Annotated in this window: 214 protein-coding genes, 3 tRNA genes and 3 pseudogenes (1 of these 220 cut by a window edge); 127 read left to right on the forward strand and 93 right to left on the reverse strand. The window is 60.1% G+C overall.

Annotated features, from left to right (window positions below; all coding sequences use genetic code 11):
- Positions 1-111 precede the first annotated feature (111 nt).
- A complete protein-coding gene (locus tag D6851_RS03495) occupies positions 112-459 on the forward strand; it encodes an ATP-binding protein (protein ID WP_274379039.1) in 348 nt (115 codons plus the stop codon).
- A 75-nt stretch (positions 460-534) separates the two neighbouring features.
- On the opposite strand, the pseudogene D6851_RS03500 reads toward D6851_RS03495, so the two are convergent.
- Positions 535-714 (reverse strand): annotated as a pseudogene (locus D6851_RS03500) (transposase); the annotation flags it as partial.
- A 774-nt stretch (positions 715-1,488) separates the two neighbouring features.
- On the opposite strand from D6851_RS03500, the gene D6851_RS03510 reads away from it, so the two are divergent.
- The 3 genes from D6851_RS03510 to D6851_RS03520 all read left to right on the forward strand — a co-directional run bounded on the left by D6851_RS03510 (position 1,489) and on the right by D6851_RS03520 (position 6,901).
- Positions 1,489-2,243, forward strand: a protein-coding gene (locus D6851_RS03510) for an IS5 family transposase (RefSeq protein WP_420797086.1) whose coding sequence is annotated in 2 segments (ribosomal slippage) — positions 1,489-1,821 and positions 1,824-2,243 — 753 coding nt in all. Because the reading frame shifts where the segments join, the coding sequence is not laid out codon by codon here.
- A 373-nt stretch (positions 2,244-2,616) separates the two neighbouring features.
- The gene (locus D6851_RS03515) at positions 2,617-5,679 is read left to right on the forward strand and encodes a TonB-dependent receptor (protein ID WP_120323522.1); all 3,063 of its coding nucleotides are present in this window, start codon (positions 2,617-2,619) and stop codon (positions 5,677-5,679) included.
- Between the two features lie 145 nt (positions 5,680-5,824).
- The gene (locus tag D6851_RS03520; RefSeq protein ID WP_120323523.1) at positions 5,825-6,901 is read left to right on the forward strand and encodes an esterase-like activity of phytase family protein; all 1,077 of its coding nucleotides are present in this window, start codon (positions 5,825-5,827) and stop codon (positions 6,899-6,901) included.
- 45 nt (positions 6,902-6,946) lie between these two features.
- Here the strand turns inward: D6851_RS03520 and rpmB are convergent, their stop codons facing one another.
- Positions 6,947-7,234: a 50S ribosomal protein L28 gene (gene rpmB, locus D6851_RS03525; protein ID WP_120323524.1), complete on the reverse strand. Its 288-nt coding sequence runs from the start codon at positions 7,232-7,234 to the stop codon at positions 6,947-6,949.
- A 126-nt stretch (positions 7,235-7,360) separates the two neighbouring features.
- On the opposite strand from rpmB, the gene D6851_RS03530 reads away from it, so the two are divergent.
- Entirely contained in the window at positions 7,361-7,816 is a 456-nt protein-coding gene (locus D6851_RS03530) for a nucleoside deaminase (RefSeq protein WP_120323525.1), read from the forward strand.
- Positions 7,817-7,835: 19 nt separating this feature from the next.
- Here D6851_RS03530 and D6851_RS03535 read toward each other — a convergent pair whose 3' ends face one another.
- The 12 genes from D6851_RS03535 to D6851_RS03590 form a co-directional block, all read right to left on the reverse strand.
- Positions 7,836-8,549, reverse strand: a complete 714-nt coding sequence (locus D6851_RS03535) for a ribonuclease T2 family protein (protein ID WP_120323526.1) — start codon at positions 8,547-8,549, stop codon at positions 7,836-7,838.
- Positions 8,550-8,601: 52 nt separating this feature from the next.
- Positions 8,602-9,465 (reverse strand): carboxylating nicotinate-nucleotide diphosphorylase, encoded by an 864-nt coding sequence (gene nadC, locus D6851_RS03540; RefSeq protein WP_120323527.1) that lies wholly within the window; start codon positions 9,463-9,465, stop codon positions 8,602-8,604.
- A 70-nt stretch (positions 9,466-9,535) separates the two neighbouring features.
- Complete coding sequence (locus D6851_RS03545; protein ID WP_120323528.1) at positions 9,536-10,336, reverse strand: LytR/AlgR family response regulator transcription factor; 801 nt, start codon at positions 10,334-10,336, stop codon at positions 9,536-9,538.
- A 3-nt stretch (positions 10,337-10,339) separates the two neighbouring features.
- The gene (locus D6851_RS03550; protein ID WP_120323934.1) at positions 10,340-11,536 is read right to left on the reverse strand and encodes a sensor histidine kinase; all 1,197 of its coding nucleotides are present in this window, start codon (positions 11,534-11,536) and stop codon (positions 10,340-10,342) included.
- 77 nt (positions 11,537-11,613) lie between these two features.
- A complete protein-coding gene (locus D6851_RS03555; protein ID WP_120323529.1) occupies positions 11,614-12,345 on the reverse strand; it encodes a DsbA family protein in 732 nt (243 codons plus the stop codon).
- Between the two features lie 9 nt (positions 12,346-12,354).
- Positions 12,355-13,710 carry a M48 family metalloprotease gene (locus tag D6851_RS03560; protein WP_120323530.1) on the reverse strand — a complete coding sequence of 452 codons (1,356 nt, stop codon included), beginning with the start codon at positions 13,708-13,710 and terminating at the stop codon, positions 12,355-12,357.
- A 69-nt stretch (positions 13,711-13,779) separates the two neighbouring features.
- On the reverse strand, positions 13,780-14,913 hold the full coding sequence (locus D6851_RS03565; RefSeq protein ID WP_238473927.1) for a phosphatase domain-containing protein: 1,134 nt from the start codon (positions 14,911-14,913) through the stop codon (positions 13,780-13,782).
- A gap of 10 nt (positions 14,914-14,923) precedes the next feature.
- Complete coding sequence (locus D6851_RS03570; protein WP_147395423.1) at positions 14,924-15,790, reverse strand: PAS domain-containing protein; 867 nt, start codon at positions 15,788-15,790, stop codon at positions 14,924-14,926.
- Between the two features lie 74 nt (positions 15,791-15,864).
- Positions 15,865-16,215: a DUF2141 domain-containing protein gene (locus D6851_RS03575; protein ID WP_338014728.1), complete on the reverse strand. Its 351-nt coding sequence runs from the start codon at positions 16,213-16,215 to the stop codon at positions 15,865-15,867.
- A gap of 83 nt (positions 16,216-16,298) precedes the next feature.
- Complete coding sequence (locus tag D6851_RS03580) at positions 16,299-17,012, reverse strand: sterol desaturase family protein (RefSeq protein WP_120323533.1); 714 nt, start codon at positions 17,010-17,012, stop codon at positions 16,299-16,301.
- A gap of 75 nt (positions 17,013-17,087) precedes the next feature.
- On the reverse strand, positions 17,088-17,594 hold the full coding sequence (locus tag D6851_RS03585; protein ID WP_420797087.1) for an MmcB family DNA repair protein: 507 nt from the start codon (positions 17,592-17,594) through the stop codon (positions 17,088-17,090).
- A 51-nt stretch (positions 17,595-17,645) separates the two neighbouring features.
- Positions 17,646-18,038, reverse strand: a complete 393-nt coding sequence (locus tag D6851_RS03590) for a hypothetical protein (RefSeq protein WP_120323534.1) — start codon at positions 18,036-18,038, stop codon at positions 17,646-17,648.
- Positions 18,039-18,188: 150 nt separating this feature from the next.
- On the opposite strand from D6851_RS03590, the gene D6851_RS17690 reads away from it, so the two are divergent.
- Together D6851_RS17690 and D6851_RS03595 are read left to right on the forward strand one after the other, a co-directional pair.
- Positions 18,189-18,340, forward strand: a tRNA-Arg gene (locus D6851_RS17690).
- 55 nt (positions 18,341-18,395) lie between these two features.
- Positions 18,396-18,472: transfer RNA gene (locus tag D6851_RS03595), tRNA-Arg, on the forward strand.
- A gap of 424 nt (positions 18,473-18,896) precedes the next feature.
- Here D6851_RS03595 and D6851_RS03605 read toward each other — a convergent pair.
- The 5 genes from D6851_RS03605 to D6851_RS03625 all read right to left on the reverse strand — a co-directional run bounded on the left by D6851_RS03605 (position 18,897) and on the right by D6851_RS03625 (position 25,811).
- Positions 18,897-19,742 carry a hypothetical protein gene (locus D6851_RS03605; RefSeq protein ID WP_120323536.1) on the reverse strand — a complete coding sequence of 282 codons (846 nt, stop codon included), beginning with the start codon at positions 19,740-19,742 and terminating at the stop codon, positions 18,897-18,899.
- Between the two features lie 50 nt (positions 19,743-19,792).
- A complete protein-coding gene (locus D6851_RS03610) occupies positions 19,793-20,509 on the reverse strand; it encodes a hypothetical protein (RefSeq protein WP_120323537.1) in 717 nt (238 codons plus the stop codon).
- Position 20,510: 1 nt separating this feature from the next.
- Entirely contained in the window at positions 20,511-23,420 is a 2,910-nt protein-coding gene (locus D6851_RS03615; RefSeq protein ID WP_210210317.1) for an N-6 DNA methylase, read from the reverse strand.
- A gap of 31 nt (positions 23,421-23,451) precedes the next feature.
- Positions 23,452-23,643, reverse strand: coding sequence for a hypothetical protein (locus D6851_RS03620; protein ID WP_120323938.1), 192 nt, complete (start codon positions 23,641-23,643; stop codon positions 23,452-23,454).
- Between the two features lie 332 nt (positions 23,644-23,975).
- Complete coding sequence (locus tag D6851_RS03625) at positions 23,976-25,811, reverse strand: competence protein CoiA family protein (RefSeq protein ID WP_120323538.1); 1,836 nt, start codon at positions 25,809-25,811, stop codon at positions 23,976-23,978.
- 342 nt (positions 25,812-26,153) lie between these two features.
- Between D6851_RS03625 and D6851_RS03630 the strand changes: the two genes are divergently transcribed.
- Genes D6851_RS03630 through D6851_RS03640 form a run of 3 tightly spaced genes read left to right on the forward strand, consistent with a single transcriptional unit; the run spans position 26,154 to position 27,823 of the window.
- Complete coding sequence (locus D6851_RS03630) at positions 26,154-27,107, forward strand: ArdC family protein (RefSeq protein WP_120323539.1); 954 nt, start codon at positions 26,154-26,156, stop codon at positions 27,105-27,107.
- Positions 27,104-27,469 carry a DUF2958 domain-containing protein gene (locus D6851_RS03635; protein ID WP_120323540.1) on the forward strand — a complete coding sequence of 122 codons (366 nt, stop codon included), beginning with the start codon at positions 27,104-27,106 and terminating at the stop codon, positions 27,467-27,469. The genes D6851_RS03630 and D6851_RS03635 overlap by 4 nt, the downstream gene beginning before the upstream one ends.
- 54 nt (positions 27,470-27,523) lie before the next feature.
- Positions 27,524-27,823 (forward strand): hypothetical protein, encoded by a 300-nt coding sequence (locus D6851_RS03640; RefSeq protein ID WP_120323541.1) that lies wholly within the window; start codon positions 27,524-27,526, stop codon positions 27,821-27,823.
- A 25-nt stretch (positions 27,824-27,848) separates the two neighbouring features.
- Here D6851_RS03640 and D6851_RS03645 read toward each other — a convergent pair whose 3' ends face one another.
- Positions 27,849-28,478: an SOS response-associated peptidase family protein gene (locus tag D6851_RS03645; RefSeq protein ID WP_147395424.1), complete on the reverse strand. Its 630-nt coding sequence runs from the start codon at positions 28,476-28,478 to the stop codon at positions 27,849-27,851.
- A gap of 155 nt (positions 28,479-28,633) precedes the next feature.
- Between D6851_RS03645 and D6851_RS03650 the strand changes: the two genes are divergently transcribed.
- The 11 genes from D6851_RS03650 to D6851_RS03700 all read left to right on the forward strand — a co-directional run bounded on the left by D6851_RS03650 (position 28,634) and on the right by D6851_RS03700 (position 41,968).
- Positions 28,634-30,802, forward strand: a complete 2,169-nt coding sequence (locus D6851_RS03650; RefSeq protein WP_120323543.1) for a ParB/RepB/Spo0J family partition protein — start codon at positions 28,634-28,636, stop codon at positions 30,800-30,802.
- A 96-nt stretch (positions 30,803-30,898) separates the two neighbouring features.
- Complete coding sequence (locus D6851_RS03655; protein ID WP_120323544.1) at positions 30,899-31,366, forward strand: DUF6878 family protein; 468 nt, start codon at positions 30,899-30,901, stop codon at positions 31,364-31,366.
- An 11-nt stretch (positions 31,367-31,377) separates the two neighbouring features.
- Positions 31,378-31,755 carry a DUF6915 family protein gene (locus tag D6851_RS03660; RefSeq protein WP_120323939.1) on the forward strand — a complete coding sequence of 126 codons (378 nt, stop codon included), beginning with the start codon at positions 31,378-31,380 and terminating at the stop codon, positions 31,753-31,755.
- 71 nt (positions 31,756-31,826) lie between these two features.
- Positions 31,827-32,582 carry a hypothetical protein gene (locus D6851_RS17695; protein ID WP_183029973.1) on the forward strand — a complete coding sequence of 252 codons (756 nt, stop codon included), beginning with the start codon at positions 31,827-31,829 and terminating at the stop codon, positions 32,580-32,582.
- Positions 32,583-32,679: 97 nt separating this feature from the next.
- Positions 32,680-32,874, forward strand: a complete 195-nt coding sequence (locus tag D6851_RS03670; protein ID WP_120323545.1) for a hypothetical protein — start codon at positions 32,680-32,682, stop codon at positions 32,872-32,874.
- 130 nt (positions 32,875-33,004) lie between these two features.
- The gene (locus D6851_RS03675; RefSeq protein WP_120323546.1) at positions 33,005-33,523 is read left to right on the forward strand and encodes a hypothetical protein; all 519 of its coding nucleotides are present in this window, start codon (positions 33,005-33,007) and stop codon (positions 33,521-33,523) included.
- Entirely contained in the window at positions 33,520-34,323 is an 804-nt protein-coding gene (locus D6851_RS03680; RefSeq protein WP_120323547.1) for a DUF7007 domain-containing protein, read from the forward strand. The genes D6851_RS03675 and D6851_RS03680 overlap by 4 nt, the downstream gene beginning before the upstream one ends.
- A gap of 181 nt (positions 34,324-34,504) precedes the next feature.
- Complete coding sequence (locus D6851_RS03685; RefSeq protein WP_120323548.1) at positions 34,505-38,854, forward strand: strawberry notch family protein; 4,350 nt, start codon at positions 34,505-34,507, stop codon at positions 38,852-38,854.
- Positions 38,855-38,878: 24 nt separating this feature from the next.
- Entirely contained in the window at positions 38,879-39,928 is a 1,050-nt protein-coding gene (locus D6851_RS03690) for a DUF7146 domain-containing protein (protein WP_120323549.1), read from the forward strand.
- A gap of 354 nt (positions 39,929-40,282) precedes the next feature.
- A complete protein-coding gene (locus D6851_RS03695) occupies positions 40,283-41,221 on the forward strand; it encodes a DUF2493 domain-containing protein (protein WP_183029974.1) in 939 nt (312 codons plus the stop codon).
- 48 nt (positions 41,222-41,269) lie between these two features.
- Complete coding sequence (locus D6851_RS03700) at positions 41,270-41,968, forward strand: thermonuclease family protein (protein ID WP_210210318.1); 699 nt, start codon at positions 41,270-41,272, stop codon at positions 41,966-41,968.
- 73 nt (positions 41,969-42,041) lie between these two features.
- Here the strand turns inward: D6851_RS03700 and D6851_RS17700 are convergent, their stop codons facing one another.
- Entirely contained in the window at positions 42,042-42,206 is a 165-nt protein-coding gene (locus D6851_RS17700) for a hypothetical protein (RefSeq protein ID WP_183029975.1), read from the reverse strand.
- Between the two features lie 433 nt (positions 42,207-42,639).
- On the opposite strand from D6851_RS17700, the gene D6851_RS03710 reads away from it, so the two are divergent.
- Positions 42,640-43,071, forward strand: a complete 432-nt coding sequence (locus tag D6851_RS03710; protein WP_120323552.1) for a single-stranded DNA-binding protein — start codon at positions 42,640-42,642, stop codon at positions 43,069-43,071.
- Between the two features lie 146 nt (positions 43,072-43,217).
- The gene (locus tag D6851_RS03715) at positions 43,218-43,658 is read left to right on the forward strand and encodes a hypothetical protein (RefSeq protein ID WP_147395425.1); all 441 of its coding nucleotides are present in this window, start codon (positions 43,218-43,220) and stop codon (positions 43,656-43,658) included.
- On the opposite strand, the gene D6851_RS03720 is transcribed toward D6851_RS03715, so the two are convergent.
- Positions 43,655-43,912, reverse strand: a complete 258-nt coding sequence (locus D6851_RS03720; RefSeq protein WP_238473928.1) for a helix-turn-helix domain-containing protein — start codon at positions 43,910-43,912, stop codon at positions 43,655-43,657. The two genes, D6851_RS03715 and D6851_RS03720, sit on opposite strands and share 4 nt — an antisense overlap.
- A 215-nt stretch (positions 43,913-44,127) precedes the next feature.
- Here D6851_RS03720 and D6851_RS03725 point away from each other — a divergent pair, with 215 nt between their 5' ends.
- The 30 genes from D6851_RS03725 to D6851_RS03870 all read left to right on the forward strand — a co-directional run bounded on the left by D6851_RS03725 (position 44,128) and on the right by D6851_RS03870 (position 66,948).
- Positions 44,128-44,391 (forward strand): DNA -binding domain-containing protein, encoded by a 264-nt coding sequence (locus D6851_RS03725; protein ID WP_120323555.1) that lies wholly within the window; start codon positions 44,128-44,130, stop codon positions 44,389-44,391.
- A gap of 129 nt (positions 44,392-44,520) precedes the next feature.
- On the forward strand, positions 44,521-44,820 hold the full coding sequence (locus tag D6851_RS17705; RefSeq protein ID WP_183029976.1) for a transcriptional regulator domain-containing protein: 300 nt from the start codon (positions 44,521-44,523) through the stop codon (positions 44,818-44,820).
- Complete coding sequence (locus D6851_RS17710) at positions 44,816-45,307, forward strand: DNA -binding domain-containing protein (RefSeq protein WP_420797092.1); 492 nt, start codon at positions 44,816-44,818, stop codon at positions 45,305-45,307. Before D6851_RS17705 ends, D6851_RS17710 begins: the two co-directional genes overlap by 5 nt.
- A 126-nt stretch (positions 45,308-45,433) precedes the next feature.
- A complete protein-coding gene (locus D6851_RS03735; protein WP_120323557.1) occupies positions 45,434-45,718 on the forward strand; it encodes a helix-turn-helix transcriptional regulator in 285 nt (94 codons plus the stop codon).
- A gap of 3 nt (positions 45,719-45,721) precedes the next feature.
- A complete protein-coding gene (locus D6851_RS03740) occupies positions 45,722-46,609 on the forward strand; it encodes a replication initiator protein A (RefSeq protein WP_120323558.1) in 888 nt (295 codons plus the stop codon).
- 190 nt (positions 46,610-46,799) lie between these two features.
- The gene (parA, locus tag D6851_RS03745) at positions 46,800-47,438 is read left to right on the forward strand and encodes a ParA family partition ATPase (protein ID WP_120323559.1); all 639 of its coding nucleotides are present in this window, start codon (positions 46,800-46,802) and stop codon (positions 47,436-47,438) included.
- Positions 47,435-47,683, forward strand: coding sequence for a ribbon-helix-helix protein (locus D6851_RS03750; protein ID WP_120323560.1), 249 nt, complete (start codon positions 47,435-47,437; stop codon positions 47,681-47,683). The genes parA and D6851_RS03750 overlap by 4 nt, the downstream gene beginning before the upstream one ends.
- Positions 47,680-48,201 (forward strand): DUF2840 domain-containing protein, encoded by a 522-nt coding sequence (locus D6851_RS03755; protein WP_120323561.1) that lies wholly within the window; start codon positions 47,680-47,682, stop codon positions 48,199-48,201. The genes D6851_RS03750 and D6851_RS03755 overlap by 4 nt, the downstream gene beginning before the upstream one ends.
- The gene (locus D6851_RS03760; RefSeq protein ID WP_120323562.1) at positions 48,198-48,755 is read left to right on the forward strand and encodes a S26 family signal peptidase; all 558 of its coding nucleotides are present in this window, start codon (positions 48,198-48,200) and stop codon (positions 48,753-48,755) included. Before D6851_RS03755 ends, D6851_RS03760 begins: the two co-directional genes overlap by 4 nt.
- A 1-nt stretch (position 48,756) precedes the next feature.
- Positions 48,757-49,095 (forward strand): DUF736 domain-containing protein, encoded by a 339-nt coding sequence (locus D6851_RS03765; protein ID WP_120323563.1) that lies wholly within the window; start codon positions 48,757-48,759, stop codon positions 49,093-49,095.
- Between the two features lie 4 nt (positions 49,096-49,099).
- A complete protein-coding gene (locus D6851_RS03770; protein ID WP_120323564.1) occupies positions 49,100-49,825 on the forward strand; it encodes a lytic transglycosylase domain-containing protein in 726 nt (241 codons plus the stop codon).
- A gap of 351 nt (positions 49,826-50,176) precedes the next feature.
- Entirely contained in the window at positions 50,177-50,323 is a 147-nt protein-coding gene (locus D6851_RS17715; RefSeq protein ID WP_183030004.1) for a hypothetical protein, read from the forward strand.
- Between the two features lie 331 nt (positions 50,324-50,654).
- The gene (locus D6851_RS03780; protein ID WP_120323566.1) at positions 50,655-52,424 is read left to right on the forward strand and encodes a relaxase/mobilization nuclease domain-containing protein; all 1,770 of its coding nucleotides are present in this window, start codon (positions 50,655-50,657) and stop codon (positions 52,422-52,424) included.
- Positions 52,425-52,463: 39 nt separating this feature from the next.
- Positions 52,464-54,476, forward strand: a complete 2,013-nt coding sequence (locus D6851_RS03785) for a conjugal transfer protein TraG (protein WP_120323567.1) — start codon at positions 52,464-52,466, stop codon at positions 54,474-54,476.
- Positions 54,473-54,895, forward strand: coding sequence for a CopG family transcriptional regulator (locus tag D6851_RS03790; RefSeq protein WP_120323568.1), 423 nt, complete (start codon positions 54,473-54,475; stop codon positions 54,893-54,895). The genes D6851_RS03785 and D6851_RS03790 overlap by 4 nt, the downstream gene beginning before the upstream one ends.
- A 40-nt stretch (positions 54,896-54,935) precedes the next feature.
- Positions 54,936-55,283: a type II toxin-antitoxin system RelE/ParE family toxin gene (locus D6851_RS03795; RefSeq protein WP_120323569.1), complete on the forward strand. Its 348-nt coding sequence runs from the start codon at positions 54,936-54,938 to the stop codon at positions 55,281-55,283.
- 5 nt (positions 55,284-55,288) lie between these two features.
- Positions 55,289-55,612, forward strand: coding sequence for a helix-turn-helix domain-containing transcriptional regulator (locus tag D6851_RS03800; protein WP_120323570.1), 324 nt, complete (start codon positions 55,289-55,291; stop codon positions 55,610-55,612).
- Between the two features lie 33 nt (positions 55,613-55,645).
- Positions 55,646-56,302: a hypothetical protein gene (locus D6851_RS03810; protein WP_147395426.1), complete on the forward strand. Its 657-nt coding sequence runs from the start codon at positions 55,646-55,648 to the stop codon at positions 56,300-56,302.
- A gap of 4 nt (positions 56,303-56,306) precedes the next feature.
- Positions 56,307-56,990 (forward strand): PIN domain-containing protein, encoded by a 684-nt coding sequence (locus tag D6851_RS03815; RefSeq protein ID WP_120323573.1) that lies wholly within the window; start codon positions 56,307-56,309, stop codon positions 56,988-56,990.
- Between the two features lie 255 nt (positions 56,991-57,245).
- Positions 57,246-58,181, forward strand: coding sequence for a P-type conjugative transfer ATPase TrbB (gene trbB / locus D6851_RS03820; protein ID WP_120323941.1), 936 nt, complete (start codon positions 57,246-57,248; stop codon positions 58,179-58,181).
- Positions 58,178-58,519, forward strand: a complete 342-nt coding sequence (locus D6851_RS03825) for a TrbC/VirB2 family type IV secretion system protein (RefSeq protein WP_120323574.1) — start codon at positions 58,178-58,180, stop codon at positions 58,517-58,519. The genes trbB and D6851_RS03825 overlap by 4 nt, the downstream gene beginning before the upstream one ends.
- A gap of 1 nt (position 58,520) precedes the next feature.
- On the forward strand, positions 58,521-58,802 hold the full coding sequence (locus D6851_RS03830; RefSeq protein WP_120323575.1) for a VirB3 family type IV secretion system protein: 282 nt from the start codon (positions 58,521-58,523) through the stop codon (positions 58,800-58,802).
- A gap of 10 nt (positions 58,803-58,812) precedes the next feature.
- Positions 58,813-61,275 carry a conjugal transfer protein TrbE gene (trbE, locus tag D6851_RS03835; protein ID WP_120323576.1) on the forward strand — a complete coding sequence of 821 codons (2,463 nt, stop codon included), beginning with the start codon at positions 58,813-58,815 and terminating at the stop codon, positions 61,273-61,275.
- Positions 61,272-62,027, forward strand: a complete 756-nt coding sequence (trbJ, locus tag D6851_RS03840; protein ID WP_120323577.1) for a P-type conjugative transfer protein TrbJ — start codon at positions 61,272-61,274, stop codon at positions 62,025-62,027. Before trbE ends, trbJ begins: the two co-directional genes overlap by 4 nt.
- A gap of 8 nt (positions 62,028-62,035) precedes the next feature.
- Positions 62,036-62,428, forward strand: a complete 393-nt coding sequence (gene trbK-alt / locus D6851_RS03845) for a putative entry exclusion protein TrbK-alt (RefSeq protein ID WP_120323578.1) — start codon at positions 62,036-62,038, stop codon at positions 62,426-62,428.
- Between the two features lies 1 nt (position 62,429).
- On the forward strand, positions 62,430-63,746 hold the full coding sequence (trbL, locus tag D6851_RS03850) for a P-type conjugative transfer protein TrbL (protein ID WP_120323579.1): 1,317 nt from the start codon (positions 62,430-62,432) through the stop codon (positions 63,744-63,746).
- Between the two features lie 19 nt (positions 63,747-63,765).
- Complete coding sequence (gene trbF, locus D6851_RS03855; RefSeq protein WP_120323580.1) at positions 63,766-64,449, forward strand: conjugal transfer protein TrbF; 684 nt, start codon at positions 63,766-63,768, stop codon at positions 64,447-64,449.
- A complete protein-coding gene (gene trbG / locus D6851_RS03860; protein ID WP_120323581.1) occupies positions 64,446-65,459 on the forward strand; it encodes a P-type conjugative transfer protein TrbG in 1,014 nt (337 codons plus the stop codon). Before trbF ends, trbG begins: the two co-directional genes overlap by 4 nt.
- On the forward strand, positions 65,456-66,712 hold the full coding sequence (locus D6851_RS03865) for a TraB/TrbI/VirB10 family type IV secretion system protein (protein ID WP_120323582.1): 1,257 nt from the start codon (positions 65,456-65,458) through the stop codon (positions 66,710-66,712). The genes trbG and D6851_RS03865 overlap by 4 nt, the downstream gene beginning before the upstream one ends.
- A complete protein-coding gene (locus tag D6851_RS03870; protein ID WP_120323583.1) occupies positions 66,712-66,948 on the forward strand; it encodes a DUF2274 domain-containing protein in 237 nt (78 codons plus the stop codon). Before D6851_RS03865 ends, D6851_RS03870 begins: the two co-directional genes overlap by 1 nt.
- A gap of 118 nt (positions 66,949-67,066) precedes the next feature.
- Here D6851_RS03870 and D6851_RS17720 read toward each other — a convergent pair whose 3' ends face one another.
- Together D6851_RS17720 and D6851_RS03875 are read right to left on the reverse strand one after the other, a co-directional pair.
- Positions 67,067-67,240 (reverse strand): hypothetical protein, encoded by a 174-nt coding sequence (locus D6851_RS17720; protein ID WP_183029978.1) that lies wholly within the window; start codon positions 67,238-67,240, stop codon positions 67,067-67,069.
- A gap of 168 nt (positions 67,241-67,408) precedes the next feature.
- The gene (locus D6851_RS03875) at positions 67,409-68,386 is read right to left on the reverse strand and encodes a LysR family transcriptional regulator (RefSeq protein WP_120323584.1); all 978 of its coding nucleotides are present in this window, start codon (positions 68,384-68,386) and stop codon (positions 67,409-67,411) included.
- Positions 68,387-68,566: 180 nt separating this feature from the next.
- Here D6851_RS03875 and D6851_RS18165 point away from each other — a divergent pair, with 180 nt between their 5' ends.
- From D6851_RS18165 to D6851_RS03895, 5 genes are all read left to right on the forward strand, one after another.
- Complete coding sequence (locus D6851_RS18165) at positions 68,567-68,689, forward strand: hypothetical protein (protein ID WP_274379040.1); 123 nt, start codon at positions 68,567-68,569, stop codon at positions 68,687-68,689.
- Between the two features lie 86 nt (positions 68,690-68,775).
- A complete protein-coding gene (locus tag D6851_RS03880) occupies positions 68,776-69,240 on the forward strand; it encodes an Rrf2 family transcriptional regulator (RefSeq protein ID WP_120323585.1) in 465 nt (154 codons plus the stop codon).
- Positions 69,230-70,123, forward strand: a complete 894-nt coding sequence (locus D6851_RS03885; protein WP_120323586.1) for an NAD(P)/FAD-dependent oxidoreductase — start codon at positions 69,230-69,232, stop codon at positions 70,121-70,123. Before D6851_RS03880 ends, D6851_RS03885 begins: the two co-directional genes overlap by 11 nt.
- A gap of 4 nt (positions 70,124-70,127) precedes the next feature.
- Positions 70,128-70,805, forward strand: coding sequence for a class I SAM-dependent methyltransferase (locus D6851_RS03890; protein WP_120323587.1), 678 nt, complete (start codon positions 70,128-70,130; stop codon positions 70,803-70,805).
- 390 nt (positions 70,806-71,195) lie between these two features.
- Positions 71,196-73,409 (forward strand): TonB-dependent receptor domain-containing protein, encoded by a 2,214-nt coding sequence (locus D6851_RS03895; RefSeq protein WP_120323942.1) that lies wholly within the window; start codon positions 71,196-71,198, stop codon positions 73,407-73,409.
- A gap of 227 nt (positions 73,410-73,636) precedes the next feature.
- On the opposite strand, the gene D6851_RS03900 is transcribed toward D6851_RS03895, so the two are convergent.
- A complete protein-coding gene (locus D6851_RS03900) occupies positions 73,637-74,089 on the reverse strand; it encodes an RrF2 family transcriptional regulator (protein ID WP_120323588.1) in 453 nt (150 codons plus the stop codon).
- Positions 74,090-74,177: 88 nt separating this feature from the next.
- Here D6851_RS03900 and D6851_RS03905 point away from each other — a divergent pair, with 88 nt between their 5' ends.
- From D6851_RS03905 to D6851_RS03920, 4 genes are read left to right on the forward strand one after another with little or no spacing between them, the layout of a single operon-like run.
- Positions 74,178-74,588: a group III truncated hemoglobin gene (locus D6851_RS03905; protein WP_120323589.1), complete on the forward strand. Its 411-nt coding sequence runs from the start codon at positions 74,178-74,180 to the stop codon at positions 74,586-74,588.
- A 2-nt stretch (positions 74,589-74,590) separates the two neighbouring features.
- Positions 74,591-74,869, forward strand: a complete 279-nt coding sequence (locus D6851_RS03910) for a TehB family protein (protein WP_120323943.1) — start codon at positions 74,591-74,593, stop codon at positions 74,867-74,869.
- Positions 74,870-74,913: 44 nt separating this feature from the next.
- Positions 74,914-76,125 carry an NO-inducible flavohemoprotein gene (gene hmpA, locus D6851_RS03915; RefSeq protein WP_120323590.1) on the forward strand — a complete coding sequence of 404 codons (1,212 nt, stop codon included), beginning with the start codon at positions 74,914-74,916 and terminating at the stop codon, positions 76,123-76,125.
- Positions 76,126-76,136: 11 nt separating this feature from the next.
- A complete protein-coding gene (locus tag D6851_RS03920; protein ID WP_120323591.1) occupies positions 76,137-76,601 on the forward strand; it encodes a hypothetical protein in 465 nt (154 codons plus the stop codon).
- Positions 76,602-76,640: 39 nt separating this feature from the next.
- Here the strand turns inward: D6851_RS03920 and rnk are convergent, their stop codons facing one another.
- Together rnk and D6851_RS03930 are read right to left on the reverse strand one after the other, a co-directional pair.
- Positions 76,641-77,066, reverse strand: coding sequence for a nucleoside diphosphate kinase regulator (rnk, locus tag D6851_RS03925; protein ID WP_120323592.1), 426 nt, complete (start codon positions 77,064-77,066; stop codon positions 76,641-76,643).
- A 353-nt stretch (positions 77,067-77,419) separates the two neighbouring features.
- Positions 77,420-78,457, reverse strand: a complete 1,038-nt coding sequence (locus D6851_RS03930; protein WP_120323593.1) for a rod shape-determining protein — start codon at positions 78,455-78,457, stop codon at positions 77,420-77,422.
- Between the two features lie 466 nt (positions 78,458-78,923).
- Here D6851_RS03930 and D6851_RS03935 point away from each other — a divergent pair, with 466 nt between their 5' ends.
- The 4 genes from D6851_RS03935 to D6851_RS03950 all read left to right on the forward strand — a co-directional run bounded on the left by D6851_RS03935 (position 78,924) and on the right by D6851_RS03950 (position 82,205).
- Positions 78,924-79,244, forward strand: a complete 321-nt coding sequence (locus D6851_RS03935; RefSeq protein WP_120323944.1) for a helix-turn-helix domain-containing protein — start codon at positions 78,924-78,926, stop codon at positions 79,242-79,244.
- Positions 79,241-80,938 (forward strand): SulP family inorganic anion transporter, encoded by a 1,698-nt coding sequence (locus tag D6851_RS03940; protein ID WP_238473929.1) that lies wholly within the window; start codon positions 79,241-79,243, stop codon positions 80,936-80,938. Before D6851_RS03935 ends, D6851_RS03940 begins: the two co-directional genes overlap by 4 nt.
- Positions 80,939-81,264: 326 nt before the next feature.
- Positions 81,265-81,621, forward strand: coding sequence for a ParD-like family protein (locus tag D6851_RS03945; RefSeq protein ID WP_120323594.1), 357 nt, complete (start codon positions 81,265-81,267; stop codon positions 81,619-81,621).
- Positions 81,618-82,205, forward strand: a complete 588-nt coding sequence (locus D6851_RS03950; protein ID WP_120323595.1) for an ATPase — start codon at positions 81,618-81,620, stop codon at positions 82,203-82,205. The genes D6851_RS03945 and D6851_RS03950 overlap by 4 nt, the downstream gene beginning before the upstream one ends.
- Positions 82,206-82,260: 55 nt before the next feature.
- Here the strand turns inward: D6851_RS03950 and D6851_RS03955 are convergent, their stop codons facing one another.
- The 4 genes from D6851_RS03955 to D6851_RS03970 all read right to left on the reverse strand — a co-directional run bounded on the left by D6851_RS03955 (position 82,261) and on the right by D6851_RS03970 (position 84,604).
- Entirely contained in the window at positions 82,261-82,761 is a 501-nt protein-coding gene (locus D6851_RS03955; RefSeq protein WP_120323596.1) for a nucleoside deaminase, read from the reverse strand.
- 69 nt (positions 82,762-82,830) lie between these two features.
- Complete coding sequence (locus tag D6851_RS03960) at positions 82,831-83,388, reverse strand: AAA family ATPase (protein ID WP_238473930.1); 558 nt, start codon at positions 83,386-83,388, stop codon at positions 82,831-82,833.
- Positions 83,385-84,101, reverse strand: a complete 717-nt coding sequence (locus D6851_RS03965; RefSeq protein WP_120323598.1) for a 2OG-Fe dioxygenase family protein — start codon at positions 84,099-84,101, stop codon at positions 83,385-83,387. The genes D6851_RS03960 and D6851_RS03965 overlap by 4 nt, the downstream gene beginning before the upstream one ends.
- Entirely contained in the window at positions 84,098-84,604 is a 507-nt protein-coding gene (locus tag D6851_RS03970) for a cupin domain-containing protein (protein WP_120323599.1), read from the reverse strand. Before D6851_RS03970 ends, D6851_RS03965 begins: the two co-directional genes overlap by 4 nt.
- Before the next feature lie 73 nt (positions 84,605-84,677).
- Between D6851_RS03970 and D6851_RS03975 the strand changes: the two genes are divergently transcribed.
- From D6851_RS03975 to D6851_RS04000, 6 genes and pseudogenes are all read left to right on the forward strand, one after another.
- Complete coding sequence (locus D6851_RS03975) at positions 84,678-85,325, forward strand: 2-hydroxychromene-2-carboxylate isomerase (protein ID WP_120323600.1); 648 nt, start codon at positions 84,678-84,680, stop codon at positions 85,323-85,325.
- The gene (locus D6851_RS03980) at positions 85,322-85,762 is read left to right on the forward strand and encodes a PaaI family thioesterase (RefSeq protein ID WP_210210319.1); all 441 of its coding nucleotides are present in this window, start codon (positions 85,322-85,324) and stop codon (positions 85,760-85,762) included. The genes D6851_RS03975 and D6851_RS03980 overlap by 4 nt, the downstream gene beginning before the upstream one ends.
- Positions 85,759-86,310: an RBBP9/YdeN family alpha/beta hydrolase gene (locus tag D6851_RS03985; protein ID WP_120323601.1), complete on the forward strand. Its 552-nt coding sequence runs from the start codon at positions 85,759-85,761 to the stop codon at positions 86,308-86,310. Before D6851_RS03980 ends, D6851_RS03985 begins: the two co-directional genes overlap by 4 nt.
- Positions 86,307-86,954, forward strand: coding sequence for a LysE family translocator (locus D6851_RS03990; RefSeq protein ID WP_120323602.1), 648 nt, complete (start codon positions 86,307-86,309; stop codon positions 86,952-86,954). The genes D6851_RS03985 and D6851_RS03990 overlap by 4 nt, the downstream gene beginning before the upstream one ends.
- A gap of 24 nt (positions 86,955-86,978) precedes the next feature.
- Positions 86,979-87,068 (forward strand): annotated as a pseudogene (locus D6851_RS17990) (AraC family transcriptional regulator); the annotation flags it as partial.
- A 135-nt stretch (positions 87,069-87,203) separates the two neighbouring features.
- A complete protein-coding gene (locus D6851_RS04000) occupies positions 87,204-87,536 on the forward strand; it encodes a YnfA family protein (RefSeq protein ID WP_120323603.1) in 333 nt (110 codons plus the stop codon).
- Positions 87,537-87,668: 132 nt separating this feature from the next.
- Here D6851_RS04000 and D6851_RS04010 read toward each other — a convergent pair whose 3' ends face one another.
- The 3 genes from D6851_RS04010 to D6851_RS04020 are packed head-to-tail and all read right to left on the reverse strand — an operon-like array spanning position 87,669 to position 89,011.
- Positions 87,669-87,980, reverse strand: a complete 312-nt coding sequence (locus D6851_RS04010) for a cupin domain-containing protein (RefSeq protein WP_120323604.1) — start codon at positions 87,978-87,980, stop codon at positions 87,669-87,671.
- Between the two features lie 42 nt (positions 87,981-88,022).
- Positions 88,023-88,406: a nuclear transport factor 2 family protein gene (locus tag D6851_RS04015; RefSeq protein WP_210210320.1), complete on the reverse strand. Its 384-nt coding sequence runs from the start codon at positions 88,404-88,406 to the stop codon at positions 88,023-88,025.
- 11 nt (positions 88,407-88,417) lie between these two features.
- Positions 88,418-89,011, reverse strand: a complete 594-nt coding sequence (locus D6851_RS04020; RefSeq protein ID WP_120323605.1) for a LysE family translocator — start codon at positions 89,009-89,011, stop codon at positions 88,418-88,420.
- Between the two features lie 87 nt (positions 89,012-89,098).
- Between D6851_RS04020 and D6851_RS04025 the strand changes: the two genes are divergently transcribed.
- From D6851_RS04025 to D6851_RS04035, 3 genes are all read left to right on the forward strand, one after another.
- Positions 89,099-90,487, forward strand: a complete 1,389-nt coding sequence (locus D6851_RS04025) for an aminotransferase-like domain-containing protein (RefSeq protein ID WP_120323606.1) — start codon at positions 89,099-89,101, stop codon at positions 90,485-90,487.
- Positions 90,488-90,501: 14 nt separating this feature from the next.
- The gene (locus D6851_RS04030) at positions 90,502-91,434 is read left to right on the forward strand and encodes a DMT family transporter (RefSeq protein WP_120323607.1); all 933 of its coding nucleotides are present in this window, start codon (positions 90,502-90,504) and stop codon (positions 91,432-91,434) included.
- Positions 91,435-91,766: 332 nt separating this feature from the next.
- Positions 91,767-93,125 (forward strand): hypothetical protein, encoded by a 1,359-nt coding sequence (locus D6851_RS04035; protein WP_120323608.1) that lies wholly within the window; start codon positions 91,767-91,769, stop codon positions 93,123-93,125.
- 153 nt (positions 93,126-93,278) lie between these two features.
- On the opposite strand, the gene D6851_RS04040 is transcribed toward D6851_RS04035, so the two are convergent.
- From D6851_RS04040 to D6851_RS04055, 4 genes are all read right to left on the reverse strand, one after another.
- On the reverse strand, positions 93,279-94,298 hold the full coding sequence (locus D6851_RS04040; protein ID WP_120323609.1) for a FecR family protein: 1,020 nt from the start codon (positions 94,296-94,298) through the stop codon (positions 93,279-93,281).
- Positions 94,299-94,352: 54 nt separating this feature from the next.
- The gene (locus D6851_RS04045) at positions 94,353-94,898 is read right to left on the reverse strand and encodes an RNA polymerase sigma factor (RefSeq protein WP_183029979.1); all 546 of its coding nucleotides are present in this window, start codon (positions 94,896-94,898) and stop codon (positions 94,353-94,355) included.
- 48 nt (positions 94,899-94,946) lie between these two features.
- Entirely contained in the window at positions 94,947-95,528 is a 582-nt protein-coding gene (locus D6851_RS04050) for an STN domain-containing protein (protein WP_147395427.1), read from the reverse strand.
- 155 nt (positions 95,529-95,683) lie between these two features.
- Entirely contained in the window at positions 95,684-96,364 is a 681-nt protein-coding gene (locus D6851_RS04055) for an energy transducer TonB family protein (protein WP_120323612.1), read from the reverse strand.
- A gap of 159 nt (positions 96,365-96,523) precedes the next feature.
- Between D6851_RS04055 and D6851_RS04060 the strand changes: the two genes are divergently transcribed.
- The 18 genes from D6851_RS04060 (at position 96,524) to D6851_RS04140 (ending at position 123,011) form a co-directional block, all read left to right on the forward strand.
- Positions 96,524-97,513 carry a helix-turn-helix domain-containing protein gene (locus D6851_RS04060; protein WP_183029980.1) on the forward strand — a complete coding sequence of 330 codons (990 nt, stop codon included), beginning with the start codon at positions 96,524-96,526 and terminating at the stop codon, positions 97,511-97,513.
- Positions 97,514-97,958: 445 nt separating this feature from the next.
- A complete protein-coding gene (locus D6851_RS04065; protein WP_238473931.1) occupies positions 97,959-99,527 on the forward strand; it encodes a ShlB/FhaC/HecB family hemolysin secretion/activation protein in 1,569 nt (522 codons plus the stop codon).
- Positions 99,528-101,288: a DUF2341 domain-containing protein gene (locus tag D6851_RS04070; RefSeq protein WP_120323614.1), complete on the forward strand. Its 1,761-nt coding sequence runs from the start codon at positions 99,528-99,530 to the stop codon at positions 101,286-101,288.
- An 11-nt stretch (positions 101,289-101,299) separates the two neighbouring features.
- Positions 101,300-101,719 (forward strand): ExbD/TolR family protein, encoded by a 420-nt coding sequence (locus D6851_RS04075; protein WP_210210321.1) that lies wholly within the window; start codon positions 101,300-101,302, stop codon positions 101,717-101,719.
- Between the two features lie 298 nt (positions 101,720-102,017).
- Positions 102,018-102,728 carry a TonB-dependent receptor gene (locus D6851_RS04080; protein ID WP_238473932.1) on the forward strand — a complete coding sequence of 237 codons (711 nt, stop codon included), beginning with the start codon at positions 102,018-102,020 and terminating at the stop codon, positions 102,726-102,728.
- A gap of 4 nt (positions 102,729-102,732) precedes the next feature.
- Entirely contained in the window at positions 102,733-104,535 is a 1,803-nt protein-coding gene (locus D6851_RS04085) for a putative porin (protein WP_238473933.1), read from the forward strand.
- A gap of 138 nt (positions 104,536-104,673) precedes the next feature.
- Entirely contained in the window at positions 104,674-105,258 is a 585-nt protein-coding gene (locus D6851_RS04090) for a hypothetical protein (RefSeq protein ID WP_120323616.1), read from the forward strand.
- Positions 105,255-105,380, forward strand: coding sequence for a hypothetical protein (locus tag D6851_RS18170; protein WP_274379041.1), 126 nt, complete (start codon positions 105,255-105,257; stop codon positions 105,378-105,380). Before D6851_RS04090 ends, D6851_RS18170 begins: the two co-directional genes overlap by 4 nt.
- On the forward strand, positions 105,377-117,727 hold the full coding sequence (locus D6851_RS04095) for a filamentous haemagglutinin family protein (RefSeq protein WP_120323617.1): 12,351 nt from the start codon (positions 105,377-105,379) through the stop codon (positions 117,725-117,727). The genes D6851_RS18170 and D6851_RS04095 overlap by 4 nt, the downstream gene beginning before the upstream one ends.
- Before the next feature lie 53 nt (positions 117,728-117,780).
- Positions 117,781-118,614, forward strand: a complete 834-nt coding sequence (locus tag D6851_RS04100) for a SapC family protein (protein ID WP_120323618.1) — start codon at positions 117,781-117,783, stop codon at positions 118,612-118,614.
- Entirely contained in the window at positions 118,611-119,249 is a 639-nt protein-coding gene (locus D6851_RS04105) for an OmpH family outer membrane protein (protein ID WP_120323619.1), read from the forward strand. Before D6851_RS04100 ends, D6851_RS04105 begins: the two co-directional genes overlap by 4 nt.
- A 19-nt stretch (positions 119,250-119,268) precedes the next feature.
- A complete protein-coding gene (locus D6851_RS04110; protein ID WP_120323620.1) occupies positions 119,269-119,475 on the forward strand; it encodes a hypothetical protein in 207 nt (68 codons plus the stop codon).
- A gap of 109 nt (positions 119,476-119,584) precedes the next feature.
- Complete coding sequence (locus D6851_RS04115; protein WP_120323621.1) at positions 119,585-120,055, forward strand: hypothetical protein; 471 nt, start codon at positions 119,585-119,587, stop codon at positions 120,053-120,055.
- 19 nt (positions 120,056-120,074) lie between these two features.
- Complete coding sequence (locus tag D6851_RS04120) at positions 120,075-120,359, forward strand: HU family DNA-binding protein (RefSeq protein WP_120323622.1); 285 nt, start codon at positions 120,075-120,077, stop codon at positions 120,357-120,359.
- Positions 120,360-120,444: 85 nt separating this feature from the next.
- Positions 120,445-121,557 carry an endonuclease/exonuclease/phosphatase family protein gene (locus D6851_RS04125; RefSeq protein ID WP_120323623.1) on the forward strand — a complete coding sequence of 371 codons (1,113 nt, stop codon included), beginning with the start codon at positions 120,445-120,447 and terminating at the stop codon, positions 121,555-121,557.
- Between the two features lie 122 nt (positions 121,558-121,679).
- Positions 121,680-122,132, forward strand: a complete 453-nt coding sequence (locus D6851_RS04130) for a hypothetical protein (protein ID WP_120323624.1) — start codon at positions 121,680-121,682, stop codon at positions 122,130-122,132.
- A gap of 41 nt (positions 122,133-122,173) precedes the next feature.
- Complete coding sequence (locus D6851_RS04135; protein WP_120323625.1) at positions 122,174-122,620, forward strand: hypothetical protein; 447 nt, start codon at positions 122,174-122,176, stop codon at positions 122,618-122,620.
- Complete coding sequence (locus tag D6851_RS04140) at positions 122,610-123,011, forward strand: hypothetical protein (protein ID WP_120323626.1); 402 nt, start codon at positions 122,610-122,612, stop codon at positions 123,009-123,011. The genes D6851_RS04135 and D6851_RS04140 overlap by 11 nt, the downstream gene beginning before the upstream one ends.
- Positions 123,012-123,387: 376 nt before the next feature.
- On the opposite strand, the gene D6851_RS04145 is transcribed toward D6851_RS04140, so the two are convergent.
- From D6851_RS04145 to D6851_RS04155, 3 genes are read right to left on the reverse strand one after another with little or no spacing between them, the layout of a single operon-like run.
- Positions 123,388-124,281, reverse strand: a complete 894-nt coding sequence (locus D6851_RS04145; RefSeq protein WP_120323627.1) for a hypothetical protein — start codon at positions 124,279-124,281, stop codon at positions 123,388-123,390.
- A 3-nt stretch (positions 124,282-124,284) separates the two neighbouring features.
- Positions 124,285-124,779, reverse strand: a complete 495-nt coding sequence (locus tag D6851_RS04150; RefSeq protein WP_120323628.1) for a VOC family protein — start codon at positions 124,777-124,779, stop codon at positions 124,285-124,287.
- A 2-nt stretch (positions 124,780-124,781) separates the two neighbouring features.
- On the reverse strand, positions 124,782-126,203 hold the full coding sequence (locus D6851_RS04155; RefSeq protein ID WP_120323629.1) for an FAD-dependent oxidoreductase: 1,422 nt from the start codon (positions 126,201-126,203) through the stop codon (positions 124,782-124,784).
- Between the two features lie 73 nt (positions 126,204-126,276).
- On the opposite strand from D6851_RS04155, the gene D6851_RS04160 reads away from it, so the two are divergent.
- Positions 126,277-126,912: a hypothetical protein gene (locus tag D6851_RS04160; protein WP_120323630.1), complete on the forward strand. Its 636-nt coding sequence runs from the start codon at positions 126,277-126,279 to the stop codon at positions 126,910-126,912.
- Here the strand turns inward: D6851_RS04160 and D6851_RS04165 are convergent.
- Both D6851_RS04165 and D6851_RS04170 read right to left on the reverse strand, forming a co-directional pair.
- Positions 126,909-127,931, reverse strand: coding sequence for a hypothetical protein (locus D6851_RS04165; protein ID WP_183029982.1), 1,023 nt, complete (start codon positions 127,929-127,931; stop codon positions 126,909-126,911). The genes D6851_RS04160 and D6851_RS04165 overlap by 4 nt on opposite strands.
- Positions 127,932-127,951: 20 nt before the next feature.
- Positions 127,952-130,372, reverse strand: a complete 2,421-nt coding sequence (locus D6851_RS04170; RefSeq protein ID WP_120323632.1) for a hypothetical protein — start codon at positions 130,370-130,372, stop codon at positions 127,952-127,954.
- A 164-nt stretch (positions 130,373-130,536) separates the two neighbouring features.
- Here D6851_RS04170 and D6851_RS18175 point away from each other — a divergent pair, with 164 nt between their 5' ends.
- Entirely contained in the window at positions 130,537-130,662 is a 126-nt protein-coding gene (locus D6851_RS18175) for a hypothetical protein (protein ID WP_274379042.1), read from the forward strand.
- A 121-nt stretch (positions 130,663-130,783) separates the two neighbouring features.
- Positions 130,784-131,986: a radical SAM protein gene (locus D6851_RS04175; protein ID WP_147395428.1), complete on the forward strand. Its 1,203-nt coding sequence runs from the start codon at positions 130,784-130,786 to the stop codon at positions 131,984-131,986.
- Between the two features lie 3 nt (positions 131,987-131,989).
- On the opposite strand, the gene D6851_RS04180 is transcribed toward D6851_RS04175, so the two are convergent.
- The 6 genes from D6851_RS04180 to D6851_RS04205 all read right to left on the reverse strand — a co-directional run bounded on the left by D6851_RS04180 (position 131,990) and on the right by D6851_RS04205 (position 135,895).
- Complete coding sequence (locus tag D6851_RS04180) at positions 131,990-133,165, reverse strand: sulfotransferase domain-containing protein (RefSeq protein WP_147395429.1); 1,176 nt, start codon at positions 133,163-133,165, stop codon at positions 131,990-131,992.
- Positions 133,162-133,491 carry a helix-turn-helix domain-containing protein gene (locus tag D6851_RS04185; protein WP_120323635.1) on the reverse strand — a complete coding sequence of 110 codons (330 nt, stop codon included), beginning with the start codon at positions 133,489-133,491 and terminating at the stop codon, positions 133,162-133,164. The genes D6851_RS04180 and D6851_RS04185 overlap by 4 nt, the downstream gene beginning before the upstream one ends.
- Positions 133,478-133,876: a type II toxin-antitoxin system RelE/ParE family toxin gene (locus D6851_RS04190; RefSeq protein WP_225082250.1), complete on the reverse strand. Its 399-nt coding sequence runs from the start codon at positions 133,874-133,876 to the stop codon at positions 133,478-133,480. The genes D6851_RS04185 and D6851_RS04190 overlap by 14 nt, the downstream gene beginning before the upstream one ends.
- Positions 133,869-134,390, reverse strand: coding sequence for a tyrosine-type recombinase/integrase (locus D6851_RS04195; protein WP_120323637.1), 522 nt, complete (start codon positions 134,388-134,390; stop codon positions 133,869-133,871). Before D6851_RS04195 ends, D6851_RS04190 begins: the two co-directional genes overlap by 8 nt.
- Positions 134,387-135,055, reverse strand: a complete 669-nt coding sequence (locus tag D6851_RS04200; protein WP_238473934.1) for an integrase arm-type DNA-binding domain-containing protein — start codon at positions 135,053-135,055, stop codon at positions 134,387-134,389. Before D6851_RS04200 ends, D6851_RS04195 begins: the two co-directional genes overlap by 4 nt.
- A gap of 87 nt (positions 135,056-135,142) precedes the next feature.
- Positions 135,143-135,895, reverse strand: a complete 753-nt coding sequence (locus D6851_RS04205) for a hypothetical protein (RefSeq protein WP_120323638.1) — start codon at positions 135,893-135,895, stop codon at positions 135,143-135,145.
- A 124-nt stretch (positions 135,896-136,019) separates the two neighbouring features.
- Here D6851_RS04205 and D6851_RS04210 point away from each other — a divergent pair, with 124 nt between their 5' ends.
- Positions 136,020-136,376, forward strand: a complete 357-nt coding sequence (locus D6851_RS04210) for a hypothetical protein (protein ID WP_120323639.1) — start codon at positions 136,020-136,022, stop codon at positions 136,374-136,376.
- A 133-nt stretch (positions 136,377-136,509) separates the two neighbouring features.
- Here D6851_RS04210 and D6851_RS04215 read toward each other — a convergent pair whose 3' ends face one another.
- The 3 genes from D6851_RS04215 to D6851_RS04225 form a co-directional block, all read right to left on the reverse strand.
- Positions 136,510-137,010: a GNAT family N-acetyltransferase gene (locus D6851_RS04215; RefSeq protein WP_274379045.1), complete on the reverse strand. Its 501-nt coding sequence runs from the start codon at positions 137,008-137,010 to the stop codon at positions 136,510-136,512.
- 87 nt (positions 137,011-137,097) lie between these two features.
- Positions 137,098-138,465, reverse strand: coding sequence for a surface lipoprotein assembly modifier (locus tag D6851_RS04220; protein WP_120323641.1), 1,368 nt, complete (start codon positions 138,463-138,465; stop codon positions 137,098-137,100).
- 31 nt (positions 138,466-138,496) lie between these two features.
- The gene (locus D6851_RS04225; RefSeq protein ID WP_120323642.1) at positions 138,497-139,468 is read right to left on the reverse strand and encodes a transferrin-binding protein-like solute binding protein; all 972 of its coding nucleotides are present in this window, start codon (positions 139,466-139,468) and stop codon (positions 138,497-138,499) included.
- Positions 139,469-139,906: 438 nt separating this feature from the next.
- Here D6851_RS04225 and D6851_RS04230 point away from each other — a divergent pair, with 438 nt between their 5' ends.
- Positions 139,907-142,510, forward strand: a complete 2,604-nt coding sequence (locus D6851_RS04230; protein WP_147395430.1) for a protein kinase domain-containing protein — start codon at positions 139,907-139,909, stop codon at positions 142,508-142,510.
- Between the two features lie 66 nt (positions 142,511-142,576).
- Here the strand turns inward: D6851_RS04230 and D6851_RS04235 are convergent, their stop codons facing one another.
- From D6851_RS04235 to D6851_RS04260, 6 genes are all read right to left on the reverse strand, one after another.
- Positions 142,577-143,725, reverse strand: coding sequence for an AlbA family DNA-binding domain-containing protein (locus tag D6851_RS04235; protein WP_120323644.1), 1,149 nt, complete (start codon positions 143,723-143,725; stop codon positions 142,577-142,579).
- Positions 143,726-143,738: 13 nt separating this feature from the next.
- Complete coding sequence (locus tag D6851_RS04240) at positions 143,739-145,091, reverse strand: hypothetical protein (RefSeq protein ID WP_210210322.1); 1,353 nt, start codon at positions 145,089-145,091, stop codon at positions 143,739-143,741.
- Entirely contained in the window at positions 145,088-147,634 is a 2,547-nt protein-coding gene (locus D6851_RS04245) for a S8 family peptidase (RefSeq protein ID WP_120323645.1), read from the reverse strand. Before D6851_RS04245 ends, D6851_RS04240 begins: the two co-directional genes overlap by 4 nt.
- A 49-nt stretch (positions 147,635-147,683) precedes the next feature.
- Positions 147,684-148,691 carry an AAA family ATPase gene (locus tag D6851_RS04250; RefSeq protein WP_120323646.1) on the reverse strand — a complete coding sequence of 336 codons (1,008 nt, stop codon included), beginning with the start codon at positions 148,689-148,691 and terminating at the stop codon, positions 147,684-147,686.
- 210 nt (positions 148,692-148,901) lie between these two features.
- Positions 148,902-150,251: a tyrosine-type recombinase/integrase gene (locus D6851_RS04255; RefSeq protein ID WP_120323647.1), complete on the reverse strand. Its 1,350-nt coding sequence runs from the start codon at positions 150,249-150,251 to the stop codon at positions 148,902-148,904.
- A gap of 242 nt (positions 150,252-150,493) precedes the next feature.
- Complete coding sequence (locus tag D6851_RS04260) at positions 150,494-151,429, reverse strand: LysR substrate-binding domain-containing protein (protein ID WP_120323648.1); 936 nt, start codon at positions 151,427-151,429, stop codon at positions 150,494-150,496.
- Positions 151,430-151,533: 104 nt separating this feature from the next.
- On the opposite strand from D6851_RS04260, the gene gabT reads away from it, so the two are divergent.
- A complete protein-coding gene (gabT, locus tag D6851_RS04265; RefSeq protein WP_120323649.1) occupies positions 151,534-152,817 on the forward strand; it encodes a 4-aminobutyrate--2-oxoglutarate transaminase in 1,284 nt (427 codons plus the stop codon).
- Positions 152,814-154,280, forward strand: a complete 1,467-nt coding sequence (locus D6851_RS04270) for an NAD-dependent succinate-semialdehyde dehydrogenase (RefSeq protein ID WP_183029984.1) — start codon at positions 152,814-152,816, stop codon at positions 154,278-154,280. The genes gabT and D6851_RS04270 overlap by 4 nt, the downstream gene beginning before the upstream one ends.
- A gap of 54 nt (positions 154,281-154,334) precedes the next feature.
- On the opposite strand, the gene D6851_RS04275 is transcribed toward D6851_RS04270, so the two are convergent.
- The 5 genes from D6851_RS04275 to D6851_RS04295 form a co-directional block, all read right to left on the reverse strand.
- A complete protein-coding gene (locus D6851_RS04275) occupies positions 154,335-155,966 on the reverse strand; it encodes a mechanosensitive ion channel family protein (protein WP_120323650.1) in 1,632 nt (543 codons plus the stop codon).
- A 174-nt stretch (positions 155,967-156,140) separates the two neighbouring features.
- Positions 156,141-157,709, reverse strand: coding sequence for an amidohydrolase (locus D6851_RS04280; protein WP_120323651.1), 1,569 nt, complete (start codon positions 157,707-157,709; stop codon positions 156,141-156,143).
- A 61-nt stretch (positions 157,710-157,770) separates the two neighbouring features.
- Positions 157,771-159,360, reverse strand: a complete 1,590-nt coding sequence (locus D6851_RS04285; RefSeq protein ID WP_120323652.1) for an amidohydrolase — start codon at positions 159,358-159,360, stop codon at positions 157,771-157,773.
- Between the two features lie 57 nt (positions 159,361-159,417).
- Positions 159,418-162,423, reverse strand: a complete 3,006-nt coding sequence (locus D6851_RS04290) for a TonB-dependent receptor plug domain-containing protein (protein WP_120323653.1) — start codon at positions 162,421-162,423, stop codon at positions 159,418-159,420.
- Positions 162,424-162,747: 324 nt separating this feature from the next.
- On the reverse strand, positions 162,748-163,299 hold the full coding sequence (locus D6851_RS04295; protein ID WP_238473935.1) for an Lrp/AsnC family transcriptional regulator: 552 nt from the start codon (positions 163,297-163,299) through the stop codon (positions 162,748-162,750).
- 74 nt (positions 163,300-163,373) lie between these two features.
- Between D6851_RS04295 and D6851_RS04300 the strand changes: the two genes are divergently transcribed.
- The 4 genes from D6851_RS04300 (at position 163,374) to D6851_RS04315 (ending at position 169,762) form a co-directional block, all read left to right on the forward strand.
- Positions 163,374-165,785: a zinc-dependent metalloprotease gene (locus D6851_RS04300; protein ID WP_183029985.1), complete on the forward strand. Its 2,412-nt coding sequence runs from the start codon at positions 163,374-163,376 to the stop codon at positions 165,783-165,785.
- A gap of 202 nt (positions 165,786-165,987) precedes the next feature.
- Positions 165,988-167,208, forward strand: a complete 1,221-nt coding sequence (locus D6851_RS04305; RefSeq protein WP_120323655.1) for a D-amino acid dehydrogenase — start codon at positions 165,988-165,990, stop codon at positions 167,206-167,208.
- Positions 167,209-167,228: 20 nt separating this feature from the next.
- The gene (locus D6851_RS04310) at positions 167,229-167,657 is read left to right on the forward strand and encodes a GlcG/HbpS family heme-binding protein (protein WP_120323656.1); all 429 of its coding nucleotides are present in this window, start codon (positions 167,229-167,231) and stop codon (positions 167,655-167,657) included.
- 5 nt (positions 167,658-167,662) lie between these two features.
- Positions 167,663-169,762 (forward strand): malate synthase G, encoded by a 2,100-nt coding sequence (locus D6851_RS04315; protein ID WP_120323657.1) that lies wholly within the window; start codon positions 167,663-167,665, stop codon positions 169,760-169,762.
- A 13-nt stretch (positions 169,763-169,775) separates the two neighbouring features.
- Here D6851_RS04315 and D6851_RS04320 read toward each other — a convergent pair whose 3' ends face one another.
- A complete protein-coding gene (locus tag D6851_RS04320; protein WP_120323658.1) occupies positions 169,776-173,363 on the reverse strand; it encodes a hydantoinase B/oxoprolinase family protein in 3,588 nt (1,195 codons plus the stop codon).
- Between the two features lie 189 nt (positions 173,364-173,552).
- Between D6851_RS04320 and D6851_RS04325 the strand changes: the two genes are divergently transcribed.
- Entirely contained in the window at positions 173,553-174,620 is a 1,068-nt protein-coding gene (locus tag D6851_RS04325) for an FUSC family protein (protein WP_120323659.1), read from the forward strand.
- On the opposite strand, the gene D6851_RS04330 is transcribed toward D6851_RS04325, so the two are convergent.
- From D6851_RS04330 to D6851_RS04350, 5 genes are read right to left on the reverse strand one after another with little or no spacing between them, the layout of a single operon-like run.
- Positions 174,617-175,399 (reverse strand): sulfite exporter TauE/SafE family protein, encoded by a 783-nt coding sequence (locus tag D6851_RS04330; RefSeq protein ID WP_120323954.1) that lies wholly within the window; start codon positions 175,397-175,399, stop codon positions 174,617-174,619. The genes D6851_RS04325 and D6851_RS04330 overlap by 4 nt on opposite strands.
- A gap of 18 nt (positions 175,400-175,417) precedes the next feature.
- A complete protein-coding gene (locus D6851_RS04335) occupies positions 175,418-176,980 on the reverse strand; it encodes a bifunctional protein tyrosine phosphatase family protein/NAD(P)/FAD-dependent oxidoreductase (protein ID WP_120323660.1) in 1,563 nt (520 codons plus the stop codon).
- A 21-nt stretch (positions 176,981-177,001) separates the two neighbouring features.
- A complete protein-coding gene (locus tag D6851_RS04340; RefSeq protein WP_120323661.1) occupies positions 177,002-177,415 on the reverse strand; it encodes a DUF6691 family protein in 414 nt (137 codons plus the stop codon).
- Entirely contained in the window at positions 177,412-177,858 is a 447-nt protein-coding gene (locus D6851_RS04345; RefSeq protein ID WP_120323662.1) for a YeeE/YedE family protein, read from the reverse strand. Before D6851_RS04345 ends, D6851_RS04340 begins: the two co-directional genes overlap by 4 nt.
- Before the next feature lie 11 nt (positions 177,859-177,869).
- A complete protein-coding gene (locus D6851_RS04350) occupies positions 177,870-178,799 on the reverse strand; it encodes an MBL fold metallo-hydrolase (protein ID WP_120323663.1) in 930 nt (309 codons plus the stop codon).
- Positions 178,800-178,874: 75 nt separating this feature from the next.
- On the opposite strand from D6851_RS04350, the gene D6851_RS04355 reads away from it, so the two are divergent.
- Together D6851_RS04355 and D6851_RS04360 are read left to right on the forward strand one after the other, a co-directional pair.
- Positions 178,875-179,522 (forward strand): peroxiredoxin, encoded by a 648-nt coding sequence (locus D6851_RS04355; protein WP_120323664.1) that lies wholly within the window; start codon positions 178,875-178,877, stop codon positions 179,520-179,522.
- A complete protein-coding gene (locus D6851_RS04360) occupies positions 179,519-179,860 on the forward strand; it encodes an ArsR/SmtB family transcription factor (protein ID WP_120323665.1) in 342 nt (113 codons plus the stop codon). Before D6851_RS04355 ends, D6851_RS04360 begins: the two co-directional genes overlap by 4 nt.
- A 27-nt stretch (positions 179,861-179,887) precedes the next feature.
- On the opposite strand, the gene D6851_RS04365 is transcribed toward D6851_RS04360, so the two are convergent.
- Positions 179,888-181,075: an MFS transporter gene (locus D6851_RS04365; RefSeq protein ID WP_120323666.1), complete on the reverse strand. Its 1,188-nt coding sequence runs from the start codon at positions 181,073-181,075 to the stop codon at positions 179,888-179,890.
- 276 nt (positions 181,076-181,351) lie between these two features.
- Between D6851_RS04365 and hglS the strand changes: the two genes are divergently transcribed.
- Positions 181,352-182,731 (forward strand): 2-oxoadipate dioxygenase/decarboxylase HglS, encoded by a 1,380-nt coding sequence (gene hglS / locus D6851_RS04370; RefSeq protein ID WP_120323667.1) that lies wholly within the window; start codon positions 181,352-181,354, stop codon positions 182,729-182,731.
- Here the strand turns inward: hglS and D6851_RS04375 are convergent, their stop codons facing one another.
- Positions 182,732-183,943: a M20 metallopeptidase family protein gene (locus D6851_RS04375; RefSeq protein WP_120323668.1), complete on the reverse strand. Its 1,212-nt coding sequence runs from the start codon at positions 183,941-183,943 to the stop codon at positions 182,732-182,734.
- 104 nt (positions 183,944-184,047) lie between these two features.
- A complete protein-coding gene (locus D6851_RS17725; RefSeq protein ID WP_183029986.1) occupies positions 184,048-184,188 on the reverse strand; it encodes a hypothetical protein in 141 nt (46 codons plus the stop codon).
- 117 nt (positions 184,189-184,305) lie between these two features.
- On the opposite strand from D6851_RS17725, the gene D6851_RS04380 reads away from it, so the two are divergent.
- From D6851_RS04380 to D6851_RS04390, 3 genes are all read left to right on the forward strand, one after another.
- On the forward strand, positions 184,306-185,661 hold the full coding sequence (locus tag D6851_RS04380; protein ID WP_147395431.1) for a lipopolysaccharide biosynthesis protein: 1,356 nt from the start codon (positions 184,306-184,308) through the stop codon (positions 185,659-185,661).
- A gap of 97 nt (positions 185,662-185,758) precedes the next feature.
- Positions 185,759-186,787, forward strand: a complete 1,029-nt coding sequence (locus tag D6851_RS04385; protein WP_120323670.1) for a diacylglycerol/lipid kinase family protein — start codon at positions 185,759-185,761, stop codon at positions 186,785-186,787.
- Positions 186,784-187,743, forward strand: a complete 960-nt coding sequence (locus tag D6851_RS04390) for a hypothetical protein (protein WP_238473936.1) — start codon at positions 186,784-186,786, stop codon at positions 187,741-187,743. The genes D6851_RS04385 and D6851_RS04390 overlap by 4 nt, the downstream gene beginning before the upstream one ends.
- A 121-nt stretch (positions 187,744-187,864) precedes the next feature.
- Here the strand turns inward: D6851_RS04390 and D6851_RS04395 are convergent, their stop codons facing one another.
- Positions 187,865-188,365 carry a DUF2141 domain-containing protein gene (locus D6851_RS04395; protein WP_120323671.1) on the reverse strand — a complete coding sequence of 167 codons (501 nt, stop codon included), beginning with the start codon at positions 188,363-188,365 and terminating at the stop codon, positions 187,865-187,867.
- A 314-nt stretch (positions 188,366-188,679) separates the two neighbouring features.
- On the opposite strand from D6851_RS04395, the gene rpe reads away from it, so the two are divergent.
- From rpe to dxs, 6 genes are all read left to right on the forward strand, one after another.
- On the forward strand, positions 188,680-189,357 hold the full coding sequence (gene rpe / locus D6851_RS04400; protein WP_120323672.1) for a ribulose-phosphate 3-epimerase: 678 nt from the start codon (positions 188,680-188,682) through the stop codon (positions 189,355-189,357).
- On the forward strand, positions 189,354-191,213 hold the full coding sequence (locus D6851_RS04405; protein ID WP_120323673.1) for a heparinase II/III family protein: 1,860 nt from the start codon (positions 189,354-189,356) through the stop codon (positions 191,211-191,213). The genes rpe and D6851_RS04405 overlap by 4 nt, the downstream gene beginning before the upstream one ends.
- A 7-nt stretch (positions 191,214-191,220) precedes the next feature.
- Positions 191,221-192,810, forward strand: coding sequence for a bifunctional phosphoribosylaminoimidazolecarboxamide formyltransferase/IMP cyclohydrolase (purH, locus tag D6851_RS04410; RefSeq protein WP_120323674.1), 1,590 nt, complete (start codon positions 191,221-191,223; stop codon positions 192,808-192,810).
- A 284-nt stretch (positions 192,811-193,094) separates the two neighbouring features.
- On the forward strand, positions 193,095-193,781 hold the full coding sequence (gene msrA / locus D6851_RS04415) for a peptide-methionine (S)-S-oxide reductase MsrA (RefSeq protein WP_120323675.1): 687 nt from the start codon (positions 193,095-193,097) through the stop codon (positions 193,779-193,781).
- Between the two features lie 67 nt (positions 193,782-193,848).
- Entirely contained in the window at positions 193,849-194,310 is a 462-nt protein-coding gene (locus D6851_RS04420; RefSeq protein ID WP_120323676.1) for a Fur family transcriptional regulator, read from the forward strand.
- A 66-nt stretch (positions 194,311-194,376) separates the two neighbouring features.
- Complete coding sequence (gene dxs / locus D6851_RS04425) at positions 194,377-196,311, forward strand: 1-deoxy-D-xylulose-5-phosphate synthase (protein ID WP_120323677.1); 1,935 nt, start codon at positions 194,377-194,379, stop codon at positions 196,309-196,311.
- Between the two features lie 38 nt (positions 196,312-196,349).
- On the opposite strand, the gene D6851_RS18270 is transcribed toward dxs, so the two are convergent.
- The 6 genes and pseudogenes from D6851_RS18270 to D6851_RS04450 all read right to left on the reverse strand — a co-directional run bounded on the left by D6851_RS18270 (position 196,350) and on the right by D6851_RS04450 (position 202,127).
- The gene (locus D6851_RS18270) at positions 196,350-196,673 is read right to left on the reverse strand and encodes a GyrI-like domain-containing protein (RefSeq protein ID WP_338014739.1); all 324 of its coding nucleotides are present in this window, start codon (positions 196,671-196,673) and stop codon (positions 196,350-196,352) included.
- Positions 196,670-197,045: pseudogene (locus tag D6851_RS04430) on the reverse strand (tRNA-binding protein). Before D6851_RS04430 ends, D6851_RS18270 begins: the two are co-directional and overlap by 4 nt.
- Before the next feature lie 19 nt (positions 197,046-197,064).
- Complete coding sequence (locus D6851_RS04435) at positions 197,065-197,760, reverse strand: NnrU family protein (protein ID WP_238473937.1); 696 nt, start codon at positions 197,758-197,760, stop codon at positions 197,065-197,067.
- A gap of 32 nt (positions 197,761-197,792) precedes the next feature.
- Positions 197,793-199,118 (reverse strand): amidohydrolase family protein, encoded by a 1,326-nt coding sequence (locus D6851_RS04440; RefSeq protein ID WP_420797088.1) that lies wholly within the window; start codon positions 199,116-199,118, stop codon positions 197,793-197,795.
- A complete protein-coding gene (locus tag D6851_RS04445) occupies positions 199,115-200,509 on the reverse strand; it encodes an amidohydrolase (RefSeq protein ID WP_183029987.1) in 1,395 nt (464 codons plus the stop codon). The genes D6851_RS04440 and D6851_RS04445 overlap by 4 nt, the downstream gene beginning before the upstream one ends.
- A gap of 46 nt (positions 200,510-200,555) precedes the next feature.
- Positions 200,556-202,127, reverse strand: a complete 1,572-nt coding sequence (locus tag D6851_RS04450; RefSeq protein WP_120323678.1) for a peptide MFS transporter — start codon at positions 202,125-202,127, stop codon at positions 200,556-200,558.
- 191 nt (positions 202,128-202,318) lie between these two features.
- Here D6851_RS04450 and D6851_RS04455 point away from each other — a divergent pair, with 191 nt between their 5' ends.
- Both D6851_RS04455 and D6851_RS04460 read left to right on the forward strand, forming a co-directional pair.
- Complete coding sequence (locus D6851_RS04455; protein WP_120323679.1) at positions 202,319-202,681, forward strand: GntR family transcriptional regulator; 363 nt, start codon at positions 202,319-202,321, stop codon at positions 202,679-202,681.
- A 148-nt stretch (positions 202,682-202,829) separates the two neighbouring features.
- Entirely contained in the window at positions 202,830-203,111 is a 282-nt protein-coding gene (locus tag D6851_RS04460) for an integration host factor subunit beta (protein WP_120323680.1), read from the forward strand.
- 116 nt (positions 203,112-203,227) lie between these two features.
- On the opposite strand, the gene D6851_RS04465 is transcribed toward D6851_RS04460, so the two are convergent.
- Positions 203,228-205,714 carry a TonB-dependent receptor gene (locus tag D6851_RS04465; protein ID WP_120323681.1) on the reverse strand — a complete coding sequence of 829 codons (2,487 nt, stop codon included), beginning with the start codon at positions 205,712-205,714 and terminating at the stop codon, positions 203,228-203,230.
- A 400-nt stretch (positions 205,715-206,114) separates the two neighbouring features.
- Here D6851_RS04465 and D6851_RS04470 point away from each other — a divergent pair.
- Both D6851_RS04470 and D6851_RS04475 read left to right on the forward strand, forming a co-directional pair.
- Positions 206,115-206,199 (forward strand) — tRNA-Leu (locus D6851_RS04470).
- A gap of 242 nt (positions 206,200-206,441) precedes the next feature.
- The gene (locus tag D6851_RS04475) at positions 206,442-207,107 is read left to right on the forward strand and encodes a PilZ domain-containing protein (RefSeq protein ID WP_183029988.1); all 666 of its coding nucleotides are present in this window, start codon (positions 206,442-206,444) and stop codon (positions 207,105-207,107) included.
- A gap of 34 nt (positions 207,108-207,141) precedes the next feature.
- Here D6851_RS04475 and msrB read toward each other — a convergent pair whose 3' ends face one another.
- The 10 genes from msrB to D6851_RS17540 all read right to left on the reverse strand — a co-directional run bounded on the left by msrB (position 207,142) and on the right by D6851_RS17540 (position 218,288).
- Entirely contained in the window at positions 207,142-207,633 is a 492-nt protein-coding gene (gene msrB / locus D6851_RS04480) for a peptide-methionine (R)-S-oxide reductase MsrB (RefSeq protein WP_120323683.1), read from the reverse strand.
- A 72-nt stretch (positions 207,634-207,705) separates the two neighbouring features.
- Positions 207,706-208,932, reverse strand: a complete 1,227-nt coding sequence (locus D6851_RS04485) for an NAD(P)/FAD-dependent oxidoreductase (RefSeq protein ID WP_120323684.1) — start codon at positions 208,930-208,932, stop codon at positions 207,706-207,708.
- A 54-nt stretch (positions 208,933-208,986) separates the two neighbouring features.
- Positions 208,987-213,702, reverse strand: coding sequence for an NAD-glutamate dehydrogenase (locus tag D6851_RS04490; protein ID WP_120323685.1), 4,716 nt, complete (start codon positions 213,700-213,702; stop codon positions 208,987-208,989).
- A gap of 159 nt (positions 213,703-213,861) precedes the next feature.
- Complete coding sequence (locus tag D6851_RS04495) at positions 213,862-214,845, reverse strand: LLM class flavin-dependent oxidoreductase (RefSeq protein WP_120323686.1); 984 nt, start codon at positions 214,843-214,845, stop codon at positions 213,862-213,864.
- Complete coding sequence (locus tag D6851_RS04500; RefSeq protein ID WP_120323687.1) at positions 214,842-215,717, reverse strand: tetratricopeptide repeat protein; 876 nt, start codon at positions 215,715-215,717, stop codon at positions 214,842-214,844. Before D6851_RS04500 ends, D6851_RS04495 begins: the two co-directional genes overlap by 4 nt.
- Before the next feature lie 12 nt (positions 215,718-215,729).
- A complete protein-coding gene (locus D6851_RS04505; protein WP_120323688.1) occupies positions 215,730-216,464 on the reverse strand; it encodes an alpha/beta fold hydrolase in 735 nt (244 codons plus the stop codon).
- Positions 216,465-216,536: 72 nt separating this feature from the next.
- Entirely contained in the window at positions 216,537-217,481 is a 945-nt protein-coding gene (locus D6851_RS04510; protein ID WP_120323689.1) for an alpha/beta fold hydrolase, read from the reverse strand.
- Between the two features lie 32 nt (positions 217,482-217,513).
- A complete protein-coding gene (locus D6851_RS04515; RefSeq protein ID WP_120323690.1) occupies positions 217,514-217,705 on the reverse strand; it encodes a helix-turn-helix transcriptional regulator in 192 nt (63 codons plus the stop codon).
- Positions 217,702-218,109, reverse strand: a complete 408-nt coding sequence (locus D6851_RS04520) for a hypothetical protein (protein WP_120323959.1) — start codon at positions 218,107-218,109, stop codon at positions 217,702-217,704. The genes D6851_RS04515 and D6851_RS04520 overlap by 4 nt, the downstream gene beginning before the upstream one ends.
- A complete protein-coding gene (locus D6851_RS17540) occupies positions 218,106-218,288 on the reverse strand; it encodes a hypothetical protein (protein ID WP_147395432.1) in 183 nt (60 codons plus the stop codon). The genes D6851_RS04520 and D6851_RS17540 overlap by 4 nt, the downstream gene beginning before the upstream one ends.
- 396 nt (positions 218,289-218,684) lie before the next feature.
- On the opposite strand from D6851_RS17540, the gene thrS reads away from it, so the two are divergent.
- Entirely contained in the window at positions 218,685-220,682 is a 1,998-nt protein-coding gene (thrS, locus tag D6851_RS04525) for a threonine--tRNA ligase (RefSeq protein WP_120323691.1), read from the forward strand.
- 207 nt (positions 220,683-220,889) lie between these two features.
- Here thrS and D6851_RS04530 read toward each other — a convergent pair whose 3' ends face one another.
- The gene (locus tag D6851_RS04530; RefSeq protein WP_120323692.1) at positions 220,890-221,876 is read right to left on the reverse strand and encodes an agmatine deiminase family protein; all 987 of its coding nucleotides are present in this window, start codon (positions 221,874-221,876) and stop codon (positions 220,890-220,892) included.
- A 71-nt stretch (positions 221,877-221,947) separates the two neighbouring features.
- Entirely contained in the window at positions 221,948-223,645 is a 1,698-nt protein-coding gene (locus D6851_RS04535; RefSeq protein WP_120323693.1) for a M28 family metallopeptidase, read from the reverse strand.
- A 104-nt stretch (positions 223,646-223,749) separates the two neighbouring features.
- Between D6851_RS04535 and glnE the strand changes: the two genes are divergently transcribed.
- The 4 genes from glnE (at position 223,750) to D6851_RS04555 (ending at position 228,575) form a co-directional block, all read left to right on the forward strand.
- Complete coding sequence (gene glnE / locus D6851_RS04540) at positions 223,750-226,455, forward strand: bifunctional [glutamate--ammonia ligase]-adenylyl-L-tyrosine phosphorylase/[glutamate--ammonia-ligase] adenylyltransferase (RefSeq protein ID WP_120323694.1); 2,706 nt, start codon at positions 223,750-223,752, stop codon at positions 226,453-226,455.
- Positions 226,452-226,934, forward strand: coding sequence for a peroxiredoxin (locus D6851_RS04545; protein ID WP_120323695.1), 483 nt, complete (start codon positions 226,452-226,454; stop codon positions 226,932-226,934). Before glnE ends, D6851_RS04545 begins: the two co-directional genes overlap by 4 nt.
- Positions 226,935-226,943: 9 nt before the next feature.
- A complete protein-coding gene (locus D6851_RS04550; protein ID WP_120323696.1) occupies positions 226,944-227,732 on the forward strand; it encodes a ferritin-like domain-containing protein in 789 nt (262 codons plus the stop codon).
- 162 nt (positions 227,733-227,894) lie between these two features.
- Positions 227,895-228,575 carry a M23 family metallopeptidase gene (locus D6851_RS04555; protein ID WP_120323697.1) on the forward strand — a complete coding sequence of 227 codons (681 nt, stop codon included), beginning with the start codon at positions 227,895-227,897 and terminating at the stop codon, positions 228,573-228,575.
- Between the two features lie 147 nt (positions 228,576-228,722).
- Here D6851_RS04555 and galU read toward each other — a convergent pair whose 3' ends face one another.
- Positions 228,723-229,595 (reverse strand): UTP--glucose-1-phosphate uridylyltransferase GalU, encoded by an 873-nt coding sequence (gene galU, locus D6851_RS04560; protein ID WP_120323698.1) that lies wholly within the window; start codon positions 229,593-229,595, stop codon positions 228,723-228,725.
- Positions 229,596-229,687: 92 nt separating this feature from the next.
- Here galU and murA point away from each other — a divergent pair, with 92 nt between their 5' ends.
- A protein-coding gene (gene murA, locus D6851_RS04565) for a UDP-N-acetylglucosamine 1-carboxyvinyltransferase (protein ID WP_120323699.1) crosses the window boundary here: on the forward strand, positions 229,688-230,686 show its 5' portion. It continues 282 nt past the right edge of the window; 999 of the gene's 1,281 nt are visible here — the first part of the coding sequence; the start codon lies at positions 229,688-229,690; its stop codon lies off the right edge, out of view.

A 230,686-nucleotide genomic window follows, 5' to 3' on the forward strand; every position in this document is an offset into this window, starting at 1 on the left:
GCCAATCTGGTCTACAACTTTGATCGCCTGATCTTCCACGAACGGCGTGCAGCCACTGGATAGCTGCGCCTGAAATCAGCCATCAGCCTGAAAAGCGATGAAGAAGGACCTGTGAAAGCCCGCCGCCGCCTCAGAAATGGCACCGCTCACGCCGCGAACGAAAACCGGCCAATCATACCACCAAACTCATGGTTATTGCGGGTGTCCACCTCGAACCGCGGCTTTGCGGAATGGGGCGACATCTTCGGTAGCCCCGTGGTCGCAACCGCGCTGCTCGACCGGTTGCTGCATCATGCCATCGTCGTCCAAATTGATGGATCGAGCTATCGCCCGCGCCGCCATGCCGACCTGCTGCCCGAACACATCAGGTCCAACGCCCTGATTACGCCACCTGCCCCCGCCGAGCCCCGCCGCCGCGGACGCCCACCCAAAAATGGAGGCGCCGCACAAACCACCTGATTACCCGAACCGCAAACTGGGGAATTTTACTTTGCCACTTCCGGGGAATTTTACAGTGCCGTTGACAGACGCCTTCTCCGAGCCGAACACGCCCGCCGCCCCTTCGAGCAACTGCGTGCGCCACGTCGTGATCTGGTTGGGATGCAGATCATAGTCGTACGCCAGCTCTGCCAGCATCTTTTCACCCTTGATCGCGGCAAGCGCCACCTTCGCCTTAAATGCCGGGCTATGATTGCGCCGGCGTCGTCTGCTCATTCTCTGCTCCTGTCTCGCAGCCCATCTGGCTGCTCTCAGGCAGAAAATTCAATTATCTCAGTGTGCAGATTCTCCAGACCACCGCTATTGATCCGCCGCTGTAGCCCAGACCGCGGATCAATAGCGGTCGGAAATGCTCGAAACCCACCGTGATAGCCAGAACCTTGAGCGGATCGTCGTTTTTGCTCAACCGGTCTAGGTGCTCCGCCAGCGAAAACAGGCCGCGTGGCGGCATTGAAACTCTCTATCCAATGTCTCCCCCAAATCACAATCCGCTACTCCAAGCGAGGGCTTATTGAGGGTGTGCAGCTGCTCATCCTATGTTGTTGCAGACAGTGTTAGCGATGAACGGCTCAGATACGGGATTACCTTCCTTGAAGGCTATGTAGAAATCATCCAGCGGAGGCATGTCTGCATGCGCAACGCCATGACCGCAGTTTCTTCTTCAGAGGCAGCACACAGGTGATGTGTCCCTCATTCGGTCCGATGCATGTTCTTAACTGACTACAGTTTACGCCGCTTTAGGGCCTTCTTTTCGTTGATCCTGTACTCCCGGCGAGTTCCGCGATGGAAGCCTTTGATGGCTTCTATAGCTTTGCTTGATTAATGTGTGTGGTCTTGTTGTTGCCGTTAAGAATGTGGTCCGTAATTCCCTCACTGTGATGATGACCATTTCCGTATCACAACATATTGCGCCTAGGCTCAGGCCCCATTAAATTGTTTGCATGAGGCATGATTGTTTGATTCAACGTTAGCGTCGAGGAGGCGCTTTCGATGGATGTTCCGTTTCTGCTGAGCCGTGCGCAGATGCGCCGGATTGAGCCGTTTTTCCCGCTGTCGCATGGTGTCCCGAGGGTCGATGATCGGCGGATCGTGTCGGGCATCGTCTACGTCATCAAGCACGGGTTGATGTGGCGCGATGCGCCCAAGGGCTACGGCCCGCACAAGACCATCTACAACCGGTTCATTCGCTGGAGCCGCCTTGGCGTGTTCAACCGCATATTCGCCGAACTGGCAGGCCAGGCCGAAGAGCCCGACGCGATCATGATCAACGCCACCCACCTCAAAGCCCATCGCACCGCCGCCAGCCTCTTAAAAGGGGGGCTGTTCCCAGACGTATCGGGCGCACCAAAGGCGGGCTGAACTCCAAGCTCCATGCCGTCTGCGATGGACTGGGCAGGCCGATCATCCTGCTCCTGACCGAAGGCCAGATGAGCGACCATAAGGGCGCAGTTCTCCTGTTTCCGAGCCTTCCCAGGGCCAAGGTGCTACTCGGCGGCAAGGGCTATGACAGCGACTGGTTCCGCGCCGCCCTCGAAAGCCAAGGCATCGATGTCTGCATCCCGCCCAAGGCCAACCGCAAGGTCCAGTACTACTACGACAAGCAGCTCTACCGCCAGCGCCACAAGGTCGAGAACATGTTCGGCAGGATCAAGGACTGGAGGCGCGTCGCCACCCGCTACGATCGATGTGCACACACATTCATGTCCGCCATCTCCATCGCCGCAACCGTCTGCTACTGGTTATGATCAATGAGTCCTGAGCCTAAGCAGTTGGAGCATGGTTTTTTCATCATTAAGAAATAAAAATACTTTACAAAAGCAAAATACGTAAAATAAATTTATAGTGTGATTTAAAAATTGCAATTGTGCTGGCAAGTTTAAATCTTTTGCGCAATATTTTTGTGGCGTTGCTGCAACAGGTGGGGGGCAATGATCACCTCAGCTTCAGATGCGCTTTACCCTTTGGATACATTGAGTTTTAGTCGTCCAATCATGTTGGGGTGGCCGTTTGTTGCAGGGGGCAGCGGGTTTCTCGCTAGGTAATCGTGCAAGGGCTATTCCAGCTTGTTGAGCGAGGCCGTCCATTGCGGGTGGCCTCACTAAAAAGGGACTGGAAAACGTGAAAAAATTTTCAAAAGCGCTGCATGGCAGCGCGGCTCCGCTGGCGCTCGTTCTTGGGGGAATTAGCGTTACAGGAATGGTGGCAGTACCTGCTGTTGCGCAGGATTACACTAATGTTTCAGCCACTGGTCGTGTGATTGGGACTGATGGGCAACCTATAGAGGGGGCAACTGTAACAATTGTTTCAAATGCTCAAGGTTTTAGCCGTACGGTAACAACGAACAATAATGGATCATATCGAATCCAGCAGATACCTCCTGGTAGGTATACAGTAACTGTGTCTGCACCGGGTTATGACAGCTTTACTGATCCAGACGTTTCACTCAATCAGGATGGGGCCGCTAACCAATATGCACTGGCGCCTTCAGGTGCTTTGGGTGGCGAAATCGTCGTGATGGCGGGACGGACTGAAGTTGTCGATTTTGACCGCACCACAACGGGCGCAGTTATCAATGTTGGTGAATTGGCAAGCCGCGTGCCAGTAGCGCGTGATTTAACGTCGATTATTGAGCTTTCGCCAGGTACGAGCCAAGGAGATGCAGCATTTGGTAATCTTGCCAGTGTTGGCGGTGCATCAGTTTCTGAAAATGCGTTTTACATCAATGGCCTTAACGTCACTGACTTCCGCAAAGGTCTAGGATCTTCCACGGTACCTTTTGATTTTTATGAAACTGTTGAAGTTAAAAATGGCGGTTATCAGGCCGAGTTTGGTCGTTCAACAGGCGGGTTTATTAATGCCACGACAAAGTCGGGGTCAAACGAATACCATGCTAGTATTCTTTTTAACTGGCAACCTGATGGGCTGCGTAGCGACAGTCCTAGTAGTCGAAACCCAGATGATGGCAGTTTAAGAATAGATAACAGCCTTGATAGCGAAAGCGAAAAAGATGTTGTCGTTCAACTGTCTGGTCCGATCATTAAAGATCGTTTATTTTTCTACGGACTTTATAATTTCCGTGACCGGGAATATGGTCGTGGTCTCGCATTAAACAGCCAATTTGAAAACAATTACTCGGATAGCCCGTTTTGGGGTGTGAAGGTCGACCCAGTACCCATTGATGGGCATCGCCTGGAATTCACTTATTTTGATACGTCCGGTGAGCGTACACTGGATAATTATTCGTATGATCCCGAAACGGATGACATAGGGGGATATGTAGGCTCAGAGCTCCAGGAATATGGTGGAAGCAACTATGTCGTGCGCTACACAGGGAACTTCACGGACTGGTTCACTCTTTCTGCTGCTTACGGGAAAAATAAGCAATCAGACAACGTTACGGCTGACGATACTTCTTTTCCTTATATCGTGGATTATCGCGAAAGGTCAGCAGGACAAGTCATTGGTAATTCAGTGAATCTGCTGGAAACAGGTGAGGATGAGCGTGAATTCTATCGTTTCGATGCAGATCTCTATGTAGATTTCCTTGGGTCTCACCACTTTCGCGCAGGGTATGATCATGAAGATCTAACTTCAAATAACCTTGTTTCATATACTGGAGATGCCGCATATTCTATTCTCAGCGGAAGTAGCGGCGACGTATATGCACCTGCAGGTGTTGACTATGTTAGTGTTCGTACTTTCCGTAGTGGTGGAATTTTCGATACCACAAATGAAGCCTTTTATATTCAAGATAATTGGTCACTGATGAACGATAGGCTGCAGTTGCAGCTCGGCTTACGCAACGATCGTTTTACCAACCGTGACAGTGAAGGTAATGCTTTTTACGAATCCGGTGATCAATGGGCACCGCGAGTTGGCTTTACATTCGACGTCTTTGATGACGGTCGGGCAAAAATATATGGTTCATTCGGTAGGTATTATCTCCCCATCCAGTCGAATACTAATGTGCGGCTGTCAGGACCTGAATTTGACCAAACCCGTTATAATCGTTTTGCTGGATTCGATTCCAATGGTGTACCGATATTAGGCGATCCTCTTATTGGGTTTACTGGGTCAGACACTTGCCTGGACACTGGTATCGACAACTGTGAAGTCATTTCGACCGGCGAGGCAGCGCCGCTGGACTCGGTTGTTGCTAAGAATCTTAAACCACAATCTAAGGATGAATATATTCTTGGTGGTGAAATGCGCGTGGGTAACCATTGGGTATTTGGATTATATGGCACCTATAGAAGCCTAAATGAATCATTGGAGGATGTTGCCGTAGATACTGCAGTGCGTAACTATTGCGCCGAGAACGGTTATGATACGGACGCCTGTAACGACACATGGTTTGGTTATCATCAATATGTTTTGCTTAATCCAGGCAGTGATGCGACCATCACTTTGTCGGATCCGCTTCCTGGTGAAACTGAAATACGCACTCTTGACTTGACGGCTGAACAGTTAGCCTTCCCGAAGGCTAAACATACGTACAAAGCGATTACAGCCACTTTTGAACGTGAATTTGACGGTGTCTGGGAACTGCAAGGCTCTTACACTTATTCGCAGACTAAAGGTAATATCGAAGGAGGGGTAAAGTCTGATAATGGTCAGGATGATGCAGGTATTACCACAGGCTTCGATGTTCCTGGCTTAGCACTTGGATCCTATGGCTATCTGCCAACTCATCGTGCCCATAATTTCAAGCTTTTTGGTTCTTACCAAGTCACTGACTGGTTTACTCTTGGTGGGAATGTCCAGCTTGAGTCGCCTCGTAAGTTCGGGTGTATTGGCCGCATTCGATCAGATCTCGATGAGATTGCTCCGCTGTATGGAGCAGAATCTTGGTATTGCCACGTTGATGGTAGTGGTAATGTTATTACTGATCCAGAAGCAGATGTGGATCGTGGTAATGGAACCACTCAAACACCTCGAGGTTCTCAGTTTGAAAGTGATTGGTTCAATACAGTAAACCTGACAGCAGTATTTAAATTACCGATAACGAGCTTTGATTCTTCTCTACGAGTAGACGTATTTAATGTCTTTAACTCGTCTGCTAAACTCGATTTTGAAGAACGGGGCACGCAAGATAATGGCCAACCACGTGCCGATTATGGTGTTCCATTAAGTTGGCAGACGCCTCGGTATGTGCGGTTTCAGCTGAAAATGGGTTTTTGATTCTCAAGAACTCAGAATGTTCTATTTTAAAAGGGGCCATGTTTTTGCATGGCCCCTTTTTAATTTATTCTACAGGCTGTAAATCTGACGCAGCAAAGTTTAAACGACGAAAGAGAATGAATCCTACCATAGTAAGGAAATATTGATGTGGGATGTGGGCGGATTACACCTTACTTCCGCCAAGCGTTTGATTGCCGTAGCTTTTTTAACGTTTCTTATTGTCGAAGGAGTTTGGTGCCGCTCTCCCGTTGCACCACGGTGGCAGAGCGCTGATTTTCAGGTCAGCAGAATTGTTTCGAGAGCAGTTTTGCCTGCAACAGAAGGGGATATGCATCTCCTTGGCGTATGGCAGTTAAGCAGTCGCGCGCGTAGCTTCGGGGGCTATTCCAGTCTTCTCGCTTTGCCTGACGGACGCTTCTGGGCATTTAGCGATTTTGGCTGGCGATTGGCATTTTCTCAACCAAGCCGTTCTTCTGGGGCGCCGGATTTGCAGAAGGTGCCAGGCGATCCGAAGCTGATCAAAAAGTGGCAACACGATATTGAATCGTCGACCCGGGATCCACAGACAGGCGACCTATGGCTTGGCTATGAGGGGATGAATATGATCCGGCGCCATTCTGCGACAAGCAACGAATGGGCCGCTGCCTTCCCGCCGGAAATGGAACACTGGCCGAAAAATAGTGGGCCGGAATCGTTGCAAAGGCTGGCCGATGGACGTTTTCTTGTTCTTTCGGAAGGTGGCACGGGAACGAGGCCTGGGCCTAGCGAAGGGTTGTTATTTGACAAGGACCCTGTTGCGGGAGGCGTACCGACCCGCTTTCGTCTTATTCCGCCGAAAGGATACCGTCCAACGGATCTTGCGCTATTACCGGACGGACGGGTTTTGATCCTGTTGCGCAAGCTGGATCTGCCTTTGCCTCCCTTCTTTCGATCGCGTCTTTTGATTGCGGATCCGGCAACAATTCGGGAAGGTGAGAACTGGAGTTGGCAGACATTGCTGGATTTCGCGCCACCGATCCCTGCCGAAAACTATGAAGGCATGGATATTCGGGATCTGGGAGGAGGGGCAGTCGACATCTGGATTATTGCAGATGATAATCAGGCCGCTCTGGAACGAACGTTGCTACTCAAGTTGCGCTGGAATATAGCTTTGCAAAATAACAGTTCGAGAGCGAAAGACCAGGCACACGAAAAGGCGCGAGGAACTTTCCCCACGCCATGATCGCTTTCAGGAACAAGCTAGGCGCGCGATGCACCTCTCAAAGCCTCAGGCGGCCGCGCCGGCCTTCTGCAATTCGCGCTTCACCTTGCGGGCACGCTGGGACAGCTTGGTATCGGATGTTTTCAGCAGCCAGTTGTCGAGGCCACCATTATGTTCAACCGAACGCAGTCCCTGCGTTGAAACGCGGAACTTAAAACTGCGATCGAGCTTTTCGGACAGCAGCGTCACGTTCTGCAGATTCGGCAGGAAAACGCGCTTGGTCTTGTTGTTGGCGTGGCTCACATTGTGGCCGATCTGGCGGCCCTTGCCGGTCAGTTCGCAGATGCGCGACATTGTCTATCTCTCAGTCTTCAATAAGCGGGCTTATTCGGAAAGTTGGCCGCTTAGCGAGCGCCGACCGAATCGTCAAGTTCCACTGTGGCATTGCAGCGGTTCACGCGAGCGATTAGCGCAGACTTCATGAAACGCTGGCCGCTTCCTTACCCAATGTATCGGGCATTGCAACTGGCGCGGAACGCTGCGTTGGCAGGTGAAGTGCCTGTTGGTGCGGTGATTACGCATGGGGATAAGATTATTGCAGAGGCATATAATAGCCCCCGCCAGTCTCATGACCCTACAGCTCATGCTGAAATTCAGACGATTCGCGCTGCGGCTGCATTTCTCGGGCAGGAACGGCTTGGCGATTGCGATCTCTGGGTGACGCTGGAACCGTGCGCAATGTGCGCCGGAGCTATTGTGCACGCCCGGATTGCCCGGGTTTATTATGCGGCAAGTGATCCTAAAGGAGGGGCTGTAGAATGTGGTGCGCGCGTTTTCGATCAGCGGCAATGCCTTCACCGGCCGGAAGTTTATGGCGGAATTGGAGAGCGAGAATCAGTGACGCTATTGCGCCAGTTCTTTGCAGAGCGTCGCTGAGTTATGCTGGTATGTCGTTCTACAATCCCCGCCAGATTTTGACTTTCGTAGAATCGGGTGCTCCATACCGTCTGACAGAGCATTTGCGGGGCATGAAATTCATCCCATAACACAGACGCATTTCTTCCAGCCATCCCTTCCGGTCTATGACGAGCCCGATATGTGATGGCTCCCAATAGGGATTTGCATCGGCAAAGATCTGGCGTATCTCTCCAGCGGTAAGGGAATCTGTTCGCGATAGCCGATCGAAATCGGGCCAGCGCAGACTATTCCAGAGAATCCGAGTTATTTTGAAATAGGTTTCAGGTGAACGGCTCATGCAAGTGCCATGTTTGAGCCATTCATGAGCCAGAAGCCGGGTGGAGGGCGTCATGCAAAGATTCCTGGCGGCTTCCTTTCTGTCCAACTTTGGGCGTGTGGCGCAATATTGAGGAAAGCCCTTATCACTTTCAGGCCATAGGCCATGTACGATGAAACCGAAGCGTCCAGCCTGGCCCGAACATTGCCGCCAGTATCTGTCGTCATCTTCATGCGCCTGACAAAACTCGGGAGACCAGCTTAGAGCCAGCGTATAACCGTTCACTCTTTTTGGGCGCGATGGCCCTTCCTGTTGCACATCGGGTATGGTGACGGGAGCATCTGGGATCCGGCACTGATAGGCTTGTGCTTCGGCCTGCTCTGTACCGGTCAAGGCGAGGAAGACCAACAATGTTGCTGTGGCTGTTCGGATCATGCCCCAGATGTTTCCTCCATTTCGTATCATTATGGACGAGAGGGCGGCATGTTCATAGCGGTGTGAAATCGAGTCCGATATCGGCAGCAGGGGCGCTCTGGGTCAGACGTCCCACTGAAACGTAATCGACACCGCTTGCGGCAATGTCGCCGATCGTGTCGAGCGTGACACCGCCCGAGGCTTCTATCTTTGCGCGGCCATCAATCAGTGTCACCGCTCGGCGCAGCATGGCGGAATCCATGTTATCGAGCAGGATATGATCGGCTCCGGCGGTCAGGGCAGGCTCAATCTGTTCAAGATGATCGACCTCGCAAATGACCTGCCGCACACCGGCATCGCGCGCGCGCTTCACAGCTTTGTCAACCGATCCAGCGACAAGAATATGATTGTCCTTGATCATTGCTGCATCCCATAATCCCATCCGGTGGTTCTGTGCACCGCCCATGCGAGTGGCGTATTTTTCGAGCAGGCGCAGACCGGGTATAGTCTTACGCGTGTCGAGCAGAATGGCGCTGCTGTTCCCCATGGCGTTTACATAGGTGCGGGTCATAGTAGCAATGCCGGAGAGGTGCTGAACGGTGTTTAGTGCACTGCGTTCGGCCGTGAGTAGTGCGCGCGCATTGCCCTGGAGGCGCATGAGTTCAGTTCCGGAACTGACCTCCTGACCTTCCTCGACCAGAACTGCAATTTCCATTGCAGGGTCCAGGTAACGAAAAAAGGCAATAGCGAGTGGTAACCCTGCCACGATGGTGTTGACGCGGCTATCCATAACGCCGGTAAAACGTGCATCAGCAGGAATGACGCTTTCTGCCGTTACGTCGCGGCCTCCACCGGGCCAGTTCGCGCCAAGATCCTCGGCCAGAGTAGATTTGATAAAAGCATCAATATCGAAGTGATCGAGCGTCCAGCCAGTCATTGCATCCTCCAAATAATGAAGGTTGCTTTTGCCGGAGCGAAGCGTCAGGTCAACGCTCCGGCGCATATGGTCAGTGGACGAAGCGGGCCACTACGTCTCGGTACGATCGGCTAACTTTTACTTCAGCACCGGATTCCAGAATTAGAAAGCATTCGCCATTTGTGTGGGGTTTGACCTGCCGCACCTGATCGAGATTGACGATGGTAGAACGGTGGACACGCTGGAAAATACGTGGGTCGAGGCGCCGTTCGAGATCTTTCATTGTTTCTCGCAGGATCAACGAATTATCGCCTGTATAGATGCACATATAATCGCCAGCGGCTTCGATATGTTCGATTGTGTCGACGTCAACGCGAAAAATTTGTCCGCGATCCTTAACATTGATGAGTTTTTCATAACGGCTGGAAGTGCCGCTTTCTTCTTCGTTATCGAGATTTTCGACAGCGTCTGGTGCTACTTCTGCCAGTACATCTTTGAGTTTTTCGGCTTCTTCGGCGGATCGTTTTTCGGTAATGCGTTGACGTACGCGTTCGAGAGTATCGGCCAGCTTATCCTCATCCACGGGTTTCATTAGATAGTTGACCGCATTGGCTTCAAAAGCCCGAATGGCGTGTTCCTGATAGGCGGTGACGAAAACGAAGAGGGGCGGTTCGATTTCCATTACGCCTTTCACCACGGAGAAACCGTCAAATCCCGGCATCTGAATGTCGAGAAATACGAGGTCAGGGCGCTCGGTTTTGATCGTGCGGATAGCTTCGCGGCCATTCGAACAGGTGGCGATCACTTCAACATCCGGGATGTTCTGAAGGCGGAGCTGAAGGCCCTGAATGGCCAGCTTTTCATCGTCGACGATAATAGTGCGAATAGTCATGCATTAAATCCCAAGGCCCGTGGTTTCGGGCATGGTTGTAACGGATGGGGTCGCTTTCGGTTTCGCAGAAACGGGGGAAGGGGTATCCTGCTCGGCTTCCTCGAAAGGAAGCTCGATAATAACCGTGAAGCCACCCTCGGGGGGCGTACGGATTTCGAAAAGATGGTCTTCGCCATAGGCTTGGGCGAGACGATCGCGAATATTGGCCAGGCCGACGCCTGTGGACACGGTGTTATCTCCTCCGGCAATGGCGGCAGGCAGATGGGCCCCTTGTGGCCGATTTTGCAATCCCGGCCCAGTGTCGGAAACGGTCACGCGAAGCCTTTGCCCGATGGGTCGAGCTGCAATGCTGATCCGCGCGCCTTCTTCCTGCGGGGAGACGGCATATTTGATAGCGTTTTCCACCAGCGGCTGTAGCAACATCGAAGGCAGGCAAGCATTGATTGCTGCAGGATCGATTTGGAAATCGGTACGCAGACGTTCCTCAAAACGCATCCGTTCAATTTCCAGATAGAGTTTCAGCGTTTCGACTTCTTGCGCCACTGTAACCTTGCCGCCGGGTTCGGTGACGAGCGTGTGGCGCAGAAAAGCGGAAAGACGGGTAAGCATCGCATTGGCGGCTTCGGTCTGTTTGAGCAGCACCAGCGTTGAAATCGAATTGAGCGTGTTGAACAGGAAATGCGGGTTGAGCTGATAGCGCAGCATGGCGAGCTGTGCACTCGTTGCCTGTGTTTCGAGCCGTTCCAGCCGATCAGCCTGCTCTTCGACCTGCAGGAAGAAATTGATCGCATAATAAAGCGCTGACCAGGCGCCAAGCAGCGTCATGTCGATATAGAATACACCGATGACAAGCTGCGCAAAGCTGGTGCTGCTGTTCGACTGGTAGAGGCTGATCGTCCAGCCGTTAATGAAGGCCGAAACCCAGACGGCCAATCCAAGGACGAATGCCGTTGCGCCCCAGGTAACGAGCGGGCGCTGATGAATCAGCTTATTATAGATGACAGAAAGGATTGTACTGACAGAAAAGCCGGTAACGGTGGCGATCAGCACCAGAACCAGAAAGGAAATTGGTTTTTCATTGGCGATGGAGGTCATCGCGCGCAGCAGCATTGCACCGCCCCAGCCAATCAGCTGCAAACGCCAGAACGCCCGATTTTTGTCTTTGAAAAAGGGGGTTGGGCGAAAAGGCAGCATAGCCATGGAATTACCTTTGGCCGCTCCGCCTCCGATCCGCATCCGGTTATTCTGCGTTCGGGATGTGCGCAAGGAATCGCGCTTCAGGATGTTGCGGTCTCCTTCGCCTTCTCGATGGCTTCAGCGAGCCGGTCTTTTCCTACGGCACCTGTCATCACATCATTCCCTACCACCCAGCTTGGGGTGCCATTAAAACCCAGTTGTTGAGCCAGCGCAGCATTGGCCTGCAATTGCTGGTCAAAAAGACCCTCGGCAATATCCCTACGGGCCTGATCGAGATCGACCCCGGCCTTGCGTGCCGCTGCTGTGATGGTTTCGTCTGACGGAGGTCCCATTTTGAACATATTATCATGGAATTGCGCATAATGTCCCTGTTTTGCGGCAGCGAGTGCCATACGGGCGGCGTCTATGCTTTTTTCCGTGAGGATCGGATATTCCCGCATCACCACTTTAAGATTGGGATTTTCTTTTATGAGAGCCCTCACATCTTCGACGCTATGACGGCAATATCCGCAGGCATAATCGCTGAATTCGACCAATGTGACGGTGCCGTCGGGATTGCCGAGAACGGCACCGGGGAACGGTGTTTCCAGTTCCCTCCGGAGCGGATCGAGCCGGGCCAGCGTATCGCGATGTTGCAGCACTTCAAAGGCTTCGGGCAGTACTTCAGGATGTGCTAGCAGATAGTCACGCGTGTTATTGCTTCCCATTCCGCTCCAGTCATATAGCGCTGCACCAGCGAAACCGCCTGCCAGGGCAAGAAGAAGGGTAACAGCCCAGAGCAAAAGCGGGGCAGGAGAAGATCTGTCTGTCATGATTTGGCGCTACTTGCGATTGCGTTGACGTTCAAGAATACTGCGTGCCTCCATTTCGACATCCTGGGCTCTGATCCAGTCGGCCGACCCGTCAGGAAGCCCTAATTCAGCCGCTTTGGCATTTTGCAGAGCCGCGGTCGGCTGATTAGTCATCACCAGTCGTTCTGCGCTTGCCAGGTGAGCGCGGGGCATGTCGCCCTTGGCGGCGTAAACGGTACCCAGCTGGTACCAGGCAAAGGGATTCTCCCGGTCACGCGCTACAGCTGCTCGCAGGACTTGCTCTGCTTCGTCAAAATGGGAGGAATCCTCGGTAGCGATCAACGCATGGCCGAAGGTGGCGGCGATCAAAGGTGTATTGCCAGTGATCTGAACGGCTTTGCGCAAAGGTGTAAGAGCATCTTCAGGGCGCCCGGATTCCAATAAAACCTGGCCCTTTAGCTCAAGAAAGTAGGGATCGTCAGGGTCCATTTGCAACAAAGCGTCGGTTTCGGCGAGTGCTTTATCGATCCGCGCTTCTTTATGGTAGGCATAGGCCCGCGCATAACGGGCAGGAATGCCGGTCATGTAGTCCGGATAGTCACGCAAAGTCGCAGCGGGTTTTGCCAAATAGCCGTAAAGCTTGGCTTTTACTCTCTCGAAACGCCGCTGCAAGTCGGGATCAGGTTGCTTGTTCCAGGCCGGATCTTTCTCAAAATCGGCTTGTAGCCGCTGAATACGATCACCGGTCAGAGGATGGGTGCGAGCAAATGCAGCGTCGTCATCCTGCCGATAGCCATAGCGAAATTCCTGATTTTGCAGAATTTTGAAAAAGGCAACCGATCCTTTGCCCGAAATGCCTGCCTTTGACAGATAATCCACACTGGCCGCATCGGCACTGGTTTCCTGCACTCGACTGAAAGACAGATAAGACCCCATTGCTGCCTGTTGCCCCATCGCCATGACCCCGGCGCCCGCTTCGCCAGCTCCGGCAGCCATGGCTGCAGCGCCCAGCAACATAGAAAGAATCGAGATATTGGCGGCTTTTCCCATTCCTTCAGAAGAGCGAATGACGTGGCCGCCCATGATATGGCCCAGTTCATGGGCCATCACCCCCTGAACTTCATTGGCTGTATCGGCCGCATTGATAAGTCCGCTATGGATATAGATTCTTTGCCCGCCCGCGACGAAGGCATTGATGGAGGGATCGTTAACCAGCACAATTTCGATGGACCCTTTCTTCAATCCGGCAGCTTCAGCCAGCGGATCGATCATGTCCTGAAACAGGGCTTCGGTTTCGGCATCGCGCAGAATCGACTGTGCAGCGACCGGCTGCACACTTAGTGACAAGGCGGCAATGACGGCAAGAAGGCTGGCAAGGATACGCATAGAGCAGGAGATTAGCGGTTCTGCCCCTGAATGGGCAATGAAGAACGGGTGAGTGCCAATCGATCCAAGCTATTGTGCAAAATGTTGTTCGATGCTTTCCACTTTTTCTACTGTCTTGACGATCTGTTCGGTTTCGCCACCAGGTGTGAAGCCTAGCGCTGAGAGGAATTGCTTTCCCACAGCATAGCTGCTTCCAAGCCAGAGCGGGATGTTGGACGCTTCGAGGCTGGATTGCGCACTGATTTCGGCGGGTGACAGGGCTTCGCCAGACGCTGTTCGGATGAATATGGCTGCGATTCTACCCGGGAATTGCCGGGCTGCATCGGCATATGCCGGGAGATCGTCCTGTGTATCGTCTCCAATCAATACGAAGCGCATATCGGAATAAAGGGCCAGAATGGCTGCGATAGAGGCGGTCTTGTGACGATGGTGCGCTCCCGCACCGAACGTCTTGCGATTGAATCCCCAATCTCGCAGCAAAAGCGGACCGAGCGGTAGTCTCTTCTCATTCATGAAAGCGACCAGATAGGAAAAGAGATTCCATGGAGAGGAAGAGATGTAGAAGAAGGGCCGATGCGTCGCGGGCATCTGCTTGCCTGTACTTTCAGCGTTGCCTGCGGGTAAAACACGGCCACCGCCCAAAGCGCCGTAAAACGCATCGGCTCCGGGAATTGCCAGCCTGTCATCCGGGAGTGTTGCGACCACATTTTGCCAATTGCGCATGATTGCGCGAAAACCACCTGTAATGCCGGTCTGGATCACTGTGTCATCAATATCGGATATAACAGCAAGGCGGGTTTGTGTTCCGGGTGCCAGAATATAGCCTTCGACACATTGGGGTTCGCGTCCGTCGATCCAGCGCAGCGCCACGATTTCCCACATCGGATTGCTCGGGAGTTCGCGTTCAGGCTGCAATGCAATGTCGAAATGGACATAGCCTTCGCGATCCGTCGTTGCGGTGTGACACTCTATGCCGCCATCCTGTCCTGAAAGTTCGAGCGTCACCTTGATATCGGGCACTTCCCTGGAAGCGAACTGCGCCAGCATGGTGCGGATGGCCTGCAGCCGGCCTTTTTTGTTGAAACCGGATTTGCCTGATCGCAGCGCCCGCGCGGAAATGAGCAGCCGATCCGAATTACGATAGCCGAGATAAGGTTGTACCCTGATAGGGACTTTGAAGATAGACCGATGCTCCTTTTGCAAGGACAGGACTTTACTGGGAAGTAACGAGCTTTTTTGCTGCTTGTTCCAGAAGGCTGTTCTCATCCGATAGCGGACCAAGCCATTCCACCTCGCCATTTGTCCCGCGGCGGATGATGACAAGAGCGAATTCAGTATCGTCCTTTAGCCATTCAGCAGGATCTGCCGGAGACAGAGCGCGGAGTTGTTCGCTCAGATGGGCCGGTAAAGACACGGTCGTTGTAAAGCTTTTCTCTGCTGTCGTGCGTGCTGGACCATCTGCCCAGTCTGCCATTGGAAGGGAGGCGTGACGAGCGGCTGTTTCCTCGCTGGTTGCAGCGAATGTCTCTCCGATCGCTTTCTGGATCGAATCGATCATCTGACTATTGGCCACCTCTTTCCAGTTAATGACTCCGAGAACGTGAGTCATTCGCCCGTCATCGTCGGCAAAAGGCAGCAGAATGCCACGATAAAGCAGCGTATATCCTTGAGGGCTGTTATACTCGGCTTCAAAACCGACAGGTGATTGCGTTGCAAGCAACTGAGGATAATGGTCCAGAACACAATTAAGCAGCGAATTTGTGGGAATATCGGCGGGTTTGTCGTACGTACCGGGTGCTATCCGGCATTCTTCCAGCAACTTGTTACCAATATAGAGAATTTGGGGGGATTGGCTTTTGTCCGAAACCTTCAGAATAACGCTGTGTGATTGGAAATCAGATTGAGTCTCGTAACCTAGATTACGGCTATGCGGCATGGTATGCCTGCCAAGCATGCTGACCCAGTGATTATAGGCACGTAGCTGAAGTCGTCTTTCACCGTAGCCTATGGCGGGAGGCAGGTTTTCTGTCCCCGTCTCATCCTCGCTCGGCGGGAAATTGCTGCTGGATGATGTGATCAAATCGCACTCCCGGCATTTTGTCCGCCATCAGCTCTCGCATGTTTTGCTAAAGAATTGGTAAAATCAGATGCTCTTCAGAGCATATAGCGCATGCGAATGGCTTGGTGGATCGGTTCATGTCCAACTTCGAAAGCGGCATCCTTGAAGCGTGGCGGGCCCATGAAGACTCTGGCATCTCGTGAAAAGCCAAATCCTTCCTTGGGCATCATGAAGAGGGCGCGGTCGGCTTTGCCATTCTCATTCTCGTCGTGCAGCAGGGCGATAGCATAGCGTCCGGGGGAAACATCGCGGAAGCTGAAATCTACCGTTTCATGTGCTGCGACGGACACTTCAATGGCCGCTTTGTCACTGCAATCGGGAAAGTGTTTTTCGTCGGGTGTGAGGCAAGCGCGAACCAGCCCCTTGCTGGAGCGAAGATTGGTCACAGTGACATTCACCGTAACCTTGTCACTTGCGTTTGGCAGAGGTGTTGTATTCCCTGTCAGCAGGGACAGGGCTGCCAGCAAGCTCAGGGTTCTGACAGACCGCGATCGGTTCCGCAAAGGTGATCCCAGAAACGGAAATAGAGGCCGTAATTGCATTGATATCGCTCATGATGGCGCTGGTGATGGCTCGCAGTTATCAGCCAGTGACCGAGATGCGAATGAACCAGCCAGCGTGGAAAGATTTCCCATCCCATATGGTTGGTGATTCCCATCACGGTCATGATCGTCAGAACAAGACCTAGCATGGAGACGTGAATGGGAATGAGGAGAACGAGAAAGGGAATAACAATAGCGCCGGTAAGTGCTTCGATAGGATGGAAACTCATAGCGGCCCATGCAGTTGGCGGCCGGCTGGCATGATGGACAGCATGGGCAAGACGAAACCAGCGTGGAATATGCATCCAGCGATGAGTCCAGTAAAACCAGGTGTCATGGGCGAAGAGATAAAGAAGCACAGACAAAGGAAGATACCATAGAGGATAGGCTGCCCAATCTTCATATATCCGTGTCCAGCCATATTGCTGCCACCCCCAAGCGATTATGCCAGCGGGAATCCCGTAAATGGCCGCAGAAAATAGTGACCAGCCAATCTCTCGCTTTATCTGAGATGACAGTCCACGATAAAGGCCGGGGCGTTTATACTTGGTTGCCCAGGCGAACGCGCCGCTTGCCAGCAAATAACGTAGACCGACAATGGTTGTCATGGCTACAGCAGACAAGCCAATAGTAGCCAGCATCGAAAGAGATGGTGAAGGCATAATACTTCTATGCCCTGTCCTGAGAATCAATCATAGAGACAGATGGCGTTAATTTTACACTCGCTCCTGCCCCCAGGGGCTGCATTCAGGGTCCTGTGCCACCAATTGCCGTCGAAGAGCGGCTCGGGCGAGACGTTCCACTTCCACTTTACGGCGAGCGGCAGGCAAGGGGTGGCTGGGGGCTGGCCGGACAATTTCTGCGTCGTAACCATCCGCGACGATTATTCCGCAGCATTCTGGCTGAAAATCATCCAGCTCCAATGGACTGCGATCCAGTTCAGGGGGGACGCCCCAATAGAAGCGGTCACAGAAGTCGAGATAATCCGGCCATTTGCCATCGCCCAGCAAATCGGCTCTGGCTGTCTTGATTTCGACAATCACGATGCGGCCCTTTGTGTCGATGCCCATCAGATCGGCCCGGCGGCCATTACGTAAGATCATTTCAGACATGCACCAGATATCATTCCGAGCAAAAAGCCGGGATATACCGCGTGCTACAGCGAGAGCCTTGCTGCGATCAGGTGTGACGATGTTTTCAGCGAGCATGGATGTTCGAGCCATAAAAATAGCATCGAACATAAGAAGAACATCGTCAAGATATTTGATGTGTTATTACGCTCTGCGTCGATCTGGTGGGGCAGGATCGTGGTCAGCGGTCATGTCATTCAACAGGGCGCATTCCACTTCGAGCTCATCCCATAATGCCCGGGCTGCGGGTCGAATCTCACCTCTTGCCTGATGAATTGCGAGCAAGGCTTGCAAGCCTTTTTCCATCAAAACGGTAAAATCGGCGATGCGATGGGTTGCTGCCTGTTGCCAGCTTGTCTTGTCGTTGCTGACCATGATTTGAAATGCAGTATGAGGAATGACTCGGCTCAATTCCGATGCGTGTCCGTCTTTGAGGCGCGCCGTCCAGCAGTGCAGCCCATCGTTTTTCCGTAGTTGGAGCACCGTCGATTCGGGTAGCGACTCTTTCAGCCGAAAATGGTGAAACCCCTTTTCCATAAGCTTCTAATGGCAGGTTTTGCTTGCCAAAAGGTGGTATATTATTGTGTTTTGGGAAATCGGCAGAGCGCTCAGACAGAAATCTGTATGGAGCCGGACGTTTTAGCTTGGCGTCGAGTGATGCTATTGCTAACCGGCGCGAGACGCACCCGTAGCTCAGCTGGATAGAGCGCTGCCCTCCGAAGGCAGAAGTCAAGCTGTTTTAAGGGTGGTGAATGGCAAGAATTATGTTGTAAAAACAGAGTTTTAGGCCGATTTTGACGGAAGCGGTATTTCGAGACAAAAGCGTCGCGGAAGCACCACGGAAGCAGTCGGCAGATTGACGATTTTCATGCCCCCAACTACGGGGGTCGGTAAGCACTCGTAGCTCAGCTGGATAGAGCGCTGCCCTCCGAAGGCAGAGGCCACAGGTTCGAATCCTGTCGAGTGCGCCAACTTTCTCCAATAAAATTAGCAATTTAGGACAAGTCCCGCCCGCTGCTTATTCTCCAGACTTGCTCACGGAAGCAGCCACGGAAGCAGCAATTTTCGAGAAATTCCTTTAATTTCAATGCGGAATCGGCGCGACAATTCTCGCTCGACGCGGAGCGCAATCGTGGCCCTTGGCCCGGTGGAAGTTTCGCGACTTCAAACGGAGAGTGGGCGTAGCCAATTGGCCAGCAAACGGTGCATTGGCTTCGCTATCCCTGAGGGTCACAATATCCGCTTCAGCGCCTGGTCTCCGCAGATCGGTCGCTATGCTTGCCTGAAATGGAAAATGGACCGTTCGGCGCGGAGTCGCGCTATTTGGATTTTCCGCCGCAATTGCGGGATTGACCGGTCGATCCGCTGCGAGCTGTCGATCTCCGGTATTATTGCCTAATTCTGCTGTGCCGCGATCTCGCCTTCGATATGATTGACGAGCGCGGTGATGTCGCTGGCGAACTGCCGGACGTAGCCGCGCGTGACCTCGTCCCTCGACGCGCCATCCTTGTTGGTCCCGTTCCGGTGAACACAGTCATGCCGCAGGGGCAAGGCCGTGAAGAGGCGATCCTTGATGGCCTCGTCGGGGAAAATATCGATCCGGGCCGCAATCCGGTAAAGCGCCTGCACCTTGGCGAGATTATGATAGAGGATCGCCTTCAGATGGAGCGCGACGCGCTTGAAGACCACATCCTCGTCCGTCAGGACTTCCACCAGCGTCAGCTTCTCGCCCTTCAGGTCTTTGTCCTGCTCCAGAATGCGTATCAGCGCATCGTCATTTGCATTGATGTAGTTGAGAAGAGTGTCGCCCAGATAGGCTTCGAGCGCACCGAAGGCATGGACAAATACCATCCGGTTGACCGTCGAAGGCTGCCAGTCATGTCCATGCTGGTCCAGCAGGCGCAGGGCATCGGCCAGGCTGTCCTTGAAGATCCCGTCCGGTCCGTCCGGTATATCGTTCCAATAGTCGTCCGGGTCGGGCGCGCGGTCGGAACCTTGTGAGCATGTAATGACAACGCCGGGATAGCCGCGAAAGGTCATCTCGACCTGGTTGTCGCGATTGATGACATCGACTTCCAGAAACGCATCGCAATGCGGACAGGCAAGGTCGATTTCTTCCTGCACCATGCGGTCGATCGCCTTGTCTTCACCCCAGTTCGGCGGTGAAACGGGGACAGTGATCTCCACCAGATTCCCGCACTCCGGACAGTTGAAGCCGATATCCGTTGAATAGTCCGCCATTCCCGTCCCTCAAGCCTCCGCCCGGTCAGCGCCGAGCCGCGACGTCGCGCTCACATCTCGATCCAGACGTGATCCAACTCGATGTCACCCAGTCCGGCTTGCCTAGCATGACCGGACCGAAGAGCGGCAACCCTGCCGACAGTATCGTGCGATGTGATCTGAAGCTTGTCTGCCGCCGACCAACCTTCCACGGCGTCGCCCTCCAGTTGCTCAACCCAATCGCAGAGCTGTTCAAGCCAAGATGAAATATCTCCATCCTGCACATATCCGATCATTGCAGCGCGCGCGTGCGAGGCGGCGTGATGACCAGCCTTGAAGCGCTGGATGCCGCCGGTGGTGCTGAAGCGGCTGTAGAGATATTCCCGCTCGTCCCGGTCGCCGGCCATAGGTGTCGGAAGCCGCTTGCACTCGACCGGCAGCAGCGTCTGATACTCAGTATATTCGCGGCCCTCGATCCAGATGATGGACCCGCTCGGCGCAACGGCGATGTCTACGGCACGCCGACCGTCGGATTCATCCGGCTCCTCTCGCCTGAACTGAAGAAAATCCCAGCCTGGGGAATGCCGGCATATACTGGCAAGGCGCGCGCATAACTGCGCCGTCAGCGCCGTCTCGCCAGTCGCCGCGGGCCGTCTCGGATCGTCCCGCCATCCGGGCAGCGCACTTCCTATGAACCCGATCAATGATGACAGCCATTCGCCCGGGAGATGGATCGCGCTGTCCAGCGCTCCGGCCTGGGCCTGACGTTCGCCGTCATCCGCCAGCATCCTAGAACCCTTGCTCGCGAAGATCTGCAAGGACATCATCGGCATCGCGCAACGCGATCGAGCGAGTCCAGAAGCGATGACGATCGGGCTTCAGAAGGAACACGAAGCCCTTGTCATAGAGTCTCGTTATCCGCGTGACCGTCAAACCAGCCCCCCGGCGCTCATGAAGGAGGGCGTCGAGCCGGTCGCGCAACTCATTCGCGTCCGACCAGTCGACGACGCCATCGCCGAACACATAGGCCTTGCAGATGGCGCCCGACCATTGCTGACATTCCAGCGCACGCAGCGGCTTGCGCGCATAAACTGCATTGAGCTGAGTGGTGAACACCTCGTCGAAGGCATCGAGTGCCTCGTCGGGTGCCCGCCGCATCACCGGCGAGGCCGTTCCGAGGCGAACGAAGTCGCGCTGATATTCGACGATGTCCTCGGTCAGAATGCGTTCGTTCCGGCTTAGGTCGAGATCCTCGTCCTCCGGATATGGCAGCGCGAAAATATCGGCGCTCAGGATCGCCGTCGCCCGTTGGGTAAACAAGCGGGCGCTGATACCGGCTACATAGGCACGCAGAACGATATTCTCGCGTCGGAGCCAGGTCTCGATCGCCTCGAGGCGATCCAAGTCGGTCTTGGGCGCGGCTAGCCCAACAATTTCGTGCTTGTAGGTCAGATAATGGCCGTTCCACAGGCCATGATAGAGATTCTCGTGCTCCTTTATGAGCAAAAAGGGTGGCGTGAAACGACGCTCGGTCTTCGTGTCCTTGATCGGACGGTCGGGCACCGTATCGAGAAATGCTGTGTCGAGACCCTGTGCGGAAAGCGCGCTAGTCGGAAGCAGCGGTTTGCCGACAAGATGCTGGGCGGGCCGCGAAATGCCCTTCAGGCCAGCGATGTAACCTTCGCCAAAATCCCAGCCATGCTTGGCCGCGAAATCCTTTAGCGTCGGATAGTCGCGCAAGCGTTCGATCAGATTATGTACTCGGCTGCCGCCAAGCAGGTTCGCGCGCCAGACATCGCGCGACCGCTCTGCATCGGCGTTGGCAAGCCAATGCAGATCGTAATAGTCGATGTCGAAGCCCTGTTCCGCGGTTGCGCGGCCGTTGCGGCGGAATACGGCGTGGAGCAGGCGGCTTCCGGGTTCCGGCTTGCTGGCCTCGGCAATGACGACCACGATCTTCGGGTCTGCCTCGCCCTTTTTGAACAGCCCTCGCACGGAGACAAAATCGAGTATCTCGCGAGCTTTCCAGCGGCCGAAGAAGCCGTGTCGGAAAGTGAGCGCGTTCTGGTTGTAGAGGAAGCCCGCGGGTTCGACCATCGCCAGCACGCCATCCGGCGCGAGCATATCCATCGCTTCATGCAGGAACAGATAGGCGAGCTGCTTGTCGGCAAGTGCGCCATGCGTCTTGCTGTAAGCCGCATAGCTCTGTTTCGCGCCTGCGGTCGGCAGAGCGGATTCGAATGGCGGATTGCCGACGATCGCGACGATCGGCGCTTTGACCAGACCTTTGGCCTTTGCGTCGAAAAAGCAGCTATGATGCAGGGTCACGTCCGCAAGCGGCGGGAACAGCTTCACGCTGGAGCGTATTTCTTCGGGCTGCAGGGCATCGCAGAGGCTGAGGCAAAGGCTGAAAGCGGCCAGCTCGACGGCGCCTTCCTCCAGGTCAATCCCATGCACACGCTGGAGAAGCGGTCGCAACTCGTCGACCCCCGGCCGTGCCCAGCCATTGCGCCAGCGCCAGTGAAGAACCAGCCGCCTGTAAGCCTCGACAAGAAAAACGCCCGATCCACAGGCCGGATCGAGAATGATCCCGTCGCTGGCCATCAGCGCGTCGAGCCTCTCCCATCCGAGCGCTTCTTCCAGCATCAGCCGGACAAGGGCGGGAGGCGTGTAGATGGAACTCGCTGCATCCTTCACGAAGAGCTGATAGATGTTGCTGATGAGCTCGACCGGCAGATCCCGGAAAGAATAGAGCCGCCAGAGGCTGAGCTGTCCGCTGCTGTCTTCGTGACCCTCGACGAGCCGCGCATAGCTCGCAAGTTCGGAACTCTCCGCGAGCGCGGCTCGCTCATCATCCGTCAGCCTGAAGATGTGGCCGTTGAAACGCTCCTCGAGGGTCTCGAGCAGCGCGATCAATGCACGGCCATCGCCCAGGATTTCGAAGAACCGCGTCGCGCCCTCGCGCGCCTTGCCGAAATCCGCCGGCAGGAGAACCGACCTCTCTTCAAGGTAAGCGATGAGCAGAGACAGGATCAGCAGTCTGCGCCGGAGCCGCGCGGACAGCAGCCGGCGTTCCGAAAGCTGTTTCGCCAGCGCCCGGACCTCTTCGACCAGCGTGCGGTGTGCAGCCTTCTGAGCCGAAAGCATCAGCTTGCAGGCATCGGGATCGTCCCAGATCGTCCCGTTCCGGATGCGCGCGGCGTTCCACCACACATCCTGTTCGGCAATCTTCGCGCCGATCAGCAGCGTCCGGATCGGGCGACAGACGGGTATGTCGTCCGGTCCCGCGAAGTCCGGTTCGTGCGCACAGCGGAAAAGCTGGATGGAACCGCGGGCGGCGCGATAGACGAGCGGAACGCCACCCCAGCTCCACAGGCGTTTGTGCAGTTCGGCGAACCGCGCATCTTCGGGCTCATCGCTCGCATCGAAGACGAACGCCTGTGCGACCGGAGCGCGACCGTGACGCGCCGCTTCGAAGAACACCGCGCGCGCGCCGTAGGACAATGCCTTCTCCATGATCGCGACCTCTTCGGGAGGACGGCCCTCATGGTTGTAATTTTCGACGGCGATCAGGCCATCGATCGTGGGCAGCCCGCGACCATCAGCGATCGAGAACAGCCAGTCGGCTGTCCCTTCCGGCTCGAGGGCATCCGCGAAGGTCATGCCGAGGCGAGCAGCAGCAATGACACGCGCGCGCAAGGTACGCGCGCAGCAACGGGCAAGCGAACGATCATCTTCGCCGCTTCTGCTTGGAGAGGGCGAAGCCCTCTTTCAGAAGGTCGGTCATGCTGATGCCTTGGGCCACAGCAAAGCCCTTGAATTCTTTCTTGAAATCCGGGCCGACCTTGAAATTGAGAGACGTCCCCTTCTCGGTTCCCGTCCCGTCCTCGTCGGCGGGTGCCGCCGCAGTGCTGTGGGCCATCGGGCATATCTCCTCTAGACGGCCACCCCCGTCCGTCCGCAGCTGATGGGGCAGAATTCCATAAATCTGGATTTCGTGCAATCCAGAAAGCCAGAAAGTTGGATTTCCTCACGGTGGCCCTTTGCGTCGAACTTCCTACCGCGTCATGAGATGGGCGTGAACATATATAGAACAAATGAAGGGCTTACAATTGAGGTTTCGTTAACGCCCTGCCTGGGCAGGCCACTATCCGCAACATCGCCAGCTTTATCACTTCTTCGATATGGAGATTTAGCCAGCGCCCAGCGAGAGCTTGCCGAATGGCCGCAGAATACGAGGCAGATGAACCGAGATCATATATTCGCCGGCATGATCTCCTTGCAGGTGCGCAAGGCTCGATCGTCAGTGCAATAGTCGATCGGCCGTTTCCCACCCAGTTTGGGATTGGGCGATTGGCACCAAAGTCCAGCCCTTACAGGATCGCGAGCGCGCTTGTTGGCCAGATCCGTCAATTCTGCGCGGTTCTTTTCCAATGCCGCTTGAAGGCGAGCCTGAGATGCTGCCAGCGCGGCAGCTGCGCGCCTTTCATCCCGGATACGCTTCAATTCAGCATAGGCAAGCGCCAACCCCTCATCCGAGTCCATGGCTACGGCCAGCGGCGTATTCTCGCCGAGACGCTCGTTCGCCGCCTGAAGCCAATCTTGCGCCTCGCAATCCAATATATCGGCGGCTTTCGCCTGAAGCGCGGATACCCTGGCCTCGCGGTGGGCCTGCTCCAACCGGGCGATACGCTTGCGCTCATCTTCGGCCCGTCGTTCGGCCTGCGTAATATTCTGGCGCTCGTATTCCGCCAGCAGCGGTAAACCTAACAGATGCTCGGCGAGACCTCTCCTGCCGACCACCATGTCGTAGATGGCTTCGCACAGCTTTCTTGTCTCACGCGCATCATATGAGGCCACGACCCGATCGACCCACTTCGCCTTGTTAAAGTCGGATGTTTCGTGCGCGGGAATGTTCGACAGTATGAAGTCGGCCCATTCGGCCAAATCTTCTTTGCGTTGCCGTTCTTCCTCCCAAAGAGCTTCCTGTTCCTTGCGGTGATGGATCGCGCTGCTCGATGCCAACCATTGCTTGCCCCCCGCGCGCTTGTCGAACATCCAATGGTCTTTCAGCCATTTCAAATACCCATGAACAACATGCCACGGCGCCTCGAACTCGGGGAACTCGTGCTGCATTCGCTCTGTCGTCTCTTTTGAAATCCGGCTCAGCCCCGGCCGTACGAGATCCTGGACGTGAGCAAGGACATCTTTGGTCTCGAACGATCGCGGCGAGCCTGCCGCCTCATCCCACACGAAACGATTTACGATCCGTGATTGCCAATAGGCCGGAGCGACACGAAAACAGGTGGAACCCTTTGTGGTGTGACCGACCTTCCCGGCAAATCCGCGTTTGCGCGCCAGGTTGTGTTGATCCGTCAGCGGCTTGTCAGGGCTATCAAATGACACCAGTGCGTTCTGAAAGGCGGCGGCGACGTTCGAGAACTCAGCGTCCAGCACCTCTTGCTTCCGCGCCGCTTCTGATGCCGCCTGCGCTTCGAGGTCCTGCTGCACTTTCGCTGCCTTGGCGTTATGCAACCACGTCCGCGGTGCCACTTCCAGAATGGCGGCCTCCCAACTGCTTCGATCATCCCAATCGAGGTGCGAAAGATCGATCTCGACGGAAGAGATGCCGCGGCCTTTGAGCTTCGCCAGCTTTGCGGAATCGACCCGGTGCCGCACGAAGATTTCGACATGCAGAGCTTTACCGCCGCTCTCAATAAGGATCAGGTCAGGGCGGACATTTCCGTCTGCCATTTCGACCCTCACTTCCGCAAACGCATACTTCCTTCGTTTGGATATTTGCTTGTTCCGGCCTGCAGCACTCGCTTCGACCGCAGGAATCCAAAGCCAAAGTGTGTCCGCGAGCAGCGACTTGGCGAAAAAGTGCAGTTCGGATTCAGGCGTCGGACGGCAGTTGGTGGGAGCGTGATGTGCGAAATGCCATCGTAACTTTGAACCCTGTCGGGCCACAACAGGCTGTTCACATTCAAAGCAGACGCAATGGCATTGCAGGCCGTTTTCGACGCTCTTGACGTCGGCTCGCTGGCCATCGGGGCCGATTGCTTGTGTTGGATGCCACTCGTTGCGCATAGACCTCCAGCCTGAAGACAAGAACACGGCTAAAGATGGTTGCGACGTCGGGCCCACCTTTTCCAGCAAGGGAACATTTCAAGCACTCGAAGCGCGCGCAGGCAAGGAGCAGCTTCGCAATAAGAGTTCCGTTGGGACTGCATCCCGATCTTTACCGTGCTTTTGGGAGGGGGAAAGGCTTCCTCTGACCGCAAGCCCGCTTGGCGGACTCGCGCTGCCCCTTCGAGCTGGGGCCTCCCGCCCCCGCAACACCCCGCTGAGAGTGAGAGGGAAGCCGAGATTTTCGCGACGGGTTGAGCGTCCCGAGAGAGGCTTGGGGCCAGCCCGTCGCGGAGAAATACGATGGCACGCAAGTTCACCCGCCGGCGCGCAAGCAGCGACCGGCCGACCTTTTATCAGGATATCACCGACACAATCATCGCCGAGTTGGAAGCTGGCCGCGTTCCCTGGGTCCAGCCCTGGGCCTCGGCAAAAGCCACGCTCCAGATGCCGCACAATGCGTCCAGCAATCGTTGCTACTCGGGCATCAATGTTCTGATCCTTTGGCACGCCGTCGTCTCGCGCGCGTTTTCCAGCAACGCCTTTCTCACCTTCCGTCAGGCGCTCGAACTGGGCGGCAATGTCTGCAAGGGCGCGGTCGGCACGACAGTCGTCTATGCCCATCGCTTCACGCCGGGGGACGAACGGCGTAAGGCGGCCGAGGAGGGCCGCGAGCCGGGCAGCATCCCGTTTCTCAAGCGCTTCACGGTGTTCAACATCGACCAGTGCGAAGGTCTGCCGGACGCCTATACTGCCGAGATCCCGCAGTGCGATCCGGCGCAAATACTGCCCGAAGCTGAAGCCCTCATTACAGCGACCGGGGCGGATTTCCGTATCGGCGGAGATCAGGCCTATTATGACGTTGTAAACGACCGGGTCTGTGTCCCGCCACCCTCGCGCTATTTCGAGCCAATAAACTGGAATCGCACGGCATTTCACGAACTCGGTCACTGGACGGGAAGCCGGAGTCGCCTCGATCGCGATCAGACCGGTGCCTTCGGTTCCGACAAATATGGACGGGAGGAGCTGGTCGCCGAGATGGCCGGTGCCTTTGTCTGCGCCGCGCTCGGCATCGAGCCGACCGTGCGTCATTCCGACTATATCGGGGCTTGGCTCGACATCATGCGCGCAGACGACCGGGCAATCGTGCGTGCCGCCAGCGCGGCTTCGAAGGCCGCAGACTATCTGCTCGCCTTCCGCGATACCAACGAGCGCGCGGCCAAGGGCCCGGCGTTCGACGAACGGAGGGCGGCATGATCCTCCTGACCCCTGAAATTCGTGCGCAGCTTGGAGCCAATGATCCCGAACATGGCCTCGAGCATGTGCCAGTGGTCAAGCTGTTCAACCCGCTTGGGCCCGGCGTCTGGCTCGCCACATGCCTCGAGCCAGACGGAGACACGCTGTGGGGCATCGCTGACCTCGACATGGATTGCGCCGAATATGGCCCGTTCAGTCTCATCGAACTGCAACAGCTCGACGTCGGCCTTGGCCTGGGTATCGAGCGCGACATCCTGTTTGAGACACACACCCGGCTGCGGGCATGGTTGGAAGTCATAGACGAGGTTGGCGGCATCCGGGCGGCCGAGTCAGTCATCGCGCGCTTCGAGAGGGAGGGGTGACTTATGCAGGTTCTGCCAGTTGCCCGGCCCATCTCATCCATCAGGAGAAAGAACATGGATATCACCCTTTGCCGGGGCATGGTCATCAATGCCCCGGAATTTTTCGCGGACCCCACGTTTCAGCGCTGGCTCACCAACGGCAAGCCCAAATTCACCTGGCATAATGGCGGCGCGATCGACGAATATTCCGACGTCGTCGTCCTGGTTGATCCCAGCCTCGCTGGCGAAGGCAGCGACTGCGACATGCCGGCGGCGATCTGGGACCGGATTGTTGAGTCCTGCCGCGCCCACCTTGCCCCCAAAGGCCATTGTGCCAGCCACTATGTCGTGCGGCTGACGAATCTCGACGCTTGAGACTGTTCAATGCCTCGCGGACGCATCACCGCGTGTCGCCGCCCCAGGGTTCGCCAAGCTCCTCTCGATACATGCGCCCCTCTCCATAAGGGCGGTTGGCGAGCGGTGCCGCGCGATCGAGGCGTCCTCCCAGCCACAGATCGTAATCGTCTGGGTCAAGGATGACGGGCATGGAAGGCCGGAAGACGACATTGTTCGACGGGGCGAGCATTCCGCAAAAGACTTTGCCATCCTCGACTTGCGCCCAAACCCCGGCCCAGGCAAATATCGGCCGGTCGTCGAGACCAAACCATGTCCGAGTCCGCGCTCCCGGCGAACCTGAAGGACAGGCAAAGGAATCGAGCACAATCAGGCAGCGCCAGGGATTCTCGAACCTCGCCGATTGTGTCGGGTTCCGCCGCTGAAACCACATCGTCGTCGAGACAGGTCTGCCGTTGCGAACGCCATTGAGGATGGTTCGCGGTATTCCCCAGCGCATCGGTTCAGCAATGCGATTTCCGCTTTTTCGGTAAACCACCAGTCCGGACCGCTCCGGCCAGACCTCAGCCGACCAGCTCGCGCGCGCCGGCGTCAGCGCATTGAAGTGCTCACGTAGCTCGCTCAGGGCAGTTCGGCAGCGATAGAGTGACGTCAACCCTCTCTCCAGGCGCGGCATGATTGCGGCAAATCCTGCGATATGGTTTGCAGTAAATCATGATGCCCCGATGACACCCGCGGCCCCGTTGGAGAGAGTGAGAGGGAAGCCGGGATTTTCGTGGCGGGTTGGAGGTCGGGAGAGAGGCTCCCGGCCGCCCGTCACGGAGACGTATCATGGCAAAAGTCCTACCCAAAATCACCCTCAACCAGTCGCGGGACATTCCCTTCGACAAACTGATTCTCTCACAATCCAATGTCCGCCGCGTGAAGAACGGTGTGACCATCGAAGACCTGGCCAGCGACATTGAGCGCCGCGGCCTGCTCACCGGCCTCAATGTGCGGCCGCAAGTTGACGAAGGCGGCAACGAGACCGGAATGTTCGAGATTCCGGCGGGTGGCCGCCGCTATCTCGCGATCGCAAGCCTCGTAAGGCGCAAGCGGGCGGCGAAGACTGTTCCGGTTCCCTGCGTCGTCAAGGCGGCCACCGACACGGTTCTCGCCGAAGAAGACTCGCTCGCCGAGAACACCTTCCGCGAACCGCTGCATCCGCTCGACGAGTTTCGCGCCATGCAGCGCCTTAGCGAGAAAGGCGAAGGCGATGAGGCGATCGCGGCGCATTTCCGCGTCACGCCTGCGGTGGTCAAGCAGCGCCTCAAGCTCGCCTCGGTGTCGGAAAAGTTGCACGAGATCTACGCAGCAGGCGATATGACCCTCGATCAGCTCATGGCGTTCACGGTCAGTGATGATCATACGCGCCAGGAGGAATTGTGGGATCAACTCGCCCACAGCAACAACAAGTCGCCCTGGTTCATCAAGTCCAAGCTGCTCGAGGACAAGGTCGAGGTCTCGGACAAGCGGGTCCGCTTCATCGGCATCGAGGCCTATCTCGCCGCGGGCGGCGCCGGTCCGATCCGCGATCTGTTTGAGCCCGACGATGGTGGCTGGCTGTCCGATCCGGCGCTGGTCGACCGTCTTGTCGACGAAAAACTCCGTTCCGAGGCCGACAAGGTCTTGGCCGAGGGCTGGAAATGGGTCGAGGCGTTGGTCGACCTGCCGTATGGCTATGACGAGGACTGCCGCACGATCCCCGGCACACAGGAGCCGCCGACCGCGAAGCAGGACAAGCAGATCGCCGCCCTGCGAGCCGAAGCCGACGCAATCGAAACGGAATGGGACGGTCGCGACGACATCCCTGCCGAGATCGAAGCCCGCGTCGACGCCATCGATGCGGAACTCGGCGTGTTGTCGCAGGGCCGCTGGGTATACGATCCTGCTGACATGGAAAATGCCGGCGCCTTCATCGGGCTTGAGGATGACGGTACGCTCTACATCGATCGCGGCTATGTGCGCGCCGAGGACGAACTGCCGGATGAGGCCGACAAAGACGGCATGCAGGACGGCGATGATCCGACTGATCCGCCTGTCGAGCCCGGATCTGCGGATACCGGCGCGGCTTCGGGCAATACGGAAGGGCTGGATGAGCCGAACGGCGCTGCGCTTGCTGGGGAGGAGGATGACGAGGAAGTTATCAAGCCGCTCCCCGACCGGCTCGTGGCCGAACTGACAGCCGCCCGCACGCTCGCGTTGCAGGACGCCTTTGCGCAGAACCCCTCGGTGGCATTTGCCGCCGTGCTGCATAGGATGGTGCTCGCGGCCTTCTATACGACCGCCACCGAAAGCTGCCTCGAGCTGTCGCTCAACCGTGTCTATATGCCGTTCCAGTCGTCCGAATTGCGCAGCAGTCCCTCGGCCGCGGTAATCCAGGAACGTCATGCGCGCTGGAAGGAGCGCCTGCCCAAATCCGACAAGGATCTGTGGGATGTTCTCCAACAGCTCGACGGTGGTGACCAGGCGAGCCTGTTCGCCCATTGCGCCGCCTACACGGTGAACGCACAATGGGAGCCGGTCCCCAAGCATGGCGGCGGACGCATCTCCGCGCATGGTGTCGCGCGCCGGATCGATCATGCCAACGTGCTGGCTCGCGCGGTTGGTCTCGACATGATCGGCGTGGGCTGGCGGCCGACCTTCGAGAATTATCTCAACCGCGTCACCAAGCCGCGTATTCTTGAGGCCGTTGCCGAAGCCAAGGGACCGCAGACAGCCGGACTGATCGACCATCTGAAGAAGGGCGACATGGCCCGCGAAGCCGAACGGCTGCTGGCCGATAGCGACTGGCTGCCGGAACCACTGCGCACGCCGCAGATCGAGGAACCGCTGCCGTTGGCAGGCGAAGCCGAGGCGCTGCCCGCCTTCCTCGACGGTGATGAGGCGGAGCCTTCTGCCGCCGAGCCGGAGGCCGACAACGATCGGGACGGCGAGCCCGACCGCGACATTGCGGCCTGATCCCTGACCTGGCGGGGCGGTACAAGCCGGTCCGCCCTTTCCTTCTTCTCAGACCCGGCCCGCGTGCCGGAGGTTCGCGACTTATGGAGATCTCACATGACCGACGCCACACCCCCCACCTTCGATGCTGACGACTTCATGGCCCGTTACCGCGCCTATGAAGAGCGCGCGAGCGCATTGCATCCCGCCAACAAGGCGGCTCTGTTCGCAGCGCTTGCCGCCACCGGCATCACCAGCGTCACTGTCACCTTCGATGGCTATGGCGACAGCGGCCAGATCGAGGGCTTCGCCGCAAAGGCTGGCGATAGCGATGCGGAATTGCCCGATACGCCGGTCGAACTCGCCGGCACTTCGTTCGGATCGGACGAAATCGTCCGCACGACCAATCCGCTGCCCGATGCCATCGAGGCCTTTTGCTATCGCGTGCTCGAAAGCAAGCACGGCGGATGGGAAAACAACGAAGGCGCGTATGGCGAGTTCGTGTTGGATGTCGCCGCGGGCACTGTCGAATTTGACTTCAACTATCGGATCGAGACGTCCGAAAACTACTTTTACGAGCTGTGAAGGAGGTGATGATGGGACATTGTTATCATCACGCACTTTCGAGCGTTCGCAAATGGGGCGGTGAGCCGGAAGACTATCTGCCGCTTCATCAATGGTTCGACGAACCTTCAAAAATGATCACGGCGGACTTTCGGCATCGTGCCCTGAGGCACCATGCGGAGGGGGTATTTATGCTCGAAAAATTCTTTGGGCCGACCATTACCATTGCGACGGGGCGTGACGTTCCGGTCCGGCTGATAGGCGAGCAGCATGTACTGGAGGATCTCGGCTTCATCCCGAGCTTCGCGGACTGGGTGCGTTGCATCCGGCCTGAGCCCTGGATGGGCCGCGCACAGCCGATCCATAAACTGGTCGATCCCTTTGCGGTGCCGGAGACGGTCGCCGCCTGATTCTTCCAACCTCTGATCACTTCTCGAAAGCCCGGCCAAGCGCCGGGCTTTCGCGTTTCAGGAGACCTGCAATGGCTGATTATTTCTCACCGACCGTCGTGCAACCGACGATCCCGCTATCCGCAATGACCCCGCTGGAATTGTTGCTGCTTCAGCATATCTTTTCGTCCGAACCCGACGGCGACGGCATCTATTTCTACGCCTCGGAAGGGATCAACGACCTTCCGAACTATCCGATCGACGCGGTGAAGGCCGCGCTCGCGGACTCGGATGGATTCCCCAGTCTGTCGGCCGACATGGTGCGCGAAGATATCGCCGATCTGGAGGAGGATGCCGCGTTCCTCCAACTCGACCTCAGCGTGCGTGGTTGGGAGGTGATCTTTCAGGATATCCTCCGCCGCAGCACGGTGCTGCGCCACGTTGTCGTCACCTCCGCCTGGACGTGCAGCCGGATGCGGCCGGACGGCTTTGGCGGCATGGCGATCGTCATCACCGTCGACGACGTGCAGGTTCGCTCGACCGACCAGATGATCGACGAGATGACCGGCATCGCGGACTATGGTCCGCTTGGCGTCGAACCAGGCATCGGCTCGCATATCCTGCTTCAGCTCCACGAGGAGCATGTCCGCGTCACGCTCGCGGTGATCTTCGAAGCCAAGGCGCCCGGCGGCCTCGAGATCACAGACGTCACCGATGCCGACATCAGACAGGCATCGCTCGACGTCAAAGCGGCCAACGATCTTGGACACGAGGAAGCAGACGCCGCCTTCAAGGCCGCCACCCAGGCCATGTGCCTCGCTGCCGAGCGCAAGCAAGCTGCCCGCTGAACGGTGCAGGCCGGCGGCCCATCGCCCGCCGGCACATCCCAGGCCCGGGCGCCATGCGCTCGGGCCACCTTCCAACCCCAAAACTGGAGACTGACTCATGAGAATTTCCGACATCGACACGGCGAACCCCGAGGCGCTCGCGCCTGTCCTGCTCGCCGCCATGCAGCGTCTCGGCCAGCTCGGCCGCAACGGAGCGCTCGCCCTTGCGGCCGTCCTCGACGACGGCGACGCCGAATTTGACGAGGCCGCCGAGTGGATCGCCGATCTCGCCGCCGGCAAGCTCAAGGACTGATCCGGCAGCCGTCGGTCCCGTCCCGGGATCGGCGGCCAGAGCGAGAGGGAGGCGGGAAGCGGGTGAGCTGTCCGACTTGAAAGAGAGCGGTCGGCGGCTTGCTTTCTTCCCGCTCTCCTGGAGACCTTCCATGACCAATGCCTCCATCCCCGCGCCCGCCGCAGGCGCAGGAGTTGCCGTGCTCGACGGCCAGGCCGTCCACGACAGCCTCCCGCTTGGCACGCTACTGCGCTATTTCGACGGCACGCCGCAACCGCCGGCGCGCTTCACCCGCAAGATGCGGGCCTGGAAAAACCGCAACAGCACTGGCCGCCTGATCGAGAAATCGCCGCCTTCGGCGATCGGCAGTTCGCGCTATCCGGCCAGCTTCGTGCTTCACGAGGGCACTTATACGTCCGATGGCACGCCGATCATCGTCATGCGCTGCCACTACTTCGTTACGACGGACCTGAACTTCGAAATTCTCGAGCTGCCGCAGCCCGGCATGGTGCGCGTGCTGACCCGCTGGAACGGCAAGGACGAGCTTCAGCATCTCGCTTCCGACATGGCCGCAGCAGAGATCTGGGCGGAGCGGCACCGTTATTCCAATCTCGTGCTGGAACCCGTCGAGGACGGCGAGGCTCCCGCCCAGTTCGGGAGGGCGGCATGACGAAGCAGACGATCGAGGCCGTCTTTTTGCACACGCGCGACGGTCGCCTCGCCGCAATGGTCGACGACTATTGCTATCTCGCCGTTCCCGCCGGGGACCGCTGGCGGATCGCCGGCGCATGGCGCCTTGCCAAGCCCGCCGAAACCTGGGAGCCCGCCGACTTCTACACCTACCAGGGTTTCGTCGACAGCGAAGACGCTTTCCGCGACTATGTGGAAGACTATGCGACCCATCGTCGGCAGCTTCTCACTTTGTCGCGGCAACAGGCTTGCGTCCGCATTGTGACCCCTTGGGGCCAGTCTGACAGCAGTGAAATCTATGGCGAGGGCGTGGTCTTCCATTCGACCCCGAGCCATGGCGGCTTCAAGCTCGACGCGATCCCCAATGCCCAGGTCCCGGAGGCGTTGCGCAACGCCGATGGCTGGTATGAGGAGGACTGCGAATGGGCGAAGGTGACCATCGCCTTTCCGGCGCTGTTCACCGATCGCGAGCGCCGCCAGGCTGACGAGACGATCCGCAATCAATGGCCCGACTATTGGGAAACCGTCTATGGTCAGAGGCTTGCGCCTGGAGAATCCAGGACCAAGGATGAGCGGGCATTTCGGTACACCAATGCGCAGCGATGGGTCGTGGTCTCTGCGATTCGATCCGACTATTATCCCGGCATGGTCGAATGCACGGCAATGCTTGGCGGACAGCGCGGTTTTGGACGCACGCGCAGCTTTCTCGTTCCCAGCGGCGAATATGCGCCTGGCCGCTTCGGCTTCGTAATCGATGAGACCCGGCACCAGGAAATCTGATGGCATTTGGCGACCCCGTTACGGGGTCGCCCCTTTTTTTGCCCGCTGGTCAGAGATTGTCGGAAATGCCGCCCATCCCGTTTCACAAGAGGCAGAGGGGTGCCGGAACGGGTTGAGCCTGGCGGGTCGAGAGAGAGGGTCCGCCGGCTCGTTCCCTACCGCCTCTCCCGGAGCATTCCCGATGACCTTGAACCGTTCCACGGCGCTCGCCGATGTGCCGCCCACCGCTGCGCGCCAGTTCTCCGACACCGCCGAAAAGCTGCTCGCCGCCGCCCAGCTCGTACTTCCCCATATTGAAGCTGGCCGCGCGGTCGACGCCAAGGCGCTGCGCGGCGCGATGGAAACCGCATTTGGCGGCTCAGACGCCGAAGGCGTCTGGGACTGGAAGGCGGCCTATGACGCCTGCGAGGCCGCGCAGATCCTGTTCCTGCGCAAATACGGCAATACGATCTTCCGCAAATCCGGCTCGGCGGAAACCCGGCTCGCGATGATCGAGAAGATCGCAGCGCTGATGCCGACCCATACGCGCCGTTCGGAAACCTCCCAGGCGCTTCAGCAATTCTCGACGCCCGCCGGCCTTGCCCATGTCGCGGGCGTCGCCGCTGCCTTCCGTCCTAGCGACCTCGTGCTCGAACCTTCGGCCGGTACCGGGCTGCTCGCGATCCAGGCCGAGATCGCAGGCGCGCGCCTGGCACTCAACGAGCTCGCCGAGACCCGCGCGGCCCTGCTCGACCTGCTGTTTCCCGGCGCCGGCGTCACGGCGCACGATGCCGCGAACATCCATGACCGCCTCGCGCCGGGAATCGTGCCGGACGTCGTGGTGATGAACCCGCCTTTCACGGCGATCGCCCATGTCGAGGCCCGGGTGAAGGATGCGGCGCTGCGCCATATCCGCTCGGCGCTGGCGCGGCTGCGCCCCGGCGGCCGGCTCGTCGTCATCACGGCTGCGTCCTGGGCGCCCGACAACCCTGCCTGGACCGACTCCTTCGTCGAACTTCAGGAGCGCGCTCGCGTCCTGTTCTCGGCGGCGATCGACGGGCGAGTCTATCGCAAGCACGGCACGACGATCGACACGCGCCTGACCGTCATCGACCGCATACCCGCCGACGATCCGCGCCACTTCCCCGAGACGCCGGGCATCGCGCCCGACACGGCGACCCTGCTCGGCTGGGTGCTGGCCCAGGTGCCGCCGCGCGTCCCGGACCCCGATATGCCGCCGCCCGCCGCGCCGCTTGCGGTGCAGACGATGGCGCCGCGCCCGGTGCGCCGCGCTGCGGTTCCCCGGCCCGTCGTCGTCGCGCGCGCGGCCGAGGGGGTCGAGCTGGTCTATGAGCCGCTGGGTGAACGCCTGCCGGCGACCGGGAGCCTGACCGACGCGATCTACGAGCCCTATGCGCTCCAGTCGATTGCCATTCCCGGCGCCAGGGCGCATCCGACCCCGCTGGTCCAGTCGGTGTCGATGGCCTCGGTGCCCCCGCCGGTCCCGAGCTACCGGCCGACGCTGCCTGGGCATCTCGTCGGCGACGGCATTCTCTCCGACGCCCAGCTCGAATCCATCATCCTCGCCGGCGAGGCACATGGCGATCATCTCGCGGGCGCGTGGCGCGTGGATACGACCTGGGATGTCGTCACCGCCGCCCCCGACGATGCCGAGGGCGCGGTGCGGTTCCGGCGCGGCTGGATGCTCGGCGACGGCACCGGCGCGGGCAAGGGCCGCCAGGTCGCGGGCATCATCCTCGACAACTGGCTGAAAGGCCGCCGCCGCGCGGTCTGGGTGAGCCGCTCGGAGACCTTGCACCAGGACGCGATGCGCGATTGGGAAGCGCTCGGCCAGGAGCGGCTGCTGGTGACGCCGCTGTCGCGCTTCCGTCAGGGCAAGCCGATCACGCTCGACGAGGGCGTATTGTTCGTCACTTATGCGACGCTGCGCTCGCAGGAGCGCGGCGAGAAGGCGAGCCGGGTCCAGCAGATCGTCGACTGGCTGGGGACCGATTTCGACGGGGTGATCGTGTTCGACGAAGCCCACGCGATGGCGAACGCCGCCGGCGGCAAGAGCGAGCGCGGCGATCAGGCGCCCTCGCAGCAGGGCCGCGCCGGCTTGCGGCTCCAGCACGCGCTTCCGCAAGCCCGCGTGGTCTATGTCTCGGCGACCGGTGCGACCACGGTGCAGAACCTCGCCTATGCCCAGCGGCTCGGCCTGTGGGGAGGCGAGGATTTTCCCTTCGCCACGCGGGGCGAGTTCATCTCCGCGGTCGAGAATGGCGGGGTCGCGGCAATGGAGGTGCTGGCGCGCGACCTGAAGGCACTCGGCCTCTATTCGGCGCGCTCGCTGTCCTTCGACGGGGTCGAATATGAGATGATTGAACATGCGCTGACGCCCGCGCAGATTGCGATCTACGACGCCTACGCCGGCGCGTTTCAGATCATTCACAACAATCTCGACGCGGCGATGCGCGCTGCCAACATCACCGGGGCGACCGGCACACTCAACGCCCAGGCCAAGTCGGCGGCGCGCAGCGCGTTCGAGTCGGCCAAGCAGCGCTTCTTTAACCACCTCATTACGGCGATGCAGACCCCGACGATGATCGCGGGAATCGAGCGCGATCTCGAAGCCGGACACGCGGCCGTCATCCAGATCGTCTCGACCGGCGAAGCCTTGCAGGAACGCCGCCTCGCGGAGATCCCGACCGAGGAATGGGACGATGTGCGCGTAGATGTGACGCCGCGTGAGTATGTGCTCTCCTACCTCCAGCACAGCTTCCCGGTGCAGCTCTACGAGCCGTTCACCGACAGCGAAGGCAATCTCTCCTCCCGGCCCGTTAGTGATGCGGACGGCAATCCGATCGAATCGCGCGAGGCAATCGAACGCCGCGATGCGATGATCGAGCAGCTTGCCTCGCTGGCCCCGGTTCCGGCCGCGCTCGACCAGGTGCTCCACCATTTCGGCACGGACATGGTCGCCGAGGTGACGGGTCGCTCGCGGCGCATCGTTAAGCGGCGTGGTTCGGACGGGATCGAGCGCTATGTCGTCGAGAGCCGGCCGGGTTCGGCCAACATCTCCGAGACCGATGCTTTCCAAAGCGACGCGAAACGCGTCCTCGTCTTCTCCGACGCGGGCGGAACCGGCCGCAGCTATCATGCCGACCTCGGCGCGCGGAACCAGCGGCTGCGCATCCACTATCTGCTGGAGGCGGGCTGGAAAGCCGACAACGCTATTCAGGGCTTCGGCCGATCAAACCGCACCAACCAGAAACAGCCGCCGCTGTTCCGGCCGGTGACGACCGACGTGAAGGCGCAGAAGCGGTTCATCTCGACCATCGCGCGGCGTCTCGATACCCTCGGCGCGATCACCCGCGGCCAGCGCCAGACCGGCGGTCAGGGCCTGTTCCGACCCGAGGACAATCTGGAAAGCTGGTATGCGCGCGACGCGCTGCGCCAGCTCTACCGGCTCATCTATGCGGGCAAGGTCGAGGGCTGCTCGCTCAACGCTTTCGAGGATGCGACCGGGCTGAGCCTGGGCGACGGCAATGGCCTCAAGGACGAACTGCCGCCGATCACCACCTTCCTCAACCGGATGCTGGCGCTCACCATCGCGCTCCAGCATATTCTCTTCACCCGCTTCGAGGATCTGCTGACCACCCGCATCGAGGGCGCCATCGCGAGTGGAACCTATGAGCTGGGACTGGAGACGCTCCAGGCCGAGAGCTTCACCGTGGTCGACCGCGCCACCATCTATACCCATCCCGGTACTTCGGCGGAAACCCGGCTGCTGACGATCGAGCGCAAGGATCGCAATCGGCCGCTGACGCTGGACGATGCGCTTGGCTATCTGCGCGACAAGCGCGCTGTCCTGCTCGTCAACGGGCAATCGGGCCGCGCCGCCGTCCAGATCCCGACGCGAGGCGCGCAGCTCGACGACGGCAGCATTGAGGCGCGCGTCCGGCTTGTCCGGCCGATGGAACGGACCCCGATGCCGCTCGCGGCGATGGCCGAGACCCAGTGGCGCGAGGCCGAGCGGGATGAGTTCGAGTGCGCCTGGGAGAAAGAGCTGGCCGAAGTGCCCGCGTTCACGGCCAGCACCATGCACGTCGTCACCGGCCTGCTGCTGCCGATCTGGAAACGGCTGCCGCAGGAATCCACGCGCGTCTATCGGCTCCAGACCGACGAGGGCGAGCGGATCGTCGGCCGCAAAGTGTCGTCGGCCTGGGCGGCGAGTGCGACCGCCAATGACAGCAATCCGGTCCTCGATCCGCAATCGGCGATTGCGGCGCTGATGGACGGACGCACGATCCTCGATCTTGATGACGGACTCCAGCTCCGCCGCGCGCGCGTCATGGGCGCCGAGCGCATCGAGCTGTCCGGCTTCACCGACGCGATGCGCGAGAGGCTGAAGACGATGGGCTTGATCTCGGAGATCATCTCGTGGAAGCTGCGGCTGTTCGTCCCGACGGGGGCCGACGGTCCGAACGTGCTCGCCCGGCTGATGGAGCGCCACAAGCTCCTCAGGGTCGGCGAGCGCCATGCGGCGTGAGCCGCAAGGACAAGGATCGGCGCCATGAACCATCCCGCACCCGAAATCGCCCGGCGGCTCGCCGACAACGCAGAGTCCGTCTGCCGCCGCTTCCTCTCCAAAGGGCATCGCGAGGGCCGCTACTGGCTCGTCGGCGATGTCCACAACACGCCGGGGCGAAGCCTCTATGTCCGGCTCGTCGCCTCCCCCGATGGGCGCGGGGCGGCGGGCAAATGGACCGATGCCGCGACCGGCGATCATGGCGATCTGCTCGACATCATCGCCATCGCGCGGGGCACAGGCTCGATGCGCGAGACGCTCGAGGAGGCCCGCCACTTTCTCAGCCTGCCCATGCCGGACCCCGATCTCGAGCCGAAATGGCGGCGCCCGGCCAAGGCGCCATCCGGCACGCCGAAGGCCGCCGGACGGCTGTTCGGCGGATCGGTTTCGATCATGAACAGCATCGTACAAGCGTATCTCAGCAAGCGCGCCCTTACGGATTTGCGCGATTGCGACGCGCTGCGCTTCAAGCCCGGCTGCTATTATCGCCCGTCCAAGAAGGATGCGCCCGGCACCAGACGAGCATGGCCGGCGATGATCGCAGCCGTCACCGATCTCGATGGCCGGTTGACCGGCTTGCATCGCACCTGGCTCGACCCTGTGGCGATCGACAAGGCGCCTGTCGCCTATCCGCGCCGGGCGATGGGCCTGCTCCTCGGAAACGGCGTGCGCTTCGGCGCTGCCGGCTCGGTGATGGTCGCTGGCGAAGGCATCGAGACCCTGTTGTCGCTGCGCCAGATCACACCTGCCATGCCTGCGATCGCGGGTCTCTCGGGCGCCCACCTCACCGCCATCGTGTTCCCGCCGCAGCTTCGCCGCCTCTATGTCGCGCGCGACGACGATCCGGCCGGCGACGCGGCGGACAAGACGCTGGCCGAGCGAGCCGCCGAGGCCGGCATCGAGACGGTGCCGCTCTCGCCCATGCTCGACGACTTCAATTCGGACCTGCGTATTCTCGGGAGGGATCGGCTGCGGGTGCACTTGCGCGCGCAGCTCGCCGCTGAAGATGCCGTGCGCTTTCTCCTGCCCGCCTGACGCCGGAACGCGCCAGGTCCGGGTTCGTCGGCGGGGCGCATGTTGGTACGGGGCGCTGCTTGCAGCCGGAGAGGCCGCGCCCCGGCCTTCATAGAGGGCGACAGAGCAGCAGGCGTTCGCCCCCGCGCAACGGGCAGCGGAGACTATTTTCCGCCGCGGCCGCATGGCGGCCGCTTTGCATCGCGAAACAAAATAGCCCCCGCTGGCCCGTCCTTCGCTTCGCTGCGGCCGCCATCCCGCGCGTGAACGCGCGGGGACCGCTTGCGCTTGGCGGTGCGCGTGCCGCCCGGCCCGCTGCCTTGTGTCGCCATGAAGGCCGCGAGGGTCGCGGTCCCAGGCCGAAGGGCAACACCAATGACCGACAATCACGACATTCCCGCCGACGAACCTGACCATGCCGATTCCTCGATGGTCCAGCTCATCGAGGAGATGCAGCTCTACGGCTATCGGCCGTTCGAGGACGAGCCCGACCAGCGCCCCTTGCCCGAATCCCGCCTCGTTGACGGCGCAGTGGCCGATATGTTCGACGGGCTGGTCGCGGCGCTGAGCGATACGCGCATCGAACCGGACCTCGAGGATCTGCTCTGGGGCATGGTCAATGTCTTCCAGCGCGCCGTAGAACGGGTCGATCGCGAGCTCGACGACAATGAGATGGCGCAAAAGCGGATGCAGCGCGAACAGGATGGCTCCGAGGTGAAATCCGTCGAGCTGGAACGCACGATTGCGGAAGGCATCACCATGATCGAGCGCCGCGACACGTTCGAATATTTTCGCGATGCCGGCGCCGACCAGTTCCGCCTTCACCTCAAGAAGCCCTGGCTTCCCCGTTCCGGCTCCAGGGTCAATCGCAAGGCGTTGACCGCATCGGTGGTGAACAGCCGCGACTTCGCCAAGGCGCGCAAATGGGCCGACGCCCAGGTGCTGATCCCGTCGGGCACACGGATCGCGGTCTCCTCCGGGCCGGCCTTCGAGGATGTCCGGTTCATCTGGGCCGTCCTAGACAAGGTCCGGGCGAAATTCCCCGACATGGTCCTGCTGCATGGCGCCACCGGCAAGGGCGGCGAGCATATCGCCGTCCGCTGGGCGGACAACCGCAAGGTGCAGACCATTCCTTACGAGCCCGACTGGAGCCTCGGACGTTCGGCTCCGTTCAAGCGCAACGATACCATGCTCGAGGATATGCCCAAGGGCGTCATCGTCTTTCCCGGCACCGGCATTCAGGGCAATATGCATGACAAGGCCAAAGCGCTGGGCATCAAGGTCTGGGACTTTCGCAACCGGGGCAGCGCTTAGGCGCTGCCCATTGCTCTCGTGCCCACCTGTGGCAATAAGGTCTCGGCGGTGTCCGCCTTTGCTCCAATATCCTTGCGCTTTGCCGCTGTCGTGATGGCGGTTTCGATCTCCGGCCCCGTTCACGCCGCCGAGCCGGTCGAGGGCCAGGCCAGCGTCGTCGATGGCGACACTTTCGATATCGGTGACCAGCGCGTGCGGCTCTTGGGGATCGACGCGCCCGAGCTGGATCAGTTCTGCATCGACGCAGCGCGCCGGTCCTGGCCGTGCGGCCGCCGCGCCGAAGCGGCCTTGCGGTCCTGGCTCGGAATCGCCGCGGTGTGCTGCCTTCCTGCCTATTACGACCGGGGCGGCCGCGCGGTCGCACGCTGCAGCGCCCGCGGACGCGATATAGGCGCATGGCTGGCCGAGAATGGCTGGGCGCTCGATTATCCGCGTTACAGCGACGGAGCCTATCGCGCCGCAGAGCAACGCGCTCGCAGTCATCGCTTTGGCATCTGGATCGGCACGATCACACCGCCCTGGCAATGGCGTGCAGCACGCGAGGCCGAGCGGAGCCGAGTTTCCCCAGCCTCTCCTGACCCTCGCTGCCCGTTCAAGGGCAATATCAATGCGGACGGACACCGGATCGTCCATGCACCGGGCCAGCGCGACTATGGCGCGGTCAGAATCGACACTGCGCGTGGCGAACGCTGGTTCTGTTCATTGGGGGAGGCTCGCCGCGCCGGATGGCGGCCGGCGACGCGCTGACTTCCTGATTTCCGCAAAGCTCGCCGAGGGACCTTACCGGAACGATCCCCGATCACAGTGGATAACGCGCGCGTTAACGCCGTGTGGGGAGCCGGTTGTCCTGCCCTTCTCGGGTGGCGCCTTCGCTGGCAGCATCCCGTTCGGCAGAACCGGCGCAGCCGGTGTTCGCACCGCAACGCGCTGCCGGAGCCGCGCTGTCGTGAGCGACCGGGACGAAGTGCCATCCCGTGCTACGCATCCTCCACCGTCTTGCCAGCAATGATCGCGCGCGCGGCCATGCGGTGGCGAGACAGCGGCCTGTAGCCCGCAATCGCCCTTTCCGAAGCAGGATCGCATTGTCGCGGACAGGTGCGCGCGGGCCGCCAGGGTGGATATCCGGTATCCAGCGCGATGCAGCGCGGCGATACCGATCGCGTTACCGGCCTCTCCGACATGTTTCGCGCGAGGGAGGCGATCCCTCCGACTGGCGAATCCCTAAGTCCGTTCGGTTTCCGCCGGCAACCCCGGCGGCGCCGGACCGTGTTGGCGCTAAAGCGCCTGCCCGCACCACTCCTGCGCCTTTGGGGTCGAGCCGCCGCGCTGGGCGCGGCGGTGCAGGCGCCTCCCGACGGCCTTCATCCGGGCTTCGTCGGAGGGACGGTCCCTCGGACTTGAAGCAACGGAGAACCATCATGCAGAACATCGTCATTCTCGCCGGCAATATCGGCCAGGACCCCGAAAGCCGCACCACTCAGGGCGGCACCAACATCACCAACTTCACCCTCGCGACCTCGCGTCCCCGCTATTCGGAAGGCAAGGTTCTTCGCGACGAGAACGGCTACCGTGTCCAGGACACCGAATGGCACCGGATTACCGTTTTCAACGGTCTCGGCAAGACAGTGCAGGAGCATTGCACCAAGGGGATGAAGGTGCTGGTCCGCGGCCGCATCCATTACACCAAGTGGACCGATCAGCAGGGCGTCGAACGCTATGGCTGCGAGATCATCGCCGAGACGGTCGATTTCCTGAGCCGCAAGCAGGCACAGCAGCCCGACAGTGCAAACCGTCAGACCGGCAGTCAGGGCGGTTACGATGACAATCTCGACGACGATATCCCGTTCTAAGCCAGGAACCGGCCCGGCGGAGCGATCCGCCGGGCCTTTTTCGCGTGCTTTCCCCGGGCGAGCCACTGTGTTATGCTGTAGGCACGACCGGCGCTGTGTTGATCCTTGTGAGCGCCTCCAGCGATGAATTCGTGCCGGAGGCCGCTATGATCCTTGCGCTATTGCTTATTATTCCGCTGACACTCTTCCTGTGCGGGCTGCTGTTCACGCTCGCGGTCTATGCGCTCCCGTTTTTCGTGGGCGTCTCGCTCGGTCTGTGGATGCACGAAAGCGGTTCGGGCGCGTTCACCGCTTTGCTCACCGGTCTCGCCGCCGCGATCGCAACGCTTATCTTGGGCCAGATGCTGTTCGCGCTTGCCCGCTCGCCCGTCCTGCGGCTCGGCGTCGCGCTGCTTTTCGCCGTCCCGGCAGCTTTTGCCGGCTATCAGGCTATCCAAGGCATCGCTGCGCTGGCGGCGGTGCCGGACATCTGGCGTCATGTTCTCGGCGCCGCCGGTGCGCTCATTGTCGGCACGGCGGCGTGGAGCCGCCTTGCGGCCTTCGACCTCCCGCGAGCGCAGGGAGCGCCCGCGCCGTTTGGGCGCTAGGTTTGCGTGCCGTCATCCTTAACGACGACATCCTCGACAAGCAGCGCGGCCGGGCGCACGCCGAGCGCCTGCGCGACTTCCCACATCGACAGCAGGGTCACGTTCTGCACGCCGCGCTCGATCGCGCTTACATAAGCGCGATCGACGCCCATCCGCACTCCCAGAGCTTCCTGGCTGATATTCAGATCGACACGATAACGACGCACATTGGTGCCAAACAGTTTGCGGATGTCCATCCACAGTATAGAAAGCAATCGCGTATTATCGTGCTACGCATTATAATACGCGGCCCATTTCCGGGTCGATCTTCCGCGCTTGTCGGTTCCGAGATGCCCGGATGCATCGCCAAGTCATACCCCCATGGGGAGAGGCTTGGCCCGACACGGGAGGAAGCGATGCAGACCCTTTCTGATTCCATGCCGCTCTGGCGCGGTGTGGACCGGGGGCGCAAGCGCTGTCTGCAAACGCCATGACGATTCCGCCATTCGACGATTGTCCGCCGCAAGCCCCCAACGTCACGTCCTATGACGAGCGCCATTTCGTCACGTATCTGCGCCTGCTCGAAGCCGCCAAGGAACGGGCGGATTGGCGTGAGGTTGCACTGATCCTGTTCGGACTCGATCCGACGACGGAGCCCGACCGTGCCAGGACCGTGCATGACAGCCATCTCGCACGTGCGCGCTGGATGACCAGAGCGGGATATCGCGACTTGCTCGGGCAACGACCGCAATAGCCTTCGCAAAGCCTGATGGTCGCGCATTTTCGGGCATAGCCCCAACCAGCTTTGGTGACTTCAAAAGTCCCGCCGGCATCGCACCTTGTCCGTCTTCGGCACTGGAGATGCCGCAAGGGGAGGCTGTCCATGCAATCTGTCACTGACTGGCGCTCGCCGCAAACCGACGACGATTTCGCCGACCTCGATCTTGCGGGATTCGCGCAGGAATTTCTACGCCGCAATCCCGACTACTGCCGCGAATATCACGCTTTGGCGCGCGGTCGGCCGATCACCGCGCTCGGGGCGGATCACGCCATGCTCGCACTCGCGCGGCGATGGGGGTTGTCCTTTCCCATGCGAGCCCGATCTTCCCGCCGACGATGCGCCGGCCCTCTGGTCGCCGGCTCTCAGCGTCTCCACGGTTCGCCTCGACGCCGCTCCCATTGACGCGCCGGACGCGCTTCCGCTCGATCCTTCCGGCATTGGGTCGCTGCTTGCCGACCGAATACTGCCCGATGGCCGCCATCTCGTGATCGCGGACCAGCGCGGCGTCCACCGTCTATGGCTCACCGATCCCGATCCCACGTGCCCGGTCGCGATCGTGACCGCGACGGGCGCAGGGTTGCTCAGCAGGGCGGAGGCGGGCTTGCGTCTCGCGCGCCGCATCGCCGGACGAGCCGCAGGTCCATTGCCGTCAGGCCTCATGCCAACGGCGTTGCAGCGCCGCCGCTATGCTCGCTATCTTCGCCTGCTCGATGCCAACGCCGATGCGGCGACCCGGCGCGAGATGGCCCGTATCCTTTATCCGCATATGCGCAGCTTTACCGCCCGCCAATGGAGCGGTGCGACCGAACGGCGCACGACCCAGCGTGCGTTTGACAAGGCCCGCGCCCTGGTGGCGGGCGGCTATCGCGCCTTGCTGGGCGGCGCGTGACGCGGTGCGGGGACACATGCGGACCCCCTTATCCTGACCGCTCCCCTCATCGATCGTTCTTCGCCACGCTTGGCCCCGACTTGCCGCCTCCTTCTTCCGTCGCCCGCGGCCTGCCGGAGCTACCCAATGACCGATTCCGCCAATTCCCATTCCCCACGCTACCTGAAAACACCGGCCGCCGCGGCGCATCTCGGCCTCGCGCCCACCACATTGGAGAAGCATCGCTGCTACGGCACCGGCCCCGTCTTCAGGAAACTTGGCGGGCGCATCGTCTACGCCCTTGCGGATCTCGATGCCTGGGCAGAAAAAGCCACCCGCCGCTCGACCTCGGACCCGGGCAGTGCGCCGGTCTATCCGGCCAAGAAGCGCTTTGCCCGGCTTGCCGAACAAGCGCGCCGGGAGGGGCGCTGAGCAATGTCCGGCTCGCGTTCCAGCCTGCCGCAAGACCGGAACGAGCGCGCGCAGCTCGACCTGTTCCACGCGATCCCGGGCGAACTGGCGCCGCGCGATGCACAAGACCTCATGGCCTGGCCGTTCTTCAGCCTCGCCAAGAGCAGGCGCACTGCCCCAATCGACTTCCGTATGGGCGAGACCTGGATAGTGGTCGAGGCCACCGCCGAACATGGCATGGCGACGATCTGGGACGCCGATGTCCTCATCTGGGCGGCCAGTCAGATCGTCGAGGCGCGCGACGCGGGACGGCCGACCTCGCGGCTCATGGCCGCGACCCCGCATGAGATCCTGACCTTCACCGGCCGCAGCACCGGGCGCGATCATTACGATCGGCTGAAGGCCGCGCTCGACCGGCTTCAGTCCACCACCATCGCCACTTCGATCCGCCAGCAGCATCAGCGCCGACGCCATCGCTTCTCCTGGATCAATGAATGGCAGGAGCGGCTCGACGGTGATGGCCGCCCGCTCGGGGTCGAACTGATTCTGCCGGACTGGTTCTATGCCGGTGTCATCGACCAGGCGCTCGTGCTGACCATCGACCGTAGCTATTTCCGACTGACCGGAGGGCTCGAACGCTGGCTCTACCGCATCGTGCGCAAACATGGCGGCCGCCAGCGTGGGGGCTGGAGCTTCGATCTCGAGCATCTTCACCTCAAATCCGGCGTGCTTTCGCCGCTAAAGCGTTTCGCCTTCGAGCTGCGCCGGATCGTCCGCCGTCAACCGCTTCCCGGCTACCGGCTGACGCTCGAGTTCGCCCTCGGCCGCGAACGGCTGAGCTTCGCGCCTATCCCGATCGACCCGTTCGAGGCGGCCATGCGCCGCGTCGGCCTGCCTGTGGATAAGTCATGATGGGACTCGGCCTATCAGGGACCGAGGGGGTCGGCCGATCGGGAACCGGATGTTCGGCCTATCGGGAACCGCAAGCCGGCGCGACTCGCCATGCTGTAACGAGTCGCGGCGCGCCTAACTTACCTAACCAGGAATCCTTCGGATTCCTTCTAACGTGCCGCGCTGCGCTCGGGGCTGTGGACAAGCAGCCGTGATCGTCGCGCTCCTCAACCAGAAGGGCGGCACCGGGAAGACCACTCTCGCGCTCCACCTCGCTGGCGAATGGGCGCGCCGTGGTTCGCGCGTGACGCTGATCGATGCCGACCCGCAAGGCAGTGCGCTCGACTGGGCCGAGCGGCGCAACCAGGATGGCGGCCAACGTCTGTTCGCGGTGCTGGGTCTTTCCCGGGAAACGCTCCATCAGGAAGCGCCCGAACTGGCACGGGACGGCGACATTCTGGTGATCGACGGTCCGCCGCGTGTCGCAGGGCTCATGCGTTCAGCGCTACTTGCCGCGGACCTAGCGTTGATTCCGGTTCAGCCGTCCCCGCTCGACGGTTGGGCATCAGCGGAAATGCTCGCGTTGCTTGCAGAGGCGCGCAGCTTCCGGCCTCAACTTGCGGCGGGCTTCATTCTCAATCGCTGCGGCGCGGGCACAATTCTCGCCCGCGAAACGGCCCGCGCGCTTACCGAACACGATCCACCGCTGATTGCCCCGCCGATCGGCCAGCGGATCGTCTTCGCTCAGGCCATGCAGGGCGGCCGCCTCGCCCACGAGCTCGATCCCGACAGCCAGGCCGCGAGAGAGATTGCGGCGCTGGCCGATGCGATCGGGAGGCTGGCACCATGACCGGCAACAGGTCCAGACACTTCGCCGCGCGTCCAGGCGATGAAGATCGCTGGATCAGGGCGGGCGGACCAGCTGTCCCCGGCCAGTCCGTCACCGCGTTCACGGCGCGTCTCACGATAGATGTCACGCCCGACATGCGCCGGCGTCTCAAGCTCGCAGCCATCACCCGCGGCAGCTCGGTCGCCGAGATGCTGCGCGCCCTGCTCGAGCGTGAATTTCCGGACGATGAAGGAGAGATGCGATGAGCCGCGATGGTCCGTCCGCCGTGCCGGCCGGGATGCTGCCGACCGCGCTTGCCGATCCCGGCATGGTGCAGGTTCAGCTGACCTGGCTCGAGCAGCGCGTCGAGCACTGGATACGCTTCGGCCGCGAAGCGGGCGGGCATATCATCGACCGCCGCCGACGCGTGGTGCGCTTCCGTCCCGGCACGATCTTCGCTTTCGTGCGCTGGTCGGCGAACGACTATGGCACGATAGTCTCGCGCATCGATATCGTGCGCGTCGTTGCCCCCGGCCAGGCTTATTCGACGTTGCCCTTCGTCCGCCCCGGCGGCGACATCCTGCTGCGGATCGCGGGCTGGCCGAAGGTCGTCCAGGTTCTCGAAGCGATCGATGCGGTGGAAGTGCTCGACCTCGATCCGGGCGATGCGGCGCCCGACCATTGGCGCCATGTCCATAACCGCATCGCCGCCGGCCAGTGCCCTCGCGCCTATACGCTCGAGCGCCATCGCGCCTGGCTCAAGCGCCGGGAGCTGCTGTCATGACGCGGCTGTTATATGCGCGCGCGACCGGTGCCGCCCTCGGCCTGTTCGCCGGATTGTTCACCCTTGTCGCCGTGCTCGATCCTGCCCCACGCGTCATCTGGAACGCTAGCGCCAGCGCGCCGATCGGTCTCTATCGCGTGCTGAAGCTCGATCGGCTGCGGCGCGGCGAACTCGTTGTGGTCACACCGCCCGAACGGCTCGCCACCTTCCTCGCCGCGCGCGGCTATCTTCCCCAAGGCGTGCCGCTGCTGAAACATATCGTCGCGCTTCCCGGCCAGCTTGTGTGCCGGACTAAAGCGCGCGTCACTGTTGACGGACGGCTCGTTGCGATCGCTCGGGAACGTGACAGTCTCGGACGTCCTTTGCCCTTCTGGCAGGGCTGCCGCCGCCTCACCGATGGCGAGCTGTTTCTCGCCAATCCCGATGTGCCCGACAGCCTGGACGGCCGCTATTTCGGACCGCTTCCGGCCAGCAGCGTGATCGGCCGCGCCGTGCCGCTGTGGACCGATCCACCCGCACACACCGCTTCACCACCCCAGCCACAGGAGAGCTGACATGAACATTGGAACCTTCACCCGCACGAACGACGGCTATACCGGCGAGGTCCGTGCCTTCGGACTACATGAACCCGTCGTCATGCTCGTTCCACTGGATGCCGGCGATGCAGAGAATGCGCCCGATTATCGCATTCGCCTGGGCAGCGAGGATGGGCCGGACACAGGCTTCGCCTGGAAGGAGGTCGGCGAAAAGGCCGGCGACTATGTCTCGCTGAAGATCTTCGGCCCGCTGTTTTCGGGCGGGTTCATCCGCGCCAATCTCTTCCGCGCCGACGATGCGGGACGGAGCTTCGTGCTGTCGCTGAACGCGCCGCAGAAGCGCGACGAGCGGAATTGATCCCATGCATCCGGCCCGTCCATCGCGTGTCCGCCATGCCGTGATGCTGGCATTGCTCGCGGCTGCGGGCGGGCCGGCCGCGGCGCAGTCCGAAGGTGGCTTACCCCAGGTGGCAGCCGCCCCGTACACGGTTGCGCTCGCCGATGATGTCGCCGAAGCGTCGCACCGCTTCGGTGTCCCCGAGCCATGGATCTGGGCCGTTATGCAGGTCGAGAGCAATGGCGACGCGCGCGCGGTCTCCTCCGCCGGGGCGATGGGCCTGATGCAGATCATGCCCGGCACATGGGCGACCCTGCGCGGCCGCTACCGGCTCGGCACCGATCCGTTCGACCGGCGGGACAACATCCTTGCCGGTACGGCCTATCTGCGAGAGATGCACGACCGCTTCGGCGCGCCGGGCTTCCTGGCAGCCTATAATGCCGGTCCTGGCCGCTATGCGGAATATCTTTCACGCGGACGGCCCTTGCCCGCTGAAACACGGCGCTATCTCGCGCGTCTTGCGCCAGTGGTCGGCAGGTCGCTGGGGCGGCATCCCGCAGCCGCGCCGCTGCGGGATCGCAACAGCTGGACGCACGCGGCGCTGTTCCCCGCGCGATCGGACAACCAGAGGGCGGACGATGGGCCGACCGACAAGGCACGCCATCCCGCGCAGCCGGCGCCGCATGGCGACCGCCCGTCCAGGCCGCGCGAAAGCCTCTTCGTTGCCTTGAGCGGGGAGCCGCCGCGATGAACGGCATGCACCACACTCGCAGTCCAGAAGGGTCCGCACCGCATTTTCGCCTGCATTTTCGGCGCACGCATATGGGTGCGCAATTGCACGGCGTCAGCGTGTGGGGAGAGGGTAATCTCTGCTCAGTCTTACCCAGCTTCCGGCATGGATCGGGCCGCGTCAATGACGACAGGGTCCCACCATTTTCTCCGGCGGGCAGGCGTCGGTGCATCAGCCTCCAACGCAGTGCTGCGCCGAAAAAAATCGTTACCCCTATCGCCGCTGGCGCGGTCGCAGGCGTGCCGCCTGCGATCATTGACCCGGCCCGCTCCATACCGGGCACCCCCATCGTCTTTCTCAATTCAGGAGGCGATGATGACGATCGAACAACATATCGAGGAACTGCGGGCGGAGCTGCAGGCCAACGACGATCCGGCGGAGCGCAAGCAGATCGCGGCGGAACTGGCGGCGGCATTGCGGCAGCACGAAGAACGCGACGGCAGGCTGATAGCGGCCTGACAATCGGCAAGGCGAACAGCGGAAGGAGCGTCGATGCGGCGCTGCTTCCGCTGCCGTTCCGGTGTTCGCTGCGGGGTGCCGGAGGAGGTGCCCAGGCCGGCATTGCGGATCGATCATCATTCGCGGCGAAAAGCAGGAAGGGCGCCGAAAAGTATCACAGCGGGCGACGGCGAGATAAAAGGGGCGACGGCGCTTGCCCCTCATGTGGTTGGTTTTATGTGACTTTTTGCGCCGTCACCCCAGGGGGCGTGCCGTCGTTTCCCTCGAATTATCCAGCAATATCAATAGTCGAGGCGCCGTCGCTCGCCGTTTTTCGCCGTGAGACCCGGTGATGAGCGACACCCAGGACGAGTTTCGGATTCGGCCGGGAAGGGGGCGGGACAGAGGCGCGCCGAGCGGCCGCAAGGCGCAAAAGCTGGTCGCCCAAGTCAAGCGCCGGGCGATGAAAGCCGGCCAGCTTCCTCGCCGCCGCGGACCGGGCAGGCGCCACGGCACCGGCACGCACGGACGGGGACGGCGCGCAGCGCTGTTGACCCGGCGTCCGTCCCATGCCCGGCGCGTCGTCATCAAGGCGCGGGTCGTGCGCCACAAGGGCGCGCGCTTCCGCGCCGCACCGCTCGCCCGGCACATCACCTATCTCGAGCGCGAAGGCGTCACCAAGGATGGGCGCGAGCCCGCGATGTTCGATGCCCGCTCGGACGAAGCCGACCGCGATGCTTTCGCCCAGCGCTGCGAGGACGACCGGCATCATTTCCGCTTCATCGTCAGCCCCGAGGACGCGGCCGCAATGGACGATCTGCGCGCCTTCACCCGCGAGTTGATGCAGGACATGGAGCGCGACCTCGACACCACGCTCGACTGGGTGGGCATCGACCATTGGAACACCGACAATCCCCACATCCATGTGCTCGTTCGCGGGGTTGCCGAGAATGGCGAGGATCTCGTCATCGACCGCGACTATATCCGTGCCGGGATGCGCGAGCGCGCAGAGGTTCGCGCGACGCTCGAACTGGGATCACGCAGCGAGCAGGAGATCGACGCCCAGCTCGTCCGCGAGGTCGATGCCGAACGCTGGACCAATCTCGACCGGCGCCTGCAGAAGCTCGCCGAAGTCGAGCTCGGCCTGGTCGATCTGCGTCCCGATCCGTCCGACGCCGATCCCGCGCTGCGCCAGACGCTGGTCGGCCGGGCGATGAAGCTCGAGCGGCTCGGCCTTGCAAGCGAGATCGCGCCCGGCCAGTGGCACATCAAGTCCGAGATGGAAACGACGCTGCGCGACCTCTCGATCCGCGGCGACATCATCAAGACGATGCACCGGGCGATGACGCGCGATGGCCGCGCGCCCGACACCAGCGGGTTTGCCTTGCACGAAGAGAGGTCGGCCGAGCCGGTGCTTGGACGACTCGTCGAACGGGGCCTCCATGACGAACTCGCGGGCACCGCCTATGCGGTGATCGACGGCGCCGACGGGCGCGTCCATCATCTGCGCTTCGACGATATCGACATGACCGGCGATGCCAAGCCCGGCGCGGTGGTTGAGCTGCGGTCCTGGGAGGACGCGAAGGGCCGGACGCGCCTTTCGCTCGCGACGCGCTCGGACCTGTCGATCGCCGATCAGGTGACGGCGCGCGGGGCGACCTGGCTCGACCGCCAGCTCGTCGCGCGCGAACCCGCCGCGACCGCCGGTGGCTTCGGCGATGAGATCCGCGATGCCATGGATGCGCGGGTTGACTATCTCGCCGGCGAAGGGCTGGCGCGGCGGCAGGGGCAGCGCTGGGTCTTTGCGCGCAACCTCCTCAATACTTTGCGCCAGCGCGAGCTGGACGAGGAGACCGCGCACATCGCCGAGCGGACCGGGCTTGCCCATCAGCCTTCTGCACAAGGCGAGCATGTCACCGGCCTCTATCGCGAGCGCGTGACGCTTTCCTCGGGCCGCTTCGCGATGATTGAGGGTCTGGGGCCGGATGGCGAGATGGGCTTTCAGCTCGTGCCCTGGCGCCCGGCAATCGACCGACATCTCGGCCAGCAGATCGCCGGAACAATGACGCCCGGCGGCAGCGTCGATTGGAGCTTCGGCCGCCAGAAGGGGCTCGGCCTTTGATCACCAACCTGCCCACACCAACCCGCAAGGAATGAGACCATGTCCGCCACCAAGATTCTCTGGGGCCAGATCGCCGCCGTACTCTCGGTCGTGCTGCTCGGCATCTGGTTTGCGACCCAATGGACCGCGGCCGCGCTTGGCTATCAGCCCCAGCTCGGTGAGCCCTGGTTCATGCTCGGCGATTATCCCGTCTATCCGCCGCCGGCGCTGTTCTGGTGGTGGTTCTTCTTCGAGGCCTATGCTCCCGATATTTTCGCCACTGGCGGCATGATCGCGGCCTCTGGCGGGTTTGCCGGGATCGCGGTCGCTATCGCCATGTCGGTCTGGCGCGCGCGTGAATTGAAGAATGCCCAAACGTTCGGTTCGGCGCGCTGGGCCGATGAAAGCGAGATCCGCGCCGCAGGCCTGCTCGGTCCAGACGGCGTGGTGCTTGGCGAGTTCGCGAAAAACTATTTGCGGCATGATGGTCCCGAGCATGTGCTGTGCTTTGCGCCGACGCGCTCAGGCAAGGGTGTCGGGCTGGTCGTGCCCTCATTGCTCACCTGGCCGGGAAGCTGCGTCGTCCATGACATCAAGGGTGAGAACTGGACATTGACGGCAGGCTTCCGCGCGGGCTTCGGCCGCGTGCTGCTGTTCGACCCGACCAACGCGGATTCAGCGCCCTATAATCCGCTGCTCGAGGTCCGGCGCGGCGAGTGGGAAGTGCGCGATGTTCAGAATATCGCCGACGTGCTGGTCGATCCGGAAGGCAGTCTCGAACGGCGCAACCATTGGGAAAAGACCAGCCACGCGCTGCTGGTGGGCGCGATCCTGCATGTCCTTTATGCCGAACCTGACAAGACGCTGGCCGGTGTCGCCAATTTCCTGTCCGACCCGCGCCGCTCGATCGAGGCAACACTGGCGGCGATGATGGCGACGCCGCATCTCGGCGACCGCGGGGTCCATCCGGTCGTCGCGAGCGCCGCGCGCGAACTGCTCAACAAGAGCGAGAATGAGCGCTCGGGCGTCCTGTCTACGGCGATGAGCTTTCTCGGCCTCTATCGCGATCCGGTTGTTGCGGCGGTTACCGGCAGAAGCACGTGGCGCATTACCGATCTTGTCGACGCGCCGTGGCCCGTCACTCTGTATCTGGTCATCCCGCCGTCCGACATCAGCCGCACCAAACCGCTCATCCGGCTGATCCTCAACCAGATCGGCCGCCGCCTGACCGAAACGCTGGATCCATCGGCCAATCGGCATCGCGTGCTGCTGATGCTCGACGAGTTTCCGGCGCTCGGGCGGCTCGACTTCTTCGAATCTTCGCTCGCTTTCATGGCCGGCTATGGCGTGCGGAGCTTCCTCATCGCTCAATCGCTCAACCAGATCGAAAAGGCCTATGGGCTTAACAATTCAATCCTCGACAATTGCCATGTGCGGGTGAGTTTCGCCACCAATGACGAACGCACGGCGAAGCGGGTGAGCGATGCACTCGGCACGGCCACTGAAATGCGCGCGATGAAGAATTATGCGGGCCACCGATTGAGCCCATGGCTCGGCCATTTGATGGTCAGCCGCCAGGAAACGGCCCGTCAGCTCTTGACGCCGGGCGAGATCATGCAGCTGCCTAGGGCGGACGAGATCGTCATGGTCGCCGGCGTGCAGCCGATCCGGGCGAAGAAGGCGCGCTACTTCAAGGATCGGCGTTTGCGCGAGCGTGTGCTGGCGCCGCCCGACCCAAAGACATTGGTCGAGCCGGGCGACACGCCGGACGACTGGACAGGCCTTGAACCGGTTGCGGCGGGAAAGCCTGGGCGCGGGCCAGGCGGCGAAGGAAAGAATGTCCCGACCAAGGCTACTGCGACCGACCCGGCCAATAGTGGCATCAGGCGCGAACCGGAATTGCCTGAACATGAGGATATCGAGCCATGCTCGGGCGTGCCGCAAGGCGAATTCGACTTTCCCGACGAGGACGGCGGGGCCGAGGATGCCGAACGCAATCGGCGTCTCGCCGACCGCATGCGCTACGTCGCACGTCAGGCCTCGCTCGATCCCATGGATGGAATAGACCTATGACCGCCAAACGCATCAAGCATACGATCCGCCTGCCGCCCGACCTGTCGGCCCAGCTCGCCGAGTTTTCGATCCGTAAGCGCGTGCCCCAGGCGCATATCGTCGAGGCCGCGCTCGCCTCCTTCTTTTCCCCCGACGGGTCCGACCGAATCGAGGCGGCTGTCAGTCGCCGGCTCGATCGCCTCAGCCGCCAGGCCGACCGGCTTGAATATCATATCGAAGTGTCCAACGAGGCGCTGGCGCTGTTCATTCGCTTCTGGCTGACCAGTACGCCGCCGCTGCCCGATACGGCACAGGCTGCTGCCAGGGCGACGGGCAAGGACCGCTATGAAGGGTTTCTTGACGCGCTGAGCCGCCGCATGGAACTGGGGCCGAAACTGTCCGGCGAATTGTCGAAGGACATTGGCCCGGGCGTCGGGTAGTTTGATCTTGATTGTTGGTAACATATACGTTACTTGAGTGGTGGATGCGGTGATCGTTGAGGAATATGTCCGCGAGGACGGAACGTGCCCGTTCCGCTCCTGGTTCGAGGCGTTGGACGCGCAAGCGGCTGCGAAAGTCGCCACCGCTATGCTGCGGCTCGAGCTGGGAAACACGTCGAACGTCAAATGGATTGGTGGTGGCCTCGGCGAATGTCGCATCGACTGGGGACCGGGCTACCGGCTCTATCTGGCGCGCGATGGGGATGAGCTCATCATCCTGTTCGTGGGCGGAACCAAACGGCGGCAACAGGCCGATATCGACCGGGCCGCCCGGCTGTTGAGCGAATACAAGACCCGTAAGGCCGCGGCGAAGAAGACAAAGAGGTGACAAACATGGTGCTGACGCGCGATTTCAAGGAGACGGTGAAGGAGCGCGCCGTGCGCGATCCGGCGTTCGCCAAGGCCATGCTCGATGAGGCCGCGACCGCGTTCCTCAACGGTGAGCCACACGTTGCGCGCCTGATCCTGCGCGACCTCGTCAATGCTTCGGTCGGATTTGAAACGCTTGCGGAGGAAACCAACCGTCCCAGCAAGAGCCTTCATCGGATGCTGTCCGAGAAGGGCAATCCGAGCATGGACAATCTCGCCGCCATCTTCAGCGCAGTGCGCAAGCGTCTCGGCGTTGCGATCGAGGCGCACGCGGTCGAAGCGGCATGACCCCCGGATGACCGCGCAAGATTGAGGAAGCCAATGGCAGAAGCGATCGAAATGTTCCGAGACCTCAATCTGCGCGGCCCGGTCGCTCGCCGGCCGGCGCTGCGCGAGGCGCTCATTGGCGCTGCCGTCGATCCCTGGCGCTTCGACCAGCAACGGTCGGACGAGGTGGCGCGCAACGCCGTCACCTCCGAGGATGTGCTGCTGTTCCGCCGGGCACCGGGCGACGACTATCCCGGGGCCGGCTTGACCCTGTGGGGCAGGGAGGACGGCTACTATGTCCCCAACATCGTTCCGCTCGAATCCGGCAATCTCACCTATGCGCAATATAACGCTATCCTTTCGGATTTTATCGCGCGGATCGTCGAACCGATTGCTCCCGCACTGGGCTTCGCGATCGACGCGAGTGCATCGCATCAGACGCTCGACGATTGGGTGTCTGCCGATACCGCGATTAGGCTGCGGCGCTTTTCCGGGGCCGCCAATAAGTCGACCGGCGCCAGCCATCCGATGGACCAGCAGCGCTGGTTCGACTTCATCATCGCTGTTCACCGAAACAAGGACCAGCTCGGTACCGACCAGTTGGCGCGCTGGCTCAACGAGGCCGAGCATTGGCACGAAGACACCGCCCATGATCTCGCCGGCAATTTCGAAACCGCCCTCGCACTGCTAGCGCGCTACGACGAGACTTGAGCCGATGGACCCGAAGGCCATCGCCTCGGCCGGCGTCCCGGTCCTGTGCATCGACACTTGCTCCCTGCTCGACATCATGCGTGACCCCACGCGGGAGTCCGCCAGGGTCCATGATCGGCAGGCCGCTGTCGACCTTGTGGCCTCGGCCGAAGCGGGCCAATTCATCTGCCTCATGGCCGAGCAGGTCGCGATCGAGTTTGCCGAGCATGACCAGCGCGTCCAGGAGGAAGCCGACAGCAACCTGCGCAAAGTCCGCGAGCAGATCAAGCGGATCAACCTCCTGTCCGCTGTCTACGGCGCTCCCGGAACTACAGACCTGTCTCATCTCGACGACCATGTCGCGCGGGCACGCACCATCGTCGGGCGCTGGCTTGCCAGACTCGAAACAGTCGTTCCCGGTTCAGGCGCACCGGCCCGAGCTTTCGCTCGCGTCAATGCGGGCAGAGCACCGGCCCAGCGCGGCAAGGACTCGACCAAGGATTGTCTCGTCTACGAGACCTACCTGGAAGCTGTCGGTCACTTGCGGGATGCAGGACTTGCCGAGCCTATCGTGTTCCTTTCCTCGAATACGCGGGAATATGTCACAGAAGGGAGCATCCTCAAGCCCGACATTGTCGCCGACTTTGAGGCGCTCGGCGTCGACTATGCCCCCAATATGAGCGCAGCGAAGCAGCTCCTCGCCCTATAGCTCGTGTAGCGGTCAGGCAATCCGACTCAAAACTCTGGGCTGGGGAATGCGGCCAGGGCGGCCACCGATAACCTGGCCGCAGCCAGTCTTTCCTTCCCGCGCTTTGACCATTTTAATTTCCTGTTGAAACCGGCGATTTTCTGGCTCTCTTAATCGTCCCCACGCGCCCGGACAGTCCGTCCGGGTGCGACCAGGGGACCGCTTGTGGCCGTTGTTCATCCGATCCGTTCCGAAGCCTCGCAGCGCGGCGCGCGGATGCTGCGCACGGCGCTGGGGACCGCGATCGCCGAATGGCTCGAAGACCCGCAGATCATCGAAGTCATGCTCAATCCCGATGGCCGGCTCTGGGTCGATCGCCTCGGCGCGGGATTGTCGGACACCGGCACCTGTATGAGCGAGACCGATGGCGAACGTATCGTCCGCCTCGTCGCGCACCATGTCGGGGTCGAGGTTCACGCGCATGCCCCGCGCGTCTCGGCCGAGCTGCCCGGAACGGGGGAGCGCTTCGAGGGTCTGCTCCCACCAGTCGTCGCGGCCCCGGCCTTCGCGATCCGCAAGCCCGCGGTCGCCGTCTTCACACTCGACAATTATGTCACGTCCGGGATCATGGCCGCGACCGACGCGCAGATATTGCGCGAGGCCATCGCGGCACGATCGAACATCCTCGTCGCGGGCGGCACCGGCACCGGCAAGACCACGCTCACCAATGCCCTGCTGGCCGAGATCGCGACCGGCAACGATCGCATCGTGCTGATCGAGGACACGCGCGAGCTGCAGTGCAATTCTCCCAATCTCGTCGCCATGCGGACCAAGGATGGCGTGGCGACTTTATCGGATCTCGTGCGCTCCTCGCTGCGCTTGCGCCCCGACCGCATTCCGATCGGCGAGGTGCGCGGCGCAGAAGCGCTCGATCTGCTCAAGGCCTGGGGCACCGGGCATCCGGGCGGCGTCGGGACGATCCATGCAGGAACCGCGCTCGGCGCGCTGCGCCGGCTCGAGCAACTGATCCAGGAGGCCGTGGTGACGGTCCCGCGCGCTGCTGTCGCGGAAACGATCGATCTCATCGCCGTCCTGGTCCGTGACGGCCACGGCCGCCGGCTGTCCGAACTCGCCCGCGTCGAAGGCCTCGATGAGCGCGGCGAATACCGGCTTTCCGCCACCATCCACCATCTGCCCGGAGACCAACCATGATCCAGAAATTATGTCTGCACCGCGCCATCCCGCTCGGCCGCCTGTCGCCGCTCGCCCTGGCGGCGGCGCTCATGGCCTATGCGACCCCCGCTTATGCCGGGGGCTCGTCAATGCCCTGGGAGGCCCCGCTGCAGAGCATCCTCGATTCGATCGAAGGCCCGGTTGCCAAGATCATCGCCGTCATCATCATCGTGATCACCGGCCTCACGCTGGCCTTCGGCGATACCGGCGGCGGGTTTCGGCGGCTTATCCAGATCGTCTTCGGGATCTCGATCGCCTTTGCCGCATCGAGCTTCTTTCTGTCGTTCTTCTCGTTCGGCGGCGGGGCGCTGATCTGAAATGGAGACTACGGACACCCCTGATTCGCCCGTTCCCGGCTATTTCGCGCCGGTCCACCGCGCGCTCACCGAGACCATCCTGCTCGGCGGGGCGCCGCGATCGGTGGCGATTGCCAATGGCACGCTCGCCGGGGCGATCGGGCTTGGCCTGCAACTCTGGCTGGTGGGCATCGCCATCTGGGCGATCGGCCATGCGCTTGCCGTCTGGGCGGCGCGCCATGACGCGCAATTCGTGGACGTCGGCCGGCGCCATCTGCGCTACCCGGCCTTCCTGCGGGCGTGAGGGCAGCGCGATGATGTCCCTCAAGGAATATCGCGGGCACCCGGCCAGCCTCTCCGATTTCCTGCCTTGGGCGGCGCTGGTGGAGACCGGCGTGGTGCTCAACAAGGATGGCAGCTTTCAGCGTAGCGCCCGCTTCCGTGGTCCCGATCTCGACAGCGCCACGCCCGCCGAGCTTGTCGCCACCACCGCGCGGCTCAACAACGCGCTGCGGCGGCTTGGATCGGGCTGGGCGATCTTTGTCGAGGCGCAGCGTCTTCCGGCGCAGGATTATCCGCAATGCGATTTTCCCGATCCCGTCTCCGCGCTGGTCGATCTCGAACGGCGTGAGCAGTTCCGCGCCGAAGGCGCGCATTTCGAGAGCCGTTATTATCTGACGCTGCTATGGCTGCCCCCAGCTGAGGAAACGGCGCGCGTTCAAGGCTGGCTGTTCGAAGGCCGGTCGAGCCATGATGTCGATCCCTGGGAATTGCTCAAGGGGTTTGTCGATCGTTCAGAGCGGCTGCTTCAGCTTATCGAGGGATTCGTTCCCGAGGCAGTGTGGCTCGATGACGCCGAAACGCTGACCTATCTCCATTCCACCATCTCGACCAGGCGCCAGCGCGTCCGCGTTCCCGAAACACCGATGCATCTCGATGCGCTGCTGGCCGACGAGCCGCTGACCGGCGGGCTCGAGCCGAAACTGGGCGAGCAGCATTTGCGCACACTCACCGTGACCGGCTTTCCGAGCGTGACCTTTCCCGGCCTGCTCGATGAACTCAACCAGCTGGCCTTTCCCTATCGCTGGTCGACGCGCGCGATCATGCTCGACAAGACCGACGCCACCAAGCTCCTGACCCGCATCCGCCGCCAATGGTTCGCCAAGCGCAAGAGCGTCGCGGCAATCATCAAGGAGGTGATGACCAACGAGGCATCGGTGCTGCTCGACAGCGATGCGTCGAACAAGGCGAGCGATGCCGACATGGCGCTGCAGGAGCTGGGCGCTGACATGATCGGCCAGGCCTATGTGACCGCGACGGTGACGGTCTGGGACGAGGACGCCGGCATCGCCGCGGAGAAGCTGCGCCTCGTCGAAAAGGTGATCCAGGGCCGCGACTTCACCTGCACGCCCGAGGGTATGAACGCGATCGAGGCCTGGCTCGGAAGCCTGCCCGGCCATGTCTATGCCAATGTCCGCCAGCCCCCCATTTCCACCTTCAACCTCGCCCACCTGATCCCCCTGTCAGCGGTCTGGGCGGGGCCGGAACGGGATGAACACTTCGGGTCGCCCCCCTTGCTGTATGGCAAGACCGAAGGTTCGACCCCGTTCCGGTTTTCCCTTCATGCCGACAGCGATGTCGGCCACATGATCGTGGTCGGGCCGACCGGCGCCGGCAAGAGCGTGTTGCTGGCGCTGATGGCGATGCAGTTTCGGCGTTATGCGAAGGCACAGATTTTTGCCTTCGATTTCGGCGGCTCGATCCGCGCTGCCGCGATCGCTTGCGGCGGTGACTGGCAGGACTTGGGCGGTAGCCTGCATGACGGCGATGCCGATGGCGTCTCGCTACAACCACTCGCCGCTATCCATAACGCCGTCGAGCGCAGCTGGGCCGCCGGATGGCTTGCCGCGATCCTCGCGGGCGAAGGCATCGTGGTCGATCCCCAGGCCAAGGAACATCTGTGGACCGCGCTCGTCTCGCTCGCTTCGGCGCCGGTTTCCGAACGGACTATGACCGGCCTTGCCGTGCTGCTCCAGTCTCAGGCACTCAAACAGGCGCTCGGCCCCTATTGCGTTGGCGGTGCGTTCGGGGCGTTGCTTGATGCCGAGACCGAGCGGCTCGGCAGCGCGTCGTTCCAGGCCTTCGAGACCGAGGGGCTGACCGACAGCGGCGCAGCGCCGGCCGTGCTCTCCTATCTTTTCCACCGGATCGAGGGGCGGCTCGACGGCTCGCCGACGCTGATCATCATCGATGAGGGCTGGCTGGTCCTCGACAGCCCGGCCTTCGCCCAGCAACTCCGGGAATGGCTCAAGACGCTACGCAAGAAAAATGCATCCGTCATCTTTGCCACCCAGAGCCTGGCCGATATCGAGACCAGCGCGATCGCGCCTGCCATCATCGAAAGTTGCCCGACCCGCATCTTTCTGCCCAACGACCGTGCGGTCGAACCGCAGATCGCGGCCATCTATCGGCGCTTCGGACTCAACGACCGCCAGATCGACATCCTGAGCCGGGCGACCCCGCGTCGCGACTATTATTGCCAATCGCGCCAGGGCAATCGCCTGTTCGAACTCGGCCTCGGCGAAGTGGCGCTGGCCTTTGCCGCTGCGTCCTCCAAGTCCGACCAGCTGCGCATTGCCGAGCTGGTCGAAGCCCATGGCCTGGCCGGCTTCGCCCCGGCCTGGCTGCGCTACCGCGGCCTCGATTGGGCTGCCGAGCTGCTCCCCGCGTCCCAGTCCAATCCTGAGCCTCAATCCCAGAAGGAGAATGTGCCATGACCCGTTTCCCTGTCCGAGGCCTCGCGGTTGCAGGCGCCCTGGCGATCGCCGTTGCCACCACCGTTGCCGCCCCGCCGGCAACCGCGCAGTTTGGCGGGATCGTCTATGATCCGACCAATTATGCGCAAAATGTGCTGACCGCTGCGCGCTCGCTCGAGCAGATCAATAACCAGATCCAGCAGATTCAAAATCAGGCGACCTCGCTACTCAATGAGGCGCGCAATCTCACCAGCCTGCCCTTCTCGCAGCTCGAGGCTTTGCAGACACAGGTACAACAGACCCAGCGATTGCTGGGAGAGGCCCAGCGCATCGCCTATGACGTGACCCAGATCGATCAGGCCTTCACCGGCCGATACACCGCTGGTTCGATGTCGGTTCCCCAACAGCAGCTCGTCGACAATGCTCGCGAGCGCTGGGAAACGAGTGTCGGCGCCTTCCAGGACTCGCTACGTGTGCAGGCCGGTGTGGTCGGTAATATCGATGGCACTCGCACCAGTATGGATCGGCTGGTCAGCGCGAGCCAATCGGCCGAGGGCGCCCTGCAAGCGGCGCAGGCCGGCAACCAGCTGCTCGCGCTGCAATCGCAACAGCTGGCCGATCTGACGGCCTTGCTCGCGGCGCAGAGCCGTGCGCAGGCGCTCGATTCAGCACGCAGCGCCGCGTCGCAGGCGCAGGCGCGCGAACAGCTACGCCGCTTCCTGACGCCCGGCACCGGCTATCAGCCGCATCCGGCGCGCATGTTCCACGACTGAGACGGCACATGGATACCAAGCTCTTCGCACGGGTGGCGGCTATCGCCCTTACGGCGGTGGCGATCACGTTGGGCCTTCTCCAGATGCGCGAGCCGCCGCCACCTGGCCCGGCGACGATCGCCGAGCATGTCCCACCGGTCGATCCACTACGCGCCGAGATGCGTCGCTGCCAGGCGATCGGCGTGGAAGCTGCGAGTGACAGGGACTGTTTGCGTGCCTGGGCGGAGAATCGCCGCCGTTTCCTCGGGTCAGACATGCAGTCGTCGGAGCTGCCCGATTCCGCGGAGGTGGTGGAGACGGGGACGCCTAGCCGGGCGAGCAAGACGAGCCCGGACGACAGGTCCCGTGACGTCGATCCGCTCGGCGTGGGGCACGAGATTACGGCCAGGAAGCCCGACTGAGATGGGCGGCACTGGCGTCATCGACCGATTTCTGGAGGTCTTCACTTCCTATATCGATTCCGGATTCGGCCTGCTGGGCGGCGAAGTCGCCTTCATCGCCTCGGCGCTAGTGGTCATCGACGTCACGCTCGCTGCCCTGTTCTGGGCTTGGGGCACTGACGACGACATCATCGCCCGGCTCGTCAAGAAGACGCTGTTCGTCGGCATCTTCGCCTATATCATCGGCAATTGGAACATGCTCGCACGGGTCGTGTTCGAGAGCTTTGCTGGGCTCGGGCTGATGGCCTCGGGCACCGGCTTTTCTACTGCGGAGCTGCTTCAGCCGGGCCGTGTCGCACAGGTTGGGCTCGATGCCGGGCAACCAATCCTCGATTCTATCTCCGACCTTCTGGGCTGGGTCTCCTTCTTCGAGAATTTCATCCAGATCGCGGTGCTGCTGATCGCCTGGTTGTTCGTCATCCTCGCCTTCTTCATTCTGAGCATCCAGCTCTTCATCACGCTCATCGAGTTCAAGCTGGTGACGCTGTGCGGCTTCGTGCTCATCCCCTTCGGACTGTTCGGAAAGACTGCCTTCATGGCCGAGCGTGTCCTCGGCCATGTCATTTCCTCAGGCGTCAAGGTGCTGGTTCTCGCCGTCATCGTTGGGATCGGCTCAACTCTGTTCGGCGAGTTCACCTCGGCGATCTCAGGCGAACCGACGATCGAGGATGCAATGGTGATCGTTCTCGCCGCACTCGCTTTGCTCGGCCTCGGGATATTCGGTCCCGGCATCGCCACCGGCATCGTCTCAGGTGGGCCCCAGCTCGGCGCTGGCGCCGCGGCGGGAACCGCGCTTGCTGCTGGCGGCGTGCTTGCGGGCGGCGCTGCCGGCGCCCGCCTTGCCGCCGGGGCGGGTGCAAGTGCCTTGGGCTCTGGTGCGCGCGGCGGCGCTTTTGCCGCAGGTGGTGCGTCGGGCGCCTATGCGCTGGGATCGGCTGGCAAGAGCGGCGGAACGGCTTTGGCGAGCGGGTCGGCAGCGGTTGGTCAGGCGACTGCCAATGCGGCTATCTCGCCGCTGCGCAAGGCCGCCGCATCGCTCAAGGACAGCTTCCGCGCCGGCAATCGCGCCGCTGTATCGGCGACCGGCGGGACGCTCAGCAGCGCAGATGCCGCTGCATCCCTCCCCGTCAGTACCGCGAGCGGTTCTCCTCCTGCCTGGGCAGCCACACTCCGGCGCCGTCAAGCCATGACCCAAGGTGCGACCATGGCCGCGCACACAATGCGCGCAGGCGATGGCGGAGGCGCTGGCGCCTCGGTCGATGTCGGCCAGCGGGATTAACTCGGGAAGGATCAGCCAAATGTTTCGACGCCCCACCATACGCTACGGCAAGACGCCCGAACCCGAGACGCCCTATCAACGCGCGCAGCAGGTCTGGGACGACCGTATCGGATCCGCCAGGGTCCAGGCACGCAGTTGGCGGCTGGCTTGTTTCGGTATGCTGGCGCTTGCCGGTGGACTGGCTGCCGGGTTGGTCTGGCAAGGCGCGCGCGGGACCATCACGCCCTGGGTGGTTGAGGTAGACAAGCTCGGCGAAGCGCGCAGCGTCGAGCCGGCGGATTCTGGCTATAGCCCGTCCGACCCGCAGATCGCTTTCCACCTTGCGCGTTTCATTGAGCAGGTTCGCAGCCTTCCCGCCGATCCCGTTATCGTCCGCCAAAACTGGTTGCGTGCCTATGAATTCGCTACCGATCGCGGCGCACTGGCGCTCAACGAGCATGCGCGTGCGAATGATCCTTTCGCGCAGATTGGTCGGGTTCAGGTCGCGGTTGACGTCTCCAGCGTGATCCGCGCTTCGCCCGACAGCTTCCGCGTCGCATGGACCGAGCGCCGCTATCAGGACACGCAGCTTGCCGCGACGACACGCTGGTCGGCGATCCTTACTGTCGTCGTGCAGCAGCCGCGCACCCCCGACGCCCTGCGCGCCAATCCGCTCGGCATTTTCGTGCATTCCATCAACTGGTCGAAGGAGCTTGGCCAATGACCACGCGCCCATCGCATTTCCGTATCACCGCATGTTCGGTTTTGCTGATATCCGTATCCACGCTCGCGGCCTGCGCTACCCCCTCGCAGCCTGTTCCCCGGATCAGCCTCGATGAGGCACAGCCCGCGCGCCTCGCGCCCCCTGAGCGGCCGCAGAGCGTCGAGGTGGTGGCGATCCCCGAGCCCTTGCCGCTGCCTGGTCAGCTTCGCGCCGTGAATGCCGCGCCCGCCGTCCCCGAGCCGGGCGATCCGCGCGAGCGGGTCGGCACAGCCAATGCGGCCGCGCGCATCGAGCCGGTGCGCGATGGCTTCATCAATGCGATGCAGCTTTATCCTTGGACCGAAGGCGCGCTCTACCAGGTCTATACCGCACCCGGACAAGTGACCGATATCGCGCTCCAGGAAGGCGAGCAGCTTGCCGGCAGCGGGCCGGTTGCGGCCGGCGACACGGCGCGCTGGATCATCGGCGACACGGTGAGCGGCGCGGGCGATACGGCGCGCGTCCATATCCTCATCAAGCCGACGCGCGCGGATCTGACAACCAATCTCGTCATCAACACCGATCGGCGGACTTATCATCTCGAACTGCGCGCAACACCCGCGACCTATATGGCCTCGGTCTCATGGCGCTATCCGCACGATGAACTGCTGGCCTTGCGCGCCCGCAACCAGGCCGCGGCCGCGGCCGCGCCCATCGCCGGGGACGTCGACATCGCCGCGTTGAACTTTCGCTATGCGATTGACGGCGATGATCCGCCCTGGCGTCCGCTGCGCGCCTTCGACGACGGCGCCAAAGTCTATATCGAATTTCCGCGCCAGATCGGGCGCGGCGACATGCCGCCTTTGTTTGTGGTCGGCGCTGGCAGTGACGGCGAACTGGTCAATTATCGGGTCAGCGGGCGTCACATGATCGTTGACCGCTTGTTTGCGGCGGCCGAATTGCGCCTTGGCGACAAACGCACCGAGCAGCGGGTGCGGATCACTCGGAGTGACGGCCGGAGGCGGAGATGAGCGAGAGCGATCCTTCAGAAACCGGCAGTGCGGAGGAGTCCCCTAGCCTTACTGCCAAGTCCGAGCCGGCGGCTGTCAGGCAGGATCAGACCGCACGGCTCCGTTTGCGCGGCGATGCGCCGCGCGTCATGCGTCTTTCGCGCAAGGCACTGCTTGTGCTTGGCGGAGGCGGCGCCTTGGTGATCGGCGGTGCCCTCATCTATGCGCTGCAACCGCCCGGCGACAGCGTGGGCCTCGAACTTTTCAATACCGAAGGACGCGCCACTTCCGAGACAATCAATAGCGGTCCGAAAGATTACGGCCAGGTGCCGCAACTCGGAAACCCGCTTCCGGGCGATCTTGGCGACCCGATCCTCGCTGCGCAAGAGCGCGGCGAAGCCGTTCCGGTCCCGCCGATAGGCACACCGCCCTCACCACCTGACCCGCGCGCCCAGGCACGCGAGCGGGCCGCCCAGGAACAGGACGCTGCGCGCATCAGTGGTCTGTTCCTGGGCACACGAGGCATAGGCGACGGAGCTATGCCGGGCGGCGCAAGACTTGCGTTCCCCGATATGTCGGGCGCGCAACCCTCGCGCGAAGCGCAGCGCAGCGAGGATAGAATCCAGAACGGACAGGTTGAGAAGCGCGCCTTTCTTGGCCGGGAGACCGAGCGGCGGATGGTCAGCGGCGAGCGCTTGGTACCGCCCGCCTCGCCGTTTGTGGTCCAGGCCGGGAGCGTTATTCCCGCCGCGCTTATTACCGGCCTTCGTTCGGATCTGCCGGGTCAGGTCACGGCGCAGGTCACCGCGCATGTCTATGACAGCCTGACCGGGCATCACCTCCTAATTCCCCAAGGCGCGCGGCTGATCGGCGAGTATGATAGCCAAATCTCCTTCGGGCAGAATCGGCTGTTGCTCGCCTGGACAAGGCTCATTCTACCCGATGGGCGCTCGCTTGTGCTCGAACGCGAGCCTGGCGCCGATGCGGCAGGGCAGGCGGGATTACAGGATCGCACCGATTATCATTGGAGCATGATGCTCCGCGCGGCGGCCATCTCGACCCTGCTCGGCGTGGGTACCGAACTGGTGAGTGACGATGACGGTGATCTTGTTCGCGCGCTTCAGCGCGGCACGCAGGACACGCTCAACCAGGCCGGCCAGCAGATTATCCGGCGTCAGCTCAATGTGCAGCCGACGCTCACTATTCGCCCTGGCATGCCGGTGCGCGTGATTGTCACACGCGATTTGATACTGGAACCTAGTGGAGGAGCATGATGACCAAACTGAGATTGGGGCCACTGGTTGACGAGAAGCCGGTCAAGCTGACTGTTGAGTTGCCTTCGCCAGTCCATCGCGACCTTGTCGCATATGCTGCAGCCCTCGCCTCAGAAAGCGGCGGTGACGCTGTCAAACCCGAACGATTGATTGCGCCCATGCTCGTTCAATTCATGAAAACCGATCGCGCGTTTCGCCGTCACCGTGCGCATATGAATGCATCCGATGGGGCATAGCTTTCGACATGGCGACGAGGTTCTGTAGTATAGGAAGCTTGTCCGTGTTGCCGAAGAAAAAATGCCACCGAAGCGGCGTCATCTGATATTCGAACTGTCCGATTGCCTGCCGCAAGCTCTATTCCTTCGCTTGCGTGCTGCCTGGCGCATGCTGCAATTGCCGCAGATCTTCTTCATATTGGATCGCAAGCAATCGATGGGCCGATGCCATTACAGGGTTCTGGGCTGCCTTTGCCAATCTGCTTTCTTCATTGGTCCGGCGTTCAAGATCATCCAGAGTGTCACACAGCATATGCCTCTCCTTTCGCAGTGTGTTTGCGGCTTTAGCTAGCATCCGCGCATGACTGAAATCGGACGCACCGAAGGCCCATGCGGTGAAAGATTGTGAGATTGCGGCGGGCTGTGAGGGCCTCATGGATTGTCGTTAGGAAGAACTGCGCAATTCTCCTTTCCCTTTCGGTCAGGAGGGCACCACCACCGGTTCGTGGCGGTCCTTTACAAGACGCAGGAAACGTTCAAGCGCTGCATTGTCGTTCCGTTTATGCCACCATGCCCAGAAATCCACATGGGCGAGACCTGCGCTATCGCGCACCTCACGCAGTACTACGCCAGGATGCTGCGTACCCGACGCCGTTTCGGATACTATCGTCACGAAGTCCCCGACTGCCACAAGGTTCAGAATGTTCTCACGAGTGATTTCTTGCATCACGATGCTCGGTATAACGCCGCATCCTTGAAGCCTTGCCCGTATCAATTCCGCTGCATCCGGCCCTGGATCAAGGGTGGGCAGCACGAATATTGAATCTCGAAGGTCGGTCCAGAAAAGTACATCCAATTGGGCAGCATGATGCGACTGCGGCAAAGCGACCAGTAGCCTTTCCGGCCAGAGATGCAGTTTTGCAAAAGTTGGTCCGTTCAGTTCGCCTGGGACAATCGCCACATCAATCGTTCGAGCAGCGAGTCCACGGGCCAGGCTGTCCCAACCAGCTTCAACACCACGAATTTCTACGTCGGGGTAGCATTGGCGGAATCTCAACAAAGCGGTCCGTAAATTGCCGGCCGACAGCGAAGTGCTGAAACCGATTACGAGCGTTCCGGCTTCGCCGCGCGAGATCGCTTGCGCATTCGATCGCAAACCCTCTGCTTCCTCGACGATCTGTCGCGCAACTGCAAGGAATGCGCTGCCCTCTCGGGTCGGTGCAGCACCCCGTGTCGAGCGTTCGAAGATGGTCAGGCCGATATCTTGTTCAAGGAGCATGATGCGACGACTGAGCGTGGATTGTTTGACATTGAGCTTACCCGCAGCCTTGGAAAAGCTTCCGCATTCACCTGCAGCGACAGCATAGCGTAGCTGACGAATCTCGAATACCATGGCTTCACCGGCGCTGTGTCCGCGTTCGGTCGCCGCAGCCCATGGATTTCTGTGCTGGCGCACCATGCGTACGCTCAACCCTGCGTCCGCTCTCCCACCCAAATATCTGCATTATCATTGACCTCTCTTACATAGAGAGGCGGATCGCCCGGTTAGCGCAGGGACATGCAATAAAAATGTCGCCTTCAAGGCGACTGGTTTCGACTTTGGCCGATTGACGCGCAGTGCGGGGCTGCAGGAAGTGAGGTGCAACTGGTTGTCGCCAACCTGTTCGATACGCGTCCACCGCGGATTGTCGGCAGCGTTTTGGGATATGAGCCTTACAACACGCCGCCCAATCCCCGCACAATCGCTTTGATGCACACCTAACGCTTCTGAACTCAGAGACTTTCCTGGCGGGCAACGGTTGTCTCGGACCATTGACTCTTGCTGTATCATGCATCATGTGAAGTTACATGAGGCGAGACAGTCGATTATCGGGCGTGCTCCACGTGCTGCTGCACATGGCCGAACGGTCTGAACCGCAGACATCGGAAGCGCTCGCCCGCGCAATGAACACCAATCCCGTGGTGCTCCGTCGCACCATGGCGGGCCTGCGGCAGCGCGGGTTCGTCAACTCCGAAAAGGGGCATGGCGGTGGCTGGCGGATCGCCTGCGATCTGGAGACTGTCACCTTGCGGGACATTTATGATGCGCTGGGCGAACCGGAGATCCTCGCCATGGGCAATCGCACCGACGCGCCGGGCTGCCTTGTGGAGCAGGCCGTCAATGCCGCGCTGGGACAAGCCTTCGACGAAGCTGAAGCGCTGCTCCTCCAACGGTTCGGCGAGGTGACGCTGGCCCAGCTCAGCGCCGATTTTCACGCCCGCCTGTCCCAGCGCGGCGGTTCCTTCACTCTGGAGAATGCGCATGATAGCTGATGCTGTAATTGTTGGCGGCGGCTTCGCCGGATTGGCTGCGGCCACCTATCTCGCACGGGCGCGCCGCACCGTGCGCGTGCTGGATACGGGTAAGCCACGCAACAGGTTCGCATCCGCATCGCATGGCTTTCTGGGGCAGGATGGTAGCGATCCCGGACAGATACTGGCGACCGCGCGCAACCAGCTTCTTGCCTATCCCACGGTCGAATTGATCGAGGCGGAAGCCACTGAGGCTCGTCTGGCCGAGGATGGCTTCGCGGTGTCGCTCGCCAATGGGGATGAGCTTGAAGCGCGCAAGCTTATCCTTGCGTTCGGATTGCGGGACGAACTGCCGGTGCTTCCCGGACTCGAAGAGCGTTGGGGCAAGACGGTGCTGCATTGTCCCTATTGCCATGGAATCGAGTTCAGCGATCAGCCGCTTGGGGTGCTCTACCGCATGCCCATGTCGGTTCATCAGGCCTGTCTCATCGCCGAATGGGGTCCGACCACGCTTTATCTCAATGGCGCGAAACTGGAGGAAGGCGATGCCGACAGGCTTGCTGCGCATGGCGTGTCGATAGAAGCGGCTCCCGTCGCTGCGCTGATCGGCGAAGGCCCGGCTCTTTCCGCCATCGAACTGGAAACCGGCGAACGGCGCGCGCTGGCCGCGCTTTACATCGCACCGCGATCCTGTCTCGGCAGCCCCTTGGCGGAGCAATTGGGCGCAGACATCGACGAGTGTCCAGTGGGGCCGATCATTTGTACCGATGGCGACAAGATGACATCTGTTCCGGGTCTCTATGCCGCCGGCGATATCGCCCGTGCCCCTCACAGCGTAAGCTGGGCGGTCGCAGACGGCGTGACGGCGGGCACCTCAGCACATCGGGCGCTGGTGTTCGGTTGACGCCATGAACAACAGTTTTCCGTTTTCCGATCCGGCCATGGTTGCTCGATATGCGGAGGATACGCCGCGCAAGGTGCCGGGCTATGGCGACCTTCACCGGATGGCGATGCTGCTGCTCTTCGAACGCCTGGGAAGTACCGCCGACATACTGGTGCTTGGCGCTGGTGGAGGTCTGGAGTTGAAAGCCCTTGCCGAAGCGCAAGCGGATTGGCGCTTTACCGGGGTCGACCCTTCCCCCGAAATGCTGGATCTGGCGCGCACCGTTCTCGGACCGCTCGAAAGCCGGGTTGCACTGAAAAGGGGCTATATAGATGCGGCGCCCACCGACCCCTATGATGCTGCACTCTGTCTGCTGACCCTGCACTTCGTTGGCGTCGAAGAGCGGCTGCACATATTGCGCGCCCTGCATGCGCGCCTGAAACCGGGCGCGCCGCTGGTGGTTGCGCATCATAGCTATCCTTCCGGAGACGACGCCCGCTCCTGGCTGCAGCGATCCGTTGTATTCGCCGCCAATGACCCACCTGATTTTTCAGCCGCCGCCGCGTCGGTCGAGTTCATGATCGAGCGGCTGCACGTCCTTTCTTCCGACGAAGACGAGGCCTTGCTTCGTGAGGCCGGCTTTTCTGATGTCTCCCTCTTCTATGCCGGATTTAGCTTTCGCGGCTGGGTTGCCACGGCATAGCGACCCAAATCACGCGGTCGCATCCTTGTTGGTCGCGCGAACCATACACCAATAGTCGATAGCGCGCCTTCATCGGGTGCGGCCCTGATCGGACATAGCACCTGAACGCCGCCGCAGTTCGTCGGCCATGGATATGGCTGGGATAGGGGCGAACAGCCCTTGCGGGTCGAATGGAGCAGTGACACGCCGCAGCAGGTCCAGACTCACCGCAACCCTCCAATAGTCCAACCAGATATTTCCACGAGCGCGAGGAACAGGGCTTTAAATCAAAGAATGATACGGTATATCGTAACGCAAAAGCGATTGTGCTTTAGGAGACCGAATTTCGTGAGGAAAATGAGTGCTAATCACATTCAAGGGCGTGCCAGCCTTCTATCTCTGGCCGCTGCCATGACAATGCTTCCTGTCAGTGCGCTGGCGGAGGATGCCGCTGCTGAAGACAGCGAGCATGAACGCAGCAGGCGCACTGACGCAATCATTGTCACGGCCAGTCGTTCGCTCAGTCAGCCCGATCTGCCGACAGCCACCCCGGTACAGGTTCTGTCGGGCGATGAATTGGCACATCGCCGCCAGGGCGGCCTTGGCGAAACACTTGCCGGTCTGCCCGGTGTCCATCTCGATAACTTTGGTGGCGGAGCATCGCGCCCGGTGATCCGGGGGCAGACCGTGCCACGGATCGAGATTTTGACGGACGGCGCTAATCTGTTCGATGTGTCGTCGGTTTCTCCTGATCACGCCATAACCACCGAGCCGTTGTTGCTTGACGGTATCGAAGTTCTGCGCGGCCCTGCTGCAGCACGCTATGGCGGCAATGCGATGAACGGCGCGATCAATCTGATCGACAGCAAGGTGCCCAAAGCGGTGCCCGAAGGCGGCCTGTCGGGTTCGACCGAAATCCGGTACGGGACGGGAGATGAAGAAAAAGCCATTGCCGGGCGGGTGACAGCCGGGCTTGGTCAGTTCGCCATCCACGCCGAAGGATCGCGCCGCAAGGCCGATGATTACAACGTGCCTGGTGGGTTCGGTAGCGATGAACTCAAGGATTCCTTCGCCGAAAGCTCCAGCTACAGCTTTGGCGCATCATGGATCACGGAAAAGGGCTATATCGGGGCAGCCTACACCCGGCAGGACAGTAAATATGGCCTGCCTGGCCATTCCCATATTAATGGCGTTTGCCACACCCATGGTACCGATCTGCATTGTGCAGCCCATGATGAGTTCGAGGATCCGTTTGGTTCGTCGGACGACCACACCGCCTATATCAAGCTTCGTAGCGAACGCGTTGATGTTCGCGCCGATTATGAGGATTTGCTGCCCGGCTTCGAACATGTTCGCTTGCGTGGGTCGTATACCGATTACAAGCATGATGAGATCGACGGCCCGGCGCTGTTCAGCCACTACACCAACAAGGTCTGGGACGGGCGTGTCGAACTGACCCACAAGCCGTTGCTGGGTTTCACCGGCACACTGGGCGTCCAATATACCGATGGCACCTTTGGCGGCATCAATGTGAACGATCTGCACGAGCCGCCTCCCACCGCATTCGCGGGCTTTGTGGGTAATCCTCACTATGTAACCGAGAATATCGGGGTGTTCCTGAGCGAGAGGCGCTCGTTCGGGGCGGTCGATGTCGAGATCGCTGCGCGCAAGGACTGGCGAGACATCGACGTTCCTTTCACCGATTATGTCATCTCGCCTCATCTTCAGAGCGCGATCGATTCCTACGATGCCCGAAACGGTGAAGGCGCCTTCCGCAGGATGCGCGAGGAATCGTTCCGCACCGCCAATCCCAGTTCGTCACACGATCCCTTTTCGGCGTCGCTCGCGATGACGTGGCAGATCGGAAATGGCTATTCGGCAGCGTTGTCGCTTGCGCGCACCGAACGGGCCCCGAATGTGCGTGAACTATATGCCTATGGCAACAACCTCGCCTCGAACAGCTACGAAGTAGGCCTTTCGCAGACACAGCGTGCTTCCTCGACCTTTCCGGAAGCGCGAACCGATGTCATGGAGACGGCAAAGTCGATCAATCTGACCTTCCGTAAGGCCGGCGGTCCGCTCGAGTTTGAGGTCGGCCTGTTCCACCAGGACATCGACGATTACATCTTCGCACGCCTGATCGAAACCGAGGTGGAAACCGGCGTAGCGCACAACTACCTGCTCTACACGGCAGCGGATGCGAGCTTTACCGGCATCGACGGGCAGGTCAGCTACCAGGTCGCGCCGCGATCGCGGCTAACGGTGTTCGGCGATTATGTCGGTACCAAGCTCAAGAATGAAGATGACAATCTCCCGCGCATTCCGCCGGGCCGTCTGGGGATACGATATGAACACAGCGCGGGACCGCTGACGGGCGATCTGGAATATTATCACACCTTCGCACAAGACAAAGTCGCTGCCTACGAAACACGGACCGGAGGGTACGATATGCTCAACGCGACGCTCAGTTATCGCTTGGACATTGGCGACGACAGGGGCGTCGAGTTTTACGTGCGGGGCACCAATCTGCTCAATGAACTGGCGTTCGCGCACACGTCATTCGTGAAGGACCAATCGCCGCTGCGCGGGCGCAGTGTTGCGTTCGGAATGCGACATCAATTCTGACTCTAAATGAAGATCATGGCGGTCTCGGCTGCCATGATCTTCATCGTCAGAAGGTGAGCCAGTTGCGTCAGCGAGTTCCTTGGCTGTCTCTCACCGGGATCAGTCGCATAGCGTTGTCATTTAATCGCCAAAGGCAGCATCGCCTAGCTGCCTTTGGCTAATCCGTTGCGAACAAACTGTTAGATCTAGCGTTTTGGGGCAGTTTTTTGATCAGCCTCGCTCTATCCTTAGTTTGTAGGGCGGGCTGGCTTGGAATGGTCAGATATGGGATTGAGAAGATGCGCAAAATCTCCGCGTCTTGCCAACACATCGGCGAGCGAATAGCCATCGAGGATGTTGAGGAAAGCCCGTAACGCCTCGTCCAGCACACTGGTCAGGCCGCAGGCGGGCGCGATCAGGCATGAGCCGCATTCGACGAGATCGAAATCGTCCTCGGTGTGACGGATCAGCGCGCCGACGTTGATTTCTTCTGCGGAGCGCGCGAGCCGAATGCCACCGTTACGCCCCCGCACGCTTTCCAGATAGCCAGCATTTACCAGATCGTTGACGATCTTCATCAGATGGTTTTGCGAAATGACATAAGCCTGAGCGATCTCGGAAATCGAGCATAGCCGGTCGGGCTGCCGCCCCAGATATAGCAGCACACGCATCGCATAATCGGTGTAGCGCGTAAGGCGCATCGTCTAATCTCCAAAAGATGCATTATTGTTGCATGATTTGTTGCCTCGGTATAGATGCATCACAGGTGCATGATTTGGAGTCGCGGCAATGACCAGATTGGAACTGGACGATGCGGGATTGGAAGCGCTGGTAGAAGCCTTCTACGACCGGGTGCGGGCGGACTCCGAACTTGGCCCGATCTTTAATGACGCGATCGATGACTGGCCCCACCATCTGGAGAAGCTGGTTGCCTTCTGGTCGTCGGTCATGCTCACCAGCGGCCGTTACAAGGGTCAGCCCGTTCCCGCGCATATGAAGCACAGAGACAGGATCACGCCCGAACTGTTCGACCGCTGGCTTGGCCTGTGGAAGCAAACCACCGATGAGCTGATGGAGCCGGACGCGGCCATCGCCCTCCAAGCCAAGGCTGCTCGCATCGCGGAAAGCCTGCAACTCGCCATGTTCTTCCGACTGGATCGGCGGCGGGAGCATGCTGACGATGACCGCAAAGTTGCATGACCATGGCTGACATCCGTCCCTATCGGTCCACGCCGGTGTTCGATCAGGACACGCTTCCCGCCGCCCTGCGCGCCCGCCACGATACCAAAGCAGGCGTGTGGGGACTGGTCCGCGTCATCGAAGGCGAGCTTCAACTCACCTACCTCGATCCGCATTCCGAAGTCGTCCTGACGCCCGGGAACCCCGGCCTGATCCTTCCGCAACAGCCGCATTTCGTGACGCCGCTTGGGTCAATGAAAATGCAGGTCGATTTCTACGATCAGCCGCCGCCTGACGGCTGACATCCGGTTTTCCACTACTCCCCATTACATCATAGGAGATTGTGATGTCGCAGCCTCTCAGCGATCAGACCATTGCGCTCGTCAAGGCGACCGTTCCAGCCCTCGAAGCCCACGGCCTCGACATTGTGCATGAGATGTATTCGCGCATGTTCCAGAACCCGGAAATCCGCGATCTGTTCAACCAGTCACACCACGGCGATGCCGGTTCGCAGCCGCGCGCGCTGACCGGTGCCATTCTGGCCTATGCCAGCAATATCGAAAATCTCGGCGCGCTGGCGCCTGCCGTGGAGCGGATCGCGCAGAAGCATGTCGGGCTGCAAATTCTCCCCGAACATTATCCCTATGTCGGCGAAGCCCTGCTGGGCGCTATCAAGGCGGTGCTGGGCGACGCAGCGACGGAGGAAATTCTCGAAGCCTGGGGCGAAGCCTATTGGTTCCTCGCCAATATTCTGATCGCCCGTGAAGACCGCATCTATACCGAGCAGAAGGAGACGACCGGAGGCTGGAACGGTTGGCGTGACTTCCGCGTGGATAAGGTCATCCGGGAAAGCAGTGTCATCAGTTCCTTCGTCCTGCGCCCCGTCGATGGTGAGCCGGTCATGGATCACAAGCCTGGCCAGTATCTGACCTTCTGGTTCGAGATACCGGGGCATCCTCCGGTCAAGCGCAACTACTCAATCTCTTCGGCACCCAATGGCGAGGCCTACCGCATCTCGGTCAAGCGCGAGACGCATGGACTGGCCTCAGGATGGCTGCATGACGAGGCCAAAGCAGGAACCATCTTAAAAGTTGCCGCTCCTGCGGGTGAGTACTTCCTTGCCGAACACACCGAACGACCAGTTGTGCTGCTGTCAGGCGGTGTCGGCCTGACGCCGATGGTGGCGATGCTGGAGGCGTTGGTCAATGTGGATGCGGATGTGCCGGTCCACTATATCCATGGCACGCATAACTGCGATACGCATGCGATGCGCAATCATGTTCGCGACCTGGCGACAAAAGGCAGAGCGGTTCAGGTGACCGACTTCCACCAGACGCCGCTGGGCGACGAGGTGAAGGGCCTGGATTACGACGAAGCTGGGATCATCACCGATGAATGGCTTGTCGCTAATACGCCTGTTGCCGAGGCCGATTACTATATCTGCGGACCGCGGCCGTTCCTGCGCCATGCGGTTTCCACCCTGTCGCTGGCGGGCGTCCCATCCGATCGCATCCACTATGAGTTCTTCGGACCTGCTGACGAACTGCTCGCCGCCTGAAGGAGTGACAAATGGACGACATCATCATAGCGCGCGCCATACACATCCTTTCGGTCCTCTTCTGGATCGGTGGAGTGGCGTTCGTCACGCTTGTGGTGATGCCGTCCATTCGCGGCTCGACTGCCCCGGATGAAAGGCTTGCGGCATTCCACCGGATCGAGGGGCGCTTTGCGCCGCAAGCCCGGGTCTGGGTTGTGCTCGCCGGCGTCAGCGGCTTCTGGATGATCCATCGCGCGCAGATGTGGGACCGTTTCGCCTACCCGCAATTCTGGTGGATGCACGCAATGGCCGCGCTCTGGGCGATCTTCTTCGCGATGCTGTTCCTGGTCGAGCCGCTGTTTCTACACCGGCGCATGCAGAATTCGCCTGACCCGGGAAGGGATTTCAGGCGCATGGAGCGACTGCATCGTATTCTGCTGCTGCTGGGGGTAGTGACGGTGCTGGGCGCCGCTGCGGGAAGCCACGGCCTGTTCTGACCAGCATCGGGGCCGCGGCTCGACCTGCTGGCAAGCGCATCAGTGCGCCACCTCTTCGTCGCAAGCGCTCTGATGTACCTTTACGATGGTGAGCTTGCGCTCATGTCCCACACGGTCCGGCCAGAGAATGGACTGGCCCTCACGCAGGCCGATCAGTCCGGCGCCGATCGGCGTCAGAATGGATATCCGATTTGCCGCGATATCGGCATGTCTGGGATAGACCAGCTGCACGATCCGTGTTGCACCGCTCGCTTCGTCGACGAATTCCGCTTGGGCATTCATGGTGACGACGTCCTTGGATATCCGCCCGGCGCTGTGAACTTTCGCGCGCGCGATTTCCTCAAGTAGAAGTTCGCTGACCTGCGGCAGACGGTCCTGCGCGCCGATGGCTAGGTCGGTCAGGATATCGGCTTGTGTGTCGATCATGTGAATGGGCGGCCGCTTTGGCGCCGTTTTGCGTGTCATGGTGATGGCTTTCCCGGAATGGGCGCACTGAACTGCGTGTCCAATGCAAGGTTCTGGCGAGTCCTGCCCCGAGTTCAGGGCGTACCGCGCCGGAACCCGGGGCTAAATGCCCGTGAGAAGCTGTCCGCCGAGATGACGAAAACGCAAAGAGGAAGCCTTGAACTGCATTGCCGCAAAGATGGGATAGCCCTCCCAAGAAGTCAATTGTGGCCGAATGAACGCGATAGCGGCTAGACGTTCATCCAGCAGCCTTTGCGAAGCGAAAAGTAGTTTGTAGCCGTCCGAGAGGGCCCGTTCTCGACGCGCTTCCCGGAAGGGATAGGGGCGAGATAGTTAGAGGCAGCCGGCAGTGATTAACCTGCCATCAGGGTTTCGAGGCCTCTCGATACGCACAGAGCTTCATCGTTGACCGCCTCTATCGGAAGCCCGGTATCGTTTGTAATCATTTCGGACAGCAGTGAGATTGAGGCGCAGCCGCCCGTAGCAATGATGCTGCCGGATAGAAGGTCCGCAGCGAGATCAGGCTTGATTGTGGCGAGGACGCCTCGGGTTGCTTCGACAATCGGAACCAGATGCTTTTTGAATACCGGCTGGAACACCGAAGCTGACAGCATCCGGGTAGCGGGTAAACCCGTCCGCAGATCCCTTCCTTTGATTTCGACCATATGATTAGAAGGGTCGGCACCAATTCCGGAAGAATCGCCTACTCGCAGAGAAATTTGTCGGCTGATGGCGTGTTTGAGCCGTTCGGCGGTCCGCAGGCCGATCAGAAAATGATGCCTGGCACGCATATGTTCGATCAGTGCCTCGTCGAGCGACTGACCTCCTCCGCGCACGGAGCGAATAAGACATTCGCCATCGATCGAGAACACGGCAATCTCAGTGGTCCCAGCGCCGCATTCAATGATCATCGATGCTCGTGCAGCGCCGATGTCCAAACCGGCACCGATCGCGGCGGCATATGTCTCTTTCACAAGACTGATCCTGCCAAAGCCCGCATCGCTGAGCACCGTGCGCAGGGCAGAAGCTTCTGCTTTCGTAGCATCTGCCGGAATGCCGACCATCGCGCTTGGACGGCTGAGCCGCAAACGCCCCATAACGCTTTTCAGGACATACTGCAGATATGCGCTGGCGGCGTCCAGATCCTGCACGACGCCCCGTGCCAGAGGGCGCCTGATATGTAGTCCACCGGAAGCGCGATCAAGCATGTCGTATGCGTCGGTGCCGGCCGTCAGAAAAAGCTCCTTGCCTCCCTTGTTTGAAAAGCACGATGCAGTGGGTTGTTCAAAGACGATTCCCCCGTCGCGAAGAACGGTGCGGGTGTTTGCGGTCCCAAAATCTATTGCGATATCGGGTCTGTTTTGTCGTGACGTCGAGAAGAACCGGAACATGTTACCCTCGATACAAGGGCTCACTTGCGATGTCGCCTGGAAACATTTGTATCCACGAATACCCTATGAGTTTTGGTGACCGGCGATCCACCTGGTCGACTGGCGACGATGAGAGCAAGGCTTGGCCTCATCCGGAAGTCAATTGTCGCGGACCGGTACGGGTCTGCATAAGCCGCTCGTCATATGTGTTCCGAGCGGTCAACCGGCTTCGCGGGTGCGGCCACCAGAGGGGCTTGGCTGCTGAATTCAACTTGGAGTGTTTTTGCTTCAGCGCGGTCGGTCCGATCCAGTTTCTGCCTGGCCACTCTCCCCGGCGATTCCCACCTGTTCCCGTTCACAGCGTCCAGGCGAATGTGCGACTCTCGACTATCAGAACTACCTTTTTGTATGGCATAATGAATATATACAGCTTGCTCTTAAATTGTTACGATTGATATTTGATGTTTAGTACATCAAAGGAGCATGTATGATCACATCGCAACAGATGCGGGCCGCTCGCGCCCTTCTCGGGCTCGATCAGCGCCAACTTGCCGAACTGGCAGGGCTTTCACTTCCGACGATCCAGCGGATGGAGGCTTCCGACGGCCAGGTACGCGGTGTTGTCGATACGCTGGTCAAGGTCATAACGGCCATCGAACGCGCCGGTGTCGAACTGCTGGGCGAGAATGCTCCAAGCACCGGCATCGGACGCGGTGTGCGACTGCGCGAAAACACCAATGGAAAGCCGCAGGGCCGAGGCGAGTCGATGCTCTACGACAAGGCGGGAGCAGGGGCATCCGTCAGGTGACGACTGCGGCCTTTACGCCGAAGCTCATCACGACGCTGAGGGAGGGATACTCCGCCTCCGCTTTCCGCGCCGATGCCATTGCCGGACTGACGGTGGCCGTTGTCGCGCTGCCCTTGTCGATGGCGCTTGCCATTGCCAGTGGGGCTTCACCCGACAAGGGGCTGATCACGGCCGTCGTCGCCGGTTTCCTGATTTCCTCGCTGGGCGGGTCACGCATGCAGGTGGGCGGACCGACCGGTGCATTCGTCGTCGTCGTCTTCAATGTCATCGCCCAGCACGGCTATGACGGGTTGCTGATCGCTACGCTGCTGGCCGGCCTGATCCTTATTGCGGCAGGCGCGGCCCGGTTGGGCCAGATGATCAAATATATCCCGCACCCGGTCGTTACCGGCTTCACGGCAGGGATCGCGGTGATCATCGCATCGAGCCAGGTGAAGGACTTTCTCGGTCTCTCGGTTGAAAACGTGCCGGCCGATTTTCTGCCGAAATGGCAGGCCTATTTCGGCGCGGTGCAATCGATCGATGGCGCGACCGTTGCCGTGGGGGCTGGCGCGCTGGCGATCATCGTCGGCCTGCGCCGCCTCGCCCCGCGGCTTCCCGGCTTTCTCATCGCCGTTATCGTGGCATCCCTTCTCGTCGCGATCTTCAAGCTTCCCGTCGATACGATTGGTTCGCGGTTTCCCGATATTCCCGCCGGACTACCCGTCCCTTCACTGCCGACAATTTCCATTGCCAAGATCGGCGAAGTGCTGCCTTCAGCCTTTACGATCGCTTTTTTGGCAGGAATCGAGGCCTTGCTATCCGCCGTCGTTGCCGATGGCATGGCGGGCACCCGCCACCGTTCCAATCAGGAACTGATCGGTCAGGGCGTGGCCAATCTGGGCTCGGCCCTGTTCGGCGGCCTGCCCGCCACCGGTGCGATTGCCCGCACGGCCACCAATATCCGTGCCGGCGCGCGCACCCCCGTGGCGGGGATCTTGCATGCGGTGTTCGTGCTGCTGTTCGTCCTCTTCGCCACCGATCTGATGGCCTTCGTGCCGATGGCGGCGCTGGCAGCGATCCTGTTCATGGTCGCCTGGGGGATGAGCGAATATGAACGCTTTCTGGCCCTGCTGCGTATGCCAAACAGCGACCGCGCCGTATTGCTGCTCACGTTCGGACTGACCGTGCTTGTCGATCTGACAGTAGCGATCGGCGTCGGCGTGACGCTGGCATCGCTGCTGTTCATGGCGCGGATGGCCGAGACGGTCGAAGTGGATGCCAGCGGCAAGCGCGATACAGAACTGGATTCCGAAGACATCCACCAGCGCGACGACCTGCCCGCAGGCGTGGAAGTCTTTCGCATCACCGGCCCCTTCTTCTTCGGCGTCGCCGGAGAGCTGCTCGATACGCTGCGCCGCATGGGGCAATCGCCCAAGGTCATCATCCTGCGTATGCGGTTGGTGCCGCTGCTCGATGCCAGCGGAGCGCAGGCTCTGGAGGAGTTTGTTGCACAAGCAAGGATCGCAGGCGCCACGGTAATACTATCCGGCGCCCAACCCCAGCCCATGGCCATGCTGCGGCGCGTCCATCTCGACGGCAATTCCGACGGGATTTTCTTTGCCGACGACTTCTCCCAAGCGCAGGCGCTAGCGCTGGATCTGTGCGGAGAAACGGCATCAGGGACACCAGAAAAATTGGGGCCGGTTGCATGACTCTTTGTGTAGATGGCACCAACAATCAAATCGGACTGTCGGCTCAATCGCGCTCTTGACCAGAGAACAAAGAGCCTATCCATGTAGAAAGACTGGCAAAATGCGACAATGAAGGTGTTAGGCCCGACGTAACTGTCGTCGAGTTTAACGCAGTTCCTTAGCGCCAGGAGCTACATGGTGCGGTGTCACGCGCAACTGCTTCGCGAGACGATGAAAATTCGAGCGAGCATCATCTCGAATTGGCCGCGCAGCGCCGAGATTCAACTTCGCACGATGTTCTTGAAAAGGAGGTGGCAAAATGCTACCTCATAGGCTGGAGGTGACCTATGGCCCAGTCCATCAAACTTGCTGACGATATCATGAAGATCGTCCGCCGCGAGTCCGAGTTACAGAGCCGCTCGATTGCTGGCCAGATCGCCCATTGGGTGCGCATAGGCCGCGCCATCGAAAAATCGGGCAATTTCGATCATGCCCGCATCACCGCTGCGCTCGCTGGCGACATCGAGACAACCGTCCTCACTGATGAGGAAAAGGATGTCTGGCTCGACAGTTTTGTCGAGAAGATGGGGCAGCCTGGGACCGATGAAGACGCTTTCTTTGCCCGGCGGCGGCAGCTTGGACTAGGTGTCGGTCTCGATGAGGGCGGCAATCTCGTGCGTGAGAAGGCCGCGCATAAGGCATGACGCCGACGATGATCGTGCTTGCCGGGCCGAACGGCGCCGGCAAGTCGACTCTCTACCAGACCCGTGTAGCACCAAGCTTCGCAGGACCATTCATCAACGCCGACATCATCCAGCGCGACGAACTGCGCGATCCTTCTCCAGCCGCGTCTTACGAAGCAGCCAGGATCGCGTCTTCGCGCCGGGCTGACTATCTTTCTCGAGGTCGCGATTTCGTGACCGAAACGGTCTTCTCGCATCCCTCCAAACTTGAACTGATCGACGAAGCACGAACCAAAGGTTTCACCGTCATAGTGATGCATGTTGGCGTCGACACGCCAGATCTCTCTGTTGCGCGTGTCGGTACGCGTGTCGAGGAAGGCGGACATATCGTACCCGAGGACAAGATCCGCGCCCGTTACGAGCGTGGCGCGTCATTGATCCGCGCCGCAGTCCTTAAAGCGGATCGCGGCATGGTCTTCGACAATTCGCGTCTCAACGAACCGCCGAGCCATTGCCTGACATTCGCGACCGGGCGGCTGGCCTTTGCGTTGCCGCGCCTACCCGACTGGATTAGATCGGTTTATGAAGCAGACTTGGAGATCTGAAGCCAAGTGCGAAGGATGGCCGGCAAGCTACCCGGTGCCAGCCAGGTAATCCGAGCTACTCTTCATTGAGTTTCGTTTGCACAGCCGATCGCCCACCCTGCGTCCAGATGTCAAACGTCGACTGACCTTCCTCAGCCATCGTCTGGATCATGGAGATTTCACGTTCTGCAAGGGGCCGCTGAAGTTCCGCGTAAAGCGCCCGATCATCGAACCCCGCGCGCGCCGCGGCGTTTCGGTCCGTTGCGAACCGGACAGCTGAGATCCGCGACCAGTAAATAGCTGACATGCACATTGGGCATGGTTCAGAGCTTGAATATAGAATGCAGCCATCGAGGAACGGCGCTTCGAGCGTCTTGCAGGCGCTTCGAATTGCGACGATTTCGGCGTGAGCGGTCGGATCGTTGTGAGCATGAACGTGATTGAAGCCTTCCCCGACGATGGCTCCATCTTTCACTATCACCGCACCAAAAGGCGGTCCCGAGCCCTGCGAGATTGCCTCTTGGGACAGGGCAATAGCTCTTGCCATCGCATCTTCAGGCAGAACCGGATTGACCATATCTTTCTCCGACCGGCGATATGGCTGCCGGCTTTTGGCCGAAGGGTTCGTACTGAGGCTTAGCTGTCATCACGTCTCCAGCTTCGTTATCCAGTGCTGCACGAAAGCAGCGCGCTCATCGGGCGACACGAGAGTGAGGGGAACAAGACCGTATCCCAGTTCCTGATAGACAAGCGCCATCACGTCATAGGTCGCCACCGCCTCGTCCCAGTCCTGCTTACGCTCGGCGTCGTTGGCGTAGATCTCGGCCCAGGGCGGGGCGATGAAGACATGTCGGTTGTACCGGTTGCTCTCCGCCGCGCGTGTGAGGTCGCCGGGTATGCTCAGCCCGCACAATATGCGGTAGCCGATGATGTCGGGAATGCCTCGGTCGAAGAACAAGACGCCGTCTTTCGTCCGTGCCTCCTCATAGGAGCTGAGGTCATGCGTAAGCATCCGCTGGGCAAAGGCGTCGCGGTCATCCCATGGTAGAGCGGTTCCGCCGGCGGCCACCTCGTCGCGGATCACCGCTCGTCCGGCCTCGGGCATATGCGGCAAGCCTTGTTCGGCCAGCGCCGCAAGGAGCGTGCTTTTGCCTGATCCCGGTCCGCCGGTTACGACGAAGAAGCGATCCATCCCGTCCCTCAACTTTCCCGCGCCTGCGCGAAGGTAAGGACCAGCGTGTCCCGCCATGCGGGGGAGCCCCGTATCGCGGAAACGATGGGCGTTGTGCCGTGGCGGACATCCCGGTCATTCAGCAGCAGGGCTTCGCCGGGACGGGTAAGCCGGTGCTCGAGGATGCAAGCGCCAAATGCATCCTCGACGCGGCTCTCGCCGCCTGCATAATCGCGGCCGCCGACAAGCAGGATCAGCACCCAGTCGCGCCCGTCATGATGCATGCCCTCCGGCGTTGGGAGGCCCGGCTGTCCCGGCAGCGCTTCGATGCGAAATTGATGCGCTTCGACCGCCCAGGAGTTCGGACCTTGTGGGCTCGCATCCGCGATAAGGGAGGCGGTGCCCAGCACCAGCGCCTGAAACAGCGGCGATCCGGTTCGAGCCTCGGCCATCGGCGCGAACCAGCGTTCGATGCCGCCATTCAAGGGATTGTGATCGCGCTCCTGGTAATGCGCGCGATGCGGCAGGCGCATGCATTTCCCGTCTGCCACATCAAAGGCGGCATAACGTCTGCGGCGATAGGTGCCGCCGTCGGCCATCCACGTGTCGTGCGGCAGATCATCCCAACTCCGCGCGAACGCGGCCCATTCGGAGCTGCCAGGATCAACCAGCTTGCCCGGCGGCAGGAGCAGGGCGGGCGGCGTGGCGATGCACTCGCCGGAGGCGGTGGCAAGCTGCCCGGTCATGTCTCGCCGTCCCAGTAGCCGACCGCATCGGCATAGCGTCCGACATGGTCCACCGACCGGCTCGCCTTGTCGCCGCCGGGCGCGGCGCCTGCCATGACCGCGAACTTGCCGCTGTCGGGATAGTCGATCACGTCGGGCTCGTTCATCGTGCTGATGGCGAGATAGCGCAGGTCCGTATTACCGGTGTTGATGATCTGGTGCGCACTTGCCGCGCCGCTGGCCGGGCACAGCGCGACATCGCCCGCCCGTAGTGCATGATCGCCATCGGCATAGCGCAGGCAGCCTCTGCCGGAGAGGATCACGAACAGTTCCTCATTCGCGTGATGGCCGTGGAACGGCCACGCCCGTTTGCCCGGCGGCACCACCACCAGCCTTCCGCCCAGCATGTGCGCACCCAGCGGCGAAGCGAAGGACGCCATACGCGCTTCATAGAGATCGCCGTGCGCCTGTGTTTGCAGGTCAAGGGTATCGAGATGAAGAACGGGGGGTGTGATGACGGCCATGATTGAACCAATACAATGTTTGATTTGATCGACTCATGATTTGATACAATGATGAGGCCCAAGGAGCAACCAGATGAGCACGAAGACCCCGGCCGATTTCTATTTCGATCCCGTCTCGCCCTTCGCCTTCCTGATGTGGAAGCGCCTGCGTGAAGACGATTTCGGACTGGAGATAAGCCCGGTCCCGGTGCTGCTGGGGGCGCTGCTCAACCACTGGGGCCTGATCGGCCCGGCGGAAGTGCCGCCCAAGCGGGTGCAGACCTATCGCATGTGCCAATGGCTGGCAGCCAGGAACGGAATCGCGCTGCGCTTTCCCGATGCGCATCCGTTTCGTTCGGTCGAGGCCCTGCGGCTGCTGATTGCGCTCGATGCCCGCGCAAATGCTGTCGATACCGTGTTCGAGGCGGCTTTTGGGAAAGGCCGGGATTTGACCGATGGCGCCGAACTGGAGAGGCTTGGCGGCGAACTTGGTCTTTCCGCTGTGCAGGATAGGATCGCAAGCGCGGATGTAAAGGACGGGCTCCGAGCCAACACCGAGGCGGCGATTGCGCGCGGCGTGTTTGGCGTGCCCACGCTTGCGATCGGGGAGGACCTGTTCTGGGGCTTCGATACGCTGGAGTTGGTGCGCGATTATCTGGCCGATCCCAAACTGTTCCAGACGGCTGAGATGCAACGCCTCGGCACTCTCGATTATGGCGTGCCCCGGAGGGCAGAATCGTGACCGGGGCCAATGACCCGCTTCTGCTCGAACGCGTTCGCGAGAGCTTCTCGCGTCAGAGCTTCATGGGGCTGATCGGGGCCGAGGTGATCCACGCCAGCCACGGCAAGGTGATTCTCGATCTGCCGTTCCGGGCTGATCTTTGTCAGCAGAACGGCTTCCTTCATGGCGGTGTCGTTGGTGCGATTGCCGACGTGGCGGGCGGCTATGCGGCCTATTCGGTCTTCGGGGATGGCGACGATGTTCTGACGGTTGAATACAAGCTCAATCTTATCCGCCCGGCGGCGGGAGAACGCCTGCGCGCCACGGGTGAAGTGCTGCGCGCCGGCCGCGCCCTGACGGTCTGCGATCTCAAGGTCCATGCAATGCGTGAGGGAGAGGAGGTCCTGTGTGCTTCCGGCCAGCAGACACTCATGCGCATGGAAACGGCGCGGCCATGACGCTCCCAATCCTTTTGCTTCCCGGCATAGGCGGTTCGGGACCGGACCATTGGCAAAGCCATTGGGAGCGGACCGATCCCGACATGACCCGCTTCGCACCGTCCGACTGGGACCGGCCGGAACTTGCCGACTGGTGCGAGGCGCTGGATCGGGCGGTGAAGTCCCTGAACAGCTCGCCCATTCTGGTCGCGCATAGCCTTGCCTGCCTGCTGGTGGCGCATTGGGCCGCCGCGCGAGGAGCTCCGGTAGCTGGCGCGATGCTGGTCGCCGTGCCAGACCCGTGCGGACGGGCGTTTCCGGATGAAGCGCGGTCCTTCGCGCAAGCGTCGGCGCAGCCCCTGCCATTTCCCAGCCTGATCGTCGCCAGCGCGAACGATCCTTACGGAACAGTCGATTACAGCAAACGGCGCTCCGGGCAGTGGGGCTCGCGGCTGATCGCGCTGGGTCCGCTCGGTCGTATCAACGCGGGCAGCAATCTGGGCGATTGGCCAGAGGGCCGGGAGATCCTCACTTCATTTCGCGCTGAAATCGAAGGGAATGGAGCATGACCATCTGGACTGCACTTGCCGGATTCACGCTGGCCGCCGGGCTTCTTGTCGTCACACCCGGGCTCGACATGGCATTGGTTCTGCGCACGCTCGCCGTCGAGGGGCCGCGTCAGGCTCTCGCGGCGGCGGCAGGCGTGGTTGCGGGCGTTCTTGCCTGGGGGCTGATTGTGGCGCTGGGGCTTGGCGCGCTGCTCGCGCTGTCAGGCACGCTCTACACGATCCTGCAATATGCAGGCGCCGCCTATTTGCTATGGCTGGGGCTGGGCATGGTTCGTGCGGCTCTCAAGTCGGGTGCACCTTCCGATGCAGCAAGTCCGGCATTGCCATCTGTTCCATCACGATCGGGCAACTGGTTCATGAAGGGCCTGCTCACCAATCTGCTCAATCCCAAGATGGGTGTCTTCTATGTGAGCTTCCTGCCGCAGTTCATCCCGACGGGAGCATCGGTAATGGGCTTCAGCCTGTTGCTGGCGGCGCTTCATGCCACGCTTGGCATGGCCTGGTTCGCGCTCCTGATCCTTGGCAGCCGTCCGCTGCGGCACTGGTTCGCGCAAGGGGCCGTAGCGCGCTGGCTCGATGGCCTGACCGGCGGCGTGCTCATCGCACTGGGTCTGCGCATCGCCTTCCATCCGGCGCAGCGATAGCGCCATTTCCATATCGAGAGAGCAATGCAGATAGCCGTTCTGACTTTCGACGGGTTCAACGAACTGGATTCATTCATCCCGTCGGCGATTCTCAATCGCCTCAGGCCGCTTGGCTGAGATCCCCTACCGATCCAGTTCCGCGAGCCATCTCGCCAAGCCCGGGCTTCTTCTGATCGGTGCTATAGACATGGATGAACGGCCCTCCCCCTTGTGATTGCCGATACCCATTTCTCCTGCCATGGCACAGGCATGAGCGCGTTTGCTTTTTTTGGGGCCGCTTTGGCCGAAATCGCGGGATGTTTCGCCTTCTGGGCCTGGCTCCGACTCGACAAGTCCCCTTGGTGGATCGCACCCGGGATACTGTCGCTGTGCTTGTTCGCATATCTTCTGACCCTACCGGTATCGGCTCAGGCCGGACGGTCGTATGCTGCCTACGGTGGAGTCTATATCGTATCCGCCGTGCTTTGGCTCTGGCTCGCTGAGGGCACCAAGCCAGATCGTTGGGACCTGCTGGGCGCTGTCGTCTGCCTCATCGGTGCAGCTATCATTTACTTTGGCCCTCGCAGTACGGCCGTCGGATAGCCTGCGACGTGTATCAGCGTCCCGACGAAATCCTACCTTGCTGATGCCGATCTCGGCCCGCCCATCGCTCATAGCCTGCCGACGGGCATGATCTTCGATCTCACGGTGGACCAATATGCCCGCGACTGGGCATCATTCGCTTCCCGACCGTTCGATCACCAGAATGCGCGCTTCGCCAAGGGGGCGGGCGACGTGTTCATCGCCCGGTTCGGCGTGAAAGATGTCCCCTGTTTCAAGATGCAGAACCTGTTCGCCGCCAGTGGTCCGGACATGCATGTCGACACGCCCGTCGAGGACAGCGAAGACTTCCGGGCTATCGTTGATGTGCCAGCGGTAGGGCTGGTCGGTCCAGTGCAGCCGCACCGTCGCGTCGACGATCCGCTCGATCGACAGCGCGTCCCAGGCTGATCTGCCGGTGAAATCGCGGGCGCGGATAACCTGCATTTCTATCCTCTTGCTCACCGCTGTTGTGACGGAGATTTGGGATCAGTTACCAGGCGACGTTTCCTGCGCGCTGTAGAAGCTCTCGCCTTCGACCTGCCGGTCGTCCACGAAGCGCATGGTTTCGAGCGCCCGCCGCGCTTTGCCGTTGCGCCGGGCCACATAGTGGACGCCGAGCACCTGGCGCTCGATATCGCAGACGGCGGCGATCAGGGTAAAATGCAGTTCGGACGAAGCCTCCAGCGCCTTTGACCAATATGAGCGCAAACTGGCCTTGCCTTCGATGATGGGAGATCCCGTCAGTTCCGCGGCCAATGGGCTGATGAAGCGCGCGTCTTCGGCAAAATGCGCCAGAATGGCGTCGAGATCGCGCGCGTTCCAGTTGGCAATCCAGTTCGCCGCGAACATCTCCATGTCTTCCCGGTTCATTGCGTTGTCCTTCAGATCAGAAACAGCAGGGCAGTGAGCGCGGTCAGAACCGCCATCACGCGCACAAACACGATCATGCCCTTGCGGCTTTCGAGCAGTTCGCGGGCGCCTGCGCCCATCGCCGCCCAGGTTGCGATGGAAGGCAGGCCGATCAGCACGAAGGCCGCGACGATGACGCCGAGTTGCAGGGCGAGCGGCCGGCCGGGCACGGTAAAGCTGGCGATGGCGGGCATGGTGATTGCCCAGGCCTTGGGATTGACGAACTGGAAGGCAGCTGCCTGAAAGAAAGTTAGCGGATGCGCGCCCTCGCGCCGTTCGACGCCTTCCGATTGCCACAGTTTCACCGCCAGCCATCCGAGATAGACAGCACCGAAGATCCGCACTGCCCAGCGCAGCACCGGCCATGCCTCGAACAGCGCACCCAGACCCAGCCCGCTGAGCACCAGCATGAGGGCGCAGCCGAAATTGATCCCGAAGATGTGCGGGATGGTCCGGCGGAATCCGAAAACCAGCCCCGACGAGGCGAGCATGATGTTGTTGGGGCCGGGCGTCGCCGTGCAGACGAAACTGTACAGCGCAAGCGGGGCAAGCAGACTCGTATCCATGATGTTCTCCTGAACCGCTGGATGATCATCATTGAACTATGAGTCAAATGTGATATTGAACCGGTTCAATATAGCGCGGGAATGGCAATGAAGGACTGGCAGCCGGATATCTCGAAGGGCAGTGCGCCGGTGTACGAGCGTCTCGTGACCGCACTGGAGGGCGATGTGCGCGATGGCCGCTTGGTGCCCGGTGATCGCTTGCCCCCGCAGCGCGATTTGGCGCACCGCCTATCCTTGAGTGTCGGCACGGTCAGCCGGGCCTATGTCGAGGCGGAGCGCCGGGGGTTCATTTCCAGCCATGTAGGCCGTGGTTCTTTCGTCGCCGACCGGGCAAGACCGCATTCCTCGCCACATGACACCGGCCCGCTCGATATGGCGCATAATGTGCCGCCGCTCGATCCTGCCGAACGCTGGATCGGGGAGGGGCTGTCCCGCGTGCGCCAGCGCGCCGATCTTGGCACAGCGGTAAACTATGCGCCGCCCGAAGGCCTGGCCTCGATCCGCGAGGCGGGGGCATCCTGGCTGAAGCGCCGTCATGGCGTGAGGCGCGCGGCGGCGGATCGAGTTATTCAGTGCAACGGCGGACAGCATGGCCTTGCACTCGCCTTCGCCGCGCTGGCGCGGCCGGGCGATACGATCCTGTGCGAAGCCGCGACCTATCCCGGTATCCGGACGTTGGCCGACCATGCGGGTTACCGCCTGCAGGGCGTTGCCATGGATGAGCGCGGCATCGATCCCGAAGCGCTAGCGCGCTGTGCCCGGGAGACCGGCGCCAAGGTACTGGTCATAATCCCGACCTTGCAGAACCCGACCACGATCACCCTCGATGCCGCGCGCCGCGCTGAAATCATCGAGGTCGCCCGTGCCCATGATCTGATGATCGTCGAGGACGATGCCTATCGCGTCTTCGCCGATGCCGGGGCGGCGGACTGCTTTGCGGATCTCGCGCCGGAACGGACGTTGATGGTCGCGGGCGTTTCCAAGGCGGTCGCGCCCGGTTTGCGGCTCGGTTTCCTGTTGCCACCCGACGATGAGGATGTGCGCGACCGACTGCTGCTGGGCATCCGCGCCTTTGGCTACAGCCCGCCTTCGCTGGGCGGTCTGGTCTTCAGCCAGTGGGAACAGGACGGAACGGCCGACAGAATCGCTGACGATGTCATCACCGAAAGCGAGGCAAGGACGCAGCTGGCAGCGTCGATCCTCGGCAAGGCGATGGCGCCGCCGGGGGCGGGCCGCAGCCTGCATGTCTGGATGCCGATGCCCATGCTCGATGCCCAGCGGCTGAGCGCTCGCGCCTTGCGCGCTTCCATCGCATTGACGCCGCCTGACGGGCCGATTGTCGATGCCGTGGCGCCCTCGGGCGTCCGCCTGTGTCTGGGCGGCCTGCGCGCGCGCGATGCGCTCGAACAGGCGCTTCGCGATATCGCTGCTATGCTTTCTCCCACGGGCGATAGCGCGGCGCGTGGAATCATTTGACCGCTGGAACCACCATGGCCCGCACACAGCTCCGTTTCGGTCGGTCGGACTTGTGGTCCTATGCAACGCTTTGCATCGTCATCTTGTTCTGGTCGGGCAATTTCATAGTCGGCCGCGCTGTGAACGGCGTGATCCCGCCGTTCACACTCGCCTTTGTGCGGTGGAGCGGGGCCCTTCTGATTGCGCTCCCGTTCGCATGGCGGCACCTTGTGGCAGACCGGGACATCCTGCAGGCGCACTGGAAACCTGTCCTGTTGCTTGGTGTGACCGGCGTAGCCGCCTTCAACGCCTTTATCTATTCGGGCCTGCGTTTCACAACCGCAGCGAACGGCCTGTTGCTTCAGGCCGCCACACCGGCGCTCGTGCTCCTTTTCAGCCGTATCTTCTTCAGGGATCGCGCGCCGTTGCTCCAAGCTGTCGGCGTAACGCTCTCGATGCTGGGCGTGGCGGTCATCGTGTTGCGGGGCAATCTTTCGGCGGTGGCGCAATTGAATCTCAATTCCGGCGATGTCCTCGTGCTTGGCGGGGTTATTTGCTGGGCCCTTTACACGTCGCTTCTGCGGCTTCGCCCCGATTGCCATCCGGCAAGTTTTCTGGTGGCGACCTTCGCGGTCGGCGCGGCGGCGATGCTTCCATGCGCCGCAATTGAAGCTTACGCTGGCTCCAGCATTCCTCTACGCGCCGAAGTGCTGGCGGCATTTGTCTACGTCGCATTCTTCCCGTCGCTCATCGCATATGTGCTCTACAACGCTGCCGTGAAACGATTGGGGGCCGCGCCCGCTGGGCAGATGATTACACTCATGCCGCTGTTCGGCGCACTGCTGGCGGCGGCGTTACTCGGTGAAGCGCTCCAAGGCTTTCATGCCACGGGCATGGTTTTCATTCTCGGCGGTATTGTGGCGGGAGCGATCGGCGACGTCAGGCGGACGCGTCCTGACGCACGCTGACAATGCTTATGCACCCGAACCCGGCGCTAGATGCCCGCGAGCAGTCGTCCACCACGAATGCAGAAGCGCGAAAAGGCAATCCATACAGTCACGTCGGAAGGCATCTCCTTGGCCCTTCGCCAAGTCAATCCAGTCGGCTGAACCAGTATCGAGCCCGGCACTGTAATCTTCCGCCAAGCCAAGATTGGCGTGGCGATTCTTTGTGCGCGCTACTTCATTGTGTGACGGTAGCGATGGCAACAGCTGGTTCGGTCGCAGACCGCATTCACAACAACTTCACATGAGTTGCCTAACATCGGCAAGTGATTTGAAAAAAAGGGGTCGGGGTCTTCATGAAATATCTCATCGGATCTGGGCTAGCCTGCATCGTATTCGTCGGCCTGGCGGCAGGCGCCGTCGCGCAGGGTGAGCATCCACTGGTGGGCGAGTGCCGCGCTACCGAGGTGACCATGCCCAACAGCTGCGGCTGTACAGTTACCAATTCCCGGCAGGCAGGTATCTCCGAATCCGACCTCAGCGCATTGTTCAAGGATGATGCTCAGAGCACTCCCGTTTCCGAGCAAACCTATCAAAGCTTCTGGCTCATCAAGTCCCAATGCATGCTGGACGTGACGATGACAGCGCAAGCCAGCGGTTCGACCATGACCAACGTACCGCGCGTGGCTGGCCCCGGGCCGGCCCTCGCCGCACCATCTGCGTTGGCGCCAGCGGCACCGCGCGCGACGGCACAGGCGGCGGCGCAATTGTCGTCGGGCGAGCCTGACTATGCCCGCGGACGTGTGATTGAGCTACCGCGCGAGCGAGCGGAAGCGCTGATGGCACAGCTGCGTGGAACTGCTTGGGAGATGACCGAAGCCGACGCCCGCGACGGCTGGAAGATGCAGCTTCATTTCCGTCCTGACGGAGTGCTTGTCACCCAGTTTCTCAACGAGCGAGGGGAATTTGCTTCTTCCTCGGCCGAACGCTTGGTGCGCGGCGACGGGACCGCGCCCGGGCAAGCCAATTCCGATGCGATCAGGGTGGATGAGCGGGGGTTGGAGACCCGTCGTGAGGGCCGGCTGGTTGAATTCGCTTTCTACCGTCAGCCCATCGCGAGCCCAACCCTCGGCGGTCTGCGCCCATTTCCGTTCGTCCTCGTTGAAAATGGCCGCTTGCTTGTCGGCGAAAGCGGGCGTCACGGATATATGAACCGGGAATTCCGCATGATCGGCGATGCCGCGGCAGCGCTGCCGGCGGGCTTGTCGGCGCCCGAGCGCCGTGCCGCGACCATTCCCGGTCCGCTTGCCAACCGTTTCGGCTGGATCACGAGTGAGGTCCATGGCGAGGCGGAATGTACCGCTGACCTCCTGGTCCTGCCGGAGGGTGCCCCGGCACCGCGCGATACCAATGAATTCAGCACCGCACGCAAGGCCCGGGCCTATCCACTCATTGGCACTATACTTATGCTGTCAGGCGAGCCGGACTGGCAGACCGGGATGAAGGTGATGTTTGACGGAACACCGCGTGTTCTGCCCCGTGTCAGGGGCGATATGCACAGTGTCGCCTACTCTGATGGCATCCTTTCGCTGAACATCAGCCACGGCGAGACCGTCACCGACAATCCGGCCTATGGTTACAGCGTGGACGATGTGGAGGTGCGCCATGAAGGCAGGACACAACACTTCACAGGCATGTCCTTCAACCTGTGCTGATTGCCATTGGCTGAGTCCCGGCACCGTGCAACGACCAGCCCGGACATCGGCCGGAAACATTGCCGGTTAACCGCTAGATTGCCACGCAGTCCATAATCGGCTGACCGCACCTTTTGGGAATTGCGCGTGTGGGCATCGCCAAGATTGAGTTTTCTAGCCAAGCAACACCACTCCGCCCGGCAGATGCCGCGCTTCCACCTCAAGCAGGCGCTCAAGCTGAACCACGGCAAGGTCGATCTGGTCGATATGGAAGACGCCCGTCACCGGCCAATCTGCCTTGGAATTGTCGGTCAGGACGAGCCTGCCTGGGTAATAGCGATTGATTTGCGGAATTGCCTCAGAGACGGTCGTGCCTCGCAGAACCAACAGGCCGCGCCTCCAGGCCAGGCGCACGAACTCGTCCGCCTTCGCCTTCTGCACTTTTCCATAGGTGTCGAAGACGATCTCGTGACCAGACCGAAGAGGTTCCGAATAGGCGCCCCTGCTGATGGTGACGGTTCCTTCTACGCAGGTCACGCAGAGACTTCCGGCCATCATTTGCACATTGAAGGCCGCTTGGCTTGCCGACAAATGGGCTGTGCTAGCAAAGACTTTGAAGGGCTGTTGCGCATTTGAAACCGATATGAATGCCTCGCCAGCAATCAGCTCGAGGCCATGGCCCCCCAGCGTTCGCGATGAACTCGAGCGCGAATTGAGCTCTACCTCCACGCCCGCTACGGGCCGGAAGCTCTGCTGCTCCCCGGCTCCTGTTCGTCTGTCGGCCATCAGTTCTGCCAGTGATGGCCACAATGCGAGTGGAGGATTGACCACCATCAGACCGCCAGCGAGCGAGGCTGCAATTGCGCCTCCACCCAGAAAACTGCGTCGGCTCATGGCCGGATGCCGAGGCTTGGCGCCGAACGGAACCACATTCCCGCCGCTGTCTGCCGTGCGCTGTGCAGCCGTCCTTTCAAATGTCTCCGCTGCTGTCGGAAGCTCAAGATGGCGCATATGGGAGCACAGATCCGATGCGGCGGCAAAGGCCCGCTCATGAGCGGTGCTCGCAGCGATCCAATGCTCGAAAGCGACGCGGTCGCTTTCGGCGAGTTGCCCCACTGTCAGGCGCACGACCCAATCGACCGCTTCCCTGTCGAGCGGATCGATGTCGCTTTCGAGGTCACCTCTTGAGGTCATCGTGGCCCGCGAACTCCAGAATCCTGCTTGCTATCCGTCACAAAAATTCCTCTCTTATTTCCTAGAGTGCCGCACCCGCTGGCCAGCGAGAATATTTTTTCGACCGGTCCGTTCCGCGCAGTGCAGAATTGCAGACCGGATGTCCGATTGTATGGTGCGCACGCTCACGCCATATTCCTCCGCCAGCACTTCGGGACTGGTTTCACCGCGAAAACATTTGAAGAATGCCGTGCGCTGTCGTTCAGGCAATTCAGCCAGAGCAGCCATCATAAGTTCGACTTCCTCACGAGCGGCAATGACGCGGTCAGGCAGCGGTTGGTCGTCAGACAGCTCGTGAATATCAGCGAGGTTGCCATGCGAATTATGACGGGCCTCTCGCCTTAGGAGATGGCCGGCCGTGTTGAGTGCGGTGCGATAGACATAAGCATCGGCATTGGCGATTGCTCCCAACTCCCCGCCCTGGTTGAGCCTTATCCAGGTCTCATTGAGAGCTTCGCTCGCCAGCTCTGCCGAACCGAGCCGCCGGGCCAGACGGCGCTTGAGATCGCTATAGCCGTCAACCAGCGAACGGCGCAGCGAGAGGCGCGTGCCGTCGGGCATCACCCGCTGCTCCCTCGCTTCTTGCTCTTGGTCCGCTCCATCTGGCATCTAGCGCCCCGAAACATCGAAAATCAGCGGTTGCGGAAGATCGGGCGGCGGCGGGAGCGCAAGTTCCGCGCCATCGAGTGATTGCGCGATGCGTCTATCGAGCTCGGGCCTCCGGCTGCCTTTTACGATCTGGACATCGAACAGCGTGCCATCCGGCGAAATGCGTGTGGCCAAGCGCAGATCGGCGGCTTGTCCTCCCTCGATAATAGCGCTTTGCGCAACGTAGCTTCTGATGCGAACCGCCAGACGCCGTGCAAACTCTTCATTTCCATGGCCGACACGCGTTTGTCCGATCATGCGCGGCGCGGTTACATGCATCATGTCGAGACTGAGCCGAGCGTGACCTGCATTCCGGCCTGTTTCTGTCCCGGGTGCTCTCGATCGGGCGCCGGCTTGGTTTGCTGGAACGATGATGACCGACCGGCCGCTGGTGAAACGCGCGACCAGCCCGCTGCCTTCCAGTAGCAGGTGCAAGGCTTCAGCTGGCGAAAATGTCCCTTGAACGGGATTGCTCATGTTTTGATCGGCCGCCGGCTCGCGCAAGAGTACGTCGATACCGCTGATCTCGGAGAATCGGGCCAAGGCGCTGTCCAGTGCAAGGACAGGGATATCGTAGCGCTGTCGATCCGAGCTTTGCGCGTGCGCGTCATGGGCGCAAAGCAGAAGAACAAGCGCAATCACGCAGGCCAATACCACGTCTGACCCGCGGCTGGGGACAAGGGCCAATGGGAGCCGCTTCACTGGAGCGAGTATCCGATGGGAAGCGAAACGCTCAAGGATTGGGGCCAGTGAGCGGGTGGTGAAGGCAAAGGCTGGGCTCGCAGCACCGCTGCAATCGCTTCTTCATCGAGAGCTGCCGAACCTGAACTGATATCGACCCAGGCATCGAGCACATTGCCCGATCGATCCATGACGAACTGGATGTGGACAATCCCTTCCTCCCCCGCAGCGCGCGCGTCGGGTGGATAGCGTCGAAATCGCTCGATATGGCTGAGCAGACGGCTGCGGAAAGCTTGGATTTCCGCCCCGGACATTGCCGGGGCGCCGTCCTTGGGCGCCTCCATTCCGGTTCGACCATCGGCATCGGCATCACCGCCATCGCCGGGAGGTGGCGCGCCTAGCTGTTTCTCCTCTCCACTTTGACCATTGAGCGACGCACGGCCGGGCTCTTCCAGCGACAGCCTGTCCTCACTTCTTGACCGGCTTTCGTTGCCGTCGCCTTTGTCCGGTACTCCGCCATCCGGCAGCGGTTGTAGCTCAACGACAACCAGGGTTCCTTGCTTTCCCGCCCGCGAACTCGCGTCCGGCGAACCTGTATTGAGGTTTACCAGCAACGCGAAGCCTAGCGCGGCATGGATGGCCGTGGAAATCGTCAGGGCCGAGATGCGCGAGGCAAGGGAAGGCGAGTTGTACGTCATCTATGCGACGCTGCCTTTGCCAACCGCGCGTGAACTCTTCGCGTCATGTGACCAAGTCGGCTTACAAGCATGTCCGTTAAGGACGGGGGCAATAAAATTTTCTTCAAGCCACTGCGCTAAATCGAGCCCCGGCTCTCTTCTCCAATGAAGGGAGTGCAAATGGACTGCGATCTGCCAGTCAGTAGCTATGGCCTGAAGCGCCGCCGCGCGGTCAGTTCGATGCCATGCGTCGAACCCGCAATGGGCGTCTCGCCGCAGCCTATATGCGCCCTCGCCGCCGAACTTCGGGATATGGCGCTGTTGGGCGGGTTTGTTCCGCAAGCGCACGGTATCAACGATCTGACAATCGAGCATTTTTGCAGCCGGAAAAAGGCTTCGGTGGAGCACCGGATTCGGTCGGGACGCGGCATGCTTTTGTTTCCGCTTGTCGAGCCGCTTGTAATTGTCTCGCCGGGAAGCCGCTCGACCTGTCCGGTGGGCGCTGCCGTTCTGATAAGCCGGACAGGCACAGCCGGTATTCTGCACAAGGCGGACTCGCTGGGGCTTGCTATCGAACTGCCCATCGATCGCCTCAATGCGGAAATCAGCGCCGCTCTGGGCGAGGCCTATAAGCTTGGCTCGCTTACCATCATACTGGATGAGCTCGATGAAGTTCCGACCTTGGGCCTGGCACTTAAAGCGTTGCTGCGAGCCGCGCAAAATGCTCACAGCTCGCTCAAGAAGGAGACGCGAGTCTGTAGCGCCAGCCTTTTCTATCATGCACTCGCCCAGCTTGTAGTTGGGCGTGCGAAGGACAAAGCGGTGCTGCGGGTTCGTTCCGTAAGCGACGCAATGAGCATCATTCAGCGTGATCCGGCTCGCGCGCTTGAGACAGAACAGCTTGCCGCGCTGGTGGGCGTCACCGCGCAAACCCTGCGCAAGGGCTTTCGCGCATCGCTGGGTTTGTCGGTGAAGGAATATATCCAATCGGTGCGATTGGAGCGGGCGCACGCATCGCTCTCGAGTGGCCGCGATTCGCGCACGATTTCGGAAGTCGCGAATGCGGCGGGCTTCGCAGGAGCTCCGGCATTCACGCGCGCTTATGTCAAACATTTTGGTGAGACGCCGTCTCGCACCCGCGCAGATGCGGTACGCGAGGCAGAATGCTAGAACGAACACGGCGGTAAGCCGTTAAAAAAGCGAAACCCTCCCGCCTGGCAGCAAATAAAGTTGCCGGGCAAAATGCGTTTTCTAAATATAAAATCAATATTTATCTCATTCTCTAAGATAATACAAAATATCAGACAGAACGATCAATTATTAGCAATGGCCAAGGAGTCAAACTGATTCTTTTCCGTTGTAATGCAAATGACATAGTCCTTGCACCTATGCGGTAAAAACGCATTCCACCTCCTGTTTCTGCTTGTTGATCTCTTTGCCGTTCTCATAAGAGCGTCCCCGTGAGCGGGGGTGCTGCAGTGCAGCAAGCGAGTCACTCGAAGCATCTACTCCGCAATCGAGATCAGCGTCGCGCTGCCTGGGCTTCTTGGGTTCAGGCACCGTTCTTGACGGGGGAAGTGTTTTGAGTTTCGGACGGGAATCGCGGCGTGCAGGAGTGAGCCTGGCTGTGCTGGCCTTTGCGGTCGGCGGAAGTATGCCCGCCAATGCCCAGGCTACTGCAAACGTGGAACAGCAGGCGGCAGTCAGCTTTGATATTCGCGCCTTTCAGGTGCGTGGCAACGAAGTTCTTCCGCCCGAAGCCGTGGAAAGCGCGGTCTATCCCTTTATGGGGCCCGGGCGGACCGAAGAAGATGTCGAGGCAGCTCGCGCTGCGTTGCAGCAGGCCTTCGAAGACGCCGGCTATGTCGCGGTTGCCGTTTATATTCCAGAACAGTCGGTCGATGGCGGGATCCTGCAATTGCAGGTGGAGCAGCAAGAAGTCGGCCAACTTCTTGTCGAAGGTGCGAGCGATCCCGATGGGGTTAGTGCACTCGCGCCCTCTGTAGCGCCTGGTGAGACGCCCAATCTTCCCGAGTTTCAGCGTGACGTTGTGGCTCTTAACCAGAATCCCAACAGGCGCGTGACCCCTGAGCTGCGGGCCGGTGAGGCACCCGGGACACTCGATGTGGTGCTCAAGGTCGAGGAATCATCTCCCTTTCACGCCTCGGCGGAACTCAATAATTTCAACTCCTCGGCAACCACCGACCTGCGTGCCTCGGCTACGATCCGTTATGACGACATGTGGGGCCGGGGCGACAGTCTTTCGCTCTCCGCACAAACGGCACCTCGTCGAACTGACGATGGCACGGTGTTCTCCGGCAACTATCTCATGCGCCTCGGCACGGGAACGCAATTGCTCGGCTATTATGTCCATTCGGACAGCGATATCGCAGTGGTTGGCGGTACCAATGTCATTGGTAAAGGCGATCTGGCCGGCCTGCGTCTCATCCGGTCGCTCGGCAGCAGCGAAGGTTTCTACCATGCGCTGACGCTCGGGATGGACTGGAAAAGCTTCAAGGAAGATGTCCTGCTTGGGTCGGACCAGGCTTCCGCGCCAATCGAGTATTTCCCGGTCATGGCGTCCTGGCGGGGGGATTGGATCGGCGATTTCTCCACCAGCAATCTTGCTCTGACCGGTGTCTTCGGGATTCGCGGACTGGGGGATAGCTGGGTCGAGTTCGATGCCAAGCGCTACAACGCACGGCCGAGCTTCATCACGATCAAGCTCAATGGCGAGACCACGCGCGATATCGGCAGCGATTTTCAGATCAATGCGAGGTTGACGGCACAATGGTCGCCCGATCCGCTGATCTCCAACGAGGGATTCAGCCTCGGTGGCATGTCAAGCGTGCGCGGCTACTACGAGTCGGAAGTGCTTGGCGACTATGGCTTTGCCTATCAGACCGAAATCCGCACGCCCGACCTTGCCAGCATTGTCGGAGCGCCGCTCGATGAACTGCGCTTCCACGCATTTGTCGACAGCGGTTATGCCGGCATTCACGATCCGCTCGAAAGTCAGATCGCTACACGCGATCAGTGGCTGTCCAGCGTCGGTCTCGGCGGTCGCATCCGCATCTTCAACTATCTTTCCGGCGCGCTCGATGTGGGCGTGCCGCTGAAATCCACGTCGGAGTCTGACTCTGGCGATGTCTTCGCTCGCTTCCGTATCCAGGGGGAATTCTAGATGTCTCTTTCTTCTCGCATGAAGAAGGGCGTGATCGGCGGTCTACTGGCCGCCGCTGCGCTCACCACTGCCGCGCCCGCCAATGCCTGGTGGGAAAGTGATTTTGCCTATCGGACACGTATCAACCTCAACACCGCGGCCGCTGGCGTCACCGGTGAGGTGATGCGCGCACCGGTGCTGGTGCGGCTGCACAGCGGCAATTTCAATTTCGCAGACGTCAAGGCGGATGGCTCGGATTTGCGGTTCGTCGCAGGCGATGACCGCACGCCCCTCACCTTCCATATCGAGAAATGGTCGCCGCAAGAGCAGCAGGCCCTTGTCTGGGTGGATGTTCAGAATATCCAGCCAGACCAGGCTTCGGCCATTTATGCCTATTACGGCAACGAAAGCGCCGAAGCGGCCCAGGACGTGGCAGGAACATTCAGTCCGGACTACGCCCTTGTCTATCATTTCGACAACGAGGGAGCCCCTCGGGACGCCACTGCCAACGGCAATAATGCCAGTGGCGGTGAGACTCGGAACGCGGGCGGCCTGATCGGACAAAGTCTGGTGCTCGACGGCATCACGCCGGTCAATCTGCCCGCGTCCGCCTTTGGGGCTGGCCCGCTTTCGGTGAGCTTCTGGGTCAAACCGCAAAGCGACGGCACGCTCTTTGCTTTGCCCGGCGCCATTGCTCTGGTCCGCGAAGGCGATCAGGTCTTCCTCGACCGCAATGGCGAGCGCAGCGCCGGTGTAGCCATCGCTGCCGACAGCTGGGCGCATCTCGCGCTCGCCAATGATGGCCAAGCCAGTACGCTCTATCTGGACGGTCAGCCCGCGGCGCAGCTCGCCGGCGCTCTCGACGCTGCCAGTGGTAACCCGCAATTGGGTGCAGGCTTTGCTGGCGAGATTGACGAATTCCGGGTCGCAGGCACTGCGCTGCCCGCAAGTGCCTTCCAGCTCGCCGCGGCCAGCGAAGGCCAGGCTTCGCGTCTGGTGGCAGCCGACACGGCCGAGCAGGTCGAAACGGGAGGCAGTCACAACAATTTCTCGATCCTGTTCAAGGCGCTCACGCTCGATGCCTGGGTCGTCATCATTCTGCTCGCCTTTATGCTGGCCATCTCCATCTGGATCATGATCGCCAAGGGGTTGATGATCGGACGGGTTCGCCGGGGCAATACGGACTTTCTTGAAGCCTATACCCAGGCAGCGGGGCAGACCGATGATCACGCTGGCCTGCCAGTCGTGAATGGCGGCGGCGATGCGCCCATGGCGCGCATCTACAATATCGGTCGGCGCGAACTGGAAAGCCGTTTGAAGGAAGGCCGTGCCACCGGCAGCCGCTTTGCGATCCGCTCCAATTCCATCGCCGCGATCCGCTCGGCGCTTGATGCGGGCAGAACACGCATCTCACAAAAGCTCAACAACCGGATGATCCTGCTGACCATCGCCATTGCCGGCGGCCCTTTCATCGGCCTGCTTGGAACGGTGCTGGGCGTCATGATCACCTTCTCCGACGTGGCGGCAGCGGGCGAGGTCAATATCAACGCGATCGCCCCTGGTATTGCCGCCGCCTTGCTCGCGACTGTGGCAGGTCTCGCCGTCGCGATCCCGGCCCTGTTTGGATACAACTATCTGATCAGCCGCATCCAGGAGATCGATACCGACCACGATCTGTTCGTCGATGAGCTTGAAAAACGCATCGCCGAGACGTGGCAGGATACCGGTCCCACCGGCAGGCCCAGCGGGCAGGATACTCCCGCCCTGGCTGCGGCGAACTGAGGGAGGCCCCGATGGCGATGAAAGCCAATCAGGGCGCCCAGCCCTATAACGAGATCAACATCACCCCCTTCGTCGATGTGGTTCTGGTGCTGCTGATCATCTTCATTCTGATGACCACGGCTGCGGTTCAGGGAATCCAGGTCGATCTGCCGAGCGCCTCTTCGGCCCAGACATTGGAAGCGCAAAAGAGCCGAGTGATCGCGGTCAGTAATGACGGGACCATCTCGATCGACGCCATTCCGATGTCGCTCAGCGAACTGGAAGGCGAGTTGCGACGCTCCGTGTCCACTACGCCCGATCTCGCCGTCATTCTCCGCGGTGATCGGGCAGTCCAGTACGACCGGATCATGCAGGTGCTCGACATCTGTTCGAAGGTCGGTGTTCCATCGCTCGGCATGGCATCGACCCGCCCTCCTGGCGGCGGCGCGTGAGGGGAGTGGGAGCCATGAGCCATGCGACTTCGCCTACTACGCCATCTCGATCGGATAAGAGATCGACGGCCTGTCTTGCGCATCTCGCGCTCAAGTTATCGGCGGCGACGCAGGCGCTCGCTTCTGGCGCTCGCCATTGTGCTGCTGGCCCTGTCGGCGGGCTTGTTGCTGGCCGACAGCCTGACGGCCAAAGCTCGCGGTTATCTCCGCCCCCCGGTGCAAAGCACAGGCGAAGTGCCGGCGTCGCCTTGAACGGCGCGGCCACCTGCCTGCCCGCGATCGCGGCAAGGAGGCACTGATGGCAGCCATGGCATTGCCCGGTGCGAGCGAATGGGGCGCCACGCCTCCTCGCGCAGCACGTTCATCGACCCGTTTCGGTCAAGCGCTGGCTGTCATCGGCGTGGGACTGATCTTGGTTCTCGGCTATATGTTCTGGGGCGGAGAAACGGTCAGCGAGAGGCCCAACGAAGTAAAGACGACGCGGGTCATCCTGCCGCCTCCACCCCCGCCCCCGCCGGAGACGCAGCCACAGGAGAAGCCGCCCGAGCCGGTTGATGCGCCCCCAATCGAGGAGCCGGTCGATACGCCCCCTCCGCCCGATCAGGCCCAATCATCCGATCCGGCACCGGGCGACAATGCCCTCACCGCGCGCGAAGGCGCAGGCCCCAGCAATTACGGGCTCGCCGGAGGCGATGGCACAGGCACGCGGATCGGTGGACGACCAGGCGGTAGCGGCAACGGATTTGCGGCATACGCCAATGTGGCGCTGGCTGGAATTCGTGCGGCGGCGCAGCGCGACGATGAACTCTCGCGCGGCCGATATTCTGTTCAGCTCGCTGTCACGGTCAACGCCGCTGGAAAGATCACCAATGTGCGCGTGCTCAGCGGCGGCAGTGATCGTCGAAACGCCCGGATACGTGAAGTTCTGACCGGTCTCCAATTGTCCCAGCGTCCGCCCGATGGCCTGCCCGTCATGCGGATCGAACTCAACGCCCGCTCGGGAGCCTGAAGTCATGATCCATCAGCTCGCCGACGATCCAACTCCCAGGGGGAAAACACCTATGTCTCACACTTGCCTTGCTTCCCGTCTCAAACCTGTTCTGCTGGCTTGCGCCGCAGGCGTGGGTCTCGCCGCTGCGCCCGCTCATGCGCAGCAGGTCGATCCCAACCGGCTGCTCGAGCTTATGGTCGAGAAGGGCCTGGTCAGCCGCGAGGAAGCCGACGCCATGATCGCCGACGCGACCGTGGAGCCGCAACCGCTTCCGCCGGTTCCTGCCGGCGGTGTGGCAGCGGACGGCACCCAGACGATCCCTTATGTGCCGCAGGTGGTGCGCGATCAGCTCAAGGAAGAGCTGCGCGAGGAATTGGGGCAACAGGCCCAAGCCGAAGGCTGGTCGCGTCCGGGGGAGACGCCCGAGTGGACGCGCCGGATCTCGCTCTATGGCGATGTGCGCGCCCGCTATGAAGGTATCTTCATGGATGACGGCAATTTCGACATCTTCGAGAAATTCTCCGCCATTAATCGCGGCGATCCCCAGAACATCAATACCGGATCACCCGATTACATTCCGCCCCAGTTCATCAACTCGCTCGAAGATCGTACGCGCTTCCAATTGCGTGCAAGATTGGGCGTTAGGGCGCAGATAACAGACTGGGTCTCCGCCGACATTCGCGTTGCGACCGGTAATGACCGCACGCCGGTCTCGACCAATCAGACCATGGGCGCTTTTGGTGGCGGCGGGTACGAGATCTGGCTCGATCGTGCCGCTATCCACCTGACGCCGGTTGAGAACACCCGGATCGACCTCGGACGCTTTTCCAATCCGTTCTGGACGTCCGAACTCCTGTTCGACCAGGATCTGAATTTCGACGGCGTCGCGGTGTCCGGTCAAGGCAATATTGCCGACAACTTCTCGCTGTTCGGCACTGCGGGCGCCTTCCCCGTCTTCAACACCGATCTTAACTTTGGCTCGCGCAATGCGCCCGAAGGCACGGGTGGTCCTTACGAATCCCACGACAAATATCTCTTCGCGGCCCAGGCCGGGTTCGAGGTCAGGCCGTCGCAGGAAATCAGCCTGCGCCTCGCGGGCGGCTACTTCCACTACGACAATGTCGAAGGCGAAGTGTCGAACCCCTGTTACTGGTACGAGCTCACCTGCTCAAGCGACGCTTCGCGGCCCGCGTTCCAGCAATTCGGCAACACAATGTTCCCGATCCGCGACGTAATCTATGATGGCGCGCCGGATCCGACGCTCCTTCCCGAAAACCAGTATTTCGGCCTCGCTTCGAAGTTCGAAATCCTCAACATCCACGGGGCGCTCGAGTATCGGCCGTCCGACCGATTTGGCGTGCGGCTCGAAGGCGATTTCGTCAAGAACCTCGGCTGGGACCGCGATGTCCTCACGGCCCGTGCGGTCAACAATCTCGGGCCGCAAATCACCATCCCGGATCCGGACGATACCAATGGGACAATCACTGTCGATGGCCCATATGAAGGCGGCGACACCGGCTGGCATGTGCGTCTTGCGATTGGTTCCGCACTCGACGCGGGTCAAGGCAATGTCACTGGCGCGCGTGCGGGCGATTGGAACGCCTGGGTAAGCTATCGCCATCTGGAATCGGATGCCGTGCTCGATGCCTTCGCCGATAGCGATTTTCATATCGGCGGGACCAACGCGAAGGGCTGGCAATTGGGCGGCAATTACGCGATTGCCCCGAATGTGCTGTTCGGCGGACGGTGGATGTCGGCCGAAGAGATTGCCGATGCGCCGTTCTCGGTCGACCGGGCCTTCATCGACTTGATGACGCGGTTCTGAGCGCCCTGACCTGTCATGTCGACCGCTTGCCTTCTGTTCTGCTCGACCTGGCTGCGCGAATATCGCGCAGCGCCCAGGTGCAAACGTCCGGCTCTGCCTGCTGTCCGTGCATGGCGGAGCCGGGTGCAAGCGGGGTGCATGGCAGATTTCTTGTTCGCAGTGATCCGGCGTGGCCAGGCCGGATCCGGTCGGTCCGGTTACCCTCATGCCGCACCGGCCCAATCTATGGCTGGCGCGGGCGCCTCGATAAGCCAGTGTGCCCGCGCCCCCTTTTCGCATCTGGTCCTCGCGAAGACATGCCGGGTCGGTCGAGCAGGCGCTTTGACAGCCATGCTGATGATTGCTTGCTCCACAGCCGATGTCCAAGCGCAATCGGAGGACGCAACGGCTGAAAGATCGCAATCTCTGCCTGCCAATGCCGAAATCGAAGAGAGGCGCCGCATTGGCGGTGACCCCATTCCGGAACCTTGCATTATTGTCGACATTGCTGGCCACAAGGCAGGGCATCTCGATTGCGCCACGCTGCGTTTGCAGGAGGCCGCCAATCTTGCCCAATCCGAGGCCCGGGCAGGGATTGATGCACCTGTCCCGCGGGCCGGCTCCCCCGACACCGAGGTCGGCGTAGCACACGAAGCGGCTACGCGTCTGCGCATGGGCAGCGCGCTTGGTCACTCGGTTACGAGTGAACGCCCCGTCCGCCCTCCTCAAGGGGTGAGGCCATGACCAACCTGTTTCCCGGTGAAGGCGACCGCAGCCTGCGGCCCTTCGCCTCCCAAAACCCGCACAACAGACAGATTACGGCCCCGCTTCCGGTTGCCGTTCATCTCATGGAGATGTTCCAATGATCGCCAATTCCCGCTCGCTTCGTCAGAAACTGCTAATCAGCGTGTCGCTGGGCAGCCTGCTTTTTTCCGGTGTCGCCGAAGCGCAAAGCGGGCGCATTTCGCGCGGGCGCGCCGGAGTTGATCCGGCGGCCGCGGCCGCGCGTGCCGCACAGCAGCAGGCGACCCGTCAGGCTGAAACCAACAGTGCCACGCAGCGTGCGGTGGCGGCCTTCCGCCGTGCTGCCGAGACCCGTGCCGCCATGCAGGACGCCCAGAACCAGGCGCGCGCCGCAGCCCGTGCTGCGCAAAGTCTGGTGTCCAATGGTCTCGGCGAAGGCGGTCTCAAGATTGCAGGTGATATCGAGATCGATCCGAGCCTGTGGCAGGGGGCCGATGCGCCCGTCGAGAGCGAGGGCGAGGACGGCCGCACGGTCGTGACGGTTGGCCAGACGGAAAGCAAGGCGATCCTGAGCTGGGACAGCTTCAATGTCGGTCGCGAAACCGATCTCGTTTTCGACCAGCAGGGCAATGCCGATTGGGCCGTCCTCAACCGTGTATTCGATATCAATCCCAGCCGTATCGAAGGCTCGATTACTGCCGATGGCACGGTGCTGGTAATGAACCGCAACGGTGTGATTTTCGGCGGGTCAAGCAGCGTCAATGTTCGCAATCTGATCGCCGCGAGTGCGGATATCGCGAACGACGCATTTCTCGAAAGCGGGATCTATTCGGGCCTTGCGGGGCAAAACTATGTCCCCTCCTTCACCGATGCCGGCGGCGCGATAAAAGTCGAAGCGGGCGCACAGATCACGACCAGCGAGCCCGAAAGCGTGACTGCAGGCGGCGGCTATGTTCTGCTCATGGGGACCGAAGTCGTCAATGAGGGCACAATTACCACGCCCAGAGGTCAGGCGCTGCTTGCCGCCGGCGACGATTTCATTGTCCGTCCGGGCTATGGCACGGAATCCAACGCTTCTTCGACCACACGCGGCAATGAAGTGCGGGGCTTTATCGACGAGGAATCGGAAAGTGGCACCGTCATTAATGCGGGTCTGATCGAGGCTTCGCAGGGCGACATCACCTTGACGGGTCGCACGATCCACCAGGATGGCGTTGTGCTGGCCACGACGAGCGTGAACCAGCGCGGCACGATCCACTTGCTGAACTCCGCTTCGGATGAACTCGGCTCGGTGACGCTCGGCGCGCATAGCCTGACCACCATCATGCCCGAGCTCGAAAGCGAAGACACGGCGCTCAACAGCCGGCGTGATGCGCTAGTCGAACAATCAGATAGCGCCAATGCGCGCCGGCATCTGGATTCCGTGACAGGCGGCTTCGACAATCTATCGCTGCTGGATGACCGCCTCGATCTCTCACGCATTGAGATCGTGACCGGCGGCAATGTTCTGTTCAAAGGCGGTTCGCAGACCCGGGCGCAGGGTGGCCAGGTCGCTGTACAGGCCGTCGGTATCGACAATCCGGCAGACGACGCGATCAATGGACGCATCATCGTGGAAGACGGTGCGCTGATCGATGTTTCAGGCGTGCAGGGTGTCGCGCTCGATATGGAGTCGAACTCCATCGTGGTGAACATCCAAGGCAACGAAATGCGAGACAGCCCGGTCAATCGCGAGAACGACGAGCTGCGCAGCCAGGACGTCTGGATCGATGTGCGTGACCTCGTCCTCTTGCCCGACGGCACCGGCGGTTATGAGGGCGATCGCTGGTACACGGCGGGCGGCTTCCTCGAAGTCGGCGGCTATCTCGGCAACATGGAGCATGGCATCGGCGAATGGACGGCCGTTGGCGGGACCATCGCCATGGCAGCCAGAGAAGTTGTTGCCGAACAGGGGGCCGTCTTCGATGTGTCGGGCGGTAGCCTCGACTATCAGGCCGGTTGGGTACGCTCCTCGCGTGTATTGGGCTCAGACGGTAAGCTCTACGATATTGGACAGCTTCCTGCGGGTGTCGCGGTGGTCAGCTACGGCAACGCCTTTACGCGCAAGCATGAGCGCTGGGGTGAAGCCTATACCGAAGTGTTCTCACATCCACTGTTCTCGAGCCGCAGCTATGCGCGCTGGGAGGACGGCTATTCGGTCGGGCGCGATGCCGGCCGCCTGATCCTTTCCGCGCCGACCGTGTTGATGGAAGGCGAAGTGGTCGCCGAAGTCGTCAATGGCGAGTGGCAGACCAAGGCCCGCGCCGACGGCATCACCGATGGCTATGATGTCGGCGCGCATACGGTCGCCAAAGCCGGATCGCTGATCATCGGGGGCAATGCGGCGCTGGGTTCGCTCGGCTATACTTATGACAGCGATATTCGGGTCGATGATTTTGCCGATCTCGGCGGCGCCCTTGGCGAAGGCGGGCTGGTAAGCGAGGATCGCACCGGCACGGTCTGGCTCGACGCCGGCTATCTGAACGATCTCGCGCTGGGCGGGCTGGAGCTTAACACCAACACCACGATCGGCATCGATAGCGCGCTTACGCTTGCGGACGGCGGCGAGCTGGTGCTGCGCGGCGCCGACATCGGCATTAATGCCGATGTCACGGCCCGTTCGGGCAGCGTGCTGGCCACCAATGCCGTGCAACTGGCGCGCTATGTCGAAACCACGCCGCGCGCGGCGCTGATCGACGGCAGTTCGCGCATCGCGGTTGGCGAAGGCGTCACACTCGATATGCGCGGGCTGTGGGTCAATGCGCTGGAGGATGGCGGTGACGCCGGCCTGCTCGCCCATATCGATGGCGGTTCGGTCACGCTGGAATCCACCCATCTGGTTTCGGTCGGCGAGGATGCGTTGATCGACGTGTCGTCAGGCGCGGCGCTGCTGGCGGACCGCAGCTTTGCGGGCGGCACAGGCGGCGATGTGACGCTGCGGACCAATATGCGCGCTGGCGGCCAGAACGAGCATGGCGACGCCAATATCACGCTCGATGGAGACATTCTCGGCTATGGCGCGGCGGGCGCCGGCACGCTGACGATCGATTCCGGCGGCGCCGTCTCCATCGGCGGCGAGCTGCTGGAGAATAATGGCACGCTGGGCGCGGGTGAGACTGCCGAGGTCTATCTGACGCTGGGCGAGGATGTGAATTTTGCCGCCGGCGACACCATTCTCTTCGATTACAATGTTACACTGACAATGTTGGAGGCTGGTGCGACGGTCGGTGACGGCCAGATCCAACTCGATCGGAACGCACCGATCACATCATTGGTGACGCAGGCGGATTGGACTCCGCCCATGGTGCCCGGTGACGGCACAGCGTCGAACCCGATGCTGCAAATAAGATATACGCCGCCGGGAGAGACCCGCGTTACGAGCGTCATTCTGCGGCCCGGCCAGACGCCACCAACAATCCCGGCCGGTTCGACCATTACGACCCTCTATATGCCGTCAGGCACAATGCCGGACTTTGTCTTGCCGGGAGACGTCTTTCCGGACGGTGTTCCGATTAGACCGCTTAGAGTTGACTATGCGGCTGGCCAGATTCTGCCCCGCGAACTGAATCTTAAAGCCGGAACGACGATGCAGCCCGGCGCGACTTTCGAACATGATGTTGCAGTCAAGGAAACGCGCCAGATCGACACCGACGTGTTCGACAATGGCTTCGCCCAATACGCCGTTAACGGCCAGCAGGGACTGGTTGTGACCGAAGGCACGCAGATCGCGGTCGAGCGGCCCGTGTGGCGCGCCGCGGACGGGATGATCGACCTGCCCACCGGCAGCGATCCGATGGCAGCGCTCGAACTGTGGACCCCGCCGCTTTACATGGCGGATGTCGAGACCGGCACGGTGACGCAGCGCGCTGGCGCGAGCCTGTCGCTGCACGCGCTTCACTCCGATACGGATGGCTTTTCCGGCCCCATCGCCATTGAACGCGATGCGGAAATCCGTGTCGATCCAGGCCAGACCATCGATATTCGCAATGGCCTCAGATCGATGGATATCGACGGCCGCCTCGTCGCGCCGGGCGGGACGATCAATCTGGTCAACGATACGAGTACCTCCGTCGGCGCCAGCAATGCGGTTATGCTGCGTATCGGCGAGAATGCCGTGCTCGATGTGTCCGGCGACAGCTTCGTTACCACCGACGTGCAGGGACGCCGTTTCGGCCTGGTGCGCGATGGCGGCACGATCAATCTGGGGTCGGATCAGCGCTATCGGCATCCAAGCACCCACCTCTATCAAATCAGCCCCCTCGCCATCGTCATTGAGGACGGCGCCTATCTCGATCTTTCGGGCGGCGAGGAGACGCTGCTCGACATCTATCCCGATAGGTCAGGTGTGGCGGTTGCCGGCGACGGCGGCACGCTGGCGATCAGCAGCAATAACCGGATCGTGCTCGATGGCACGGTCGATGCCGGCGCGGGCGGGCAGAACGCCTTTGGCGGCACGCTCGACATCATGCTGGAAGGCACCTTCGCCAGTGGCGAAACGGATGCCCATCCGCTGCGTACGGTAACGATCGGCGCCGAGCGTTCCACTGCCGAGGATGCGAGCGGGCATGGCCGCATGGTGCTGGGCGTCGATCAGATCGAAGCTGGCGGTTATGACAGCCTGTCGATCTGGGCTCGCGACGAAATCCGGTTTGAAGGCGATGTCGATCTGGCGTTGGGCCGGTCGATCAATCTTTCGCACGGCATTTTCTCGCTGTCGCAGGATACGCTCGATGCGAGCGTCAATATTGCCGCGCCTTATATCCGCTTCGGCGGGCGAGGTCCGCGGCCGGTGCCGCCAGGTAGCGATAGCGGCAGCAATTCGGGCTATTTCCCCGGTGTGATCGATCAATATCTGATTGGTTCGGCCCTACTCGATCCGAATAGCCGCTTCGTGGCTGAAGCAGGCCTGATCGATATCGTGGACGGGGCGACGGTGTTCGGTGGCAAGTCCGAACGGAGCACCGGCGTAAGCGGCTCCACCGAAGTGGAACTGCCTGGCTTTGCCTCGGTCGATCTTATCAGCAGCGGGGACATGCGCTTCACCGATGGCGGTCTCGTCGCCCAGCGCGAACTGACCCTGACGGCCGAGCGGCTCTATCCCACGACCCATGCCGCCGGCCGCATCCAAGTGGGCGTTGGACCCGGTGGCACAAACGGCGATCCCGAAGAAGACGCGGTGATCCGCTTCCGCCGCTATGGATCGGGCGAGCTTGCCACCCCGCATTCGGTTTTCGGCAAACTGTTCATCCTTGCGCCTAGGGTCGAGCAAGGCGGCGCACTCTTCGCGCCACTGGGAGAGATATCCTTCGGCACGGTGAGCAATAACCGGATGCCGAGCACCTTCCCCTCGTATCTGTCTCGCTATCCGGTTTCCGAGGTGATTTTGCAGGCGGGCAGCCTCACTTCGCTTTCGGCCGAAGGACTCGTTCTGCCTTATGGCGGCACCGTCGATGGCATCCAGTATCGCTATAACGGCCGGGAGGTCGAATTCGATTACGTCGGCGGCAACGAATCAGAGCAACAGGATCGCACCAGTGGCGGGCTGATCTTCGGTGCCAGTGACTTCACGGCGGAAGAAGGCGCGGTAATCGATGTGACGGGTGGCGGCACCTTGCAGGGCGCAGGTTTTCGCTCAGGCCGAGGTGGCTCGGTCGATCTGCGTTACACGCCGCTCGGCAACAGCAACCCATATTACGGCAGTGCTGAGGGGCGCGAGGTCTATGCTATCCTGCCCGGCTATGAGAGCGGCTATGCGCCGGTGGACCCGACCTTCGGCGATGTGCCGCTGGGCCGCCAGATCACCATCGGCGACGACGTGCCCGGCCTGCCTGCCGGCACCTATACGCTGCTGCCAGCCGAATATGCGCTGATGCCGGGCGCTTTCCGCGTCGAACTGGGCGCGGAGGTGCCGTTCGATGCGGGCCGCAACTCCACCACGGCGGGTATCACCCGCACCACGGCGCGGATGGGGACGGCGAACAGCGATATCTACGACGCGCTGCCGCGCGACATCATGGTGATGTCCGGCGAGACGCTGCGTGAGCATTCCGATTACAACATGACCACCATGACGGAATGGGCGGAGGCCGAGATGGCTCGCTACGGCAATCCGCGCATTCTCAACGCCTTTCTGCCCGCCGACGTCCGGCCGATCGGCTTCGATTTCGCGTGGTTCAGCCCTTTTGGCACCCCCGCCGATCCCGAGACCGTCAGCGTCAGCTTTGACGGCACCCTGCTCAACGATGCGGCCGAAGGCGGCCGAGGCGGAATGGTCAACTTCTATGGTGCGCCGATCGAAGTGCTCGGCACTGAGGGAGAAGCGTCCAGCGAGCACGTCACCTTGCGCGACAGCGATCTGAACGCGCTCGGCGCGGATGTGCTCGGTCTCGCCATCAACGGCGTAAGCGATCTCGGCCTGGGCGTTAGCGGCAATATCGTCCTTCGCTCCGGCTCCGAGTTGAAAGCCGGCACGGTTCTGCTCGGCGGCACGTCCGGTGCCAACCAGGTCGTAATCGAGGACAATGCAAGCATCGATACCCGCGGCCTCGGTGAAGCAGGCTGGACGCTGGAGAACGGTTTCCTGCTTGACACTGTCACCCGCGACGCCAGCTTCGTTGCGGTCAGCAACGATACGCTGTCGTTCGGACAGGTGGTCGGAGAAGGTAGCATCTCTATCGCCGACGGGGCCTCGCTCCAGTCCGACGGCACGGTCGCGCTGGTCGGTCCCGGCGGCGTGGAACTGGGCGATATCCGCCTGACAGCCGGCGATCTGCTGCTGGTGGTGGAAGACATCAATATCGGCGAGGAGGCTGCGCTAGCCGCCGCGGATGAGGCAGGCGTGCTGTCACCCGGATGGCAGCTCAGCCAGACGATCCTCGACGGGCTGCTGCGCCCCTCCGAAGGCGACGGCTTCGGCAGTCTGCGCCTCCAGGCGTCGAACTCGATCAATTTCCTTGGCGATGTCACGCTCGACACCTTCGATCCGGCAACGGGAGAATCCTCCGCGTCGATCAGCCTTATCAGCCCCGCCATTTATGGGCTGGGTGACGAAGGCGACACAGCGACCATACGCACCGATCGCCTCGTCTTGGCCGGGCTGATCTACGGCGTGCGCCGCAACATCTCGACGATCGACTGGTTCGTGGCGGAACCCGGCCCGGTCATCCCGGATGGCGCCGGCACCGGCGCGGGCGCGTTCCGCGTCGAGGCGCGCGAGGTGCTGTTCGGTGATGGTGAAGGTGCATTTCTGAACCCCGCGACCAATCTCGAACGGCCGCAGTTGATGCTCGGCTTTGAGGATGTGGAATTCGCCGCATCGGAACGGATCACATCGAACTATACCGGTTCGCTCAGCGTCTATCGCGAACAGACCGGCGAGGACACTTTCGTCGGCGGCAACCTGGCGTTGACCACCGCCCTGCTGACGGGCGAGGCCGGGTCGAACATGGCCTATAACGCCGGTGGAAACCTCGTGGTCGGCAGGCCCGACGACGCGGGCGATGTCGACCTGACAGACCAGGACTTCGGCGCGCAGATCCGCCTGTCCGGTGGAACGGTGGATATTGCCGGTACCATTGCCGCGCCCAGCGGCCTGCTGGAAGTCCGCTCCGAAGGCGACCTGACGCTGGCCGATGGCGCGGTGATCGACCTTTCGGGCCGGCCGGTCGAGTTCTTCGAGGAAGTGCGCCACGGCTTCGGCGGCGATCTGGTGCTGACGAGCCTTGGCGGTTCGATCCTTCAGTCGGCGGACAGCACGATCGACGTATCCGCCGATTACAGCGACAGCGGCACGATCACAGCCATTGCCAATGAAGGCCGCGTCGATCTGGCAGGCACGCTGATCTCCGGCCACACACCGGCCGAAGGCGATGAAGACAGCGCCGATTATCGCGGCGGCTCGGTCGACGTGCGCGCCGGCGAGATCGTCGATTTCGTCGGTCTCAACCAGCGGCTCAATGCAAGCGGCTTCGATTACCTGCGCCGGTTCGAGACCGGTGCCGGCGATCTCACCATCGGCAGCGAGGTGCAGGCGCAGCATATTTCGGTCACGGCCAATGGCGGCGATCTGACGGTGAATGGGACGCTGCGCGGCGGCGGGCAATATGCCGGCAGCATCCGCCTGGCGGCGCGCGACAATCTGATCGTCAGCGATGGCGCGGTGCTCGACGCCAGCGGCGAGGAACTGCGGCTCGACAGCGACGGCGGCGCTATCGAAGGCGCCAATCGTGCGCTGATCGATCTTACCTCGACGGAGGGCCGCCTTGTGCTGGGCGATGGCGTGGCGATGGATGTCGGCGCTGCGGGCGAGGTGCTCGGCACCATCGACCTCAATGCCCGGCGCCTCGGCGGCGCGCGCGGCAACGATGTCGCGGTTGATACGGGCAGCGGACTCTCCGTGGACGGCGCCAAGCGCGTCGCGGTCAACGGCTTCTGGCGCTATGACGATGCTCCGGTAGACCCGGAGGACGCCGACGGGCAGATCGTCGACCAGGCCTATCTCGACCGCCTGCATGGCGACAGCACGGCCTTCATCGACGGCGCGCTCGCCAATGGTGCGCTCCAGTCGCGGCTCGCCGGGCTGCGGCAGGCGACGGGCAGCGCGCTCCAACTCCGCCCGGGTATCGAAATTGTCAGCGCGACCGAAAACGGCAGTTTGCGCGTGGCCGATGATCTGGACTTTTCCGGTTATCGCTACGGCCCGGATGCCAATCCGGCGGTGCGCGGCAGCGGCTTTGCCGGTGTCGTCTCGCTGCGCGCGGGCGGCGATCTGATCGTCAATGGCAACATCAATGACGGCTTCGACCTGCCGCCGGTGACGCCGGACAGCATCTACAATATCGAGATGACCGGCCGGCTGAACGCGGACTATGTTCTGCCCTTGGACATGGCCATGGAAGCCGGGTGGAGCATCGGATCCGCCTATAGTTATGAATATTCGCTACCGTTCGATCTGCATCCCAGCTCCCCTTTCACGATCTATACCCAGGCGGGAACTTATCCGGTCGACGTCTCCCTGACGCGTTCGACGAACGCTTTTAACCAGACGCTTGCTGGTGGCGCCATCTTGCCCGACGGGGCGATCGTGACCGATGTTGCCACCGGCATCACTTATGAAGGCCATATTCCGGCCGGGACGGAGTTGGGTCAGGCTTCCCTCCCCGCCGGGACTATCCTGGGTAAGGGGACCCAGGTATGGACCAATGCGCAGATCACCGTGTCCAAGGTTCCAGCAGGTACGCCGCTTCTGGGCTTCCGGATTAGCTCTGCGCCGGAGTTCGACCAGTCCTTCACGCTCCCTGCCGGGCAGGTTCTGCCGCGCTATTTCACGCTCACCACGCTCACTTCGATCGAACCGGTGGAGGAAACCATATGGGCCGCCGCGCCCATGCTCGCCTCCGGTTCCGAAAGCTGGGACATGCAAATGGTGGCGGGCGCCAATCTGACATCCGCCGATTTCCGCGCCGTGCGGCAGGATGGCGTGGGGGATATGGTCCTCGACAATCCCTTTTCGGTCGTGGTGGAATATGGGGTGGATCAGCAATATGAAGGCGTCAGCGTCATCCGCACCGGCACCGGCGACCTCGATCTGATTGCGGCGCGCGATTACCGGCAGGAATCGCGTTTCGGTATCTATACCGCCGGAACCTGGATCGACACAGAAGCTACCCGGCCGGGCGGTTCGCTCAATCTTCCTCGTGCGACATTCGCCGACGGGTCTGTGCTGGGCAGCGATTTTAGCGAGTATGAGGGTGCGGTCGCCGATTATCAGCCGTGGTTCACGACCGGCGGCGGCCATGTCACCGTCGATGTCGGGCGCGACATGTTCGGCCATATGTCGGGACAGCAAGTTGGCACGCAAACGCGCTCCAACCACGCAGTCGGCGACTGGCTGTGGCATCAGGGCGCGCCGGAAATCGGGCAGCAGACCGCCTGGTGGATCAATTTCGGTACCTATGCGAACAGGCGCCTGCCTGCCTTCGACGGCATCGGCACGCTGGGCGGCGGCAATCTGACGGTCTCCGCCGGCCGCGATTTCGGTGCATATGACTATGTCACCAATGTTGGCCATCCTGGCGCGCTGGCGCTGGCGGTGGGATCGTCAGGCTGGGTCGATAGCGATGGCACGATCCATCGTAGCGGCGGCGGCGACCTGTCGCTCAGCGTCGGTGGCCAGATCAATCCGGTGCAGAGCCGTTATGGCGATATAAACACGAATGCACCCGGAACCGTGACCAATCTGCGCGGCGATATCGATATCACCGCCGGAACCATCGGGCAGGTCTGGAAGACCTATGAAATCACCAACACCGAAAGCGATCGGGATCCTCGGCCGGACAGCTATTCGCAAGCGAATGCCACGCACCAATATGGCACGCTCGCGGTCCTGCCCGGTGATGGGACGACGACCCTCAACAGCCGCGGCGACATGGTGGCTACGGTGTTCGATCCCGGATTGCGGGATACGCCGGCCTTGCTCGGCGTGGAGATCGATGGGCAGAACGGCGCCTTGCAAAGCTGGTTCACTCAGTTCACCGACGCCACGCACGTCAACCTCTTCTCGGCCGGTGGTGACCTGTCGGTCGGGGCGCTGGGCGGCTATCAGGGGCCGGCGCATCTCAGCGCCATCGCCGCCAATGGCAGCCTCTATGGAATGGGCCGCGTTGCGGGCGGCGAAAGTATCGATTTGCAGGCCTCCGACAACAGTACGGCCGAATTCCTGGCCGCCGACACTATCTATTATCTCTGGGTTCGCACCTCCGGCGCGCCAGAATCCATGTTGGCCACACCGCAAAACCCTGCTTGGGGCGTACTGCCCGGAAGCCAAGGCGGTAACCCGATCCTCACAAATGTGTCGGGGAACTACAATTACGGTGATGTTCTTGCGCGAGGCACCGATACGGCGGTCGTGCGCACGCAGAAGGTCGATCCGGTGCTGATCTATGCGCGGGATGGCGATATCATCAATGCCAATTTCGGCACGCTCTTCACCAACACCACGACGGATGAGGTTGCCTACCGTTCCGGCCATCCGGCCTATATTCGGGCTGGCCGTGATATCGTCGGACTTGGCTCAGGGACGCCCAGCTTCAGCGGTTCCGGTTCGCTGTTCGTGCACAGTTTCGCCGACGATATCTCGATTATCGATGCCGGTCGCGACCTGATCTGGATCAACGCCATGGTGGCCGGGCCGGGCACGCTGGAATTGAATGCAGGCCGCAACTTCTATCAGGATGACAAGGGCGTGTTGCGCTCTGTTGGTCTGGTCGGTTCCAGCGCCAGCAGCGAACCGACCGGCGGCGCGGACATCGCCGTCACTGTTGGTGCCGGCGCCGATGGACCGAACTTCGCCGCCGTGCGCGATGCCTATCTCGATCCGGCCAATCTCGCCGATCCCGAACGCCCGCTCACCGATCAGGACGGCAAAGTCGCCAAGGTCTATACCGAGGAATTGGCCGAATGGCTGGAGGGTCGCTGGTCCGACGATGCCGAGCAGTTCAGCAGCGACGAGGAGGCCCTTGCCTATTTCGATGCCCTTGCGCCCGAGCACCAGCGCATCTTCCTGCGCGACATCTACTACGAAGAACTCCGCATCGGCGGACGCGAATATAGCGGCAAGATCGAGAGTGGCCGGCGCGGTTCCTATCTGCGCGGCCGGCAAATGGTCGAAACGATGTTCCCCGGCATCGATAGCGAGGAAGGCACCTCGCCCTATGAAGGCGAGTTCGTGCAATTCTCCACGGGGCGCGCCGCCGGCATGATCCGCACCGAATTCGGCGGCGACATTCAGATGCTCGCACCGGGTGGCGGGGTCACGCTGGGCCTCGATGCGATCCGCCCCGAAAATGGCGATAACGGCTTTCTGACCCAGGGCACCGGTAATGTGCAGATCTACAGCCAGGGCGATATCGCGCTGGGTCTGTCGCGCATCTTCACCACCTTCGGTGGCGATATCTTCGGATGGTCGGCAGCCGGGGACATCAATGCCGGGCGCGGCGCCAATACGACCGTGCTCTACACGCCGCCGCGGCGCGTCTATGACGATATCGGCAATGTAGCGCTCTCGCCGCAGGTGCCCAGTACCGGCGCGGGGATCGCCACGTTGGCGCCGCTCCCGGAAATCCCGTCCGGCGACGTCGACCTCATCGCGCCGCTGGGCGTGATCGACGCGGGCGAAGCGGGCATCCGCGTTTCGGGCGACATCAACCTCGCCGCGTTGCAGATCCTCAATGCGGCGAACATCCAGGTAGAGGGCGAAGCGACCGGCATTCCGACTGTGGCAGCCGTCAATACCGGCGCGCTCACCGCGGCGTCTTCGGCCTCCACGGCGGTTGCCAACGAGGCGGCGCAGCTCGCCGAGCGCAACCGGCCGCAGCCCGTGCGCGACATTCCGGCCATCGTGAATGTCCGCTTCGTCGGGTTCGGCGACTAATCAGGAGCGGGGCGGTCCTGGACCGCCCCGCTACCACATCTCTCGGAGCAATCATGACACACAAGACACAGGCCGATCAGGCCGGGAATGCGCCCTCGCGGCCGCTCTTCTACAAAGTGCCGCAATTGTTGCATTCGCAGGTTCATTCTCGATGGCGGCTCAAGGATGGCGATGCCGCCTTTGCCGCCGAAGCGCCCTATGTCCCGATTCTCGTAAGCGAACTCGCCGCCGCTTCGCGCAACTATCCAATCGTCTTTGCCGGCGATGATGCGCAGCCCTTGGCCGTGCTTGGTCTGGAAAAGCGCAATCTGTTCGTCAAAGATGGCGTCTGGCGCGACGACAGCTACGTCCCCGCCTATGTCCGCCGCTACCCCTTCGCATTCGTGGCTACATCCGATCCGGATGGCTTCGCGCTTGCCATTGATGCAGGGTCGGAGCGAGTGATGGATGGCGGTGAAGAAGGCGTCCCGCTGTTCGAAAACGACAAACCTTCGGCATTGACGCAAAGCGCGCTTGATTTTTGCGGTGCCTTCCAGAACGACATTGCGACGACCCGCGCCTTTGCCGATGCCTTGAAAGCGCAGGACTTGCTGATCGACCGGCGCGCCGATGCGACATTGCCGGACGGTCGCAAGCTCGGGCTCGACGGCTTTCAGGTCATCGATGCCGAGAAGTTGTCCAAGCTGCCCGATGAGATCGTGCTCGAATGGCACAACAATGGCTATCTCGCCTGGGCCTATTTCCATCTCGCATCGCTGGACAGGTTCCAGTCTCTGCTGCGCCTTCAGGCTGCCATGCCAAAGTCACATCCAGATGTTTCACAGTCTGAACATTCCGATGGCGCACAAAAGCGCGCGAACCCCAAAACGAAAAAGGTCGCCTCATGATTACCCGTAGGACTCTGCTATCCGCCATCCTCCTCTCGAGCGCGTCGGTCGCCAGCGCGCAAACAGTCGGCGGGCCGCAACCTGCCGCGCAGCCACAAACCGCGTCGCAATCCCAGCCTCTCGGCGGGCCGGTGGTGGACGGCGTTTGCCTGCTTTCGCGCGAGGCGATCTTTGCCAATGCCGCTGTCGGCAAGGCAGCATCGGCACGCCTTGGGGAACTAACCGAAGCTGTGCAGGCTGAAGTGGATGCCGAACGCGCCCAGCTGGAAATCGATACCAGGGCACTGGAAGGCAACAGCGCAGCGACCGACGAGAACCGCCAGGCCCTCGCCACCAGATGGCAAGCCCTTCAGCGTAGAGCCGCACATGCAAGTCGCGAGATTGAAGCGACGCGCTCCAAGGCTATGAGCCGTATTGCGAATGAAGCGCAGCCGGTCATTGCCGAGGTCTATCGGCAGAAAAATTGCGGGCTGCTGTTCGACCGCAATTCCGCGCTTGGCGGCAATTTTGCGAACGACCTGACCTCCGATGTCGTCACCGCTCTGGATGCGAGAATTCAGACGATAACTTTCGAACGCGAACGCCTGCCCGACGTTCAGCCACAACCATCAGGGACCGATGCCGCGGTTCGCTAGACAACAGGGAAATCGCATCATGCTCTTGGCTATCGGCCTGATCGCTCTGGGCTTTGCCGCTGGTGTGCTCGTCACCGGCCTCGCAGCCTGCTTTATCTTCGGTTTGCTGCATGCCGAAGCCGTAAGGGCGGTGGAAAGCCATGGGGGCGTGAACCTGTTCTCCTATGGTTTTGCAAATTCTCCACCCGGGACGGTCAAGCCGGGAAGCTGGCAGGTGCGGTCATGAGCACCGCACACCATCCATGCAAGCAGTCATATTGCTTCCTCCCCGAAGCCCTGCTCGTCAGTGCGCTTTGCTGGGCGGCAATTTTTCGTCTGATCTTCGGAGTGTGACAATGATGCTGAAAAGCTTGACCGGTCGGCTCGCCGCCTTGATCGGCATTGTAATCGCGTCAAGCACGCCGCTGGCGGCCCAGTCTGTCTCTCCATCGGCTGCACCTGTTGAATGGGTGCGCTATGCCGAGCAGGTCCAGACCGCCCTTACCGGCTTGCTCAAAGGCGATAGTGAGGCCGCGCTGCGCTTCCGATCCTATGTCGATGGCATGCGCAACGCCCAGAACCAACAATCCTCCTCGCTCTTGCTGAAAGTCTGGATCGCTGACGATGGTACTGTTTCCAGGATCGACTTCACGCCCTTCGCTCATGAGGAGGCCAATGCCGATTTGCGCAGCCTGATCGAGGGAAAACGCCTGGACACATTACCGCCGCCCGATATGTTGCAGCCCTTGCACCTCGTGGTCGAACTGCAATCTGCTCCTGCTGATGGTCCGGTGACGGCCAACGCTTTGGGCGCAACTCCCAACTAGAGAATTGGAATTGTAACTGATGACTGGAAATGAACTGATCGAAAAACTGTCCGCCGACCTGGCGATGACCAAGAAAGATGTAAAAGCAATCGTTGATGGTGTCTTTACGGCCATCAGTGACGCGGCGGCAAAGGGCGATGAAATCGCGATCAATGGCTTCGGTAAATTCTCGGTCAAACGAACTCCCGCACGCGACGGGCGCAACCCGCGTACCGGCGAGCCCATGACCATCAAGGCTGCCAACAAGATCGGTTTCCGCCCTGCCAAGGCGCTCAAGGACAAACTTAACGGTCGCTCGGCCTGAGCGCACCGCTTTCAACAAGGCCGCGATCAGACGAAATTCTGCAATAAGGGGGCGGCACTATCGCAATAGCCGGAAGGGGGATGCGATGAAGCTTGCCGTCTACAATGTCGAAAATCTGTTCGATCGCGCCAAGGCGATGAACCTCGATACCTGGGAGCAGGGGCGCCCGGTACTCGAGAAATTCGCCCAACTCAACGAACTGCTGGGGCAGATCGACTATTCTGCGGCCGACAAGACCCGCATGGCTGAACTCATGGCCGCACTTGGTCTGGAGAAATCGGACACCGGCCCGTTCGTGCTCCTGCGCCGCAACCGCGGTGGTCTCCTGCGCCGGCCGCGGGATGGAGGTATCCATATCGAGGCGAACGGGCGCGCCGATTGGGTCGGCTCGCTCGAGCTGCGCGATGAACCCGTCAATGAGCACGCCATGCGCAACACCGCGCGCGTGATGATGGATCTCGATGCCGATGTCCTGGGTGTCGTCGAGGCCGAAAGCCGCCCCGTCCTCGCCGCCTTCAACACCGAGATCTTGCCCGCCTTGGGCGGCACGCCCTTGCGCCATGTGATGCTGATCGATGGCAATGACGAACGCGGTATCGATGTCGGGCTGATGAGCCGCGAAGGCTATCCTATCGGGCGGATGCGCAGCCATGTCGACGATCGCCTGGCCAACGGGCAAACGATCTTTTCGCGCGATTGTCCCGAATTCGAGGTGACGACGCCCTCGGGCGTCCGGCTTGTCATCCTGGTCAATCACTTCAAGAGCAAAGGCTATGGTTCGACAGCCTCGTCCAACGCCCGCCGCCGCGTCCAGGCCGCACGCGTTGCCGAGATCTATCGCGAGCTGAGCGGAAATGGCGTCGAACATGTCGCCATCATGGGCGATTTCAACGATACGCCCGGAAGCGCGCCGCTCGCGCCGCTGCTCGATGATACCGACCTTAAGGACATCTTCGAACATCCAGCGTTCGACGATGGCGGATGGCCGGGCACTTACGACCTGTGCAATGCCAGCAACAAGATCGACTATATCCTGTTGTCGCCGTCACTCTTCGAGCGGGTACAGGCTGGCGGAGTGTTCCGCAAAGGCATGTGGCCCGGCTCGCGACCGCGCCGCTGGGAGCCCTATGACGAGGTCGGACGCAAACAGGATGCCGGCTCTGATCACGCCGCGATCTGGGCCGATATCGACATCTGACCGCGGGTTCGGCCATGACCGCGAGACCTCTTGTGTCCGGGACCGATCATTTCCATTTAATCTGGAATTTTCTGGAACATTATGCTATAGGTATGGTCAGAGAAGCCAGTTGAGGACCGCAGATGACGGACATTGCCGAGCTCACACCGATCACGGGCGACATTGCCGCTTCGGCCGACGTGACCATTAACACGAAGGGAGGATCGGTTACGGCGATCCTTAAGAAATCGCTTCGCGACCGCCTGGGTGCGCTCAGCGATCACCTGGCTGGCGCGGCGCTTCAGTTCGCTTCCGGCCAGTCTGTTCTCTTGCTTGCCGGTGCCGGTTCTGGTGCGCTGGCTGGCGCAGTGCGCGTCCGCAAGACGGGCCAGAACCGCTTTGAAATCGTTCTCGACGGGGACGAGGCCGAGGAGATCGACGAGGTTACGGCCACTTTCCTGCGGCTCAAAAAGGATCAGTTCGAAAAGGGCCTGCTCAATCTTTCCGAGCCGATGACTGCGGTGGACTGGCGCAAACAGATGGATGCCGACTTGGCGGATGTTCGCGAGGTTCTCGCCGAGGTGGACCAGAAATAAGGTCGCCTTGCGTGCGGCAAAAGGTAGCGGAGAGGTGAAGCGTGACCGAGCCGGATCGCGGCGCCATACTTTACGAGGACGAAGATTCCTTTCGCGCGCAACGCCGCCAGGCGGCCGAAGACTGCGTTGCCGAGTTCCGCGCGGCATCGGCCTTGGTCGATGGCTCCGAGGCGCGCCTGCGGCCCGTCATAAAGGCGCTGCGCGCCCTTGATGCCTTCGCCAAGGAGGTCGAGCGCCTGACCGCCCAGCGCGGCTTTGCTGCGCTTCCCGAGTTCAAGCGCGGCACAGAACGGTTCGATGGCTACCACCAGCTCACCGAGGCACCCTGGCGCGGCATTTTCCTGGTAAGTCGCGACGGCGGTCAGGTCGTCGGCCTCGTCTTTTCGCGCCATCCGCACAAGCTGGAAGAGAGGCTCGGCGAGATCGCGCAGGGCTACCGGCACATCGGCAGCGATGAGCCGGAAAAGGAAGAATCCGATGGCGACTAAGGTGCCCGCCCCGCGCACGTCGAATGGAACCCTCCCCCTCCAGCTGGCGACGGCGGCCGCGATCCTGTTTTCGTTCGGCGGTATCGCCCTTGCCGCCCTGGCCAATAGCCCGGCCGACGGCGGACGGGGCGGTGCCATCGCTGTCGCGCTCACCTTCTTCATGCTGTTCATGGGCCGCGGGACAGCCGAGCAGGCTGCGGAGACGGCATTGCCGCCCAGTGGCGACCCGGTGGAGGATCTGCGGCGCGAGTTCGATCCGACCAAGGCGGCAGTCAACGCCATGCTCGACTGGAGCAATAAGGAGAAGCGCTATCTTGCCGCATCCAGCGTGATCGGCACGCTTGTCTGGGGCTTCGGCGACCTCCTCGCCGCGTGGCTTTGCGCGGCTTAAGCCGCGCTTCGGGTGTGCGCGAAGTTGTTCCCCATTTGGACCGCTGTGATCGACCACTTCCCCGCCCGATTTCTGACGGCAAAGACCTTGGTTTCACGCAGATTTCCTAGCCCAAACCGGGCTTGAGGAGAAGAGTCGAGGATGCATGCTTGATCTCACCCGGGACCGAATTGGTAACAGATAGCCATCGCGTTGAGGCAAACTGCGGGAGTTCTATGGGCCTCTGCGAGGTGGTGATCGTGCATCAACTGAGGCGCCGAATTGCTGTCAGAAGCTCTACATAGCGAATAGCAAGAAAATGGGCAGGAGCTGTTAGCCGTCCTTGATGTCCGATCAGAGTGAACGGAGATATCCGGCTTAAGTCGGTTGCGGTAGTCTACGCATACGCCTTAACAGTGCTGCGTCGACTATTCTCATACCGCATCAAGATGATCAGACGACAAGTACGTCCGTTGCGATCACCCGACACGTGAGGCAACCCTCGGTTCAGGTCGATTCCTCCATCTAGTGACTGCATTCCGTCATAGATTAAAAGCTCGCCTGATGCGGAGGCATAGACGTCGGCAAGGCCAAACCGGGCGACGAATTCGCTTTCATCGATCCGGCCGCTTTTACCGAGATCGCCAGCGACGAGAGTTGGGAAAAACAGCGTCCCGCGCGCTTCGTGCCCGGAGCTGGCCTCGGCGAAGAATGAGCATATCGCACTTTCCATGGCTCCATAATATTCGTCGGCATGGATGTGTGGAGTGAGGACTAGCGGTCCAGATGTGGGGTCCTTGTTGACCACCATTGTCAGCTGCTCGACTGCGAGACCATTACCCGCTTGATCGGCCAGAAACGCGGTGTCACTCAGTGCACGCGTGAGCAGTTTAGCCAGAGGGCCGCTTCCTCTATTCCGGTCGGCCAAATCGCATAACCAGTCCGCACACCCAATATGGGAGGATCGCTCTGCATATTTGCGAATCCACCAGGTCAGCCTAAAGCTGCCAAGTGGAGCACTTTTGAGGCCGCACGCTCTTACTACGGCATCCCGGTCGCGCAGAGTGAATGGCCGTTCTTCGTCGCTATCGTCGGTAAAAAGCCAGCTGCTCCCGGCGGGCATTCGCAAGCTGTCGAGCAGATCGAGTGGCCATGCTGGAGCTTCGAACAGTGCCAAAAGCCGATCTTCAGCGAGCGGTGTTTCGATTCGAAGTAGCCGCACCTTTTCATCGGTAGCCATGCCTTCGCGCGCACCATGCTCGAAGCTGCTATAGGTTCTAACAAAATCCACAGTCTAGGCCAGATCCGCACTGGCGCGTTTGCCCATGTCCGAAGCGTCGAATTGCCTTGAATGCCAGCAGAATTCGAGCTGCAGATTATTGGGGTCGAAGAAGAAGATCGAATCCGCGTGACCGAGGTCGATGATGTCCGAAACCTCTATACCTAGATTGCCGAGCGCCTTTTGACGCGATGCCAGTTCGTCGCGAGTTTCCACCTTGAACGAGAAGTGGAACATCCCTGCGGGCGTGCCGAGAGCTTCGTTGATCCCGGTCGGAAAATCCTCGGGAATGTCGTGCACGCCCTTGGATTCCATGAACACGAAATATGTATCCACACCGATATCGAAGTAGACTTGGCGCACCCTTCCTCCTTGGCCAATCTCGGTAACGTGATCGGCAACTACTGGGAAGCCGAGAATCCCGGTGTAAAAGGCGATGGTCGTTTCCATATCGTGGGTCGCGACACCGACATGTGACATTCCGCGATTCGGGGGTGAGAGGACGTTCATTTTCAGACTGACTCCGCAAGATGATCCGCAAGTCGTAGCGTACACTGCATGACCGTAAAGGTTGGATTGGCCCAGCCGACCCTTGGAAAGATACTGCCACCCGCCACGTAAAGATTGTCGACACCGAATACGCGGGCGTTGCGGTCAACAACACCTTGTTCGGCGTTGACGGCCATGCGCGTCGTACCCAGTTGATGGTTGGAATGCAGGATAAGCTCCGGTCCGATGTCGGCCGGGTGGAGTTCACGAACGAAACGTCCATGGCCGGCACGAGCGAGCGCCCCAGACAGCGTGTTGGCGATAGCGGCAAACTCCTCGACATCCTTTTCGGCAATGCGCCAATCCAGGACCAACTGACGCACTCCGCTGCTATCGCAGCAGTCCCCGAGAAAAACCCTGCTTTTGATAATCGGCGACTGCTCAAAAAAGATGCCGAGCTTGGGAACGGCGTCTTCGGCCATGGCAGGCGTGCGGAAAAAGTGAGCTCGTGCGTTGAGGTTCGCCGCGCACGCATGAAGCGCGACGTTCACTGTTGCAGGCGAGCCATCGCGCAGAGTGCCGGTAGTCGCGTAAGCGCTCAACGCGCTGTCGGTCGCCAGTTCGAACCCTGGAACCATGAGGTGCGGATGCTCGCAGAAGCAGGAACCGACCATCCCTTCATCATTGCCGACGCCAGAAGGGTTCCGGCTTTGCGATGCCAACATCAGACGCGGCGTCTCCAAGCCCCCTGATGCTAGTACGAAAATGCCTCCGCGAACGTCGAAGCGTGTTCCGTCAGCAGCCATGCAGGTGATCGCTTCTACTTCGTTCTGCGCGTACGTCAGCAAGATCTCAATTGCGCGTGCGCCTGTCAGGACGGTGATTTCAGCGCTTCGCGCCAGATCTTGAGACCAGTTGTCGGCCATACGCACGATGGGCTTACTGAAGCGCCAATATCGCAGATCGACCCCGTGAGGAGACAGTTGCTTGCGCAGTGCTGCCGGTATATCCATCAGGTTGGGATCAAAGTCAGCGCTCGCAACGTTGAGCAATGACGCGGCTTCATCCGCGTAGATGGCTAGTTCGTCAAATTCGATCGGCCAACCGCAAAGCTCTGTTCCAGTGCCGATCGCAAAGTCGCGATGATCAAGTGGCGCGATATATCCGGCCCAGACAGAGCTAGACCCTCCTAAACGAAAATCGCGGATCTCGCCTAGTGGATAGGGCAGCCCAGCAACCTCACCATCGGCACAGGCGGGGTCGACCGCCCCCGGCGCCGCACCACCCCGCTCAAGGACAACGACGCGACGACCGGGAGCTAATTTGCGGGCCAAGGTGAGCCCGGCCATACCACCGCCAACGACGACGACATCCGCCGCAATTCCATACGCGGGGGCGGAATCCATGTTTACAATTGTCATCGCGTCGAACCGTCCCTCACGCATGCCCCTCCTTGCCTAACTCGATCGACCAGCTATCAAAGTCTTCGCGATTTCTTCCATTGGATCAACGATCAATATGACGCAGGCTGCCCCTGTACCCGCGATATCAAGGCTTGACGGTGCGCAACTGCACCGTATCCGGCAATCCATTGACTATTTCGGGTTTCATTGTCTTCCCGATGCCATGTCCTCCGAAACGCTTGAAGAGCTTGCCCGCGAGGCGCGCTGTAGGCGTGCCGAGGCGAAGCGCGCGGTATCGGAAAGCGCCGATCTGCCTTACAGTTCGCGTGTAGCACCGCTTGGACCCTCCGCAATCCACGTGCTCGGGAACATGGCTTCTGCGGCCTTGCTCGAACCCGTCTTCGGACGTCGGTTTCGCTATTGCCCCGATGCCAGCTGCTATACTTTTTTCGAGGCGGGAGATTTTCTCGAAACCCACCGCGACGATGCTTCCAACTGCGAAGTCACTCTGTTGTTTTACCTGAGCGCATCGCCGTTTCGCCCCGACGAGCAGGCCTCTGGTCTGAATCTTTCAATCTATGCTAATGACGACGATGCTCCCGGCGCGCTGCTCAAGACCATTGCCACGCCACAGGGCGCGATCATGTTCGGCCATGGCAGCCGCTTCTGGCATCGTCGTCATCGCTTGCAGGAGGGCGAGCATATCTGGATGCTGACCGCCTGTTTCACTTCGGCGGACGTGCCCGATTAGCCGCGCGTACGGTGCCTCGCCGGAGAAGCTTCGAGATCGGTGATCCGCCGCTCGATCTCTTCGATGAGGAACCGCCAGTGGCGCGCGCTGCAAAAGCCGGGCGACACGCCGATCATCCAGCACGCGATCGAGATGCCAGATCGGTCGAGGGCGGAAAAGAAATGGTCCAGCCGCGCAAGCGCACACTTCCGCATCGCAACCACGTCGATCTCGCCCACCTGCCATGCGTTTCCGTTGTAATCGTTGAGGAAATAATCGAGGTCGATATGGATCGCGGCGCGGCGATCTTCCGCTAGCTGTATCAGCAGTTCGTGCGCGTCATTCGATCGGCGGTAGAGACGTTTCGGGTTCGCATTGGCTGCGATGTCGCACAGTTCAATCGCATGGAACCGATACCCTGCCAGCAGATCGTGGTCTACCGCTTGCGGAGCGACCGCGAAGGTTTCGGCCTTTTCGAGATCGGCCTTGAGGTGAAAAACTTCTACGATACGATCAAGCGCAAAGAATGGTGTGAGAAACGAGCCAATCGTGATCGCTCCGCTAGTGATCGCACTGTGCCAGTCAGCGGGCGATGCGGGGTCGAACGGCACCCCAGTAAGTGGATCCTCGAGTGCTGACGAGCCGTCAGCACTTTGCTCGACAACCAGCAGCGTCGACATCATGTCGGTGTGGTCGTCCAGATGGATAATCGTGAGAGGCTCTTCGGATCGCAGCGTGGCAAGATGGCTGGCCAGAAAAACCCCGCACCAGCTATCTTCGAGTGCGAGCAAAAGACGGCTTCGCTGCTCACGAAAATCGAAACGCGATCGTGCGCCCGATCCGACACCAAGCCATCGAAGGCCATCTTCCAAGTCAGGATCGATTAGCTGATGGGAGACATCCGGCCCGTCAATCTCGATCGCCTGCTTGTCGATATCGACGCGGTAGATATTGCTGCGGATCAATGGCAGAACTGCATCACGAACTTGGCCAAGGCTGAGGTCTGCTGCAGCCTCGCTATCGATCAACAAGCGACCCACGGTTCCTGACTCCGCATGGCTCACGCATCGCCCCCCAGTAATTCATTGCGGCGCTGAAGAAAGCCGGAGAAAGTCAGGATCGAAAGCGAAATCACAATCCATCCGCAGAACGCATAAAAGGCCTTGAAGAACTTCAAGAAGGCCGCCTCCGAGGCCGTGGCCTTGGTCCCATCGGCCAAACCGATTTCGCATTTGGACTCCTGCCGCAGATCGACCAGAGGAATGAACACGTCGAGCGCAAACAGGCTCGGGGCGATCATGTCTCCGCAAGGTACGTTGTCTGCGACTTTGTTGGCCAGTCCGGCGCCGATCGCCGATCGATCGGAGAGCGTTGCGACGGGCTGCTGGTCGACGATCATCAGTTTCTTGCGATTAGCGTCAGCGAACACGGAGCAGCCGAGCACAAAGAAAACGAGAAGTGTCAAGGTCGCGCGGCGGGGGTCCAGCCCGAAACCGAATGTCAGGCGATAGACCTGCATCAAAACGTACTTAGCAATGTCGGCAAGCTGCGCGAATAGATAGTTGGGAACAGCGAGCGCGAGCGCCGCCACGCGTTGCCAGAGAGCCTGTGACATTATATCATCGCTACCCGTTTTCGAGGGCATAGCTTTCCGGTCATTAACCCCGCGCGCCAACATGGCCAACTCGCGGACGAAACGCGCGATCATTATTTCACGCGCCTCGTCGGTCAGCGCGCTTCGACGCAGCGCACGGGCGAGCGTAGCGTAATCTTGTGCATCGTAGGGGCTGCGCTCAAGCCACGCCTTGCGCACATTGACCGTCTTACGAAGGTTGGCAGGATCGTTCACGTCCCCCATATCGGGCAACATGAGCACTCGGTAGGAAAAGCCAACGAGATGTACGTCGTCCTTTTTACACAGGTCGGCATTGGGATATCCATTGCTCGTGTCCCACAGAATATCAGTGTTGGTGTAGTAGAGGTTCACTGCCCCGGTCAGATCGTTGTCGCCGATGATCAAGATACCACCGACCTTGGAATAGCTGAGGTCGAAACCGGTGTTGTCGGGTGCGGAGCCGGACACGTCGGTGGTCTCGGCGTCGCGCACTTTCTTCCTGGGCGCAATGCCTACGACCTTGGTGTTGAACAGCTGAATGTCTTTGCCGACCTCGACCCGCTGCATCCGCAACGCGCCCTCTGAACAGAGACTGCGCTGCCCTCCAGTCAGTTCGGACTTGTCGCCTAGCTTGATGCACCCGCCAACCCGAAGATCCGCTGCAAGCAGAGCTGAATGGTACTGCTTGTTACCCAACTCCTCTATCTCTTCGAATTCCCCGTGAAGATCGGCGCCGCATAGATTGAGGTCGTTGCCAATATGGCAGCCATCGAGGATCACGCGCCCTTTGCTACTAAACCGGCGTTTCGACCGAGGATGGAGCGAGAGATGTAGGCTCCCGAGAATCTGAGCATCCCTGGCGAGCAGCGCATCGCGATCGTTCGACACGATTCTCGCGCCGAGCAGACTGAAATCGCCTTGGCATCGCAGTCCAGCAAGTCCCAGACGCCCTTCCATATCCGCGTTTTCAAGGCTCACGCTCTCGCCGATATGTGCCTTGCGCATCGACACGGCCATTGTCTCGCTGGCCGAAATGCGGGCGTTCTCAAGATTAATTCGCGACCGGATGCGCGCACCGTTGAGGGCCACACATCCTTTTGCGAAGAGGGGCTCTCGAGTGGCATAAATCGCGCCAATTTCAGCATCGTTGGCATTGAGTGCCCATCCGTTATGCGCGACAAGACGACACTGGCCAAGCCACAAATCACCTTTCAGTCGCGCGAGATAAAGAGACAGGCCACCGATTACCTTGCTCCTGTACAGATTGAGCGTCCCCCCGATTTCGGCCTCTTGTAGCACAAGACCGGTACAGGTTGACCGCTCGCCTGACTCAATTGAATCGTTCCGGGGTGATTGTAGGTGTGCCCCGACCGCAACGATGTTTCCTCCGATCACGGCATTGGACATGTCGATCCAGCATAGCCCGCTCTCGTCGCTCGGGCCGACCTCGGTCAAATCAACTTCTGAGCGGCAGGCCATGCCCCGGCAACAAAGGCTCACGAAGCGCGAGCCGTGCAACGACAGCGAAGCGACATGCGAGCGCGACAAATCAAGCGAGACGGCTGAAAGCGCCCCTTGCCCAGCCGCAGGTGTGGGAGCAACGAAACTGCATTGCTCAATCCGCAAGGCTGGCAGTGGCTGAGCTTCGGACCCGCAATCGCGCAAATCCAGCGCCCCTTCGATTCTAAGCCCAACAATCCGCATCCCCGTAGGCAAACCGCCAAGGATCAGCGAACGGAGGAAATCGGCATCGACCGCTCGATCCTCCGTCGGAAAATGGCGACAGTCCGCAATCTCGCCAGATTCCAGAGCCTGGCGGACATACCGCTTTACCGCACGAGAAGTCACGTCGCGCACCCCCACCATTTCGCGTTGGTCGACCGTAATTGGTCCGATACTCTATTTGCCTCGAGCGGTTGAAAGCAATGGATTTAACACACAACACAAAAGTTTGACTCAATGGTTTCGCGCTATATCATCCCTTTCTGACGCATCCTGGCGTCGATGAGCGATAGCAAGAGGGACAAAGCATGTCTGACACAATCAAGAACTGCCTTAAAGAAATCAAGAACGCCGCTGCTTCCGGACGTCTGGATGCGGTCATGGCTTCTGACGCTTCTGTCCAGAAGAGCTGGGGCCCGGCGATGCGCCGCTGATTTTTTTGGTCTGTCGGCTGCCGCTTGGCGTCGACAGACCATCCCGCCCTCCTCCGTATGATGGCGTTAGGGCAGAGGCAAAACAGTAGCACGGTTCTATCCGGCGCGAGGGCATTGGTAAGTGATAGATTCTAGGCGGGTTGACCTCCTTCCGGTCGAGATGATCGTTCTTCAGGGGACGCCGCTGTGCAATCTCAATTGCACCTATTGCGATCTAAGTCCTGCCAGCCGTAAACTCTCCCACAGAATGCCGATTCCGATGATCGGCAAGCTTTTCTCACAGATCAAGCAACTGGAACTGCTTGCTGACGAAGTCTCGATCGTTTGGCATTCAGGCGAGCCTCTCTCGCTGCCACCCGAATATTATGACGAGGCGATCAATCTAGTCCTAGCACTTAACAATGACGATGCGGGAACGCCCGCCCGGATCACGTTCGATTTTCAGACCAACGCCACGCTGATCGACCATAAGTGGTGCGAATTCTTCCAGCGCCATCGCGACCATTTACGGCTTGGCGTCAGCTGCGACGGCCCGCGCGAACTGCACGATCCACTGCGTGTCAACTGGTCTGGACGCGGCTCGCACACGCAAGCCGTGCGCGGGATGGATCTGCTTGCGGAGCACGGCATTAAATTCAACGCGATCGCAGTCGTGACGGCAGAGACATTGGCGCAGCCGCAAGAGTTCTTTGACTTCTTTCTCGATCGTGCCGATGACCTCACCGATTTTCATTTTAACATCCTCGCCAATCACGCGGATGGAGGACCAACGATCGGCTATTCGCGCAACGACACGCGAAAATATTCCGAATTCTACCGAACGATGCTGTCGCTTGCGCAGAGCGCAAAGGGACGCAACCTGCCAGTGCGAAATTTCTCGCAGACGCTGGGGCGTATCCGTGCTGCGACTGCGCCCCAGCCCGCTGAATTCCTCCGCGCCGGAACCGCGCCCTTGCGCCAGCTCAACTGCGATGCTCGCGGCGAGATCACAACTTTCTACGCCGGTCTCAGTGCCGAGTTCCTGGCCGATCATTACGGCGACGGAAAGGGGCTTAGCCTCGGCAATATCGAGGAGCAGACGCTCGCCAAAATGCTGGGCGGACACAAGCTTGAGCGCATGATGGACGATTTCGGCAAGAGCCATCGTCATTGTGCCCAGACCTGCGACTATCATGCTATGTGCCCCGGCGGATTCGAGCTCACGCAGCTGGTCGAAAACGGTGCCTTCGCATCAGGCGAAACCACTGAATGTGTAATCCATGTTAAGACATTGACCGACGCGGTGGCCAGTTTCGTGTCCGCTCAGTTGCGCCAGCCTGCTTAGGCATCAGGCGTAGCCAAGCCTTTGTTGGTAGTCGGAATAGCGGCGCTCGATATCACTCAAGACTTCGGCCGGCAGTTCTTTTTGCCAGTTGCCCGATCCTGGATTACGCAAGTGGCCGTGCTGGTACATCTTGCCGACATAACCATCGCGCGGACCGCCTGACTTTCGTAGACTGAAGGGCTCGAAGGCTCGCGCCGCGGCCGCCACTTGCGCTTCGGGCACGTGGATCCGCCAGGCATTTAGCACCTTTGTCAGGGCCCGCTGCGGATCCGCGACCATGTCCTCATATTTGATTAGCGGGCAGTAATTCGCGCAGTTGCGATCAATCCACCCGATCAAGTCGCCGCCGAAATAGCGATCCGATTTTCCGATCAGCCCGACGAAGCATTCGAAATAGAAGCTGGCGATATCGGGATAGCGCGCGCGCTCGAACCCGGTTCTTAGATCGGATTTCGCGACGTCGTGAAACCATGAGACTACAACGTCGCGCATGTCACGCACAAGCGAAACAGCGCCACCAAGATTGGGTTGGTTTTGGTCAAAGACGAGATCGGCGCAGTGCGAAATGCGCACTCGGTCTGAACCGGAGATATCCATTGCATGTTCGAGCATCCCGCACAGCCACACCGAGCCCGACTTGGGCAAGCTGTTGACCAGAAAGACCAATTGCGAGGGCAGCGGCAGATGAAGCGGATCGCTCAGCGTATGATGCGGCTCGGTCTGCGCGATCGGGTCGAGCATCGCGGGAACCCTGCTTCCCGAAAAACTGGGCGCAAGCGCGACCAGTAGCCGTCGCTTTGCTGACGTGTCGCGCGCCATTTCGTTGAGGTTGTAGACGTGGGGATAGCCCGCGAGCGCCAAATGATCGATCCGCTTCGAAGCCCTCGGTCCGCCTACTAGGAACACAGCATCTGAAGGGAGGATCTGGCCTAGCTCATCCACCGACAGGCGCTTGGTATCGTTTGGAAGCGCATGTACCCATGTATCATCCGAACCGTCCAGAAGGGCATAGTCGAAAAGTCCAGCCAGAGGATCGCCACCGCGCGGCGCGATTCTTGTCAACGCGTCAAGCGATGGTTGGTCAGCATACACGACAATGGTCGGTTCACAGCGATCAGTCGTCCGCCAGCGTCGAGTTTCCATGCGCGCCGCTGTTCCCACATTGCTGACCCAGTTCACGCCACCGCATCCAGCCCGCTGCGCTGGATGATCGAAAGGAGCCGCAGCGCGGGGCCTCCTGGCTTCTTCGCTCCACGTTCCCAGTCAGAAACGAGATTCTTCGATACGTTGAGATAGCGCGCGAACACTGGCTGCGAGACATGCTCCGCCTCGCGGATCGCTTTGATCTCGTCCGGTGACAGAACCGGCGCAGGCGCAAGGCAGGCTTCATCGAACTCGCGCATGGTGCGCTTGTCGATGCTGCCCGCGTCGTGGAGGCCTTCCATCATCTCGTGGACGGCGGCCATCGCCTCGCTCTTGTAGGTCTTTGCCTTAGCCTTGCTCATCGTCTTTCACCTCGACCAATCGGCCTGCTTCAATTTCCGTTTCGATCTGGTCATCGCCCAGCTCCAGCATGATGCTGGCAGCCTTGCGATAGACCTTCAGTTCCGCTGCACTCAGGTTCGCCTTGTCGCTCTTGGCAAAGGCAAACACGAATATGGCCCGCTCGCCCGAGCGGAAGATCAGGATCGAGCGATAGCCGCCCGATTTGCCTCCGCCCTGGCGCGCGATGCGTTGCTTGATAAGGCCGTTGCCAAGATCGGCATCGATCAGGCCGGATTCGGCCCGATGCACGGCATCAGTAAGCGAGGCATCGCTGATCTTTTCCTTTGCCGCGAACTTGGCGAACCAGCGGTTGGCGTAGATGGGGATGCGCGGGTTCTCAGTCATGCAGCAACGGCTCACTATCATACTTAGTGTTATGGCTCAATGAATTTGAGCCGCTCATATTTTGCTCGATCAGGTCGCCGATGCGCTGTGCTGCTTCGATCACATGCCCATCGTCAAGATGAGCATAGCGGGTCGTGGTCCGAACATCGGCATGGCCAAGCAACTTGCCGATCATCGGCAGGGTTTCGGAATGGGCGGCGGCATGGCTGGCAAAGCTGTGCCGCAGATCGTGGATGCGGACGCCAGGAAGGCCAGCTTCGTCACGCAACTTGCTCCACAAATTGCCGATATCGGTGATTGGGCGCTGGGTGGCCGGGTTCCAGAACACATAACGCTGCTTATCACGGCGCGGCAGCGCGTGGAGGATGGTTGCAGCTGCTTCGGCCAGCCAGACCGTGCGCGGGCCGGTCTTGCTGTCAGTCAACTCTCCTAGGCCGCCGCACTTGCCAATCACATGGAGCCTGAGGCTGCCGGGTTCCTCGGCGACGATTCCCCGCAGGGTCAGCGCGTTCATTGCCCAACTCCGATCAGGCGAGCGATGGAGCCAGATACGCGCTCGGCGGCATCGGCGAACACCGGCAAGGTGTGGTTGAACACACCGGGCCGCTCGACAAAGCTGTCACGCCAGAACAGGATGTCGCCCTTCGCCAGTTCGTCGATGCGCCGGTCGCCGAATGCGCCAAGGATTTCCTTGAAGATGGCGCTCTCGTTGCGCTTGCGGGTCGATGGTTTCCAGTGTCGCGAATAGTCAGCCCAGAAGCGTTCGGCGTAGTCGCGTAGCAAGGGCGCGTCGCTCTTCTGCGCAGCTCGGGCCTTCTTGCGCGTTGGCAGGCCGTCCAGCGCCACCTCCGCCAGTTTCGCCCGCGCGAGGCAGCGGGCCGTTGCGGGCGAGATGTCGCGGGAGGTTCCCAGCCACACCCGCCGTAGCTTGCCGCGCTGACGGAACAGCACAAACCATGTCCGCCTGCCGCCGGGATTTACTCGCAGGCCAAAGCCCGGCAGGTCGATGTCCCAATACTCCCGAATGCGCTTGCCGGGTTTGCGCCGAACGATATTGCCGTTGAGCCTAACCCGATTGCTCGGCTTCGCCTTTTCATCGCTCCCGCGCCCTGCACCGGATTGAGCAGGAAGATGATTCGTGGCTCCATTCGCTGGTAGCAGATGGCCATTTGCTTGCATTGACTTGCTCCTCTTTGTAGAGGAACAACTTCGCGTAACCTATTGCTTAACAATCTCTTTCTGCCGCATGGCGGCGTCCGGTGTGCCTCAGGCCGCGGCGTCCGCCTGATCGAGAAAGGCCCGGCTCGCCCCCAGCAAGTTGGCGACGAAATTCGAGCTCGTCGAGACAACGGATTCCAAGTCTACTTCGTTGAGATCCTCACCCCTTATCCGGAAGCTGGCAACGATCTGCACACCGACGTTCGGGAACGGCTCAGGGCCTTCCCAAAAGCGGAAGCTGTCCTGCGCCGCAAAGTGCCCTGCTGGTATCTGCTCGATCCTGTGGTTCGGCGCTAACCACTGGACAGCATGGGCGCCAGCCATGCCCGGCCCCAGCTCCCAGTGCTTGGCCTTATTGGAGAGCTGCTTGATCGTTTGCAGATAGGGCAGATACAGGCGGTGCTGCTCGCGGGCAGCGGTGAACAGGTCGCTCCAGCCTGCCCCGACAAACTCGGCCGCCTTCGTGATACGCTCGGCATATTGCGTGTCGTCCACCGTGATAGGAAAATAGAGCCTGCCCGCTTTGCCGGTGTTCGCCTGACGCCGGGCCGCTGCTGCGATATGGTCCAGCGCGTGAACGAGATTGTTGGCGATATCCGCGACGATCGGTTTCGTCCGTCGCAGGATCGCACGATCGATGACGAGTTCGGCGCCATGCGTTGCGCCATCGGGAAGCATCGTACGGCGTACGGCCCACAGCCGGTTCTGGCCGATACTGACCATCCCGTTGAACTCGCGGCGATGCGCCTGCGCGCGATCGTGCAGTAGCTGGGCATCATCAAGAAAATCGGCGGCGGCCATAGTGAACCGTAGCGATTCCGGCACCGTCACCCAAGAGCGGTTCTCGGCGGTTCTCGCTTTCTTCCATAGCGTTGCTCGCCATGGCACCCTAACTTGCCTGAGCAACGTGTTCAGGAGATACAAAGTGACTTACACGCCCTTGGCCTTTGAATTTAGCGACGATTTCACGATGAGTGAGAACGGCGTGGATGCGCCCGGCATTGTTGTCGATCCGCCACTGGTCAGCGCGACCAATTCCGATACTGAAAGCTGGCGGATCGCCCGCGTGACGGCTGCCTGGGGCTCGGCGTCGGCGGCAGTCGCCCTCCTTTCGCATCGCTACCAGCGTCAGTGGGCCGGTGCGATCGTGGAACTCAACGATCACAAGGGTACGCTTGAAGTGACCTGGCGTGATGAGCAGAGCCGCATGCTCTTCGAAGGCGTCATCATGGGGGCATGGGAGCGCGCGGGCGAGCACAGCGGGGCGCATGCCCTTGCGTGATAATGGGGATAGTCTCGAGGTGCTGAAGCCGACTGTAGGATCCTGCGAACACGCGAGGTCTCGGTAGCTGCAACTGCCTCACCCACCACATTGTGGGGCCAACTTCGTTGACCGCAGGCTACGCAGGCTCATCTTATGCATCTTGGTGCAGCGCCTTCCATTCGCTTCGCAATAACCCCATTATGCATGTGTCCCAGCGTTCGCCTTCCACCAGAGCGGATGAACGACGCGTGCCTTCCAGCGTAAGGCCCAGCTTTTCATAGGCTTTTATGGCCACCGTATTCCAGGCGTAGACATTCAGTTCGACGCGCTCGATCGCTTCGAAGCCGAAGGCATGCTCGGTGACGAGGCGCAGCATCTGGCTGCCTTTTCCCTGACCCCGCATTTGCGGAGCAATGACCACGCGCGACAGGGTCGCATTGCCGTTGCGCCAATCCAGCGCGAGCTGGATGTGACCGACAAATTCCTCTTTCTCCTGCGCCATCCAGCAGAGCCGGTTGGGAGGATTCGTCTTTCCTTCGTCGAGCATCGCCTGAAGCATTTGTGCCGTGAGAGGATAGCTGACGGCTGGGCCACCGTCCTGATGGGGTTCGGCCGTTCGCCGGGGCTGCCGAGCGCAGCATTCTACCGAAATGCCTTCATGTAGTCGTCCACGATTATAATCGTCGCAATGGCGCGTGCCAAAAGTTCTTGATCGATCACCTTTGTTTAGATCTTCCCTCTAGAAATCTCGCGTAAGTGATATCTCCGCGCGAAGACGAGAATAATCATAGAAAAACACTGGCGAGTGACTTTGCGTCCATCGCAAGCGGACGGCGGGGGCAAGCCCGTTGAAAGACAAGCTGCGAAGCAATATGCCGCCCGACGCTTCGAACAGTTTATCGTCGCGCCGCGTAGGAGGGAGCTGAAAGGCCGCGTCGGCGCTAATGCGATGATAAGACAGGAGGGTGAATATCGATTGACGGCCAATTTCGCGTGACAGGAGCATATCTGCGCCAACAGTCCATGTTGCGTAGGCAGGGTCGCGCGTATCTTGGCGGTCAATTCGAAAGCCAAGACGACCATAAAGGCGAGACGAAAGCGCGCGTTCATAGTGTAGGACACCACTGACCAGATATCCGTCGAGCCCATCATTTTGGTCATAATCATAGCGCAGCACGATAGCATCCAGTTCGGCCTGGCTAGATGCGTCGAGTTGTCTTCGCCAGTTCAATCGCCCGCCATAGCTCGTCGAATAGGCTCTATTCCCAAACCAGCGTTTGCTGGCCACCAATTGGGGGCGAAAGCGTGACCGCCCGCGCAAAAGCTCCGGGCCGATCGAAATGCTTGTACTGATGTCATTGAACTGGCTCTCGCCATAGATGTTCGCACCAGCGCTCAAATTGGTGAGCAGGTTGGCATCATCCGTGAGAGGAATTCGCAGAAACGCATTGCCTGCTAGTGTCACTCCAAGGCCAGATTGAGCTTGCGCGTCCTCGTCCAGTTCTACGGGGACGGACCCAACAGACACAGTGCTATCTGAAGTGGCGCGATTGATATTGCTGTCCGGCGCGAACCCCAATTGGAAGCCGCCGCCGAATTTCTGGCGGGAGCGCAAGGCGAGCGAGTAGCGATCCACAAGAGCTGCGACATCGTCGGGAAGACCGGCGCTGCTCGCTCGTTCAAGTTGGCGACGCGCCGCATCCTCATGTCCCGACAGTGCGAGAACCCGCGCTAGCTCCAAACGGACGGGAGTCGCATCAGGCTTTTCGTCCAGCAGTCTTCGATATGTCTTGCTCGCGCCTTCCAGATCTCCACTATTGGCAAGCAGGTTTCCGAGCCGGAAACGCGCTTCGCTTCGCACGTTCAGGTTGCGGTTGGCGATCAGCGCACGCAGCACTTGTTCGGCTGCATCGAGACGGCCTACCTTCACCAGACGTTCTGCGAAGGCGAAGAGTCGGGCTGGCGAAACCGTCTCGCAGGGCGCAGCATCCGCGCATTGCAGCTCGGAGAGCGGCAATGAGGCTGTTGTTGGGGGCAGCTCATCGGGAGCAGCCCCGGCACCAGACGCCGAAGCCGCTCCGAAAAGCAGAATGGAAAACAGGGCCACGAAACGGAACGCTGCTGACGTGTTTTCCTTGTCAGTCCTTCGCGCCTACAAATACGCCGGCGGCTTGGTCGCCGCCTCCTTGGACCTGAAAGGAATAGCCGGTTTCAGTGGCGCTGGGACCGAAAAAGGCACCATCCAGGTCGCCTGACATGCCAGCACCGCTCAGCGTGCCCGAATAGCGATTGCTGTCAGCGCCAATTGTTCCGCTGCCGGTCAGCGTGCCAAGGTCAGTGGTTCCCGGGACCATGAAGTTTGCCTCGTCTGGATTGGCGTTACCACGAAGGGTGAGGCTCGTCTCGACCGCTCCGGTGCCAAAATCTGCGGTCAGCGTGCCCGTGCTTCCCAGGAGTTGATAGGTTGTTCCATCCACCACAGCGAGACCGTCAGCGGCGCCGGTATAGCTGGCACTGCCCGTGCGAGGCATATCGGCGGTCGCGGTTTCGACGCCGCCGACAAAGAAGTTGAACTCAGCGCCAGCGTTGCTGCCCTGCTGCCAGATGCCGTAGCTTGTATATGTAAGATCGACGACTTCGTCACTTCCTGGGTTGAGGAGGATTAGGGTGTCAAAGTCATCTGGACCTCGGTCGATATCATACAGCGTGTATCCCGCAGCCTCCAGCTCATCCGATCGAGTGGAATCCGCGAAGGTGACGCTCCGGTCACCATCCGTAATTGTATAGCTGTCAGCCTCGGCATCATAAGCCAGAGTCATCGTTCCGAAGGGCTTTGGCGTAATGATCACGTCTTGCCCGGCGACAATCTGGCTGCCGGAAACAGCGAAGGTCTCACTTTCCTCCAGATCGATCAGATCCGGATTGGAACCTGTTCCCGGTGTCGGCGTCGGAGACGGGCTCGGAGATGGCGCTGGATTGGGCGGCGGTGGGATAGACCCAGGACGATCATTATCGCCTCCACAAGCAGCGACGGCCAATCCAAGTGCAATAGCCGTTGCCATAGCGGTGCCACGGGCGAACGAGGCTTGCCCAAAACGATATATTTCCATCTTCTCCACTACTCCTGATAGATGCTCAACTATGGTCCGCGTTGAGCATCTAAACCGGTCTCGACACGAGCAGCGGTGAAGCTTTTATCAAGGAAATGTAAAGGCGGAAGGTGTGCGTTAGTTGTGCTATGAGATGGATATAAGCAAGCATATTGCAATTATACGCCTATATTATGTAACATAAGCTTAAATCACGTTGCCGCGTGCCATGCGCGACATCCCTTTGGTGTCGGCAACAGACTGCTAAGGGCGCGTAAGTGGTATGCGACCGCACGGCGCATGATAGTCGAATCGATGAAGAGCGGGTAAGTAGAAACCGCTCTCGGGGGGATCGCTGTGCATTCGAAACGGCCTGGTGCAAGAGAACGTGTTTGTTGGACATTCGCAGACTGCGTCTTCGATGAAGGATCTTGGCAACTCGTCGTCGACGGCAATGCGGTGGAAATCGAAAACAAGCCGCTCCAGATACTCCTCGAACTGCTCCACAGATGCGGTGAAGTTGTCACGAGGCAGGAATTGCTCGAGCTCGTGTGGCCCGGCCTGAGCGTTGTCGCAGGTTCACTCAGCACGGCCATCTCCAAGCTTCGCAAAGCGCTCGGTGATAAGGACAGTGCGATTATTGCCACTGTTCCACGGTTTGGCTATCGCCTAGCTGTTCCAGTCACTCGGCAGATTACGTTAGTTGAAGCGCTCGACCTGGCGTTAAGCGCGGGAGATCGGGTGCCGCGACGCCCGCAATGGGTGCTTGAAGAACTCGTGCGCCAGGCCCCTGATCGGGAAACCTGGACAGCGGTGCATGAAAAGACGGGCGAGAAGCGGGTCTTCAAGCTGACCGCCGATGGCGGGGCACTCCGAGCGCTTAAGCGTGAGGTGGCGGTAGCTCGTCTGTTGCGGAGCGCTCTTGGCGATCGTCCCGATTTTGCCGCGGTTTTCGAGTGGAATTTCGAAGAACCTCCTTTTTTTACCGAAGCTGCCTGGGTCGGGCCTGCATTGCCAGATTGGTCGGAGCAAGGAGGGGGTATTGCCGCTGTGTCAATGGCGCATCGCATCGCATTTATGGCTGCGGTGTGCGAAACCGTGGCGGCCGCGCAGGGCGTAGGTACCGTCCACCGCGACATCAAACCCTCCAATATTCTTGTTCGTATGGAGAATGGCACCCCTCAACCCTGTGTCGTGGACTTTGGAAGTGCTGGATTGCTTGACCCCTCGATCGCTCGTCAGTTCGAGGTGACCTGGACGGGAGAGATCGACGATCCGCAAGGGTCGCAGGGGACAAGTGTGCTATGGCTGGCGCCGGAAGTAGCACGCGGTGGGCCTTCGACAACCGCTAGCGACGTTTATTCTCTTGGCGTGCTGCTCTACCAGATGGTTGTCGGCGATCTGATGCGCCCTCTGGCACCAGGCTGGGAAAGCGACATTGGCGACCCTCTTCTGCAAGAGGACATCGCGGCTGCCGCCAATGGTGACCCCGAACGCCGGCTCGCAAATGCTGCCGCGCTCGCTCAGCGATTGCGTGGGCTGGAGTCTCGCCGCGCCGAGGCTGCGCGGATAGCGGATGCTGCGGCCCGCGCACGGAATACGGCTGAACGGCTCAAGCGTGTGCAGGCGCGCCGGCCATGGTTGATTACATCCTTGGTTGTGCTGGTTCTGGGAACTGTCACAAGTTCTCTGCTCTATGCGCGCGCCGCGAAGGACCGCGACGAGGCAGAACGCCAGCGTATGATTGCCGAGCAGGTTGCGGACTTCCTTGGGACAGATGTTCTGGGCCAGACCAGCCCCTACGATGGCGCCGGGCCTGACGAAACGCTGATCGCCGCCACCAAACGCGTCATGCCGATGGTCGCCCGGCGCTTTGTGAACGAACCGCAAGTGGCAGCGGAACTTTATCAAAAAATCGCCTTGGCGCTCGATCAGCGTAGCGATTTTGATGGATCTCGCGAAGCCTTCGACCAAGCCGTCAGGTTCTGGAATGCTGCCGGAGAAGACCAGGCATCATTCACAAGGATTGCCATGGCGCGGTGGGGCGGGATGGAAGCGCGCTCGCAGCAGGCCGATGGCCTTGCAAATGCCGAGAAAATCCTCGCAGATATTGACCGGGCCATGGTTCAAGCTTCGGCCAACGCTGAGGAAACAGTCTGGGTCGAGGCCCTACGGGGCGCTATCGCGTTTGCAAAGGGCGATATGGATGCGGCGGAGGATGCCCATGAGCAATCGCTGGCGGCTGCAGCGAAGGTGGCCGGTTTCGATCCTACCTTTGAACTTGGCATGCGTAACCGCTTGGCTCTCATCCATTTGCGTAAAGGTGACGCGCAAGCCGCAGAGCAGGGCTATCGCGAGGTTGCGCAAGGATGGAGGTCACTCGAGGGACAAAGCAGCCCCAGCGAACTCGTTGCACTTTCACTGCGCGTACAGGCGTTGAATATGCTCGGGAGATCCGAGGAAGCGCTTGCAGAGGCCGAGCGACTGCTACCCATGATGCGGCAAAGCCCGTTGGGATCCGAGCATCTGTTCACGCTGTTGCTGGAGTCGGCGCGGGTCGGGTTTCTTGCCGCGGCAGAACGATATGCCGACGTAGCCAGGGTCGGACCTTCTGCCTACCGTCTGATAGCAAGCGAAATGGGTGCTGAGAGCGCCACGGCGATTGATCTATTGAAGACATTGGCGCTGTCCCAGTGCCGCGCTGGCAGTGTTGGTGCAGGATTGGCGGACGCAGCGCGTGCTCGAATCAGTGCTGCCAAGCTGGGCGATTCCGGAATACAAGGTGGCGCCGATTACGCTGCGGCCGATTGCGCCTTGATTAATCAAGACTTGGAACGTGCGACCGCACTATTTCGGGGCATTGATCGTGAAGCGGTAGCAGCTGCAACGGGAGAGCCGGATTGGGGAGGAATGGTCGAGCTTGGTCTGGCCCGCGTCGCTGCCGCGCAAGGTGATCGCGCGAAGGCTGCGCGGCATTTAGAAGCTGCGGAGCCCGCCTTTGCCAATGCAGGCGACTTTTATGAAGCACGGCTCTGGCGGCAGTTGAAAGCGTCCAATCGGTGATCCGATTGGTTTCCGGTCAAACGACCTAAATAACGCGAAACAAGCGAGGCATGACGCAAAAGCTGGCTATCTTTCCGCCCCGAATTCGCGGTCGGCAGGGCGGTGCATGCCGAAGAGCAGCCAGAATGCCTCTGCTATCGGAAGCAACGATGCCGCGTCGATCCGTTCGACAACATGTTGTCCCAGCAGCACCTCGTCGCGGAACGCGAGTTTGCTTGGATAGCCGTCACCCAGAATCATCTGGAATCCTTTGACGCCGAACACGCTGACGAGAACCACCCACGGTCCCTCGATTCCGAATGGATGCAACCGCGACTGAGTGGACATCGCCATGTCGCGCAACCCTTGCTCAAAGGTCGCCGGCCAAACGATATGTAGCGCTCGGCCATTGTTGCCGGGTCGAATGCCGCCAATAACGAAAGCAGAATCGGTGCGTCCCGTCCGATGCGTGATCGCAAACGATCCGACCGTGCCCGTACCCGAATCAACCGGAGCGTGCTGTAGTACGCCCTCGATCATGTCAATTGCGCTGAACCCGCTCACTCGATGGGGCACGAGCGCATGGTCGCGCGTAATGGGAATGTTGTGGGCCTCGCGGAAGAGCCCGAGCGGCGCGACCGACACCACGGCTGTTGGCGCGTCCTCAATCGCGAATGGCATTTCAGTGCCCTTGGCCGCCGCGATGGCGTCGGCATGGAGCTGTTGGAAGCGCTGTGGAAGCTGCTCGGACTGAGTGAAGGCAAGCCGTAGCTCATGGACGTCCATTTCATATTTCCCGCGGCTGTTGCGACCGTAAAAGCGCCCGCTTTTCTTGTAGATGACCCGGTGCGGCGCGGTGAGGCTACCGGGAATGCGCATCACCATCGCGCCCCGGCCATTGGCCAGCGAAACCCAATGCGTCCGCACGCCCGTCAGGCGCGGCGCGACATTTGCCTGGAGTGAACTTTCCAGGCGTAGGATCACGGCATCAGGGTCGTTGATCTCGACACCGGGCAGCGCCGCCGCGACACCATTGTCCTCCTCGATGCCATAGATCAGATCGCCGCCCTGGGCATTGGCAAGTGAAGTGACATCAGCGAGAAACTCCTTCACTTGTTCATCATTACGGCCCGGTAGCTCGCGCTTGAACTCAAGGTCACGCCGTTCGGCGACATGATTGTCGACAAGTGCCTGGAGAATAATTTCGTCAATAGCGTCGATCGGATGGTTCAGCATGGTTGTCCTATCGTCATGAGGTCGCCTGCATCGCCATGCCGTCAGCAAGCAGGTCGGCCAGAATCTGCTCCCGCGGCCGCTGATCTTGTAGCGCCCGTTCGACAAGCGCCGCGCTCGTTCTGCGTGCCAGTTTGCGTGCCATGATACGCTGCTCTGACGTGATCAGACCGAGTCCGGCACGACCGTGAACGAACTTGCTGCGCAGATCGAAGAGAACATTGAATTGGCCCGCGGCCTGCGTGTCATCCAGCAGCGCCGTAAGGCGCCTTTCCACACGCTTGGTGCCCCGCACGGTCGGAAAGGGATCCGTTTTGCGGACCATAAAGTCCGCCTGCAAACCGAGTGCTGCCTCGATCGTCGAAATATGCGCGAGCAGTTCGTCGATGCCGTCGACATGGAAGGCCTGGACGAGGAAATGCGCTACAGGGGTTGAGAACAGCGGCGTCCGCCTGGCCTTCAGAACCGATCGCCAGCGTGAGGCGTCGAGGCGGGACAGTTCTTCGGCCGCGACTTCATGGAGCGAGAGGATGCTGGGACGCTCAAGCTCGATCTGCACTTCAAATTCGTCATCGATGATCCAGGGCTCCCAGGACAGGCTATCGGGATCTGGCGGCGCTTGCGGCCGAACGCTGAGATCGTCATCAAATGTATAGACCCACGGCACCTGGAACCCGCGCCAGTTGATCTCGGCATGGTCGGCCCAATCCTCCCAGGCACCGGTCAGCAGGAAGAACAAGGCGTCGGCGACCGGCCGCGCGAAATGACCCTGATGGGGGTCGATGGCGCCGAAGTCGCGATTCCAGTTTTCGAACATGAAGGGCAAGGCCCTTGCCTCGGGCCTTGGGTCGACCGGGACGGTCTCTTCCACCACCAACCAGGTGAATTGCGCCAATCGCCGCAGGTCGAGCGCATGGCCGGGGTAGAAGCGCGCCAGGCGCGGAGCATCGAGCAGCGCGCCCAGTTCTTCGGCTGTGAGATCGACCACCCGGCCGGGACCGAACCGTAATGGCGGGAGCCTGTCGGCAAGGTCGAGCGGGCACAGGTGGCGACGCAGTGTCGACGTCCGCTTAAAGGCATGGGTAATAGCTGTGGCGGCCTGTTCGGTCGTCCCGACAAGATGGGCATGGTCCGGTGGCAGCGCGAAGGGTGCCCCAACCGACCGCAGGATATTGTGCAATGCCGAGGAAAAGCCAATCGTCGTGGACGTTCGTCCGCAGGCTGCCGCCACGGCCTTGAAATCACGCGTGGCGAACAAATTATCCGGACCCGGATGGGGAATCCGCCAGAGAGCCGCAAGCGCCGCACTGAGACTATCCGTCGGTGCCCCGGATACGGCACTGCCGCTGCCGGGCACCTCCGTCATCATGTGCCAACCTCGATCGCTGCCGCCACCTTGGCTTCTACCTGAGCCGTGATGTCCGCATGCAGATCGACAGCTTGGTCGGTGGCCGAGAGGGAAACCACCAGCGCATAGCGTGCCCGATCGTTCATGCGCCCTTGGCCTACATGCGATTTCCACCAGCCGCCCACCGGATAGATCGCGATCTCATCATGGCCGGCGAGATCTACCGCAGCCCCGCGCCAGAGATCGCAATGCAGCGAACCTGCCTGCATCGCATTGCTGCCGAGTAGCCAGTGATTGGGCTCGCTTGCGGTCCCCTCACCGGGATCGAGTTTCTCGGTCATGCGCTTGCGGAACGCCGCTGCTGTTTCGGTTCGCTTCTTCATTTCGAAGCGAAGCCCGAAAGAGCGGTAGGTATCGGGCCGCGTCGCGGCGCGCCCGGACAGGTTAGGCTCGATAAAATAGGATAGCGTCACCTTGAGAACGACGATCTCATTTTCCAGCGCCTGCAATTCCGCCGCTGGCCATGGAAGATCGTAGAAGTGCATTTCATTAAACACGGGCGCCTGCCCATTGTCGCCCGCGAAGGGCTGGATTTCGGCCTGCGCGATCAGCGAGACACCATTTCGTGCCGATTGGAGCGCTCGGCCGATGTCTGGCACACCATAGCCAATCTCGCGCAGGATCTCCTGACGCCGGCCCTTGCTGATCGTGGTTCGCCAATGCGCTCCGGTTCCGACCAGGAGGCGGCGGAGCGGAGCCGGCCACTGCGCTGAATCGACCATAAGTGCGCGGTGCGTTTCCGGCCAGAGTTCAGGATGCTGCGCCTGGATCTGGCCAAGGAAATTCCCCGCCACGCCTGCTGCGGCGCTGGTGGCGTTGAACGGCACGAGTGGCTCATGCGCGACATCCGAACCCAATGCCAGCAGGGAAACTGCCGGATGGCCGGCGCAATAGCCGGTTCCATCGACGAGCATATTGCCGGCCTCGAACAACACTTCCGGCTTGATCGGCGTAAGATCGGGGGGAAGCTGGCACGAGCCTCGACTGAACGGGCTCTTGTGATTGGCCGGGACGAGCAATTCGAGACCCGGGGGATCCTCCGGGATCGCTTCCTTGGCCGTATAGCCACCAACGGTAATCGCATTCCAGCTTTGCGCCGGGTCCTCAAGCGAGTGGTGTGCCTCAACCTCCTCGCGCTGGCCGCCATTCATGTTACCGCTGGCGATGACCAGCGCCCGTTTGGAGTGTGCGGCTGCCGCCTGGCTCTCATCGCGCTCACCAGGCATCGCACCAGCGCAAAGCTGGTCGATCGCGCCGCTCCAACTCGATGGCTGCGAGGAAGGAAAATCCAACGCTGAGGTTGCGATGCAGAAGCTGCGCAGGATATCGGGACGCTCGATCTCGGTTCGTGCCACCGCCCCCTGCGTCACGAAGCCGTAGCGCGCTGGCTCGGTCGCTGGGATGCCAGGTGGCGGGAGGAACTTCATGGACTCGACGCTATGCGCAAGTTCGATCTGGCGATCGTCTTGCGCGGCACCCTCGAGATCTCCGTAAAGGATGAGCCCTGCCATTGCTGTGCCGTGACCGCCTTGCGGATGGTGGTCGTCCGACCCCCAATTGTCGTCATAGGCCCAGGCTCCACCGAGCGAGGGCGCAACCAGAGGATGTGCGCCGGAAATGCCCGTGTCGAGCACGCACACTGTCGGCACGTTTGCGGGTGGCGCCGTAATGCGGTTGCCGAGGTCGGCGACCACCGCATCGGGGTTGAAGGCGGTAGGTCCGTGACCGATGAACGGCTCGATCGTCCCTGTTGCCGGCCGGATCTCACTAATCGCACCCGGCGCGCGCTGCGCAAGATCGACAAGCTGCGCAACTGTCGCGTGGATAAACAGGACGATCGTATCGGGAAAGACGAGGCGGTCGGGATGGACGTCGAGCGCTTCATTCTGCGCTGCGGCGGCAAGGCTGTCGGCGCGGCCGACGGGCTGTCGAATCCAAAGCTCCCACCAGATTGTCGCGGCGTTGGCATGATCGACCGGGACTGCGAACAGCGTGTCGATCACGGCTGCGCGAATTGCCTCGATCACCTCGAAGCGCGCGACATCGGGCCGCGCACGATTGCCGAGGTTCTCCTCTCCATAGCGTTCGATACGGTCGCGCAGGAAAGCGCGGGCATTATCGGGGACGAACAGCACAGCTTGCTCGGTGCGGTCGTCCTTGCGTTGCGAGCGCAGCACCACGACGTCCTGGTTCGGAAAGTCGAGGCCAGTTGGAATTCGCGTTGCCTTGGAGCGTTCGGTTGCAGGCGCCAGCGTCTCGATTTCCACAATAGCGCCGCGCTCTTGGCCGGCAATCTGGATACGCGGGTCGTTCTGCGGAGCCGGCACATCGGCCAGTGCCGCAGCGAGCTGCGCTAGAAGCGCTTCAGCGTGAGCGTGATAGTCCTCGCGCCGGGGTTCACGGTCCTGCGGCCGCGAGGGATAGCGATACTGGGCAGGTTCGCGGAACGCATCTATCGCAATATGCGGCACGTTGCGCACCGCGAAGTCATCAGCCTCGGGCATTCACCCCCCATTATTCCGCGCGTTCCCCGTCCGGCTGCGCCTCAGCTATTCATCTCGTGTGGCCCGCCTGAAAGCGACCGCGAAAGGCCTGACGGTCGGTCAACGCCGCAGCCAGGGCCTCCGCGGTTACTTTTGAGGAGCCTTCGAGAATGGCGTCCTTGACTACAGCATCGGCAGCACGGACCAGTTCGCCCTGACTTAGCCCGTCGACCAGCGGCACGAGCTCGGCCCAACTCCTCGCTGGCGGCTTGAATTTTCCGAGGCGTCGTTCGAGCAGCAGCTTCGCTGCATCCTTATCCGGCACTGTGTATTCGACCACCTCGTCGAATCGACGGGCAAGTGCCTTGTCGAGAATCTCCGAATGATTGGTTGCCGCGATCACCAGACTGTCGGTCGAATTTGGTTCCTCCATGAACGCCAGCACTGCGTTGAGCACCCGGCGGATCTCGCCGACATCGTTGGGATCGCCGCGTCGCGCGCCGATCGCATCAAACTCATCCAGAAGATAGACCGCGCGCGTTTGGGCGATCTGGTCGAACAGAAGCCGCAGCTTGCTCGCCGTCTCGCCGAAGAAGCGGCTGAACAGCGCCTCTAGGCGCACCGTGAACAGCGGCAGATGCAGCTCGCCGGCGAGTGCCGCTGCCGTCATCGTCTTGCCTGTGCCGGGCGCACCGACGAGCAGCACATGAGTCGCGGGTACCTGACCGTGATCGCGCAGTGTCGCCCGGTCGGCCTGTTGCCGGACAATGCGGGTGAGCCGGCGGCGCACGTCTTCCGAAAGGACCATGCTGTCGAGCTTGGTTTTGGGATAACTGCTCTCGACGAGACCTTGAAGCTCACCGCGCGGACGCGCGAGCGGGATCGCTGCCTGGCCCATGGAGGGACCGCCGCCCGCGCGTTCGCGTGCCTTCTGCACAAGACGCTTCAGGCGTTCGGCATCTTCCGTACGGCCGGCCCGAGCTTCGCGGGCCGCGATCTGCAAAGCGATTGACAGAAACTGCTCTTCGTCCCCATCCACATGGGAGTTGAGCAGAGCGACTATCTGCTTGGTCGACATTTGCTCACTCCTTTCTGTTGAACGCTTACAAGATGGGACTCGCCTAAACAATAACGACGAGCATCGGCCGACGAAGGGCTCGCCCGGCAGCCTTAAGTGTAAGGCGAGCGGGTTAGTCGGTGATTAGCTTGAAGGAATTTCGTCGCCACGATGGAGCCGTTAAGAAAACACTGATTGGCGAGCCGACAAGGCGCGATAGAAAGGTCCACCTCAGGCCGCGAGCGGCAATGAACTGTCGTCGGCGCCGCCGATAGCATTTTGCAAGAAGCGCGCGAGTGCGGCCTTCCGGGAGTTGCGATTGAGGGCATAGGCGGTCTGCTTGAACTCGATTCCGTCGAGAAGCCCCTGAATGTAACCCGAAATGGTATCGGCTGCCATAACCAGGGCCGTGTCGAGGGTGTGGATGTATTTGCTCGTCGTCGAGCCCTTCGAGTGGCCGACCAGCGCGGCGATCGTGACTTCCGTGAAGCCGAGATCGTTACCGATGCTGGCGAAGCTGTGGCGCAGAACATGCGGCGTGATACCTTCCAGCTCGCTGCCTGCCAGAATCTTGTGCCAGTGTTGGGGAAAGGCGCCGAACGCATTGTCCTCGCCCCGGCCGGGGAACAAGTAGGTGCCGCTGGTCGCCTCTATCCGTGCTTCGAGTGCCTCGACCACGGGCAGGCCGATCGCGCGCACCGATTTGCCTTCCTTGCTGTCGGCAAGCCGTAGGCAGCTCGCATCTATATCCGCCTCGGTCCGCGCGAGCGTGATAATCTCGCCGCGCCGGGCGCCGGTCAACGCGATGACGTGGGCCACTTCGGCGGCCAGCGCATATTGGCCATCCTCCTTCGCGTCCCGGAGAAGCTGGCCGAGGAGCCTGTATTCCGCTTCGGTGAGGCGGCGATCGCGCGTGTTGTCCTTGGGCTTGCGGATGCCGTGCGCCGGATTGAGGTCAATGATGCCGGCATCTACGGCGTAGGTCAGGATGCCGCCGAGCAGACCTACAGTGCGTGTAGCTGTCCCGACGCCGCCGCGAACGATCGACTTGCCCCGGAGCTTCTCGGTCTTGACAATCCTGGCCGTCTTACCGGCCATGACGTCTTTAAGCACCTTATTGATGTCAGCTTTGGTGAGATCTTTGACCTTGCGCGTCCCGATCAGTGGAAGAATGTGCCGCTTGATTCGCCCCTTATCCGTGCCGATCGTGCTGGCTTTCTTAGGCCGGTTGCCTTTCCCCAGAATCAATCCGGCCTCGAGGTCCGCAACATAGAGCTTGCACAGCTCCTTAACGGTAATCGCCCGATGATTGATATGGCGTTCCTCGGCCGGGTTTTCGCCCTTGGCGACGCGTCCAAGTTGGATCTTGGCTTCCTGGCGAGCGGTTTCCGCCGTCCAAACTCCATGCAGACCGATCGTGTATCGGCGGGTCCGGCCTTGCGCTCGATACTGAATGAGGTAGCTTCGCTTGCCCGAGGCGAACACACGTAGGCCGAAACCCGGGAGTTCTTCATCCCAAATGAAATAGTCCTTCTCGCCGGCCCCGGCGCCATCGACTATACGTTTCGTCAGCTTCGCCATATGCTGTCTCCGGCCTGCTCCGCTCGCTTCCGCGGAAGCACCACGGAAGCACGCGAAAGGAAATTCCGGGTATCTCCGTCCTAGCACGCCCAAGGTCAATTGTAAGAATAAATCATCTAAAACAGAGACTTACCCAACAATGGGCAAGGCCAGGAAAGAAAGAGAAGGCCCGGGAAAGAGCAGCTTTAATTGCTCCGAAGGCAGAGGCCACAGGTTCGAATCCTGTCGGGTGCACCAGTTTTCTATCGCATGTTCGATCTGCTGGTGAGGCATTCGGTGAGCCACTGACGGAAGTGTTTCAAAGGCCACAAATCCCACAATTCCTCTCGTGCAGACAGGTAATAGCCCCCGAGATAAGCGGGATGAAAATCTGGCAGGCTGCCGCCTATCTCGATCAATTGTCCCTTGGCCAGATAATCACCGGCGAGAAAGAAATTGGTCAGCGCAATGCCGTGTCCTTCCAGGGCAAAACTCAGCGTCATATGCGCCTGCCATAATCGCGCTGTGGGTTCGGGTAACGAAATACTGCAACCCTGCTGGGCATCGAACCAGCCGCGCCATTCGAGGTCATTATCCTCGAAAGCCAGTGGTAGATCACGCAGATCCTTCGGGTGCTCTACAAGTTGGCCGGTCAACCACGATGCATCGGGGCGGGCCACGGGAAATACGCGCGGGGAAACGATCAGCTCGCGGCGCACGCCCGCGGGAGGATTATCCGGTTCCGCCATGTCTTTGCGCCACCAGCGAATATCGGCATGGGCTTCGCGCCGATTTAGATCGGGCGGTGAATCCGAAGGACGCAGATCGACTGTCGATCCCCGATATGTCTGGCTGAATTGCGGCAGGCGAGCGGTCAGCCATAAATAAGCAAAGCCGGGCGCGCACCACAGATCGAGGCGACCGTCCTTGCGCCCGCGGGCACTTTCAGTAGCTGAGCATAATTGATCGAAGGCAGATCCGATCTGCGCGTGATAAGCTAGGCCTGCCGGTGTCAGTTCGCCTCTCGCGCGGTCCACCAGCATGATACCCAGCCATTCCTCAAGTGTGCGTAAATGCCGGCTTACGATTGCGTGGCTGACGCCCAGTGCTGAAGCGGTGCGACGTACGCCGCCATACCGGCCGAAGGCTTCAAAAGCCTTAAGCGCAGCGAAGGGTGGGAGATGGGGTCTGTCAGACATAATCGGTAACCTCAAGTTACCACCCGCATACAATTTATTGGCTATTCGCGCCAGCGGCTGAGTGCAACGATGGGAGCAACTATTTCACACTGAACGGATTACCCATGGTCACCAATGCAGAGTTTCTTACCCGGCGCCAACGGGCTGTGCCACGCGGTGTTGCCACAGCAACTCCGATCTTCGCGGATCACGCTGAAAACGCCGAATTGTGGGACATTGAAGGGCAGCGCTATATCGACTTTGCCGGGGGTATTGCGGTGCTGAATACCGGGCATCGCCATCCTGGCGTTATGGCCGCTGTCGAGGCGCAGCTCACCCGTTTCAGCCACACCGCTTTTCAGGTTGTCGCCTACGAGCCTTACATCGCACTGGCTGAACGTCTGAATGCGCTCGCACCCTTTTCCGGTGACGCAAAGACACTCCTGCTGACGACGGGGAGCGAGGCGACGGAAAATGCCGTGAAGCTGGCTCGTGCGGCCACCGGCCGGTCTGCGGTCATCGCCTTTGGTGGCGGTTTTCACGGTCGTACATTGTTGGCTTCGGCCATGACCGGCAAAGTCACGCCCTATAAGAAAAAGATCGGTCCGATGCCGCCAGAAGTTTTTCACGCACCGTTTCCGACAGGTCTGAACGGTGCCACGGTGGAACGCAGTCTGGCTGCGATAGATGCTCTGTTCACCGCCGATGTCGAGCCGGAGCGTGTCGCGGCCATCATTATCGAACCGGTGCAGGGAGAGGGCGGCTTCCATGTCGCTCCCAAGCCGCTTCTGGAGGCTTTGCGCGCATTGTGCGACAAGCACGGCATTCTGCTGATTTCAGACGAAGTGCAGGCCGGTTTTGCGCGTACCGGGCGCTATTTCGCGATCGAGCATACCGAGGTGGAGCCTGATCTCGTTTCAGTGGCGAAATCGCTCGCCGGCGGCTTCCCGCTCTCGGGTGTTATTGGCCGTACTGCCATTATGGATGCGCTCGATCCCGGCGGTCTGGGCGGGACATATGGCGGTTCGCCCATTGGCTGTGCTGCGGCTCTCGCCGTGCTCGACGCCATAGAGCAGGAAGGGCTCAATGCACGTTCGAGCGCGATAGGTGCGCATATGAAAGAGCGTATCGCAGACTGGGTTTCGGACGGTCTGCCTGTGGCGAATCTTCGGGGACTGGGCGGGATGATCGGCTTCGATCTGCTCGATAGTGAAGGGCGTGTGAGCGGAGAAATTGCCAAATCGGTTTGCCGCCAGAGCCTGGAGGACGGGCTGATCCTGCTCAATTGCGGCCCTGCAGGGGAAACCATTCGTATTCTGGTGCCGCTGACGGCATCGGATGAACTGATCGATCAAGGCATGAGTATAATTCGCGGTGCTATCGCCAAAGTGAGCGGAGTAGAGCTATGACCGGATTGATGCTGCAAAGGCCCGACTTGTGGCGCGAACAGGCCTTTGTCGGCGGAGAATGGTGCGATGATGATGCAAGGCTGGAAGTGGACGATCCGGCGACCGGTGCCATCGTTGGATCGGTCCCTGCTCTGGGGCGCGAGGCGGCAGAAAAGGCAGTTGAGAAAGCAAAAGATGCTTTTCCTGCCTGGCGGACACTGACCGGCAAGGAGCGTGGCCGGATTTTACAGCGCTGGGCCGATCTGATGTATCGGCATAGCGAAGATCTCGCGCGGATCATGGTCACAGAGCAGGGCAAGCCGCTGGCTGAAGCACGGGGTGAAGTAACCTATGCGGCATCCTTTCTGGAATGGTTTGCTGCTGAAGCCAGTCGGGTGCGTGGCGACATCATCCCGCCCCATATGCCAGACCGGCGCCTGATCGCGACACGCCAGCCGGTTGGTATTGTCGCGGCCATCACACCATGGAACTTTCCGCTGGCGATGATCACCCGCAAAGCCGGTCCTGCGCTGGCTGTAGGGTGTCCGATAGTCGTGAAGCCGTCTGAACTGACGCCTTTTTCTGCGCTTGCTCTGGCTGTGCTCGCGCAGGAAGCCGGGGTGCCCGACGGAGTACTGAGTGTGCTGACCGGTACACCCGAAGCGATTGGCGATGTGCTGACCGGAGACCCCAGAATAGCCAAATTCTCTTTCACAGGCTCGACCAGGGTGGGCAAGATGCTGGCCGCGCGATGTGCCGATACGGTGAAGCGCGTTAGCCTCGAATTGGGGGGCAATGCCCCTTTTATCGTGTTCGAAGATGCGGATCTTGATGCAGCGGCAGAGGGGCTGATAGCGTCCAAGTTCCGCAATATGGGGCAAACCTGCGTGTGTACCAACCGGGTTCTGGTGCATGATTCACTGCATGATCGCTTTGCGGCTTTGCTGGAAAGGAAGGTGGCACAGCTTAAGGTTGCTCCCGGTCTCGATGATGGAAGCGAGCAGGGGCCGCTGATCGATATGCGGGCAGTGGATAAGGTCAGGGCTCATATTCGAGACGCCCTTCAACAGGGCGCGCGGCTGATCACCGGGGGGGAATCGCACCCGGCGGGCGAGCGTTTCTTCACCCCTACCGTACTGGCCGATGTTCCTGCCGACGCGTTGATCTGCCGTGAAGAGACGTTCGGCCCAGTGGCCGCTTTACAGCGTTTCGAAAGCGAGGAAGAGGCAGTGAGACTGGCCAATAATACGCGCGCAGGTCTGGCCGCTTATGCCTATACGCAGGATGCTGCGCGTCAGTGGCGGCTCACCGAAGCACTGGAATATGGCATGCTTGGCCTCAATACCGGGCTTATTTCAACAGAAATGGCCCCTTTTGGCGGGGTCAAGGAATCCGGTCTGGGCAGGGAAGGCTCGCATCTTGGGGTGGATGATTACCTTGAGGTCAAGCTTGCCTGTATCGCCGTTCCGGGGCACCCCGTATAATGCCGGCAGACTCCTGACCTTTTGGGTTAAAAGCTCGATTATAGAAGCCTTTGATCAGTGCAACCTGTCTGACGATCCGGTATCGGAATGACCCTCCGAATCCGGATCGTCTTTCCCGTCCTGAATGAGATGCACGGTGCGAGTGGGGAAAGCGATGGTCAGTCCAGCCATTTCGAGCTTCTGGAAAATATCCAGCAGCACTTCCTGTTGAACGACCAGGCTCGCCGGGTAATCGGCGGCGATAATATAGGAAAAAACCTCTATATCGAGCGAACTCGCGCCAAAAGCGATAAAGCGTGCGCGGGCATCGGTGCTGTCGATTTTGTCATGTTCGTGCAGGATGCGTTCTATGATTTCCACGCCTTCGCGCAACTTGGCCGAGGAAATACCATATTCGACACCGATGACAGGGCTGAACAAAAACCGGTCACGCGGGGCATAATTCTCGATTTGCAATGAAGAAAGATTGCCATTGGGAATCGTGACAAGCGTACGGCTGAGCGTGCGGATACGGGTGGAACGGATACCGATATCTTCCACTGTGCCCAGCACGTCGCCTACCTTGCAGAAATCCCCGACCTGAACCGGTCGGTCCACAATCATCGTCACGCTGCCGACCAGGTTCTCGACCGTCTTTTGCGCACCGAGGGCAAGGGCGATACCGCCGATACCGAGAGCCGCGACGCCGGTGGTTACGTCGAAGCCCAGCGTATCGAGAATAGCGATCAGGGCAAAAGCCAGCAACACGATCTTTGTGCCGCGCCGCAAGAGTGAAATGATCGAAACGGCCTGACGACGCTCGCTGCGCTTCATGCGTGCCGATGTTACTTCGGTAATAGCATCGACTAGACGAAGGGCGAACCACACCAGAGAAATCCACGCTACGATAGCGAAATAGCGCAAAAGAGTCTGTCGGGCGATGATCGAGACGCCGATATCGGTGGTCCAGAAATTGAAGATCACCACCGCCAGAAACAGGCTGAGCGGAGGAAGGGCGGCTTGAGAAAACCGGTAGAGTGCACTCTTATCTTCATCGCCTATCAGATGTCGCATCACGAAAAGGATAGCCTTGGAGATGAGCCAGAAGGCGACAAAACTGAACAATGCCCCTGCGAGCAGAATAACCCAGTCTTTCAAGGGCGCACCGGCAAGTTGCGGCCCGTCCGGCTTGGTCAGCCTGGCTTCTTCCTCGGTCGAAATATCCAGCGTTTTGAGGGTGTCCACCGTGTCGGGCGCAATGCGCCAAATCAACCCTTCGGGCCCTTTATCCTGTTTCAGCAGGATATCGGTGTCCTGATCCAGTTTGCCGACCCGTTCCAGATCGAAGGCCAGCCCGTCATCGGTTTGCCCTGACTGATCGTTGGAAAGCGCTGCAAAAGGCAGCAATGATCCGCTGCTGTCCAGCTCGGCCTGCAGGCGTTTGGCCAGTTCCGCGGCTTGATCGGATGGTTCTGAACCCTGTTCCTGACCGAGATCTAGATAGTAACTCGCCCGGGTATAATCGCGCGCCGCAAGGGCGCTGAGCAATTCAGTGATCGTGCCGCGCGGTGTTTCCCGGCCATAAGGGTCGGGTTGCACCGTCGCTTCCGGTGTGGGCGAAGCTTCTTCGGGAGGAACTTCCTGCGCAAGGGCTGTGGCCGGAAGCAGCAGAAGTGCGATGATCGCGAACAGCGTACGGAGAGACATGACGGGTCAAGGATTACACCGGCAATTGGTTCCGTACAAATAACGCATTCATCGGCCGGTTTTGAAATTTCAGGTCGGAAGCGCAGACCGGTACGATAAAGAGGCTTGAGGGAAAGGCCTCAATCCGATCCGCGCTTCCTTCATGATATGACAGTTATTCCCTTTTCAGCTAGGTCAGGGGTAGGCAATACCAAGCTGTTCGAGATAGCTGTCATAGCGAGTAGAATCGTAATAAAAAGGTTCCATCTTTGGCCGCATGCGCTGCATGAGCTCTTCATTAAGGTCGATGGCTGGCTGATCCGCAGCAGTCAGAACCGGATCGTAGCTGGCCTCTTTGAGCTGGACATTTTCGCGAAACGCCCTGGCATCTTCCACCAGTTGGGGTGTGGTGACGATGTCGAGAATAGTGAGTGCTACTGCTTTCGCACCGGCAACAGCGCCTTTATGCGCGATGGGTGTCGCCATCGTCATGGCCGCCGTGACATTGTGATAGATGACACCGGGGGCATTGGAGGGATAGCCGATCGTAATGGTCGGCACGGCCCACATCACATCGCCGATATCGTCTGACGCGCCGGTTGAGGTTGTACGGTTTTCCGGGGTTGAGAGCGGCATGACTTCATCGGCCAGCGGCTGCGGTTTGAAGCCATTGGCATCCTGTATCTTGCGCACGAAAACCTGATCGTCCGCTGTCCACTCGGGCATGCCAATATATTCGATATTACGATAGGCGGCTTCGGCCAGCGGCCGGTTGCCGTAATTCGGGGCCGCATAGCCAAGCAGGCGCCGGTCCACCGTTGTGCCGCTGGCCGAAGCGGCGGCTTCCGAAATGGTGTTGGCCGTTTCATAAAGAGTGCGTACCCCGGCGAAATCCTTGTCGCGGAAAAAATACCAGACCGATGCTTCGCCCGGCACGATATTGGGCTGTCCGCCGCCATTGCTGATGATATAATGCGAACGCTGGCTCAGCGGCAGATGCTCGCGCCGCATATTCCAGGCGGCATCCATCAGCTCGACCCCGTCCAGCGCGCTGCGGCCATCCCATGGAGCCCCCGCCCCATGGGCGGTTTTGCCATGGAAATTATATTCGACCGAGACCATGCCATTCATGCCCATATCGCCCCATGCCGTAACGAAACCGGAGGAAACATGAGTAAAAATGGAAGCATCCACTTCATCGAACAGGCCGGCGCGCACATAGAAGGCTTTTGTGGCTAACAGTTCCTCGGCCACGCCGGGCCAGATCATCAATTCGCCTGAAAGACCTTCTTTCTCCATCACTTCCTTGGCGGAAAGGGCAGCGGCCACGATTGCCGGCATGCCGGAATTATGCCCTTCACCATGGCCGGGAGCGCCTTTGACCAGCGGCTTGATGTCGCCCGTGCCCGGTGTCTGACTAAGACCGAGCAAAGCATCGATATCGCTGCCCAGGGCGATCTTTGGCCCGCCTGTCCCTTGCCGCCAGGTTGCAGTCCAGGCGGTGGGAATACCGGCCACGCCATGTTCGATGGTGAAGCCGTTTTCTTCCAGAATGCCGGTCACATATTCTGATGTGCGATATTCCTGAAAGCCGGGTTCGGCGAAGCTGAAAATGGAATCGACCATTTCCTGCACCAGCTTGGCGCGCGAATCCACTTCGGCCACGGCTTCCTGTTTCATCGCGGCGGGCGCCTCGGCATGCGCCGGCAGATTGAATGCCGTGCCGCAAAGCAGAGCTGCGCCGATAAAAGCGAGATTTTTCATCGCGTATATGTCCCTGTCGTAAAAAAGCGGCGCCGGTAAACGGCGCCGCAGTGGGTGGCTCTTAATCGCCTGCATATTCACCGTCGGGATAGGCGATACCCAGCTGATCCAGATAGCTGTCATAACGGTCCGGATCGTAATAGAAGGGCTCCATTTTCGGCCGCATCCGGCTCATGAGATCTTCATTGAGATGGATGGCCGGCATGTCTTCATCGGTTAGCACCGGATCGTAAGACTGCGCCTTGAGCTGGACATTCTGATAATAATCCTTGGCCTCGGTTACGAGACTGGGTGTGGTCAGAAGATCCAGCACGGTTAGCGCCACGGCTTTCGCACCGGCAACCGCGCCTTTATGCGCGATGGGCGTCGCCATCGCCATGGCCGCTGTCACATTATGGCCGATCGTGTTCGGAACATTGGACGGGTAGCGGATCGTGATGGTCGGCACTGCCCACATGATGTCGCCAATATCGTCGGACCCGCCGCCCATGGGCGGCTTGTCATCGGGCATACCCAATTCGCCGACTTCGGTGGCCAATGGTTCCAGCTCAAAACCATTGGTTTCCTGTATCCGCTTGGCAAAAGCCTGATCGGCAGCGGACCATTGGGGCATGCCGACTTTCTGAATATTGGCATAGGCTGCTTCGGCGAGGGGTTTATTGGCCCATTGCGGCGCGGCATAGCCGAGCGTGCGTTTGGTCACCGTCGTGCCGGTGGCTTTGGCGGCTGCTTCGGCAATGGTATTGCCGGTTTCATAAAGTGTACGAATACCTTCGAACGTATAGTCACGGAAATAATACCAGACGGCAGCCTCGCCCGGCACGATATTGGGCTGCCCGCCGCCATTGGTGATGACATAATGTGACCGCTGGGTGAGCGGCAGATGTTCACGCCGGAAATTCCAGGCGATATCCATCAGTTCGACCCCGTCCAGCGCGCTGCGGCCATCCCATGGAGCACCGGCACCATGGGCGGTTTTGCCGTGGAAGGTGTATTCCACCGAGACCATGCCGTTGCCCTTGCCTTGTCCCCATGCGGTGGAGAAATCCTTGGAAACATGGGCGAAGATCGAGGCATCGACACCGTCGAACATGCCTTCGCGTACGAAGTAGGCCTTGGTTGCCAGCAGCTCCTCGGCAATGCCGGGCCAGATCATCAGCGTACCGTCAATGCCTTCATCCTTCATGACCTGCTGCACGGACAAGGCTGCGGCGACCATCGCCGGAATCCCTGAATTATGGCCTTCGCCATGGCCGGGGGCACCTTTCACCAGCGGTTCGATCTCGCCGATGCCGGGCACCTGACTAAGGCCGAGCAAACCGTCCACATCGCTGCCCAGCGCAATTTTCGGACCGCCGGAACCGTGGCTCCATGTCGCAGTCCATGCCGAGGGAATGCCAGCGGAGCCTTTCTCGATCGTAAAGCCGTTTTCTTCCAGAATTCCCGTGACGTAATCGGCCGTTTTGAATTCCTGAAAGCCCGGCTCGGCGAAGCTGAAGATGGAATCGACCATTTCCTGCACCAGCTTGGCGCGGGCATCGACCCCTTCGATGACTTCCTGCTCCTGTGCCGGTGTCGGTTCGGCGAAGGCGACACCTGGAAGTGTCGCCCCGCACAGCAGAAGGGCCAGGCCCAGACTGCGCTTTGTCATATCCTCAAATCCCCTTTTTGCAGATTTTATGTACCCTTGACGGTGCCCGCCGAAGCATCAGTAACGCACCCTCAGACCCATCCGGAAAAAGCGTCCGAATGTGTCGTAAAGGCCACGATTTGTCTGCGGATAGGCTGCGGTATTGTTGCCCCCCGGACCGCCGCCGATCAGCACCGGATCCCGGTTGAACACGTTCTTGATCGACAGGAAGGCTTCCGCCGTGGTTGGCCCGGCGGGGAATTTGTAGCTGAAATTGGCGTCCACATAGAATGTCCCGTCAATGTGATTGTCATCGATTGTACGGGCATCGGGTGTCGAGTCCGGGCAATTGCCGGAACATTCGACATAATTGTTGCTATAGACGCCACTGCTGATTCCGCGGCCGACAATACTGGTGGTGAAACCGTCCACCGCATAGGTGGCGGACAGGCGATAGGTCCAGCTAGGCGTGCCGCCATAGGTGTTCACACCGGCTGAATCGTCGGGAACGCTTTGCCCGTCATCGGTTTCATTTTCGATATAATGCGAAGCGAGACCGCGCAGGCCCAGCTGACCCGGCCCGAGCGGCATGCGATAGCTCGCTTCGATATCCAGCCCGCTGACCTTCTGGCTGGAAAAGTTCATATAAGGCAGGTCGATCACATCGATATCGCGATCCTGCCCGCTATCGTAACGCTGGCCATTGGCATACAGGATATTCTGGCATCGCTCCGTAATATTCTGTTCGAAACATTGCAGCACCATCTGGTCGGCCGTGATGAAGCCGATAGCGTCTTTCAGATCGATCTTGAAATAGTCGACCGACATGTTGAGGCCGGGGACGAAGGTGGGTGTGAACACCACACCCAGACCGAGCGTATCGGCTTTTTCGGGCTTCACACGGGGATTCCCGGTGAGATTCTGGACGAACTGGTCGGCCCGGTTGGGCAGATTGGGATTGGCAACCTGCGGCACATCGGCCGAATTGGTGCGGGCCGTGCCACTGGTGAAGAGTTCGAGCAGATTGCCCGCCCGAATATCGCGCGACAGTGTGCCGCGGAATTTGATATCGGGAATGATCTGCCAGGTCAGGCCTGCTTTCCAGGTTTCGACCGTGCCCGATGTGCTGTAATCGGTCAGGCGGAATGCACCGTTGAAATCGGCCCCTTCGAATAGCGGGAAGACCGTTTCGATATAGGCTTCCTTGACGTTATAGGCGCCGCTTTCATCCTTGTAGTTCCCGTAAAGCCACCCGGTTTCATAATTGATCGGGTCGATATCGGAATGCATCGATTCCTTGCGATATTCGCCTCCGATAGCGAGCGAAACCGGCCCGGCCCAGTTGGTGAACAGATTGTTCGTCGACAGATTGAAAGCCGTAATTTCCTGCTTGATATATTGTTTCCGTGAGGGAAGCAGTTCGAAGAGGTAGTCGAGCGCTTCATCGGTAGCCCCGCCGACACCGACACGGTTGAGCGGCACGCATCCGGGCAGATCGTTGCCGGGATCGCTGTCGATATTGACCCGGCAGACGACATTACCACTCCCGTCGTAAACCGCATCCTGCATCGCAGCCATCCGCTGGTTCTGCCAGGTATTGATAAGCTGCTGATCGAGATCGGCTTTGCCGTATTGATAATAGGCGTCCCAGGTCAGGTCGATGCCACCCAGGGTGAAGTCGCCTTCTGCACCGCCGAGATAGCGTTCCACCTTGCGGACATTATTGGAACCCGCCGCAGGAATGCCAGCATTGGATGTGCCGATGGTGATGGAATCGATATCGGTGCCATTGGCCGCATTGTAATCGACCACCATCTGGCGGAAGTTTTCCGGCAGGAAGGCATTGTCGAGCGCAATTGTGGTGGTGGAAGGCGTCTGCTGATAATAGCTGGTGCCTTCATAGCGATTCCAGCTTATCTGCCCGAACACTTCGAAAGCGGGCGAGAATTCATAGCTGGCCCGGCCGAACAGTCCGATCCGGTCTTCATCATTGGCCAGAGAATTGGAACCGTGGTGATAGGCGCTGGAATATTCATAATCGCCGCCGATCATCCACGGGCCGGTCACCTGGCCATAAGCGAGCTCGCCGAGTGTGGCCCGTCCGGTAGAAGGATCGATTCCGCCGAAATAGAGTCCGGAGAACGGGCCGGACGTGATGAGCCCGCCCGGTGCGCGCTGGCTTTCCCCCACATGCGCGCGGATCAGGCGTTCGGGTTCGCCATTGCCCGGGGCATAAGCGGGATTGTTGATCTGGAAGACGTAATTTTCATTCCAGTCGCGATCGATCGTATCGACGCCGTTCTGGGTGAAATATTCACCGCTGACCACGATATGGCCGCGTCCGTCGGCAAAATCGGTGCCGGCTGTGAGTTCGGCCTTGTGGTTCGGAATGTCGTCATAGGTCGTCATCCCATATTCGTAATTGGCCTTGATGCCTTTGAAATCGCGGTCGAGCACGAAGTTCACCACGCCGCCGACAGCATCCGAGCCATAGGCTGCGGACGCCCCGCCGGTTACCACTTCGACCCGTTCGATCAGGGCCTGCGGGAAGGTGTTAACGTCAACCAGACCGTCTGCCGATGACGTGACCGAGCGGCGTCCGTCGAGAAGCACCAACGTGCGGTTGCTGCCCAGAGAGCGCAGATTGAGTGCGTTGATCCCTGAATTGGAATTGGACAGGGCGCCCGAGTTGGAAACCTGTGTCTGACTGCCCACCACGGAAGGCAGGGTATTGACGAAGTCGGCAATATTGGCCGGTGCTTCGGTGTTGATCTCTTCACTGCTGATAACGCTGACCGGGGTTGGTGCGTCATAACCGTCACGCACAATGCGCGAGCCCGTGACGACAATATCGCCGTTCAGACTGTCATCGAAGGCCCCCATGCTTTCCGAAGCGCTTTGTTGCGCAGTCAGCACAGCGGCACCGGATGCGGCCGGTTCAGCCTCTGCGGCTGCGGCGGGTGCAGTCAGTGCAGGAAAAGCACCTGCAAGCAGAGCGATCGTTCCCGTGGTTTTCAGATATCCCCATTTGCTAAGAGTATTGGTAAAATGTCGACTGCGACTCCAGTTCGTCTCGAATGCCATTTTATTTGCCCCCTTTGGCTATGTTTTTGCCTTGGGCAGCTCTCCCGGTGTCATTTCTGACTTTTTTTGACACACCCCTGAGTTTAGTCAGCAGGCTGGCGGGAGCAGGGTTATTCTTGTCCGGCAAACGGGCCGGTTGCTCTCCATTTCAGCCTGCCGTCAGATTAGCGCAATTTGCGCGTCGGTTTCCGGGAAGTTCACCAAGCTTTTTCTGTGTTTGGACACAAAATCAGCAAAGAAACCGTAAAATGAGCAAGAATCGTTCACAGAAGGTCCGGCTCGCGTTTGCATTTGATTCGCAAACCGGTTTCGAGATGTGGCTTTCTATCGGTGAAAGGCGACTGGAGGGGATTGTTTCTGTGAGACCGTGCGCATCACGAAGCTGCTTCTGATCTTTGCAACATGCGGCAAATTGGACAATTCCTGCCGATAGACACGGTCGTAATCCGCAAAAGAGCGCACGTGAATAATCATCAGGAAATCGATATCTCCCGAGATAAAGCTGCAATAGGACATAGAAGGACAGCGGGTTACGGCCTCTTCGAATTCCACCAGCTTGTGCTCGGCTTGTGAGGCCAGCTCGATCATGACCAGAACGCTGATACCCAGGCCAAGCTGAAGCAGGTCTATTCCAGCACTGTATCCGGCAATAAGCCCTTGTTCTTCAAGTATTTTTCGTCTTCTTGCGACGGCCGTGCTCGACAGATGAACGCGTTCCCCCAAGGCGACGTCGGAAATCCGGCCGTCGAGATCGAGTTCTCTCAGGATGCGATAATCAATTGGATCGAGTGCGGCTTTGAAGGATTCTTCCATAGATGCCCCCAGGAATGATAAAAAACAAAGCTTCCATTGCCAATTTTGTAAAAGATCGATCAAATCCGCAAGCCACTTTCTGCTAATAATGTATGCAGAAAGTGATTGGGACTCGGTTTAGGTATGAAAGGGGCTTCATGACCAGTTTTGGAAAACGCATTCTGTGCGCGGCATTGGCCGGCGCAGCTTTCCAGATGTCATCACCTGCATGGGCACAGAGTATTTCGCCGGATGGGGCGCTGCTGCCGGTGAAGGTGGATCAGCAGGAAGGGCAGATCCTGCTGACGCTGTCGAAATCCGATGAAACAGGGGATTACGGCACTTATCTTTATACGACCTCCCTGCGGACGGGTATGGGGTCAGCCCAGTTGTGGCTCGATCACGGCATGTTCGGCCCGACACAGCTTTTGAGCTTCCGGCGCCATGGGAACAAGATTGCGGCAACCTTCGAAAATCCCCGTTTCAAGGCGACGGGCGATGCAGGTGTGACGCGGGGCGGAGAAGAAAGTTTCCCGGTCAGCATTGCCTGGATGGGCCCGATCGTATCGGAGAATGGTGACAATGTCGTGATCGATATCGCGCCCTTCCTGACACAGGATTCCATCGGCATTTCCGATAGTCTCAACCGGCAGGCCGATGGCAAGGATTATCGCTACGTTCCCGGACGGAGCATGGCGAAGCTGGATTCGGTCAAGGTCTTTCCGAAAAATATCGAGATGGATTCGATCGAAACATTCGCTTCCGACAAGCCGGGCAGCGAAGTCAGCCTGATCGCGCCCGATCCCAAATCCTTGTCGTTCGAAGTGCATCATTCTTTCGTGCAGTTACCCGAGCCGGGTTATACGCCGCGCAAATTCGATGTTCGTTCCGCCGCCAACGGCAAGCAGGTGTTCGATTTCGGCGTCCCGCTCGATACCAATATCGTGCATGATTTCGCACTGCGCTTCCGGGTGGACAAGACCGATCCCACCGCTGCGCGTTCTCCGGTGAAGAAACCGATTGTCTTTTATATCGACAATGCTGCGCCCGAACCGATCCGTTCGGCGCTGAAGCGCGGGGTCGGCTGGTGGTCCGACGCTTTCGATGCCGCCGGACTGATTGGCGGTTTTCAGGTCAAGATTCTGCCCGAAGATGCCGATCCGCTCGATATCCGCTACAATATGGTCAACTGGGGCAACCGGATGACGCGCAGCTGGTCCTATGGCCAGACCGTGACCGACCCGCGAACGGGTGAAATCATCAAGGGTGCAGTTGTGCTGGGCGCGTTGCGTGTGCGGCAGGACATGACCATTTTCGAAGCGCTGGTCGGCGCCGATGAAACCGATAGCGGAAGCCCGAACGATCCCGTCAAGGCATCGCTGGCGCGGATCAGCCAGCTCGGGGCGCATGAAGTGGGACATTCGCTCGGCTTCATGCACAATTTCGCGGCGAGCACGCAGGACAGGGCATCGGTGATGGATTATCCCGGCCCCTTCATAAAGCTCACCAATGGCAAGATCGACATCTCCGATGCCTATGATGTGGGAATCGGGGAATGGGATAAATTCGCTATCGACTGGCTTTATGGCCAGCCTGCACCAGGTGTCGATCCCGATGCGGCTGCCGCGGCCAAGGCACTGGCAGCGCAGAAGGCGGGGATGCGTTTCGCCACCGATATTGACGGTCGCTCACCCGACGGACCGAGCCCCTGGGCCAGCATGTGGGATAACGGCCCCGATCCGGCGGCGGAACTCAACCGCCTGATGAAAGTGCGGGCGGTCGCGATTGCGAATTTCGGGCCGCAAGTGCTGCATGACGGCGAACCGATGGCCGATTTGCGGCGCAAATTCGTGCCGGTCTGGCTGCTACACCGTTATCAGGTGGACGCGGCGGCCAAGCTGATCGGGGGTATGGATGTCGCTTATACCGTGGCGGGAGATGGTCAGCCGGCGGCGAGCCCCGTACCTGCAACTCAGCAGCGCGCCGCGCTCGATGCACTGCTCGCCACGCTGACACCCGAAGCGCTGAGCGTGCCGGACGATCTTATCGGGACATTGTCCGCCGGAATCAACGGGCCGCGCAATATCCAGTTCGACAGGGAAGTTTTCGCCAATGCCGGCTCGGCGGTGTTCGATCCGCTGGTCGCTACCGATATTGCGGCGCAGATCCCGCTCGATACATTGCTGGCGCCCACACGCCTTACCCGCGTCTACGAACAGTCCCTGCGCGATTCCTCGCAGCTCGGGCTCGATACTCTGGTGGACAGGCTGGTTGCCACGGCGATGGAGAATGCCAGCGATCCGGCCGGACGGCGGATTGCCTATCGCACCTTCATGACCATGGCGCGCAATGCCCGGATGCCGGAAATGGCCCCTGAAGTGGCGGCGATCCTGTCGGACCGTCTGCAACAGGCCTCCGCTACTCTGGCCAAGGCTTCGGGATCGGGGATGGATGCGGCATGGCGGCGCCATATGGCGCAGATCCTGAGTAATCCGGCCCTGCTGCAAAAGGAACTGACCGATACCAGCCGGGCTCCGGCCATTCCGCCAGGCATGCCGATCGGCGGCTGAGGCACGGTAAACGATCGGGATTGCCCGGTGTGGCATGCGGCACGGATCTCTTTGTCGGGCTGCACCGGGAAATCCCCCGCAAAATTCACAGGATGACAGGGCAGGCTGCCTGTTCCCTGCAAAGGGGAGCGGCGGGTCACGGGTGAAGTGCGTCTTCCCGGGGCACCTGCCATGCCGAAGATGAGTGATTGGAGACAGGGACATGGCGCATATCCTCGTCCTCGGGGCAGGCATTACCGGTGTAACAACTGCTTATGCGCTGCTGGAGCGCGGGCACGACGTCACGGTGGTGGAGAAACATCGCTATCCTGCGATGGAAACCTCCTTCGCCAATGGCGGTCAGCTTTCGGCCAGCAATGCCGAAGTATGGAATAACTGGAGCACAATTCTGAAAGGGCTCAAATGGATGCTGCGGCGCGATGCGCCTCTGCTCATCAATCTGCGGCCCAATTATCATAAATATAGCTGGATGGCCGAATTCTGCGGGCAGATCCTGCATTACCGGCCTAATACGGTCGAAACGACGCGGCTGGCCATCGCGGCGCGCGACCATCTGTTTCATATGGCCGAGTGCGAGAATATCGATTTCGACCTCGAACGGCGCGGCATTCTCCATCTCTATTATGACGATGCTTCGCTCAGGAAAGCAGCCGAATCCAACAAGCTGCTGGCCGAAGGGGGGCTGGAACGCTATCAGGTCAGCCCGGAAGAAATGCACTCTATAGAGCCGGCCCTGCATGGCGATTTTGCAGGCGGTTTCTTCACCCCGTCCGATTGTACGGGCGACATTCACAAATTCACCAGCGGTCTGGCCCGGGCCTGCGAAAAGCGCGGTGCGCGGTTTTTGTTCAACGCGCCGGTCAGCGGCATTTCGGCGACCGAAGAGGAGGTCAGTCTGCGTCTTGTCTCGCAACCGCAGGACCCGATCCGTGCCGATGCACTGGTGATCTGTGCGGGTGTGGCCAGCCGTCATTTCGCGGCCATGCTGGGCGACCGGATCAATATCTATCCCGTGAAAGGTTATTCGATCACGGTCAATCTGGAGGAAGAGCAAAGCAGGCAGGCCGCGCCGACCGTCAGCCTGCTGGACGAGGATGCCAAGATCGTTACCAGCCGGTTAGGGGGCGAGCGCTTTCGGGTGGCGGGAACCGCTGAATTCAACGGCGTCAACAAGGACATCCGGGCCGATCGTATCGCTCCCCTCCTGCGCTGGTGCGAAAGGCTGTTCCCCGATATGTGTACGCGTTCGGTGGTTCCCTGGGCGGGTTTGCGCCCGATGACGCCCAGCATGTTGCCGCGCGTCGGCCCCGGCAAGCGACCGCATATTTTCTATAATACCGGCCATGGCCATCTCGGCTGGACATTGTCCGCCGCCACTGCTCAGCTTGTCGCCGAGCAGGTTCATAATCAGACCAGTCACTGATCGCCGAAAGGATTCTTTTCATGTCACGACTGACACTTGCCCAAGCCAACACGATCATTGCAGCGGCTCTGGAACGCGGCGCCGAAATAGGGCTTAAACCCCTGAGTGTGGCGGTGCTCGATCCGGGTGGCCATCTGATCGCCTTTCAGCGGCAGGATGGCGCTTCCACTCTGCGGCCCGAAATCGCCACCGCCAAGGCGGCCGGAGCGTTGGGGCTGGGCGTATCGAGCCGGACCATCGGGGAAATGGCGGCGGATCGTCCTTCCTTTATCGGTTCCCTCGGGCCGATTTCACCCAAAGGTGTGCTGCCCGCCGCCGGTGGGGTCATCATCGTCGATGGGGAAGGTCTGCCGATCGGGGCGGTCGGTATTACCGGCGATACGTCCGATAATGACGAAGACTGCGCGCTTGCGGGTATCGCTGCGGCCGGGCTGACGCCGCAGGAGTGAATGCAATGAGCAAGACCAACAAGTCCGGCCTGATGGTGGCCGATGCGCTGATCCGCTTTATAGAGGACCGGGCGTTGCCGGGCACAGGTGTCGAGGCGGAGCATTTCTGGGCCGGAATGGCCGATATCTTCACGCGCTTCGCACCTGAGAATGCCAGCCTTCTGGCAATTCGCGCGCGAATGGAGCAACAGATCGACAACTGGCACCGCAAGGCGGGTGGCCCCGGCGACGCGGAGGAGTATCGCAGCTTTTTGCGTGAGATCGGCTATCTGGTGCCCGAGCCTGACAGTTTCGCGATTGCTTCGGGCAATGTCGATGCGGAGATCGCCACGATTGCGGGGCCGCAGCTTGTCGTGCCGATCCTCAATACGCGGTTTCTTCTGAATGCTGCCAATGCGCGCTGGGGCAGTCTGTATGATGCGCTGTACGGGACCGATGCGATTCCGGGTGAAGCCGGCGCGAAAGCCTATGATCCCGAACGCGGCGCGCAGGTGATCGACTGGGTACGTGCTTTTCTTGATGAGACCGTGCCGCTGCTGAACGGTTCATGGAAAGAGTGGCAAGGCGATGCTCCACAGCTTGCCGAAGGGGCCGAGCTGGTGGCCATGGCGGGCGACAATTATCTCCTGCGCCATCACGGGCTTCATATCGAGCTGGTGATCGACCGTGACCATCCGATCGGGAAGGACGATCCGGCCGGTCTGGCCGATGTGCTGATGGAAGCGGCGACCAGCACGATCTGCGATCTCGAAGATTCGGTTGCTGCGGTCGATACGGAAGACAAGGTGGCGGGCTATGCCAACTGGCTGGGTCTGTTGCAGGGCGATCTCGAAGCGAGCTTCGAAAAAGGCGGGCGGGTTATGACGCGCCGCCTTAATCCCGACCGGACATATAAAGCGGCAGACGGTTCCGATCTGGTGTTGCATGGCCGCAGCCTGTTGCTGGTGCGCAATGTCGGCCATCTGATGACCACTCCGGCAGTGCATCTGCCCGATGGCAGCGAAGCGCCCGAAGGTATTCTCGATGCGATCGTCACCAGCCTGATCGGCATGCACGATCTGCAAGGTGACAATGCGCGGGGCAATAGCCGGACCGGCTCAATCTATATTGTGAAGCCCAAAATGCACGGGCCCGAAGAGGCGGCATTCACCAATCGCCTGTTCGATGCGACAGAGGATCTGCTGGGGCTGGCGCGCAACACGATCAAGGTCGGGGTGATGGATGAGGAACGCCGTACATCGGCCAATCTGGCCGCCTGTATTCATGCCGTGAAAGATCGTGTCTTCTTCATCAATACCGGCTTTCTCGACCGGACGGGCGATGAAATACACACCTCGATGCAGGCTGGGCCGATGGTGCGCAAGGGCGATATGAAAAGCAGTCGCTGGATCACTGCCTATGAAGATCGCAACGTGCAGATCGGCCTCGCTTGCGGCTTCACTGGCAAGGCGCAGATCGGCAAGGGCATGTGGGCCGCGCCCGACCGGATGGCGGATATGCTCGACCAGAAAATCGGCCATCCGCTCAGCGGTGCGACAACCGCTTGGGTGCCTTCGCCCACGGCGGCGGTGCTCCATGCCACGCATTACCATGCGGTGGATGTCGCCCAGCGGCAGACCATCCGTGCTCAGGAGGAGGTGATTTCACTGGATGCCTTGCTGACGCTTCCGGTGGCGGCCAGCCCTGCTTCAGATGGCGATACGATCCGGGAGGAGCTGGAGAATAATGCGCAGGGCATTCTTGGCTATGTCGTGCGCTGGGTCGATCAGGGCGTAGGCTGTTCCAAAGTGCCCGATATTCACGATATCGGGCTGATGGAAGACCGGGCGACCCTGCGGATCAGTTCGCAGCATATGGCCAACTGGCTGCTTCACGGCATCTGTACCGCAGAAGAAGTGGATGCGGCCTTTCAACGCATGGCGGCCAAGGTCGATGCACAAAATGCCGGGGACCCGGCCTATATGCCTATGGCGGGCAACGAAGCGTCCAGCCTGGCCTATCAGGCCGCCCGGGCACTGGTGTTCGACGGGATCAAGCAGCCCAATGGCTATACAGAGCCTTTGCTCCATCGCTATCGGCAGATCGTCAAACGCGGAGTGGGGTGAATATCCGCCCCGTTTACCGGTCCGGTTCCGGCGGGCCGAACCCGCCGCCGCCGGGTGTTTCGATCACCACCACATCGTCGCGCGCCAGTTCGGTTTCGGCATGGCCGGCGAGCGGCGTGGTTGTGCCATCGGGATGCTGCACGAACTGGTGGCCCGGTGCACCATCCTCCCCGCCATCGAGCCCGAAAGGCGCAACCTTGCGGCGCGAACTGACGATGGTCGCAGTCATCGGTTCGAGCGCACGAATGGCACGTGAGACGCCGTCTCCCCCGTGCCACCGGCCTGCGCCGCCCGAATGGGCGCGAATGGCGAAGTGGTCGAGCCGGACCGGATAGCGCACTTCCAGCACTTCGGGATCGGTGATCCGCGTATTGGTCATATGGGTATGGATTGCGCTCGCTCCGTCGAAGCCCGGTCCGGCGCCGGCTCCGCCGCAGATCGTTTCGTAATACTGGTATCTGGCATTGCCGAAGAGAAAGTTGTTCATCGTGCCTTGCGAAGACGCAGAAGCGCCCAGAGCGCCGAGCAGGGCATTGCACACCGCCTGGCTGACTTCGGTATTGCCCGCTACCACCGCGGCGCCTTCCCCGGGGGCCAGAAAGCAACCTTCGGGCGCCTTGATGGCGAGTGGTTTGAGACAGCCTTCATTGAGCGGCAGATCCTCACCCACCAGACAGCGGAAAGCATAGAGGACCACGGCACGGGTGACGGCGGGCGGTGCATTCATATTGCCGTCGCGCTGTGCGCTTGTGCCGGTGAAATCGACCAGCGCTTCGCGTTTCTCGCGGTCGATGCTGACGGAAACGCACAGTGCCGATCCGTCATCCATAGTATAGTCGAATGCGCCATCCTGCACCCGGTCGATCACCCGGCGGATGCTTTCCTCCGCATTGTCCATGATGAAGCCCATATAGGCACTGACCACTTCCCAGCCATAGCGCTCAACCACCAGCTCCAGCTCGCGCAAGCCGGCCGAATTGGCTGCGAGCTGAGCCTTGATATCGTTGATATTGCTTTCGGGATCGCGCGCGGGATAAGCCGCGGAGGTGAGCAGGTTGCGAAACGCCTCGGCACGGAAGGTGCCGCCATCGACAAGCAGGAAATTGTCGATCAGCACGCCCTCTTCTTCGAGACTATGCGATTCGGGCGGGGTCGAACCGGGCGTGATTCCACCAATATCGGCATGATGGCCGCGATTGGCGACGAAGAAACGGATCGTTTGCCCTGCCTCGTCAAAAACCGGGGTGACGACGGTGACATCGGGCAGATGGGTCCCGCCATTATAGGGATTGTTGAGGACTACCGCGTCACCGGGTTTGAGCCGGTCGCCATGCGCTTTCAGCACGGCGCGTACGCTTTCGCCCATTGCCCCCAGATGCACCGGCACATGCGGCGCATTGGCGATCAGCGCACCCGAAGCGTCGAACAGCGCACAGGAAAAGTCGAGCCGCTCCTTAATGTTCACGCTGGTCGAAGTGTTGCGCAGCACCGCGCCCATCTGCTCGGCCACGCCCATGAAAAGATTGTTGAACAGTTCGAGCATGACCGGATCGGGTTTGCCCGCCTCGATCTGCGGTTTTTCCAGCGGGGTGGTGCGGGTCAGCAGCAATTCGCCGCCCGAAAGGACTTCGGCACTCCAGCCCGGTTCGACCATGGTGGTGGAAATCGCCTCGCGCAGCAAGGCCGGTCCGGCGATGGTTTCACCTGGCCGGAGCCGCCCGCGATCATGCACCGGAACTTTATGTGAAGCACCGGCCGTCCAGATGGTGAGATCGGCCAGCTCCTCGTCGCTTTGTTCGACCGGATTGCCATGTCCGGCCACCGGATCGGATGTCGCGCCGGGCAGAACCGCTTCCACGATCACATCGCCGACAATGATCGGGCGGTCCGGGTCGATAAAACCGAAACGCGCCTTATGTGCCGCGTTGAACGCCTCTTCCATCGCTTTATGGCCCTGTACAGTTACGTTCAGGCTCGTGTCAGTCCCGCGATATCGCAGCCTTGCGGTTTTGACGCTGCGCAGGCCCTTGGCACTGCCAAGCTCGGAAAAAACCTCTTCTTCCAGAGAGTTAAGTGTATCGCTGATCGTGGCGAGATGCTCTTCGGTCAGTGACACTTCCAAAGTCGCCTGCCGGGTCGCAGTCTGATCCGCCAGCCCCATTCCATAGGCCGAAAGCACTCCGGCAAAGGGATGGATCAGAACCCGCTCCATACCCAGCTCGTCGGCGACGATGCAGGCATGTTGCGCGCCCGCTCCACCGAAACATTGTAGTGTAAATTCAGTGACATCCTGCCCGCGTTCTAAAGTCACACGTTTGATCGCCGCGGCCATATTAGCGGCAGCAATGCGCAGAAAGCCCTCGGCCACCTGCTGCGCTGTCCGGCCATCGCCGATCTCCTCTGCAAGGGCAGTGAATTTCTCTTTTGTTGCTTTAGTATCAAGTGGTTGATTGCCATTCGGTCCGAAAATTTTGGGAAAATGATCGGGTGAAATCTTCCCGCACATCACATTCGCATCGGTCACCGTCAAAGGTCCGCCCCGGCGATAGGCGGCAGGTCCCGGATCGGCCCCGGCACTTTCCGGCCCCACGCGGAATCGCGCCCCGTCATATTGCAGAATTGATCCGCCGCCCGCAGCAATCGTGTCGATCGCCATCATCGGTACTCGCATTTCAACACCGGCTATTTCCGCGTCGTAAGCTCGCTCGAAAGATCCGGCGTAAAGCGCGATATCGGTAGAGGTTCCGCCCATATCGAAGGCAATCACCTTGTCTTCCCCGGCTGCCTCGGCTGTTCGTGCGGCACCGACCACGCCCCCTGCCGGACCGGAAAGAATCGCGTCTTTTCCGGCAAAATCTTCGGCCGCGGAAAGCCCCCCATCGGATCGCATGAAATAGAGCGGTGTATCGCCCAGTTCACCGGTCACCCGGCTTACATATTCACGCAGAACGGGGGAAAGATAAGCATCCACAACTGTCGTCCGCCCGCGTGAAACCAGCCCCATCAATGCGCTGACATCGTGGCTGGGTGAGGTCTGTGTGAAGCCGGTATCGTGTGCGATTTCAGCAATGCGCCGCTCCATATCCGGATATTTCCAGGCATGGATGAGAGCGATAGCGCAGCAGGAAAACCCCTCTGCCTTGCGCTTTTTCAGCATGGTGCGGACAGCCGTTTCATCGAGTGTTTCGATCAGCGTGCCATCGGCCCCTACGCGACCGGATATTTCTTCAACATCATCGTAAAGTGGATCGGACAGGGTAATGTCGAGATCGAACAGGCGAGGTCGGGCCTGATGGCCAATCCTGAGCAGATCGCCGAAACCCCGATTGACGATAAGCAGCGTGCGTTCTCCTTTGCGTTCCAGTAGCGCATTGGTGGCGACGGTGGTGCCCATCTTGACTTGTTCAATTGCGTTATCAGGAAGAGCAGCATCGAGATCGATGCCGAGAATTGTGCGGATCCCGGCAGTGGCAGCGTCGGCGTAACGTTCCGGATTTTCACTCAGAACTTTAGTGGTGTGCAGTGCTCCATCCGGGTCCCGGGCGACCACATCGGTAAAGGTGCCGCCACGATCGATCCAGAATTGCCACTGACCTGCCATGCTATGTCCGCTTCCTCCGCTCTTGGTTGTCTTACCTTCCAGATGGGCCTGTCTTTGAAGGGCGCAATGCCGGTGGAGAATATTCCCCCGTGACTGGACTTTTCTTGTGTGCCTGCAAAGATCGCCCGTCCGGATCGTTTTGCACGATCAACCACTTTACAGGCTAACAGGCAAGACGGACAGAACATCATGAAGGGCGCGCAAATATTCAACCGGCACCGGTCTGCCTCGTTCAAGGCGCTGCGCGTGATGATTGCCTGTGCGGTGACCTATGCCATCACTCAGATCGCTGGTTTCCAGCAAGGGTTCTGGGCGGTTTTCACGGTGCTTCTCGTGATGCAGGGCTCTGTCGGAGCGACTGTGCGTGCGGCAACAGACCGGCTGATTGCGACCGTAGCGGGCGCTGTCATGGGAGGAATTGCAGTATTGATCGCTCCGGCGGGAGCGCTGTATACCGGGATCTCGCTTGTGGTGGTGGCAGGCATTACCAGCGTGGCTGCATCGCTTAATCCGCGCTTGCGTGTGGCGGGACTGACCGCCGCAGTGGTAATGCTGACACGGGCACCTGACATTCCGGTTTTCACCTTCGTCTATCTGCGTATTCTGGAAATCGCGATGGGCGGCGTAATTGGCGTGACAGCCAGCCGGCTTGTACTGCCGGTTCAGGCGAGCACTGTCATGGTCAACAAGCTGGTCGATGTGTTGAACAGCATTACCGACTTGCTCGACCATCAGGCAGATGCGCTGGAGAAGGGTGAAGGGTATATCGCCACGGAAACCAATATCGCGCTGCGCACCGCACTGACCAGTGCGGAAGAGATGCTGCCCGATGTCATTCAGGAACAGACAGCCCGTTTGGGGCGGCCGGGCGTTTCCGACGCGATTGTACGTACCTTGTGGCGTATCCGCAACGATATCACCCATGTCAGCCGTCTGACCGACAAACCTTTTTCGGAGCCGGTATTGCAGGCATTGGGCACTTCAGTGACGGCGCTGATCCATGCCGAAGGACGATTAGCGCAAATATGCGGTGAGGCTCTGAAAACGAAAGACGTCATAGAACGTGACGATGCGCGGGGATGTCTTGCCGACTTCGAAATGGCATTCAAACATTTTCGGGTTTCCAAAGAGGCCAGCAATCTCGATTTCGAGGAAATCGGGCGGATATTTGGGCTGGCTTTTGCCTTGCGGCGGCTCAATCAAGATTTCTTTGATCTGTCCGACCGTATCAATGAACGGTCCGCCCTACAACGTTAAGCCGTGAACAGCGAAGAGCCGCTTTGCCATAGCATATAGGCAGCAACCGCGAAAATCAGACCGGCAAAGATAGTGGTGAGCGTTCCGGATGCTGAAAGCCGCTTAGCCAGCCATGTTCCACCGAAACTGCCCACAGTACCACCAAGGATAAAGACCAGCGCCAGCCCCCAATCGACCATACCGGAAAAAGCGTAATTGAGCGCAGTGGTGAGGCCGAAAGCCGTAACGGCAACAAGGCTGGTGCCCACCGCATTGATCATGGGCATGGATGTCGAAGCGACCAGTCCGGGCACGATAAGAAAACCGCCGCCAATGCCGAAAAAACCGGAAAAAATGCCGGACCCCAGGCCGAAGCTCACCACTTTGGGCGCATTTTCACGATTGCATTGGGCACCGGGTATACCCTGATTACGCCGTCCGCGAAGCATTAGGCCGCCTACCCCGATCATTACCAGAGCAAACAGGAAAAGCAGCTTCTGCCCGTCAAAATTTTTGCCTGCCGTGGATCCGAGAAAGGCACCGAAAATACCGGCCGCAGCATAAATGCCGCCGCAACGCCATTTTACAGTATGTTCACGCGCGTGATGCACAAGTCCTGCAGCGGCGTTGGCCGCGACGGCCAGTGCGCTGGTGCCGATAGCCATATGCGGGCTGCGAACGCCGACCAGATAAACCATCAGCGGTACGGCGAGGATAGAGCCGCCGCCACCGACAAGGCCTAGTGTGAAGCCGACCAGCGCACCGGAGAAGCCGCCGAGAAAGAGGTGGAGCGTATCGATCACCGGTCTGCTCCTTTTTTATTGTAGAGGTGTGGGAGCGACGAGCCATTCACGGCCTTTCAGCATGCCGTGCCAGTAAATCGGAGGCAGTGCATCGGCTTTAAGCTTCCAGGCAAGACGAGAGGGGCGTTTGCCCTGTATAAGCCAGGTAGGCAGGGTCGGTGCGACACGACCGCCATAACAAAATTCTGCCAGAACGATTTTGCCGTGCTCTACCGTAAGAGGGCAACTGCCATAACCGTCATAAGCTGCTTTAGGGCCCTGACCGTCAAGCGCGGCGAGCACATTAACTGCAACCACCGGCGCTTGTTTGCGGGCTGCGGCGGCAGTCTTGGCGTTGGAGCAGTTGATACAGTCACCGATTGCAAAGATATTCGAATAGCGTGTGTGCTGAAGCGTCGCGTCGTTGACATCGGCATATCCTGAGGAATCGGCCAGCACACTATTGGCGAGAGTGGCGTTGCTTTGTTGTGGTGGGCAAACATGCAGCATGTCGAATGGCCGACTCACCTGACCCTCAGCGGTTTCGAATATGGCGGTGCGGGCAGTCCCGTCTACAGCCACCAGTGTCGAACCGAAGTTCAAATCGATGCCATAGTTTTCGACTGTTTCCATAAGGGCCGGCACGTAGTCTGCCACGCCGAAAAGCACGCCTCCGGCATTGTGGAACTCCACCTCCATATCGTTCAGGCAGCCCTGTTTTTTCCATTCGCTGCAGGAAAGATACATCGCCTTTTGCGGTGCACCGGCACATTTGATCGGCATCGGCGGTTGGGTAAAAAGGGCGCGTCCTTTACGCGTATTTTTCACCAGCTCCCACGTGTAAGGAGCCAGATCGAACCGGTAATTGGAAGTGACTCCGTTTTTACCGAGCGTATCCTCCAGTCCATCAATCTGATCCCAAGCCAGTCGGTTGCCCAGAGCAAGGACCAGAATATTATAAGACAAGTGCGTTCCGTCATTTAAGGTGACGAGATTATTGTCCGGATCGAAGGTGCTGACCGCGTTTTGAATCCAGCTAACACCCTTGGGCATGACGGCTGCCATGGGGCGCACGGTATCCCGTGGCTGGAAAACGCCACCGCCAATCATCGTCCAGCCGGGTTGGTAATAATGAGCATCGCTGGGTTCGACGATGGCAATATCGGCCCGCTTGCGCCGTCGCAGCATGGAGGCTGCCGTAGCGATACCTGCCGATCCGCCACCGAGGATCAGAATATCATGATGATGCCGGGAGTTATCTGTTCTGGGCTGTTTTTGTGCCAGTTCGGCAACGGTTCGTGAGCGGTTTCCCGTGCGGCAAAAAGCGAGAACCGGACGAGGTAGTTCAGCCATAGCCTGCGCGAAATCGGAAGCTTGTCGTTCCGCCGTGATAGAGCCGCCGATTGGAATGTATCGCATGGCCAGACCGTGTGCACCGGCGATTTCCTCCAGCGTAGCAGCTCTGGGCTGACCGGGAGTTTCACCATCCGGCCGGTTGCAGATAATCGACTTGAAGCCGGCATAATGAATCTCGGCAATGTCCTCTATCTGGATCTGTCCGGTAACCGAGAGGTGGGGGGAAATCTTCTCGATTTTCATATGTAAGGATGTCCTGTCGGTTCAGCCCCGGTTCCAGAGGCGAAAAAATGTCATGCCGAGCAGCATGGATGCGACGAAAATAAGTGCCGGGACGAATTGCGTTGCAAGCGAAGCGATGCCCGGACCCGGGCAGAGGCCGCCAAGCCCCCAGCCAATACCGAACAGAGCGGCTCCGCCGATCAGTCTTCCATCGATATGTTTCGTGTCGGGCAAGTGATATTGGGACGCGCAGGCCGGTTTGTCGGTCTGTGCCTGAAAGAGCCAGGCCAACGCCATGGCCAGTATCGCGCCGCCCATCACGAAAGCGAGGGTGGGATCCCACTGGCCGAACAGATCGAGAAAACCGCGTACTCGTGCCGGGTTCATCATACCCGAAAGAGCGAGGCCGAAGCCGAACACGATGCCTGATAAAAGACCGGTTATAGCGCGGATCATGACCAGCTTCCCCCTAAGGCGTTGACGATGGCCACTGTTGCAAAGCCGGTAATCATGAAGGTCAGCGTAGCGACGATGGAACGGCGTGACAGGCGTGACATGCCGCAAACGCCGTGGCCGCTTGTGCAGCCGCTCCCCAGGCGTGTGCCGAAACCGACCAGCAGTCCTGCCGGGATTAGCCACAGCATGTCGGGCGGGAAATTGGCTTCGATCGGGCCCATTGTGAAAGAAAAGAGCGCGGCACCGGCAATAAGGCCAAGAATAAACAGAATAGCGATGGATTGCTTTGCGCCGCTGCCGCCGATGCCCGCCGCGCGAGCGAACAGGCCGCTGATTCCGGCAATGCGGCCCAGGCCGAGCAGCATAATGGCGGCGGCAAGGCCAATTAGCAAACCGCCGAGAAAGCCCTCAATGGGCTGTGCATGGGGAAATCCTGGGAGCATAATGCTGTTCCTCAAACTGCGTTGACCGGAATCTTGATATAGGAAACGCCATTATCCTCCGGGTCGGGCAGACGACCTGCGCGCATATTTACCTGCACGGAAGGCAGGATCAGATTGGGCATGGACAAAGTCTTGTCGCGGGATCTGCGCATTTCGACGAAAGCATCTTCGGTTGTGCCGTCTTTGACGTGAATATTGTGATCACGTTCCTCGCCGACCGTGGTTTCCCAGGCATATTCGTCGCGTCCCGGAGCCTTATAGTCGTGGCACAGGAATAGCCGGGTTTCGCGCGGCAGGGAGAGCAGGCGGCGGATGGAACGGTAAAGCTGACGGGGGTCGCCGCCGGGGAAATCCGCTCGGGCCGTACCGAAATCGGGCATGAATATCGTATCCCCGACAAAGGCAGCATCGCCGATAATATATGCCATATCGGCGGGCGTATGGCCGGGCACATGTATCGCCAGTCCCTCCAGTTCGCCAATCTTGAAGGTTTCGCCATCTTCGAAAAGATGATCGAATTGCGACCCGTCACGCTCGAACTCGCTTCCGGCATTGAACATTTTGCCGAAAACATCCTGCACACGGATGATATCCTTGCCGATAGCCAGTTTCCCGCCCAGTTTTTGCTGCAGATAAGGTGCTGCAGACAGATGATCCGCGTGGGCATGGGTTTCGATTAGCCAGATTACTTTAAGATTTTTCGAATTGATATATTCTATAATTCGATTGGCGGACCCATAGGAGGTGCGTCCTGAAGCCGCTTCATAGTCGAGCACGGAATCGATGATGGCGGCTTCGTTTGTCGCAGCATCATGGACAACATAGCTGACGGTAAAAGTCGATTCATCGAAGAATCCGGCAATGGTCGGCCGTTTTGCTCTGTCATTTGCTGCTGCGATGATACGGGCGCTGGCCTGTTCGACGGCGGAATCGCTTCTCATCAGACACTCTCCAATCAATTAATGAAATTATGTATATGTATTGATGTTGCTGAGTCAAGCAGGTATGGATGTCTTATGAACATGAACACTGCGCCCTGTGCGGGTCTGCGTATTGGCGATACTGCTCCTAATTTCACGGCCCGCAGTACGCTGGGTGAAGTAAACCTTGCCGATTATCGCGGAGGATGGCTGGTACTGTTTTCGCATCCGGCAGATTTCACACCGGTTTGTACCACCGAATTTGTCGCTCTCGCCAAAGCAGTTCCGCGTTTTGCGGAAATGGATTGTTCATTGATGGGGCTTTCGGTCGATAGCCTGTTTGCCCATCTGGCATGGCTGCGGGCCATTCGGGACCGTTTCGGGGTCGAGATCCGCTTCCCGATTATTGAGGATCCGACACTGGTGATCGGCCGGGCTTATGGCATGGTTGGGGCAGAATCACAGGATAGTTCTGCTGTGCGGACTACGTTTTTTATCGATCCTGACGGGATTATCAGGGCCATGACATGTTATCCTGCCACAATTGGCCGATCGGTCGAGGAAATGCTGCGCATGGTGGCAGCTCTGCAGGCAAGTGATGCGCGCGATGCGCTGGTGCCGGAAGGCTGGCATCCGGGTGAAGCGCTTTTGCGCCAGCCACAACCTTCACTCGATGCCGTATTTGCCAGTGAAGATCCGGCAGCCTGGTTTCTTACTGAAGATATGGGCGGCACTTCCCGATGAGCGGTGCTCCGATCGACAGTTTTAAGGCGTTGGCCCATCCGACGCGGTTTGCCGTTTTGCAATCGCTCATCGGGAAGGAGCGCAATGTTGGCGAGATCGAAGAAGCGACGGGCATAGCGCAACCTGGCCTGTCGCAGCAGCTTGCCGTATTGCGGAACTCCCGTCTGGTGACCACACGGCGCGATGCGAAGCTGGTCTATTATTCGCTCAATACCGAGCTTTTTGTCGATCTTGCCGCGATATTGGCACAATTCGGGCCGGTGGATGACGCCAATATCCCTCCCGCCGTGAAGCGCCGTTTTACGACGGGTGTCGCGACCTTTGCCCGTATGGGATGAAGATCGGGCAAGGCCGATCTTCACCTTTTAATTAACTATGCGGGCCGGGCGGGTGTGCTTGACCAGTTGCAGCGCCAGAATGATAACCAGCGCAATCATGGCAGCGCCAATATACCATGGCGCATCATGCGCTATCGAACCATAAATCATGCCGAAAAGCGGCGGGGCGACAATCCGGCTGAAAGCGTTGGTCGCCATAAGCAATCCCATTGTGCTGCCTTGTCGCTCAGGTGGCGTATTGCGGGAAATCAGGGCGCCTGCTGTCGGAAAGGCCAGACTATGCCCTGCCATGAGCAGCCCCATCAGTAATACGCCGGAGATCGGCAGGCGGATAACCGGCTGCAACAGCATGGACAGGGAAAGCAGGGCAAGCCCCATGGCAATGACACGAGCTTCTCCAAAACGCGCAACAAGCGGGCCGATCAGGAATACCTGCGCGATAAAGCCACCGCTGCCGATGGCCAGAAATGCCCAGCCCAGATCATGCGCTGTCCAGCCGAAATTCTCTTCGCTCCACAGACCGTAAATCGCCTCCATCGAGGCGAAAGCGGCGATTCCGAAAAATCCGATAATGAAAAGGCGAAGCAGAACCGGCTGCGATCCGACAAAGCGGAACGCATCGCTATATCGCGGTAACGGAGCTCCTTTTCCCTTAGGTGGAATCGCATCGCGCAGCACTGTCAGACACCATAGGGAGGCAATCAGCGAGAAACCCCCGGCGATAAAAATCGGTAAGCGGAAACTGGCCGCCGCCACTTCTTCGCCCGCGAACAGGCCCCCGATAACCGGGCCGAAGGCGAAACCCATACTGAAGGCAGCTCCGAACAAACCCATTGTTTTAGCGCGTTTTTCTGGTGTCGAGACATCAGCGATGAAGCCCTGGGCAACGCTCATCGTACCGGAAAAAAATCCGCTCACCACGCGAATGAGGATGGCTGCCCAAAGGGTTGGGGCGAAGGCAAAAGCGAAATAGCTGAGCCCGGCAACGCATGTGGTCAGAGCCAGCACCTTGCGCCGCCCCCATATGTCGGACTGACGGCCCCAATGGATTTCTCCGAAGACGTTACCGAAAGAATAAGCGGCAAAAAGCAGTGCAATTCCGAAAGGCCCGGCGTCAAAGACCTGCCCGTAAAAGGGCAGAAGCGGCAAAATCAAGCTGAAGCCGGCAATATTGATAAAGACCGCGACGAGCAGCGGCGGCAAGCGCTTGTCCATGATATTACAGCCTTATCGCCAGAGTTTGCCCGCGTGTTCCCACATCGCGTTTGCGGTGCTGATCTGTTCTGGCAGATTGTTTTCTGCTCATTTTCCTCTCCCTCATACCGACAACGATAACGATCGTTAAAATTGTCGCAAGGGGAGCAAAGCCTGAAACAGCGGATAAATTCAATCTATCACCTGAATTTGCGCCGTTATCATTGCGCTGCTCTTGGTCATGGCACTGCAAATTCCGCTATAGGCCCGTAGGTGGATGGAATCAGGAGAGCCGCAATGTCCGAATATGTACCTGCCAGTGATCTTCGCGCGGCTTTTTCCGATGCCATGTCGGAGATGTATCGCCGGGAAGTGCCGCTTTATGGCGATTTGATCGATCTGGTTGCGGCTATAAACTCCAAATTTCTTGTAGATAATCAGTATATTAGGGCGGAATTGGAATGCAGTGGCGAGATGGCGCGGCTCGATGTCGAGCGGCATGGTGCTATCCGGGTGGGGCGAGCGGAGGAATTGTCTGCCCTGCGCCGGATTTTTGCTCTGATGGGCATGTATCCCGTTGGTTATTATGATCTTTCTGTGGCGGGAGTGCCGGTGCATTCGACGGCGTTCCGCCCGGTGGAGCCGGCAGCATTGAATGCCAGCCCCTTTCGGATATTTACATCTTTGCTGCGGCTGGAGCTGATCGAGGATGAAGCCTTGCGGGAAACCGCCGGGCGTATCCTTGCCGGACGGCGGATTATGTCCGACAGGGTTATGGAAATAATTGAAATATCAGAGAAAAATGGTGGCGTTCCGGTTGATTTGCAGACGGAATTTCTGCGTGAAGTGCTCGATATTTTTCGTTGGCATCCTGAAGCGATCGTCGATCGGGAAACCTATCGCCAGTTGCACGATGCCCATCGCCTGATTGCCGATGTGGTGAGTTTTAAAGGGCCACATATCAATCACTTAACTCCGAGTGTGCTCGATATAGACGCAGCGCAACAGGAGATGAAACAGCGGGGTATCAGGGCCAAGAGCGTGATCGAGGGGCCGCCCCGGCGTGCGGTGCCGATTTTGCTGCGTCAGACCAGTTTCACCGCTCTGGAAGAGCCGGTCCGCTTTCTGGGCGAGGCAGCGGGTGAAAAAGGCGTGCATACGGCGCGTTTCGGGGAAATCGAACAGCGTGGTGTGGCCCTGACGCCGAAAGGAAGAAGGCTTTACGATCAATGCCTTGCAGAAGCGCGCGGAGTGTCCGGAGCGGCTGCGGAGGATTATGAGGAGCGGCTGGCACAAGCCTTTGCAACCTTTCCCGATGATGCCGCAACCTTGCGCCGGGAAGGCCTCGCTTACTTCCGATATGTGCTTACTGAGAAGGGCCTGAAAAGCACCGAACAGGGCCAGACAGGCTCCGAACAGAGCCAGAACTGGCTCGATGAGGGGCTGATCCGGGCGAAGCCGATCCTTTATGAGGACTTTTTGCCGGTCAGCGCTGCGGGGATCTTTCAATCCAATCTCGGCGGGGCTGAACAGCGCCATTACGATGCGCAGTCGTCGCAGGATCGGTTCGAGGCTGCACTGGGCACTTCGGTATACGATCCCTTCGCCTTGTATCAGCAGGCGCAGGACGATTCGCTGGCGCAGGCCAGGCGTCTGCTCACCGGTGAAGAGAGGTAATCATGCCGGCCAGCCCTCGGCCAGAAAGCGCAGCGCGCAACCGGCCAGAAAAGCGGTGCCGACAGGCAGAGCTGTTTCATCCACCATCATGCGGCTGGAATGAATGCCGCAGCAATGCTGCCAGTCGGCGCCTTCCTCCGCCACGCCGAGGAAAAACATCGCACCGGGCACCTGTTCGAGGACATAGGAGAAATCCTCCGCGCCCATGATCGGGCTGGCAAGCCGTTCGAAGGCGCCGCCCGCCGCGGCCTGCGCCACCGCAGCGCCGAGCGTCACAGCGCGCGGATCGTTGAGCGTCACCGGAAAACCCTCGATAATCTTCACTTCGGCATGCAGCCCGTGGGCGGCGGCGATATTTTCCGCAAGACGCGCGACCGCTTGATGCAGGGCGGTGCGGTTTTCGCTCGACAATGTCCGCATCGTCCCTTTCAGCATGGCATCGTCGGCAATCACATTATGCGCGGAGCCTGCTTCGAGCTGGGTAATGGTGACGACCACCGCATCGGCAGCATTGAAGCGGCGGGTGACGAGCGCCTGCAAAGCGGTGATGATCTCGGCGGCGACCGGCACCGGGTCCACTGCATGATGCGGCATGGAAGCATGGCCGCCATTGCCTTTGACGGTGATTTCGAGCTGATCGGCTGCGGCCATCAGTGCGCCGGGGCGGCTGGCGAGCACGCCATGGCGCGAATTGGGCATGATATGCAGCGCAAAGGCGGCATCGGGCGCCGGATCGAGCAGCCCGTCCGCAATCATATGGCGTGCACCGTGAAAACCTTCTTCGCCCGGCTGGAACATGAATTGTACTTCCCCGGCAAAATCGGCCCTTTTCGCACAAAGCAGCCGCGCGGCACCGGCCAGCATGGCAGTATGCGTATCGTGTCCGCAGGCATGCATCCGGCCGGGCAGGCGGGAGGCGAAAGGCAGGCCGGTGGCTTCTTCCATCGGCAGTGCGTCCATATCGCCACGCAGCAGAACCCGCAGGGGGGCACCGCTGCGCGTGGTTTTCGTGCCCTTCAGCGTGGCGATGGCGCCGGTGCAGGAGGTCGCCTCGCGCCATTCCAGCGGCAGATCGGCCAGTGCCTCGCGCGCTTTGCTCAGCGTAGCGGGTGTGTCGAGGCCCAGTTCCGGCTCGGCATGTATCGCCCGGCGCAGGCTAATGATCGTATCAGACAAAGCCCGCGCATCGGCGAGCAGCGTTTCATGCAGCATGGCACACTCCCGGATTTGCCCGGATGATAGGCATGGTGGCCGCTATATGTCGAGCCACACCTGTCGAGCCATGCTTGCAAAGCCGGGCCGGTAGAGCCGTGTACTCAGGTTTCGGATCGTTTCGCGCGCCCTGCCTCTCGCCCCGTGCTGTCAACGGTGCCATAAGGCAGCAAAGGAGTCTTCTCCTCACGACCGGGAAGGTGCAGCAAGGCGTTGAATAGCAAAGCTTCATTGATTTCATTCACAGCAGGCTCACCTTGGAGCCGCGATTGGCCGATTGACCAACCGGCCCCGCTTGTGCTTCGAGCCGAAGGGGGAACGCATTCGCGATATGTTGCGTCAGGACAGGAAAGACATCAGGTTTGACCTCGCTACTTGCAAAATTGCGGAGTGCCCCGCAGGCCGCTCAGGCCGTTATGCAGAATTTTGGCTGGATGGTGGCGGGGCGCAGCGTCGCGGCGGTCTTTTCGCTGGTCTATCTGGCCATCGTCACGCGCGAGCTTGGCGTATCGGGCTTCGGTAAATTCGCTATTATCACCGGGGCTGCGCAATTGCTGGCCAATTTGCTGGCTTTCCAGACCTGGCAAGTGATCGTGCAATATGGCGTGACGCATATTGAGGAGCGGGACGATGTGAAACTCTCCCGCCTTTATCGCGGGGCGCTGATGCTCGATGTAGTGAGCGCGATCGGGGGGATCTGCGCTGCCGCCGTGATCCTGCATTTTCTGGCCGAACCGCTCAATGTGAAGCCCACCCTCGCCAGAGCCACGCTGATTTTCAACATCATCATGCTGCTGTCCCTGCGGTCGACACCGCTCGGCATTATGCGGTTGCGTGATCGCTTTTCGCTGGCGGCGGCGGCGGAGAGCACGCAGCCGACTTTCCGTCTGCTCGGTGCACTGGCCTGCTGGTTTACTCATCCCACGCTGCAGGGCTTTCTGGTCGCCTGGGCAGTGGCCGAACTGATGACCGCAGCAGCGCATTGGTACGGGGTTTACAAGATCGGCGATATGCCGCTGATTCTCGGAAAATGGCGCGATCAGAGGAAGGTTCTTGAGGACAATCCCGATATTGTCCGTTTCGCACTGACCACCAATTTCAGCCAGTCGCTGAGCATGACGGTCAGACAATTGCCGCTGTTTCTGGTCGGCGGGCTGACCGGCACTGCCGCTGCCGGGGCCTTTCGGCTGGCCGCACAGCTAACCCGCTCGCTGACTCTGGTATCGCAACTGGTAGCGCGCGCCGCTTTCCCCGAAATCGTTCGTGCCGTGCGTCATCTGGGAGTCGGCGGGATTGCCGGGCTGACCTTGCGGACCATGCGTTTTGCGCTGGTCGTGGGGATTGTGGTTTTCGCCTTTGCGATATTTTTCGGTGAAGACATTCTCGAAATGGTCGGCGGGCCGGAATTCGGCCGGGCCTATATCAGCCTGCTCTGGCTGGCGGCGGCAGGCTGTGTCGACCTGGTGGTGGTCGGGTTCGAGCCGAGCATCATGGCGGCGCATCGTGCCCAGTGGTCGCTGATCGCGCGGATGATCGGCACCGGCGTGCTGATCGGCGGGGCGTGGCTGCTGGAGCCGGTGATGGGCCCCGACGGTGTGGCCATGGCGGTTTTTGCCAATGCGCTGACCCAGGCCTTGCTGCTGGGGCTGATTATCGGGCTGATGGTGCGCTCAGGGGAAGGCCGGAAATCCGATATAGCTGTGGTGCCGAAAGATTAGCACTATAATCGGGTAAGCGGATGAGCTATAATTAAGGTGCTATATTGCGCGTGAAAAAGCTGGCCTCCGGGGCCCGGCAACGTCTAAGAGCGCGCGGATGGGCTCTCAACCATCTTCTCTAGCGCGCAAGGCTGCCATTTCCGGATCTGTTGACGATTCGCCGGATAGGCTGGCGCAGCCGGTCCGGATCGGGGCGATCCATAATCCGCGCAGCCATCGCAACAAGAAGGCCGGGCCGCTTACCGTGGCCGATCAGGCGGTGATGACGGTCATCCCCGAAACACAGGGAGAGCTGGATGACGCGCTGGTCCGCTTTGCGCGTGAAAAGGTCGATTATCTTGCAATCGATGGCGGGGACGGCACGATCCGCGATGTGCTGACCCGCGGTGCGCGCAGTTTCGGCGACAACTGGCCCGATCTGATTATTCTGCCCAATGGCAAAACCAACGCGCTGGCAGTGGATCTGGGCGTTCCTGCCGGCACCACGCTGGCCGATGCGATCGAAGCGATTGCGCTGGGCGGGCTGCAGAACCGTATTACGCGCCATCCTCTGCTGCTCGAAAAGGCCGATGGCACGGGCTCTCAGCATATCGGCTTTCTGTTCGGGGCGGGGGCGTTCAACGCTGCGATCGAGACAGGGCAGATGGCGCATCGGTTCGGCGCCTTTCAGAGCTTTGCTATCGGAGTGACGGCGGCGGCCGGGCTGGCGCAGGCGCTGTTCGGTATCGGCAAGGGCGGCTGGCGTCAGCTTGCTCCGATGCGGATACGCGATGACGACAAGGGCACCGAAGTGCCGCATAGCGGGCATGTTGCAGCGGATCTGCGCTATTTTGCCGGTTTCTCCACGCTGGAACGGTTCCCGCTGGGGATGGAGCCTTTCGGTAAGAACAGCAGCGGGCTGCGCTATCTGGTGATCGATGCCCCGCTGCGTAAAGTAATCCTGCGCCTGCCCGCGTTGCTGATGGGAATGGAAGGGCCGAAACTGCCGCGCCTCGGGGTTCATCGCGGTAAGGGAGAGAGTTTCGATCTCGAGCTGGGCGGTAAATTCATTCTCGATGGCGAGGCGTTCGAGCCGGGTCATTACCGCTTGCGGCTGGGACCGGAACTGCGCTTTATCGTCCCATGAGCGGTCCGCCGGAAAACCGCCCCCTGGAAGACCGCCCCCTGGAAGACCACCCCCTGGAAGACCGCATTGCGGCAGGGCTGGAGCGGGATATGCCGGAAGCTGTCCGGGCCTTTGCGGGAATGCTCGCGGCCGAAACGGGCGCGCGGGCAGTGCTGTTTTACGGTTCCAATCTGCGCACCGGTTCGCTGGACGGTGTGCTCGATTTCTATGTTCTGCTGCCCGGTGCGCCCGAAAGCGGAATCTGGCCGCGGGTCAGCTATCGCGAATGGATTTTTGAAGGCACGCCATTGCGCGCCAAGATTGCTACGATGACGCTGGCCAAATTCCGGCAGGCGGCGGCGGGGGCGCTGATCGATACGACGATCTGGGCGCGTTTCGTGCAGCCCAGTGCGCTGGCTTTCGCCCGCGATACGGATGCAGCGCAAGATGTGGCGCAGGCGGTGGCCGATGCCTCGGTGACGGCCGCGCGGCTGGCGGCGGTGCTCGGGCCGGAATGCGGAAGTGCCGAAGATTACTGGGCGGCGCTGTTCCGCGCGACTTACAAGGCCGAATTCAGAGTCGAGAAACCGGGGCGGGAACGCTCGATTCTCGATGCCAATGCGGCGCATTTCGACGGTTTGCTGCCGCTCGCACTCGACCGGGCGGGGATCGCCTGGCAGTGCGTGGGGGCAGAATATCGGATCGATGTGCCGGCGGCCGAGCAACGCCGTGTGCGCCGCTGGTGGAGTAAACGGCAGCGGCTCGGCAAGGCGCTCAATCTCACGCGGCTGGTCAAAGCCTCAACCACTTTCGATGGTGCGGCGCGCTATGCCGCCTGGAAGATCGAACGGCATACCGGGGTGCCCGTCACCATCACCCCATGGCGGGAAAAACATCCCGTTCTTGCAGCGCCCGGCGTGCTGTTTTCGGTCTGGCGCCGGCGTGGACGGCAGAGCGGGAGCCGGAGTCGCGGGTGAGGTCGGAGTTGGGGCTGAGCAACGCTCTTCGTACCGGAAATGCAAAAAGGCCCGCATCGTTGCGGGCCTTTTCGGTTTCGCAAGCCGCCTGTGCGGCCCGCTCGAATACGGCGCAGGCGGCTTACGGATAGCGCAGCGTGATCTTGGTGCCGAGATTGGTCTTGCCGATATTCAGCCGGACCGAACTGAAGGTCGGAATTCCTGCCAGAGTGGAGGGATTATTGGTAAAACCGAACCCTTCGGTCGGCAGACCCAGCCCGCTGCGGTCGAACTTCCGGTTGCCGTTCTCGTCATGATAGACGACGATGGCATAAACCCCCGTTTTGGGCACGAAGATGCAGGTGCTGGTTCGGCCTTCTTTGGCTTTGAACCGCTCGGTATACATCGAGCCGTGGCTGGCGAGGAATTTGCTCGAATCGTCGTCATACAAGGTGACGCCGATCAGCCCGTTGCTGTTACGCACGCCTTCGACCACCACATGGACCCAGGTGTCGCTTTTCGGGCCCTGGCAATAAGACGGCGCTTCTGCCGCCGCAGCGGGAGATGCCGTCGCGCCCAGAGAAAGCGCCAGAGCGGTGGTGAGACCCGCCAGCGCGGAGCGGAATTTGATGCCTTTTTTCATTGAATATCGACCTCGAAATTGCTTTCTCGGGGTGGCTGTGCGTGCCCCTGTCCACTGGCCTATTCAGCCTTTTCCAGGACGCGGTTCAACCCCGTTTTTCCGCTATTTTATCGCCCATGGCCAGTGAATGATCCGTGAATTGTGCGGTTAGCTTGCGGAAAGGCTGGCTGTGCGTGTCGATGACCGTACAGCTTGACGGCATAAGACAATTCTGCCGGGCGTAGCGGCTCTTTTGCTTCCCGGAAAGCAAAGTCATGTGGAAAATGGAGCCAATTCAGCTTGTCCGCTGATTCGCACAGGCTTAAAGCTGGATTATGAGCATCCCCCTTATTTCGCCTTCGATCCTGTCTGCCGACTTCGCCCGTCTGGGGGAGGAAGTGCGCGCGATCGACGCCGCCGGGGCGGACTGGATTCACATCGATGTGATGGACGGGCATTTCGTGCCCAATATCACCATCGGCCCCGCTGTGGTGAAGGCGTTGCGCCCCCATTCGGACAAGCCGTTCGATGTGCATCTGATGATTTCTCCGGTGGATTCCTATCTGGAAGATTTTGCCGAGGCGGGGGCCGATATCATCACCGTCCATCCCGAAGCCGGGCCGCACACGCATCGCACCGTGCAGGCGATCAAGGGGCTCGGCAAACAGGCGGGTATTTCGCTCAATCCCGCAACGCCGGCCAAGATGCTCGACTATCTGATCGACGAGATCGATCTGGTTCTGGTGATGAGCGTCAATCCCGGTTTCGGCGGACAGAGTTTCATTTCCAGCCAGCTTCGCAAGATCGAGGCGGTGCGGAAAATGATCGATAAGACCGGGCGCGATATCCGCCTTGAAGTGGATGGTGGCGTCAATGCACAGACCGCGCGGCAATGCAGCGATGCCGGGGCCGATGTGCTGGTCGCCGGATCGGCCACATTCAAGGGCGGGCCCGGGGCCTATGCCGCCAATATCGCTGCTCTCAAAGGCCTGCCCGAAAGCAGCGCCGCATGAAGGAGGCCGCGATCTCCGGGCGCCTGGCGCTGGAGGGAGACGCGGCCGGCGATGCACAGGATATGGCCCTTCCCCTGGACAGCCTTCACGAAGATCTCGTCCTGCAGGATGAAGAAGAGAATGGGGAACGCGGTGAGCTGATCCAGCCCGGTCGCTCGCTGGCCGTGACTCATTTTGCGCCGCCTTCCATCGGTCCGGCGGAGCGCTTTATGCGCTTTGCCTATCGCCTCGGTGTGCCCGGATCGACTCTCGCTGCACCGTTTCGCAAGCCCGCAAGGCCGCGTCTGCTGGCGACGGTGGAGAGCCCGCTGGAAGGCAACCGGCAGGCGGGGATGGCGCTGCGCGCAGGCCATTTCCTGATCCACGGGGTGAAAGCGCCGATTGCGCAGCTCGATTTTTCGCCCACCGCCAAGATCACACCGCCTTTCGAACGGGCCATGCACGGTTTCGGCTGGCTGCGCGATCTGGCAGCGTCGGGCACGCGTGACCAGTGCAGCCAGACGGCCGAGCGTTTGTTCATCAACTGGATGAATGCCAATCCCGAAATCGGCAAAGGTATGCCCTGGAAAGTGGAGCATGCAGGGCACCGGCTGCTTAACTGGCTGGTCTATGCGCCGCTGATCATGTCGGGATCGGACAAGGCCCTGCGCAATCGTGTCCTGACGCTGATGGCCGACACGGCGCGCTGGCTCGATCGCAATGTGAACCACGCAGACGATCTGCTCGGTGAGATTACCGGCTGGTGTGCGATTACGGCGGCGGGGCTGCTGCTGCCCGATGGCAAGCCGCGCCGTCTCTATGGCGAAGCGGGACTGATTCACGCGCTGGGCGATTTCGTGGGCGAGGATGGCGGCGTCCTGTCGCGCAGCCCGCTCGGCCAGATGGAACTGATGACATTGCTGATGGATCTTTCCGCCTGTTATCGCGCCATGCGCCTGCCCGTGCCCGACGCGCTGGAGGCGATGCAGACCATGCTGGTGCCCCCGCTTCTGGCGCTGGTTCATTCGGATGGCGGGCTCGGCTGCTGGCAGGGTTCCGGCGCGCTCGATGCGCAGGCGCTCAGCGCACTGATCGAAGCCAGCGGCGTACGCACCCGTCCTTTACGCAATCCGCGCCAGTGGGGTTATCAGCGCGTGGCGACCAAAGGCAGCGTGCTGCAATTCGACACCGCACCGCCGCCGCTTGCCAGACATGCGCGCCATGGCTGTGCTTCGACACTGGCTTTCGAATTTTCGCATGGGCCCCATCGTCTGATCGTTAATTGTGGCGGTGCAGCCTTTGCCGGCGGGCAGGTGCCTGTGCGCGTTGAACAGGGTCTGCGCGCCACGGCAGCGCATTCCACGCTGGTGCTCGACGATGCCAATTCCACCGCCGTCCTTATCAAGGGCAAGCTGGGCAAGGGCGTGAACGAGGTGGAGCTGGACCGGCGCCTGCTGGAAAGCGAAAACGGAACTGCGACTCGAATCGAAGCGAGCCATGATGGCTATGCTTCGCGCTTCGGGCTGATTCATCGCCGTATTCTTATCCTGCGCGATGATGGAACGGAATTACGCGGCGAAGATCTTTTACTTCCCTCGGGGCGGCGTGGACAAAAAGGCAAAGTGCCATACGCCCTGCGTTTCCATATTGGCCCCGCTATTGAGCTGGGACTTGCGGAAAACCGCAAGAATGTGGGTTTCGCTCTGCCCGATGGAAGCTATTGGCAGTTTGTCTCCGGCTCTGGCGAAGTTGCCATAGAGGAGAGCATGTGGATCGATGGCAGCGGCAGGGCTCACCCTATCCAGCAATTGGTGCTACAGGGGCTGGCCTCTCGCGGTGGAGGAAATTTCTCCTGGCTGCTGAAAAAGATGGGATGATATTTACGTGAGTGATGTGACGATCAGGCGGGCGCTTCTTTCTGTGTCCGACAAAAGCGGTTTGGCGGAACTCGGCAAGGCGCTCAGTGCGCGCGGTGTGGAGCTGGTATCGACCGGCGGCACAGCCAAGGCACTGCGCGATGCCGGGCTGGATGTGAAAGACATTTCCGAACTGACCGGCTTTCCCGAAATGATGGATGGCCGCGTGAAGACGCTGCATCCGATCGTCCATGGTGGCCTGCTGGCCGTGCGCGACAATCCCGAACACGCTGCTTCTATGGAAGAGCACAATATCGGGGCGATCGATCTCGTGGTGGTCAATCTCTATCCCTTCGAAGCCACTGTGGCGCGCGGGGCCGAGCGTGATGAAGTGATCGAAAATATCGATATTGGCGGCCCTTCCATGGTCCGCTCCTCTGCCAAGAATCACAAATTCGTCACCATCGTTACCGATGCGGGCGATTATGGCGAGCTGATGGAAGAGCTGGAAAGCCGCAATGGCGCCACTTCGCTCGATTTCCGTAAGAAGATGGCAGCCAAGGCCTTTTCTGCCACGGCGCGTTACGATGCAGCGATCAGCCAGTATTTCCTCGGCACCGATCAGAAGCAGGCTTTGCCCGATCAGTTCTCGCTGGTGGCGACCAAGCTGTCCGAACTGCGCTATGGCGAAAACCCGCATCAGTCCGCAGCGATCTATCAGCCTTACGGTTCGAGCGAAAAAGGGCTCGCGCAGGCTGAACAGGTGCAGGGCAAGGCGCTGAGCTACAATAATTACAACGATGCCGACGCTGCACTGGAACTCTGCGCCGAATTCAAGGGGCAGGCACCGGCTGTCGTGATCGTCAAACATGCCAATCCCTGTGGCGTGGCGCAGGCGCCCGATCTGTTGCAGGCCTGGCACGATGCTCTGGCCTGTGACAGCGTTTCGGCCTTTGGTGGCATTGTGGCGGTCAACCGCCCGCTGGATGGGCCGACGGCCGAAGCCATTTGCGAAATCTTCACTGAAGTGGTGGTGGCGCCGGGGGCTGACGATGCGGCCAGGGCGGCCTTTGCTAAAAAGAAGAATCTGCGCCTTCTGCTGATCGACGAATTGCCCGATCCGCGCCGGACCGGTTTCGCACTGCGCCCGATCACGGGCGGCCTGCTGGTCCAGTCGCGCGATAATGGCGCGGTGGCCGAAGCCGCTCTCAAGACCGTGACCAAACGTGAACCGACCGAGCAGGAACTGAAGGATTGTCTGTTCGCCTGGACCGTGGCCCGCCATGTGAAGTCCAACGCCATCGTCTATGCTAAAGACGGTGCCACAGCCGGTATCGGCGCGGGTCAGATGAATCGCCGCGACAGTGCGCGCATTGCCGCGATCAAGGCGCGCGAAGCGGCCGAAAAATACGGCTGGGATACGCCGCGCACGCAAGGTAGTGCGGTGGCATCCGATGCGTTTTTCCCTTTCGCGGATGGTTTACTGGCTGCGGTGGAAGCCGGCGCCACGGCAGTAATTCAGCCGGGCGGATCGATGCGTGACGATGAAGTTATTCAGGCTGCCGACGAGGCCGGTCTGGCCATGGTGTTCACCGGAATGCGGCATTTCCGTCACTGATATAAAAAACTATTGCGCGCTATTGAATTGATGGCGCCAAGGATTAGATAGGCATGTAAGGAAGCATGCCACATCGGTCCGTCCCATTTTTGTGGCGGGCCGGTCCTGTATTCACCGCTGGGAAATTGCGGCTTCCTGATTGAGGGGGGCGGATACAGGATTGAGAGTTGAAGAGTTGAGTATGGAATTGTTCAAACCTGACCTTTATCGAGCCTTTTTCGTAGGCTTCGGCGTAACGGCTGTCAGTATGGCGGTCTATATTCTGCCGCAAATGGTGTGATGTGATGCGAAGGCGGATCTCTGCCTTCGCTGCCTTTTTCATGGCCCTGGCGGCGTCTGCCTGCCAGGGCCATGCTGCATCTGCTGCAGAAAATATTGTCCGCGCACCGGTTGCCGCGAGACAAGCGGAAGAAGCTACGGGGCTCAAAACCGCCATTTTCGCCGGAGGGTGTTTCTGGGGTGTGGAAGCGGTTTTCAGCCATGTGAAGGGTGTGCGCAGCGCCGTTTCCGGCTATCATGGCGGCACAAAAGCGGATGCTTCTTATCGCCGGGTGACAAGCGGTAAAACGGGCCATGCCGAAGCGGTGAAGGTCGTCTACAACCCGGAAAAAATCCGTTATGATCAGCTTGTGCGGATCTTCTTTTCGGTGATTGCCGATCCCACACTGAGCGATCGGCAGGGGCCCGATATCGGCACGCAATATCGTGCGGCTCTGGTGCCGCTGGACAGCGAACAACGGCTGGTGGCGCAGGCCTATCTGAAGCAGATGAAGGCCAGCGGTCTGTGGCAGGACCCCATTGTTACGCGGATCGAACCCCTGCGGACATTCTATAAAGCGGAGAAGTATCATCAGGACTTCGCCCGCAAACATCCCGATAACGGCTATATACGGCGCTGGGACGCGCCCAAGGTAAGGGCGCTGAAACGCCTCTATCCCGCAGTGTATCGGGCAGATTTCGTCCGCGGCTGACAAAGAGGTATTTGGCCTTAGCTTGCAGGTAATTGCCGTTCGGTCCGCGGTACCCTATATCGGATCGATGGCACATTCACATCATGAACATTCGGGCACACAGCTTGTGGAAGCGGCGCAATCGGTGCTGACCGGGGCCGGCGAACAGTGGACGGCTATGCGTGCCGATGTGTTCGAAGCTCTGGCAGCGCAGGACCGGCCCGCTTCGGCCTATGATATCGCCGAGGTCGTGGGGACGAAGCGCGGCAAGCGCGTGGCGGCCAACAGCGTCTATCGCATTCTCGACCTGTTCGTGCGGACCAATCTCGCCAACCGGATCGAGAGTTCCAATGCCTATCTCGCCAACAGCCATCCGGGCTGCCAGCATGATTGCATTTTCCTGATTTGCGACGATTGCGGCATGGCCACCCATCTGGATGACGACAGGCTGACCAGTGCCCTGCGCGAGGCTGGCCAGCGGCACGGTTTTGCCGATGTCCGCCCCGTGGTGGAGCTGCGCGGCCTGTGCAACGATTGTGCAAGCAGCTGATTTTACGCAGAATCCGAAATTGAGCGATTCATCGACAGGTCCGCAAAGGGAGTGTAAGCGGAAGTGATGACCAAAGCACCGGTTACCCCTCTTCTCGATACGGTTACGACACCGGACGACCTGCGCAAGCTGCCCGCGGGCGAGCTGCGTCAGCTCGCCGATGAACTGCGCAGCGAAATGATCGATGCCGTCGGTTCGACCGGCGGCCATCTGGGCTCGGGCCTGGGTGTCGTCGAACTGACTGTGGCGCTTCACTATGTGTTCAATACGCCCGATGACCGGCTGATCTGGGATGTGGGCCATCAGGCCTATCCGCATAAGATACTCACCGGACGGCGTGACCGTATCCGCACCTTGCGGCAGGGCGGCGGCCTGTCGGGCTTCACCAAGCGGTCCGAAAGCGAATATGATCCTTTCGGGGCAGCGCATAGTTCCACTTCGATTTCGGCAGGGCTTGGCTTTGCCATGGCGAACAAGCTGGCCGGCACGCCGGGCAAGGCGATTGCGGTGATCGGCGATGGCGCGATGAGCGCGGGCATGGCCTATGAAGCAATGAACAATGCCGAACAGGCGGGGAACCGGCTGGTCGTAATCCTCAACGATAACGATATGTCGATTGCGCCGCCGGTGGGCGGTCTGTCGGGCTATCTGGCGCGGCTGGTATCTTCCGGGCGCTTTCTCGGCCTGCGCAATCTCGCCAAGAAATTCGCCAAACGTTTGCCCGCACCCTTGCAGGATGCAGCGCGCAAGACAGATGAATATGCCCGCGGCATGGCGATGGGTGGCACCTTGTTCGAAGAGCTGGGCTTCTATTATGTCGGCCCGATCGACGGACACGATCTCGACCAGCTTCTGCCGGTTCTGGAAAATGTCCGTGACGCAGCCGAAGGGCCGTGCCTGATCCATGTGGTGACGCAGAAAGGCAAGGGCTACGGCCCGGCCGAACAGTCGGCGGATAAATATCACGGCGTTCAGAAATTCGATGTCATCACCGGCGAACAGAAGAAAAGCGCAGGCGGTCCGCCAAGCTATACCAATGTCTTCGCCAAAGCGCTGATCGCCGAGGCCGAGCAGGATAAGCGCGTCTGTGCGATTACTGCTGCCATGCCCTCCGGCACGGGGCTCGATAAATTCGCCGCGCAATTTCCGGAGCGCAGTTTCGATGTCGGCATTGCCGAACAGCATGGCGTGACCTTTGCCGCCGGCCTGGCGGCACAGGGTATGCGGCCCTTTTGCGCGATTTATTCGACCTTCCTCCAGCGCGCCTTCGATCAGGTGGTGCACGATGTAGCGATCCAGAATCTCCCGGTGCGCTTTGCGATCGACCGGGCCGGGCTGGTGGGCGCCGATGGCGCGACCCATGCAGGCAGCTTCGACGTTACCTATCTCGCCACTCTGCCCAATATGGTGGTGATGGCGGCAGCCGATGAAGCCGAGCTGGTCCATATGGTGCATACGGCGGCGCAGCATGATTCCGGCCCCATAGCCTTTCGCTATCCGCGCGGGGCGGGGACGGGTGTCGCCTTGCCCGAAACCCCGCAAATGCTCGAAATCGGCAAGGGCCGGATGGTTCGTGGCGATGCGAAGACAGGGCGTAAAGTGGCCATATTGTCACTCGGCACGCGGCTGGGCGAAAGTCTCAGGGCGGCCGATCAGCTCGAAGCCAAAGGGCTTTCCACAAGCGTTGCCGATCTGCGTTTCGCCAAGCCGCTCGATAGCGCGCTGATTCGCAAGCTGATGACCACCCATGATGTGGTGGTGACGGTGGAAGAAGGCAGCATTGGCGGGCTCGGTGCGCATGTGCTGACACTGGCCAGCGATGAAGGGCTGACCGATGCCGGGCTTAAAATCCGCACTATGCGTCTGCCTGATATTTTCCAGGATCAGGACGCACCGGATAAGCAATATGACGATGCTGGTCTCAACGCCCCGCAAATCGTCGACACGGTGCTGTCCGCCCTGCGGCATAATAGCGCAGGCGTGGCCGAAGCGCGCGCCTGATCGCTCTTTCCCCTGACAGAAGTGCCCCCTGTTCCGGCCTATTGCAGAGGCAGGAACAGCTCGGTGACGGTGTCGGTTTCAGGCACATCCGGAAAGAGTGTAAGGCGCTGGCAGAATAGCGGATAATCGCGCAACTTTTCGCCGCTTTGGGGAAGCCAGTCGCGATAGAGAAAAAGCGCCGGTGCGCGCAGATTATCGCTCTGGCCGGTTATTCTCAGGCGGCGCAGCGCCCGGCCGGAATGGTGCTGGACCGGATCGCGGGATCGTCGGGCAGCGAAGCGTGGCTCTCTGTTTGTGCCGGATATGCGAGGGCGGCGCTTGACCGATCTTGCGCTTTTTGACGCAGGCGGAGCGGATGTCAGGCGAGTCTTGCGCCGTTCGGCACCTGGGCAGGCACATCGGCCAGCAAAATATGGATGGCCCTGCTCATCGGCAAAGCCGAGCAGCAGCACTTCGGAGCGAGCCGGGCCGATCTGGCGCCTGGGAAAATTGACTACCGCCATTACCCTTTTCCCGGGCAGATCTTCCAGCGTGTAATTCTCGGTGATCTGGGCAATGCTTTTGCGGATGCCGACCCCTTCTCCAAGATCGATCTGAAGCTTGTAGGCGGGATTGCGCGCTTCGGGGAAGGGATCGGCCTCTGTGATTGTGCCGGCCCGAATGTCCACCTTGAGGAAATCCTCGAAAGCGATTTGCGCAGCCGCTTCTGCGGCGGGATCGTGAATCAAATGCATAATGCGTCGTTCTAATCGGTCAGCCGATCCAGCGCCAGAGGCCTGCGGGAATACCGGCTGCGGGTATATGCAGCCAGGTCAGCCCCAGCCACAATATTATGGCAAATAGCCACAAGAACGGGCTGAGCGTGAACAGCGCGCGCCAACGCGGCCAGAAACACGTTCGCCTTTCCCAGCTTCGCCAGGCGACGCCAAACAGATGCTCTTTCTTGCGATCCTGCAAATGCGCCCCAACCAGCGCCAGAATCAGAATGGCCAGAGCCACTATCATCGTTCGCCAGCTCCAGAACAGGATCAGATGCGAGGCGGCCCATAAGACGAAGCCCCACATCATCGGATGGCGAGTGACGCGAAAAACGCTGCGGACGCGGATCGGAATTTGCAGCGCGCTGGCAGGATTGGGCAAAGCGGGATTATGGCGGAACGAACCGAGCACCATCACCAGCGCAACGATGCTGAGCAGGCTGGCGACAACCCAGCCGGTTTCTCCGCTTCCCGGCAGATCCGGCGAACCTGCTGCGCGAAAGGCGAAGGCCATCCATCCCATCGCCGCCAGCGCGATAAGCGAATAGACGAGCAGAAAGAGCCGTTCGCCCAGCAGTGCCACAAGCGGGGCACGCAAAGGATGAGAGAGCAGGAAATGGCTGCCCACAAAGGTTGCACAGGCGGCGCAGAGCAGGAGCAGAGGAAGGTCGATCGCCATTGTCGGGTTCACACTCTGATCTCCTCTCCTGCGCCTTTGTGCCGCTACCAGTTATAGGCGGGTGGCAAATTCCCTTGCTCAAGCGAGCGGTAGCGGTCCCGTAAACGGGTTTGATGGCTCTCCAGTGACTGTTTGACACCATCGATGAAGACGCTGGCGGGCACGCTGTCGAGTTCCAGCGGATCGCCGTTCCAGATTATCACATCGCCCACAGCGCCGGGCTTCAGCACGCCCATCTTTCCGCCCATCCCGGCAATCTCGGCCGGCACCGAACTGATGGTGGCGAAGGCTTCGCCCCATGTCAGGCCGGAGGCACCCGGAATGCGGTTGAGGGCGACCAGATTGCCAGCTTCTTCGGGTGCCCAGCGAGGTTGGTTCATGCCCGAAAACTGGCCGATGGCGACTTTGACACCTGCATCGACCATCCGGCCGACATTGCTCTGGGTCGCTGCAAGCGTTTCGAAATGGGTCGGCAGATCGCTGAGCGGCATGGTCACTACGGGAACACCGGCAGCAGCAATATCCCGGGCCGCCATCCAGCCTTCGCTCGCGCCTACCAGCACCATACGGAGCTGCGGGAAATCCTGCCTGAGGGCGAGGGCGGAACGGATATCGGCGGCGCGTTCGACATGGATATAGAGCGTCTGCTCGCCAGCGACCACCGGCCCGAGCGCCGCAATATCGGCCGGTCCGACCTCAACATCTCCGCCTTCGATCTTGTCCGGTGCATCACCGGGCTGGCGGGCGCGCTCCAGCGCCTGATGCAGAATAGCATAAGCTGCTGCACGGCTGCCGCCCGCCAGACTGGCACCATCTTCGCCCAATTCGACATATTGTGACGCGCGCGGTTTCATCAGCGCATCGGGATCCTCACCCAGATCGATAATGGCACCCTGCCCGGCAAAGATCGAGCGCCCGGCAAAGGGTGTCACCGTGGCGCGGGTAACACCGCCGGCGCGGCTCACCGCAATATGTTCCGAACGTGGATTGATCGTCGGAGCGATATCGAGTGCGGCGCTGTAAGCGGCGTCATCGGCGGAAATATCATTGCTGTCGCTCACGCCGCTGACATCGACAATGCCCAGATCGGTCAGCGATGCCACGATGCCGGGTGTGACCCACATGCCCTGAGCATCCATGGCGGGGATATTGGCCGGCACTGCCACATTGGCGCCGGCTGCCACCACTTTCCCACCACGTACAACCACCGTTCCGTTCTCGATCGGATCGCTGCCATCGCCGATGACCAGCTTGGCATGGGTGATAGCGAGATCCTGTGCTGCCGCCGGAGGCACTGCGAAAAGCGAAGCGAGCGAAGCTGCCAGTGCGGCCCTGAGCATCCTGTGCCCGAATGTCATGCGAAAGCTCATTTCACATCTCCTTCACCGGGCTGGCCGAGTTCGAAATCGCTCACCGGGCGGCGTTTCGGATCGTCGGCATCATACATCAGCGCACCATCGATCCAGACCTTTTCGGGACGCGAATAGACTGAGAGCGGATCGCCGTTCCACAACACCAGATCGGCCATCTTGCCTTGCTTAAGGCTGCCGGTCTGGTCGGCAATGCCCATCGCCTTGGCGGGGTTATAGGTAAACCAGCTTACCACATCGGCATCGGGAATGGCGATTCCGATGCGCGCCCCGGCGGCCTGTGCCTTGGCTGCTGCCTGATTGAGTCTCTGAATGCCGTTTTCATCGTCCGAATGGATGATGACGCAGGCCCCTGCATTGGCGATCAGCGCAGCATTTTCCGGAATGGCATCGTAGGATTCCATTTTGAAACCGTACCAGTCGGCCCACACGGCCGAGCAGACATCGTTTTCGCGCAGCAGATCGGCGATTTTGTAGCTTTCCACCGCATGATGAAAGGCAGTGACCTTATAGCCGAATTCCTTCGCCATATCGAGCACCAGAGCCATTTCATCGGCGCGATAGCAGTGATTATGGACCAGAATCTCGCCATCGAGCACACCTTCGAGCGTTTCGAGGCCGAGATCCCGCTTGGTATGGTCGCCGGCGGCATATTCCTGCGCCGCAATCCAGTTTTCGCGATCCACGGCGAAATTGCCCATCCGGGTGGAGGGCATCTGGCCGCGGCTGCCATAGACCCGCTTGGGATTCTCGCCGCAGGCCATTTTGAGCCCATAGGGCGCACCGGGGAATTTCATCGCCTGCACCGTACGGGCCGGGACATTTTTGAGTGTGACCGAGCGACCGCCCATCAGATTGGCCGAACCGGGGAGGATTTGCAGACTCGTGACCCCGCCATTGACAAGCGCGCGCGAAAAGCCGGGGTCCTGCGGCCAGACCGAATGTTCGGCCCAGACTTCGGGTGTCGTGGGCGATGTTGCTTCATTGCCGTCGCTCAGTGCGGCGACTGAGGGTGATGGATAATCGCCGAGATGCGAATGCACGTCGATCACGCCGGGGGTCACGAATTTTCCTGTCCCGTCGATCCGCCGATAGCCCGCCGGAATGGCAAGGCCGGCAGGCCCGATGGCTTCCACTTTGCCATTGGCGAAGAGCACCGTACCATTATCGATCTCGCCGCCTTCGCCATCGTAAATCGTGGCGCCGACCAGCGCCGTGGGGCTGCCGGGATAGGCTTTATAAGTCGAGGCATAGGGGGCGGGTCTGTCCGCCTTTGCCGTTCTGGCGGTGGAAGGGGGGCTGCCGCTCGATGCCACGCCTCCATTCGCCGTGCTGCACCCGGCCAGAGCAAAGGCTGCTCCGGCGGCGATCATCAGACATCGCAGTTTCATATGCCCCCTTTCGGTCCCCTGTTTTCCATGCCTGCCCCGGCGCCGGTCAGGCGCGCGGGGTGTTTTCCGGATGGACCCCTGCTTCCTGCGCTTCGAGCCCGGCCTCGCTGTCTCCCAGCAATTCCTCGCTGTCGTCGCGCAGCGTGTCGAGATGCATCAGCTTCTTCACCAGCGGTGAAATGGCCAGCACCGCCACCCCGATTCCGATACCGTACCAGCCGACGGTGGTATAAACGCCCAGTACCAGCTCCTTGCCGGCTTCGGCGCTTTCCAGACCGTCTCCCCCGGCAGCGCGGGAAATCAGGCCGGCGGCGTAATTGCCGGTCGCCGAGGCGAAAAACCATGTGCCCATGATGAGCGAGGCCATATGCGCCGGCGCGAGCCGGTTCATGGCCGAAAGACCGACGGGGGAAAGCGACAATTCGCCAGTCGTGTGCAGCAGATAGATGAGGAAAATGAAGATCACCGGCACCGAATTGTCCATGCCTGCCGCCTGAGCACCCCAGACGAGCACGAGAAAGCCCAGCCCTACCTGAATCACGCCAAGACCGAATTTGAACGGGGCCGACGGTTCCCTGTTATGTCTGCCGAGTGCCGTCCAGATAGCGGCAAATACAGGCGCCAGCAGGAAAATATAGGCGGCATTGAGCGACTGGAACATCGAAGCGGGAACGCCCATCCGATCCACATAGCGATCGGTGAACAGGTTGAGCGAATTGCCCGCCTGTTCGAACAGAGCCCAGAAGACGATCGAGACAAAGATCAGGAACAAGGCGGCAAAAATCCGGTCCCGGTCATGGGCGGGCAGTTTTATGATGGAATAAAAGACAACGCCCAGAACCAGAATAGCGCCGAAGATACCGAGCAAGGTGCCCACGACATCCTGATTCTGCACCATCCACCAGCACAGCACCACGGCCAGAAGGCCGACCACATAAAGGCCCCATTCCTTGCCTTTGCTGAGCGGGGCCGGTGCTTCGCCGCGGCCGACCAGCAGCGGTTTACCCCAGATAAAGACGATCAGGCCAAGCAGCATGCCGACCCCGGCAGCGCCGAAACCATAGCTCCAGCCATATTCTTCACCCAGATAGCCGCAGAGCAGCGAGCCGAGGAAAGCGCCCAGATTGATGCCCATATAGAAAATCGTATAGGCCGGATCGCGGCGCGTGTCGGTGCGCGGATAAAGCTGGCCGACGATCACCGAAATATTGGCCTTGAGAAAGCCGGAGCCGACGATGATGAAAGCCAGCGCCAGCCAGAACATATTGAGCGCGAAGGCATCGTCACCCCCGCTGCCTTCGAAACCCATCAGGAAATGGCCGAAGGTCAGCAGGACAGCGCCATAGGCCACCGCCTTTCGCTGTCCGAGATAACGGTCGGCGAGATAGCCGCCGAGAACGGGGGTGATATAGACCAGCGCGGTATAGGCACCATAGATGACGCCCGCATCGCCATCGGAAAACAGCCAGTGCTTGGTGAGGTAGAAAATGAGCAGGGCGCGCATCCCGTAATAGGAAAAGCGCTCCCACATCTCGGCGAAGAAAAGAACAAACAACCCTTTGGGATGTCCGAGGAATGTTCCTCGCGCATCCCCGCTTTCCGCATATTGACTGGCCATCGACCCGCAGTCCCTTCAAAAATCGCAAAAGAGCGCCAACCCGCAATGTGCGGGGCGCTTCGATCATCATGCGATGCAGCCTAAAGAAAATGACACTCATGTGAAGCGGTTTTCGTTGCACAGGAAACGGCACCTCTGCCGGCCCCCGAGACTTGACCCGCATCGCTGTATTATGGCACTGCATCACTGTCATGAGCGATGCTGTCCGCCCTGTTTATCTCAAATTACGTGATCTTATCGCTGCGGCGATTATTGATGGGCATTACGGTGACGGGGATATGCTGCCGTCCGTGCGAGCTTTTGCTCAGCAGCAGGGCGCCAATCCTTTGACTGTGGCCAAAGCCTATCAGCAATTCCAGGCCGACGGTCTGGTGAAGGTGCAGCGCGGTGTGGGTATGTTCGTCACTCACGGTGCGGCCGAAAAGCTGCGTGCGGCTGAAAAGAAACGTTTTCTGGAAGAAGAATGGCCTGAGATTCGTTCGAGAATGCAACGATTGGGTATCGATACCCGGTCTTTGCTTTCCGATCAGCAGCTCCGCAGCACAAATTTGTAAGAAAATTTACAAAGGGAGATTGCGCGCAGGGCTTTGCTCTGGCAAGCGGCCTTCCGGGGTCGTGCCATGCTTTCGGCGGAAAGTATGGGGTATCTTGTCGCCAAATTCCCCGGTCGTGTATCTGAGACGGCCGGAACGGAGGACCTAGATGATCAGATCCGAACTGTTGCAGTCTCTTGCTGATGACAATCCCGAATTGCGCCCCGAAGAGATCGAGCAGGTCGTCGATATTTTTTTCGAGGAAATTTCCAGCCGTCTGGCCGAAGGTGGCCGGGTGGAGCTGCGCGGTTTCGGGGCATTTTCCACACGCCAGCGGGAAGGCCGCACCGGCCGCAATCCGCGTACCGGCGAATCCGTGGAAGTGCCGCCCAAACGCGTGCCTTATTTCAAGCCCGGCAAGGAAATGCGTGAGCGCCTGAACAGCGACTGATCGCGAACAGGTCAGCCTCCGGGCTATCGTTCATCGCCCATCCGGAAAGTTGGGGCGCTGCAAAAAGGCGCGGAAGGTCTTTTCCGCGCCTTTTCCTCCTGTGAAATGATCTGTCGTCAGAAATTGCGTCGCACACTGACCGACCAGGTGCGAGGCAAACCTGGCTGACCGGAGACCGTGCCCGAGCTGAGATGCTGATCGTACAGGGTGAGGAAGTAATATTTGTCGAAAATATTCTTCACTTCCAGCGCGACTTCCCATTCGTCACCGGGCGCCTTGAATGCCAGGCGGCCATTGGCGAGGAAATAGCTGTCGATCCGGTTCAGCACATCGTTGAGCGGTTCGGTGTAGATTTTCGACTGATAGCTGCCATCGAACCGTCCGGTAATAGTGCCCGCGTCCATTTCGTAGTCATATTGCACACCGAAACTATAGGTCCATTCGGGCGTGTAGGGTGTTACATTATCGAGCGGGACGCCTGAATTGCCGGTGTCCTTATATTCGAAATTGAGATAGCTCAGCGATCCGTCAAGCGTCAGCCCGTCTATCGGGAAGGCAGTCACTTCGGTTTCGAAGCCCTTTACATCCGCCTTGCCGATATTGGCCGGCAAGAGGCACGGGGCACCGGGGCAGGCGCTCAGTGTCAGGATAATATCGTCATATTTGTTGAAGAAGGCCGCTGAGTTCAGCCGCAGACGACGGTCGAACAGATCGGCCTTGAAGCCCACTTCATAGGTCGTGATCGTTTCCGGATCGAAGCTCTTGATCTGGTTACACGGTGCAATAACCCCGGCAGGCAGATCCTCGCATTCGCCCGTATCCGGTCCGAAATAAGGGCGCGGATTGACGCCGCCGCCTTTATAGCCGGTCGAAACCGACGCATAGGCGAGGAAAGCATCGGAGAAGCGATAATCGGTGACGATCCGATAATCCCAGCGTTTGCCTTTAAAGGTTTCGCTCGCATTGTTGAGACCCACCAGCAGACAATTCGGGTCATTGCCGAGCGATGTCGGGCTACCCAATGAAGGATTGCCGAAAAAGGCGCAGCCGCCCGGAATGGTGCCGTCAGGATTACTGCGGCGATAGGTATAGGTTTTCTTGTCACGCGAATACCGCACCCCGCCCGAGATAGTCCACATCGGGGTGAGATGCAGTGTGCCGTTGAGGAAAACCGCTTTGGATGTTGCCGGCGTATCGTCCGGGCCGTGAATAAAATCGAGCCCGGCATAATTAATGTCCACCCGCGCGGTCATCGATCCGTCCTGATCGAAATAGAACCCGCCCAGTGTGAAATCGAGCAGATCGTCGAACAGCGATCCGTTGAGTCGCAATTCCTGACTCCAGGATTCGAAGTCGAGCGCCTGACGCAATTGCTGGGATGGTACGGGTGAGCCGTCCACCGCCGTTACCCAGGTGGTGTCATAGCCGCGATAGGAGGAGATCGATTTGAGCTGGAACTGGTCGGACAAGGTCCAGTCGATTGTTCCCTGCACGCCCCAGCCATTGAAATGTTGAATCGGGTCGAAAGCGAGCGGCTTAAACGGCGCCTGACTGGTTGGATCACGGCTATCGAGGAAATCCTCATAGGTAATATAACCGGGATCGCGGCCTGAATTGCTCAGCCTGTCGCAGGAATAGGGCCCCGCAGGCACGAAGCGGCAATCATAGGGAACCGCCGTGCCATCTTTGCCGGTCAGGAAAGGAATACCGTCAGGCGTGGTATAGGGCGCTGTCGGGCTGACATAACGCAACACGCCTGCCCCCGAGGACGAGCGGTCATGCGTGTAGTCGGCCGAGACATTCACTTCGACATCCGGGTCGGGCAGCCAGCGCAGCGAAAGGCGGGCTCCCGAATAGGCGATATCGCCCAGCGTCCCGACTTTCTCGGTTGTGCCCGATCCCACCGGCACATTGGAATCGGGATGTGTCTTTCCGTAATCGAGCCGGGTGACATAGCCGTCGCGATGTTTGGTAGTGGCGGCAAGTCGTGCGAAGAGATTATCTGTCAGGCCGAAATCGGCAAAACCGCGTGCTTCGAGACGGTTATAGGACCCGTAAGTCGCCTGTATCATTCCGCGTCCGCTGCCATCGGGCTTGCGGGTGAACAGTTTGATGGCGCCGCCGATCGAGTTCTTGCCCGCCAGCGTACCCTGTGGCCCGCGGAGCACTTCGACCCGTTCAAGATCGGTCAGATCGAGCAGGGAGCCGGTCAGCGTCGGGAAATAGACATCGTCGATATAGACGCCCACACCCGGTTCGAGCGCATAGTTGAAATCGGTCTGGCCCACACCGCGAATAAAGGCGACCATGCCTGATCCGCTATACTGGCTTTGCTGCTTCAGCGTGACATTGGGCGCATTGCTGGCGACATCGGCCACATCGGTTTGCCCGCGCGCTTCGAGCATTTCGGCATTCACAGCCGTAATCGCGATGGGCGTGTCCTGCAGATTGGCCTCGCGAAATTCGGCAGTTACCACGATTTCCGTGTTGCGCGATCCGCTGGTCGTCTGACTCTGGTTTTCAGTCTCTGTGTCCTGGGCATAAACGGGCGCTGCCAGAGCAGTGGCCAGCGCGCAGCCCGACGCAATTGCCAAAAAGTGCATCCTCATATGTTCCTCCCACGGTCCTCCCCTCGAAGACTCGTTTTTACCCGTGCCGGCCTTGGGCCGGTCTGCGGGTTGCGCAGGAGAAGCGTTCACGTCCTGTTTTGCGTGGCCACCCCCTGTCAGGAACAATTAGTTACAACAGGACGATAACCAAGCAAGGTAAAAATTAGTATGCGATGCATACGATCCAGGATTTTAAAGAGGATTGTGTCGTTTTTTACTTTGCGCATGGAACGGAGGCTAAGCCAATATATCTCTGGTATTTGTCCGTATTTCAGCTTTGTGCCGGGTTGCTATTCCATCGCCGGAAGCAAGCGGTGCAGACACAGAATCGGTGAGAAAAATTTTGCCCTCTGGAAAGCTGCTTCACTCGCGGCTAAAGCCTGTCGCTCGAAAAGCGGGCGTGGCGGAATGGTAGACGCCGGGGACTTAAAATCCCCTGAGCTTTGCTCGTGCGGGTTCGAGTCCCGCCGCCCGCACCATTCGGATTTTCCTTCCATGTGTTTGAGCGTTCTGCCGGCGCGGCAAGCGCATACAGTGTCGCAGTCGATCCTTTCATATGCGCCCTAATTTCAAAACTATCGGCTTTTTGCCCGGCTTAAATGGCGCGTAGGTCGTTCTTTTCACGTGTCTTTAGCGATCGTTAAGTAGATTTACATATAGTGCCTGAATGGAAGGTCTGTTCCAGCCTCTGGAACGGCATTGACAGTCTATGAGGCGTGCCGTGAGAAACGTGCCGAATGATTTCAAAGCGAATATCGGTGCGGAAGCCGAAATGCGCCTTGCACCGCGTTTCACGCCTCTGATCCGCACTGCCAAATTGGCTCTCGATTCCGGGGAATTTCTCTGTGTGGTACGCGATGTGTCCGCCACCGGGGTAAGCTTGCGTGTGTTTCACACGCTTCCCGACAGTGAACGGATTGTTCTGGAACTGCCCAACGGAGATCGGTTTCCGCTGGAGCCGGTCTGGTGTGTAGATGACCGGGCGGGCTTTCGTTTTCCCGAAACTATCGACGTTGACCGGGTGGTGGCGGGGCACCGGCTGCACGGGCCGGAAGTGCGACCGCACCGGCCGCTGCGGATCAATCTGGATGCACGCGGCCTGGTGGCGCGGGGCAACCTGATGAGCCGGATCAGGCTGGTCAATATCTCACAGCAGGGCGCGCGCATTACTTGTGAGGATTTTCTCGCCATCGATGAAGAACTGGTGCTGCATCTCGATCATATTCCCGAACTGAAATGCACGGTACGCTGGCGGCAGGATTCCGATTACGGCCTGTCTTTCGGGCGCATATTGCCCTTTGCCGAACTGGCCGGCATTCTCGCTGCCATTAATGGTCAGGGACAATTGCTGCCGATCCGGCCACAGCAAGGCCATATTCCCGGCTGAATCTACACCTTTCGCCATAGATGCGGCCGGAGGGTCAGGCCGGGCGGAAATCCATCGCCGCCCCGTTCATGCAATAGCGCTTGCCGGTCGGTCTGGGGCCGTCACTAAAAACATGGCCGAGATGCCCGCCGCAATCGGCACAATGCACTGCGGTACGCGGATAGCCGAGCTTGTAATCGCGTGATGTGCCGATGGCGCCCGGCAATGGCTTCCAGAAGCTGGGCCATCCGGTGCCGCTGTCATATTTTGTGCGGGAGGAATACAGTTCGTTCCCGCAACCGGCACACAGAAAAGTGCCTTTGCGTTTTTCCGTGTTGAGCGGCGAACTATGCGCCCTTTCGGTGCCGCCTTTGCGCAGGATGCGATATTCCTCTGCGGTCAGCCGGGCCTTCCATTGGGAATCGGTCAGCGACACCGGATAATGGCGCGCTTCGGCCTTGCTGCCGCAGGCGGCGAGCGCTGTATAACAGCATCCTGCGCCCAGCCAGGCCAGAGCCCGGCGCCGATCGGATGAAATCCTTCGCATTACATGGAATTTACGCCCGGTTTGCCGAACCGTTCCTGAATAGCGATGGTCCGAAAGTGCAGCCTATATCCGTCAGAGCATTTCCTTGAGCGGCGTTTCGCTATCCATCAGCCGTTCGGGATCGATCGCAGCGCGGGCTTCGATCAGCTTGCGGCCCTGAACATAATCTCTGGTGTTGTTCACCGCATCGATGGCGATCACTTTACCATCGCGCAGATAAAGTACCGAGAATTTGCGGGTTTCGGGGTCACCGCGCAGCACGGTTGTATCATGATCGAAATGCAGGCCGGCGGTTTGCAGTTTCAGATCATATTGATTGGACCAGAACCAGGGCAACGCCTTATAGGCTTCGGATTTGCCGACAATATCCTTAGCCGCGGTGGTGGCCATATCATTGGCATTCTGAACCGATTCCAGACGGATTACCGCACCATGGGCATAGGCATTGCCATGGGCTGCACAATCGCCGATCGCATAGACATCGGGCAGGCTGGTGCGGCAATATTCGTCCACATCCACGCCATTGGCGCCCGCTGCGCCTGCAGCAATAAGCGGGCCGACAGCCGGTACGATGCCGATCCCGACAATCACCATGTCGCACGGCAGTACGCTGCCGTCATGCATGCGCACACCGCTCACAGAGTCGCCGTCTCCTTCGAGGCAATCGACCTTCGCTTCGAGACGGATATCGACACCGTGATCGCGATGTTCCTTCTCATAGAAGCGTGACAAATCTTCCCCTGCAACACGGGCCAGTACTCGGTCCTGCGCTTCGAGCAGTGTCACCGCACAGCCAAGTTTGGTCATCACGGCGGCGGCCTCAAGACCGATATACCCTCCGCCGATCACGATGACTTTGCGTGCGCCGGCATCGAGTTCCGTCATGATCCGGTCCACATCGGGCTTGTTGCGAACCGAATGGACACCGGCGAGATTGGTCCCCGAACAGGAAAGCGGCCTGGGATCACCGCCCGCCGCCCAGATCAGCTTGTCATAATGGACTGTTTCGCCATTACTCAGTTCCAGCTCATGCGCTTTTGGATCGATCTGCGTGACAGCGGTTCCGAGCTGGAGATCGATCGCTTTATCGCCCCAGAAGGTCTCCGGCCGGATCATAATGCGCTCGAACGGCTTGTCCCGGGCAAGATAATCCTTGGACAAAGGCGGCCGTTCATAGGGCGGATTATGCTCCCGCCCGATAAGAAGAATCCGGCCTTCGAAGCCTTGTTGCCTCAGGGCGATGGCGGCTTGTGCGCCGCCATGACCCGCTCCCACGATTGCCACGTTTGTTTCTATCATGGGCAGTGCTTCCTAAGAATAACCGGTCAGGTCAAGTGCATCCTTATCATCGTTTCATCGCTGCAAGAGATTGCGCGCCTGTGTCGCAATCTGCGCGAGCATTGACGGGGCAACCGTGGCGGCTGATTGTGCCCGGGCGATCACATTACGGAAGCGCCGCAATGCTGCAGCATGATTATCGGCCCATTGCGACAGGGCTTCACCGGCATGGCTTTCAAGATCGTGCCGTTTGGCGAAATGGCACAGGAAGTCGAACCGCATCTGTTGGAAATCACGGGCGAGCCCGGCGACCAGCAGCCGCTCCCAGGGATCGGACGGATCCATCACCGCAGCGCGTGACTGGGCCCAGTCGATACCCATGCGCTGCCCCAGATCAACAAAGGCATCAGCCAGGCAAACGGCGGAAACGCCGGTATCCATGGCCAGTCGCGAAATGCCGATCGCACCGTCCATTTTGTACAGCCGGACAATGTCGAGGGCAAAACTTTCAGGCGCTCCGGCGTCGAGCATCTCATCGATCATGCGCTGGGCATGGATGCGCCCTTCATCGGCCAGCAGCCCATCCACTTCTCCGCGCAGCCGGTCGACATTGTCCTGCAGACTTTCGATCAGCGGACCGACCGCAATATCGCCGCCAGTGGCTCGCAGCAGATCGGCGACATGGCCGCGCAGCGCCTGTGCTGCCCGGTCGAATAGCATCAGCCGAGCCGTTTCAGGCATGTCGGCCCGTTCCAGTGCGCTCCAGCTTTCCTCCAGCCTGAGCAGGCGAGTAGCGGCACAGAAGGCCGCGGCGACCTGATCGAGGCTGGCTCCCTCTTCCTCCGCCAGCTCGAAGGGATGGACCGGCCCCATGCGGTTGATGATCCGGTTGGCGATCACCGTTGCGACGATTTCCTTGCGCAGCGGATGATCGAGAATCTGCTGGCGATATGTTTCGCGCATCGCTTCCGGGAAATCCGCCAGCAATAGCGGTATTAGCGCATCGTCACGTCCCAGTTCACACTCTTCGATGGAGGCCTGCATCACCAGCTTGGTGTTGGACAGCAATACTGCGAGTTCGGGGCGGGTAAGTCCATGGCCATCCCCGGCCCGGCGGGCGAGGCTTTCATCATCGGCGAGACCTTCGGTCCGGCGGTCAAGCTCACCAATATCTTCGAGCGTTTCGATCAGCCGCGTCTGGGCCGGTACTGCGCGAGACCCGCCTATTTCGGCAATCGAAAGAGCCAGCGCCTGCAACCGATTATCTTCCAGCACGAGATCGGAGACTTCATCGGTCATGCTGGCAAGCAGCCTATTGCGCTGTTCCTTGTCGAGCAGCCCTGCCCGTACAGCGGAAGCCAGGGCGATTTTGATATTCACTTCATTATCGGAGCAGTCGACACCGGCCGAATTGTCGATGAAATCGGTGTTGATGCGGCCGCCGCGAAGAGCAAATTCGATGCGCCCTGCTTGCGTCACGCCCAGATTGGCGCCTTCGCCGATCACTTTCACACGCATATCGCGGGCATCGACGCGCAGACTGTCATTGGTGGGATCGCCCACCTGAACATTATTCTCCCGCTCGGCCTTGATATAGGTGCCGATCCCGCCGAACCACAGCAGATCGACCTCCGCCTTGAGAATGGTGGAAATCAGCGTGTCGGGATCGAGTTCGTTTTCACTGATGCCCAGCAGGCTGCGAATCTCGTCCGAAAGCGGTATGCGCTTCATGCTGCGTGGGAAGATACCTCCACCTTCGGACAGCAGGTCTTCATTATAATCGGCCCAGCTCGAACGCGGAAGGTCGAACAGGCGTTTGCGTTCTTCCCAGGCACTTGCCGGATCGGGATCGGGGTCGAGAAAAATATGCCGATGGTCGAAAGCCGCGACGAGTTTGATCGCTTTGGACAGCAACATGCCATTGCCGAATACATCGCCCGACATATCGCCGCAGCCGATTACACGCACAGGATCTTGCTGCACATCCACGCCCATTTCAAGGAAATGGCGCTGTACCGAGATCCATCCGCCTTTGGCGGTGATGCCCATGGCCTTGTGATCGTAGCCATTGGAACCGCCACTGGCGAAGGCATCGTCCAGCCAGAAATCCTCGCTTTCGGCAATCCCGTTGGCCACATCTGAGAAACGTGCGGTTCCTTTATCGGCCGCGACCACGAAATAGGGATCTTCCCCATCATGGATCACCACCTGATCGGGATGTGTCACCGTGTCATCGACAATATTATCGGTTATGGACAGCAATGTGCGAATGAAGATTTCATAAGAGGCCTGCCCTTCGGCGGCCCAGCCTTCGCGGTCGAGCGCGGGATCGGGCAAACGTTTGGGATAGAAACCGCCTTTGGCCCCGGTGGGTACGATCACCGCATTCTTCACGCGCTGCGCTTTCATCAGGCCGAGAATTTCCGTGCGGAAATCGTCGCGCCGGTCTGACCAGCGCAGCCCGCCGCGGGCGACGGCGCCAGCTCGCAGATGGATGCCTTCGACACGGCGTGAATAGACGAAGATTTCCCGCCAGGGGACAGGTTTCGGCAGGCCGGGTACTTGCGAGGAATCGAATTTGAAGGCCAATGCTTCCTGTGCGGCTGGCGCAAAGGCATTAGTACGCAGACTTGCGCTTATAGAGGCCCAGTAAAGCCGCAGCAAACGGTCATCATTGATGGCTGCGACGTTGGACAGGCCATCGCGAATGGTCTCTTCAGCATCTTTGGCTGCCTGCTCGCGATCTCCGGTGAAGGCGGGATCGTGGCGGGTGCGGAACAGGGTGATAAGGCCGCGGGTCACGTCCGGGGCGCCGCGCAGCGCATCGACCACCGTGTAGATCGTGAAACTGGTGCCGCACTGGCGCAGATAGCGATAGAAGGCGCGCAGCCAGTTGCTTTCCTCCGCAGTAAGCGCTGTACCCACCACCAGCCGGTTGAACACGTCATTCTCGGCGAAATTATTGAGCACAGCCGTGATCGCATTCTCAATCGTATCGGCCCGTTTCATCAGCTCGTCGGCATCGTCACCGGGCAGCAGGCCGAGCTTGAAATCATGCACCGTGCCAATCTGCCCGTGATCGAGCTCGGTGGGTATCTCCGCCAATACGCGGAAACCGAAATTCTCCAGCGCGGGCACCGCATCGGACAGGGGCAGCCAGCCGCCGAGCTGATAGACTTTGAGCCGCAAATCGGCTTCCGGATCACCTGCCATGCGATAGAGCCGCGCATCACGACCTTCCGGGCAATTGACTTCATCGCTGGTCAGACGGCGAATGCGCTCAATATCCTGAGCCGCTTCTTTCGCGCCGTAATCGGTACGATAGGACGGGGGGAAGGCATCGGCATAGCGTGCCGCCAGCGCAGCAGCCCGGCCTGGCACTTCACCATCGGTCAGCTCATGCTCGACCGCTTCGCTCCAGCCGCGCAGCATGTCCTGCAAACGTGCATTGATCGCGGTTTCATCGGGGGTGCCGACCCGGCCACGAAAATCGAGGACATAGCGCAGCATTACCAGATTGCCGCCTTCCACCGCCATGCTCCAGTCGAGCGTGGTGGCGCCGGTTTCTTCTTCGAGCATATGCTCGATCTGCTGCCGCATGGCGGTGGAGAGCATGTCGCGCGGAAACCAGACAAACCCAAAGAGATGACGCTGCAACGGTGCGGCGATCAGGGTGAGGCGCGGACGGGGGCGGTCCGACAGGCTCATCATCAGTGTGGCGACGCGGGCGATGTCCTCATCCGAAAAACCGATAATAATATCATGCGGCAGTTTGGTCAGGGCATTAATCAGAGATTTGCCGTCATGGCTCGCCTGCTGAAGGTGCAGCGTATCCATGATGGTGGAAAATTGCCGGCGCAGCCGCGGCACTTCATCGGGTGCAGTGCCCAGTGCCGAACTGGTCCAGACCCCGGCATGGATGGAAATGGCATTTACTTCGCCATTCTCGATCATCGGAGTGATGAACAGATCGAGCGGCACGCGGCGATGAACCTGCGAAATATGGTTAGCCTTGACGATCAGCAATTGCTTGCTGTGCTGCTCACCATCGGCCTTCAGGCGTTCGTCAAACCAGGCGATAGCCGCATTGCACGCCCTATCGGCCAGCAACTCACGCGCGCTTTCGCGGCAAATGCCCCGTTCCACCACCTGTTCACCGGCGCGGTTGCGTACGATATGGCCGAGATGCGTCATCATCCCTTCGCCGAGCCAGCGGAGCAGCGCTGCATCTTCGCGATCTTCCAGCGTGTCGGCATCCCTGAACAGGCATGCCTTCATATCCGGCCAGTCGCTGACTGCGGCACAGACATCCTTCAGCGTGATGTCGAGCGCTTTGTCCAGCTCACGCCGCTGACGGGCGTCGAGCCGGCCGGTTTCGAGATAGACCATCGATTCGCGGTCTGTCGCATTGGTCGCCTCATGTGTGGCAATGCCAATCAGGCGGCCTTCATTATCACGTTCAACCGGAACGATCGGGTGGACCAGCCGGTCGATCGGTACATCGAATTCGGAAATCGTGGCAGCGATGGAATCGACCAGAAACGGCATGTCCCGATTGATGCAGGCAATGCGCATGAATCGCCTGTCTCCGGTGGTTGACTGAATCAGCACCACCGGTTCGCCGCTTTTCCGTGTTGCGGCAGCTTCGAGCAAAAAGCGGGCCGCGTCTTCGATCTCGTCTTCGGGAAGGCCTTTTTCATCGGGCAGCAGAGAAGCCTCGATCCTCTGGACAAGCTGCCGGGTTAGTGCCTGACTTGCCTGCGTTTCCTCATCGAGCGTCTCACGTGCCATATATCTTCGTCCTTCTTCGATCCGTAAGGGATCAATCCGGGGCAGCCCCGCATGTTCCGGCGCTTATACGATAGGCGAGAATAATTCTTGTGCCGGGCTTTCTGATTATTGCTTAGACTGATTTACCCGGGTTTCAATCGGGGAAAACCTGCTTTCTTTTTATGATCCCATAGCCTGCATGATGAGGCGCAGGGATTTTTCGCGCGCCGCGGGATCGTAGGTTGCGCCTGACAGGATAAGTTCGTCGGCACCGGTCCGTTCGACAAAGCGGCTGATACTGTCGCGCACCGTATCGGGGGAGCCGACCGCGCGGGCGACATCCATCCGTTCCAGCATGGCGCGCTGCATCATAGGCAGTGTATCGCGATAGCCAGGAACGGGTGGGGGCAATTTACCCGGATCGCCGGTGCGCAAGCGGACAAAAGACTGGTCTTGCGATGTTGCGAGGTCGAAAGCTTCCTGATCGCTATCTGCAGCGATTGCGGTCATCGCGGCCATTACATGCGGCGTGTCGAGATAGGGCGATGGTTCGAAGCGTTCCCGATAGACACGCAGCGCTTCATCCAGATGGTCGGGTGCGAAATGGCTGGCGAAGGCATAGGGCATGCCCAGTTTCGCTGCGAGCTGCGCACCGAAAAGGCTGGAGCCGAGCATCCACATTTCGATATCGGCACCGAATCCGGGCGTCGCTTTGATCGGCAAATCGACATCGCCGGTGAACAGCGCGCGCAGTTCCACCACATCACTGGGGAAATTGTCGGCCGCAGCCATCAGATCCTTGCGCAGCGCCTGAGCAATTCTGCCCCCGGCGCCGGGGGCGCGGCCAAGACCGAGATCGACCCGCCCCGGGAACAGTGCCTCCAGCGTGCCGAATTGCTCGGCAATCACGAAAGGATTGTGATTGGGCAACATGATTCCGCCCGAGCCAATGCGGATCGTGCTGGTGCAATGGCCGATATGCGAGATGGCGAGGGATGTAGCACCGCCGGCAATACCCTCTGTCGCGTGGTGTTCGGCTATCCAATAGCGCTTATAACCGTTTTCCTCGGCCACTTTGGCCAGCTTGCCTGCTGCGTCGAAGGCTTGCGAAATCGTGCTTCCTTCGCGAACCGGAATAAGATCGAGTACGGAAAGCGGGATCATGGCTGATCCTCCTCTTGCAACTGGGCGAGATAGGCTTTGGCATTGGCGGCTTCGGTACTGTCTGCCGGGGCCAGGTCGAGCACCGCCTGCCAGTTCTTGCGGGCGGTTTCATCATCCCCTGAAAGGACTGCGATCAGTCCGGCTTCCAGCGCAACCTCAGGATCTTGCGGGGCGAGGCCGCCGGCTGTGCGGATATGGTCTGCGGCTTCGCTCAGCTTATCCTGCCGTCGTTCCAGCGTGGCCAGCAAAAGCCAGCCGCGCGGGTTTTGCGGAGCATCGGTAATCGCCTTTTGCAGCGCAGCTTCGGCATCGTCTTCACGTTTCAGAAGGACGAGTGCGCGGGCGCGATCAGCGGATAATCCTCCGGCAAGTGGCGTGTCCTGAGCAGATTCGGCCTCGGCCATAGCCAGATCGAAATCGTGGAGCGCATCCTCAGCCCGATTGTCGGCCAGTGCGGCATTGCCTGCCATGCCTGCCAGCCGGGCACGATCCGTATGATCGCTTTCCTTTCTGGCGGATCGGGCCGCGAGAAAGCTTTGTTCAGCCGCTTCCCAGCGTAACAGACTGACATAGGCCATGCCGAGGCATTGCTGTGGCAGGGCACGTTCGGTGCCATGCGCTTCGCTAAGCCAGCTGGAGGCGTTTACCATGGCCGTGGTCGGATCGCGGCGAGCCTTTTCGAGACACAGGCCAAGTCGGTCCTGTTCGATCGTGGAACGGGATGATCCGGCTCGCCGCGGATTCTGCCTTGTGGTTTCATCGCGTCCGATCCCCTGAGGCAGGGGCGCGTCGGACGCTCCGGGGACACCGCCCGTGGCCGTCTGCATCAGCATGAGCGGGGCGATGAGTGAAATGGGAAGGGAAAAGGGCATGGGGAGGCGGGCCTATTCGATCAGGGACTGAACCACCCGCAGCAGCAAGGCAATGTCTCCCTCGCGCGAGAGGCGGTGGTCCCCTCCCTTGATGAGTGTCACCTGCACATCTTCTGAATACAGCTTGTCTGCCAGATCGAGAGAAATGCGCGGGGGCACTTCGCTATCGGCCCGGCTGTGCAACAGGCGCACCGGGCAGGCGAGCGGAATTGTGTCTGTCAGTTGCTTGTTCGCCTCGCCATCGGCCCAGAATTTTGCATGGGTCGGGGTGGGCTCAGGGCCATAGGGATTATGACGTAGCAGGGTTTCACCCCCGGCAAGCCTGGCACGTTCGGCTTCATCATAACCCCAGCTGGTGAAATCGGGTGCGGCGGCGATCCCGACCATTGCATGCAGTCGGTTCCCCAAAGCGCGTGCTACCATCAGCATCAGCCAGCCGCCCATGGAAGAACCGACCAGCAAAACCGGATGCGACAAGTAGCTCCCGATCAGTGACATAACCTCGTCACGCCAGATGGAAAGCGCGCCATCGGCAAAGTCTCCCGAACTTTGTCCGCACCCCGAATAGTCGAGCAGCAGGGCTTCGCGGCCCTGCTCCTGCGCCCAGGCAAACAGGGTCGTCGCCTTGGTGCCGTCCATATCGGACATATAGCCGGGCAGAAAAACCAGCGCCGGGCCTGTGCCGGGCGTGTGACGAAAAGCGATGCGACGCCCGTCGGGCAGATCGTGAAACTGTGTCTCGGCCATAGAGGCGAAGATGGGGGCTGACCGGGAACAGGACAAGAGAAACCGTGGGGCGGGCACCATGCGCGGTTTCGTTCAGGCTGAAGTCTTCTCTAGAAAAGCCTCGACCAGATCGCGCGTCTGTACGGGGTGATCGAGCATGATAAAGTGATGGCTGTTTTGCACTTCTATCAGCCTGGCTTGCGGCAAACCGTCATAGGCACGCGTCCAGGAAGCGATGAAGCTGTCACGCAGGCCTGTGTCCGAATCTGTGGCGTATAAAACGGTGACCGGCACGGTGATGTCCTTGAGACGGGGACGCCAGTCGGTTGTCATCACTTCATACATCGCCTGCGCATCCACGCGTGTGTCGGAGCGGTCCATCCACCGGCTTATCTGACAGACATGGCGAGGGTCACTGGTCGAGCTGCCGGGTGCATCGGGGCTTGCTTCGGTCTTTTCCGGACAGTTCGCACTCAGATCGGGTTTGCGATCCGGTTCGCTCAGTAAAGTATCGCGCAGCCGGGCAGCATAGTCGCGCATCGTGTCTTTATCGGCGCCCGGTTTCAGCAAAGAGGGGTAGAAGGGAGCCCCATCCACAGCCATGATACGGCTGGGCAGATCAGGATGATTGGCGCCCACCATTAGGGCGAGTAACCCGCCCATCGAATGGCCGACCAAAGCGGGTGATTGCAGATTATGATCCACGATATAGCGTGCCAGATCTTCACTGATTGGGCCGAGCAATTCGCCCGAAGCGTTGGGGCCCGCCGGTTCGCCAAAGCCTTTTATCTGGATCAGATGGAAACGATAATGTGATTTCAGCTCTTCGGCGAGCGGTTGCCAGGCATCGCGTGGTGTGGCGAGGCCGGGAATTAGCACTACATCCGGTCCGGAGCCCGTCACTTCCACGCTGAAACGTCCGGCATCGATAACAGGTCTGTCTGCAGATTGCGCAGCGCTGTCTTGTGCGAAAGCAGATTTCGCAGGGTACAGGGCAAAAATCGCTAATGCGCATAAGGCAAGACGGAAGAAAATCATAGCGGACGGTCTCCGGCACGGGGGCGCGTGCGTCAATCGCGCAGGAATATGGCTTCGATGGGCAGTTCGAAAATATCGGCGATGCGGAAAGCGAGCGGAAGAGACGGGTCATATTTACCCGTTTCGATGGCGTTGACGCTCTGGCGCGATACGCCGATCCGCTCGGCCAGCGCCTGCTGGCTCCAGCTTTTCTCGGCCCGCAGAACCCTGAGGCGGTTTTTCATGCGCCGCTTATCCGATTCCATATCTGACCGACGGCGAGTCCTAAGCACCAGATCGGGAAGATCATGAAAACGGGTAATTTCGGAACGTCGGTATAGAGTTCGAGCAGACCCCATACGCTGGCAATGGCAAGAGCGAAACCGGTCGCAACGAGGAATTTCCGCACTTCGAGCATCCGCAGATATTCGTCATCCAGGTCGACCAGCAGGCTGCCCATGGCCCAGATCCAGCCGACCACGGCAAGACCGGGCAGGAGTGCAAGCGCAATAGTGGCCGGGCTGGCGGCTGCGTCATCAGGGATGAACAAAGACGCCAGCATGATAGCGGCAATATAAAACACTGTCAGCGGAATGAAGCGCTTTGTGTAGCGACGATAGGCCGGACTGGAGCGAGGCAGACAAGTCATGAGCAGGCCCCTTGCTTGCGGCGGAACAGACATGGCCTGGGAAAAGATGTGACGGCCGGTGCGCCAAAAATGATGAACATGATCTGCGCGGTGAAATCGCCAACCCATCCCGACATATTGGCCACAGCAAGCAAAAGGAGGGCTGTTGCCCAGCCGCAAGACTTCGTGAGCAGTGGCATTGGTCAAGCTCCCTTGTTAATATGTAAAGCAACATTGACTATATGGTCAGTCCTGTCAAGTGTCATGGACATTTTCTCGATAGGATGCGCGAAAATGGGGCTTTCGTCATCTCGTGAGATGGGGGCGGCAAAGAATGGTGACTTGTCGGGAAAGTGTTGCTAAAGGCCCGTTCATGGCTCCGATGCTGACCATCACGACGACTACCACCACCCGGTTCCCCCGGGGGCGGTCGGTCGCGATCTAGTCGCTGCCATCGCTGCCCGGGTTTCGGGCGGCATGGCGTCACCACCCGAAACCGACCGATTAAGCAGGACGTCGCATCTTCCGATGGGCGCGCGCCTGTGCCATTGGGAGGCACCATATTTGGGCGTGCAACAGAGTAAGAGACAGGTTCGATGACCGAAGTGATCAAAATCAGCCTTCCCGACGGGTCGGAACGCGAAATGCCGGAAGGCTCCTGCCCGGCGGATGTCGCCGCATCGATCGGGCCGGGTCTTGCCAAGGCTGCGCTGGCCGCGCGGGTTGACGGGGAAGTGCGCGATCTTACCCGTCCGTTCGAAGGTGATGCCGAACTGGCGCTGATTACCGCCAAAGATGAAGCGGACGCGCTGGAACTCGTTCGCCACGATTATGCCCATGTGCTGGCCGAAGCGGTGCAGGCGCTCTGGCCTGACACGCAAATCACTTTCGGTCCGGCGACAGATGATGGTTTCTATTACGATTTCGCTCCCGGCAAGCGCGGCCCGTTCACCGAGGACGACCTCCCCGTCATCGAGGAAAAGATGCGGGAGATCATCAAGGCGGATAAACCGCTGCGCCGCGAGGAATGGACGCGTGACCGGCTGATTGCATGGTTCAGGGATCATGGTGAAAGCTTCAAGGCCGAATGGGCAGCGGAATTGCCCGAGGGCGAATCGCTGACCGTCTATCATTCGGGTGAGGACTGGCTCGATCTGTGCCGCGGTCCGCATCTTTCCTCCACCGGTAAGCTCGATCCCAAAGCGTTCAGGCTAACCCGCGTATCGGGTGCCTATTGGCGTGGCGATCAGAGCAATGCGATGCTGAGCCGGATCTATGGCACGGGCTGGCTCAATAAGAAGCAGCTCAATGAATATCTGGTGCGGCTGGAAGAAGCTGCCAAGCGGGATCACCGCAAGCTGGGCGCCGAAATGGATCTGTTCCATCTCCAGCAGGAAGCCCATGGTTCGGTTTTCTGGCACCCCAAGGGGTACATTGTGTGGCGCGAACTGGAAGCCTATATGCGCCGTGCGATCGATGCGGCCAGCTATCGCGAAGTGAAAACGCCACAGGTGATGGATGCCCGTCAGTGGGAACAGTCCGGCCATTGGGGCAAATATCGCGAAAACATGTTCGTAATTCCCGATGAAGTGCCCAACACTGAAGATGACGGCCCTATTGTTTCGGACGATGCCGACTGGATGGCGCTGAAGCCGATGAATTGCCCGGCGCATGTTCTGATTTTTAAGCAAGGCATCAAATCCTACCGCGATCTGCCCTTGCGCCTGTATGAGAATGGCTGCTGTCATCGCAACGAACCGCATGGGGCGTTGCACGGCCTGATGCGTGTGCGTCAGTTCACGCAGGACGATGCGCATATCTTCTGCCGTGAGGACCAGATTGTTGATGAAGTCAGCAAGTTCTGCGCTCTGGCAGACCGGATCTACAAGGATCTTGGCTTCGGCAATTATTCGATCAAACTGGCGCTGCGTCCGGAAAAGCGTTTCGGCAGCGATGAAATGTGGGATCAGGCCGAGGAAGAATTGCGCAATGCCGTGAAATCAGCAGGCCTCGCGACCGAAGCATATGGCTGGGAAGAATTGCCCGGTGAAGGTGCTTTCTATGCACCCAAGCTCGAATGGCATCTGACCGATGCGATTGGCCGGACCTGGCAGGTCGGTACGATCCAGTCCGACCGTGTTTTACCCGAAAGACTTGATGCCAGCTATATCGGTGAAGATGGTGAGCGCCATCGCCCCGTCATGTTGCACCGCGCGATCTTCGGATCCTATGAGCGCTTTATCGGCATGCTGATCGAACATTTTGCCGGGAAACTGCCGCTCTGGCTTGCCCCGGTTCAGGCGGTGGTGGCGACCATCGTGTCCGATGCAGACGATTATGCGAAAGAAGCGGCGGAAAAGCTCAAGGCAGCGGGGATTCGCGTGGAAACCGATCTGCGCAACGAGAAGATCAATTATAAGGTGCGGGATAATTCGCTGAAAAAAGTCCCTCACCTGCTGGTCGTCGGCAAGCGTGAGGCGGAGGAAGGTACTGTCGCCATGCGGACTCTGGGCGAAAAGGAACAGAAATTCCTCTCACTCGACGATGCCATCGCTTTCCTGAAAGATGGCGCGACTGCGCCCGATCTTAAATAAGCGGAATGATGAGGAAGGGTGTGCCCTCGCGGGCTGCCCTTTCCAGCGCCTGTTTTAATCAGAACGGTAGTGCTGCGTCAGCGCAGATCAGAGTAAGCGCGCTGCCTGATACCAGAATGAAGCGCAGGTGATCGACGAGCATGTCGGATAGAGATTGAAAGGTTGCGACCATGTTCCGATCATGGCTGGGTCGCCCTTAAAAAAGCGTTACTGTGGCCGGCTGGGCATTTGTTGGCTGGAACAGTGAAAGCTCCCGCCGCCCGCCACCACCGCATCGGCCATCACGCCCACCACGGCCCGATCCGGAAACAGACTGGCAATCGCTGCAACTCCGTCCTTGTCATGTACCGTGCCATAAAGAGGTACGACGACGAGCGAAGAGGTGATGACAAAATTCATATAGCTCGCCGGTTCGATATGATTGCCTGAATCGACAAGGCCGGGAGAAGGGACGGTGCGGACGGTCAGGCCGAAAGCTTCGGCGCGGGCCTTTGCATCTTCATACACCGCTTTATTAGGATCGTCCGGCCCGGTCGCATGGGGCAGGGCCAGCACGCCTGGCGCCACGAAGCGGGCGAGATTATCGACATGGCCATCCGTGTGATCGTTGAGCAGCCCGTTGCCCAGCCACAAGACCCGATCAAATCCGAGATCGCTGGCCAGACGGGCTTCTATATCGTTGCGGGACAGATGCGGATTGCGGTTGGCGTTGAGCAGCACCTGTTCTGTCGTCACCACTAGCCCGGTGCCGTCGCAATCCAGCGCTCCGCCTTCAAGCACCCAGTCCGCTTGGCGACAGGGCAGACCGGCTTCGGCGGCCAGATCGTCACCGATGGTCTGATCGCCCGCCATCAGATATTTGCCGCCCCAGCCATTGAAGGCAAAGCGCTGGGCTATGCGTTCGCCATGATCGCCGATCAGGATTAACGGCCCCGTATCACGTAACCAGATATCACCATATTCGTGACGAACCAGTTTGACTGCACCGCTGGTCAGCGATCGTGCACGCATTTCATTGGCGCCATCGCGCACCACCAGCCGAACTTCCTGTCCGCTTTCCGCAACGACATTGGCGAATTCAGCAATCTGTTCCTGCGCCCGGGCGAGCAAGCCGGGCCATTCGGCTTCATCATGCGGGAAACCGATCCAGAGCCAGTCTTGCTTGTACCATTCGGGCGGCATGGTGGCAGGCATCGGTTTAATACTCCCTCAAAGGCAATCCGGGGCGAGCCATTACCCGCCCCGGATACCGCTTTAAAGGGAAATCAGCACCCGGAATCGGAAGCAGAGCAGCTTTTATCGCGGGCCGCGCGGAATTCGTCGCCTTCCTTCCAGTTCGGCCAGCTATCGCTGTCGGCCAGCATACGGCCGATACGGTAGAAAAGCTGCAAATCCTTCAGCGTACCCGACCAGTCCCAATTGGGGTCATATTCGTCATCGGGCCCGTGATAACGGTTTTCCGTATAGTCTGCGGCCATGGCGGCGCCGGCTTCCCGGCCGCCATCGACCAGATCCTGTCCGCCATCGATATAGAGCATCGGTACGCCGCGTTTGGCGAAACCAAAATGGTCGGAACGGTAGTAATAGCCATTCTGCGGTTCAGGATCGGGTGTCGCGACGCGTCCTTCTTCTTCCAGAGCCTTGTCGAGGAAAGCATCGAGATTGCTCTTGCCGCCACCGATAACGGTAACGTCCTTGGCCGGGCCACCGCCAACGAGGAGGGCATCCATATTGACACCGCCTACGGTTTTATTGAGCGGGAAGACCGGATTATCGGCATAATATTCCGAACCGAGCAGCCCCGATTCCTCGGCTGTTACCGCCAGGAAGACCATGCTGCGTTTGGCTGGGCCTGCCTTCTTCTGGGCTTCGGCAAGGGCAACAAGCGCGGCGCTGCCGGTCGCATTGTCGATTGCGCCGTTGCAAATATCGTCGCCTTCGGCATTGGCTTTGCAATGGCCGAGGTGATCCCAGTGAGCGGTATAGAGCACATATTCATCGGGTTTTTCGCTACCCGGCAGAATGCCTACGACATTCTTCGATTTGAATGTGCGAATGTCATTGTCGAAGCTGGTGGAAACTTTGGCGCCAAGATCGACAGGTGTGAAACCCGGTTTCTTGGCATCGTCCATCAGCTTGGCAAAATCATGCCCGGTGGCTGAGAAAATTTCCTTGGCCACATTCTTCTGCACCCAGCCGTTCACCAGTGTCTGGTCAGCGCCGCCGTCCTTGCGCTGGGCATAAGCCTGCGGGCCGGACCAGGAACTTTCGACCACATTCCAGCCATAGGCCGCCGGATAGGTGTCATGAATGATGATCGCCCCGGCCGCGCCCTGTCTTGCGGCTTCTTCATATTTGTAGGTCCAGCGGCCGTAATAGGTCATCGCCTTGCCGTTGAATGTGCCTTCCTGATCCTCTTTTTCCCAGTCGGGATCGTTGACGAGGATGACCGCAGTCTTTCCTTTCATGTCGATCCCGGCATAGTCGTTCCAGTTCTTTTCAGGTGCATTGATACCATAACCGACAAAGACCAGCTCACTGTCTTTCAGGCTGGTGGTCTTGTCTTCGCGGTAGGTGGTGCCCACCCAGTCATCGCCGAAATCATAGGACAGCGTCTTGTCGCCCGCGGTCACGGTCATCGGCTTGAAGTCTTTCGACGTGATTTCAACTAGCGGTACGTCCTGAAACCAGCTGCCATCATTGCCCGGTTCAAGGCCGACGCGTTTGAACTGTTCGACCAGATAGGACAGTGTCTTTTTCTCTCCTTCCGTGCCGGGCGCGCGTCCTTCGAACTCATCGGAAGACAGCGTTTTGGTAACTTCTTTCATCGTGTCGATGGAAAGATCGCCGGGAGCAACTTCGGGAATATTCAGTTCAGCGGCTGAATCCGGGGCGGAATCGGAAGAAGAATTGCAGGCTGCCAGCGCCAGAGATGCGGCAGCCACGCAGGTAAATCGAAACATGGATAGTCCCCTCATGGGTCTCGTGATGACGGTCTTGTGGCAAAGCTTGCCAATAGTCTCAAGAGTGGCTTGCTCTTCTTTCCTTGCCCATGCACTCACGCATAATGTCTTATGATTTTACTTCGGCCGTGCAGCGTGCCCGCGAATTTTCGCCGTTTCTGTCGCTCGGTCTGGATCGGCAGCCCGAGCTTGCGGACCTGCTTGAAAAGGGCAGGGGGGAGGACGCTCTGCAATGGGCGCACAGGGCGGGTGACGGTATAACCGACACCAGTGTCGCCTTGCGCAAGGAACGGCTGGGCCTTGCCGTGGCGCTGGCGATAGGCGATCTCGCAGGGCTATTCCCGCTCGAACGGGTGATGCGCGAATTATCCGATTTCGCCGATCGGGCGCTGGATCGGGCGATAAGCGATGCCATCAGGCGCCGCGTGCCCGACGCCGAACCCAGGGGCTTCATCGCCCTCGCTCTCGGGAAACATGGGGCGCAGGAGCTGAATTACAGCTCCGATATCGATCCGATTCTGTTGTTCGACCCCGAAACACTGCCACGCCGCGAGCGTGACGAGCCGGGAGAAGCAGCCCAGCGTGTTGCCCGGACATTGATGGAGACGATGACCCGCCAGACCGGTGATGGCTATGTTTTTCGGGTCGATCTGCGTTTGCGGCCCGCATCCGAAGTGAGCCCGCTTGCTGTCTCGCTTCCGGCTGCGCTTAGCCATTATGAAAGCTCGGCGCTTGCCTGGGAACGAGCGGCTTTTATCCGTGCACGGGCTTCGGCTGGCGATATGGCGGCGGGGCAGGGTTTTCTCGATGATATCCGGCCCTTCATCTGGCGGCGCAGTCTCGATTTTACGGCACTGGAGGAAATCCGGCGACTGACAAGCCGGATTCGCGATCATCACAGCGGCCCGCGTGAGCCGGGACCCGGCTTCAATGTGAAGCAAGGGCGCGGCGGGATACGCGAAGTTGAATTCTTCGCGCAAACCTATCAGCTTATTCACGGCGGTCGCCGTCCTGCCTTGCGGCAGCGCGGAACGCGCGCCACGCTTGATGCTCTGGCACAGGAAGAGCTTATCAGCGCAGACGATGCGATGATGCTGGGGAGCAGTTATGACCGTTTGCGCGAGATCGAGCATAGGCTGCAAATGGTTTATGACCGGCAGACGCATTCGCTGCCCGATAATGAAGAGGCACTGGATGGTGTCGCTCGTCTCGACGGTCTCGACGATGGGCGTGCGCTGATCGAGGAGTTGAGCGCTATTACCGAAAAGGTGGCGGCACGGTACGATCGGTTGCTGGACCGGCCGGGTGAGGAAAAGTCGTCTCTGGCGGTGTCTGTCGGGGAAGAGGGGCTGGGCGAGCGTGTCAGGCAACTCGGTTTTGCCGATCCTGAAACCCTGACTGCCCGGATCGAGAACTGGCCTGAAACCATTCGCAGCCTCCGCAGCACCGAGGCGCGACAGGCGTTCGATTCGATTTTGCCGGCTCTTCTCGATGCTTTCGCCAAGGCGCCGGACCCTGCGCATGCGCTGTCACGCTGGGAAACGCTGCTGGCAAGGTTGCCGAGTGCCATCAACCTCTTTCGTCTGTTCGAAGCAAGGCCCGGCCTGCTCGATCAGGTACTGCGTCTGCTGACGCTGGCTCCGCCTCTGGCCGACGAATTGTCCCGCCGTCCCGAATTGCTCGATGCGCTGATCGATGCCACAGCGCTGGACCTGCCCGGATCGGTCGAGAATCTGCGCAGGCGGATGACACGCGGCGAGCGTGGTGACGATTATGAAAGGCGGCTCGATCGTATCCGGCAAGTCGTCGGGGAGGAGCGGTTTGCACTCGGCACCCAACTGGTCGAGGCACGGCATGATCCACTGGATATTGCCGCCGGTCTTTCCCGTGTCGCGGAAGCGGCTCTGCAAGCCGGCGCCGAAGCGGCTGCCGAAGAATTCGCTCAGGCTCATGGCCGCGTGGCGGGGGCCGATCTGGTGATACTCGGTCTGGGGCGTTTGGGCGGCGGCGCGCTGACCCACGCATCCGATCTCGATATCGTCTATCTGTTCAGTGGTGGCATAGGTGTGGAATCGGATGGCCGCCGCCCGCTCACAGCCTCGCTCTATTTCAACCGTCTGGCCCAGCGCGTGACAGCGGCTTTGAGTGTGCCAACGGCTCAGGGGGCGCTCTATGAGGTGGATACGCGGCTTCGTCCGCAAGGTGCGCAGGGGCCGCTTTCCGTGAGCCTCGACAGTTTCGAACGCTATCAGCGAGAAGATGCCTGGACCTGGGAGCATATGGCACTAACACGGGCGCGCCCTCTTTTCGGCCCGGAAAAAGCGCAGCAGCGCCTACGTGAAATTGTCGAGAATGTCCTGACCGCGCCGCGTGACAGGGAGGTGTTGCGCGCCGATATTCTGCATATGCGCAACGAAATGGCCCGGCACAAACCGCCGCGCGGACCTCTCGATGCCAAATTGCAGCGCGGCGGGCTGATCGATTGCGAATTCGCGATTCACTATCTTCAGTTGCGCGATGGCGTGGCGCTGAAGCCGGATCTCGGCGAGGCGATTCTTGAACTGGTGCAAGGCAATCTGCTGCCTGCTGATTTCCGATCCTGGTATGACAGTCTTACCCGTTTGCTGGTCGCTGCGCGCTTGTTTGCGCCTGACGGTCATGTGCCGGGTGAGGTCGGGCAGCAGGCGATGGCACGGATTTGCGGCCACGCGTCTTTCGACACGCTCTTGAAAGACCTGACCAAAGCACGGCATGGGGTGGCACAGGTCTGGGCCGATCTGTTCGGCGAACAACTGGAGATAGCACGATGAGCGAACGCCCTGATATTGGCGATACGATGCCCGATATTGCCCTCGAAACACCCGATGGCGGACAGGTAAAACCATCCGATTTCGCCGGGCAGAAGCTGGTGATGTTTTTCTATCCCAAGGATGCAACGCCGGGCTGTACAACAGAAAACAAGGACTTCTCCGCTCTGAAACAGCAGTTCGATGCAGCAGGGGTAGCCCTGCTCGGCATCAGCAAGGACCCGCCTGCCAAACATTTGAAATTCATCGAAAAGCAGGAGCTGACCGCACCGCTTGCTTCCGATACGCCCGCCGATGGCCCGGATGGAATAGCCGAAGCACTCGGCATCTGGGTTGAGAAAAACATGTATGGCAAGAAATATATGGGGATGGAGCGCTCTACCTTTCTCGTCGGACCGGATGGCACAATCGCCCGGGTCTGGCGCAAGGTTAAGGTGAAAGGTCATGCCGAGGAAGTGCTTGAAGCAGCCAGGGCACTATAGAGCTTGCTCATGAAAACTCTGGGGAATGCCATCCGGAAGGCTCTGCTGACCGGCGATCCGTATGCCAAAGTGATGGCAACGCGCAAACTGGTGCGAGACTGGCGGCAGGGGCGACTGGAAACAGCCTTTCCGGCCGCCATGCCCGAACGCCCTGTATGGCCTGACAGCCTGACATTGCTGCCCCCCAGTCAGATGCCAAAGCGGGGTAAAGGCGGTTCGGAAAAGAACCGCATCGCTCTGTGGCATTCACTCGCGCATATCGAGTTTGTTGCGATCGCTCTCGCGCTGGACATGGTCGGGAGATTCGGCGGACAGATGAATCTGGAATTTGTCAGCGATTTTTTGTCGGTCGCTGCCGATGAAGCCATGCATTTCGCACTGATAGAGCGCAAACTGCAACGGCTGGGCAGCCATTATACTGCCCTTCCCGCGCATGATGGCTTATGGGAAGCCGCGCAGGAAACGGCTCATGATGTCGCGGCGCGGCTGGCTATCGTTCCAATGGTTCTCGAAGCGCGCGGGCTCGATGTTACGCCTGCCACACTCAATCGTGTGCAGGGCCAGGGCGATCACAAGGGCGCGAAAATTCTCCAGCGCATTCTAGATGACGAGATTCGCCATGTCCGGTACGGGACCAAACATTTCACCGCATGGTGTAATTTGTATGAGAAAATACCGCAGAATCACTGGAAAACTTTGGTCGAACAGCATTTTCGCGGGGCTCTTAAGCCCCCATTCAACGACTCAGCGCGCAGTGCAGCCGGTCTGTCGCGCGACTTCTATGATGCGGTTGCTTAAAAAGCTTTTTCCCGCATAGTCAGTAACAAGACGGAGGGCGGGAAGTTCCCGCAAACAGAAAAAAGCGAGTTCGGCCCTTTGCTTTGCGGGTCGACCTCACCGGGGGAAGCCGACGGATGTCGTTGAGGCATCCACGACTATGGACGGGAATAAAGAGGTCGCATGCTGTTCAATCATTCTATCCGAGCCATTTCTACTGCCGCATCTGCACTGATCATTATGGCTGCCAGCCCGGCTTACGCAGGCAGCAACGCCACCACCACCCAGATCACCAGCGCTGTAAAATCCGATAAGGATGCCGGTATCGGTAACGGCGAACGTGAATTTCAGCAGCTTTTTGCCAGCTGGCGCGATCTCGATTCAGAAAATGAACTCGCTGCCGCTCAGCCCAAAGTTTTTGTGCCGGCCGGTATGCCGGTTGAAGGTGTGACCCTCACCAGCAGCTACGGAATGCGCAACCATCCGATCCTGCGCAAGCGTGCTGCTCATAAAGGTGTCGATCTGGCCGGGCCGCGCGGCACGCCGGTTTATGCCACGGCCGACGGCACGATCGGCAAGGCGCAATATTTCGGTTCTTATGGCAATTATGTCCAGATCGAACATGGTGGCGATCTGGAAACACGCTACGCTCATCTTTCCAGCTACACGGTGCATGCCGGTGAGCATGTGAAGAAAGGTGAACTGATCGGTTATATCGGTACGACCGGGCGTTCGACGGGGCCGCATCTGCACTATGAAGTGCGGGTTGACGGGCAGGCGGTCGACCCTCGCCCTTATATGGTGACAACTGACACACAACTCGCATTGAATGAAAAAGCGGGCGGTCAGGGCGGTCCTGAATAAGCGTATAGTTTTAGAGTTGGAGAGAGGGAAAAGGCGGCAGTTTCTGCCGCCTTTTCTGTGCTATATGCGCTGCTTTCGAAACACAGATCATAAAAAAGGGGACCGGGAATTTGTTTCCGGCCCCCCTTTTTTAGTTCCAATGCAGGATCAGTCGAGCAGTTGCTTCGCAATCTCGCGGACCTGCGGGCCGAGATCGTCCCGCTCCATTGCCAGAGCAAGTGTGGCTTCGACAAATCCGATTTTGCTGCCGCAATCATAGCGCTTGCCGTCGAATGTCACAGCGTGGAACGGCTGATTGCCGATCATCTTGGCCATTGCATCAGTCAGCTGGATTTCGCCGCCGGCGCCCTTTTCCTGTGTTTCCAGGGTACGCATCACATCGGGTTGAAGAATGTAGCGGCCCGAAACGATCTTGTTCGATGGCGCCTGATCGACCGGCGGTTTTTCTACCAGCCCGCGGACTTCTGTGAGCGCGCCATGGCTTTCGCCCGGATCGATCACGCCATAGCTGGATACGTTTTCATGCGGTACTTCCAGCACCGAGATAAGGTTGCCGCCAACCTCATTATAAGCGTCGACCATTTGCTTCATGCAGCCGGTCTCACCAACCATCAATTCGTCGGGCAGCAGAATGGCGAAAGGTTCGTCTCCGACAATGGCACGGGCACACCAGATGGCATGGCCGAGGCCAAGCGGCACCTGCTGGCGTACTGTGATGAGATCGCCCGGTGTGAAGCGGGTCGGTTCGAGCACGCTGAGATCTTTGCCCCGCTCTTTCATTGTCTGTTCGAGCTCGAAAGCGATGTCGAAATTTTCGACCAGAGCGGTTTTACCCCGCCCGGTTACGAAAATCATCTGCTCGATTCCAGCTTCGCGCGCTTCATCGATCGCATACTGGATCAATGGCCGGTCGACCACGGGCAGCAATTCCTTTGGGATTGCCTTGGTGGCAGGAAGGAAGCGCGTGCCGAGCCCGGCGACCGGGAAAACGGCTTTCTTGATGGGTTTATGTGTGCTCATTGCACTGCACAATATAGGTGAAATCACCGGGGTCAACAGTCTGATTTGCTGCTATCTCTTGTTCGATTTGCTGATCGCGCTAAACGCTGAATATGGACAAGATTATTATACGTGGCGGTAATCGCCTTTCCGGTACGATTCCGATTTCCGGCGCCAAGAATGCGGCCCTGACATTGCTGCCTTGCGCTTTGCTGACAGAAGAACCGTTGACGTTGCGTAACCTGCCTCGACTGGCCGATATTGACGGTTTTCAGCACCTCATGACCCAGTTTGGCGTTTCGGTTGCGATTGCAGGCAGTCGGCCGGATGATTTCGGGCGTGTGATTACCCTGCAAGCAACCAGACTGACCGGTACAACTGCACCTTACGATCTGGTGCGCAAGATGCGTGCGTCGATTCTCGTGCTTGGCCCGCTGCTGGCACGGGCGGGCGAAGCGACTGTGTCACTTCCCGGAGGATGCGCCATCGGTAACCGGCCGATCGATCTGCATCTCAAGGCACTTGAAGCACTGGGTGCGCAAATTGAGCTGGCACAGGGCTATGTCCGTGCCACAGCCCCCGATGGTGGGCTACCCGGCGGGGATTTCGATTTTCCGATCGTGTCGGTTGGGGCGACCGAAAACGCTGTGATGGCGGCGGTTCTGGCCAATGGCATCAGCCATCTGAACAATGCGGCGCGTGAGCCCGAAATTGTTGATTTGTGCAATCTCCTTGTTGCCATGGGAGCGGAAATCGAAGGCATCGGGACAGCTGAACTGACGATTCATGGTGTCAGCCGTCTCAATGGTGCAACCTATAAGGTCATGGCAGACCGTATCGAGGCGGGGTCCTATGCCTGTGCCGCGGCAATTACCGGTGGCGCGGTGCGTCTCGACGGAGCGAAGGCGGAGGATATGTCTGCCACGATTCATGCCTTGCGCAATGCCGGGGTGCATGTCGAAACGGATAAACACGGCATAGCGGTGGATGCACATGAAACGCTGCGTCCGGTAACCTTATCGACTGCTCCCTATCCCGGTTTTGCCACGGATATGCAGGCGCAGCTCATGGCGTTAATGTGTCGGGCAGACGGGACAAGCGTGCTGACCGAA

Origin of the sequence: Altericroceibacterium spongiae, assembly GCF_003610805.1 — a bacterium.
In the GTDB taxonomy this organism is placed as follows: Bacteria; Pseudomonadota; Alphaproteobacteria; order Sphingomonadales; family Sphingomonadaceae; genus Altericroceibacterium; species Altericroceibacterium spongiae.

Bases quoted from the DNA above. Each gene is read 5' to 3' on its own strand.
- D6851_RS04520 (WP_120323959.1), bottom strand. From the start codon at position 218,109: ATGACTTGTCTGCCTCGCTCCAGTCCGGCCTATCGTCGCTACACAAAG.
- D6851_RS04460 (WP_120323680.1), top strand. From the start codon at position 202,830: ATGATCAGATCCGAACTGTTGCAGTCTCTTGCTGATGACAATCCCGAA.
- D6851_RS04200 (WP_238473934.1), bottom strand. From the start codon at position 135,055: ATGCAAGCAAATGGCCATCTGCTACCAGCGAATGGAGCCACGAATCAT.
- nadC (WP_120323527.1), bottom strand. From the start codon at position 9,465: ATGACTGGCTGGACGCTCGATCACTTCGATATTGATGCTTTTATCAAA.
- D6851_RS04255 (WP_120323647.1), bottom strand. From the start codon at position 150,251: ATGGCGAAGCTGACGAAACGTATAGTCGATGGCGCCGGGGCCGGCGAG.
- D6851_RS03545 (WP_120323528.1), bottom strand. From the start codon at position 10,336: ATGACTATTCGCACTATTATCGTCGACGATGAAAAGCTGGCCATTCAG.
- thrS (WP_120323691.1), top strand. From the start codon at position 218,685: ATGACCGAAGTGATCAAAATCAGCCTTCCCGACGGGTCGGAACGCGAA.
- D6851_RS03830 (WP_120323575.1), top strand. From the start codon at position 58,521: ATGGAGACTACGGACACCCCTGATTCGCCCGTTCCCGGCTATTTCGCG.
- D6851_RS17705 (WP_183029976.1), top strand. From the start codon at position 44,521: ATGCAATCTGTCACTGACTGGCGCTCGCCGCAAACCGACGACGATTTC.
- D6851_RS04195 (WP_120323637.1), bottom strand. From the start codon at position 134,390: ATGAACGCGCTGACCCTGCGGGGAATCGTCGCCGAGGAACCCGGCAGC.
- D6851_RS04225 (WP_120323642.1), bottom strand. From the start codon at position 139,468: ATGGAAATATATCGTTTTGGGCAAGCCTCGTTCGCCCGTGGCACCGCT.
- D6851_RS04440 (WP_420797088.1), bottom strand. From the start codon at position 199,118: ATGAGCTTTCGCATGACATTCGGGCACAGGATGCTCAGGGCCGCACTG.
- D6851_RS03790 (WP_120323568.1), top strand. From the start codon at position 54,473: ATGACCGCCAAACGCATCAAGCATACGATCCGCCTGCCGCCCGACCTG.
- D6851_RS04325 (WP_120323659.1), top strand. From the start codon at position 173,553: ATGAAGGGCGCGCAAATATTCAACCGGCACCGGTCTGCCTCGTTCAAG.
- D6851_RS04205 (WP_120323638.1), bottom strand. From the start codon at position 135,895: ATGGCCGCCGCCGATTTTCTTGATGATGCCCAGCTACTGCACGATCGC.
- trbG (WP_120323581.1), top strand. From the start codon at position 64,446: ATGACCACGCGCCCATCGCATTTCCGTATCACCGCATGTTCGGTTTTG.
- D6851_RS04280 (WP_120323651.1), bottom strand. From the start codon at position 157,709: ATGAAAAATCTCGCTTTTATCGGCGCAGCTCTGCTTTGCGGCACGGCA.
- D6851_RS03560 (WP_120323530.1), bottom strand. From the start codon at position 13,710: ATGCGTATCCTTGCCAGCCTTCTTGCCGTCATTGCCGCCTTGTCACTA.
- D6851_RS03630 (WP_120323539.1), top strand. From the start codon at position 26,154: ATGGCACGCAAGTTCACCCGCCGGCGCGCAAGCAGCGACCGGCCGACC.
- D6851_RS04385 (WP_120323670.1), top strand. From the start codon at position 185,759: ATGGGCTCTCAACCATCTTCTCTAGCGCGCAAGGCTGCCATTTCCGGA.
- D6851_RS03695 (WP_183029974.1), top strand. From the start codon at position 40,283: ATGACCGACAATCACGACATTCCCGCCGACGAACCTGACCATGCCGAT.
- D6851_RS17720 (WP_183029978.1), bottom strand. From the start codon at position 67,240: ATGCTGTGTGACACTCTGGATGATCTTGAACGCCGGACCAATGAAGAA.
- D6851_RS03920 (WP_120323591.1), top strand. From the start codon at position 76,137: ATGGACGACATCATCATAGCGCGCGCCATACACATCCTTTCGGTCCTC.
- D6851_RS04020 (WP_120323605.1), bottom strand. From the start codon at position 89,011: ATGGATACGAGTCTGCTTGCCCCGCTTGCGCTGTACAGTTTCGTCTGC.
- D6851_RS04140 (WP_120323626.1), top strand. From the start codon at position 122,610: ATGGCGACTAAGGTGCCCGCCCCGCGCACGTCGAATGGAACCCTCCCC.
- D6851_RS18170 (WP_274379041.1), top strand. From the start codon at position 105,255: ATGACCAACCTGTTTCCCGGTGAAGGCGACCGCAGCCTGCGGCCCTTC.
- glnE (WP_120323694.1), top strand. From the start codon at position 223,750: ATGTCTTATGATTTTACTTCGGCCGTGCAGCGTGCCCGCGAATTTTCG.
- D6851_RS04555 (WP_120323697.1), top strand. From the start codon at position 227,895: ATGCTGTTCAATCATTCTATCCGAGCCATTTCTACTGCCGCATCTGCA.
- D6851_RS04450 (WP_120323678.1), bottom strand. From the start codon at position 202,127: ATGGCCAGTCAATATGCGGAAAGCGGGGATGCGCGAGGAACATTCCTC.
- D6851_RS04305 (WP_120323655.1), top strand. From the start codon at position 165,988: ATGGCGCATATCCTCGTCCTCGGGGCAGGCATTACCGGTGTAACAACT.
- D6851_RS04275 (WP_120323650.1), bottom strand. From the start codon at position 155,966: ATGTCTCTCCGTACGCTGTTCGCGATCATCGCACTTCTGCTGCTTCCG.
- D6851_RS03585 (WP_420797087.1), bottom strand. From the start codon at position 17,594: ATGGCTCGAACATCCATGCTCGCTGAAAACATCGTCACACCTGATCGC.
- D6851_RS04395 (WP_120323671.1), bottom strand. From the start codon at position 188,365: ATGAAAAAAGGCATCAAATTCCGCTCCGCGCTGGCGGGTCTCACCACC.
- D6851_RS04015 (WP_210210320.1), bottom strand. From the start codon at position 88,406: ATGAACCGGGAAGACATGGAGATGTTCGCGGCGAACTGGATTGCCAAC.
- D6851_RS03765 (WP_120323563.1), top strand. From the start codon at position 48,757: ATGAACATTGGAACCTTCACCCGCACGAACGACGGCTATACCGGCGAG.
- D6851_RS03520 (WP_120323523.1), top strand. From the start codon at position 5,825: ATGTGGGATGTGGGCGGATTACACCTTACTTCCGCCAAGCGTTTGATT.
- gabT (WP_120323649.1), top strand. From the start codon at position 151,534: ATGGTCACCAATGCAGAGTTTCTTACCCGGCGCCAACGGGCTGTGCCA.
- D6851_RS04240 (WP_210210322.1), bottom strand. From the start codon at position 145,091: ATGATGACGGAGGTGCCCGGCAGCGGCAGTGCCGTATCCGGGGCACCG.
- D6851_RS04465 (WP_120323681.1), bottom strand. From the start codon at position 205,714: ATGCACTTTTTGGCAATTGCGTCGGGCTGCGCGCTGGCCACTGCTCTG.
- D6851_RS04445 (WP_183029987.1), bottom strand. From the start codon at position 200,509: ATGAAACTGCGATGTCTGATGATCGCCGCCGGAGCAGCCTTTGCTCTG.
- D6851_RS04105 (WP_120323619.1), top strand. From the start codon at position 118,611: ATGATTACCCGTAGGACTCTGCTATCCGCCATCCTCCTCTCGAGCGCG.
- D6851_RS04170 (WP_120323632.1), bottom strand. From the start codon at position 130,372: ATGGTGGGGGTGCGCGACGTGACTTCTCGTGCGGTAAAGCGGTATGTC.
- D6851_RS04055 (WP_120323612.1), bottom strand. From the start codon at position 96,364: ATGACGTACAACTCGCCTTCCCTTGCCTCGCGCATCTCGGCCCTGACG.
- D6851_RS03580 (WP_120323533.1), bottom strand. From the start codon at position 17,012: ATGCTGGCTACTATTGGCTTGTCTGCTGTAGCCATGACAACCATTGTC.
- D6851_RS04260 (WP_120323648.1), bottom strand. From the start codon at position 151,429: ATGTCTGACAGACCCCATCTCCCACCCTTCGCTGCGCTTAAGGCTTTT.
- D6851_RS03975 (WP_120323600.1), top strand. From the start codon at position 84,678: ATGAGCACGAAGACCCCGGCCGATTTCTATTTCGATCCCGTCTCGCCC.
- D6851_RS03800 (WP_120323570.1), top strand. From the start codon at position 55,289: ATGGTGCTGACGCGCGATTTCAAGGAGACGGTGAAGGAGCGCGCCGTG.
- D6851_RS04530 (WP_120323692.1), bottom strand. From the start codon at position 221,876: ATGCCTGCCACCATGCCGCCCGAATGGTACAAGCAAGACTGGCTCTGG.
- hmpA (WP_120323590.1), top strand. From the start codon at position 74,914: ATGTCGCAGCCTCTCAGCGATCAGACCATTGCGCTCGTCAAGGCGACC.
- D6851_RS04035 (WP_120323608.1), top strand. From the start codon at position 91,767: ATGAAATATCTCATCGGATCTGGGCTAGCCTGCATCGTATTCGTCGGC.
- D6851_RS03945 (WP_120323594.1), top strand. From the start codon at position 81,265: ATGGCCCAGTCCATCAAACTTGCTGACGATATCATGAAGATCGTCCGC.
- D6851_RS04000 (WP_120323603.1), top strand. From the start codon at position 87,204: ATGAGCGCGTTTGCTTTTTTTGGGGCCGCTTTGGCCGAAATCGCGGGA.
- D6851_RS03645 (WP_147395424.1), bottom strand. From the start codon at position 28,478: ATGCCGCGCCTGGAGAGAGGGTTGACGTCACTCTATCGCTGCCGAACT.
- D6851_RS04070 (WP_120323614.1), top strand. From the start codon at position 99,528: ATGTCTCTTTCTTCTCGCATGAAGAAGGGCGTGATCGGCGGTCTACTG.
- D6851_RS03605 (WP_120323536.1), bottom strand. From the start codon at position 19,742: ATGGCGGACTATTCAACGGATATCGGCTTCAACTGTCCGGAGTGCGGG.
- D6851_RS04345 (WP_120323662.1), bottom strand. From the start codon at position 177,858: ATGCTCCCAGGATTTCCCCATGCACAGCCCATTGAGGGCTTTCTCGGC.
- D6851_RS03810 (WP_147395426.1), top strand. From the start codon at position 55,646: ATGGCAGAAGCGATCGAAATGTTCCGAGACCTCAATCTGCGCGGCCCG.
- trbF (WP_120323580.1), top strand. From the start codon at position 63,766: ATGTTTCGACGCCCCACCATACGCTACGGCAAGACGCCCGAACCCGAG.
- D6851_RS04010 (WP_120323604.1), bottom strand. From the start codon at position 87,980: ATGCAGGTTATCCGCGCCCGCGATTTCACCGGCAGATCAGCCTGGGAC.
- rpe (WP_120323672.1), top strand. From the start codon at position 188,680: ATGAGCATCCCCCTTATTTCGCCTTCGATCCTGTCTGCCGACTTCGCC.
- trbK-alt (WP_120323578.1), top strand. From the start codon at position 62,036: ATGGATACCAAGCTCTTCGCACGGGTGGCGGCTATCGCCCTTACGGCG.
- D6851_RS03880 (WP_120323585.1), top strand. From the start codon at position 68,776: ATGAGGCGAGACAGTCGATTATCGGGCGTGCTCCACGTGCTGCTGCAC.
- D6851_RS03875 (WP_120323584.1), bottom strand. From the start codon at position 68,386: ATGGTGCGCCAGCACAGAAATCCATGGGCTGCGGCGACCGAACGCGGA.
- D6851_RS03760 (WP_120323562.1), top strand. From the start codon at position 48,198: ATGACGCGGCTGTTATATGCGCGCGCGACCGGTGCCGCCCTCGGCCTG.
- D6851_RS03935 (WP_120323944.1), top strand. From the start codon at position 78,924: ATGATCACATCGCAACAGATGCGGGCCGCTCGCGCCCTTCTCGGGCTC.
- trbJ (WP_120323577.1), top strand. From the start codon at position 61,272: ATGACCCGTTTCCCTGTCCGAGGCCTCGCGGTTGCAGGCGCCCTGGCG.
- msrA (WP_120323675.1), top strand. From the start codon at position 193,095: ATGCGAAGGCGGATCTCTGCCTTCGCTGCCTTTTTCATGGCCCTGGCG.
- D6851_RS04515 (WP_120323690.1), bottom strand. From the start codon at position 217,705: ATGAAAAACCGCCTCAGGGTTCTGCGGGCCGAGAAAAGCTGGAGCCAG.
- D6851_RS03785 (WP_120323567.1), top strand. From the start codon at position 52,464: ATGTCCGCCACCAAGATTCTCTGGGGCCAGATCGCCGCCGTACTCTCG.
- D6851_RS03930 (WP_120323593.1), bottom strand. From the start codon at position 78,457: ATGTTCCGGTTCTTCTCGACGTCACGACAAAACAGACCCGATATCGCA.
- D6851_RS04150 (WP_120323628.1), bottom strand. From the start codon at position 124,779: ATGAACGTCCTCTCACCCCCGAATCGCGGAATGTCACATGTCGGTGTC.
- D6851_RS18175 (WP_274379042.1), top strand. From the start codon at position 130,537: ATGTCTGACACAATCAAGAACTGCCTTAAAGAAATCAAGAACGCCGCT.
- rpmB (WP_120323524.1), bottom strand. From the start codon at position 7,234: ATGTCGCGCATCTGCGAACTGACCGGCAAGGGCCGCCAGATCGGCCAC.
- D6851_RS04040 (WP_120323609.1), bottom strand. From the start codon at position 94,298: ATGACCTCAAGAGGTGACCTCGAAAGCGACATCGATCCGCTCGACAGG.
- D6851_RS04505 (WP_120323688.1), bottom strand. From the start codon at position 216,464: ATGGCCGAGACACAGTTTCACGATCTGCCCGACGGGCGTCGCATCGCT.
- D6851_RS03735 (WP_120323557.1), top strand. From the start codon at position 45,434: ATGACCGATTCCGCCAATTCCCATTCCCCACGCTACCTGAAAACACCG.
- D6851_RS04375 (WP_120323668.1), bottom strand. From the start codon at position 183,943: ATGCTGCATGAAACGCTGCTCGCCGATGCGCGGGCTTTGTCTGATACG.
- D6851_RS03650 (WP_120323543.1), top strand. From the start codon at position 28,634: ATGGCAAAAGTCCTACCCAAAATCACCCTCAACCAGTCGCGGGACATT.
- D6851_RS03555 (WP_120323529.1), bottom strand. From the start codon at position 12,345: ATGACAGACAGATCTTCTCCTGCCCCGCTTTTGCTCTGGGCTGTTACC.
- D6851_RS03590 (WP_120323534.1), bottom strand. From the start codon at position 18,038: ATGGAAAAGGGGTTTCACCATTTTCGGCTGAAAGAGTCGCTACCCGAA.
- D6851_RS04030 (WP_120323607.1), top strand. From the start codon at position 90,502: ATGGCCCGCACACAGCTCCGTTTCGGTCGGTCGGACTTGTGGTCCTAT.
- D6851_RS03550 (WP_120323934.1), bottom strand. From the start codon at position 11,536: ATGGCTATGCTGCCTTTTCGCCCAACCCCCTTTTTCAAAGACAAAAAT.
- D6851_RS04270 (WP_183029984.1), top strand. From the start codon at position 152,814: ATGACCGGATTGATGCTGCAAAGGCCCGACTTGTGGCGCGAACAGGCC.
- D6851_RS03680 (WP_120323547.1), top strand. From the start codon at position 33,520: ATGACGAAGCAGACGATCGAGGCCGTCTTTTTGCACACGCGCGACGGT.
- D6851_RS04545 (WP_120323695.1), top strand. From the start codon at position 226,452: ATGAGCGAACGCCCTGATATTGGCGATACGATGCCCGATATTGCCCTC.
- D6851_RS03965 (WP_120323598.1), bottom strand. From the start codon at position 84,101: ATGACCGGGCAGCTTGCCACCGCCTCCGGCGAGTGCATCGCCACGCCG.
- D6851_RS04245 (WP_120323645.1), bottom strand. From the start codon at position 147,634: ATGCCCGAGGCTGATGACTTCGCGGTGCGCAACGTGCCGCATATTGCG.
- D6851_RS04290 (WP_120323653.1), bottom strand. From the start codon at position 162,423: ATGGCATTCGAGACGAACTGGAGTCGCAGTCGACATTTTACCAATACT.
- D6851_RS03950 (WP_120323595.1), top strand. From the start codon at position 81,618: ATGACGCCGACGATGATCGTGCTTGCCGGGCCGAACGGCGCCGGCAAG.
- D6851_RS17700 (WP_183029975.1), bottom strand. From the start codon at position 42,206: ATGCGTAGCACGGGATGGCACTTCGTCCCGGTCGCTCACGACAGCGCG.
- D6851_RS04490 (WP_120323685.1), bottom strand. From the start codon at position 213,702: ATGGCACGTGAGACGCTCGATGAGGAAACGCAGGCAAGTCAGGCACTA.
- dxs (WP_120323677.1), top strand. From the start codon at position 194,377: ATGACCAAAGCACCGGTTACCCCTCTTCTCGATACGGTTACGACACCG.
- D6851_RS03690 (WP_120323549.1), top strand. From the start codon at position 38,879: ATGAACCATCCCGCACCCGAAATCGCCCGGCGGCTCGCCGACAACGCA.
- D6851_RS04185 (WP_120323635.1), bottom strand. From the start codon at position 133,491: ATGAGCAAGGCTAAGGCAAAGACCTACAAGAGCGAGGCGATGGCCGCC.
- D6851_RS04455 (WP_120323679.1), top strand. From the start codon at position 202,319: ATGAGCGATGCTGTCCGCCCTGTTTATCTCAAATTACGTGATCTTATC.
- D6851_RS03710 (WP_120323552.1), top strand. From the start codon at position 42,640: ATGCAGAACATCGTCATTCTCGCCGGCAATATCGGCCAGGACCCCGAA.
- rnk (WP_120323592.1), bottom strand. From the start codon at position 77,066: ATGACACGCAAAACGGCGCCAAAGCGGCCGCCCATTCACATGATCGAC.
- hglS (WP_120323667.1), top strand. From the start codon at position 181,352: ATGTCCGAATATGTACCTGCCAGTGATCTTCGCGCGGCTTTTTCCGAT.
- D6851_RS04320 (WP_120323658.1), bottom strand. From the start codon at position 173,363: ATGGCAGGTCAGTGGCAATTCTGGATCGATCGTGGCGGCACCTTTACC.
- D6851_RS03780 (WP_120323566.1), top strand. From the start codon at position 50,655: ATGAGCGACACCCAGGACGAGTTTCGGATTCGGCCGGGAAGGGGGCGG.
- D6851_RS04495 (WP_120323686.1), bottom strand. From the start codon at position 214,845: ATGATCCCGCTTTCCGTACTCGATCTTATTCCGGTTCGCGAAGGAAGC.
- D6851_RS04115 (WP_120323621.1), top strand. From the start codon at position 119,585: ATGATGCTGAAAAGCTTGACCGGTCGGCTCGCCGCCTTGATCGGCATT.
- D6851_RS03685 (WP_120323548.1), top strand. From the start codon at position 34,505: ATGACCTTGAACCGTTCCACGGCGCTCGCCGATGTGCCGCCCACCGCT.
- D6851_RS04095 (WP_120323617.1), top strand. From the start codon at position 105,377: ATGATCGCCAATTCCCGCTCGCTTCGTCAGAAACTGCTAATCAGCGTG.
- D6851_RS03755 (WP_120323561.1), top strand. From the start codon at position 47,680: ATGAGCCGCGATGGTCCGTCCGCCGTGCCGGCCGGGATGCTGCCGACC.
- D6851_RS04335 (WP_120323660.1), bottom strand. From the start codon at position 176,980: ATGAAAATCGAGAAGATTTCCCCCCACCTCTCGGTTACCGGACAGATC.
- D6851_RS04085 (WP_238473933.1), top strand. From the start codon at position 102,733: ATGATCCATCAGCTCGCCGACGATCCAACTCCCAGGGGGAAAACACCT.
- D6851_RS03770 (WP_120323564.1), top strand. From the start codon at position 49,100: ATGCATCCGGCCCGTCCATCGCGTGTCCGCCATGCCGTGATGCTGGCA.
- D6851_RS04235 (WP_120323644.1), bottom strand. From the start codon at position 143,725: ATGCTGAACCATCCGATCGACGCTATTGACGAAATTATTCTCCAGGCA.
- D6851_RS03970 (WP_120323599.1), bottom strand. From the start codon at position 84,604: ATGGCCGTCATCACACCCCCCGTTCTTCATCTCGATACCCTTGACCTG.
- D6851_RS04125 (WP_120323623.1), top strand. From the start codon at position 120,445: ATGAAGCTTGCCGTCTACAATGTCGAAAATCTGTTCGATCGCGCCAAG.
- D6851_RS03625 (WP_120323538.1), bottom strand. From the start codon at position 25,811: ATGCGCAACGAGTGGCATCCAACACAAGCAATCGGCCCCGATGGCCAG.
- D6851_RS04340 (WP_120323661.1), bottom strand. From the start codon at position 177,415: ATGATCCGCGCTATAACCGGTCTTTTATCAGGCATCGTGTTCGGCTTC.
- D6851_RS04025 (WP_120323606.1), top strand. From the start codon at position 89,099: ATGAAGGACTGGCAGCCGGATATCTCGAAGGGCAGTGCGCCGGTGTAC.
- D6851_RS04110 (WP_120323620.1), top strand. From the start codon at position 119,269: ATGCTCTTGGCTATCGGCCTGATCGCTCTGGGCTTTGCCGCTGGTGTG.
- D6851_RS03905 (WP_120323589.1), top strand. From the start codon at position 74,178: ATGACCAGATTGGAACTGGACGATGCGGGATTGGAAGCGCTGGTAGAA.
- D6851_RS04060 (WP_183029980.1), top strand. From the start codon at position 96,524: ATGGACTGCGATCTGCCAGTCAGTAGCTATGGCCTGAAGCGCCGCCGC.
- D6851_RS03655 (WP_120323544.1), top strand. From the start codon at position 30,899: ATGACCGACGCCACACCCCCCACCTTCGATGCTGACGACTTCATGGCC.
- D6851_RS17540 (WP_147395432.1), bottom strand. From the start codon at position 218,288: ATGCCACTGCTCACGAAGTCTTGCGGCTGGGCAACAGCCCTCCTTTTG.
- D6851_RS04360 (WP_120323665.1), top strand. From the start codon at position 179,519: ATGAGCGGTGCTCCGATCGACAGTTTTAAGGCGTTGGCCCATCCGACG.
- D6851_RS04510 (WP_120323689.1), bottom strand. From the start codon at position 217,481: ATGATTTTCTTCCGTCTTGCCTTATGCGCATTAGCGATTTTTGCCCTG.
- D6851_RS03900 (WP_120323588.1), bottom strand. From the start codon at position 74,089: ATGCGCCTTACGCGCTACACCGATTATGCGATGCGTGTGCTGCTATAT.
- D6851_RS03610 (WP_120323537.1), bottom strand. From the start codon at position 20,509: ATGCTGGCGGATGACGGCGAACGTCAGGCCCAGGCCGGAGCGCTGGAC.
- D6851_RS04160 (WP_120323630.1), top strand. From the start codon at position 126,277: ATGACGCAGGCTGCCCCTGTACCCGCGATATCAAGGCTTGACGGTGCG.
- D6851_RS03640 (WP_120323541.1), top strand. From the start codon at position 27,524: ATGGATATCACCCTTTGCCGGGGCATGGTCATCAATGCCCCGGAATTT.
- D6851_RS03660 (WP_120323939.1), top strand. From the start codon at position 31,378: ATGGGACATTGTTATCATCACGCACTTTCGAGCGTTCGCAAATGGGGC.
- D6851_RS04310 (WP_120323656.1), top strand. From the start codon at position 167,229: ATGTCACGACTGACACTTGCCCAAGCCAACACGATCATTGCAGCGGCT.
- D6851_RS04420 (WP_120323676.1), top strand. From the start codon at position 193,849: ATGGCACATTCACATCATGAACATTCGGGCACACAGCTTGTGGAAGCG.
- D6851_RS03815 (WP_120323573.1), top strand. From the start codon at position 56,307: ATGGACCCGAAGGCCATCGCCTCGGCCGGCGTCCCGGTCCTGTGCATC.
- D6851_RS03825 (WP_120323574.1), top strand. From the start codon at position 58,178: ATGATCCAGAAATTATGTCTGCACCGCGCCATCCCGCTCGGCCGCCTG.
- D6851_RS03985 (WP_120323601.1), top strand. From the start codon at position 85,759: ATGACGCTCCCAATCCTTTTGCTTCCCGGCATAGGCGGTTCGGGACCG.
- D6851_RS03740 (WP_120323558.1), top strand. From the start codon at position 45,722: ATGTCCGGCTCGCGTTCCAGCCTGCCGCAAGACCGGAACGAGCGCGCG.
- D6851_RS04485 (WP_120323684.1), bottom strand. From the start codon at position 208,932: ATGATAGAAACAAACGTGGCAATCGTGGGAGCGGGTCATGGCGGCGCA.
- D6851_RS03725 (WP_120323555.1), top strand. From the start codon at position 44,128: ATGACGATTCCGCCATTCGACGATTGTCCGCCGCAAGCCCCCAACGTC.
- D6851_RS04075 (WP_210210321.1), top strand. From the start codon at position 101,300: ATGGCGATGAAAGCCAATCAGGGCGCCCAGCCCTATAACGAGATCAAC.
- D6851_RS04500 (WP_120323687.1), bottom strand. From the start codon at position 215,717: ATGCCCTTTTCCCTTCCCATTTCACTCATCGCCCCGCTCATGCTGATG.
- D6851_RS03865 (WP_120323582.1), top strand. From the start codon at position 65,456: ATGAGCGAGAGCGATCCTTCAGAAACCGGCAGTGCGGAGGAGTCCCCT.
- D6851_RS03890 (WP_120323587.1), top strand. From the start codon at position 70,128: ATGAACAACAGTTTTCCGTTTTCCGATCCGGCCATGGTTGCTCGATAT.
- D6851_RS04390 (WP_238473936.1), top strand. From the start codon at position 186,784: ATGAGCGGTCCGCCGGAAAACCGCCCCCTGGAAGACCGCCCCCTGGAA.
- D6851_RS03885 (WP_120323586.1), top strand. From the start codon at position 69,230: ATGATAGCTGATGCTGTAATTGTTGGCGGCGGCTTCGCCGGATTGGCT.
- D6851_RS03620 (WP_120323938.1), bottom strand. From the start codon at position 23,643: ATGGCCCACAGCACTGCGGCGGCACCCGCCGACGAGGACGGGACGGGA.
- D6851_RS03535 (WP_120323526.1), bottom strand. From the start codon at position 8,549: ATGATCCGAACAGCCACAGCAACATTGTTGGTCTTCCTCGCCTTGACC.
- D6851_RS03750 (WP_120323560.1), top strand. From the start codon at position 47,435: ATGACCGGCAACAGGTCCAGACACTTCGCCGCGCGTCCAGGCGATGAA.
- D6851_RS03670 (WP_120323545.1), top strand. From the start codon at position 32,680: ATGAGAATTTCCGACATCGACACGGCGAACCCCGAGGCGCTCGCGCCT.
- D6851_RS04080 (WP_238473932.1), top strand. From the start codon at position 102,018: ATGGCAGCCATGGCATTGCCCGGTGCGAGCGAATGGGGCGCCACGCCT.
- D6851_RS04550 (WP_120323696.1), top strand. From the start codon at position 226,944: ATGAAAACTCTGGGGAATGCCATCCGGAAGGCTCTGCTGACCGGCGAT.
- trbB (WP_120323941.1), top strand. From the start codon at position 57,246: ATGCTGCGCACGGCGCTGGGGACCGCGATCGCCGAATGGCTCGAAGAC.
- D6851_RS17715 (WP_183030004.1), top strand. From the start codon at position 50,177: ATGATGACGATCGAACAACATATCGAGGAACTGCGGGCGGAGCTGCAG.
- trbE (WP_120323576.1), top strand. From the start codon at position 58,813: ATGATGTCCCTCAAGGAATATCGCGGGCACCCGGCCAGCCTCTCCGAT.
- D6851_RS04250 (WP_120323646.1), bottom strand. From the start codon at position 148,691: ATGTCGACCAAGCAGATAGTCGCTCTGCTCAACTCCCATGTGGATGGG.
- D6851_RS03990 (WP_120323602.1), top strand. From the start codon at position 86,307: ATGACCATCTGGACTGCACTTGCCGGATTCACGCTGGCCGCCGGGCTT.
- D6851_RS03530 (WP_120323525.1), top strand. From the start codon at position 7,361: ATGAAACGCTGGCCGCTTCCTTACCCAATGTATCGGGCATTGCAACTG.
- D6851_RS03635 (WP_120323540.1), top strand. From the start codon at position 27,104: ATGATCCTCCTGACCCCTGAAATTCGTGCGCAGCTTGGAGCCAATGAT.
- D6851_RS03675 (WP_120323546.1), top strand. From the start codon at position 33,005: ATGACCAATGCCTCCATCCCCGCGCCCGCCGCAGGCGCAGGAGTTGCC.
- D6851_RS03910 (WP_120323943.1), top strand. From the start codon at position 74,591: ATGGCTGACATCCGTCCCTATCGGTCCACGCCGGTGTTCGATCAGGAC.
- D6851_RS04130 (WP_120323624.1), top strand. From the start codon at position 121,680: ATGACGGACATTGCCGAGCTCACACCGATCACGGGCGACATTGCCGCT.
- D6851_RS04120 (WP_120323622.1), top strand. From the start codon at position 120,075: ATGACTGGAAATGAACTGATCGAAAAACTGTCCGCCGACCTGGCGATG.
- D6851_RS04350 (WP_120323663.1), bottom strand. From the start codon at position 178,799: ATGAGAAGCGATTCCGCCGTCGAACAGGCCAGCGCCCGTATCATCGCA.
- D6851_RS04365 (WP_120323666.1), bottom strand. From the start codon at position 181,075: ATGGACAAGCGCTTGCCGCCGCTGCTCGTCGCGGTCTTTATCAATATT.
- D6851_RS04315 (WP_120323657.1), top strand. From the start codon at position 167,663: ATGAGCAAGACCAACAAGTCCGGCCTGATGGTGGCCGATGCGCTGATC.
- D6851_RS03870 (WP_120323583.1), top strand. From the start codon at position 66,712: ATGACCAAACTGAGATTGGGGCCACTGGTTGACGAGAAGCCGGTCAAG.
- D6851_RS04090 (WP_120323616.1), top strand. From the start codon at position 104,674: ATGGCAGATTTCTTGTTCGCAGTGATCCGGCGTGGCCAGGCCGGATCC.
- D6851_RS04190 (WP_225082250.1), bottom strand. From the start codon at position 133,876: ATGACTGAGAACCCGCGCATCCCCATCTACGCCAACCGCTGGTTCGCC.
- D6851_RS04355 (WP_120323664.1), top strand. From the start codon at position 178,875: ATGAACATGAACACTGCGCCCTGTGCGGGTCTGCGTATTGGCGATACT.
- D6851_RS04300 (WP_183029985.1), top strand. From the start codon at position 163,374: ATGACCAGTTTTGGAAAACGCATTCTGTGCGCGGCATTGGCCGGCGCA.
- D6851_RS03955 (WP_120323596.1), bottom strand. From the start codon at position 82,761: ATGGTCAATCCGGTTCTGCCTGAAGATGCGATGGCAAGAGCTATTGCC.
- D6851_RS04155 (WP_120323629.1), bottom strand. From the start codon at position 126,203: ATGCGTGAGGGACGGTTCGACGCGATGACAATTGTAAACATGGATTCC.
- D6851_RS03715 (WP_147395425.1), top strand. From the start codon at position 43,218: ATGATCCTTGCGCTATTGCTTATTATTCCGCTGACACTCTTCCTGTGC.
- msrB (WP_120323683.1), bottom strand. From the start codon at position 207,633: ATGCGAAGGATTTCATCCGATCGGCGCCGGGCTCTGGCCTGGCTGGGC.
- D6851_RS04100 (WP_120323618.1), top strand. From the start codon at position 117,781: ATGACACACAAGACACAGGCCGATCAGGCCGGGAATGCGCCCTCGCGG.
- galU (WP_120323698.1), bottom strand. From the start codon at position 229,595: ATGAGCACACATAAACCCATCAAGAAAGCCGTTTTCCCGGTCGCCGGG.
- D6851_RS04535 (WP_120323693.1), bottom strand. From the start codon at position 223,645: ATGTTTCGATTTACCTGCGTGGCTGCCGCATCTCTGGCGCTGGCAGCC.
- D6851_RS04285 (WP_120323652.1), bottom strand. From the start codon at position 159,360: ATGACAAAGCGCAGTCTGGGCCTGGCCCTTCTGCTGTGCGGGGCGACA.
- D6851_RS03895 (WP_120323942.1), top strand. From the start codon at position 71,196: ATGACAATGCTTCCTGTCAGTGCGCTGGCGGAGGATGCCGCTGCTGAA.
- D6851_RS04045 (WP_183029979.1), bottom strand. From the start codon at position 94,898: ATGCCCGACGGCACGCGCCTCTCGCTGCGCCGTTCGCTGGTTGACGGC.
- D6851_RS04405 (WP_120323673.1), top strand. From the start codon at position 189,354: ATGAAGGAGGCCGCGATCTCCGGGCGCCTGGCGCTGGAGGGAGACGCG.
- D6851_RS17695 (WP_183029973.1), top strand. From the start codon at position 31,827: ATGGCTGATTATTTCTCACCGACCGTCGTGCAACCGACGATCCCGCTA.
- trbL (WP_120323579.1), top strand. From the start codon at position 62,430: ATGGGCGGCACTGGCGTCATCGACCGATTTCTGGAGGTCTTCACTTCC.